This window comes from Bacillus sp. TSO22, from assembly GCF_020223595.1.
GTDB lineage: Bacteria > Bacillota > Bacilli > Bacillales > Bacillaceae > Bacillus > Bacillus inaquosorum.
Window position 1 is genome coordinate 55,245 of the sequence record NZ_JAHAWO010000012.1, and the last position, 230,686, is coordinate 285,930.

The following is a 230,686-nucleotide window of genomic DNA, read 5'->3' on the forward strand; positions in this document are numbered from 1 at the left end:
TCAATTAGCTTAACTGATCGAAAATATTTTTTTGTTTTTCTTCATCAATGAGTTTCAAGACCTCATCTGTTTTTTCGTACGATTCCCCGTACCATTTCTCATCTTTATAAGTATGAATGTTTTCATATGTCTGTTTCATGGCTTCAAGAATTTCTTCTTCTGATTCTGTTTTCGGTGACCAGTACAGAATCTCCATCTTGTTTACTTCATTCGTAGCCAATGACCGGCGCCGGTACCCAATTGACTGAGCATGCTTGAAATGCTCTCTTTGATAAAACCTCAGGCGTTTTTCTGTATCAGCATCATCTTCATCCACAGGCTCCACCTCGAGCAAGATCGGCTTATTTTTCTTTTTGAGCTTTGCGATCAATTTGCCGCCAAGCCCCTGCCCTCTTGCATCCTTAGACACATACAGATAATCAACAAAGATAAAAGAATCGAATTCCGCAAACATTAGTATATGATGTTTGCCTTCGTCTTTATGATAAATATCGCTCCGCTCTTTCAGAAGAGCTTCCATATGCGCTTTTGATTTCATTTCTTCAATTGGAAAGTACTCGCTAAGCTTTTCGTACCAGTTCATTGATTTGCTCCTTATGAGTTCATTGTCTTCATACTTTTAGATATACCCCATTTCTTCTTGTTTAAACAGTTTTACATCTATAAAGACGTACGAACTTCCGCCATGGTTTCATTTTTTTTCAGCAAAAACCGGAGCCGGATGCTTCGTTCATTTTGAAGCGTATGCAAAAAGCTCTCATTGAGCGCGGCTTTCCCGCTTGTAATGAAGCAAGCGGGGCTGTGCCAGTGCAATAAGAAACGTCATGCCATACAATACTCCAGCCGTGATAAAAGCCGTTTTCGCACCAGCCGCATCAGCCACGAGCCCCATGATGGAGTAGGTGATGCCTGACCAAGGAGTCAAAATCGCATTTTTGGCAGCCATGATCCCGATACGCTTCTGTTCCGGAATGGCCTCCTGCAGCACGGTTTCCTGGCAAATATCACGCACCTGATAAAAAGGCCCCATTGCAGCACAAGCCAGAGCGCATAAAAACGGAATTGGAGAAAATGAAAACAAAAGGGTCAGCGCCGACATCACAAGCGAGCTGAACATAATCGCATAGCCAATGTTCTGCTCAAAAAAAGCAGAAAAACAAATGGCAATCACACTGCCGACAATTGCACCTATAAAATAAGAAGCGTTAAACATTCCCCACCACACCTCTGTTTCATGCAAAACAGCCGCAGTGAATGCGAGAAGAATAGCAGACGACCAAACTGAACCCGCCAAAGCTTCTATCATGTCCATTACAGTAATATCTCTTACAACCGGGATGATCATTAAATCCTTCCATATACTCCTGGCAGATGCTGTTTCAGCTTTTTCATCAGTCTCTTCTTCATTTATATGGAGCAAACTGATGGAAACCCCCGAAAGAACAAACAGGCAAATGGCTGCACCTACAACGAGTTCAAACGGTACGGCATACGTCAGAAGGCCGCCTAGGCCCCAGCCTGCTGTTAAAAACAATTGATTCGAGAGGGAGATCACACCGTTCGCTTTCACATATTGCTCTTTTGGAACAATAATCGGCAGCAGCGCGAATCTTGCCGGCTGAAAAAAGGCGCCCGCAAAGGAAAAACAGAAGACAAACAGCAGCGTTATCCAAAAGAAAACCTGTCCGTGATGACTGACGCTGTATGCCATTAGTATTGTAAAGACCGCCCTCAGCAGATTTGCGAACACAAGCACCTTTTTAAAACCAAGATTGCGAAGCACCGGAGAGATGCAAAAGCTTGCCGCTATACTCGCAAACGACATGAACGATAAAACAAGACCAGCCAAAAAGACAGAGTCTGTCATTTGATAGACCCGGACCATTAAAACGATTGTGACAAGGACTCCTGCTAAAGATTGAAGAGATTGAGACAGTAGCAGTGCAAAAACATTTTTGTTATGCAGAAATTGAATCGTATTTCGCCTCCGCTTTTTCCTCTACTTGTAAATGTTATCATTCTCACTTTCTATGTAGGCGCAAAAAAATCCTTCAAGACATTTATCTTGAAGGATTGATGAATCATGAGTAAGCTTTAAATTCTGCTTCCGTACACATTACAAAATGTCCCGGTTTGACTTCACGGAATTCCATCGTCTCCCCATCCTTTAATTGATGGACGGACGGATCGTATTTCTGGCGGACACGATTTCTCTCATAGTCCGGATCAGGAAGCGGAATCGCTGAAAGCAATGACTTTGTATATGGGTGAAGCGGGTTTTCATAAAGCTCATCTGCCGGCGCAAGCTCAACCAGTTTCCCGAAATACATGACTCCGATGCGGTCGCTGATGTATTTGACCATCGATAAATCGTGGGCAATAAACAGGTAAGTGAGCCCTTTTTCTTTTTGCAGTTCTTTCATTAAATTCACGACCTGCGCCTGAATGGATACATCCAAAGCCGAAATCGGTTCATCCGCAATAATGAATTCCGGATCAACAGCAAGAGCTCTGGCAATCCCGATTCTTTGACGCTGGCCGCCGGAAAATTCATGCGGATAGCGGTTCGCGTGTTCCTTGTTTAAACCGACTGTTTCCAAGAGCTCGTGGACCCGCTGCATCCGCTCTTTTTTCGTTTTCGCCAGCTTATGAATATCGAGACCCTCAGCAATAATATCTGCAACTGTCATTCTCGGATTCAGTGATGCGTATGGGTCTTGGAAAATCATCTGCATTTTGCGGTTGAATTCCAGCAGCTTTTTCCGCGATTTTTTCCCGTGCACATTTTCTCCGTTGAACAGCACCTCTCCATCGGTCGCTTCGTAAAGCCGAATAATGCTTCGGCCTGTTGTTGATTTACCGCAGCCAGATTCACCAACCAGCCCTAATGTTTCACCTTTATAGATATCAAATGATAAATCGTCTACAGCCTTAACCGTTCCTCTCGGCGTGACAAAGTGCTGTTTTAAATGTTTGATTTCTAATAGTTTCTCAGTCAATTTATTCACCTTCTCTCACTAAGACAGGTTTTTCATACGTGTTTGCCAGTTTCCGCATTTTCGCTTTTACCGCTTCAGGCGGCTCTACCTTTGGCGCGTCAGGATGAAGCAGCCACGATTTGACATAATGAGTATCAGACACCTTAAACATTGGCGGCTCCTGTTCAAAATCGATTTTCATCGCGTAAGAGCTCCGCAGTGCAAAAGCATCTCCTTTTGGCGGGTTTGTCAAATCAGGAGGCGTGCCCGGGATTGCAGTCAGCTGTTCCTCTCCTGAGCTTTCCAGTGTCGGCATAGATGCCAGCAGCCCCCAAGTATACGGATGTCTCGGATCGTAGAAGATCTCGTCTACCGTACCGGTTTCTACAATTTGTCCCGCGTACATGACAGCGACCCGGTCAGCAACGTTAGCCACAACACCAAGATCGTGTGTGATAAAGATGATTGACGTGTCAATTTTCTTTTGTAAATCCTTCATCAATTCCAGAATTTGTGCTTGGATCGTTACATCAAGAGCAGTCGTCGGCTCATCGGCGATCAGTAGCTTCGGATTCGCCGCAAGCGCCATGGCAATGACAACTCGCTGTCTCATCCCGCCCGAAAACTCATGCGGAAATTGATTGACCCGTTTTTCCGGCATCGGGATTCCGACTAAATCCAGCAGCTCAACGGCGCGTTTTTTCGCCGCTTCTTTTGAGATCTTCTCGTGTTTAAAAAGCACTTCCGTAATTTGTTTACCGACCTTCATCGTCGGATTTAAAGAGGTCATCGGATCCTGGAATATCATCCCGATCTCTTTCCCCCGGACATTTTGCATCTCTTTTTCAGATAGCGGCACCAGATCCTTGCCGTCAAACAAGATCTCACCGCGCTTAAAATAACCCGGAGGCATTGGAATCAGCTTCATGATCGCTTGAGAGGTCACACTTTTTCCGGAACCTGATTCTCCGACGATGGCCAGCGTCTCTCCTTTATTCAGATGGAAATTCACTCCGCGGATCGCCTGAACCTCTCCGCCATATGTTTTAAATGATATCGCTAAATCTTTTACTTCTAATAGGCGTGTCACCCGTATCACTCCCTTATTTACGTAACTTAGGATCCAATGCGTCTCTTAATCCGTCGCCGACAACGTTAAAGCCAAACATTGTAATGCAGATAAATCCGGCAGGGAAGAATAAACGCCACGGATAATAGGTCAATGCAGGCAATCCGTCAGAAGCCATCGTTCCCCAGCTTGCCAGCGGAGCCGGAACACCAAGTCCCAAATAGCTTAAAAAGGCTTCTGTGAAAATCGCAGTAGGAACTGTCAATGTCATCGTGACCAAAATAGAACCCATTGCGTTTGGCACGATATGTTTAAACAGAAGACGGGATGTTTTTGCACCAAGTGTCTGTGAAGCAAGCACATACTCCTGATTCTTCAGCTGCAACACTTGTCCGCGTACAATTCTGGCCATATTAATCCAGCCCGTAATCGTCATGGCAATAATAATTGTAAATAGCCCTTTCGGAAGAACAACCATCAGTAAGATAACCATTAATAATGAAGGAACTGCCCAAAGGATATCAGCGATACGCATCATAATTTCATCGGTTCTGCCTCCGCGGAATCCTGAAATGCTTCCCCAAATGACGCCGATCAGCAAATCAAGAACAGCGGCTGCAACACCGATAAAGATTGAGATTCGAGCTCCTACCCATGTACGGACGAAAATGTCCCGTCCAAGGTCATCTGTTCCGAACCAATGATCTTTTGAAGGCGGCTTATCCGCATTTAAGAGATTAGTAGTTGAATAATCATACCTTGAGAACATCGGCGCAAAAATCGCCATAAGGATAATGAGCACGATAATGATAAGCCCGACCATTGCAAGCTTATTGCTGCGGAAGCGAAGCATCGCATCTTTCCAGAGGGAAAGGCTCTTTTTACTTATTTTTTCTGCATCGCCGGCATTCGCTGCGGCTGGTTCAAACATGTTTTTTGGAATGTTCTGCATGGCCTAGGCTCCTTTCTTTGCTTTGGAAAGCTTGATTCTTGGATCAATAATGCCGTATAACACATCTACGATTAATACACACAATAACAGGATGACACTGAAGAACACCGTTACACCCATAATGACTGTATAATCACGGTTTGTAATACTGTTTACGAAGTGTGCACCAAGCCCTGGGATCCCAAAAATGGTTTCTATAATGAAGCTCCCCGTTAAGACCTGCGCGGCCATCGGGCCCATGTATGTAACAACTGGCAAAAGCGCGTTTCGAATGGCGTGCCGCACTGTAACCGCTGGGCGGGACAGCCCTTTCGCTTTCGCTGTACGGATATAATCACTGTTTAACACTTCGATCATGCTTGAACGGGAAAGTCTGGCAATAAACGCCATCGGCATGGAAGCAAGTGCGATTGAAGGCAAAAAGGTGTATGCCCAGGACTCCCACCCCGCGACCGGAAACAGCCCAAGCTTCATGGAGAACACATATTGCAGAACAGCCGCCATGATAAAGCTCGGAACTGAAATACCAAAGATTGTTAAAATCGCGACGGTATAATCCTGCCACTTATTATGGTAAAGGGCTGCAATGACCCCAAACAATACACCTAACGCTAAAGCGAGGAGAATAGCTTCTGCTCCAAGAGTGAATGAAACGGGGAAACCTGAACTGATCAGGTCGTTAACACTCTGACCTTTATATTTAAATGACGGTCCGAAATCCCACATTGCAACTGATTTCAAATAACTGACATATTGTACAAACAGCGTCTTGTCCAAGCCATAATGCGCATTTAAGTTTGCTTCAATTTCAGGCGGAAGCTTTTTCTCACCTGAAAATGGCCCGCCCGGTGCTGCTTGCATTAAGAAGAATGTCACAGTTACAATCACAAATAGTGTGATAATCATATAGACTAAGCGTCTTCCGATATATTTTAGCAAGGGGGAACACCTCCATGGTTTTTACATTTTTATACTCCATCAGTAAGAAAGGTATATGGGGTTTTTCTCCCCATATACCTTGAGGTCTTTTATTTTCAGACGAAGCCTTATTTAAAATATGCGTTTCTGAAATAAACCTCACCAGTACCTGGCATGATAACACCATTTAAGTTTTCATCCTGTACCCAAGTATCTGTATAGAAATAGATTGGGGCAACTGGCATTTCATCAATGAAAATACCTTCTGCTTTTTTCAGCAGCGCTGCACGTTTTGTTTTATCTGTTTCAGTTTGTGACTGGTTCAGAAGCTTTTTGAATTCTGGATTTTCCCAGCCAGTATCGTTATTTCCTCCGTCCTTGTCACGGAACAATTCAAGGAAGTTAATAGGATCATTGAAGTCGCCGAGCCAGCCCATACGGCCGATTTGATAGTCTTGGCTGTGGAGTTTATCAATATATACATTCCATTCTGAGTTATCAAGCTCAACATTCACGCCTAAATTTTTCTTCCACATTTCTTGTACAGCTTGAGCGATTTTCGCATGTGCTTCATCAGTGTTATAAGACAATTTGATTTTCGGCAGGTCAGATGCCTTACTCAAGCCCATTTCTTTCAGGCCTTTTTCAAGGTATTCTTTTGCCGTTTTGATATCGTTGTCTTTGAAGTAGCCTTCTTTGTTATCTTCAAATCCCTTCATTGTCGGCGGCACCGCAGCCATTGCCGGGATTTGCTCTCCCTGTGTAACGTTTTTAACAATCGATTGACGGTCAAGCGAATATGTTAAAGCTTTACGGATATTTACGTTGTCTAACGGCTTAGCCTCAGTGTTGAATTTGTACCAATAGACACCTGCAATCGGCTCAACATGTAAAGAACCGTCTTTTTTCAAGGTAGGCAGAGATTCTGTCGGAAGCTGTCCGAGCGGCATACCGGCCCAATCAAGTTCGCCAGCTTGGAATTTTTTCAGTTCAGTATTGTTATTGTTGATCATAACCATATTAATGTTCTTCAGTTTGACTTTGTCTTTATCCCAATACTGGTCATTTTTTTCAAGTTTGATAGATCCGCTGTGTTTCCATGCCGTCATTTTGAACGGTCCGTTTGATACGTAATCATCTCCGGCATTTGTGTTCCACTTTTTATTTTTCTCTGCAATTTTCTTGTTGATCGGCATATACGTGTAGAACGCAGTTAATTCAGTGAAATATGGAGTCGGGTTATTTAATTCAACCTTCAGCGTTTTGTCATTTACAGCTTTTACTGCCACATCATCAAGGCTGCCTTTGCCGGTATTCGCCGCTTCAGCACCTTTTATGTAGTAGAGCTGGTAAGCGTATTGTGATTCGTTATTAGGATCAAGCGCCCATTTCCAAGCATATTCAAAGTCTTGTGCTGTTACAGGGTCGCCGTTTGACCATTTTGCACCATCACGAATTGTAAATGTATATGTCTTTCCATCTTTGCTCGTTTCAATTTTAGAAGCAGCGCCTTCTTCAGGCTCACCATCTGCATTGATACGTGTCAATCCTTCAAAAGTCTGACGGATGACACCGCCTGATACTGAATCATTTGCCAATCCCGGATGTAATGAGAACGGCTCAGTTTTAATATTAATGTTAAGTGTCGTCTTTCCTTTGCTGTCCTTTTTCCCTTCACCGTTTGACCCGCTGCCGCCAAAGCCGCAAGCGCTCAGCACGAGTGTGAAAATGAGCATCAACGTGACAATCGACCAACGTTTTTTCAATTCGCAAACCCCCTAATAATAATTTTTTCAGCTCCTTACGGCTAAATCCTCAGAAATATCAGACAAATGAACCTGAGTTTCCATAACTTTTATTCTGTTCCGTCTTTTCTGATTATTTTTGTAAAAAAGCTGTAACAATAGAGTGAACAAGTTCATTATAATGAAACAAATAATTTATTGCAATATTATTTTATCAATTTAAAATATTTAAACTTCGTTAGTTTTTCTTCCACGAACATAATATCCTTCTACCATTTAAAGCATAAATTGATTAAAAACTATTTTATGGTTTTTTTGCTCATATTGCTTTTTACATATAATATCTTGTTATTTTCACGCTGATAGCAGTTATCATTTAGGGGTTTTACAGCTCCCCTGGTATTTATATCATTACAATGTTACTGGAAAAAAGAATGTTTTTTCATGATGACAATTGGTTATAATTGATTTATAATGAAGCAATCAAAAGAAAAGCGTGCTATGAAAAAGAGTAGTACACATTTCACCCGTTTGAAGAGAGTCTGCGGTGCTGGGAGCAGATAACGGGCAATGTGGAATGGACTTTGGAGCAGCTGACCGAACCCGAAAAGTAGGCTCAGCCGGAGCAGACTCCGTTACAAACGTCAGAGTGATTCCATTTTAATGGAATAATCAGGGTGGTACCACGGTTCATTCGTCCCTTTTTTACAGGGGAAGAATGAGCCTTTTTTATTACGTTTTAAGAAATGAGGTTGATTTTTTATGAAACAAACGATTTTTTCAGGCATTCAGCCAAGCGGCTCCGTTACGCTCGGCAACTATATCGGTGCAATGAAGCAGTTTGTCGAACTGCAGCATGATTATAACAGCTATTTTTGCATCGTGGATCAGCATGCGATTACCGTGCCTCAAGACCGGCTTCAGCTAAGAAAGAATATCCGCAATCTGGCGGCGCTTTACTTAGCTGTCGGACTTGATCCAGAAAAAGCAACATTGTTTATTCAGTCAGAGGTTCCCGCGCATGCGCAGGCCGGATGGATGTTGCAGTGTGTCGCATATATCGGCGAGCTTGAACGGATGACCCAATTTAAGGATAAATCCAAAGGCAATGAAGCCGTCGTTTCCGGCCTGTTAACGTATCCGCCGCTGATGGCCGCTGATATTCTGCTGTACGGAACGGATCTTGTGCCTGTCGGCGAGGATCAAAAGCAGCACCTTGAGCTGACGCGGAATCTCGCGGAACGCTTCAACAAAAAATATAACGACATCTTTACCATTCCGGAAGTGAAAATCCCAAAAGTCGGCGCACGCATCATGTCTCTGAATGATCCGCTGAAGAAAATGAGCAAATCCGATCCGAACCAGAAAGCTTATATTACATTGCTGGATGAACCGAAGCTCCTTGAAAAGAAAATCAAAAGTGCTGTAACAGATTCTGAAGGCATTGTAAAATTTGATAAAGAAAACAAACCGGGCGTTTCCAACCTTCTTACGATTTATTCAATCCTCGGCAATACGACAATTGAGGAGCTTGAAGCAAAGTACGAAGGGAAAGGCTACGGCGAGTTTAAAGGTGATTTGGCAGAAGTCGTGGTTAACGCATTAAAACCGATTCAGGACCGCTATCATGAACTGATTGAATCTGATGAATTAGACCGGATTCTTGATGAAGGCGCGGAACGGGCGAACCGGACAGCGAACAAAATGCTGAAAAAAATGGAGAACGCCATGGGTCTTGGCCGAAAAAGACGCTGATCAAAAAAACCGCTCTATGCAAAGAGCGGTTTTTTTCAGTTTACCTTTGATTCGTTTTCCATTTCCCATAGCTTTTCGAAAAAAGGCTGTCCTTTTATCAGATTTTCGCAAAAAGCCAGATGCTTGTCCGACCAGCCTTCAATTGTTTCGTTATACAGCATGTCCCAAATCTCTTCAAAGCTCATCCGTTTGATTTGTTCATACATATGCGGGTTCCACTCTGTGTACCAGTAGCCGATTTCAGCGCGGTTTTTCAGCCCTTTTAATTGGTCAAGCGCCATAAACATCAGCTGCTTGATTTGCCGCTCTTTTCTTGTTAGTCCTCTGACGTGCTCTGGCGCTAATGATAAAATGTGATATTCTTTGGAGGATTCCAGCTTCTTTGGCTCAAATTCATATGTTTCAGGCTCCACATCTTTTACCATTTCATAAACGAGCTGCTCCTGTCTTGGGATCAGACGGCTTTTTCTGACAGGGATCGTGTAGCCGATCGTGTCGACAGCCAAAATGCCAATTCCGTCTGTTACGACAAAACAATACTCCAGCTTTGTCCGCTCGTGGTTTTTCCGAATGTACGATTTCTGATGTACGTCTTCAAGCAAACCTTTCGGAAGCTCAGACAGATCGTTTTCTATGTAATGAAACAGTACCGACGGCACCCTTAACAGCGGCACCTGATCCAAAAGCTCAACCGTATCTTCCTTGCGCCATTCGTGAAAGTGGCATACATTGTAGCCATTTTCTTCCCCTTCAAACCAATTGACCCACACATCATGAAGAAATAACATCTCTAACCCCTCACTTTTATAAAAACTGTTGTCCACAGTATAGGCAAGGGACAGAGAAATTATTCCAAAGAGATTGAGGAAATCTGGAATCTCTGGGTTTATGTAAGAATCACAAAAAGCAGATCTCTTTGTATATTTTCTGACAAAAAGAGATCTGCTTTTCTTCTGTTTTCGTTATATTTTGTAACCAATATTGTTTTCATTTTTATTTAATATTTTTCGGGTCCAGTGCATCCCGAAGGCCATCACCGACAAAGTTGAAGCACAAAACGGTAATTAAAATAAATAGCCCGGGAAATAATGGGTACCACCATGCTTGAATCATTAATGTAAAGTTTTGAGCATCCTGAAGCATATTTCCCCAGCTTGCGATTGGCGGCTGGATTCCGAAGCCCAAGTAGCTTAAAGTTGATTCAGCTAAAATGACACTGCCCACTTTTAAAGTAGCGGAGACAATTATTGGCCCAATACAATTCGGTAAGATATGCGAAAAAATAATTTTGTAATTTTTGGTACCTATTGTTTTAGCAGCCAATACAAATTCTCTTGACCTAAGAGATAGAAACTCACCTCTGACAAGCCTCGCTGTTGTAGTCCAACCCGTCAGAGAAAAAATTAAAATTAACTTATCCATTCCCGGTTGAAAAATTGTCACTAAGGTAATAAGCAGAAAAATATCCGGAATAGATAAGACTACATCGACAGCCCTCATCAATACAGCATCTACTATTCCTTTAAAGTACCCTGCTAAGGCGCCAACAACGGTGCCTATAGTAATCGCACCAACTACTGAGACAAAGCCGACCAATAAAGACACACGAGCCCCATATAACACCCTTGTAAATATATCGCGTCCAAACTTATCTGTCCCCATTAGATTTTTAGGGCTTGGCGGCTTCAATTTATTTAAAAGAGATTGACTCTCAGGCGAGTAAGGCGCAATAAAAGGGGCAAAGACCGCCATTAAAATGATAACTGTTAAAATGATACCACCTATAACAGCAAGCTTATTTTTGAAAAACTTCTCAAAAAAGATCCTAGTCATTGTTTCTGGTTTTTTTCTAATATTTTCTTTTAGCTTTACCTCATTAGAGGGAGCCGCAGTGTTTGGATGTGCCATATGTGCCTCCCCCTTTTAATATTCAATTCGCGGATCAACTAATGCATACAAAATATCCGCAATCAAGTTTCCCAGTACAACCAAAACAGCAGAAATAACAGTCATGGCCATAATAACCGGATAATCTCTAGAGAATGCCGAATCAATAAATAATTTCCCTAATCCAGGCCAAGTAAAAATCTGTTCAACCACGACAGCACCTCCAATAAATGAAGGAATCATCAATCCGAAAATTGTAATAACAGGCAGAAGACCATTTCTCAAGCCATGTTTGAAAATAACTTTATTTTCTTTAAACCCTTTTGCTCGAGCTGTTCTTATATAATCCTGCTTTAATACATCTAGCATACTTGATCGTGTATAACGAGTAATACCAGCCATATCAGCAGTTGCTAAAACAAACGCTGGCAAAATTAAATGATGGATCCTATCAAAAATGTTAAAGTCAGTGTTTAAAGTGCTGACACCCCCCGTAGGAAACCAACCGAGATTTACGGAAAGAACCATAATAAGAATTAATCCGAACCAGAAATTCGGGATAGCCAGCCCTAAAAATGATGTAACAGTTATCCCATAGTCAAGTTTAGAATAAGGGCGTTTCGCGGAAAGCACTCCGAAAGGAATTGAAATCAGAAGAGCAACAAGAGTTGAAAAAACCATAAGCACCAAGGTATTCGGTAAACGTGAAAGGATTAGATCGGAAACTGGTGTCCCCTTTTTAACAATAGATGTCCCGAAGTCACCCTGGAGCATATTTCCAAGCCATTTTAAGTATTGAACAGGCTCTGGGTCATTGAGTCCATACTTTTCAATAAATTTCGCTCTGTCAGCTTGGCTGATTGTCGGGTCCATCATTAATGACATCGGGTCACCTGGCGCCGCTTTCATAATCGCAAATGATAATATTGTAATGCCCAAAAGGATTGGCAAAGACATTAATGTTCGACGAACAATATATGTAACCATCTTCTTGTCCCCTTTTCTAAAATAGGATAAAGAGGAAAGGATGCTGGATCCTCACCTCTCTAGGGATTCAAAATTATTGTTCAAGCCACCATTTTTCAATATGATATAAGTCATTCTTTGGATGGAACACATAGCCGTGCATGTTTGCTGGGATTGCCCTATGATAATTGTAATAAAATAAGAATGAATAAGGCTGATCCTCTGCAATCAATTTATAGATTTCTTCGTATTTTTTCTGATATTCTTTTCTGTCTGTAATAGATTTAGCTTCTTCCAAAAGTTTATCGACTTTAGGGTTCTTATACCATATGTTATTTAATCCGTTCTTTGATTGACTGGAGTGGAAAATTGAAAATTGATCCGGAAATGTAGCCAAGCTCCAGCCAAGCAGCAAAGCATCATAGTCCCATTTCGGTGCACTTGTTTGTTCAATAAGTGCACTAAATTCTACAATTTGCGGTTTTGCTTCAATTCCCACTTCTTTTAGTTGCTGCTGAACAACAACCGCTAAATCTTCCCGAATTTTATTGCCTTGATTTGTCTTAATGGTAAACGAAAACTTCTTTCCATCCTTATCAAGGTAACCGTCTCCGTCTGTATCTTTCCATCCCGCTTCTTTCAAAAGCTTCTTAGCTTTTTTAGGATTGTAATCAAATGTAGGTACATCACTTTTCGGGTAATTCCAAGATAGCGGACTTTCAGGAACGTTTGCGACTTCACCATCACCGTTTAACACTTGATCCACCATTGCTTTTCGATCAAGTGCATGCGTAAGAGCTTGGCGGACTTTTTTGTCTTTAAATAATTCATTTTTTTCATTCCAGCCAATATAGCTGTAATTCAAACCAAGATCTGATTTAACTTTCACATTATCAAATGTCTTGACTGTCTCGAAATCAGTACCCGGAACAACAAAGAAATCAATATCTCCAGCCTTTAACTGGGCAACAGCTGCATTTGAATCCGGGATTGTTTTTACTGTAACTGTATCTAAATATGGTCTTCCGCCGTAATAATCTTCATTAGCTTCAAGTTTTACATAATCTCCTTTTTTCCATTCAGCAAACTTGAATGGACCCGAACCAATCGGATTCTTTCTATTAAATTCATTTTCGCCTAGATCTGAAACTGGTACTTTCCCTAAAATGTGTTTAGGCAGAATACCGTAACTATCTAAAACAACATTGTAAAAATACGCATCCTTTTTCTTTAATTTAAATTCAACTTCATAATCACCTTTTTTCGTCACTGACTTAAGTGACTCAAAACCAGAGCCGCGTTCACCATTATAATCCTTGTTTATGGGGATGCTGTATGTGAAAACAACATCATCAGCTGTAAGTTCCTTCCCATCATGGAATTTTACACCTTTTCTAATCTTGACATTATAAGTCAGACCATCCTTGGATTCTGTCACTTTCTCGGCTAGCGCAGGCTTCACATTTAGTTTTTCATCTGTTTCTAATAATGTACTATAGATCATCCCTTCAATATCTGAACTGGCGACATCTGTAGAATAGAGTGGATTAAACAGAGTTGGCTCCCCAGTTGAACCAACAACCAAATCCCCGCCTTGCTGCGGTTTGCCTGCTGATTTTTTCTCGCTGCTGCTGCTCGATTTTGATCCCGAGCAGGCCGATAAGAAGATGGCCAGAACCATCAATACACTTAGCATCATCAGTGCGGTTTTCCGTCTTTTCATTAGATATTCCCCCTCTTGAAATGTTCGTTCTTCTCAGCTGTTGTTTATGTAGTGCGCATACCCCCTCTCAAAGCTGTGCGGGCAATAATTAGCTATAAAGGTGACAAGCCACAAAATGGCTGGGAGCAGCTTCTTTGAATTCTGGTATTTGTTCCTTGCATATCGGCTTTGCGGCAGGACATCTTGTGTGGAAAACGCAGCCTTTTGGCGGATTGGCCGGACTTGGCAGTTCTCCCTTCAGGACGATGCGTTCCCGTTTGACAGAACCTTTTCTTCTTGTAACCGGGACGGACGATAGAAGTGCTTGGGTGTATGGATGAAGCGGATTGTCGTAAAGCTCATGCTTGCCGGTCAGTTCCATCATTTTGCCAAGATACATGACTCCGACTCTGTCGCTGATATGGCGGACGACACTTAGATCATGAGAGATAAATAGATACGTCAGATTAAATTCTTCCTGCAATTCTTCCATTAAGTTAATCACTTGGGCCTGAATGGATACATCAAGTGCGGAAACCGGTTCGTCTGCAATGATCAGCTCTGGATTCAAAGTGAGCGCTCTGGCGATGCCGATCCGCTGACGCTGGCCGCCGGAAAATTCATGGGGATAACGGCTGGCAAACGATGGGTGAAGACCTACTCTCGTAAGCAGTTCTTCGACTTTCTCGTTTCGTTCACGCATCGTATACATGTGGTGCGTATTAAACGGCTCCTTTATGATAGAACGCAGCGTTTTTCTTGGATTCAAAGAGGCAAATGGATCCTGGAAAACCATTTGAATATTTTTGCGGACACTTTTCCGCAGCTTCTCCTCTGACAGGTTGGAAATATCCTGCCCTTTAAAAAGGATTTGGCCTTCAGTTGGTTTATACAGCCTGATCATCGTCCTGCCGGCAGTCGATTTTCCGCAGCCGGACTCTCCTACGATTCCGAGTGTTTCTCCTTTTTGTAACGAAAATGAAACACCGTCCACCGCTTTTATATCGCCGACTTTTCTTTGAAAAAGACCTGAGCGGATCGGGAAGTATTTTTTTACGTCACGAAGCTCTAAGATTGTTTCTTGATTAGCTGCTGTCATGATTGTTCGGCACCCTCTTCCTCATATAAAAAGCATCTCACTGTTCTTCCGCTTTTGTGCGTTAAAAGCGAAGGCTGATGTGTCCAGCATTTATCCATGGCTTTCGGACACCTTGGGGCAAAACGGCACCCCGGCGGCAGATTATCTGGTGTCGGCACGCTGCCTTTAATCGCATTTAATTTATCAATCTCTCCATCTATGACAGGAATCGATGTAAGCAGGCCTTCTGTGTAAGGGTGAAGCGGCTCTAAAAATAAGTCGTCAACTGTGGCGTTTTCTACGACTTGTCCGCAGTACATGACAATCACTCTGTCGGCTGCTTCCGATACAACACCTAAGTCGTGTGTGATAAGAAGAATTGAAGTATTGAACTTCTGACAGAGATCTTTCATCAGCTCCAGAACTTGGGCTTGTATTGTCACATCAAGCGCTGTCGTCGGTTCATCGGCAATGAGCAGTTTAGGGTTACAGCTGAGTGCGATGGCAATCATCACCCTCTGTCTCATTCCGCCGGACAGCCGGTGCGGGTACTCCTTCATAATTTGCTCGGCCCGGGAGAAACCGACCATCTGTAAGAGTTCAACAGCTCTTTGGTGAGCCTCTTTTTTCTTCATGTTTTTATGGTAAATCAGCACTTCGGTAATTTGTTCTCCGATTGTTAGCACCGGATTAAGGGAGGTCATTGGTTCCTGAAAGATCATGGATACTTCGTTTCCGCGGATTTTGCAATAGTCGTTTTCAGTGAATGAGGTGAGGTCTTTGTCTTCGAGTTTAATAGAGCCGTCCATGATTTTTCCGCCTGAGCTTTGGACGAGACCCATAATTGATAAAGAAGTAATGCTTTTTCCGGAGCCCGATTCACCTACAAGCGCGACGGTTTCGCCTTTGCTGATGTGAAAATCGACTCCGTCAACCGCAGGGATCGGCTCCTTTTTTCTAAAAAAATAAGTCTTTAAATTATTCACTTCTAAAAGTGTGCTCATGCTAGCTCCCCTTCCCCCTCTTGTTTCAAACGTTTTCAAGAGAAAGCAATCCCTTTATTCAGAAATAATAAATAATATTGAATTATCGAAAAATTTTATAGTTGTATATTATTACAATCATTTTGCAAAATCAAGAATTTTTTAGGATAAATGTAATATTATTAACGAAATTCCATTATTTTATTCTTTTAAAGCGTTGCATCCAAAAAGGTTTCAGCAGGAATGGACAGCCCGTCTGCCGTGTTTGCCTTGTTGGCTGTTAAATATTTTTTTACAATATTGAATCCGACTGCGTATCCAAGCATTTTCGGCTGATATCCTTTGCCGAACAACAGCTGGGAGAATAGTCGATTGTCCCGTTTGATATCCAGATGGGGGGCAATCTTTTTTTCGTATAAAGCTTGCAGCTGCTCAGCGGTATACCAAGACGTCCATTCAGCCATTTGACTTCGGCCGAACCTCTCATATACAGCATATTCTGCAAGCCCTTCCATGATGATTGTATCAAGTAATGTGACATCCTTTTCCTCTTTTGTCAGATGATCTAACCGGCAAACGTGATGATATTCATGTGTCATCAGGGCAAATACCGATGCAAAATCCAAATCTGACGAGAGAAAGAGGAACATTTTGTCTTGAAAGGCGAGTCCTGATTTTGATCCGAATTCTAAACGAATTCTCCTGTTTCGTTCATCAACCGGCAGCGTGACAATTGGTACATCAGGACCTTGCCATTTGTTTTTCAGGTACTGTTCTTCCTTTTGAATATGCTCGTAAAAACCTTTTTCTTTCAGCTTGGAAGCAGTATGAATTCCTTCTTTTATGTTTTTAAACATCCCATGATGCTGAAGGTGGCCCAGAATGCCTTTCCAGTTCTTTTTCTCCACACCTGAAAAAAGCGGTACAATGTAATGCGCCAAATCATCTATTGAAGCAGCCTTCCCGAGCCAGCTATATGTTTGTTCCACACTCATGTGATCGCCTCCTCTTTTTTATCCTATGCGCACAAAAAAAACCGGCTACCCTTTAAGGGCAGCCGGTTTGGCGTGATTATGATTGATATTTCTTAAAGATTAATGTTGCATTGTGTCCGCCGAATCCCAATGAGTTGCTGAGAACATAATTGAGATCCTGTCTGCGGGCTTCATCAGGCACATAATCTAGATCGCATTCTTCGTCTGGTGTTTGAATATTGATTGTCGGTGGGATCACACCTTCTTTAATGGCAAGGACAGAGAAAATCGCTTCAATACCGCCAGCTGCTCCTAAGAGGTGGCCTGTCATCGATTTTGTAGAGCTTACCGCAAGTTTATGCGCATGCTCGCCGAAGACGGTTTTAATCGCCATCGTTTCGTATTTGTCATTGTAATACGTGCTTGTCCCGTGAGCATTGATATAATCAATTTCTTCAGGGGCAATGCCCGCATCTTTAATGGCTTCTTGCATCGCTCTCGCTCCGCCTTCACCGTCTTGTGCCGGTGCTGTGATATGATAAGCGTCTCCCGTTGAGCCGTAGCCGACAATTTCTCCGTAAATCTTAGCGCCGCGGGCCAGGGCATGCTCAAGTTCTTCAAGAACGATAATCCCTGCACCTTCACCCATGACAAAGCCATCACGGTTTTTATCGAATGGGCGGCTTGCTGTTTTCGGATCTGGATTAGTAGACAACGCTTTGTTGGCGCTAAAGCCTGCGAATGACATTCTTGTCAGCGGCGCTTCTGTTCCGCCTGTGACCATAACGTCTGCATCGCCGCGCTGAATGACTTTGAACGCGTCACCGATAGAATTCGTTCCTGTAGCACATGCTGTAACGGTACAAGAGTTAACCCCTTTTGCTCCTAATGCAATAGAAATCTGGCCTGTCGCCATATCAGGAATCATCATTGGCACGAAAAACGGGCTTACACGTCTTGGGCCTTTTGTTAAGAAAATTTCAAATTGAGACTCTAGTGTTTCAAGTCCTCCGATTCCGGAGCCTACCCAAACACCGACTCTCGGTGCGATCTCATCGGTAATGTTGAGATCTGCGTCTTCAACTGCCATTTTCGCAGCTACAACCGCATATTGAGTAAAGCGGTCCATTTTTCTAGCTTCTTTTTTATCCATATAATCTTCAACATTAAAGTCTTTTAACTCAGCGGCTACTTTTGCCGGATATTCTTCAGCATCAACACGAGTGATCGGACCGATTCCGGACACACCGTTGATTGCGTTATTCCAACTTGTATCGACGTCGTTGCCAAGCGGAGATAATGCTCCAAGTCCTGTAACAACTACTCTCTTTTTACTCATCTTGTGTGCACCTCACTTTTTTTATCGGCCCCAGCGGATTGCAATGGCGCCCCATGTTAATCCTCCGCCGAACCCTACCATAACGACCACATCGCCGTCTTTGATTTTACCAGCTTCCAATTCTTCTACAAGTGAGATCGGAATGGATGCGGCAGAAGTATTTCCATATTTATGAACGGTTTTAGACATCTTTTCGACAGGAAGCTCTAAACGCTCGCGAGCGGCTTCCATAATACGGATGTTCGCCTGATGCGGAATCAAAAAGTCGACGTCCTCTTTTGAGAGTCCGGCTTTTTCAATGACATTTACACATGATTCGCCCATTTGGCGGACTGCAAATTTGAAAACTTCTCGTCCATTCATGATTGTATGTCCTTTTTCATTCAGATACAAGTGCTGACCGCCTGTGCCGTCCGCTCCTAGTTCAAATGAAAGGATTCCTCTGTCATCACTGACTGGCCCGACTACCGCAGCGCCCGCTCCGTCTCCAAACAGAACGGCTGTGTTGCGGTCTTCCCAGTCTGTAATGCTTGAGAGCTTTTCTACACCGACAACAAGAACATGCTTGTAGGTTCCGGATTCAATAAATTGCTTACCGGTTACAACCCCGTACATGAAGCCTGCACAAGCCGCGCTGATATCCATAGCACACGCTTTCTTCGCGCCGAGCTGTTCTTGAATCATACAAGAGACCGTAGGAAAAGCCTGATCAGGTGTAACAGTTGCAACCAGGATCATATCCAGGTCCTCGGCTGCCACTTGAGCTTGTTCCAGCGCCTTTTTCGCTGCTGCAACAGCCATATGTGATGAATACACATCATCTGCGGCAATTCTTCTTTCTTCTATTCCTGTTCTTGTACGAATCCACTCGTCAGAAGTTTCAACCATTTTTTCAAGATCTTGATTTGTTAAAACCTTCTCAGGAATGTAACGTCCAACACCAAGTATTCCAGCTTTCATAAGGGAAGACTCCTTTATATCGTAAATTTAGAAGATCAATCGGTTGTGATCAATTATTAGTATCAGGTACTAATTCTATCCTATTTTTTTTCACATGGCAATATATTCGTCTAAACTATCAGTTCATCTTACTCATAGAGTATGGTATATGGAAAGGAGGCGTATGCAGTTGGATGTGTTTTCAAAGATGATGTTCGGCGATTCCGCAAAACAAACAGCAGAGAAGGAAGAACAGCAAGAGGAGGTTTCCCAGACAAACGAAGAAGAGATGATTAATTACATGCATATTATGGACCAAATCGGTTCAATTATGAACTCTCTTGATCAAATCAAGCCCGCTTTAAAGGAGCTTGCACCGATGATTTCCGCTATTAAAAAGAAAATCATGTGAAAAGCCACTTTCAAAAAAGTGGCTTTTTCTTATTCGGTTTCAGATTTCGCATCAGACTTGCCAAGCTCATAAGCTTCCGCCATTACCGTTGTAAATAGATTCATAAACGGCTGGATGGCCTCCATTGACAGCTCAATGCCTGATTTTTCAAGCTGTTCTTTCGCTTCAGGCAGATATTTCATGGCAATTTGCAAGAACTCCAGTGATTTTTCGTGCTGCATGTGAAGTCACTCCATTACTCATTTTTTGGCAGTTCGCCTGTTTTGTTGTACGTTTTGATCAGCTTGGCGATTCTTTGCTGAAAGTCTTTATCGACAAGCGGACTGAATGTTCCCATTTCAACAACTCCCGTTTTCAGGTCGTAGTAATGATCTCCGCCTTCAAGGGTGCCTTTGTTGAATTGCTCAGCGATGATTTCATAGGCCTTGTCCACATTTTGCACCGTGCTGGTTAATACGGTATTCTCGCCCAGATCTGATTGATCTGTGACATAGCCGATGGCATAAAGGCCGTCTTTTTTGATTTGCTGAATGACAGGAACATTATACCCGTCTCCGGCGGGATACACAACATCCGCGCCTTCGTTCTTCATTTTCTGATAAAGCTTTACTGCCGTCGAATCATCATCCCAATGATCCGTATATTTCGTGTTTACTTCTATATCAGGGTTTTCATATTTGGCACCTTTGATAAAACCGTCAACCTCTGGCTGCCACGTAAAGGAAGCAATCACGCCGACCTGATTCGTTTTCGACATATGGGCAGCTGTCATTCCTCCAAAAAAGCCCATTGCTTCGCCGCTGAAATGGACACTCGTCACATTATCACCTTTCGCTTCCGCATTAGAAATGACGAATTCCATATCTGGATAATCTTCGCTGACCAAGTTAAATACCTCTGCATATTCACTTCCGTGGCCATAGAGAAGGTTGACGCCCCGCTTATGAAAATCCTCAATCGCATTTATGATATCTTCATCTGTTTTAACGCCTTCTTTATAGTAGACGTCCACATTGTATTTTGATTGTATATTCAGTAATCCTTTATACCCTTTTGTGCCCCATACGAGGTCATTAATCGTATCAGGAAAGAGCATGCCGACCTTCTCAATTTTTCCTTTAAACGGAGTTTGTCCACATCCGCTCAATAAAAGGAGGACAGAAAAGATCATGACAAGCCTTGTGATCAAGTCATGTTCAACTCCTTTTGACAAGCTATAACATGTATTATTTTTATACGTTTATTGTATCTAGAAACCTCGAAACATGGAAGGTTTTTCTTAATATTTGTCGAAAATTGATGAAAATTGTCTTTTCCACTCGACAATTTTTGTTTTTGCTTCTTCTTTCGAGGTTTTTTGTGTGACTTGCAAATTAAAAATCTGATTATTGCTTTTATCACGGCTTGGTTCAAGCAGAAACCTCAGCAGTTCGTCTGCCACATCGTCTGTGTAAAAGCCGTCTTCCTCAGTTTCTTCTTTCCAAGGCCCATACATTTTCGGAAGGATCACCGCTTTTTCTGAACCTGTCTTTTTCATTTTTTCCCATTCTGTTCGGTCTTGTTCATATACTAATACATAGGGAGAATCATATTGGTCTAAGGGCAAGCCAACGAACTGGATACAAATTGTATCATATTTTCGCTCCCCAATGCGTTCAAGCTGGCGAAAGAGTTCATTTCTCCCAAGCCACATGAGTCTTTCTTCTAAGTACATTTGTCTCATTTCATCTTCTGTTTCAGCCAGAATAACGTCAACATGTATGCCTTCATCCATCATTCGCTCGCATAATGAAAGGCCGAAAAATTCGTCCGCACCTACAATCAGCGTTGATTCCATTGCATCTGCCGCCCTTCCGGTTTTTCATTTCCCAAAGCAAAACAGCCTCCGCAAAAGAGAAGGCTGTTGTTATTGTATTCTCTATAACTCTTTTTCATGACTGTGAAAGAATTTGCATATTGAAGCATATATTCTGCTTGGATGCTCAAATAAGTGAAATGTCATGTCGACCGGTGAGCCTTGCTTCTGCTGTTTTTCCTTGAATACTTCGGCATGTACGCTGTACGGATAGGGAGCTCCGGTCATTCGCTGCCATATATGAACCGGCACGCCGCTCGGATAGCTTTCAATTGTTTTGTAACACAGCGCTTCCGCTTCTTTTTCAGAAATTCCGTAGCTTTCCGATACTTCTCTCAAAAATTGCTTATAGAAAAATTTATTTTCTTTCTCCGATTCATAATGTGCATGAAGATCGAGACAAGGATTCAACATTGCGGCTGAGCGGATATGATCCGGGGAAAAACGAAGCAGTTCATCGGCCACGAGAGCACCCATGCCTTCTGCTAAAATATGAATCTTCGGATTGAGGATTTCCTGCTTCAGCACGGAATGTATGAGCTGTTTGGCATAGGTTACCGCTTTTTCCGCACCCCAATGCCTTCCGAACAGATTGCTGTTAAAAAGGGTATATCCTTCATTCCTCAGCATGTTCAGAAGCTGATTTCGGCCGTAATGCTGAAGCCAAAAGCTTGAATCATTCCCGACAAAGTGGGTTCTGTCCCCTAAGATAAAGATGCCGAAGCCGTTCGGGCGATAGGGCAGATGAATGACGTTATGCTCCGTTCCCAATTGAAAATACCTTTCCGTTATTCCCATCGCTTGCCCGCCTCCTTTCACACTTCATCTCACGCTATCATATGTAGAAAGAAAAGAAACGAATAAGGTAAAGTCCTAGCCTTTTACAGTTTTGGCTATTATACCGATTGACGATTTTTTATATTTTACCATTAAAATGTGACGAATCAGACTCTTTTGTCACCTCACTTTCTTCTAAAATTGGATTCCCCCTTCGCTTTTTGTATGGTATGATAGCTTCTAGAATAGAATGAGAAGGACGAGGTGGAAACGTGCGATATATTATTGCCTTTATTTGGACGTTCCTTTTATCACATATGGCATGCTACTTGATTGCCAGCATGAACAGCGCTGCGTATAATTTCAAAACATCATCTGTAATTGCTGTTGTACTGTATGTCTTAATCATGGTTTTAGCAGAAATCATGCCTATGAACAAAAATGCAAGCCAGCATTAAAAGCCAAAAACCCAAAACAATTCATTGTTTTGGGTTTTTTCTTGATCACGGCTTTCTTTTATATGTCCACAGCCGATTGTGATTTGATGTTTCAGGAAACATATCCCCTGCTGAGAGATGGACCTTTTGAGGGTTTTTAACCATACTCCCCGTCTCGCCGATTTCAACGTAGATGCCATTGTTGGGCGCTTTTTGTCCGGGCCGGAATTGATGCTGCTGTCCCACTGTTTTTCCTCCTTTTCCTTTTTGCTGTAGTATGCGCCTAAGCGGCTGTGAATATGTTGCCATCAAAAAAACTGCTGAGTGCGGCTCAGCAGTTTTTTTGATTATTCCCCTTTGTATAAAATGGCCTTCAGCAATGCTTTTTGCACATGGAGACGGTTTTCCGCCTGCTGGAATACTGCTGAATTCGGCCCGTCAATAACCTCCGCAGTCACTTCTTCCTCACGGTGCGCAGGGAGGCAATGTAAAAATGTATAGTCAGGCTTGGCGTGGCTGACAAGCGCCGCATTCACCTGATAAGGCGCAAAGACAGCGAGACGCTCTTGTTCTTCCGCTTCCTGCCCCATGCTGGTAAACACATCAGAATAAATCACGTCCGCGTCTTTTACAGCTTCAATTGGATCAGCCGTAAGCGTGATAGAAGCACCGGATTGAAGTGCAGCTGATGTTGCCGCTTCAACTGCTTCATCTAACACTTCGTACCCCTTTGGCGAAGCGATCGAGATATCACAGCCCATTTTCGCGCAGCCGATCATTAATGAGTGCGCCACGTTATTTCCGTCACCGATGTACGCGACTTTCACGCCTTTAAGCTTCCCTTTCATTTCCTTAATCGTCAAAAGATCCGCCAGTGCCTGGCATGGATGGTATTTATCCGTAAGTCCGTTGATGACCGGAATGTCAGCTTCTTTGGCAAGCTCCTCCACCTTTTCATGCTCAAAGGTCCGAATCATGATGGCATCCACATAGCCTGACAGCACTCTAGCCGTATCAGCAACAGTCTCACCGCGTCCCAGCTGCAGATCTTTTTGGCTTAAGAAGAGGGCGCTCCCGCCCAGCTGCGCCATGCCGGCTTCAAATGAAACACGGGTCCGCGTTGATGACTTTTCAAAAATCATCGCCAAGGTTTTGCCTTGAAAAATAGGCTGGATTTTGTTTTGTTTCAGTTCACCGGCTTCTGCGAGCAAGGCGTTTATATCCTGTTCACTAAGATCCTTTAACGTTAATAAATCTTTTCCGTATAAACTGGTTTGCGTCACTGTGTGCATGATGCCACTTCCTTTTTATAGAGATCTTTGAGAGATACAGGCTGCGGATGGCCTGAACCGCTTTGTAAAAACGCCCGCACGGTTTCTTCTTCTGTAAAGACGGTGATGCCGTGCGTCATGGCTTCCAAACGTTCTTTGCGCGCTTCTTCAGAGGCGCTCAGATTGATGTGGAGCGCTTTTCCTTCCTGTTCCATCCATGAGGCAAATGTCCCTTCATAAACTGTAAAACCGGCTTTTTCCGCTAACTCCTTGACATCTTCCGGCCCGTTTTGCAAATAAATGCTTCCTTTTTGATTCCAGACACGCGTATAGATTTTTTTCAAGGCGCTGTCGGCATCATATGCAACACACATGCCTTCTCCCGTTGATTTCATTTCCGGCCCAAGCTTGACATCCACATCCTGGATCGCATGAGAAGAAAAAACAGGGAACTTCACGGCAACCCCATGATGATTTTGAACTGCAGGGTTTACATCTTTTAAAGACGCCCCCGCCAGCAGACGTGTAGCGAGCGGGATCATCGGAACGCCCATTACTTTGCTGACAACAGGAACCGTGCGGCTCGCTCTCGGATTGACTTCAAGAACGAGAATGTTTCCATTGTCGATCACAAATTGGATGTTCATGATGCCTTTGAATGAAAGCTTTCGGGCAATTTTTTGCGCGGCCTCTTTTATGCCCTGCTGCAGCCCGCTTGTAATGGACGGTCCAGGAAGGATGGCAAAGCTGTCTCCCGAATGGACACCTGCCCGTTCAATATGCTCGGTATATGTCGGGATAAAGACATCCTCGCCATCGGAAATCAAATCAATTTCGACTTCCTTTCCTGACACATACTGATCAATTAAAATCGGGTACGGCATGCTGTCCTCACCGTTCAGAAGCTGAGAAAGCTGAGCTTGCGAATCAACAATGATCATGCCCATTCCGCCGATGACGTAAGATGGGCGGATTAGCACCGGATAGCCGATCTCATCTGCTTTTTCAGCGGCCTCTTCTTTTGTATAAGCGATTTCTCCTTTTGCGTGGTTCAATCCAAGCTCATCAAGAAGCTGATAGAATTGATCCCGATCCTCTAACACATCGAGCGTTTCAAACGAGGTGCCGAGAAGGGTAATGCCGGCTTTTTCGAGTGCTTCAGCAGCATTGATCGCGGTTTGGCCGCCGAATTGCACGATTGCAAAATCAATGTTTTCCTGCTCCGCCACGTTTAAAATGTGCTCAGTTGTCATCGGTTCAAAATACAGGCGGTCCGCAATTTCATAATCGGTGCTGACCGTTTCCGGGTTATTGTTGATCATGATGGTCTCAAACCCAAGCTCTTGCAGTGTCAGCACGCCGTGAACAGCACTGTAATCAAATTCAACGCCTTGGCCGATCCGAATCGGTCCTGATCCGATAATCAGCGCGCGTTTTTTCTCTTTGCGGCTGATGTCCCCATCAGTCTCTCCGAAATATGTGGAGTAAAAGTAGTTTGTTTTCGCATCAAATTCAGCCGCGCACGTATCTACAATTTTGAAGGAAGGCGTAATGCCCATCTCCTTGCGAAGCGCGCGCACCTCTTCTTCTGTTTTGCCGATCAGCGAGGCAATCGTTGCGTCTGAAAATCCTTTTTCCTTTGCTTTTTTCAATAATTCAAAAGAGAGATCGCTGCCCGCTTCCATCATGCGGTTCTCCAGTTTGATGATGTTGTCAAAGGTATGCAGGAAAAACGGATCAATTTTTGTTTTCGCATGAATGTCATCAATCGTCACGCTGCGGCTCAACAGCTCCATGACAACGAAAAATCTGCGGTCGTCCGGAGTGACTGCCAAATCCCAAAGCGCTTCAATCGACAAGCCGCTGAGCTCTGGAAGGTGCGTACCGACATTTTTCAGTTCAAGGGACGCTGCTGCCTTTTGTATCGCCGCTTCTAAATTCCGTTCAATCGCCATCACTTCTCCGGTGGCTTTCATTTTTGTGCCAAGCTTGCGGTCTGCATTTTTGAATTTATCAAACGGCCAGCGCGGAAATTTGACGATCACATAGTCCAGCGCCGGTTCAAAGCTTGCGTAAGTCGAGCCTGTGAGCGGATTTTTGAGCTCATCAAGGGTGTATCCGACTGCCAGTTTCGCAGCCATCTTTGCAATCGGATAACCGGTGGCTTTAGACGCGAGAGCAGATGACCGGCTTACCCGCGGATTGACTTCGATGACGTAATATTGCTTGCTGAATGGGTCAAGCGCGAATTGAATGTTGCAGCCGCCTACGACATCAAGTGCTGAGATGATCGTCAGGCTTGCCGTCCGCAGCATTTGATAGTCTTCATCCGTCAAAGTTTGTGAGGGTGCCACAACAATGGAATCACCTGTATGCACACCGACCGGATCGATGTTTTCCATATTGCAGACGGTAATGCATGTGTTATGGCTGTCACGCATGACCTCGTATTCGATTTCTTTAAAGCCGGCAATGCTATTTTCCACAAGACATTGATTGATCGGGCTTGCTAACAGCGCCTGCTTAATCATGGCTGTAAAGGCTTCTTTATCAGGGGCAATGCCTCCCCCCTTTCCGCCTAATGTGTATGCAGGCCTGATAATGACAGGAAAACCGATGGATTCCGCAAAACGGAGGGCGTCGGCCTCGTTATCAACAATTTCACTCTCTGGCACGGGCTGGTTCAATTCTTTCATTAACGAACGGAATTTTTCCCGGTCTTCTCCTTTTTGTATCGTCTCAACGGATGTGCCGAGAAGTTTGACGCCGTGCTCTTTTAAAACACCTGTTTCTTCAAGCTCCACTGCTAAATTCAACGCGGTCTGCCCGCCTAAATTGGCAAGAAGTCCATCAGGCTGTTCTTTCTTAATGATGGCTGTCAGGCTTTCTGCTGTCAGCGGCTCAAAATAAATTTCATCAGCGAAGGCTTCATCGGTCATAATTGTCGCCGGATTGTTGTTGACGAGGATCACCCGATAGCCTTCCTCCTTCAGCGCGATGCACCCTTGAGTGCCTGAATAATCAAATTCTGCCGCCTGCCCGATGATGATCGGGCCTGAGCCGATTACTAATATGCTTGAAATACTGGTGTCTTTAGGCATGCGCGATTTCTCTCCTTGCTGGTATCACATTCTTTAGATAATCATCAAAAATCCATTCGCTTTCCGCAGGTCCGGGATGGGCTTCCGGGTGGAATTGGACACTCATGACAGGCAGTTTTTTATGGGCAAGCCCTTCAACTGACGTATCATTGACATGATGAAACCTGATCGTGAGCTCTTCTTCATTAATGGACTGTTCATCAACCACATAGCTGTGATTTTGGCTTGTCATGAAGACGCGTTTCGTTTCACGGTCGATGACCGGATGATTTGCACCCCTGTGTCCGAATGGCAGCTTGAATGTATTCCCTCCGAACGCGAGCGCAATCAGCTGATGGCCGAGACAGATGCCGAGAGTCGGATAACGGCTGATGATGCTTTTGATCTTTCCTAAATATGGCTGAATGGCTTTCGGGTCTCCAGGTCCGTTCGATAACACAATGCCGTCCGGCTTCATGTCGTATACAGCTTCCATTTGCTGATATGGCACCACGGTGACCTTGCAGCCTCGTTTGACAAGTGATGAGGCGATTGATTTTTTATAGCCGAAATCGATGAGGGCGATATGTTTATGTCCGTCGCCGAATGTGCTGATTTCCTGTGCGGATGCCTGTTCTGCCACGTTCTCTGGCTGAAGGGCGATCTCAGCTGCTTCTTTAGAGGCTGTGACAGTCGCACCCATCGTTCCGTTTGCCCGGATTTTTTTCACGACAGCCCTCGTATCAACATGGGTCAACAGCGGAATGTTCCATTTCTGCAAATACTCTTTGAGGCTGTATACCGCTTCATGATGAGAAAAATGATCACACGCCTCGTAGACAACCGCGGCTTTCACTTGCGGTTTTTTGCTTTCAAAATCCTTTTCATTAATGCCATAGTTGCCAATCAGCGGGTAGGTAAATACGATAATCTGTCCTTTATATGATGGATCTGTCAGCACTTCCTGGTAGCCTGTCATTCCTGTAAAAAAAACAGCTTCTCCCGTGCAGTTTTCATGACCGTCCAACTCGCCGCTGAACGCTGTTCCATCTTCTAACACTAAATAACCTTCCATCTAACAGCCCACCTCTTGATGAATAATTAATTATAAAAATGAATTTTTATACTTTCATACCGAAAAAAAATTACTGGTTTACAGCGGAATGATGAGTGATTGCCTGTTTCAGCTTGCTGACAGCTTCTGCTATTTCATCCTTTGTCACGGTGAGCGGCGGCAGCAGCCGAATGACGTTCGGGCCGGCCGGCAATACAAGCAAGCCTAATGTCTGCAATTCAGTAATAATGTCAGCAACCGAGCCATCACACTCAATTCCAAGCATTAATCCTTTCCCGCGTATTTGTTTGACAAACGGGCTCTTTAGCTGAGCCTCAAGCTGTTCTTTTAAAAATGTCCCTTTGTCAGCAGCCTCTTGCAGAAAGTCAGGCTGGAATACAATTTGCAATGTGGCATTCACAGCAGCCATCGCCAGCATATTTCCTCCGAAAGTCGTTCCGTGAGAACCAGGGGTAAACGCTTCTCCCAGCTGTTTCTTTCCGATGACAGCGCCGACTGGAAAGCCGTTTCCCAATCCTTTTGCGGCTGTGATGATATCCGGCGAGAGTCCGAAGTGCTCGTATGCGAAGCCCTTTCCCGTCCGTCCGATGCCAGTCTGTATTTCATCAACGATCAGAAGAGCTTTCTTTTCCTTGCAAAACGACTGTACAGCTGTTAAAAATTCAACGCTCGCCGGATTGACTCCGCCTTCTCCCTGCACTGTCTCAAGCATCACCGCGGCTATGCCGTCTTCCTCCCCAAGAGCATCAAAAGCAGAAGGATCGTTGTATGGCAGATAGTGAAAGCCTTCCAGCATCGGGCCGAAGCCTGTTTTGATTTTATCCTGTCCGGTCGCAGCCATCCCTGCATACGTGCGTCCATGAAACGACTGAAGAAAAGTGATGATTTTCGTTTTTCCAGTTGCTTTTCGGGCGAGCTTGATCGCGCCTTCATTCGCTTCCGCACCGCTGTTGCAGAAAAAAACGAGATCTCCCGCACTGTGCGCCGCCAGCTTCTGTGCCGCTTGCTCCTGTAGACTGTTTTGAAACAGGTTGGATACGTGCCATACGCTGTCGAGCTGTTTTTTGACTGCTTCTGTGACCGCTTCATGGCAGTGGCCTAGGTTAGATACCGCAATCCCCTGAATAAAATCGAGGTACGTTTTGCCGTTTTGATCCTCAACGTACGTCCCCTTTGCTTTTTTGATATCAATATCCCAGCGGCCGTAGGTTTGAAATAAGCTGCTCATGAAACAGCCTCCTTTGCTTTGACGATTTTTGTTCCTTGAAAGGTTTGGTCTGTGAAGAATGATCCTTTTCCGTTTACGATCATGACTTCAGACACCTGATCTGATAAAGCCGACAAGGCTGAATTGACCTTCGGAATCATTCCCCCTGTGATTACTTCCTGTTTGATCAGCACTTGAACCTCCTCAGAGGTCAGGACGTCGAGACGCTGCTTTTCCTTCATGATCCCATCGACATCAGTGACGAACATCAGCTTATCAGCTTCAAGCGCTCCTGCGACTGCTGAAGCAGCCAGATCGGCATTCACATTCAGCGTCTTGCAGTCACTCGTCATAGACAGCGGCGCAATAACAGGAATGATGCCCTTTTCCATCAGCGCGTTCACCATGGATACATCGACCTTTTTGATTTCTCCGACTTCCCCGTATGTTTCGAGATCGAGATAATCCGCCTCCAAAAGACCGCCGTCTTTACCAGAGATGCCTGCGGCTCGCAGTCCGTGTTTGGCAAGCTCGGCAACGAAAAATTTGTTAACAGAACCGGATAAAACCATTTCAGCCACTTCCAGCACCGGCTTCGTTGTTTTTCGCTGCCCTCCCGAAAACTCGGTTTTGATATTTAACCGTTTCAGCATATTTGTGATTTCCGGGCCGCCGCCGTGCACGATCGCCAGTTTCCATCCTGACGCCATCAGTTCTTTCAGGTTATAAAAAAATTCCTCCGACAGCTCACGGATGACACTTCCCCCACATTTAAAAACGATTGTTTTCTTCATTGTGCTCCCCTTTATTACGTGCGATAGCTCGCGTTAATTTTGATATAGTCGTAGGTCAGGTCACAGCCCCACGCTCTACCGTTCCCGTCACCTTCATCCATCTTGATGACAATGGTGATTTCATCTCCTTCAAGGTATTCCTTGGCGAGAGATTCAGAGAATGGCTGGGGTTCATTATGCTTAAACAGGCATTGGCCCCCGAGATAAACCTCTACTTCTTCTGCCGTCACCTGAGCTGCGCTGTGCCCGATGGATCCGATAATGCGTCCCCAGTTGGCATCTGTTCCGTAGACCGCCGTTTTCACGAGACTTGAGCCGACTATTTTTTTGGCAATCACGTTTGCATCAAGATTGTTTTTCGCACCCTGCACTTGCGCTTCGATTAGCTTGGTCGCGCCTTCTCCGTCTCTGGCAATCTCTTTAGCCAAATCCTCGCAAGTCAGCAAGAGCGCTTTTTGAAAGACCGGCCAGTCTGGATGATCTTCCGTCAGGCACTCATTTTCCGCGCAGCCGTTTGCCATGACCAAGACCATGTCATTCGTGGATGTTTCACCGTCAACTGTGATTTGGTTAAATGAAACGTCAGTGATTTCGCGAAGCGCCTTTTGCAGCGCTTTTTCTTCGATTGCCGCATCTGTTGTCACAAACCCCAGCATCGTTGCCATGTTCGGGTGAATCATTCCGGAGCCTTTAGCCGCTCCGCCGATCGTGACTGTTTCGCCGCCGATTGTCAGCTCATAGCACGTCTGCTTGATCACCGTATCGGTTGTTAAAATCGCTTCCTCAAAATCTCCTGATCCCGCAGGTGTTTGTGTCAACAGCTCGATGCCTGCCTGAATCTTTTCCATGTCTAAATGTTCGCCGATGACGCCCGTTGATGAAACAGCGACAAGCTCCGGCTCAATGCCAAGCTGTGAAGCAAGGCTCTCCCGCATTGCGTATGCATCCTTTAAGCCCTGTTCTCCCGTGCAGGCATTGGCAATGGCGCTGTTGACGATGACGGCTTTCAATGCTGATCCATGCTTTAAGCTGTCTTGTGTGACTTTGATCGGAGCAGCCTGAAAGTGGCTTTGGGTATAAACTGCGGCACTTACTGCCGGTGTCTCGCTGATAATGACGCCGAGGTCTTTTTTCGAGTAGCGCAGCCCGCAATGCACACCCTTTGCCTGAAACCCTTTTGGCGAGGATACATCACCTGTTACTTTTACAATTTGATCTTCACTTAACTGAATCATGGTTCGATTCTCTCCCGTTCTATGGATAAATTGGCGTCATGGTGAGCCCGGTCTCTTCATTCCAGCCATTCATCAAATTAAAGTTTTGCACAGCCTGACCGGCGGCACCCTTCATTAAATTATCGATTACCGAGACGATCGTGACTCTGTTCGTTCTCTCGTCGAGGGTAACAGCGATATCACAGAAATTGCTGCCGTACACTTCCTTCGTTTGCGGATATTGCCCTTTTGGCCTTACTCTCACAAAATATGAATCTTGGTAAAATTCCGAATATAAATCATGCAGGTCATCTGCCGATAGATCAGAAGTTGTTAATTGCGTATACATCGTCGCCATGATGCCCCTTGTCATCGGAACCAAGTGAGCCGAAAATGTAATAGGCCCGAGCCCCGGCTGCCATTCATTCAGCGCCTGTTCAATTTCCGGCGTGTGCTGATGTTCATTGACTTTATAAATTTTAAAATTGTCGTTCAGCTCTGAAAAATGAGTTCCCATGGATGCTTTTCTTCCCGCCCCGGAAACACCGGTCTTCGCGTCAACGATAACGAAAGACTCATTGAGCAGCTTCTTTTGAGCCAATGGCGCGAGGCCTAGCAAAACAGCAGTTGGAAAACAGCCCGGATTAGCGATGAGTTTCGCCTGTTGAATTTGCTTTTGATTCAGTTCCGCCAGGCCGTAAACCGCCTCATGAATCACTTTCTTCGGTGCCGCTGTCCGTTTATACCACTTTTCATATTCAGCCGGCTCTTGTATCCTCAGATCACCTGACAGATCAATAACCGGAATTCCCGCATCTGCCAGCTGCGGAGTCAATTCACTTGATACCCCGGGCGGTGCAGCAAGAAACATGATATCTACTTCGGTTTTGATCGTATTCATATCAATGGGCTTCAGCTTCTGATCGGCTAAGCCGGCAAGATGAGGATAAACCTCGCTATAGACATTTCCTCCACCACTGGATGAATAAAGTATACATTCCTCTGCATGCGGGTGGTTGGATAGAATCCTGACAAGTTCGGTGCCTCCATAACCCGTAGCGCCTACAATTCCTATTTTCAAAACAAGTTCACCTTCTTGGTCTTTGTGAAATTATTTAACATTATAACATGAATAAAAATTAATTCAATCGTATATTTAATATTTTTATTCATTTGTAAATTTTCTGTTCAACAAAAAATCCGCTCTGAAAAAATGGCGCTATTGCAGCAGAAAACGTTGATCTCCCGCTTTTCTCAACCGCATAAAAAAACAGGCTGACGCGGTCAGCCTGTTTTCATCATCATTAATCCGCTCAAGAAATAAAGAATAGAGCTTGCATAAAAAATCATTTGTACCGTAAAAAAGTCGGCGAGAAAGCCGCCAAGCATAATAGCTGCCGCTGAAAAGACCGCAGTCCAAAAATGGTAATTTCCAATTTTCTTTCCGCGTTCTCCGCTGTCTGTAAAATCGGCGATCAGCACTTTTTCTCCGTGCTTCTGCATTGCCCCAAAGAGCCCTAACAGCACTTGGACGATATACACTTGAACGACGCTCCCGATATGCGGGACATACAAAAGCAGCACAGCCATGCCCCAAGAGTTCGCAAGCAGAAAATAGCGGCTGTCGAGCCTTTCAGACAGCCGTCCGAGCAGCGGATAAATGAGCGCCCCGCTCAGCCCGAACAATCCGTAGGAAAAACCGAACTGTGTGTAGCTTGAGCCGATGTTTTTCACAAACAGAATATAAAACGGAAAGATTAAGCTGCTTGCGAAAAACACGCTGCTTTGTGATAATGTCAGCCATTTTAATTTGTTTTTCCCCATTATTTATACCTCTGATAAAAATAATTCATAAAGCGCTCATCCGGATCATACATACGTTTTTTCTGAAAAAACGCTTCGCTTTTCGGATACGCCTGCCTCATTTGCGCTTTCGTCTGATAAGTCATATACGGCAGATAATAGCTGCCGCCGTGCTTGATGGCAGCGTCGGTCATGCGCCTGATGATCCGGGCAGTGTCTGCCTGGTCTTCTTTTGAAAAGCCTTCGTTTATTAAAAGCACGAGCGAAAACATATCATCCTTCGCATAAGAGAGGTCGGCTTTTTCATTTTTCTGCACGTAGCGGAGCGTAATGTTCAGCAGGTTCAAGTCCTCGGCCGACAGCGTTTGTCTCAGGTCGTCAATATAGGACGCATACTCCTTTACCGGCACAAAGTATTCTTGCAGGACATCTGTGTTGTCATTGTTTTCATATTCGAGAAATTTTGATTCGGACCGCATGACGTTATTGCGTGAGATCATTGTGCCGTTTTGGCTCAGGAAATAGGATTGCTGCGTGTCCCACAGCCAATTTCTTCCCCATTCATACCGTCTTGACAAACCGAGTGCAAACTTTGTGACTCCCGTATACTCGTCTTTTTTAAGATCGCTGTATGATGACAGCTCATCCTGATGATCAGCCAATATGTAATTCGTGACATACATGTCTTTCAGAAATCCTTTTTTCGCTGTTGAAATTCGCGCCAAATGCATTCGGACATCCGGATCGCCTTTTACGTGCTTTGTAAAATAGTCTGCGTATGTGCTGTAATTCATTTTTTCAGTCTGCATGACATACAGCTCATCATCCGTCAGCTCAAGTGTTACATCAAGAATCACGCCAAAAAGACCGTATCCTCCGATGACTGCCGTAAACAAATCATCTTTTGGAGTGACGGTGACGATCGTTCCGTCCGCTTTTAAAAGCCGAAATGATTTGACTGTATCAATCAGCGAGCCGTAGCGGATATCACGTCCGTGGGCATTGGCGCTGAGAGATCCCCCAATTGTAAAAATATTTTGTGACTGCATGACTTTTACCGCGAGTCCGTATGGATTCACGTATTTCTGGATGTCATTCCACGTCGCGCCGCTTTGCACTCTGATGGTTTTCTTCTCTTGATCAAGTGACAGGATTTTGTTGTAGCCTGTCATGTCGAGAACGATGCCGTCCTCATAATATGTATGGCCGCCCATGGAGTGCTGTGCCCCGGCGATTGAGATCTTTATGTTTTTTCGATTTGCTTCTTTGACTGTGTCAATGAGCGTTTCCTCTTCCTGCCCTTTCACTGTCTGCTTAATTTTCACAGGCATCAGGCGGCTGACATCCGTCATCTCGCTTGTGTCTGTTTTTTGATCTGAATGCACAGAGTACGCAAACAGGGCCGCATACGCGCCTGTACAAAGCGCGAATGCAAGCAATTTCTTTTTCATGGCGCTCTCCCTGCTGTTTTTTTATGACCATTATACCATGTCTGCGTCCTCATTTTTCCAGATTATCTTCTTGCCCGTTTTTCGGCACGGCGGTCGGCGACGATAAAGCAGGCATGAATCGCGCCCGGCAGCCAAAAGATACAGGTCAATATGAGATTCAGCAATGCCTGAAACGGTTTTCCCGAAAACAAAACAGCGAGCGGCGGGCATAGGACAGCAAGCAAGTACATCATTTCCTTTCACTCCTTTCAGCTGTAAAAAAGACAGCCTCACATGTCAGGCTGTCCTCTTTTGTTTTGTTTTATTGAATGCCAAGCGCGATTTTCGCGTATCTGGACATTTTATCTCTTGTCCAAGGCGGATTCCACACAATGTGAACCTCCGTCTCTTTTACTTCCGGAATGTCCGCTAACGCTTTTTTCACTTCATCAACGATAATTGGCGCTAAAGGGCAGCCCATTGATGTCAGTGTCATCGTCACGTGCGTTAAGCCGTCTTCATCCATGTCAACATCGTATACCAAACCAAGGTTCACGATATCAACGCCAAGCTCAGGATCGACAACCTGTTCTAGGGCGCCCATAATGTTTTCTTTTAATGCCTCTTCCATGTTCCCTCACTCCTTTTTTTCTACAGTATAACGTAAATTCAGCTCTTGTTAATAACTTAGTGCTTTATAAGTACGTATCAAACCATTCAATCGTTTTTAACACAGCTGTCCGCGGGACTTTATGGTCGGCGTGCTCATCTCCGATAAATTGGAGGCGTTCCGGCTGCTCGCTGTAGTGGGATTTGATCGTGTCATAAAATTTCCGGGTCGGCGCGTAAGGCACGACTTTATCTTTTACGCCGTGCCAAAATAATAGCGGGCGCTGGCGCAGTTTCTCCGGCTGAAGGCTGAGATCACGCAATTCAAGACGCTCCATCAGCTCCTGCACCTTTTCTTCTGGCACATCGATCTCAATGCCCTGAGATTGAATATGGTCAATCTGCTGCTGAAACAGTTCCACGTAATTCGGGCTCCCCATCAGACTGACGCCGGCTTTTATCCAATCATAAGCAGTCAATGCGCCAAGCGTTGTGATGCCGCCCATCGACGTGCCTGCAAGCCCGATGCGGCCGCCGTCTATCAGGCCCTCTTTTTCAAAATGAGTTTTGAGTACGCCGATCTCTTCAATCTCGTTGAGAACAATGTCCCAAAAATGGCCGGCGAGCTCTTCAACAGCCATTTGCTCTCCCCGTTCGCCATGGTGCAGAGCCTCCGGCAGTACAGCTCTGAAGCCCTTCTCCGCAAGCAGGTAAGCAATATGAAGGTTGTGTTCCTTCGCGCTAGTAAAACCATGTATAAAGATCACAAGAGGAACAGCGCGGTGTCTGTTCTCTTCCTTTACAATATGTAAAAACGGAATACTGGAAACGGTTTGATTTTCAATTTGAATCACAATGTGCCCCTCCTTAGGATAACCATAATCATAAGTGTAACATGTAGACAATAAAGATGGTAAAAAGCTACACTGTAAGTAAGGCAAAACAAGCAAAATCTAAGGTAAAAGGAGCTTTTCATGGAGACAAAACCTTATTTAATCGCATTAGACTTAGATGGAACGCTATTAAAGGATGATAAAACCATATCAGAAAACACCCTTCAGACCATACAGCGCCTAAAAGATGACGGGTATTATGTCTGCATCGCAACAGGCCGTCCGTATCGTTCAAGTTCCATGTACTACCAGCAGATGGAGCTGACAACGCCGATTGTCAATTTTAACGGAGCGTTTGTCCATCATCCTCAGGACGACAGCTGGGGACGGTATCATACCTCGCTGCCGCTTGATATTGTCAAACAGCTGGTGGATATCAGCGAGAACTACAACGTACATAATGTGCTTGCTGAAGTCATTGACGACGTGTACTTTCATTACCATGATGAGCACCTGATTGATGCCTTTAACATGAACACAACGAAGGTGACGGTCGGAGACTTGCGGGAAAATCTCGGTGAGGATGTTACATCCGTACTCATTCACGCAAAAGAAGAAGATGTTCCGGCAATACGCTCCTATTTATCGGATGTGCATGCCGAGGTGATCGATCATAGAAGATGGGCCGCGCCGTGGCACGTCATTGAAATTATTAAAAGCGGTATGAACAAAGCGGTCGGCCTGCAGAAAATCAGCGATTATTACGGCGTGCCGAGGGAACGGATCATTGCTTTTGGCGATGAGGATAACGATTTAGAGATGCTTGAATTCGCCGGCTGCGGCGTTGCCATGGGAAATGGAATTGACGCTGTCAAGCAGATTGCCAACCGAACAACAGCTGCAAATGAAGAAGACGGCGTGGCAAGGTTTTTGAAAGAATATTTCTCCCTTTAAAGGCCGGTCCGTATTAATTTTTCCCACTCATAAACCTTACTTCGCCCCACCATACTATTGAAGACGACTCATCTCGTCAAAGTATGGAAGGGGGCAGTCTCAAAATGGGTAAACGAAGCAAATCCAGAAGGTTTATTCAGCAGGGTAAAGACTCCATCGGGCTACACGCCGCTAGATTTCCATATCGGTCTACATTAGAAGAAGCTCACCAGCATGCCGCGGCACGAGACTCGGCCGAAAGACAGGTTGAATATTAAATGAGAAACGAACTGTTTCAGCAGGCAAAATCATTTGTTCAACAGGCTGTTATGGTGACAAACGGCTTTGAGGAAGGCGATCAGGAGCAAGCGATTCTGAGAGCCAAAAACGCTGTGTCTTCTGCGTATGCCAACTCGACAGATGCGGAACGTCGCCAGCTCCATCAATTTCAGGATCAGCTGGACAAACTTCAATAAAAAAAGGCTATGGCGATTCGCCATAGCCTCTTATTTGACTTCAAACTGCTGAACAGCCTGAACCTGCTTCAGATTCTCCGCTCTGCCCTTAAATGTCACCTTCACCTCGTAGGTTCCGGGCTCAGGGACTTCCTTCCACACATCAGAGAAATCATATGTTTCTCCAGGCTCAAGCGTCATGTATTGAAAAGCCTGCGTAAACATTTTGTCTTTCGAATAACGGTATCTTTCTTTGTTCTCAGAATCATACATGACAAGTTCAAATTTTTGTCCTGTGCTGAATTGAAACTCGACAGCACGTTCGCTTTGGTTCTTCAGCGACATGTTAAACTTGATTTGTTCAGGCTCCTGAATTGCGTCAACAGATAAAACAACCTCTTGATTCTCCATTCCGCCTGATACCTCCTTATCGGGTTCTGTCTGCTCATCTTTCCCGCAGCCTATCAAAAGCAGCACGGGCAGGAGCATCACAAGCAGCCGTTTCACGACTTCCACCTGCTTTCGTCAGTCTTTTCTAAAGAAACCAAAAATCCCAGTCGTTTGAACAATGTTCGTAAATGCTTTCGGATCAACTTCTTTGACGATCTTCTCTAAATCGTACAGTTCATACCTTGTGATGACGATAATCATCATTTCTTTCTGTTCGTTCGTAAAGGCGCCTTTGGCCGGAACAGTTGTGATGCCGCGCACCATTTTTCCGTAAATGGCTTCTTTGATTTCGTCCGCTTTTTTCGTCACGATCATTGCCGTAAGCTTCATGTGGCGGGTGTGAATAGCGTCGATCACCCTCGTTGTCACATACAGTGTAACCAGGGTATATAATGCTTTCTCCCAACCTTGCAATAATCCTGCCGTCAAGATGATAATCCCGTTCAGAATGAAGAAATACGTGCCGACGGGTTTATCCTTCCACTTTGCAAGCACCATGGCGACGATATCAAGCCCGCCTGTCGAAGCGCCGTATTTTAATGTTAAGCCAATACCGACAGCGGAAATAACGCCGCCGAACACCGCGTTCAGCAAAATGTCATGTGACAGGCTTGTTTCCGGCAGGATCCCCATAAACACAGTAGTCAGTGCGACACTTAGAATGCTGTACACCGTAAACGATTTGCCGACCTTCAGCCACCCTAAAATACCGACCGGAATGTTTAAGAGGAACAAGAGCGTTCCTGTCGATATGTAAAAGGGGGCGTATTGCACAATGACGCTTGATAAAAGCTGGGCGACACCCGTAAATCCGCTGGCATATACATCTGCCGGAATCAAAAATAAGTTCAGCCCGGCCGCATTGAGTAAAGCGCCGATGATGACGATGAGTAATTTTTTTGTTTGATCTAGAACCATGGCATGTTCCTCCGCTCTTTCTTCTTTTATGTTTTCCCTAAAAACAAATATTTGAACACGATTTTGGCAAATTAATATGATATAGTTGGCTTAACTCTCTTGATAACGAACGATAACGGAAAGAAGGGAAGCAATATGACAGTTCATCTTATCGCTGACAGCGCCGCCGATCTGCCCCGTTCTTATTTTGAAGAAAACGGCATCGGCTTTATTCCGCTCAGAGTTTCTCTCGGAGATAAAGAATTCGAAGATGCAGTCACGATTGATGCGGATCAAATATTTGAAGCGATGCAAAATGGAGAAACGCCTAAGACGTCCCAAGCCTCACCGCAAACGATTAAAAATGTGTTTTTGCAATATGCCGAAACAGGTGATCCCGCTCTTTACATTGCCTTTTCCTCAGGCCTCTCAGGCACGTATCAGACGGCTGTGATGATCGCCAATGAAGTGAAGGAGGAATTCCCCGATTTCGATTTGCGGGTCATTGATTCCAAATGTGCTTCATTAGGATACGGTTTGGCCGTCCGGCATGCCGCCGATCTCTGTATCAACGGGAATACAATACAAGAAATTGAAACGTCTGTAAAGAACTTTTGTGAACAGCTTGAGCACATTTTTACCGTGGATGATCTCACATATCTTGCAAGAGGCGGCCGCATCTCAAAAACATCCGCTTTTGTCGGCGGTCTGCTGAATATTAAACCGCTGCTTCAGATGGAGGACGGCAAGCTTGTGCCTCTGGAAAAAATCCGCGGACAGAAAAAACTTTTCAAACGGATCATCGAACTCATGAAAGAGCGCGGGGATGATTGGAGCAATCAAACCGTAGGGATCAGCTACGCCGCGAACGAAGAAAAAGCCACTGACATGAAACACTTGATTGAGGATGCGTTCAAGCCGAAAGAGATCATCATGCATTCGATCGGTTCTGCAATCGGCTCGCACGCCGGCCCCGGCACATTGGCGATATTCTTTTTAAGAAAATAAGCAAACAAAAACAGTCAGACTCATATGTCCTGACTGTTTTTGTTTGTTTATTGAATTCCGACAGCTTTATACGCTTTTTCGACTGAAACGGATTGCTTCGAGCCTTCACCGTATAAATCATTGGCCGCTTCGATTGCCGCTTGCTTCATCATGCTGAAATCTGTAGACGCCGTTACATAATATGTTAAAGCCCGATAGTAAATTTGTTCACATGCTTCACGCCCAATCCCTTCAACCTGTACATCGTGGTGCACGCCTCCTTCTGCCAGAAGGTAAGCTGCTTTATTGTGGATGGACGAATTGATATGGACTCCGCCATAATCCTCTGTTCCTGTGTAACGGTTCGAGTAATGATCGGGATTTCCCTGCTTGGATGGGTCCTCTAATGATCGTAATGAATCTCCCGCAATATCCGGGGTATAGACATCCTCGCCGATTTCCCAATCATCACGGTCTGCCATCGACCCCATAATGTCGGAAATGGACTCGTTTAACGCACCGGGTTCTCCTTGATATAAAAGACCGGCGGAATACTGCGTGACTGCGTGTGTGATTTCATGTGCGACAATGTCGAGCGATCCGGACAGCGGCTTAAATGTTGAGCCGTCTCCATCACCGTATACCAACTGCACACCGTTCCACGCCGCATTGTTCCACTGTTTGCCGACATGCACGGTAGACGTAATCCTTGCTCCGTTTTGATCAAAAGAATTTCGGCCAAATGTCTGGCTGTAATAGTCGTAAACGGCTTGCGCATTTGCATGTGCGTCCACAGCCGCCGGTTCTTTAAATACAGATGTGCCGCTGACTATTTCTTTGCCCGTATACCCGATCAATTGAGACAAAAGCGTAAACAAGGTTTCATTCAGGTTCTCCGCGTCAAACGTATTGATCCCTTTTCCCCTTGTTTCGTCCGCCAAATAAAAGCGCCCATTCTGTTCAGTGACTTCAAAGCTTTTTTCATCGCCTGAGACGCCGATTCCTGTACCTGCCGCTTCATGAATGGCGTTAAAAGACTCAATAACCTTTCCATTTTTGGCATCGATGAAATAATGCCAATAGCCAGGCTCAGGTTCAGATGTCGAGATTCTCACAAGGTAGGCAAGATCATATGCCCCGTCGTGCGGATAGATATATAATTCGCCTTTCGGTTCCCCGTCAATATATTCGATTTTCCCTATGGAAGCCTCGAGCTCACGCCGCGCTGTATGTATTGCTTTTTCTTCAGAAATAGACGGTGTGACGGATACGTTTTTTATTTGCGGATGCACCTTTCCAAAGAAACTTTTCACCTGTTTGTTTTCCTTCATTGCGACCGCTTGTTCAAAGCCGTAAATCGGAATTCCTTTGTAAACTTCCGTTAATTTAAAAAACGTTTGTTTTGTCTTTGGATCCTTTATTGTTTTTGAAATGCGAAAATGGCTGTTCGCATTCCCTTTGAGCTTAAAATGCGTTTGATGCTTGTTAAGATAGGAAAATAGCGATTCTTTTTGGGTTGTGTTTTGTGCTTGCTTCGGTGATGACTTTTCGATGATGTATGAAGGGGTTTGATACGTATTGTCATATTTGATGCTTTGATCAGCTGAGGCCTGTGTTACAAAAACCATTTGGGCCGCCGTGCATAAGCCGGCCAGCAATAGAGACGTCTTGGCTATGTTGCGCAAAACACCACATCCTTCCTGTTTTGGAATCTATCATTTTTCTTCATCCTATCAAAAAAACAAACACTTGTATGTGGTGCTTCGTTCTTATTTTCCCAAAAAAGAAGGGCAGAGATATTTCACTCTGCCCTTCTTTTTCTACTCTACTAATTTTTTATTGACATAAATAATAACCCCTGCTCCATATGCCAAAATAAGCGGCGGAATGAGCTGCTCCTGGCCTTGAAACGAGATAAAGCTATTCAGCAAAATGAACAAACCGGAATTCAAGAAAAAGTAGCCTGCTATTCTGGCCAGCCGATCTTTATCCCGGATACGGGCCTCATTAAATCCGGCCAGCATCCACGTTTGTTTTTTGATCCCGACAAAATAGGCAACTACAAAGAATAAAAGCGCGATGACTATTAACAGATAATTAATGCCGATTTCCATATTTGAGCCTCCTACAACATTACTTGACGTTTAGAAAAAGAAAAAAAGCGGCGCAGCTTACTGCAATCAGCAGCAGGACGACGGATGCATTGAGGAACGGCTGCAAAAGAAGCAGCACAGCCAAAAACAGCAAATAAGCCGCACCGACTCGCGAAATCGTGACAATCTCCTTTTGAGAGCGCAATTTGTTTTTTCTGACGCCAGCAAACATCATCAGTTTTTTCCGCTTCCACACATATCCGGCGAGCACCGTTAAATAAACAACCAGCGGCAGATGTCTGTAATCGGGCGGCAGCAGCGGCAGGGCGATAATCACGGCAATGAGAAGGACCGAAAGCCAGCTTTTGCCCAATAAAGACCCCCTCCTTTTCATCTCTCCTCCATCACCCCTCATCGCTTCGGCAAGCTCCTTCGGATGAGAAAATTCGGTTTCAACAGCTTCCTGCAGTTCCTCTTCACTAAGGCCGGCTTTGATTCTGTCTTGTACGAAAGCGGTTATATGCCCCTTTAATTCGCAGATGGCGTTTTCTCTCTCTACATCAGGCATATTCGCCAGCTCTGCATTTAGTTCCTCCATGTACCTGTCAATGATGCGCTGTGCATTCATAGCAAATCCTCCGATAAAGACAGTAAGGCTTGATGGGTTTCCAGGTATTTCTCCAGCCGTTCTTTTAACATTTCTTCTCCTTTTTGCGTCATTTTGTAATACTTTCTTTTCGGGCCGTCCAATGAATCCTCCCAAAAAAATTCGATCCATCCTTTCTCGGTCATTCGTTTCAGAATCGGATAAATCGCTCCCTCTGAAATAGCCAGTGCCGAGGTTGTTTTTAAGGATGACGTCAGCTCATAACCGTACATCGGTTTAGAGCGCAGCAGGGAAAGGATGGCCAGCTCGAAAATCCCTTTTCGAAATTGAACAATCCAGCGGTCATTAACTTGATTCGTTTTCATGGTTTAAATATATCGAAAAAACCACTATATATCAATCACATATAGCAGTGAAAAAGGTCCTGTTTTTCCATTTAACAAAAATGGAATTTCTCATACTTTTTAACCTTTTTATTACATAAATGTTTTTATATTATGAAAAGTGAAAAAACGATTCTTGAGGTTAAAAGGAGCAGTCGAATGCAGAAATCGATATCATTTTTCGTCATTTTTTCAGTCCTTTGGGGCTCGTTATTTCTGTTTTCTATTATTGGCAGCTTAGGGACAACCCCTATTCCGCTGACAAAGGACGCCAAATTTCTTATGTCCAGCGTCATCCCTCAGGGCTGGGGCTTTTTCAGCAAAAATCCGCGTGATACTGCGATCGGATTATATGAGGATGGAGATGCCAGCGCCAAGGTCAGATGGCCCAATATGAGGGCTGATAATCTATTCGGCCTGTATCGGTATGGGAGATCTCAAGGCGTTGAAATGGGCGTCATCTACAGCCAAGTCGGCAAGGAACAGTGGACAGTATGTAAAGAAAAGGACCTCGGCGCCTGCAAAAGCAAAGCCAAAACCGTGCAATTAAAAACACCCGCTCCCCGCCCGCTGCTTTGCGGCAGCTACTTTTTGACGAAAGAGGATATTGTTCCTTGGAGCTATTCTAAATACACCCCTTCGTCTTATCAGGTAAAAAGCATAGTCAAGGTTGTGATCTCATGCTCGAAAACATAAAACAGACCATCACCGGATGGGACGAAAGAAACCCGTGGACAAATGTATACGGCCTCGCGCGAAGCATCATTGCGCTATCCAGCCTGCTGACGCTGCTCGTCAATCATCCGAGTCTCATCATGAAGCCAGCCAGCGGAATCAGCAGTTATCCTGCTTGTAAAATGAATCTCAGTCTCTTTTGCCTCGGCGAAAATAACTATATGATGTTAAATCTTCTCAGATGGGTCTGCATTGTCATTCTGGTGCTTGTCGTGATTGGCTGGCGCCCTAGAATCACCGGGGTTCTCCATTGGTATGTGAGTTACAGCCTGCAGTCATCGTTAATCGTCATCGACGGAGGCGAGCAGGCAGCAGCTGTCATGACCTTTTTATTGCTCCCCATCACGCTGACCGATCCGAGAAAATGGCATTGGAGCACGAGTCCTCTAGAGGACAAAAGAACACTTGGAAAAATTGCAGCTTTTATTTCTTATTTTGTGATCAGAATCCAAGTGGCGGTGCTTTATTTTCACTCTACCGTCGCTAAGCTGTCTCAGCAGGAATGGGTGGACGGAACAGCCGTCTATTATTTCGCCCAGGAAAAAACCATCGGCTTTAACGGCTTTTTTCAGGCGTTAACGAAGCCATTTGTGACAAGTCCGTTCGTGGTGATTCCGACATGGGGGACGCTGTTGGTTCAGATTGTCATCTTTGCGGCGCTGTTCGCGCCGAAGAAGCATTGGAGATTGATTTTGATCATCGCTGTTTTTATGCATGAGATTTTTGCAGTCATGCTGGGCCTCATCAGTTTCTCGCTTATCATGGCCGGCATTTTGATATTGTATCTCACTCCTATCGATTCCACGATTCAATTTACATATATTCGCAGACTGTTGTGGAATAAAAAACAAAAGAAGGGAGAGGTTTCAGTTTGAAGAAGGCGTTTCTAGTGTTTTTGTCGGTTGTATTGGTGACGACTGTGTTTTTGGTGAAGCAGCAAGAAAGTGTGGCACAGGCAAAGCAGCTCGAGTATTCAGGTGAGGAAATTTTTAAAGGGTTTGTATTTGCTCAGGGGGAAGTAGGCAAACAGCTTCCAGAGGTCTTCAATAAAGCCATGACTGACAAACTCAACACAAAAGAGGCAAAGGCATTTGCCAATCAGGTTGTCGCTGATATTAAAAAAGAGGATGCTGACTTCTTTGATAACCTGAAGAAAGCTGTTTACAGCAAAGATGCATTGAAAGTGGATGAACTGCTGAAAAAAGCGGGTCAAATCGTTGAAGAAAAAGTGGAAGCCGCAAAGGAAATCGCCGCTTCCAAGGATGATACGTCCAGAGTTCAGGCCGAGCTCGTCAACACGGTCGATACCGCTAACTATTTCTATTATGTTTCTTATGTTGCTGCAGCCGGTGCCCTGATTCTGATCATTCTTGCCATTGATATTACGCCGATTGCGATTTCAGACAATGTCGATCGCGAAATGGCAATCAGAACGCTGGTTGATGAATTAAACTAAAAAAGGCTCGCTCTGCAGTCCTGCTGCAGGCGAGCCTTTTTCATGCTATTTTTTCTCGTATGTCCATCCGTCTTCCTGATACACTTTTCCATTTTTCATCAAATGGCCGAGCGCGCGTTTAAAGGCGGCCTTGCTCATGTTAAAACGTTCTCTGATATCGTCAGGCTGGCTTTTGTCGCTGTACGGCATGGCGCCGTTTCTTGTTCTCATATACGTCAGAATGTACTCAGCATCAACAGACATTGCATCCTGTTTTCTCGGAAGCAGCGACATGTTGACTGAACCGTCTTCTTTGACTTGAATCACCCGTCCCGTGACTCTTGAGCCGAGTCTTGGCTCCTCTTTTCTTTCTGAAGGATGGATAAAACCGCGGATACCGTCGTCCGTGATGACGAATGAACCTGTTGCGATCAGTCTGTACACCGTACCTGTCAGCTCTTTATTCATCAAATCTTCTGTGGCGTCGGTAAACAGTTCGCTGATGATATCTTCCGGAGCTGGTTTCGCGAACATGCGTCCCCGGTTTGTCACCTTCAGCATACAGTAAAGCTTATCCCCTTTTTGCGGCCAGACATCTTCGTACGGAGGCAAATGCTCGGTTGCGACAAGCGCGTCCTTAGATAAACCGACATCAACGAAAACGCCCATATCTTCCACTGTATCCACCACTTCGACCCAGCCATACTCATCAGCGCTGATGACCGGAATTTTCATCGTGGCCGCAAGCCTTTCCTGCTGATCGACGTATATAAAGACCTCTACTTCGTCTCTGTCCTCGATATCCTCAGTTATTTCACTGTTATGTAAGAGAATCGTGTCTTCTCCGTCGGTTAAAAAGTAACCGAAGTCAGTTTGGTGATCTATACTCAAGGTTAATTGCTGCCCTGGTCTCATGCTATCGTCCTTCCTGTTCCGCTTATTTTTCTGCGGATTCTGTTAACATTTTTTCCAATCATCACAAATTGATTCTTTGTTCTGTTGGAAGTTTCTCTTTATTCTACTATAATCAACTCATAAGTTAAATGTTATGGAGGTTTTCGTATGGCAAAAGAAAGTTCATTTGATATTGTATCTAAGGTGGAATTGCCTGAAGTGCAAAACGCGATCCAAATCGCATTGAAGGAAATCAGCACACGCTATGACTTTAAAGGAAGCAAAAGCGACATTTCTTTAGATAAAGAGGAGCTTGTCCTCGTTTCTGATGACGAATTCAAATTAAGCCAGCTGAAAGATGTGCTGGTCAGTAAATTAATAAAACGAAATGTACCGACAAAAAACATTGATTACGGCAAGGTTGAAAACGCATCAGGGGGAACGGTACGCCAGCGCGCAAAGCTTGTTCAAGGCATCGACAAAGACAACGCAAAAAAAATCAATACGATCATCAAAAACTCCGGACTGAAAGTAAAGTCTCAGGTGCAGGATGATCAAGTGCGCGTCACTGGAAAAAACAAGGATGACCTGCAGCAGATTATTACAGCTGTGCGGGGTGCAGATCTGCCGATTGACGTTCAATTTATAAATTTCAGATAAATTTTCTGAATCCTATTGATTATTGTCTTTATTTTCGGTAAATTTGGAGAAAGGGAAAAAGCCCGGCATCTTTTGGCATTTCCTGAATACGAAAACTTCATATCCGTTCTTATCAAGAGAAGCAGAGGGACTGGCCCGACGAAGCTTCAGCAACCGGTGTAAATGGCGATCAGCCATGACCAAGGTGCTAAATCCAGCAAGCTCGAACAGCTTGGAAGATAAGAAGAGACAAAATCACTGACAAAGTCTTCTTCTTAAGAGGACTTTTTTTATTTCTCTTTTTTCCTTGCTGAATGTGAATAAAGGAGGCAGACAATGGGACTTTTAGAAGATTTGCAAAAACAGGTGTTAATCGGTGACGGCGCCATGGGGACGCTCCTCTACTCCTATGGCATTGACAGGTGTTTTGAGGAGCTCAACATTTCGAAGCCGGAGGAAATTCAGCGCATACATAAAGCGTACGTTGAGGCAGGAGCCAACATTATTCAAACGAATACGTACGGGGCCAATTATATTAAATTATCGAGACACGGCCTAGAGGATGACATTAAAAAAATGAATCAAGAGGCAGTAAAAATCGCGCGGGCTTCAGCAGGCGATGCGTACGTGCTTGGGACGATGGGCGGCATCCGCACATTTAATAAAAACGCGTACAGCCTTGACGAAATCAAACGCAGCTTTCGCGAGCAGCTGTACCTGCTGCTGCATGAAGAACCGGATGGCTTGCTGTTAGAAACGTATTATGATTTGGAAGAAGCCCGTGAAGTGCTGAAAATCGCGCGCAAAGAGACTAGCCTTCCGATTATGCTCAATGTATCGATGCACGAGCAAGGCGTACTGCAGGACGGAACGCCGCTTTCTGAAGCATTGCGATCGATTGCTGATCTCGGGGCTGATATCGTCGGCATTAACTGCCGGCTCGGTCCTTATCATATGATTGAAGCGCTCAGCGAAGTGCCTATTTTTGACGACGTGTTCTTATCAGTTTATCCGAACAGCAGTCTTCCTTCGCTTGAAGAGGGACGGCTCGTCTATGAAACAGATGACACGTATTTTCAAAACAGCGCATCAGAATTTCGCAAGCAAGGCGCACGGATTATCGGCGGCTGCTGCGGCACCACACCGAATCACATCCGGGCGATGGCGGAAGCAGTTGGCGGGCTGGCTCCGATTACGGAAAAAGAAGTCAAAACCCGGGCGAAGGAATTCATTTCCGTTCAGCACGAGCGGACAGAGCCCGGCCTGAATGAGATCGCGGCGGAAAAACGCTCCATCATCGTAGAGCTGGACCCGCCGAAAAAATTGAGCTTTGACAAATTTCTGTCCGCTGCTGCTGAATTAAAAGAAGCGGGAATTGATGCCCTGACGCTCGCTGACAATTCACTGGCTACCCCGCGGATCAGCAATGTTGCCTGCGGTGCCCTTGTGAAGCAGCAGCTCGATATGCGGTCCCTTGTCCATATTACATGCCGTGACCGAAATATTATCGGCCTACAGTCACATTTAATGGGCCTTGATACATTAGGGCTGAATGACGTGCTGGCCATTACTGGTGATCCTTCTAAAATCGGGGATTTTCCGGGTGCAACGTCTGTTTATGATTTAACATCCTTTGATTTAATCAGGCTGATCAAACAGTTCAATGAAGGACTGTCCCTGTCTGGAAAGCCGCTTGGCAAGAAAACGAATTTCTCAGTCGCCGCTGCATTTAATCCGAACGTCCGACATCTGGATAAAGCGGTAAAACGGCTGGAGAAAAAAATAGATTGCGGGGCCGATTATTTTGTTTCACAGCCTGTCTATTCCGAGCAGCAGCTTGTCGATATCCATAACGAAACAAAGCATCTGAAGACGCCGATCTATATCGGCATTATGCCGCTCACAAGCAGCCGAAATGCTGAATTCATCCACAATGAAATTCCGGGCATTAAGCTGTCTGACTCTATTCGCGAAACAATGGCCCTCGCCGGTGAAGATAAAGAGAAGCAAAAAGCGGAAGGTCTTGCGATTGCCCGCTCCCTGCTGGACACGGCATGCGAGCTGTTTAACGGCATCTACTTGATTACGCCTTTTCTCAGATCTGACTTAACCGCTGAGCTCACTTCGTATATCCAGCAAAAAGATGAGCAGCGCCAAAATATCTATTTGCATTAAACCTAGATGACTGCCTGAGCCAATCGGGCGGTCTTTTTTTATCGCATTCGTGTTACGATATAAAAAATCGGTTTATGAGGAGGAACATCATGCTCGAAGTTAAAACCATTTCCGCGGAAGATACATACGAAATCCGGCACCGTATCCTGCGCCCCCATCAATCCATCGAACAATGCAAATATGAACAGGATCATGCGGAAGGCTCTTTTCATCTCGGCGCGTTTTTTGAAGGAACGCTGATCAGCATCGCTTCTTTCTCCCCTCAAAATCAGCCATTATTAACGGAATCCCCTGCGTATCGGCTGAGAGGCATGGCGACGCTTGAAGGATATCGCGATCAAAAAGCCGGGAGCATGCTGATCAAACACGCGGAGCAGAAACTGGTAGAGAAAGGCGTGCAGGCGGTCTGGTGCAATGCAAGACAACATGTCAAAGGCTACTACGCAAAGCTTGGCTGGGAAGAACGCGGCGAACCGTTTGAGATTCCCGGCATTGGCACTCATATCGTCATGTGCAAAAAACTCGGAACAAGCAGGTGATCTTATGGACGTAATGGATGAGCTGATTGAGCTTCATGAAGAACATGTCCCCGGCTTATTGCGGCTTTGCAAGCAGGCCGGGTGGCCGGATTATGGTGAACAAGAGCTGGCACTGCTGGTCCAGCAAGGGCGCTTTTTCGGTTATCAAAACATCCGCGGGGAGATCATCTCCTGCATCGGCTTGTTTTTGTTTGGCCGTCTTGCTTCTATCGGCCTCGTCATCGTCGACAAAGAATACAAACGGCTCGGTCTCGGGCGGCGGATGGTAAACGCGTGTATCACCCAAACGGATGAAAGCACCGCCATCAGGCTTTGCGCCACAAAAGAAGGTTTGCCGCTTTATGAAAAAGCAGGTTTTCATAAAGCGGGTTCAGTCCGAAAGTACAGCTGCCACAGTTTTCAACCTTTTGCAAAGCACCTTGACGCTGAACTGACATCCTTTAGAGAACAAGACTTTCAAGACTTAGCCGCAGCGGATCTGGCAGCCTTTGGCGGAGATCGATCAAACCTTCTTCAGCAGCTTATTTCCACTTCGGAAGAATGTGTCATCATCAGAAACAAGAAGGGACAGCTGATTGGCTACGGCCTGTCTGTACAGACACCGGCCAATCTGAAATTCGGCCCCATCGTCGCTCCATCATCAGACATTGCTGCACGAATAATCAACAGGCTGGCCGCCGGCAAACAAAGTCCGATGCGAATCGATATACCGGGTGAACACACATCTCTTCATGACAGACTGATTGAAATGGGATTTCACGCAGACGCAGAGCCGCCGCTTATGCTTTACCAGAAAAAGAGGCTTCCTGACCAAAATGGACACCTATATTCGTTAATTTCACAGGCACTCGGTTAACCCTCCTTTTTCCCGAACAGGTATTTTCTGTTCGGTTTTTTGCTGTCTGAACGTTGAATAAACGAAGCCAGCAGGGACATTCTAAGCAGAAGAAAAGGAGTGTGCTCTGAGATGGAATCATCAAAACAAAATAACGGAATGACGATTGTTGCAATCGGTTCAATCCCTTTAATATTAACACTTGGAAACTCGATGCTTATTCCGATTTTGCCAAAAATGAAATCTGAACTTCATTTATCACAATTTCAAGTCAGTCTCGTGATCACAGTATTTTCCTTGATTGCGGCGTTTGCCATTCCGATTGTCGGTTATCTCGCTGACAGATTCTCAAGGAAAATCATCATTATCCCTTGCTTAATTTTGTACGGTGCCGGCGGCTTATTAGCCGGGTTTGCGGCGGGTTTTTTTGATAATGCATACCCTTGGATCATGGCAGGACGGGCGCTTCAGGGAATCGGGGCAGCCGGGACCGGCCCGATTGCGATGGCACTGACGGGGGATCTGTTTAAAGGCGCCCAGGAAAGCAAGGTGCTCGGCCTCGTTGAAGCTTCAAACGGCATGGGGAAAGTGCTTTCGCCGATCATCGGCTCGCTTATCGCCCTGCTTGTCTGGTATGGCGCGTTTTTTGCCTTCCCGGTGTTTTGTATCATTTCGATCGTGCTGACGTGGATTTTTATTAAAGAAAAGAAAAAGGAAAAAGAACCGCCCCCGATCGGAAAATATGCGAAAGGGCTGTTAAGTGTTTTTAAACATGAAGGCAGATGGCTGTTTACAGCTTATTTAGCAGGGGCAACTTGTTTGTTTACTTTATTCGGCATCCTGTTTTATCTATCAGATGTCTTAGAAAAAACATACGATACCGACGGCGTCAAAAAAGGCTTGATTTTGGCAATCCCGCTTTTGGTTATGTGTGTGACATCTTATACAACCGGAAGCAAAATCGGCCAAAAGCAATCATTAATGAAAAAGCTGATCGTACTCGGATTGGCGTTTATGACTGTTTCTTATGCGGCATTGTCTTTCATTGAGAATCTTGTGCTCTTTATCAGCGTTCTCGTGCTGAGCAGTATAGGCTCTGGCCTTGTCCTTCCTTGTGTGAACAGTTTTATTACCGGAGCTGTCGGCAAAGAAAGACGGGGATTTGTGACCTCGCTGTACGGATCGGTTCGTTTCTTAGGGGTTGCCATCGGGCCTCCGATTTTCGGCCGCCTGATGCAATGGTCCAGACCCGGCATGTTTTTGAGCATTGCGGGATTGACGCTTGTTGTCGGCATTCTCGTGATGTTGCTGATCCATGTAAATCAAAACAAAGAAGAAACAAAAGAAAAAGAAGATCCTAAAATGGCTGGCAATCGGCTTCAGCCAGCTGAGGAAAGGTAGCATCCCATTTGAAAATCGAACGGGTTGAGACCTTTCCGCTTTTGCATCGATTAGAAGAGCCGTACGGCGACGCAAACGGGTTTAAACGATATCGAACTTGCTATCTCATCAGAATTGTCACAGAAAGCGGGATTGACGGCTGGGGAGAATGCGTTGATTGGCTCCCGGCTCTCCATGTCGGTTTTACCAAACGGATCAGCCCGTACCTTGTAGGAAAACAGGCCGGCAGCCGACTGCCATTAGTGCGTACGATTCAAAAATGGCATCAACGGGCGGCCTCTGCTGTGAGCATGGCGCTGACAGAGATTGCGGCCAAAGCTGCGGATTGTTCGGTTTGCGACCTATGGGGCGGGCGGTATAGAGAAGAGATTCCTGTATACGCCTCTTTTCAATCGTATTCTGAACAGCCGCAATGGATCAGCCATTCGGTTTCCAGTGTCGAAACCCAATTAAACAAGGGCTTTAAGCAAATTAAAGTCAAAATCGGCGGGGCTTCATTTGAGGAAGATGTCCGTCACATCAATGCCCTGCAGCATACTGCCGGCAGCTCCATTACGATGATTCTGGACGCAAACCAAAGCTATGACGCCGCAGCCGCTTTGAAATGGGAACGCTATTTCTCAGCATGGACGAACATCGGCTGGCTTGAAGAGCCTTTGCCCTTTGATCAGCAGCAGGATTACGCTTTGCTTCGCAGCCGTTTATCTGTTCCTGTTGCCGGTGGAGAAAATATGAAAGGCGCGGCACAATTTGTGCCTCTCCTTTCACAGCGGTGTTTGGATATCATTCAGCCCGATGTCATGCATGTCAACGGAATTGATGAATTTCGGGACTGCCTCAAGCTCGCACGTTATTTCGGCGTTAGAGCGTCCGCCCATGCATATGATGGTTCTCTTTCACGGCTCTATGCTTTATTTGCACAAGCCTGTCTGCCTCCGTGGTCTAAAATGGAGAACGATCAAATTGAGCCGATCGAGTGGGACGTCATGAAGAATCCTTTTACAGATCTCGTCAGCCTTCAGCCTTCAAAAGGAGTGGTTCACATCCCGAAAGGAAAAGGCATTGGAACAGAAATCAATATGGAGATCGTCAATCGTTACAAGTGGGATGGCTCAGCATATTAAGCTGAGCCATTCTTTATTTGCAGACATAAATAATGGACAGCCTCATAAAATGGAAACAGCGGACAAGTCTTTTCATAAAGGAGCAAATGACTTAATGGCTGAACTGCTGACGAAAGCAAAACTCACGTTTATGATTGTCGTAGGCGGCGTGCTGCAGGGACTCGGCATGTCCTTGTTTTTATTTCCGCATGATATTCCGACAGGCGGGGCAGCAGGTATTGCGGTGCTGTTGCATTATCTGTTTCAAATTCCTCATGGCTTTTCAGTGTGGGCTGTGAATGTGTCGATGCTTTTTACCGCTTTAAAATGGCTGGAAATGAGAACATTCACCGGCACCCTCGCTTCGATTACCGTCACCTCTGTCTCGGTATTGATCTTTGATGCGATTTTTCCGGATATCACATCAAACCTGTGGCTTGATCTGGCAAGCGGCGCTGTGTTATTGGGACTCGGCATCGGACTTTTATACAAATACAAAATTTCAAACGGAGGATTTGGAGCTCTTGCGCTGATGATTTCCATTTACCGCGGCGGGAATCCCGGAACAATCCTGCTCATCATGAATTGCATCATTTTTATGGTGACCGCGTCTATTATTGCCTGGGGCATCGTCATTCAAGCCCTGATATGCCAAGTGATATCGACAAGAGTCATCGACTTCATCTATAACATCCGTCTGACTTCACTCCCCTATCTCACGCCTATGTACCGCCATAAAAAATAATAGGCAGAGGCTCTCTTCACGACGAGAGCCCCGCAGCTGCTGTTTTACAAATAAAACGTATCAGATCTTAGCCCTAAACGCAGCGTCTCTAACGCGATCGCATCATGAAATGGGATATTGGCCAAATTCACATTCGACCCGATCCTTTGAATAAATCCTTGCTGGAGCGTTTTGTTCGGCGCTTCAAAAATCAACCGGGTGATATCAATATCCGAGGAAATGATGTCATCGACAATTTGAAACCGGACATCGCCGCTGCTGGAACATATTCCTCCTGTCCCGCTTTCCCTTGCCTCCGTAATCACTTTTTCCGCGCCCGCTTCCATATCCTCAACGATATACTCTAGCCACTCCTCAGAGCTTTGCCGGCTTGATAATTCCGCATCCTTGCTGCCCACCTCACTGAGCACAAGAAATTCATCAGAAAAATCGGCAATATAAGCCGCTTTCTCTTTATTCGTCATCGGGAGCGTACCGTTTGAAATCTCGATATATTCACAGCCGAAATAGGTGCAATACCGATGAAATTCATTCACTTTTTTCTGGCTTACATACTTCTCAAACAGTGTGCCGCCAAAGAAAAATTTAATGTCATGCTCCTTCAGCGCACTGATCTTTTCTTCAAGATCTTTCGTAAGTAATGATGTGCCCCAGCCGAATTTCACAAAATCAATATAGTCGGCCGCTGCGGCTATCACATCTTTGAAAAATTGCAAGGGATAGCCGTTATCTATTAAAATGGTCTGCCCGGTTTCTCTCGGCTTGCTTGTTCTCACTGGCAATTCTAGTGAAAAATCATTCATATCATGACCCTCTCTATCGTTGGAACTTCTCTTTCTTGTTTCACTTTCATCACGAAATCGCCTGTCAATTCTTTTGTACAGTACGCGATGTCTTCCGGATCAAACAATGGCTGGCAGCGGTCAAAAAATTTCTCCGCAACAGAAGAGCGTTTTATTCTTTCGATCGTCTCCGCAGCGGTTACCGCATTTGTCCCTTCAATGATGCCCTTGATATACTCCGCACACGCCATGTCGTCATCACCAGACGGATGGGAAGCAACAATGTTCATGACACAATCCTTTGCGGCGAGCGTTCTCACATGCTCAGCTGTTGTTCTGGCGTTGGAAAATCCGGTCACGAACAGATGCTTGGCGTTCAGCGCCCCTAACGCCGCTGTGACGCCGTTTGTTGTTTTCTGGATCAGGCGCTTATCCGCCATACCCTGCATTGCCATGCGTTTTGGAGAATTATCCAAATCAAATCCGCTGATACCGACCCCCTTTTCCTCTCCCGTCAATACGTAATCCGGATAGGTTTCTTTCAGCGCAAAGGCTTCCTCTGCTGTTCCGGCCAATAATATCTCTTTCGCCCCGCCGATAAACGCATAATGGGCGACCGTAAAGGCTCTGATGACATCAATGACGATGTTAATATCCGCCGGGGCTAGCGAATGATGATGCCCCTGATAAATGGTAATCGGCATAATACCTCTCCTTGGGCATAAAACCATTTTGCTTAAAAGCATATTCAGCCGGTCTCTTAATGGTTCCGCTCCCTCATTTTAGGCGGCGCTGCCCCTAAAAACCCTGAACGTTTATGTGAAAAATGAATAGTCTGCCTATAACTCGATCAATAGATAAGAAAACAGACAGATGCAAACGGGGGGAAAACGTTGAACGAACAAATCATCACATATGACACATGGAACGACACGCTGTCCAAGCAGATAACGGATCAATTGATCGATGAGCTCGATGTGTTGAAATGGGCTTACCGAACATATGGGGAAAAGATTGTGTACGCGTGCAGCTTTGGCGCAGAAGGGATGGTACTTCTCGACCTCATATCAAAAATCAACAAAAACGCGCACATCATATTTTTGGATACAGGGCTGCATTTCCAAGAAACATATGAGCTGATCGAGACCGTCAAAGAGCGATATCCGGGATTGACAATCCAGTTACTCGAACCCGAGCTGAGCTTAAAAGAACAGGAGACGCAATACGGCGGTGAGCTGTGGAAGCATAACCCGAATCTATGCTGCCAATTGCGGAAAATCGAACCGCTGAAAAAGCATCTGTCCGGCATGTCAGCTTGGATTTCAGGGCTGCGCCGGGAGCAGTCGCCTACGAGAAAGCATATTCAATACGTGAATCTGGATCAAAAGTTTAAGCTCATCAAAATTTGCCCGCTCATCCACTGGACATGGGATGACGTTTGGACGTACATCCGCCTGCACAATTTGCCTTATAACAAACTGCACGATCAACATTACCCGAGCATAGGCTGTGAAATGTGTACATTGCCTTCCGCGGACCCGAACGATGAGAGAGCTGGAAGATGGGCCGGACGGGAGAAAACAGAATGCGGCCTGCATCAAGAATAGCGTCCCGGCATGCCCTTGCCATGGAATGATGTTGACGCGCTGCTCGAGGTTTTCAGCCAGCGCAGAAAAGAAAACAAAGGAAACGTAAAAATGGAGGTTGAACACGTTGAATGGAAACGAGCCCCACGGAGGGGTGTTAATCAACCGCTGCGATCCCGCATGCCATTTTGAAGGGTGCACGTGCGAAGCGGAGCTGGATCAGCTTGCACTGAGCGACCTGGAGCTTATCGCGATCGGCGGCTACAGCCCGTTAACAGGTTTTTTGGGAGAAAAAGATTATCATTCTGTTGTGAAAGAGATGAGGCTGGCAAACGGCTTACCGTGGAGTCTGCCGATTACGCTGCCTGTCGGAGAAAAAACAGCAAAACAGCTGTCTGCCGGAGATCGCGTCAAGCTTGTGAAAGACGGCATCACCTACGGCATGATCACAGTCATTGATATATACCAGCCCGATAAAACACAGGAAGCACTGTCTGTTTTTAAAACAAACGACCCTGCCCACCCAGGCGTAAAAAAATTGCTTGAGCGTCCGGATTACTATATCGGAGGGCCTATCGTTGTCAGCCGCCTTCCCGACAAATCCTTCGAACAGTTTTACGCAGCGCCCGCAGAAACAAGAGCGGCCTTTAACAAACTCGGCTGGAAAACGATTGTCGGTTTTCAAACCAGGAACCCTGTTCACAGAGCGCATGAATACATTCAAAAAACAGCGTTAGAAACGGTCGACGGTCTGCTGCTTCACCCGCTTGTCGGAGAAACGAAGTCAGACGATATTCCGAGCGATATCAGAATGGAGAGCTATCAGGTTTTGCTTGATCACTATTATCCAAAGGATCGGGTCATGTTATCGGTTTTCCCTGCCGCCATGCGGTATGCAGGTCCGCGGGAAGCGATTTTCCATGCCCTCGTCCGCAAAAACTACGGCTGCACCCATTTTATTGTAGGCCGTGATCACGCGGGTGTCGGCAGCTATTACGGAACATACGACGCGCAAAATATTTTTCAATCATTCACAGAGGAGGAGCTGGGCATCAAGCCGCTGTTTTTCGAGCACAGCTTTTACTGCCGGAAATGCGGAAACATGGGCACCTCGAAAACATGTCCGCACAGCCCAAGAGACCACATCCACTTATCAGGCACAAAAGTGAGAGAGCTTCTCCGCCACGGCAAAAAGCCGCCTAAAGAATTCAGCCGCCCTGAGGTCGCAAACGTGCTGATCAAGGGTCTTCATCAACAGCCTGTTGCCATCCAGCAAAACAGCGGGGGATTGCAATGACACACAATCCAAACATCATTTGGCACCGCGCGGCAATCTCGAAGTCTGACAGACAGTCCTTAAACGGGCACAAAAGCTGCGCCCTCTGGTTTACCGGACTGTCTGGCTCAGGAAAGTCGGTGCTGGCCAATGCTGTTGATGAAAAGCTTTACCGCATGGGCATTCAGAGCTATGTGCTTGACGGCGATAATATCCGCCATGGCTTAAACAAAGATCTTGGATTTCAGACTGGAGACAGGATTGAAAACATTCGCCGGATCGGAGAAGTGGCGAAGCTGTTTGTCGACAGCGGGCAAATGATTTTAACGGCTTTTATTTCTCCATTCAGAGAGGATCGGGACATGGTCAGAGCGCTCTTTCCTGAGGGAGAGTTCTTCGAAATTTATGTAAAGTGCCCGCTGCATGTATGTGAACAGCGCGATCCGAAAGGACTTTATAAAAAAGCGCGAAACGGAGAGATCAAACATTTCACCGGGATCGATTCCCCGTATGAACCGCCGCTTTCACCCGATTTCATCATTGAGACAGACCAGACATCTATTTCCGACGGAGCTGATCTGATCATTACAGAACTGCAAAGCAAAGGAATCATATAAAAAAACCCGATCAATATCGGGTTTTTTCTCATGTTCCCGCAAACTGTGCAATCAAACGGTTGATCTTCTCTTTTTCTTCATAAAAAGCTCCGTGCCCGCTGTTTACAAACGGAACCAATTCCGACTGTTTGATGCCGCGCTTCAATTCTTTCGCAAAATCAAACGGCGCAATTTTATCCTTTCTTCCGTGCAGGATTAGCGTCGGAACCTTGATCGATGCAAGATCCTTTCTGAGATCCTCGTCTCTTAATGCAATGCCCGAGTGAATCGTCCCGTAGGAGGAAGCCTCCAGCATCAGATTGAGAAACCAAAGTCTGAGCTCCGGAGACACATTTTTCTCAAAAAACTGTGTCCCTAAATCAGCCAGTGTATTGGGCCGATCCGTTTTGAATTGTTCAATCATATCGTCAATATCCTGCTTCCTCATCCCGTACGGATAACCCGGGCGTTTTGTAAATGCGGGCGCCGCTGCAGACAATAAAATCAGCTTGCCAATATCAGCTCCGTCATGCCTTGTCATATAACGGATGGCGATTGCGCCGCCCATCGAAAAACCGGCAAGAACCGCGTTCTCAAGCTGCAGCGTATAAATGACTGCCTTCACATCATCTGCCATCGTGTCATAATCGTAGCCTTCCCACGGGCGGTCAGATTGCCCATATCCCCGTAAATCAATGCCGATAAAACGGAATCCTCTTTTCGGAAGCTCATTCATTTGATATTCAAACATCTTATGATTCAGCGGCCACCCGTGCAAAAAGATGATCGGCCTTCCATGCCCGATATCCTCTACAAACAGTGTCACATGCTCCTCGGTTTTGACGTAATGCCCCATTCCGCATTCCTCCTGTTCCCTTTTCTTTCCCGGCCTGTAACCGCCTTGACGTACAGGAATCTTTCCATTTATGCTTACAAAACAAGCGGGCTTCTGTACCAAGAAAAGGCTCTTCACGATTTACTATATGTATCAAATTCCATAACGATCTATTAAATTGATCCCGGAGGCCTCTGGTTTTCGGGCAGTAAAGGATGTCATCACATGAATAAAACAGTGATTCAAAAACCGCACATACCGGAAAACCTGCAAACCGCCGATTTTTACGAAACCGCGGCGAAGGATGATGTGATCAGCATGCATTTGTTTGAAGATTGTACAATCTGCGGCGAAGATATTGAAAGACTTTGTTTGGAAAAAACGGTATTCAGAAATGTTGTGTTTATCGATGTATCTTTCCGGCATATCGAACTGACCGATGTGATCTTTGAAAAATGTGATTTGTCGAACGCCGATTTCAGCGGGGCTGTCATTCACAGGACTTCAGTAAAGCAATCAAAAATGGTTGGAATGAATTTGGCGGAATCAACGCTGCGGAATGTTTCATTCGAAGAATGCCACGGACATTTCAGTTCATTTTCGTACTCAAATATGAAACAAGTTCGATTTGATCACTGTGCCCTTATGCAAAGTGAGTGCAGCAATATGGCGCTCCAGCAATCACATTTTGACGGGTGCGAACTGGAAGGCGCCAGCTTTACCGGCACGTCCCTTCAAAATATGGACATCAGCACCTGCCGTTTTGAACAGCTTCATGTCTCCCTCGACAAATTGAAAGGCTGCAAAATCGCGCCGGAGCACGCGATTGCTTTCGCCAGGGCGCTGGGAGCTGTCATTGTATAACAAAAGCTTAGAACATCAGGCGGCGGGCTGTATCAGCTGCCGCTTTAATGCCTGTTTCCAAATCCGCAATAGATGCATAGGAATATGACAGCCTGATGCTGTTTCGGTCTTCGCCGTCATAAATGGAACCGGGATTCACCAGCACCTGCTGTTTCAGCAATTCATGAAAGAAACGGCTGATAGGCAAGGTTTTGTGAAATGTAACCCAAATATAAAAGCCTCCGGCGGGAATCCGCCACGTCGCGATGTCCCCTGCATACTGCTTAAGAAAATGAAGCGCCGCGTCTCTCCTTTGTTTTAGCACCCTCCGTATCCTTGTCAGATGCTCTTCATAATACCCCTGTGACAGCCACTCGGCAGCAGCCCACTGGGACAGGCCGCTCGATCCGTAGTCTGTCTGCATTTTAATGTCTGCCAGCCTTTCAATGACCGGCTCCGGTCCGACAAGCCAGCCGATTCGAAGGCCGGGGCTCACTGTTTTTGAAAAAGTGCCCAGATACAGAATATTGCCTTCATGATCCATTGCTTTTAAGGGCTGCGGCGGTTTTTCTTCAAACCATATATCACCGTATGCATCATCCTCAATGATCGGCAGCTGCTCTTTTTTTGAAAGACTGATGATCTCTTTCCTTCGCTGTTCTGACATGACAATGCCTGTCGGATTATGAAACGACGGAATCGTGTAAAGCAGCTGTCCTCCGTATTGTTTTCGATAAGAAGAAACAAGCCCCGCTTTGATACCTGCTTCATCCATCGGCAAGCTGCGAAGCCGCATCCCCGCTGATTGAAACACATGCAAAGATTGAAGATAAGAAGGTTTTTCAGTCAAAATGACAGAACCTCGTTTTAAAAGCCCGATCGAGATGAGCTGAAGCGCCTGAAGCGCGCCAGACACAATTAAAATCGCTGATGGTGACACATGGATCTGCTTTCCTTTTCAATGCTCCGCCACCGCCTCCCGCAGCTGACGGTTTCCTTTCGGCTGCTCGTACCCTAAAGACAGAGCGTGCGGATTGATCTGCTGAAACATCCGGCGCATTGTATCAGCAGGCAGCAGATCCGGTGAAAGCTCTCCTGTGCCTAATCTGATGATATCCGCTCTTGGTTCATTTTGATTTATATCCTGAATGATAGAAGAATTAGGGTGATGAATTCCTGAACGGACGTAATCGCTCCAATCGAGCGGAGGCTCAGCGGCCAGCACGCTCCAAGTACTGTTTACAACCTTCGTGCCTCCTCCTCTCCTCCCCTCTAACAGGCCTTGAGACGTGAGTTCATCAATGGCTGCTGTCACTGTGCTGCGGTTGACTTGAAACATGTCGGCCAGCGTTCTCTGTGAAGGGATTTTCGTCCCTACAGCCCACTCTCCGTGAAGAATTTTGTCTTTCATGTATTGTTCAATCTGCCGATGCAGCGGAATATCCGAATCTCGGCTTGGCTGCCATTGCGACATAGTCATGCCCCCTTTTTCACATTATACATTTGGCTGGTTCCTAACCCAACCAAATGGCCGGAGACATGATAGAAAATCTCCCTTATGATTGAAACAACAGATGTGAAGGGAGTTTTTTCAGCATGAATGCAATCATCCACGGAGTTGTGCTAGCGTTTGGCTTGATTTTGCCGCTGGGAGTCCAGAATGTGTTTATTTTTCAGCAAGGAGCGTGGCAAATGCATATTTGGCGGGCACTCCCCGCCGTCATCAGCGCTTCTGTCTGCGATACCCTGCTCATTGTGTCAGCGGTTGCTGGTGTATCTGTCATTGTGCAGCAGGTGCCTATTTTTGAAACGGTAATGATGGCCGGGGGATTTTTATTTCTCCTCTATATGGGCTGGGTGACATGGAGCAGCCGTCCGAAAGCAAACCAAAATGAGAAAAATACGTTCACAGCGAAAAAACAAGCTGCGTTTGCGGCCGCCGTTTCTCTATTAAACCCACACGCTATTTTGGACACGATCGGCGTCATCGGCACGAGCTCGCTCCAATATTCGGGGCTTGAGAAATGGCTCTTTATGGCTGCCTGTGTCACTGTCTCTTGGTTTTGGTTTATCAGTCTTGCGATAGCGGGCCGGCTGTTTCAGACGATAGATACGAGCGGCAGGCTTATGCTGATTGTAAACAAATGCTCTGCAGTGGTGATGTGGGCAGCAGCAGGATATTTCGGGGCATCGCTCTTCCGCAATTGAAGGAAAAACAATTGAAACAGCGAATGTCTTAGAAAAGGAGGCAATGCTAATGACTGATGCAAAACAGTTTTATGACTACCATTCTTGGGCAAACAAGCGAATATTTAACCATATCGAAAAACTGCCAGAGGAAACTGCTTATCAAGAAGTAAAGAGCGTATTCCCTTCTGTCAGCGACGTGCTGCTTCATATGTGCAGGGCTGACTACATTTGGCTGAACGTTCTTTCGGAAGTTGCCTACCAAGAGATCATAGACAGCGTAGGCAAATTCGAGTCCGCGCAAGGTGATATGGCAGCGATTAAACAGCATGCTTCCGAGTTGGAGGCACAGTATCATGATTTCTTCAGCCGACAGATAGACTTGGAACAGACCTTCTCAATGAAACATCCGAAACTCGGGACACTGGAAACAACCTATGCAGACATCATCCTGCATGTCGTCAATCACGGCACTTATCACAGAGGGAACGTGACTGCAATGCTGAGACAGCTTGGCCATTCAGGCGTACCTACTGATTATGTGTACTATTTATATGAAAAGAGCGAAAGCAAGGGTTAAGCTGCCCTTGCTTTTTTGATCGGAATAAGAATTAACAACGCTTACAAACCGGTGCAAGCACGCTTCACATCCAGCTGTACGGGCCTGCCGCTTCGATACGAATTGGTCGCAGCAATGCCGACTTCTAAATTGATCGTTGCATCGACATCCGTCACAATCGGCGTTGTTCCATTCCGGACACACTCGGCGAAATGCTGCAACTCTAAGCAGTAGGCTTCATGAAAACGAGTTTGAAAGTCTGGGATAATATCATAGCTGCTCCCTTTCGCTGACAGGATGTTCACATGTTGATTTCTCAATGTCCCTATGAAAATACTGCCCTCTGTCCCAATAACTTCCGCACGGATGTCATGTCCGTATGGAGAGGTTCTGCTTGCCTCGACATCTCCCGCTGCGCCGGAGTCAAATTCTATATACGTCAGCGCCTGATCCACATCGCCGTACTGCTCCATAAACGGGTTGTTCAAAATCCTGCCGTGTCCCGAAACAGAAGTGATCTCCGCACCGAGCAAATAACGGGCAATATCATAGTCATGGATAGAGCAGTCAATAAAGATCCCGCCGCTGTGTTTGATAAACTCTGCGGGAGGCGCTCCTTGATCGCGCGTAAACCCTTTATAATAGATGGGTTTGCCGATTTCCCCAGCGTCGATCCGCCGTTTGGCATCTGCGTACGCGGGATCGAACCGCCTCATAAAGCCGACTTGGCAAATGACACCTGTCTCTTTCACTTTTTCAGAAACTGCTTTTGATTCCTCAAGGCTTAATGTCAGCGGTTTTTCAACGAAGATTTGCTTACCGTTCTCCGCTGCTTTGATGATCATATCGCCATGTGTGCTTGTCGGCGTTACGATAATGACAGCGTCAATGCCGGGATCTTCTAACAACTCGTATGGGTCCTCTGACCATCCTTCGATACCGAATTCTCTGGCCACCTGCTCCGCTCTCCCTTTCAACGGGTCACCGACACTGACCAGTTTTGCCCCCGGAACACTGGTGACGAGATTTTTCGCATGATAATAACCGAGCCTTCCTAACCCCAATACTGCGCATCTTACTTGATGTTCCACGTCCCATCCTCTCCTTTATCTCATTTCAGGATCGCTTTGAGAAAGCGCTTTCTCTTGCCAGCTAAAAAAACAGCGGTTCAATCCGCTTTAACACATTGCGCAAGCGCTTTCTCAAATGATGATTTCATTTTACACCGCCTCTTGTTAACACGCAATATGTTTTTTAGCTTCAACTGTCAAAATGAAAAGAACCCGCTCATTTGCGGGCTCATGTTTTGAGTGGTGCTGTAGAATGTCTGACCACAAGCTCAGGCGGCAGCACTATTTTTTGTTTCGTCTTTCGTTTTCCTTCGATTGCTTCTGCCAGCAGTTCGATGACGCTCCGCCCCATATCTTTAATCGGCTGGGCCACGGTGGTCAGGGGCGGGGCAGCCATTTCTGCAAGTATCGTGTTATCAAAACCGATGATAGAAAGGTCATCGGGCACTTTTATGCCTCTTATTCTCGCAGCTTGTATGGCGGCGCAAGCCAATACGTCGTTGAAGGCAAAAATAGCCGTTGGGGCGTTCCTGTCCAGCAATTTTCCCGCTTCTTCCTTGCCGCTTTCCAAAGAAAACCGCGTCGGGATGATAAGCGATTCATCGACAGGCACGCCCGCTTCCTCCATCGCCTGGCGGAAGCCTTTGATTCTGTTTTTTTCACCCGTCGTTGAACCATCTCCCACAATGCAGGCGATGTTCGTGTGGCCAAGTGACAGAAGATGCTTGGCAGCCTCATACCCGCCACGAACGTCATCCATCACGACAATATCCATCGGAAGCAGCGGCTTATCCTGAGAAATCATGGCAAGCGGAATTTGCTCGCTGGTGATTTCCTCCAAAGCAGACATGCTGCCATGATTCTCAATTCCTGTCGCAAAAATAATCCCGTCCACCTTTTTCTGCTTCAGCACTGAAAAATATTTCGTTTCTTTTTTCGGATCGTAATCAGTGCTGCAAATCATCATTTGAAAACCGAGCTCATCCGCTCTTTCCTCAATGCTTTTGGCAAGTTCGCCGTAAAACGGATTTGAAATATCAGGCGCCACGAGAGCGATCATATTCGTCCGTTTTCCCGTTAACGCCGCGGCGTGGACATTGGGCGTGTATGCCATTTCCTTCATGACATTCATCACCTTCTGCCGTGTTTTGCCGCTGATTCTGCCCGTATTGTTAATGACACGCGACACAGTTGTGATCGAGACCCCCGCCGCCCTTGCCACATCGTAGATTGTTGTTTTCATGTTCATCCCTCGTCTGGTTATTGAACTTTCCGGCTGACAATTTTCCGGTATTCAATTGGTGAAATGCCTTCTATCTGCTTAAAGAGTTTTGAAAAGTATGTCGGGTCTTCCATTCCGACCGTTTCCGCAATGACGCCCATTTTATCATTTGTAGAGGATAAAAGGCGCTTCGCTTCTGTCATTCTCACCCGGTTCGTGTATTGCGCCGGTGTGACGCCGAGCACCTGCTGCATGCAGCGGCTCACATAATCCTGATTATAGTGAAGGGCGAGCGAGAGATCCTTGATTGTCGTCTTCTCCTTAAAATGCTCCTGTAAGTACCGGGCCGCCTCCCAGGCAACCCGCTCTTTTGCAGATGGAATTTGAAACGCCTCTTTCTGAAGATGCAGCATCAGTTCCTCAAATAAGATTTGCTTTCTAAGCGGCAAATCGGAGTTTTCCGCAGAGTAATCTATGAGCCTTTCAAACTGCTGCGCCATAAACTGCGGGCGCTGCACCTTGCCTTTTCTCGGCAAAGCAAGTCCGTAGCGGGCCGGCTCCTCGAAGCTCCCTTTTTCCTGCTGAAGCTCAGACCAGTTGCTCCCTCCCTTTGCCGTAAATTCATATCGATGTTCATCAAAGTGAAGCCAATAATAGGAGGTTGCTTCATCACTGCCCTTCGTCCCATAGTGTTCAAGACCGGGAGAAAGCAAGATGTACTCGCCGCCTTCAACAGAGAACGATTTTTCATTTTCCGTTATATAAAGCGTTCCCTGCTTGACGTATATCAGATCAAATACAGAAAAAACGCGCTTCACATGGGTTTCTCCCTTTTTAAAAACCCCTTCTCCGGCTGCAATAAATACCGGAAAAGGCGGGACTGTAAACAGGATGCGAGGCATTTTGATCATCCTCCTTATTAAGTCGGATTTTTGCAAGAAGTATCGTTTCTCTCCCTTTTTATTATAAGGAAATGGAGGTACACTTTAAAACGTTGATTTTATTTACGAAAGGGGTTAGACACTATGAAACAAGCTGTCTTCAAATCAACTGCTTTGAAAAAACCCGCTGACAAATCGTTCTCATTATTTTCGCTTACTTGGCCGATCTTTATTGAGGTCTCATTATATATGTTTATGGGTAATGCCGATACACTCATGCTCAGCCAATACTCAGATAACAGCGTGGCAGCGGTCGGCGTCAGCAACCAGATTTTGAATTTAATTATCGTGATGTTCAGCTTTATCGCAACAGGAACGACTGTGATCATTTCACAATTTTTAGGGTCACGGCAAAAGAAAGAAGCCATGGAAGTCGCTTATGTGTCAATCGGCGCCAACTTCTTCATCAGCCTTGCCATCAGCGCCGTCGTCTTTTTCGCGGCTGTCCCTCTGCTTCATATGATGGGATTATCAAACGAGCTGATGCCTGATGCGAAGGTCTTTTTACAAGTTGTCGGAGGTCTGTCCTTTATTCAGGCTTTAATCATGACATTCAGCGCGATCTTAAAAAGCTACGGCTACACAAAAGATACAATGTTTGTCACAATCGGCATGAACATTTTAAACATTGCCGGAAACTTTGTTGTGATTTTCGGTCTGTTCGGCTTTCCTGTTCTCGGCGTCGCCGGTGTGGCCATGTCCACATCTATCGCCCGCGTCATCGGATTAATCGCGATGATTGTCATTGTCAACAAACGCATCCAGTTGAAGATGTCATTGAAAAAAGTCTTTCATATGCATAAAGAGCATTTGCGCAAGCTGCTGAAAATCGGCATCCCTTCTGCGGGAGAACAGCTTTCATACAACCTTTCGCAAATGATTGTCACTTATTTTATCGCCATCATGGGCGCACAGGCTTTGACAACAAAAGTGTATACGCAAAATATTACGATGTTTATTTTGCTGTTTGGCACTGCAATCAGCCAGGGCACACAAATTTTAATCGGCCGCTATATCGGCGGCAAACAGTTTGATGCCGCGTATGAGCGCTGCATGAAGAGCTTATATTGGGCACTCGGAATTGCTGCGGCCACATCGGTTTTGATGACGATCTTTTCAAAAGACCTGATCGGCATCTTTACACAAAGCCCTGATATTATTGCGACTGCGAGTCTTTTAATTGCCATGACAATTATCCTTGAACCGGGCCGCTCATTTAATGTCATTATCATTAACTCCCTGCGTGCCGCGGGGGATGCGAAATTCCCGGTTTACATGGCAATGATTTCGATGTGGGGCATCGGCCTCCCGCTTGCTTATCTATTCGGCATCCACCTCGGTTTCGGTCTTGCCGGCGTTTGGATTTCCTTTATTGCGGACGAATGGGTTCGCGGAATCTTAATGTACAGAAGATGGCGCTCCCGTATCTGGATTCAAAAAGGGATGGCGTAACACCCGGCTCAATAAGGCCGGGTGTTTTTTATATGTCAGACAGAATCCGCTTCACTTCATTCTCTGTGAGGGCGTATTGATGTTGAAATACATCATACTGCTCCGCCCGGATTTTTTCTAAAACAGCCCGGTACAAATGAAGAGCGGCTTTCACCGTTTTTTGTGAATATAACGGAAATAGCGGCAATGCATCCAGACACTCCTCAAGATAGGCTTCCGCTTCAAAAGCGATATACTCCCATGTCATAGTAAACGCCTTATTCACGACGCCATTTTGAAGGTCGTCCTCTGTATATCCAAATTGCTGCATCACCTGCCGGGGGATGCGGTTTTTTTGCTGTTGGTCCGTGCCGATATCTCTCAGAAGCCGAATCAGCTGAATCGCTAAACCGAGAGAGCCGGCTGCATGTGTAAGCTGTTCCTGATGCCGGCGCGCCATAGTCGGGAGAAGCATCAATCCGGCCGAGCCGCCCGTCTGGTATGCGTGCATGAGCAGTTCATCAAGGCTTTCGAACGGTTTATCTTCCGCTTTCTGTGCGGTAATGAACTCACGGAATGGCTCGCTGTCCAATGTAAAGGTCTGATACGCGTGGCTGAAAGCCTTCCATAAAACATGATTCCCGTTATATGTCCCGGAAAAAACATGCTCAGCCTCAGCTTCAATGGCAGATAACGCCTTCTCATCCGCATTGGCTGCCGTATGGCAAAACGCCATAACCGCCCAAGCTGCCTGCCTTTGCTTCAGCGGGAGAAACGAGAATGCTTTGTAACAGGCTGGTTCGCGGGCGCTGACGATCTGGCCGCATTGCTGATAGACTTCTTTTATCTCTGTCATTTCTTTTCACTCCTATGTATCACTGCTTCTTCAAGTCTATTATGTTTTCTCGCAATTGTATATGAAGAAAAAGCCGATTCCTTTGCGCAGAATCGGCTTTTTCTTTATCCCTCATCAATATCAATGCGATACGCTTCAAACCATGTATGAATTTGAGCAAGGTGGGCGATCAGCTGAGGCCCCTTCATGAGCTGCCCGTACCATGGAACCTTGAAGGAGGAGCCTTCCGTTTCTAAGAGCTGATCCAATTGTTTTCTATCGAGCAGGGTATGGAGCACGGAGTCCTTTTGGCTTCTGATCGTTTTCAGCCATTCGCTGACGCCTTTTGTATATTCCGGGTGGTGTGTTTTCGGATACGGGCTTTTTTTGCGATACAGGATGTCATCAGGCAAAATGCCCTCGAGCGCTTTACGGAAAATGCCTTTCTCCCGGTTGTCATGCATTTTCATTTCCCACGGGATATTCCAGACATATTCCACGAGCCGGTGATCGGCGAACGGCACCCGCACTTCAAGGCTCGCCCCCATGCTCATCCGGTCCTTGCGATCCAAAAGATTCGTCATAAACCAAAGCATATTTAAATAGAACAGCTGTCTTCTTGCTTTGTCCACACCCGTTTCTCCGTCTAATAATGGCGTTTCTGCCAAGGTTTCTTCATATTTGGCATTTACGTATTCTTTGAGATTCAATTTGTTCTGCCACGAATCAGAAAGCAGCTTGATCCGCTCCTCCGTTGACCTCATCCATGGGAAGCCCGACTCAACGTCTGCCATATGGAACCACGGATACCCGCCGAAAATCTCATCCGCGCACTCTCCCGACAGGCTGACGACAAAGTCCTTTTTGATTTCCCGGCAAAACCACAGCAGAGACGAGTCGACATCAGCCATACCAGGCAAGTCTTTGACCAGCACGGCTTCCTCCAAATGATCGACGAGATCTTTTTGGCTGATCACGCATTTGTGGTGCGTCGTGCCGAAGGCCTCTGTCATTTTTTCAATCCATGGTCCGTCATCATTGGGCTGAAAGGCACTCGCTTGAAAAAATTTATCGTTCTCTTCGTAATCAATCGAATAAGTATGAAGCGGCGCTTTCCCTTCCTTTTCAAAATGGCCTGCCGCGATCGCAGTAATGGCGCTTGAGTCCAGTCCGCCTGATAGGAATGTGCAAACCGGCACATCCGACACAAGCTGCCGCGTCACCGCATCCTGAAACAACGATCTGACATTGGCAACAGTATCACCAAAGCCATCCGTATGTTTTTCGCTTTGGACATTCCAATAACGCCAAATATTCAGCCCGTCTTTAGAAAACGTCAGCGCATGGGCCGGCCGGACTTCTTTTATGCCTTTAAATACGCCGGTGCCCGGGGTTCTGGACGGCCCAAGCCCGAAAATTTCAGAAAGTCCTGTTCTGTCCACCCGCGCTTTTATATCAGGGTGTGCAAGGATCGCTTTGATTTCCGACCCGAAGAGAAAAGAAGAGCCTTGCTTCGTATAAAAAAACGGCTTCACACCGAGACGGTCTCTCGCCGCAAACAGCAGATCGCGCTTTTCATCCCACACAGCAAAAGCAAATATGCCATTGAGATGGTCTACACAGTCTTCCTGCCATTCAATGTAGCTGTGCAGCAGCACCTCGGTATCTGATGTCCGCTCGAACTGATGGCCCCGCGCCCGCAATTCTTTGCGCAGATCTTCCGTGTTATACAGCTCGCCATTATAAATAATGGTGTACGTATTTCCTTTAAAGGTGCATGCCATCGGCTGGCGCCCGCCTTCTATATCAACGACCGCAAGCCTTTTATGTCCGAATAAAACATGATGCTCTCCCCAAACGTTAGAATCATCAGGCCCCCGTTTGGAAAGAGTGTCTGTCATTCTGTTGATCGTTTGTTTTTCCTGGACGAGCTGCTTTTTAAAATCGACCCAACCCGTAATTCCACACATGTGATATCAGCTCCAATCCCGTTTCTTTCGTAACAATTTCGTTTCTTTCAGCACCTTAGTAAGTTTATGCATCTATAGGCAGATAGTTGATTTGTCCATAAAAGAGTTGTATGGGACAGGCTTGAATTGGATAGAAAGGAGAGGAAAGAAGAAAAAGGAGACAGCATGTATGAAACGGAAACAATTGATATATACAGAGGAACGAAAGTGGGAGTACGGCACCATCCTCATCGAAGACGGCATCTGTTTAATCGAAAACGAGGAAGGCGATATACTGCTGGCGGACAGTCTCCATCACAGCCCAATCTGGATACAGCATAAAGGAAAGTGGGAGCAGGCCGGCTTTCAGGATCAATTGATTCTGGCATGCGGTGAAGAAAACATCACCCTTTCCGGCGGAGAACGCATCCGCTATGAAAAATCAGTCAAGCGGCCGCTCATGGCGCTTTTAGATTCGCTTGATGACGAAACCTTTCTCGCATTTTTGCAGCACTTGCACAGCTTCGGCTTATCGGTATTCGATTGTGTGTTTTCTTATAATAAAGGCGTTTTTTCGAATATTTCGGAGGAGCAGGGTGTTTCTTTTTATCACTTTTCAAATGACACCGCCCAATGCGCGGTGCAGCATCACTACAGCAGCGAAGGGACGGGAGACCGATTCGAATGGACGGCTTCAAATGGAAAGCGATCCATTATGTATTCAGCGGTCCAGCGGGGGCGCAAATAAAAAAAGCGGTGCAGGAAGGCACCGCTTTTTGATTACTTTTCAACAACAACTTTTACATCCTTGCTTTCTTTTTTGTCTGTATCAGCAGCCGTGACGTAAAGCACCGTTCCGGCTTTTTGTTTTTTGATTTTCACCGTGAACGTTCCTTTCGCGTCAGCTTTGGCAGAAGCAATGACTTTCTTTGATTTGTTTTTCACTCTGATCATTGCCTTGCTGTTCGCCTTCCCTTTCACTGCCGTATCTTTCGTTTTCACAGCATTTACTTTCGGTGTTCCGGAAGGTTTTCCTTTGACGACGACAACTTTATAAGATGTTTTCGCATCGCCTTTTGTTGCTTTCACATACAAGACTTGATCTTGTTTTTGAGTCGGGATATTGACCTTGAACTTACTGTCTTTTCCGGCTTTGGCGCTGCCGAGTTTTTTCTTGCCGTTCATCACCTCGATCAGCGTGCCTTCCTTCGCACTTCCTCTGACGGCTGTTTGTGTGCTTTCAAGCTTGTTGACCTTGAGCTGTACATCAGCTGCGCTGACAGCCTTCATGACATTCAGCCGCCCGTAGCCTGAATGCCAGTCTACTCCAGGCGTCTTTGGAATATCAATCGGATCGCCATTATCGTCATACAATTCCTCTTCCTCGCCATCGACGCTTTCAAAGGAAATATCGTCCGCCGTCTTTTTCAAAATATCCTCTGCTTCTGTTCTTTTCAGCTTAGGGTTTTGAGCAAACAGCAATCCTGCAGCAGCGGCAGCATATGGCGTCGCCATGGATGTTCCGCTCATGTACGTGACATTCCCGTTCGGCACTAAGCTCGGGATATCAGACCCTGGAGCAGAGATATCCAGACCTTTTCCATAGTTAGAGAAATCCGCGGTCATATCCATGCGGTTCGTTGCTCCGACTGACATCACATATTTAGATGAAGCAGGATACGATAAGAAATTGGCTCCGTCATTCCCGCTGGCTGCGGCAATTAAGACATTTTTGTCAGCAGCGTATTTCAAAGCAAATTCAATCACGCGGCTGTAGCCTCCGCCTAAGCTTAAATTAATCACCTTTGCTCCTTTATCAGCAGCATATTTGATGCCGAGAGCAATTTGTTCAGTATCTCCGGCTCCTGTGGAATCAAGCACTTTTACCGGGATAATTTTCGCTTTGGCGTTCAAACCAGTCATTGAATAACCGTTATCGCTTTGTGCAGCAATAATGCCGGCGACGTGCGTCCCATGCCCCTGGTCATCCATTGCGTTGTTATTCCGTCCGACAAAATTACGCCCGAGATCGGTTCTTACTTTTCCTTTTAAATCAGCAAGCGTGCTGTCCACACCTGTGTCTACTACCGCAATTAATGTATCGTTCAGCTTACGTTTAGACAAAAATGTGCTGGCAGGCTCGTATTTCACATCCGCATTTTCAATTCCGCCGTTATCACCATTGTTTTTAAGCGGCCATTGGTACGGGTACTGAATATCCTTTGACAGGCTTTTGTATTCCTGTACAGGTTCTGCAAACTCTACGTTAGACATCTTGGATAATGTCGCAGCAGCGCTTTTCACCCGTTTTGCGCTTGCTGTGTATGTGCCGTTTTGTTTCTCATCTTTCGGCAGTTCAAATGAGTAGAGATTGTCAAACAGTTTCTTTGCCTTTTTCACATTAGAAATGTCTTTTTTCGATTGCGCGCTTGCAGAAAAGCCCTTCATTTCGTTATGTACTGACGAGAGGCTTTTATTGTCTTTCACCTTGAAAATGACCTTTTTTGTCTGAACTTCACTTTTTGCCGCAATATTGTTTTCTGTTAACACTGCTCCTGCTGTTTTGCCTTGCAGCTGCTTGATATTTAATCGTTCCGCCTGTTTCTTTATCTCCTCTTTAAGGAAAGACGGGACTGCCTGTAAAGCTTTATCGTATAGCCGGTTTATTGCTTTTTGATCCTTTTCAGTAATCTTATATGAAGACGACGCACCGTTTTCTGACACATCATCAAACAATGGCTTTAATGTCACAAGATCCTGATAAATTTCATTTCTCGCTGTTTTATTGAGTGCGAGCTTTGCCACGATAAACGGCGCCGCTTTGTAGTAAAGGCTAGTCAGCTCTTTGCCTTCTGCTGTTTGGCTCAGCTGCTCATCACGAATCGCTCTCAGCTTGTCCAGGATGCCTTTTCCCGATTTTTTTTGATCGACACTCATTTCCACCGGACAAGCTTCTTCCTCTTCTAAATCTGACGGCTGCTTTTTGGTGCCTTTATATCCAATCGTATACTTGGCTTCCGCAGCTGCTTCTGCCGTTCCGCCGTCCTCTGGTTCTTCTTCACCTAGATATTCAACTTTTACATAGTAAGGGCCGCTCCACGCGTATGGAAAATTGATTTCGCTTTTTCCATCCTCCGCTGTGTAAGAACGATACATCTCAAACGTTTCATCTTTAAGCGCTTTTTCCATACTTGGATATACAGATACATTCAGTGCTGAATCACTCTTTACGGTCAATGCCATATGTGAATGATTCTGAATATCCCCTTTTCCCGGAGTCACTTTGTACCATTTCACCTGTTCCGGTTCCTTCATGGTGCCTGTCTGTTCTTTGCCGTTTTCCAGAGCCGCCGCCTGATCGATCGCACCGGCAGCTACCGCTTTGGTTCCCGGAGAAAAAAGGCTGAAGATCAGTGCAAAAATAAGCACTGCCGCCACAAACGAGCTGAATTTTTTGCGTTTCATGATATCCCTCCTGCAAAATAATGAATCTACTTGAAGGTATCATAATTTCATAGGACGAGATACCGCTTACAGGGAATTTTAAGGTTATTTTAAATGATTTGGAATATAAGGAGGGAAATATACAAAAACCCGACTCTATCATAGAGCCGGGTTTGCGTTTTTCTATTAAAACAATCGAAAACCGATTGGCAAATGCAGGCCGAGCAGCACTGTCAGCACAAGTACAATGACGAAGCCGATCCATAAGCCTCCGGTTGATTTGTCTTTTTTCTTGCGGATGAGGAGCATTTCCATCAGGCCGATGGTGATAATGCCAAGAATCATTTTTCCGGCGTATTCTCCGTTCCAGTTGGCGAAACGGACAAACAGCTCAGCTCCTGTCAAAATAATAAGGATATAGAATAACCGCAGAATCATATGAGTGATTTTTGCGCCCTTCGCACTTTGTGACGAATACAGCGAGTAGCTGACGAAAAGCAGAATCAGCGCTACCACCCATGTTGTAATATGTAGGTGTGTCATATATGTTCCCCCTATCAGATAAATTACCCCACTTATAGTACCATGAACTTGTCCTCTGCCACAAAGATAGACTCAGAAAAAACGGGCGGGTCCGAGTCCGCCCTCCTGTTTGATTCAGCCGATTTGGTTTGACAGCGTTCCGATCGGGTCAATCGTAATGTCGATTTTGTCACCTGACCGCAAGAATTTTGGCGGATTAAATCCCTTTCCGACACCGGATGGCGTACCGGTTGCAATGATGTCTCCCGCTTCAAGCGTCATCCCCTTTGAGAGGGTTTCAATTAATTCTGGAATGGAAAAGATCATATCGCTCGCCGATCCCGATTGGCGCAGCTCGCCGTTGACTCTCGTTTCAACCTTGAGGCGCCCAGGCTCCTGAATCAATGATTTATGTACAAGCACGGGTCCCATCGGACATGTCGTATCCAGGCTTTTTCCGATAAAAAACTGCTTATGCCTTTTTTGCAGATCACGCGCCGTGATATCATTCACAATCGTATATCCGAAAATATGGTCATATGCGTCTTCTTTTGATATGCGAGTGCCGCTTTTTCCGATGACGACAGCAAGCTCTCCTTCATAATCGAGCTGAGAGGTGACCTCTTCATGGCTGTTTACAATATCACCATGCCCTGTAACCGTTACTGGCGATTTTGTAAACACCATCGGATGCTCCGGAATGTCAGCCTCGCTTCCCATTTCAATCGCGTGGTCCCTGTAGTTTTTGCCGATGCAGATGACATTTTTTGACGGCTTAGGAATAGGTGCATGAAGCTTCACCTCAGATAATGAATAAATAAATGATCCCAGCTCATCATTCGGTTTCTTTGCCCACTCTGCCAGTTGCCTTGCATGCGCAACGAATTTATCCCCTTCTGCGATACATTCAATCAGCGATCCCGGAATCGTCTCAAGTTCAAACAGTTTTTTTTCAGCCTTTTGCAAATCCATAATTTTATCATCATCAATGATCAGGCCGACAAATATTCGGTTGTAAAGTTCCCCTGTCGCAAATTTCATGTTATTCCTCCATCATCTTTTAAATCAGAATGCTCCTTCATGTATTCTCTGTCGAATACTGAAATCCCTTTTTCTCGTGTCCGTTTTCATTTCGTTTCAGGACGGGCTTGCTGCACATATCATACAAATGGCGTTTTGAGGAGGAGGAAAGAATATGGAGAACATACACTTATTTTTTCATCGGCAGCAGCTGAATAGAAAAGGAGCTGCCAAGGGGCTTTTGGTGACAGACCGATCAGTTTCTCCCATTCTTCTCACACAGCGTGACAGAGCGGAAAAGGCATCCTATGAAATCAGCTGGGAGAAGTCTCTGCTTGGTGAAAACACACTTTTTTTGAATGCGGAACAGGATGACCCGTCATTGATGCGGCGCAGGCTCGCCTATTGTTTTTTTGATCAGATCGGCGTTCCTGCTCCCGCTGCCTCGTACAGCTTTCTGACCATCAATGGCCAGCCAGAAGGCATTTATTTGAGCATCAAGAACCATCTGCTAGCCGATAGGGCAGGTTACCAAGTGAAGACCGCCGATCCGAGGGTTCCGCTGTCCGTTTTCAAAGATGGATCTGCCGCGTTCTTACATGAATTTCTCATGCTGATCCGTACAGCTGGAGATGACGAATTAGCTGAGCGCATTAAAATGTATTTGGATGTCAAACTGTTTTTTCTGTGGCTGATCGGCAGCGCCTGCACCAATCAAGGCTTTTATTACACATTGTGTTTAAACGAATCCGGCCGGCTTCACGTTTCCCCGATAGAGACCAGATCGCTTGCCGCACACGGAAGATCTGACGAAGACCCTCTGCTGACTAAAGGGCAGACGCTCTCGTCAAGGCTTCTTTCCATTCCCGCCTTCCGGTCGCAATATCACACGTTAATGAAAAACGTGCTGAATCGGTCGTTTACAATTGAACGATTGTCTCCTTTCATCAGAGATTGGCATCTTGACATTTGTCAAAGGGCTGATGATGATCCATTCATAAAAAAAAGCCCCTTGCAATTCGAAAAGGAGCAGACAAATATACTTAGAGAAATAGAGGAGCGGCAGGACTTTTTGCAAGCACACTTAGCAAGACTATAGTCCTTTCTTCCATAAAAAAGCGCAACAAAAATTGTCGCTTTTTCAGTCAAATTGACGAAAGGCAACCTTTTCAGCAAAAATAGGTTATACTAACGATATCCTGTATTTATCAAAATAAAATTCTAGAATTGGAGATCGTGTAATGAACAGTAAAATTGAAGAAATGAGAATCACACTAATTGAAACAGCACAAAAATACGGCATGAATTCAAAGGAGACGATTCAATGCAGCCAAAAGCTGGACAGTCTGCTGAACAGCCGAATTAAAGAAGAAATGATTTTTGGGGGATATCCTGAAAACTCCCGTATGTGAATCATTTTCTATAACGATTTGAATACACCACATGTAACTCCGCTTTTTGCTCAGCACTTCAGGGATATACCTCAGGGCGAGAATGTGCCCGCCCAAAAACGGATACCGCAGCACGACATACTCCAAAAAGCATTTCCCACACGCAAAAACACCATAGAAACTGAAACAAAAATCACGCAGGCGGATAGCGGCATCCATCGCCGCTTTTCCGCTCAGTTTATTCAATACCCGCTTTTGAAATGTTTAAACATAACGGTCCAAAAAATGCGATCGCTTACATTTGAAGCCGATATGCCCCCTCTAAATTTCTCTCACACATATGTGCGTTTGTCATAAGCTATCGTGAATAGCCCAATTAAAATCAAATTCTATTTATACTTTACCTGCCTTTTTTCAATATTTCAACAAAGGATGTGCTCGTATGCCGGCCATTGTCGGAGCGTTTAAAATTAATGCGATTGGTACGAGCGGAGTCATTCACATCGGGGACTGTATTACGATTTCTCCTCAGGCCGAGGTCAGAACGTTTGCCGGTGCGGGCAGTTTTAATACCGGTGACAGCCTGAAGGTGATGAATTACAAAAACGCGACGAATGTGTATGACAACGATGCAGTTGATCAGCCGATCGTAGGGAATGCGTAAAGGAGTGTGCTTCATGAACTTTTATATTAATCAAACCATTCAAATTAACTATCTCCGGCTGGAATCAATCAGCAACTCCTCCATTCTGCAAATCGGAAGCGCCGGGTCCATTAAATCGCTTTCTAACCTGTACAATACTGGCAGCTATGTAGAAGCGGCCCCCGAAGTTTCCGCTCAGGGGGAGCCAGTTGAATTAGATGAGCCCGATACAGGAACATTGGTCCCGCTCCAGCCTCCTGGTCGTTAATCATATGAAAGAGGTGAAAGAACATGTATGATCAATCTGTTTCCTCTTACTTGCAAAACTTGAATTCCTTCGTTCAGCAGCAGGCGCTTCATATTCAGCAGCTCGAACGGCAGCTGAAAGAGATTCAAGCTGAAATGAATACGATGAAACAGCGGCCGGCCACTACCATTGAGCGTGTGGAGTATAAATTTGATCAGCTGAAAATCGAAAGGCTCGACGGGACATTGAATATCGGTTTAAATCCGACAGACCCGAACAGCGTCCAAAATTTTGAAGTCAGCCAAACGGCACCTGAAATCGGGATGATGCAGCAGGAAGAGAGCGCCCAGCTCATGCAGCAGATCCGCCAGAATGTCGACATGTACTTAACCGAGGAAATCCCAAATGTGCTGGAGCAGCTTGAAAATCAGTATGACAGCAGGCTTGACGATACAAACAGGCATCATGTCATTGAAGACATCAGAAAACAAATGGACAGCCGGATTCACTATTATATGTCCCATATCAAAAAAGAAGAAAACACACCGCCTAAACAATATGCAGAACATATCGCTGAGCATGTGAAGCGTGACGTGATCCGTGCTGTAGAACATTTTCTTGAACATATCCCATCCGAAATGAAAGGAGATGAGCAAGCATGATCTTTACAGTCATCAACCGCAACCTGGAAGTCGGGGATATCCGGATGAATGGTGTATCCAGCTCCTCTGTTTTCCACATCGGAGACACTGAATCTATCTATCTTTCTTCTATTTTCGATACGCCGCCTGAATCTCTTATCATCGGGCCGTTTGCTCCGCTGCCGTCAAATAATGCTTAAGCGTATTTCCCGCATCAGACTGATTAAATTTAACTCTCTTGGAATATCAAGTGTGTTTCAAGTTGGCGATACAAACGAAATCGATATGAAGATAAAAGTACTGGCTGTTCAGCGCTCGCTTTCAACGTTTTATGAAAATGAAGGTTCATTTAACAGAAAGGAGTACCAGATCTTTCAGCAGCAGGCAGTGAAGCCGATTCCCGAAACAGGTGTACAAAGCGCATTTTGCCACGAAGTGCCGGTCATTCATGTACGCAGCATCAAAATTCAAGGGGTCTCATCCTCTTCTGTTTTTCATGCGGGGGCGGCTTCGCATGTCCGCGGCGATGCGAGAATCAAACATATTAGACAGATTCAGTCACCGCGCTCACAATCGCCCGCCAAGAGCATATAATAAACAGAGACTTCGATAAAGGGTGTCGTTTATGCCAGCAATTGTCGGGCCTATAGCTATCAATTCCATATCGGGCGGAGTCGTAAACTTTGGTGATTCCTTTTACCTTTCTCCGAAAAGCTCTTCAAAATCTGCGCTCGGTTCGGGAGCAGGAAACACGGGAGATTTCCTTCTATTAAACAATGCAATCAACGCGACAAATTATATAGACCCCGATGTCAGTGATCAGGATATGGTTGGAAATGGATAAAAGCAGCCGCTCTGCAAAGAGAGGGCTGCTTTTTGGTCATTTTTTCTTTTTTCGTTCATTTGATTTCTTTGTTTTGATCAGCTTCTCAGGCGGCTGTTTTCTGATCCATTTGACAAACCGGGCAAGCTGCGGATCGCTTCTGAGTTCATCTATTCCGTTTAAGCGAACCGCAAGCTCTTGATTTGTATATAAGGCATGAATCTGTTTATGGCAAGGAATACAGAGCATCGCTGTCGGCAGGAACGTTCCGCCTTCTTCCTTCGGTGTGAGATGGTGCTCTGTCAGCTGGACATCGCTTCGGCCGCACAGCTCACATATTCCGGCAGTCTGCTTTGCCATATTCGGTCCTCCCTTACATCAACTCAAGTGATACCCGTGTACCGCGGCCGCTCGGTTCAGCTGGATGGACGATCAGCTTTTTCGGAAGCCGCGCCCGAAGCTCCTGCACATGGCTGATGACACCGACAGACAGATTGTCTGACTGCAGTTTTTCCAAGGCTGTCACAACCGTATCCAGCAGATCTTGATCGAGGGTGCCGAACCCTTCATCTAAGAAAAAGAACTGGAGCGGGTATTCTCCGCGAAGCTGGATCTGCGCAGACAGCGCAAGAGCGAGAGAAAGCGAGGTGAGGAAGGTCTCTCCCCCAGACAAGCTGGATACCGGGCGTTTGACGCCCCCATTCGCGTCATCCCGCATCACGAATCCGCCTTCTGAATCCACTTCAATGGCATAGCGCTGTCTCGTCAGCATGCCAAGTCTTGCTGATGCGTCCCGCGCAACGCTTTCAAGCTGCTCCTCAGCTAAAAATTCGACGAAGGTATTGCCTTTAAACACAGCTTGCAGCTTGTCCAGCCTGTCGATATGTGTTTGCCATTTTTTCAGTTCAGCTTCAATTTCGTTAAACCGTTTATGATGATCGCGAATGACGGCAAGTGCTTTCGCTGCCGCGCCTTTTTCCTCTATAGCAGCGCCAAATGCGTCCTCTGCTTCTTGTAATGCCGTAACGGTTTCGCTCCATTCGCTCTCTGATAAGGCTCTGCCGGCAAGTATCTCTGCTACACGTTTTAAGTTTGCAGCATTTTGCTTCAGTTTATCCATAAACTGGTCTATGCTGGCTTTCATCTTTTCAAGCTCATCGGCTGGAATGAGACTTTGCTCCACCTCTTCAGTCCGGGTAAAGCGGGTGCTTTTCGCATGCTCAAGCCAATCGGCTTCCGCTTTTTCCAATCTGCCCTTCGCCTCCTGCAGGGTGAGCTCGCTTGCTGAAGCGCGGCTTTTCGCCTGATTGAGTTTCATCTGGGCGCCTTGCAGTTCTTCATATAGAGATTGCTCTTTTTCCTTTAACAGCTTTAGATTCTGCTGGACAGAGCGGAGTTTGATTTCAATCGAATTTCCTTTTGCGTAATCTCCGAGTTCGTGCTCATAATCCGCTATCACGCTCTTGATGCGTTCAGCCGCATAATGAAGCTCCAGCTTTTCACGCTCAAGCTGATGCCCTGACTCCCGCAGCTTTTCCTTTTGTGCTTCATGCTCAGCAAGAAATGCGATGCTGCGCTCAATTCGTTTCTCGCATTCTTCTGCAGCCCGGTCTTTTTCTTCAATGGCTTGCTGCCATTTTTCCGCTTTATCCACAGCTTGATCCTGAAATGCTTCTTTAAACATGTTCAGGCGGCTGTCCATTGAGGCCTGAAGCTCGGCGATGATGTTTTCAATGCGGTCAGCCTCTCTTTTTTCAAAACCGATTTTTTCATTAAGCTGCTCGGCTTTTTTTAAAGACTCCTGATAGGCACTGATCATTTGTGCCATTCGTGTTTTAACAGAAAGAATGTCCTGTTTGACTCGTTTCCATTCAATGTTGGCATGATCGAATGCATCATGCACCGGCAGATTTTCGTAAGAAGCTGCTGCTTCAAGGTTCTGCGCTTGAATCGTTTGCAAAAACGGACACTGTTCAATAAAGCGCGCGGACTGTTCTTCAAGAGTGATTTTAGCTGAAAGAATCTCCTGGCTGAGAGCTGCCGCTTCCGTCAGCAACACATCTGTCTGTTTGATGTCCTCTTCAAGATTGCTGTCTAGCTCATATGTTTCATGTGCTGAGGCCGATGGATCATGATGGGTTGAGCCGCAGACTGGACAAGGTTGTCCGGCGGTCAGCTTTTCGGCTAACTCTTTTGTCAGCAGTGCCACCCTTGCTTTTTCACGCTGCGAGTGAAGCTCGTGTTGTCTTTTTCTAGCCTGGTCAGTCATATGTGTTAATGACCGTTCCGTCTCGCATACCAAATGGTACACGGTTTGTACAGCCTCATATGCCTGAATGATGTTGTTTTTTTCAGCTTCCATCTTTTGAACGAGTGTGTTCTTCTCCTCATGCATCTTCTGCAACGCAAGATTCAATGCGTCACTTCGTTTTTGCTCTTTTGTGATTTGCTCCTCAGTTTGTCTGATGCGCGATGCCATTTCTGCGGCCTGCTGACAGCTTTTTCGCTCATCAGATGTCACCTGCAGGGATTTAAGCTGCTGCTTTAATTCCGTCTGTCTGTTTTGTCCCCGTGTCAGACGGTCTGTTACAGTCTCCAATTCATTCATGACAGATTGAAGAGCTTCTTCTTTCTGCTGGAGTTCAGCCTTTTTGCGAGCTTCCTCTTGCTTGGCCTCGCTCAGTTTGATTTCGATCTCCTGCAATCGGGAAAGCTGTTCCTGCTCAGTTAAAAGCTCAGGCTCCTTCTCGCTTTTATGCCGGCGCCACTCTTCATACTCTTCATGTTTTTGATGAAAGAAACCTGTCCGGTCTGCTAACTCCTTTTGAGCAAGCGATTGTTCCTTTTCAGCTTTCTCCTCATGCTGAATCGCTTCTGCGTATCGGTCCGCATAGGGCTTCAGAGCGGCGGCTGTTTCTGCTTCCAGCAGGCGCTTTTGCAAGCTGTCTACGTGCGGCTGTTCCTCTTCGAGACGTTTTTTCTCTTCTTCGTAAGCGGATTTTTCCTTTTGGACATTCCAAATCTCCTGATGCTCCGTAAACCGCTCCTTTGCCTGATCACGATTCTTCTTCATCGCTTCCAGCCGGGCTTCAGCTTGTTCGAGAGCCTGTTCTGCCTGCTCAACCGCTTCCGAGCTCGCCTCCCCGAGACCGGACTGTTCAGCAAGCATTTCATTTTTTCTCGCATTGGCTTCCTGCGCCTGCCGTCTCAGCTTTTTCACAAGCCGGTCTCCATACTGCTCCAAATTAAATAAACGCTGAAGCATATGTCTGCGCTCCGCCCCTTTTAAAGACAGAAATTCAGCAAATTTCCCTTGCGGCAGGACCACCGCTCTCGTAAAGTCGTCGATCGTCAGCCCCAAGAGCTCCTCCACTCTTTTATTCACTTCGCTGGCTTTATCAGCCAGCACCGTATGCTCATCCTTGATTTCGATAAAGCGGCAGAGTGCCGTTTTCACCTTCATTTCATCGGTTCTCTTAAACACGCGCTCGACTTTGTAAGAGATTTGATGATTCGTCTGAAGCGCAAAGGTAAAGGAAACAGACAGCGTATCTTCCGCATGGTTTAAGATCCCGTGCGTATTATTCGCCGCCCGCTCCACCTTTCCGTATAAAGCAAGCGTCATTGCGTCGAGGATGGAGGATTTACCGCTTCCTGTCGGGCCGAAAATGCCGAAAACACCGGCACCGGAAAGGCCTTCAAAATCTATCGTCTGCTCCTCTCTAAAGCTGTGGAGCCCCTTAATGCTTAAGGCGATCGGCTTCATTTCGCATCCTCCTCTTCAACGCCTGATGCAAGCTCTAAAAACAGCTTCACCATTTCTTCATCCGGCACCGCGCCGCCAGTTTGTTTTTCATAAAATTTCTTAAAGCGGTCCTCGATCGACACATGCTTAACCTCGATCCGTTCCCGGTCTTTGTTCTGTTCTTCATAAACCGGCCTGATATGGATAAAGCCCGGGTGCGCCTTCCTCAGCCTATGAATTTCTTCAAGTGACAGCTGGTCCGCCACACGAATTTCAAGGTCAATCCAGGCATTCTGATCTCTGCCTTCATCCAGCCAGCTGTACACCTCGCTTAAGCCATTTGCCGCTTTCCACTTCACAAGAGGCTTGCCGCTTGATAATAAAACCTCATTCCAAGAGGCCTCTTCCCCCGGTTTTGCGTCCACGATTGTCACTGATTTGGCGTAGCCCGCTTCAGAAAAGCTGTAGGCGAGCGGAGATCCTGAATAACGCGCAAGGGTCCGCGCCCGCTTGATCGTTTGCGGGCGATGCAAATGGCCGAGCGCCACGTAAGCCGCACCCGCCGGCAGGCTTTCAGCAGCCACCGTATAAGCGCCGCCGACTTCAATTGGCCGCTCTGAATCCGTTTGGTTTCCGCCTGCGACATAAATATGGCTGGCGGCAACCTTCACTGCGTCTTTGCGGAACCGGCTTGTCATATGTTCAAACGCCTGCCTGATTTTCACGTCATAATGATCACGGAGCAGCTTTTCATCAAATGTATCGGAAAGCACTTCATTTAACCGCGCTTCAGATGGGTACGCCAGTGCTCCGACAGCCAAAAGCTCCCCAGTTGAAGGCACTTCAATATGAAGCGGTTCTGTTGTCGGATAGCCGATTAAATAAATGCCGTTTTCATGTGTTAGCGGTGAAGCGGCGGACAAACGGTCAGGATTATCATGGTTTCCGGCAATGATAACAATCGGGCGCTTCCCCCTGTCACTGAGCGCAGACAAGCTTTCATAAAACAGCTGCTCGGCTAAAGCCGGCGGGTTCACGGTGTCAAACGCGTCTCCCGCCATTATAATGGCATCGATCTGCTCTTCCTTTACAATCGTATTCAGTTCATCAAGCACATCGGCCTGTTCACTCAGCCTGCTTCTTCCTTCAAGTGTTTTTCCAAGATGCCAGTCAGCCGTATGTAAAATCCGCAAATGCTTTCACCTCTCTTTTGTATAGAAAACGAGATCCGCTCCGCCTGAATTCCCGGAGCTTACGGATCTCGCTATAATGTCAGAATGTGCCCTCCGTCAAAGAAATAAAGCGCACATCCCTTTACCTGTGTTTTTGCAATTTGCTCAACTGCCTTCGTGTACAGCTGAATTTGCGTTTCGTATCGTTTTTTCAAGATCGGGGCCGCTCCTTCAAAGCCGTGCTGGAATTTGCCCTCAATCCGGTCTGATTTATAGTCCAAGAGATATAAACCGTCCTCAGTTTCATAGAGACAGTCGATGATTCCCTGCACTAATAGCGGCTCATCAGCCTCCTGTGCATCAGGATAGATCTCCTTAGCCGGAAGCGCTAAACTGAATGGCACTTCCCGGTCCTTCCATTTAGCGCCGATCAGCCGTCCGCCGATTTCTGTATGGAAAAATTGAACGATTTCTTCTATATCAATAGCGGCTTTTTGTTCTTCAGTGAGCAGCTCTTTTTCATAAAGCTTGTGAACCGTCTGCTCCGCTTCTTCTTTTGTCGGCACATGTGTGAGCGGGATATGCTGCATAACCGTATGCATGGCCGTCCCTTTTTCCGCCGCTGTCAAACCTTTTTTCATCATAAAAGCGGGACGCCTGTACAGAATGCTTCCATCTGTCGGTTTAACGGGGGCCCTGCCGCTGTATTCATCCTCGTACTCTCTTTTTCTCTTGATCTCAGAAACTGACTGCTTTGTGCGAATTTGCGTCACCTCATGATGCGGATATGTCCAGCTTAGCTGCTCCCGGGCTTTCTCATCAAACGCAAACGGGCCGGGAACTGGTTCACCTCGGCGGATCGCTTCTAGGCGCTCGCTTTTTTCTTCCAATCTTTCTTCCAGATCATCATCCAGCAAATCATAGGAATGGATCATTTGAACGGCAAAACGAGCCGGGTGGCCTGATATGTCAGCATGCGCTGCCGCACCGTTTTCAGCCAAAGCCTCCAAATCTCTGTGTCTGGCAAGAGCCGGCCCGATGAAATCTAAATAGGTTTTTGCCTGATAGCGGTCAAATTCCGGGAGAAGCCAGTCAGTTTGGGACGCAGTTGCCTGCCATTTTGCGAGCTGTTTCTGATGATCCTTGCACGAGCCAATCAGAAACAGCTTTTCCTTCGCTCTCGTTAATGCGACATAGAGAACACGCAATTCCTCTGACAATAGCTCCCTGCGCATTTTTTTCTTCATGGCAATGAGCGGAAGCGTCGGATAGCTGATGCGCAATTGCGGATGAATAAACTTCGTGCCAAACCCGAGCTCCTTGTCCAGCAGGTACGATTTGTTCAAGTCCATCATGTTGAAGTTCCGTCCGAGACCCGCTGCAAACACGACTGGAAATTCAAGCCCTTTGCTGCTGTGGATCGTCATTAAGCGGACAACATCCTCCTGCTCGCTGAGCGCTCTCGCCGTTCCAAGATCATCACCCCGCTCCTGCATGCGTTCGATAAACCGCAGGAAACGGAACAGGCCGCGAAATGCCGTCGATTCATATTGGCGCGCCCGGTCATAGAGAACGCGCAAATTGGCCTGGCGCTGTTTTCCGCCCGGCATCCCGCCGACATAATCCATGTATTTTGTATCGCGGTACACTTCCCAAATCAGCTCAGATACTGAGTGGTTTTTCGAAAACGCACGCCATTTTTGCAGATGTCCGTAGAACGTTTGCAGCTTTTGATAAAGCTCGTCGTTCCGGTCGCCGGCAGCCAAGTAGTCTTTCATCGCTTCATAGTACGGCGCTTTTGTATTTTCAAGCCGGATCAAAGACAGCTCGTTTTCATCTGCTCCGACAATCGGTGAGCGCAGAACAGAGGCAAGCGGTATATCCTGATACGGGTTATCGATCACCTTCAGCACAGAAAGCGCGACGGCGACTTCGACTGCTTCAAAATAGCCTGACGTTAAATTGGCGTAAACCGGTATGCCCTGTGCTCTCAGCTCCTCCATGATTTGCGGCGCCCACGGCATGGAACGTAACAATATCACGATATCGCGGTATTGAATATTGCGGTGTGTTTTCGTTTTTCCGTCATACACCTTAAATGGCGATGAAATCAACTTACGAATTTCCTTAGCGATCGCTTTCGCCTCGAACTGCACCGTTTCCAGCTCTTCTGCTTCCTCGCCTGCATCCGTCTCTTCTGAGTTGTCGATCAGCAGCAGCTCTGTTTCCGTCTCATCATTGTCCGGGTACGCCGCACCAAGCTTCAGCTCAGCCTGCTCGTCATAATCAACCTCACCGATTTTGCCGCCCATCAGCTGTTTAAATAAAAAGTTTGTGCTATCTAAAATATCAGCCCGGCTTCGGAAATTCTTATTCAGGTCGATTTTCCGTCCCGTGCCTTCTCCGCTCTCTGTAAACCGTTTGTATTTGGAGAGGAAAAGAAGCGGCTCTGCAAGCCTGAATCGATAAATCGACTGTTTGACATCTCCTACCATAAACAGGTTGCCGGTCTCCTCCGGTCCGCTTGTGACGAGCTGCAGGATCGATTCCTGCACTAGGTTGGTATCCTGATATTCGTCAACGAGCACCTCATGAAACTGCTCCTGATAAAATCTTGCTGCCTCGCTCGGCTCCAGTTCGCCTTTGTCATTCTCAGCTGTCAAAATGGATAAACAGTAATGCTCCAAATCTGAAAAATCAATGATTGATTTTTCCTGCTTCGCGGCTTCGAACCGTTTTCCGTAGCTAATGACAAGCTGTACGAGTGTTTCAATAACAGGCTTCATGTCGGCTAAGCTTTTCAAATGCTGTTCAGGACTTCTCGTAAAGTAGTCGGTTTTGAGCTTTTCGAGCAGTTTTTTTGCGCCGTTTCTCAAATCCGTCGCTTCTTCAAGGAGCGCAGGATCAAACTCGTCCCCTTTTACTGCTTTCGCGCGCTTAAAAGAGACTGCGGGCACCCGCTTATAAAGCTCAGTGAAATCGTCCTGATGCTGAATCAGTTCATCAATCTGCGCAAGATCATCAAGAAAATTGTCAGCGCGCGGCGCGGGGCCGCCCGGCGCTTTCGTCAGCTCAAGCGCGCGCTGCAGCTTCTCCTTCGCTCCGTTAAGCACCATCGCAATATCCTCTTTGACATATTGATAAAACGGAAGCTCCTCGATTGCGCTCTTTTCCGATACATCATATAAGTGAACAAAGCTTTCCAGCCACGCCTCCGGGTTTGGGTGAGAACGGGAATACTCGTACACCTGTTTGACGAGAAATTGCAGATCCAAATCGTGCCGATCTGTCGTGTAGCGGTCAACAAGCTCAAAAAACGCCTTTTCACCCTTCGCGTATTCGTCTTCAAACAGCTCGTCCAGCACTTCATCCCCAAGTAGCTCGCCTTCTGTCTGATCAGCAATCCGAAAGCCCGGATCAAGATCGATCAAGTAGTAATATTTCTTCAGCACTTGCAGGCAAAAGGAATGAAGTGTCGAAATGCTGGCCCGGTTTAAAAGAGACAGCTGGCGTCTGATATGCAGCGAGCCGGGGCGCTTTACAAGCTCTTTTTCCAGGGCATCCGCGATCCGGTGTTTCATCTCTGCCGCTGAGGCGTTTGTAAATGTCACAACGAGAAGCCGGTCTACATCAATCGGGTTTTCTTCTGCGGTAATTTTCTGGATCATTCGTTCAACGAGCACAGCGGTTTTACCGGAGCCCGCCGCCGCTGCCACAAGAATATCCTGGCCGGTTGAAACAATGGCATTCCATTGGTCATCTGTCCATGTGCTGTCTGCCGGTTTAGGAATGTTCATTGCCATCCGCCTCCTTTTTTATCCACTCAAGTATCGTCTTGTCCTTTTCAGCCTTTAACGGGCGATACTCGTTTTCTTCTAATGATTCATCAAATTGGCATACTGATTTGAACGCACAGTATGTGCACGGCGTCTTGTTCTTCATTTTATAAGGCTCAATCGATACGCGTCCGTCGGTGATTTGTTCGCCTGCTTCTTGGAAGGAGCGGCGCACATGCTTCGTCAGCAGCTCAAATTCCTTTTCGCCGACTGCAGCTGAATCCGATCTGAGAGAGCCGTCTTTCTTCAAGCCGGCGTTGATGATATTTGACCGTCCCTCTTGAAGGGTTGTATCCATGAGGCGAACCGCTTCCTGATCGCCGAGGAGCAGGCCCTTCATCTTAAATTTCTTAAAGATCTCCTGTTCGATCTCGTCAAGCCCAAGCGGGAGGTTAGATTGAATCATCGGGTCATGAATATGGAAATACAGCACTCCGGCCGGCGTCGCTCTCATTCCGAGCCAGTCGGCTGAATGAGTAATTGATAAATCAAGGTACGTCAGCATTTGCAGCGCCAGTCCGTAATATACTTCCGCTAAGTCAAGGCCTTTGTCGCTTGATTTATAATCGACAATCCTTAGAAGCAGGCCTTTTGAGCTTTCCGCTTTATCTACGCGGTCAATTCGCCCGACGAGCTCCATCGTGCAGCCGTTTTTCAGCTTAAAGGTCAGCGGCGGAAGCGGCCCTTTTCCTCCAAAGCCCAGTTCAAGCCCGATCGGCACGAAACCGCTCGCTTTCGCATGCTCGCTTAAAATGCCGGACACGCGTGTCACAATTTTTTGCAGTTTTTCCTTCACATAATAATGCCGGTTTGAGCTGAGCAAAATTTCCTTTTGCAGTTTCGGCGCCAGCCGCTCTACCGCATCATGGGAGAACAGCTCGCACTGCTCTTTCGTTAAATCGCGCCAATCCATTTTTTGCTCGCGCAGCCGGTCTGAAATCAGCTTTAAGCTGGAATGAAACAGCTGGCCGATATCCGGTGCTTCGAGCTTGAAAAATTGCCGTTCCTTCAGATGCAGCCCGTGTGACGCAAAATGGGAGAACGGGCACGCGTTAAAGGTTTCCATTCTCGATACACTGCCCTGAATGCGTTCACCATAGAGCTGTCTCGACACGCTGCGTTCAAGCTGCTTCACTTCATTCCGGAAAAACAGGCTTGAGAATAACTTTTTCGATTGCAGCCTGTTCGGCTCACTCATCAGCACATTGTACGTGCTCCACCAGACGTCGCTGATGTCGTATTCCCGAGTCCATAACCTGAGCTGGCTCGCGGTAAAGGACTGTGCCACGCTTTTATTGACGACATACATCAGCTGTTCCTCATCGCTGACCTGCTCAGGTTCATTTGTCAACAGGCGCTCCTTATGCTGCGGAAACAGTTCTTCCAGCCGCTTAATGACAATCGACGGCAGAAGCGTTTTTCCTTCCGCATCAGCAATCGGATACGATACGTACAGCCGGTCAGACGGACTGGAAAACGCCATATAGATGAGGAAATGCTCATCAAGCAGACGCTCCCGCCCGCCTGAGGAAAGCTCAACCCCAACCGTTTTCAGCCATTCCCGGTCATCATCCGACAGCACTCCGTTTTCATCTGGGCGCGCCGGCAGAACGCCGTCGTTTGCCCCCAGCACAAAGGTACAGGAGGTGCCATACATTCTGGACAAATCCATATTGCCGACAAACACCTGGTCAAGCGCAGGCGGAATAAGAGAAAATGTAAGCGACTCTGCGCCGGCTTCCATCATTTGCTGAAACAACTCAAGAGAAATCTCATCATCCCCCATCATTTCAACAAACTCCTCAAGCAGCTGAATGACTGCATCCCACGCCTGCTGATGCTGCTGTGCTTCAATGATTCTGCCGTCTTCCTCTGCACGCTGTCTTTCCTGATCCAGCTTCAGCGGCACATCCGTCTCTTCTAGATAGCGGTAGAGCGCCTCCGCCTTCTCCTGAACCGTCTTTGCTTTTTTCATTCGTTTCTGGAGCTGAAAAAGCGGAGGAACAATCCAGTCGCGTGTGTCATTCAGCATGTTTTCCATTTCGATTTCCTGGTCGGTCTGCGCAAAATCATCATCCAATGACACAAAACGTCTGTAATGGAAACGGTCGCCCTTTGTCCAGCGGTCACCTTTGATCCCGTAGGCGATACAGTAATTTTCAAGCTGATCGACCTGTTCTCTCACCTTAGTCTTCGGCTCGTTAAGCGGGAATAGCAGTTCGGTTTTCACGCAGCGAAACACCGCTTCATAACGCCAATTCCCTTTCAGAACATCTAGGCTCGAGCGGATAAATTCGATTAACGGATGGTTCAGCATAGATGCTTTTCCGTCAATGAAATAAGGAATCTCGTAATCTGCGAAAACTTCCTTCACCATATCTTTGTAGTCTTCCGGCTGGCGCGCAAGAATCGCTACATCCTTATAGCGATAGCCCTTCTCTCTGACAAGAGCGTGAATTTCCCGGGCAATGCCTTCCAGCTCAGCTCGTCTGTTTGCGGCCTGCATCACAGTAAAGGCCTCTTGTTTTTCTGCGTACGGAACGGCTGGACGCGCTTCATACTGCGCCTCTAAATGTGCCAATTCCGGTGTGCGCGTATGCCGTTCAGTCCCGCTTAGCTCTTTATACGTAATGTCCAGATTCAGTTCCTTCGCCTTTTGGTGCAGGCGGTAATAGGTTTTTCCCGTCATTCTGAACAATTCCAGTTCATGCGGCTCCCGCTCATATGACGGCTTGTCCGCTGTCAGCGAAAACGTGATGTGCTCTGCATGAACCATAAGCTGCTCCAACACCCTGAATTCCTGCGGTGTAAACTGATAAAAGCCGTCCACATAGATATGCGCGCCTTTTACATCTTCTGCAAGCGGAACATGCTCTGCCAGCAATGTTAAATAATCCTCAGAGTGAAGGTATTGACCTGCAAGGCTTTTTTCCATCTGTTGATATAAAATCGATAAATCATGAAGCTTCTCAGATAAAATACGTTCTCCGCGATACTCGGAAGCCGTTCCGCTTTCCGCCATCCGGCGGATGTCTTCCGGTTCCAGACAGTAGCGCTTAAACTCTGTCAGCATCCGTTCTACCTGTGCGGTAAACCCGCTTTTGTCACTCGCTTTTTGATAGACTTTAAACTCCTGTTTATGCTCCTCAATGAGCTTCCGCAGGAGCATCTGTACGCCTGTGCTCGTAAGAAACGGCCTGCTCATGCCTCCCGTATGCTGGAGGACGCGCCAGGCCAATCGTGAAAAGCTGAACACTTGAGCGCGTATCATTCCGCCCATATCAGGCGTTTTAGCAAGCTCGTATTCCATTAAAAACGTCATTTGATCCGGGACTAGAAAAATGATCGGTTTCCCGAATGGAGCCCGGCGCAGTTCATCCTGAATGCTGTCGATGATCAGCTTCGTTTTTCCACTCCCGGACCTGCCTACTAAAAACTCTGCTCCCAATTAGAAGACCCCTCTCTTTTTATCTCTATATATTTTATCGAATGTTGACGAAAATGACCAATCTGATCTATTGGTAAAAACGGCCTTTTCGCATATAAAAAGCTGAATTTCTCCGCACATGTCTCCCCGCCCTACATATACTTTTACGAAAACCCAATTCCTAGGAATGGAGTTGACCCCTCGTGTATTACAGCTACTACCCCTATCCGGCGTCATACCGGGAAGATCCTGTTTTGATTCGGAATTTAAAAAAGGCCATTAACGGAGAATTCAGCGCGATTCAATGCTATCGCAAGCTTGCCGAACTTACCTGCCGCGATGGAGTCAGAAAACAGATTGAAGAAATCAGGCGTGACGAAATGCGCCACCTCCGTGAATTTTCCACACTGTACGGTGCCATTACCGGCAAACACATCATGCCAAAACAGACGGAGGAATGCCCGGACACTTTCACGAGAGGGCTGGACGCCGCTTTTAAAGATGAACAAGAAACAGCCGACTTTTACTTGCGTGCGGCCGAGGAAACCCCAAACTTAAAAGCGAAAGGCATCTTTACGCGCGCCGCCCGTGATGAACAAAATCACGCTGTCTGGTTTCTATACTTCTTGATGAAACGTTAAATATACCTGCACAGTGAATACCCACATATCCCCTCACCCAAAAACGCACTCACCTGTTTTTTTCAAATAAAGCCGGGAAACATAAAACTATACACTGCCACACAGGGGGATCAACCATGGAGCAAAATTCAGAAGCTTGTATTGAGGCTTGCATTGATTGTATGGAGGCTTGTAATCATTGTTTTACAAAATGCCTGGAAGAAAACGCGTATCACGATCTCAGCGGCTGTATCCGGCTTGACAGGGAATGCGCGGATATTTGCGCGCTGGCAGTCAAAGCCATGCAAACAGACAGCCCGTTCATGAAAGAAATCTGCGCACTTTGCGCCGATATTTGTGAAGCGTGCGGCACTGAATGCGAAAAGCATGACCACGATCATTGCCAGGCATGTGCGAAGTCCTGCTTTGCCTGCGCTGAACAATGCCGCAGCATGGCAGCGTGATAAAGGACGGAGAGGGTTCAAAAAAGAACCCTCTTTTTCATTTGGACAGCCATACGGAGTACAAATCAATCCACCCCTCTTCATCAAGCATCAGTCCTTTCACATTTTCACTTGATGTCACCTGCAGCACATTTTGATACAGCGGAATCGCATTGAACTCCTTTATAAGCTGGCAGTCAATATCCCGCAGCATATTGATTCTCGAACAGCGGTCAGGCGTCGAAAAAATGCGTTCTGACATTTCTGAGCATATCTGTTCCAGCTTTTCAGATAGGTGCTGACTCAAAAAACTGTTCTGCGACAGCAACAAATGCAGAAAACCAAACTCGCTGTCTTGATAAAACGTCGCACTGTCATGAATGATATCCGCCATTTGCACGATTTCGGGCCGGCGAAGATCAGCAGAATCACAGAATTGAAGCGCTAGCCTGATACCTTGTTGGGCACAAACATTTTGAATCCACTCGGCGTCCTCACGATGATCCGTTTCCGAAAAGGTATACAGCACCAGCGTTTCTCCCTCGTACCCGCTTTGCTTCAGCAATTCAGAAGGTGAAACGCCGCCCCAATCTAAAAGATTCGGATGCAAAAAAGACGTAACCGGGATTCTGCGGTGCCCTCCCGCTTCACGAACAAGACGTTGAGAGGAAATCAGCAGGCGGAGCGCTTTTCTAAAGCTTCGATGCTGAAGAGGCCCCTTCTTTTTCAGATTGAGCGACAAATACTGAACATGCCTTTCATCAAAAACAATTTGCTGCTCAGGACATGTTTGTTTTTCTTGAATGGTAAAACCGTTCATCTCTCCGGCTTGTTCCGAAAACACAAACTCAACGCGATCCAAAAAGGGCCGCCCTTTGAAGTAGTGTTCATTGGCTTCAAGCACCAGCATCTGGCGGTGATGCTGAATCACCCGAAAAGGCCCTGATCCATTGATCCCGCCGCCCTGTTCTGCCGGCAGAATGGACAGCCGTTCATCACAAAGAACATACGGCAATAGCTCATTTGGCTTATCGAGTATGAGATCCACACAATAAGGGCCATTTTCTAAGACTTGCTTCACTCCGTGTAACAGCCATTTATACGGGTTGTCAGCCTGTGCCAAAAAGCGTTGAAACGTAAATGCAACATCCCGCGCCGTCAGCGGCTGTCCGTTATGAAAAGACACTCCCTTTCGAAGAAAAAATCTCCATCGTTTTTTCCCCGCCTCTTCCCATCCATGAACCAAATGAGGCTTCGGCTCCTGCACAGCCGGATCTAATGTGAGCAATGTATCAAATATCTGTTTGACGAAGTGCCCCTCAGACCGCAAAAATATCTGGCACGGGTCCAAACTGCTGACAGCTCCAGGGGTGATGAACAGCCGGAGCACATCCTTTTCTCCATCCCAGCCGGTCTCTGTCACAAAGCCGAATACCTCAGAAAACCACATGTCATATTCGTTTTGAAGCCCCGGAAACGCGGATTGATACTGCTGAAGCAGTTCCTTTGCCTTTATAAGCTTTCCAGCCATTGTATATTCCTTGGCAGTTTGAAGAAGCAGCTCCTCCGGCTGGCGAAGAAACGCGATTTTCGATTTACGGCCGCGCCCCGCCCCGCTTTCCCGGATAATCCAATTCTTGTTCTCCAGCTTATGTAATATGAGCTTTGCATTTCTTTCTGTACAAAATAAACTGTCAGCCATTTCAGTGAGCGTCATTTCGTTCATTTGCCCATACGCAGCACTTCCTGTTTTTACGAGTGCCACGTAGTGCTCAATCAGCTTCAATCCCCGCACCTCCCGACAAAAGGGGAATCTTTTTCTCTTCTTTTCTTCACTTTTTGGGCCGCCGCCTTTTCTATACACTACTACTATATCAAACAGCGAAAGGCGGCGATCACATGTTGACCAGCTTTCAATCTATAAAATCGAGATACACCGCTCCAGTTTGGCTCCGCTTTTTCGGAGAAATGCTGACAAGCCTGACAGGTGCAATGATGGGTCCTTTCATGGTGCTGTATCTGCATGAACAATTAAACGGCAGTGTCATGATTCCGATGCTTATCATCAGTCTTCAGCCATTTGCTGATATTTGCTTGACGCTCGTTGCGGGACGGGTGACGGACCAGCTCGGGCGGCGCACAGCGATTCTGATCGCATTGCTTCTGCAATCAGGGGCTATGACGGGGTTTGTGTTTGCCGAGCATGCGTATTTTTTCGCCATTCTCTACGTCATGAATGGCATCGGGAGATCGTTGTACATACCTGCTTCCCGCGCCCAAATTGCCGAAAGTACGCCGGAAAGCAAACGTTCGGAAGTGTTTGCGGTCATCAATGCGATCTATTCGGCGGGCCTGACGGCAGGGCCGCTAGTGGGAATGCTGCTCTACAATTATAATCCCGTGTGGATATTCGCTTTAGATGCCGCGGCATTGTTTACCTACTTTCTGATCGCTGCACTGAAACTGCCAGAAACAAAGCCGCTAAAGCCAGCTGTTACACCGGAAATGTCCGCAAGCTTTACGATATACAGGCCTGTACTGCTTCTGTTGCTGCTTTCTCTCCCCATCAGCATGTTATACGCGCAAACAGAAACAACATACAGGCTCTTCAGCAAAAACATGTTTTCTGATTATCTGTCAATACTGACGATCTACTCGGCGGCAAAAGCTTTATTCAGCTTTGTTCTCCAAGTTCCTCTTGTAAAAGGGACAGAAAAGCTTTCAATGAAAACAATCCTTTTCATTACTTACATCTGCTACTCCCTTGCGGCTGCCGGCTTTGCATGCTCAGCCTCCCTGACAATGCTTTTAGTGACGGCAGCGGTGATGACGGTTGGCGAAAGCATCGGATTAACTCACATCCAGACCTTCATTTCGAAATTGGCACCGCCCCATCTGCTCGGCCGGTTTTATGCGGTATACGGCCTGCATTGGGATATCTCCCGCTCAATCGGGCCCCTGGCAGGAGGGCTGATCCTGACATCGTTTGGCGGAGAAGTGATTTTTTACTCCCTTGCCGCGTGTCTGCTTGCAACAGGTTTATGCCTGACTTACACAATAGAAAGACTCGAACACAAGGTCATAAGAAAAATGAATGGTTAATAGAAAATAATTCATAATTTCTTTATCAATGAAAATATACTATAGTAATAATACATTCACTACGTGAACAATTGGAGTGTTACGTGAAAAGGAAGAAGGGTTTTACATTGAAGAAAGACGAAAATCTCCTCAAAGATCTATGGTTTATCGCAATCAGTGCAGCCGGGGGGTTTATTCTTTCATTAACCGGAATGTCGATTGGATGGATGATCGGAACGCTGATTGTCGCCTGCTGCCTCGCCATGATACGTCCGGCATGGCTCATGATGGCGCCAGACCAAAAAGGAATTAGCCGCCGATGGCTCGCCCTCGGACAGATGATCCTCGGCATCGAATTGGGCCAAAAGCTGAACTTATCCGTTCTCTCTGTCCTTAAAGACCATTGGTTTTCAGTCGGCGTTATGCTGATATTGTCTATACTGCTGGCCTTGCTGTCAGGATATGTGCTTTGGCGTTTCAGCAAAACGGATATGATGACAAGCTTTGTCGGTACAGCTCCCGGCGGACTGTCCGCCATGCCGAGCATCGCGCAAGAGGTCGGCGCCAATACCGCCATTGTCAGCCTCGTTCAAATGATGCGGGTGCTGCTCGTGGTGCTATCCATTCCATTTTTGGTCATCCTGATCTATACAAAACAAGATTCTTCCGCAAGTGCCGCAGCAGAAACGCTTTCCTCAGCAACGGCAGATTTTAGGCTTGCTCCCGTTCTGTGGACCGCCGTTCTTATTCTCGCTGCCTGGGGAGCTTGTAAAGCTGCGAAACGTTTAAAGTTCCCGGCTCCATGGCTGCTCGGCAGTATGCTCGGTGTGGCACTTGTCCACGTTGGCGGAGCTGCGGTGACGGGACACGACATGATGGCTTGGTGGCCGTCACAAGCTAACCACGTATCGCAAGTATTTCTCGGGGCTACGATCGGCTCTAAGATGTATAAAAGCATGTTTTCCGGCGTCACCCGTGTTATCATCGTCGGTTTTGTCTCATCCGTCGGTTTAATCGCGGCTATGTTTTTGAGCGCCTTGATCGTTTCCAAGCTGACAGGCATCTCGCTCATCACTTCTGTTCTGGCATTTGCCCCCGGCGGCATTGCAGAAATGGCGACGACATCTGTTACCTTGCATGCCGATTCCACCTTTGTCGTCGCGGTTCAGGTCATACGCGTCATCCTTGTCATTGCCCTGTTGCCGCCGTTTTATCGTCTGCTTCACCATCTTCATGGTGAAAAAAAAGACAAAGAAAGCTCGATCAGCGGCAGCAATGCCTAATTGGAAAAACAATCCTCCCATGGTACACTTACAGCAGATGGGGAAGGAGTGACTCTTTTGCTGCGCGACAATCCCGAGAAAACAATGCACTTATATTATGGAATATGCTTAGGAATCTGGCTGATTTATAATGTGGTGACATCCGGCTCCCCTGGACTGCCGCTTACGATTTTAGCCGGAGGAAATCTGATTTACCTTACCATCCTGAAAAAGAAAGAAGAAACGTAAAAAACACGCACCTCAGTGCGTGTTTTTTATTTAAAAACGTTGTGAAGACCATCTTCCATTTCTTCTGACGACGGATACCATTTTGTCACCAAATCCCGAAACAGCTGTTCCGCAAAAAGAATCTCTTCCTCTGTATACCGGTCAAAAAATGACAGAAAACGCTGTTCGACCTTCTGATGATAATATTTATGCAAATTGTGAAGTTTTTTCCCAGCCGGCGTCAGTCGGAAGTAGACCTCCTTTTTGTTATCGCTGAGCTGAGTTCTATGAAGGAAACCTGCGCCGAGCAATTTTGTGCTGATGCGCGATACAGTCGCTTTTGTCGTATTCATTTTTTCTGCTATAGACGTGACATTGATTGGTTCATTGTCCCCGACACAGGATAGAACATGAATTTCTGTCATCGACAATTGAGATTTACTCCCGTGCTCGGCATCAAGCTTCTTCAATTCGTCAGCCAAAAAGGCTTTAATGAGCCCCTCCCATTTCTCCTGCTGATGAATGAGCTCCGCATACAATTCAAAAAGATTGCGTTTCGTATGATCTGTGTTCATCGGGTTTTCCATCCTTTTTCATTCGATTGATTCTTCTATCATACCGTTTTGTTACAGATGAAACAATCGAATTACCTTACACCCGGCTGGTGACGGAAAGCCAGCGGCTAATCCCTTTTTGAATCAACTCGGCACAATCAGGCGCCGATGCATCCACGGCCCAGGCAACATGTCCGTCAGGGCGAATTAATATTGTATGCACGTCCCTTAACTCTTCATTCGGTTCTGCAAGCGAGGCGGTTACCGTACACAAGCCTTTCAATCGGCTATGCTCATCAGCTTCTTGCATCAATGACAGCAAAACGAATGTCCCATTTTGGAGACAGCTGTACAGCCGTTCCGAACTGCCGTCGGAAAGAATCAGCTCCATATCAGGGAGCCTTGACCCGTTCAAGCGATGCGGCGGCATATCTGGATCAGCTTCATACCTGACATCGAGCGCAGAAATTTGCCCCGCTACATATCGATTCACTTCAGGATAGGCAAGCAGCTCCGACATCATACTCCGCAAATGGAGGCCTGCTTGAGTGAAATCAATCAGTTTTGTCTGCGCCTCCGTGTTCCTCAGGAGCCCTTCTGCAGCCGGGTGCCGCTCCTCATGATAGCTGTCTAAAAGCCATGAAGGCGCAGCGCCCTTGACGGCCGCCGCCAGCTTCCATCCAAGATTCATCGCATCCTGAAGGCCGACATTCAGCCCTTGGCCGCCCGCTGGAAAATGAATATGCGCCGCATCCCCTGCAAGGAAGATTCTGCCGTTGCGGTACCGCTTCGCTTGGCGTGCGGCGTTCCCGAACCGTGACATCCAGGAAGGCTCGGTTAAACCGAAGTCAGTCCCGCAAATTCGTATGAGATCAGTTTTTAGCTCCTCCTCAGTGACAGGCACATCTTTCGGCGTCTGCGTGCGATAAGGGCTGATCACGACTACACGGTATCGGTCCGGAGAAAGCGGCACGATCATGACACCCCCCTCTTTTGTGCAAAGGGACAGCACGCCTGACGGCGGCGGAGAAAGGAGCGCCACATCTCCAAGCGCTGCTGTAATGGTGCTGTCTGTTCCCGGAAACTCAATTCGAGCCTGTTTCCGGACAGTACTTCCTGCTCCATCGGCACCAACGGCAAACATGCTTGTGATCGTCCGCACACTGCCGTCCCGATCCTTGAAAATCGTTTGCGCCTCTGCTTCGTTTTGCGTAACCGCCAGCACCTCTGCCCCGCGAAACACCTCTGCCCCCAAGCTTCGTGCATGTTCCTCAAGCAGCTGCTCTGTTTTGGCCTGCGGAAGCAAAAGCGTGTAAGGACAGCCCGTATCCAAGCCTGAAAAATCAAGACGGGTATCCAGCATCGAAAAGTGTCCGGAAGGTATCTTGGTTCCCTTGGATACGAAACGTTCCAGCAGCCCTCTCATCTCAAGAAGCTCCAGCGTGCGGGGATGCAGCGTCAGCGCCTTGGAATGCGGAACAGGCTTTTCAAGCCGCTCAATCACACATGTTTTCACTCCAGCCATCGCAAGCTCGGAAGCCAGCATAAATCCGACCGGCCCTCCCCCTATAATCACTGCTTCAACATTCATCTAAATCACTCCTTTTGTTTCATATAAAACTAATGAAAACCACTAAAAATAAAAGAAAAACCAAAAATAAAATATTTTTTTGTTACACACGTAACAATTATGATTATAACTCCTTACAATTTTTTCTTCAACACATTTTTCCAAACCAGCACAAAAAAAGACGCCGCTTCAATTGGCGTCTTTTTGTTCAGCATCGGAAATCACACCGACTATATTTTTTTCTCTAATTGGACCAAAGTGCCGGCTGTCGAAGCTGTATATGCGATTATCTCCAACGACAAAATATTGACCTTTCGGCACCTTGCTTGTTCCTGTCACATCTTTCAACGTAAAATCACCTGTTACATGGCTTCCGGCGGAAACTGATTTCAAATGCTTCAAAAATGGTTCAGCAACCTGCTTTCCGTTCACATACAGCTGATCATCTTTATATTTGATCGATTCACCTGGCAAGCCGATTACCCGCTTAATCAGCACTTTTTGATCAGGGCCTTTAAAAAGGACAATATCAAAACGATGGATGGTTTTAAATCGATGCGAAAATTTATTGACCAACAGTTCGTTCCCTTCCTGAAAGGTCGGGTTCATGCTGACGCCTTCCACTTTATAATCAATAAAGACGGCATTTTTAACCTGAATGGCGAGAACGACGGACACTACACCGGCAAGAAACCAAAACCGTTTTTTCATGTTACTGTCTCCCTCCATCATGCTCACGCTGACTAGCTCTCACATGCAGGTACCGCTCCACCTTTTTGCCGACATACCATAAGACAGCGATCACCAATACGGCGATGACCGTTCGAATCGGCTGTGTGATCAGCGCGTGCAGATCATATCCGATGAAGCTGATCATAAAAATCATGACAAGCTTTCCCGAGGCAGCCGCCAAAATAAACGGCCGCGTTCCGATCCTTGACAAACCGGCAACAACATTCACCGCGGCTGACGGTGTAAACGGAAAACAAAGCAGAAGAAACACAGGGCCGAAGCCGTGCCTTTCCACCCATAACATCAGCTTTCTGACCGACGGATGACTGCGGATAAATCCAAGCAATCTTCTCTGTCCGTATTGACGGACAATCAAAAATACGAGAATAGATCCAGCAGTTGATCCCGCCCAAGACAAGATGAATCCTTCCCACAGGCCAAACGAATTCGTATTCGCCACCACAAACACGATCAGCGGCAAAAAAGGGAGAAATGCTTCAACTAAAGGCAGCAGCACAGCTATGAGCGGACCGAAAGCCCTATAGCTTTGAAATAATTCAGTTAAATGTTCTTGTGTAAAATAGGATAAAAAATGCTCCAACATTTATACTCCTTACCGGGTTTGTCTATCCTTATTCTACACATTATCAGCAAAAAACTAAAAAGTTTTGGTGATTTTTTCTGTCTTGAAACATTTCCCCAGCCGATATAGAATACATATAGAACAAACGTTCCCGTTGGAAAGAAGGAGTCAGCAATGCCGAATTTGCAGGAGGAAATATACGAATTAATTGAACGGGCTCTCTTTTTGCCCATGGCAATTACAATTTTTAATCGTGATCTCGCCGGAATTGAGCAAAGCACATTAAAATTGAAGCATCCTTATAAACAGCTTATCAGCGAATCATTAAAAATAGCACAAAAGGATTTGATTGAAGTCAGAAAAGAACTGAGGAAAAGAAAAATTGCGATCCACGAGGCGGAACGCGATGAGGCCTTTACGCTTTATGTATTTGTGATCGATGGTTATGAAGAAAAGCACCGCTATTTTAATCCTCGAATCCGGGAGCAGGTCAGCGAATTATTAACGTTCTATCTATTTGCCCCTGACAGGCCATGAGTCTTTTGGATCATTCTGCGCTCTTCCAAGACTGCCCGCTCCCCTCTTCGGGCGATTCCAACAATAAATATCAGATAATTCACACTATACAAACAAAATAAATTTATTTATAATTCGAACCACAGCCTTTTCACCCCAAAAAATGACATGTGCTGCCATATCTGCGACATCATTTTCAGTGCGCAGCACAACCCCACCCTAAATCGAAGGAGGATTTTATGAAACTGATTCACGTTCTCGCCGCTTTGCCCTTTATCGGAATTTTACTCGGCATCCCTTTTGCAAATAAAGTGACTCCCTATGTGTTCGGCATGCCGTTTATTCTTGCTTATATCGTGCTGTGGGCTCTTTTAACCTCTGCGTTGATGGCGCTTGTGTATGTCCTCGACAACGAAAATAAAAAGGAGGGAGCAGAATGAACGCAGCTCTCATGATCATTTTTGGCGTCCTGCTCTTGAGCATTTTTCTCGGTATACGCGCCCAAAAAGGAAAAGACATGAACCTTGAGCAGTGGACGGTCGGAGGCCGCGGCTTCGGAACCGTGTTTGTCTTCTTATTGATGGCAGGCGAAATTTATACCACCTTTACGTTTCTCGGCGGAAGCGGCTGGGCCTACGGGAAAGGCGGACCGGCCTTTTACATCATCGCGTACGGCTGTCTGGCCTATATCCTTTCTTATTGGCTACTTCCGGCAGTTTGGACGTACGCAAAACATCATAAGCTGATGTCGCAGTCTGATTTTTTCACCAAAAAATATAACAGTCCGCTGCTTGGCGTGCTCGTTTCACTGGTGGGCATCGCAGCGCTCATTCCGTATCTTGTGCTGCAGCTGAAAGGCCTCGGGCTGATTGTATCGGAAACATCGTACGGCAAAATTTCTCCGGCCGCCGCCATCTGGATCGGCGCCATTTCCATCACGGTTTACGTTATGGTATCCGGCATTCACGGGTCTGCCTGGATATCGGTTGTGAAAGACATCATGATTTTGGTTGTCGTTCTGTTTTTAGGTGTGTATTTGCCGATTCATTACTACGGCGGATTTCAAGACATGTTTCAGCAGATTGAAACGGCAAAACCGGGCTTTCTTACGCTTCCCGATACGGGACAAAGTGCAGCGTGGTTCAGTTCAACCGTGCTCTTGACAGCGCTTGGTTTTTACATGTGGCCTCATACGTTTTCCGCTTCGTATTCAGCCGAAAACCCAAAAGTCTTTCGCAAAAACGCCATTATCATGCCTTTATACCAGCTGGTTCTGCTCTTCGTCCTTTTCGTCGGCTTTGCGGCTATCCTGCAAGTTCCAGGTTTGAAAGGCGCAGATGGAGATCTGTCACTTTTGAGACTGTCACTGCAAACATTTGACCCTTGGTTTGTCGGGATCGTCGGCACTGCCGGACTGCTGACGGCGCTTGTGCCGGGATCTATGATCTTAATGTCAGCCTCCACGCTGTTTGCAAAAAATGTGTACAAAGTGTTCGCTCCCCGCACGACAGATCAGCAAGTATCGGCGCTTGCTAAGTTTTTAGTGCCGGTGTTCGCGCTGATTTCGGTGTACTTTACCTTTAAAGGCGGGAATACCATCGTTACGCTGCTATTGATGGGCTACAGCCTGGTTACACAATTATTCCCGGCCCTTCTGTTCAGCCTGTTCAAGCATCATATAGTAACGAAGCAGGGAGCATTCGCAGGCATTATTACAGGTGTCGGAGCCGTTTCTTATATTACATTGACAGAAACAACAATCGGCACTTTATTTCCGGCGCTGCCGCAAGCCGCAAAAGATTTAAATGTCGGCATAGTCGCCTTGCTTTTGAACATTACGGTCATGATGGCAATCAGCCTTATGACAAGAAAAGCAAAAAGCGCTGCGGCCGATCAGGCGGCATAAGCATAAAAAAAGCAATCTGGACATCAGATTGCTTTTTCTTGTTTAGCGTTCACAGGCGATATAATCTTTATCGCGGTCTTTCTTTTTATTGGCATCATAAAGAGCCTTGGAGACGTAAGGCTTGTACTTCGTTTTTCCGCCTTTGTTTTTCACCTTCGACGTGCGGGCCACCCCGCCTTTGTATACTTTATTTAACTCCTTGCAGTTCTTATAGACCTTCACCTTTGTTTTGGCTTCCGCCACATGGTCTACCCCGTATGAAAAACCGAAAACGAGACCGAGTGACAGCAAGACCGTAGCCGCTTTTTTCATGACGATATACTCCCCTCTTATCCAATATTTAGTTGTTTTATAGCTGGATTTTATCATAATTCATCCAGTCCTATTTTACAAGATAAATATGGAAGAAGGGCTGGTTTTTCCTTGTCTTTCAGCGTTCAAACTGCCAAAACATGTTTCTCTCCATATGCTCAGGGGTACACATACGAATGTACACCAAACAGAAAAGGAGCGTTGACGATGTCTGATTCAAATCTTAGCAATCCTTTAACAGCATTTTTTCATGATGAATTTCCTGAACAATATCAAGAACCGCCCGGCCTGCAGCAGAACATGAAGCCGGTGCCGGATTGCGGAGAAAAAAGCTACAAAGGATCGGGTAAACTCACCGGCCGAAAAGCGCTTGTCACCGGCGGCGATTCCGGTATCGGCCGCGCTGCCGCGATTGCTTACGCCCGGGAAGGCGCCGATGTAGCCATTAACTACTTGCCTGCGGAACAGCCTGATGCTGAAGAAGTGAAGGAACTGATAGAAGCAGAAGGGCGAAAAGCAGTGCTGATCCCCGGAGACTTAAGCGACGAACCCTTTTGCCAGGACCTAGTCAAACAGGCGCATCAGGAACTCGGCGGACTGGATGTGTTGGCGCTGGTTGCCGGCAAACAGCAAGCGGTCGAAAACATTGAAGATCTGCCTACTGAACAAATCTATAAAACATTTGAAGTGAACGTCTTTTCCCTTTATTGGGTTGTAAAAGCGGCTCTTCCGTTGTTGCCGGAAGGCGCGTCGATTATTACCACCACCTCAGTAGAAGGCTATAATCCAAGCCCGATGCTGTTAGATTACGCAGCAACGAAAAACGCCATTATCGGCTTTACCGTCGGACTGGGAAAACAGCTGGCTTCCAAAGGCATCAGAGTGAATTCAGTTGCACCTGGGCCAATTTGGACGCCGCTGCAGATTTCCGGCGGACAGCCGACGGAAAACATCCCGAAATTCGGCCAAGGCACGCCGCCATCACCGCTAAACCGCGCTGGACAGCCAGCAGAATTGGCAGATGTTTATGTATTTTTAGCTTCAGAGAATTCAAGCTATGTGACATCCCAGGTATACGGCATCACCGGCGGAATTCCGACGGCCTAAAGCAGGAGAAGGAGCTGCCCTGTTCGGTCAGCTCCTTTCTATTTTCTAATACCGCTCCCCGAGCTCACGCAAAATAAAATCATAAATCATCTTCGTCCGCTCTTCCTTCGGGTACAGCATAAATTCCTGCCTTTTCGGCACGCGGTGTTCGATTCTGTCCTGGAATTTGGTTCTGAGCCATGCTGTCCGGTAAACCTGGTTTTCGAACGAATTGCAGGAGATCGGCAGCTCCATCGTTTTGCCGTTCGAAAACGTCACTTCCGTATCGTCGAATTCAGTCGGTTTGAATTCTTTCACATGCACATGGGAAATCCAGCCGCATTGGGGTCTTGTCGAAGAAAGTGTAGGGAATAAAAAGATTTGGTTCGAAGGGTCCACCATGATCGGCGGTTTGTGTGAAATTTTTGTCACTTCATAAGTTCCCGCTTTTCTTCCCGCATAGCTTGATCCGAAAAACCGGCAGCTTCTATCGACAATTTGCAGCGGCTTCATGCTGACGTAAAACACGCAGTCTTTTTCAATAATTTTGGAATAGATTTTGCCGTCGATTTCTTCTGGCAGCACGGCAATTGTTGCGTTGTTTACTTCATACGATTCTAAAGGTGCGTCAGTTTTCTGACTCATATTATGGCCTCCATCCTTTTTCTGCAAAATTTATACTAATAATCTATCATCTGTTTTTATAAAACGACAGGTTTTTTTAACAAATAAGCTAAAATCATCTTTTAATGATACTTATTGGTACTAAATAACTAGTAATAAACCGATTTTACCTTCTTATGATCTTCCGGTTTACGGCATTTTGCAGGATATGTCGATAGATTGCCAAGTATTAGTTGTCTAAAAATTATAAAAATTTATTGATTTTTTCGACTTATATCCATATACTATAAAAAAGGCATTGGGGGGATTCTTTATGAAAGAGAAAAAATCGTACACTGAGCTCATGAAGTCCCGCAACACGCAAAAAACAAAAGAATTTGATGTCACAATGACGGATGTCTACATTCAAATGGTGCTCGATGAATCCTTGTATAAGCGTCGGCTTGCCATGCTGACGGACCAAATCAACAAAGCCTTGGACGAAAAAGATAAAGATGCGTTTCTTACGCTCTCTAAAGAATATGCAGCGCTCAAGCAGAGCGAATAAGCCAATCCTCAAGGATTGGCTTTTTATTACCCATTTACAATTGTTCCGCCATTAACGTGAATCGTCTGTCCTGTGACATATGTGGAATCGTCACTGGCAAGGTATAAATAGCTTGGCGCCACTTCCACCGGCTGTCCCGGGCGTTCCATCGGCACATCTGACCCAAACACTTCCACATCCTTTGCGGCAAAGCTGGCCGGGATAAGCGGTGTCCAAATGGGGCCCGGCGCTACTGCATTGACCCGTATGCCCTGCTGAACAAGCGACTGGGAAAGTGATCTTGTAAACGTAACGATCGCTCCTTTTGTCGCTGAGTAATCGATCAGCGTTTTATTCCCTTTATAGGCGGTAATTGAAGCGGTATTAATGATAGAGCTTCCCTTTTTTAAATGAGGCAGCACCGCCTTTGTTAAGTAAAACATGGAGAAAATGTTCGTTTGAAAAGTTCTGATCAGCTGGTGGCTTGTGATTTTTTCAATGCCGGGCTGGACATGCTGCTCAGCTGCATTGTTAACCAATATATCAATCGACGGAAATGCTTGGCTTGCCTGCATGACCACATTATTGCAAAACGCTTCATCTCCGACATCTCCTGCAATCAGCAGGCATTTTACCCCTTCCTTTTCTACATACTGCTTTGTTTCCTCGGCGTCCTGATGCTCATTCAAATATACAATGACCACATTAGCCCCTTCTTTTGCGAATAACACCGATACAGCACGTCCGATCCCGCTGTCTCCTCCAGTAATAATAGCGGTTTTGCCCTCTAATTTTTTCGCTTTCTTCGGCTTATCAAAAACCGGACGGGGATCCATGAGATATTCAAAGCCCGGCTGCTGGTTCTGATGCTGAGGCGGCAATGTTTTCTTTTTTTGATTCGCCAATGAAATCACTCCTTTTCAACCCTACTATGTTATGAACAATGCCTGCTTCCTATGTATGAAAAGATAGAATATGGAAAAATTAAGAATAAATCTGATTGGAGGTATAATGGCTTGGCTAATCCATATTTTGCAAAGGAAGCACCCGAAACATACTGGAAAACATCGACTGACCTGCCTTCTTTTCCGGCACTTCAAGAGGATACTGAATGTGACGTCACCATTATCGGAGGCGGAATTACGGGAATCACAACGGCGTATGAACTCACGAAGAGAGGCTTCCGTGTCGTATTGATTGAAGCAAATCAGGTTCTCAACGGCACCACTGCCCATACAACTGCTAAAATTACCGCACAGCATGACATGATATACGATGAATTTATCCGCAATTTCGGATTGAACCACGCGAGGCTTTATTATGAAGCAAATCAAAACGCAGTTGATTACATAAAAGAAATTGTCGATGAACATCAAATTGATTGTGAATGGATCGAACAAGATGCATATCTGTACACAGCAAATGAAAACGCTGTGCAAAAAATCCGCACTGAGCATGAGGCATATACAAAGCTTGGAATTGAAAGAGACCTTATCAAGGATCTTCCGATTCCCTTAGGTTCTAAGCTGGCGCTTGTCATGAAAAATCAAGCCCAATTTCACCCGCTTCAATACTTAAAAGCGCTTCTGGAGCAGATTGTTCAAAAAGGCGGACGGATTTATGAAGAGACCGTCGCGCTTGATATCAAAAAAGGAGAAAGGCCTGAAGTGGTAACCAAAAGCCGGCACGCCATTAAGAGCCGCTTTATCATATGCTGTTCCCACTTCCCTTTTTATGACGGAGGCGGATTGTATTCGGCAAGAATGTACTCTGACAGATCCTATGTCCTCGCCATCAAGCCAAAGATCGAATATCCCGAGGGCATGTATTTGAGTATCGATCAGCCGTCAGTGGCGCTCCGCTATACCATTGTAAACGGAGAAAAGCTGATTCTCTTCAGCGGAGTAAGCCATAAAACCGGCCAAGGAAAAGACATGTCGACACATTACGAAACACTGAGACAAATGGCTGAAAACACCATCGGCATCGAAAGCATCCCATATTATTGGTCCACCCAAGACCTTGTGACAATTGACAAAATTCCGTTTATCGGGCCTATGTCGGAAAATGAGGACAATATTCTTGTAGCGACCGGATTTAAAAAATGGGGCATGACGTCATCAGCTGTCGCGGCCGCTCTATTGTCAGACCTTGTGGAGAAAAAAGACAATCCATACGAAAGCATTTTCACGCCGTCCCGTTTCCATCTGAACCCCGGACTGCAGAAAGTGATTTCTTACAATGCCGATGTCGCCAAGCATTTCATTAAAGGCAAGCTTGAAAAGCCTGAAGTCGAATTTGAAGAGATCGCGCCGGGTGAAGGAAAAGCCGTCACCATTAACGGCAGACGTGCGGGAGCATTCAGAGATGAAACAGGCTGCCTACATCTCGTCGATACGACGTGCACCCATTTAGGCTGCGAGGTCGAGTGGAACGACGGCGAGCATACGTGGGATTGCCCGTGCCATGGGTCACGCTTTAAGCCAACCGGAGAAGTTGTGGAGGGCCCAGCCATCAAACCATTAAAACAAATAGACCTTGATTAAACCGTTCATTTTAATGAACGGTTTTTATAAATATTTTTCATCTGCAGCTTCATTCATGTTCCCCTTGACCGATAAAAAAGAAAAAGGCTTAAAAAGCCAAAAAGTAAAAATTATATTTTTCCCAAGGGGGATCACTGTATTGTTATTTAAAAAAGATAGAAAACAAGAAACAGCTTATTTTTCTGATTCAAACGGACAGCAAAAAAACCGCATTCAGCTCACAAACAAACATGCAGATGTCAAAAAACAGCTCAAAATGGTCAGATTAGGAGATGGCGAGCTCTACGTTTTAGAGCAGCTTCAGCCATTAATTCAAGAAAACATCGTATACATCGTCGATGCGTTTTATAAAAACCTTGACCACGAAAGCTCATTGATGGATATCATTAATGACCACAGCTCAGTTGACCGCTTAAAACAAACGTTAAAACGGCATATTCAGGAAATGTTTGCAGGCGTTATCGATGATGAATTCATTGAAAAGCGAAACAAAATCGCCTCCATTCATTTAAGAATCGGCCTCCTGCCAAAATGGTACATGGGCGCGTTTCAAGAATTGCTTCTGTCCATGATTGACATTTACGAGACATCTATTACAGATCACCAAGAACTGCTGAAAGCTATTAAAGCGACAACTAAAATCTTGAACTTAGAACAGCAGCTTGTCCTTGAAGCGTTTCAAAGCGAGTACAACCAAACCCGCGATGAACAAGAGGAAAAGAAAAACCTTCTTCATCAGAAAATTCAAGAAACCTCCGGGTCGATTGCCAATCTGTTTTCAGAAACGAGCAGATCTGTTCAAGAGCTTGTGGACAAATCTGAAGGCATTTCCGAAGCATCCAAAGCCGGCACAGTGACATCCAGTACTGTTGAAGAAAAGTCTATCGGCGGGAAAAAAGAGCTTGAAATCCAGCAAAAACAGATGAACAAAATTGACACAAGCCTTGTCCAAATCGAAAAGGAAATGGTCAAGCTGGATGAAATCGCACAGCAAATTGAAAAAATCTTCGGTATCGTCACAGGCATTGCTGAACAAACAAACCTCCTCTCGCTCAATGCTTCTATTGAATCTGCTCGCGCCGGCGAACACGGCAAAGGCTTCGCCGTAGTGGCAAACGAAGTGCGTAAGCTTTCTGAGGACACGAAAAAAACCGTCTCTACCGTGTCTGAGCTTGTGAACAATACGAATACACAAATCAACATCGTCTCAAAGCATATCAAAGACGTGAATGGGCTAGTCAGCGAGAGCAAAGAAAAAATGACACAAATTAACCGCTTATTCGATGAAATCGTCCACAGCATGAAAATCAGCAAAGAGCAATCAGGCAAAATCGACGTCGATTTGCAGGCCTTTCTTGGAGGGCTTCAGGAAGTCAGCCGCGCCGTTTCTCACGTGGCAGCATCTGTTGATTCGCTTGTCATTCTGACAGAAGAATAAACATCAAAAACCGGCCTGCCATGCAGCCGGTTTTTTCACGTTTATTATGTTAACTAAAATTAAAATTAAGTTGACATACTAATTGTCTGCATTTATTGTATAACCATATTTTATTACTGTTTGGAGGATTTCACATGCTGAGATTAATAGACATGATGCATATTGCCATTTTTACCGCACTAATGGCAGTGCTTGGCTTTATGCCCCCTCTCTTCTTATCTTTTACACCCGTTCCGATTACATTACAAACGCTTGGTGTGATGCTGGCAGGCAGCATCCTCAAGCCTAAGTCTGCTTTCTTAAGCCAGCTTGTCTTTTTGCTGCTCGTTGCCTTCGGAGCGCCGCTTTTGCCCGGCGGACGAGGCGGGTTTGGCGTTTTTTTCGGGCCGAGCGCGGGCTTTTTGATCGCTTATCCCTTCGCCTCATGGCTGATCAGTTTAGCTATTTCCAGACTGCGAAAGGTGACTGTATTGCGTCTCTTTTTCACTCATATTGTATTCGGCATCATCTTTATTTATCTGCTCGGTATACCAGTACAAGCTTTTATCATGCATATTGATTTGTCACAGGCCGCCTTCATGAGCCTTGCATATGTGCCTGGTGATTTGATAAAAGCAGCGGTATCTGCGTTTCTGGCCATTAAAATCACCCAAGCCTTGTCTCTTTCTGATACGATATTTACGAAAGGAGGCTGATTTTATGACAATTACTCATACCTATTCATCTATTGCCGAAAAATCGCCCGGGCGTGTGGCGATCCATACTGAATCGGAGCAAATCACGTACCAGGATTGGGCTCGTCTTGTCTCTCAAACCGCAAATTGGCTGCGGTCGCTGCCGAGCATGCCGAAGCGTGTGGCGATTCTGCTCCCGAACAGCCTGGCGTTTTTACAGCTGTTTGCCGGAGCTGCAGCGGCGGGATGCACGGCTGTTCCCATCGACACACGCTGGAGCGCGGCTGAATGCAAGGAGCGGCTGTCCATAAGCAATGCGGATCTTGTGGTTACTTTAGCCTTTTTCAAAAACAAACTGACAGATAGCCAGACACCTGTTGTTTTGCTTGATAACTGTATGGCAGATATTTCTGAGGCATCCGCTGATCCCGTGCCTACCATTGATCCGGAGCACCCTTTTTATATGGGATTTACGTCGGGCTCGACAGGAAAACCGAAGGCCTTCACGCGATCTCACCGCTCATGGATGGAGAGCTTTACGTGTACGGAAACAGATTTTTCGATTTCATCAGATGATAAGGTTCTGATTCCCGGGACGTTAATGTCCTCTCACTTCCTATATGGGGCTGTCAGCACCTTGTTTCTAGGAGGAACCGTTTGTTTACTGAAAAAGTTCTCCCCTGCTCAAACGAAGGAATGGCTGAGCCATGAATCAGTCAGCGTTCTCTATACCGTACCGACGATGACAGACGCCATTGCCCGGATTGAGGGTTTTCCCGACAGTCCTGTCAAAATCATTTCATCGGGTGCAGACTGGCCGGCAGAATCTAAGAAAAAGCTGGCCGCAAAATGGCCTCATCTCAAGCTATACGATTTTTACGGCACATCAGAGCTTAGCTTTGTGACATATTCCTCACCGGAAGATAGCAAACGGAAGCCGCATTCAGCCGGCCGCCCTTTTCACAACGTCCAGATTGAAATCCGCAGCGCTGCGGGAGAACGCTGTCAGCCCGGAGAAATCGGGAAAATATTTGTCAAAAGCCCGATGCGGTTTTCCGGCTATGTCAACGGCAGCGCACCAGATGAATCCGGCTGGATGACAGTGGATGATATGGGCTGTGTCGATGAGGATGGCTTTCTATACATATCAGGAAGAGAAAACGGGATGATCGTGTACGGAGGATTAAATATTTTCCCAGAAGAGGTTGAACGTGTGCTTCTCTCCTGTCCAGAGGTTGAAAACGCAGCAGTCGTTGGAATCCCTGACGAGTATTGGGGAGAAATCGCTGTAGCTGTCATTCACGGAAACACTGATGCCAGAAAGCTGAAAGCTTTGTGCAAACAGAAACTGGCATCCTACAAAATCCCGAAAAAATGGGTGTTTACAGACTGCTTGCCGGAAACGAGCAGCGGAAAAATCGCCCGTTCCAGCGTGAGGAAATGGCTAGAAGAGGGTGCAGTGTAACTTGAATGCGGTTATTGTTGATGCAAAACGAACGATCTTTGGAAAACAAAACGGGCTGCTGAACCACTTTCTCCCGGAGGATTTGGCGGCTCCTATCATCAGCTGTCTCAGCCGAAAGCTAGAGAATCAAATCAACGAGGTGATTCTCGGAAACGCGACCGGCAGAGGCGGCAATCTCGCCAGGCTGTCAGCTCTGCAAGCCGGACTGCCTTTATCGGTTCCCGGGATGACGATTGACAGACAGTGCGGCTCCGGCCTTGAAGCTGTACGCTATGCCTGCAGTCTCATTCAAGCGGGAGCCGGCACGATGTATATCGCGGGTGGCTCAGAAAGCAGCAGCCAATCGCCCTTTTCAGAGCGGGCCCGGTTTTCTCCAGATGCGATCGGTGATCCTGACATGGGCATAGCAGCAGAATATACGGCAGCACGCTATTCCATCAGCAGAAAAAAGCAGGATGAATATGCGCTTCTCAGCCATCAACGCAGCAGAAGCGCGCATGATGGCGGATATTACCTTGAAGAAATTGTTCCTCTCGGGGAATTGGAAACGGACGAAGCATTTCTGAAAAAGCGGCCGATAGAAGCAATGATTCCCCGTGCAAAGCCGGTTTTCGACACCAGCTCCGGAACGGTTACAGCAGCCAACAGCAGCGGCATATCAGACGGAGCGGCCGCTCTCCTTGTAATGGAAGAAGAAAAAGCGGCAGCCCTAGGGCTTAAGCCAGTGCTCCGGTTTATCGGCAGCGCCGTCAGCGGGATTCACCCAAACTATCCGCCCGCTGCACCGGTTGATGCGATCCGTAATCTCTTAATCACACACAATTTAACACCTGATGATATCGATTTATATGAAATCAATGAAGCCTTTGCCGTCAAAATTTGTGTCTGCTCTCAAGAACTCGGCATCCCCTTTTCAAAAATCAATGTGCGCGGCGGCGCGTTAGCTCTCGGCCATCCGTACGGCGCATCAGGGGCAGCTCTGGTAACTAGATTGTTTTATGAAGCGCAAAGACGGACAGACTGTCAATATGCCGTTGCTGCTATCGGAAGCGGCGGCGGAATCGGGCTGGCTTTATTATTTGAAATTATGGCATAGGCTTTTTCATAGGATGCTGATTTAGTATAATAGCGATATGACCAAAGTCAGGAAGGGGATTTTATGACAGCCGTTTGCTTAGTAAGACATGGAGAAACCGATTGGAACCTGCAGCAAAAATGCCAAGGCAAAACCGATATCCCGCTGAACGCGACAGGTGAACGCCAAGCGAGAGAAACCGGAGAATACGTAAAGGATTTTTCTTGGGATGTCATTGTAACGAGCCCGCTGAAAAGAGCGAAAAGAACCGCGGAAATCATTAATGAATATCTGCATCTTCCAATTGTCGAAATGGATGACTTTAAGGAACGCGATTACGGCGATGCGGAGGGCATGCAACTGGAAGAACGGACAAAGCGATATCCGGATAAAAACTATCCGAATATGGAAACGCTGGAAGAGCTCACTGACAGGCTGATGGGCGGTTTGGTAAAAGTGAATCAGGCGTATCCAAACCAAAAGGTGCTGATCGTCGCGCACGGCGCAGCGATTCACGCACTGCTGACGGAAATTTCCGGCGGTGACCCAGAGCTACAAAGCACTCGCCTTGTCAACGCCTGCCTCAGTAACATTGAATTTGCAGAAGAGAAATGGCGAATTAAAGACTATAATATCAACAGCCACTTATCCGGCTTTATCAAATAAGAAAAAGACAGGCATTCGCCTGTCTTTTCTTTTATTTCTTCTCAGCTGGCATCTCTTGCTGAAGCTCATCCAAAATAGCATTCGCCCCGTCGACACTGCGGCGCAGAGACCATACTGCGCGGTCCACGTGGTACACATGTCCGTTTTTTACTGCCTTCAGCTTCTTCCACAGCACATTCTTTTCGATCGGGCGTTTGCCGTCCGCATCGATGTCATCTGTTTTGCCTGTCATCAGGATGATCACATCCGGATCTGTTTTCAGCAGCTGCTCAAGTGTCATTTTCATGTTCACTGAGTCGCCGCCATTGCCTGATTCGCTGTTATCTGACGTGCTGATTGCATATTGATAGCCAACCTGTGTTAAAAGTCTTGATGTAAAGAAATTTTCATCTCTGGCCATAATCGTATCGTTTGTATTTCCAATTAAAAGCACGGACGCACTGTTAGCACTGATTTTTCGCTTTGTCTCATTAAGCTTTTCTTCATGCGCCGTCAGCTTTTTCTCCATTTCCTGCTCCTTGCCGACTGCTTTTGCAATCGTAAGTGAAGCGTCAATTGTATCCTGATAATCCGCGTTTAAATTATCAAGCGCAATCGTCGGTGCGATTTTTTTGAGCTGATCGTATACCTTTTTATGCCGGGTCGTGTCAGCAATAATTAAATCGGGTTTTAATGAAGCGATTTTTTCCATGCTTGGCTGTGAGCGGGTGCCGACAGATGTGTAGCCGTCAATTTTCTTCAGCACATCCTTGTTGATCAGCTGCTTCGCTTTATTATCATCGGCAACCCCGACAGGTGTAATGCCAAGATCAAGCAGCGTGTCGATAAAACCCAGCTCAAGAACAACAACCTGCTTCGGATGCTTAGGCACATTTGTCTTCCCTAAATCATGTGTTACCGCCACTTTATTTTCTTTGCTGTTTTGATTGCCGCTTGAAGACGAGCAGGCAGCCGTTAAGACAGAAAGAAGTAAAACTGTAAGAATAATCAGTGTTTTCTTCATGCGCTTTAGTCTCTCCTGTATGTAGTTTCTAAGAGTAAGATGTCCAAGAGATAGTATAACACGGAATGAGAATCATTATCACTAATTATTTTTAAAATGAGAAGAGAAAGTCCGGCTTACAGGAAAAACATATCTCACTGTAACTAATAGGAAGAGAGGAGGAAATGGTATGGATAAAAATCAAATAGGTTTCTTAAAGGAAAAGGAATGGTTAAAAACGGACATGCTTTCAAGTGATACGGAAGCATTGAATCAACATCTGGCTGATGACCTTATTTTTGTTAAACAAGCATTGATGTTTTGGATCAGCGCATCGGAACGCATTTTGAAGGTGAATTTACTTACACACGCGAGCGGCAAAACAAGAATGGCAAATGGCAGATTGTTTGGGGACACAGCAGTTCATCAGCTTAATACCTTGTACATATTCTTGAAAATACAAAAGCTTGCAGAAAAACATAGTTTTCTCTGCAAGCTGGGCCTGTTAAAGCTTCACAATGATTCTTCCTTGAATGCGATTTTGCAAAATATCTTTTAACGCAGCCGGCGCTTCTGCCAATGGTACTTCCCTATCCACGATTGTCAGCAGCTGATCAGGCTTGAGATCGGAAGACATGCGCTCCCAAACAGCGGCTCTGACATCCATCGGACAGTACACTGAGTCGATTCCTAGCAGGCTGACCCCGCGAAGAATAAACGGATACACCGTTGCAGGAACCTCTCCCCCGCCCGTTAAGCCGCTCACCGCGACAGCTCCGCCATATTGGATTTTGCTTAAAAGCGAGGCAAGCTGTTTTCCGCCGACTGGATCAACCGCTCCCTGCCATTGCTGCTTGGACAGCGCCTTAAGCGTTCCGTCATAGACATCTTCCCTGCTGATCACTTCGCTTGCACCGAGCTGCTTCAAATAATCAGCCGCCTCCTGGTTTCCGGTGCTTGCCACCACTTCATAGCCCCGCTTGTTCAGCATCGATACAGCAATTCCGCCGACACCGCCGGTTGCTCCTGTGACAAGTACGCTCCCTTTTTCCGGAGACAGGCCGTTCTGTTCAAGCCGGTGCACCGATAACGCCGCTGTAAATCCAGCCGTTCCGTACACCATCGCTTCTTTTAAAGTAAGATTTGTTGGCAAAGGCACCAGCCAGTCACCAGGCACTGAAGCATATTCACTTAATCCGCCATCGCGGGAGACACCGAGCTCATAACTTGTTGCAATCACTTCATCTCCCTCGGCAAAACGCGGATCATTGGAAGAGACAACCGTACCCGCAGCATCAATGCCTAAAATAAGCGGATACTCTCTGACGATATTTCCGCCTGCTTTTCCTGCCAGGCCATCTTTATAATTGATGCCGGAATAAGCAATTTTAATCAGGACGCCATCTTTCGGCAAATCCTCTGTTGACATGGTTTTTACATTGACTGAAACATCATCGGCATTTTTTTCTGCCAGCAATGCTTGAAATAACGTTGACATTCGGCACACTCCTTTTCGTTTCTATCGTAACCGAAGAACGTTCAAAAAACCAAATCATCAAGCTTCCATTTTCACTTCGCTGGCACACTGAGACGATAATGGACAAATGCAGTATCCTCTTCATAGCCGTTTTGCTCATATAAGCTTCTTGCTGTCAGGTTGTGGTGTTCAGTCTGGAGCGATAAACGACTTGCCCCGTTTTCCGCAGCATAATCCTTTGCGGCAGACAGCAGCTGCCCGCCAGCTCCCTTTGTTCGCGAATGAGGAGCGACAAATAAGTCATTTAATATGTAGATTCTTTTCATTGACACAGAAGAAAACGTTGGATAGAGCTGGGTAAAACCTATGAATTCTCCATTTTCTTCAGCTATCAAAATAATAGACTCGTGATTTTCCAGACGCGCTTTCAAAAAAGCCTCTGCCCCTTTCAGATCGGACGCCTGCTTATAAAATTCCCGATACTCGTTAAATAACGGCGCGATGGCTGCTGCATCTGATGTCTTTGCTTGGCGAATGTTCATCTCATTTCTTCCTCCCTCTCTATAATCGTTTCATTTTAACTTTAATAGAATTTTCTGTAAAGTTTATTTTTCAGAATACTTTTATCAGCATACATAGAAAAAATATCACGATAATATCCATTGATCTCACGGAAACATATGCAGGTCATTTGAAGGATTTTTTTCGACAGGAATTTGCGGGGACTCAGGAGCATTTAACCTGAAAAAGCATGACATTTCAGCATAATGAACATTTACTCATGTCTATTTTCGTTCTTTTCTGTATAAAATTAGTTATTTCGAGTCTCTACAGAAATAGCGAGAGATGATATACCTAAATAGAGATAAAATCATCGCAAAAAAATGGGTCTACTAAAATATTATTCCATCTATTACAATAAATTAACAGAATAGTCCCTTAAGTGGGGCTACTCTGAATCTTTTTTTTAAAAAGGAGAGGGTAAAGAGTGAGAAGCAAAAAATTGTGGATCAGCTTGTTGTTTGCGTTAACGTTAATCTTTACGATGGCGTTCAGCAACTTGTCTGCGCAGGCTGCCGGAAAAAGCAGTACAGAAAAGAAATACATTGTCGGATTCAAACAGACAATGAGTGCCATGAGTTCCGCCAAGAAAAAGGATGTTATTTCTGAGAAAGGCGGAAAAGTTCAAAAGCAGTTTAAGTATGTTAACGCAGCCACAGCAACATTGGATGAAAAAGCTGTAAAAGAATTGAAACAAGATCCGAGCGTTGCATATGTGGAAGAAGATCATATTGCACATGAATATGCGCAATCTGTTCCTTACGGCATTTCTCAAATTAAAGCGCCGGCTCTTCACTCTCAAGGCTACACAGGTTCTAATGTAAAAGTAGCTGTTATCGACAGCGGAATTGACTCTTCTCATCCTGACTTAAACGTCAAAGGCGGAGCAAGCTTCGTACCTTCTGAAACAAACCCATATCAGGACGGCAGTTCTCACGGCACACATGTAGCCGGTACGATTGCCGCTCTTAATAACACAATCGGTGTTCTGGGCGTAGCGCCAAACGCATCGTTATATGCAGTAAAAGTTCTTGACTCAACAGGAAGCGGCCAATACAGCTGGATTATTAACGGCATTGAGTGGGCTATTTCCAACAATATGGATGTTATCAACATGAGCCTTGGCGGACCTTCTGGTTCAACAGCGCTGAAAACAGTAGTTGATAAAGCCGTTTCCAGCGGCATCGTTGTTGCTGCCGCTGCCGGAAACGAAGGTTCATCGGGCAGCACAAGCACAGTCGGCTACCCTGCAAAATATCCTTCTACCATTGCGGTAGGTGCGGTAAACAGCAGCAACCAAAGAGCTTCATTCTCAAGCGCAGGTTCTGAGCTTGATGTAATGGCTCCTGGCGTGTCCATCCAAAGCACACTTCCTGGAGGCACTTACGGTGCTTACAACGGAACGTCAATGGCGACTCCTCACGTTGCCGGAGCAGCAGCGTTAATTCTTTCTAAGCACCCGACTTGGACAAACGCGCAAGTCCGTGATCGTTTAGAAAGCACTGCAACATACCTTGGAAGCTCTTTCTACTATGGAAAAGGGTTAATCAATGTACAAGCAGCTGCACAATAATAGAAAAAAAGAAGCAGGTTCCTCCATACCTGCTTCTTTTTATTTGTCAGCATCCTGTTCTGAGGCAGGATGTTCTGGCGCATTCTCTTCTTTTTCCGCTCGTTGAATCCGTTCCATAATCGAAGGATGGCTGCCTCTGAATATTTTAACAAGCTCCGGAGGATTGACCTGGCTCAGTCCCGTCACGGCCAAATCCTGAAACGTTTTGACAGCGGCTTCTCTGTTTTCCGTCAGCTCGATCCCATACTGGTCAGCCTTATTCTCTTGATAACGCGAGACGGCATTAGAAAAAGGCGTGACCGCAAAGCTCAAAACGGACACCAAAAGCAATAACAGCGGCAGTGCTGCAAGGTCATGCCTTCCCTCTAAATGAAACATGCTGCGGGTAAAGCGGACCGTCCGCTTGTAAAGCTTATCAATGACATAAAATCCAGCGAGCGACACGAGCAAATAGCCGGCCAGTCCGATATAGACGTGCTTCATGACATAATGGCCCATTTCGTGGCCCATAATAAAGAGAATTTCTGAATCATCAAGTTTGTTCAGCGTTGTATCCCACAATACAATCCGTTTGTTGGCCCCAATTCCTGTGACATAGGCATTAAGCGCATTTGTTTTTTCAGACATGTTCACTTCATATACATGATTAGCCGGAATATCGGCTTCTTCTGCCAGCTCTAAAATCTTGCTTTCAAGCTCTTTGTTTTTCAGCGGATAAAAATCATTGTATAAAGGATCGATAATGACCGGCTGAATAAAAAACAGAAACAGCGAAAACGGCACAGTTAACAGCCAAGCGTATAACCACCATTTTTTTTCATGCCTTTTGATCAGCCAATAAAACACGAGAACGCAAAGCGTAAAGATCGGAAAGCTGATCCAAAAGTCTATGACCAGATCCTTAGCCCAGCTGGCCGCTGTCTGTGTAGAAATGTTATAGTCAAGCGATACTTGATAGCCTATCCAATCTAAAGGCAGTGTCACCAAAGTTGTGATCAGCGAAAGCACAAACACAAAACCAATGATCTGCAAAAACCGAAAAGGCAAGGCCGCTTCCATCCATCCCTTGATTTTCTTTGAAGCGCCGCTGACCAGCAATACAAAGAACAAAAACCAATCAAGAGGAATCCCAATAAAAAATAGAAAATTCTTTACATTCGAATACTGCTCGGCCACTGCCAATTCAGACGGCTTCATGAAAGAAGCCGGATCAGCCTGCGTCCCTTTCACGGCCTCCGGTACTGCGGAATCACCGGACAGGAAAAAATACCAATAAAAAAACAGCCCGTACAGCACGTATGCAAGCCCTGCTGCCGCAATCCACTTCCGCATAACGCCTCACTCCTCACATCAACCCGTTACTTCTATTGTAATCATAAATTCAAATTCTTAGAACCAAGCTATGCGCTCGTACTTTTCCGTCCTTTTAAGCATGGAAAGCCCGATCGCTGGGAAAACTAACAATGTTTGGAGTGATGCAAATGAAAAAAATAGTGGCAGCCATCGTGGTTATCGGTCTTGTGTTTCTTGCATTTTTCTATCTTTACAGCCGGTCAGGCGATGTGTATCAATCGGTAGACGCGGATTTGATTACGCTGTCTTCAAGCGGCCGAGAAGATATCGAGATTGAAAAAAGGCAGCACGTCAAAGACATGCTGGACATTATGAATCAGGGAAAACAGCTGAAGACAGAAAAAACATCAACCCCTGATTACGAAGGGACAATCAAGTTTCATAAAGACCGGTACGACTCATTCAGACTATGGGTTGACGGCAGCCAGCAAGCCGTTTATTTGAAGGACGGCACATACTACAAATTAAGTAAACGCGATACAAAGGCGCTGCTAAACATTATTAAAAAAGAAGCAAAGGATTAAAAATGAAAAAGCGAAGCTCCGCCGCTTCGCTTTTTCATTTTTTTCATATTATTGAGGCAAAATATCTCTCAGCGCCCGTCTGAGCAATTTCCCTGTCGCATTTTTCGGAATGTCGTCAAGAAACGTAATGGCAGCAGGCCGTTTGTATTTTGCCAGATGTTTTTCACAATGCTGCATGATGTCCGTTTCTGTTACACCAGAGCATTTCGGTACAACATATCCCTTTACCGCTTCCCCGCTTTGAGGGTCCGGCACGCCGATGACAACCGCCTCCTTGACATCCGGGTGGCTGTACAGCACTTCCTCCACCTCACGCGGATACACGTTGTATCCTCCTACAATGATCATGTCTTTTTTCCGGTCAACAATGTAAAAATAGCCGTCCTCATCCCGTCTTGCCAAGTCCCCTGTATAAAGCCATCCGTCTTTTAACGCATGCTTTGTTTCCATCGGCATTTTATAATAGCCTTTCATTACATTAGGACCTTTCACGATCAATTCACCGACCTGGTGATCGGGCAGCTCGCGTCCGAGCGGATCTACGACCTTGTTTTCGACATGTAAGATACTTGTCCCGATAGAGCCCGGTTTTCTGCCCCTGTCGAACGGGTTAAAGCACGTGACGGGTGATGCTTCCGAGAGCCCGTAGCCTTCCAAAATGGTAACGCCGAATTTTTCTTCAAACGCCGTCAGCAGTGCGACTGGCATGGCCGCGCCTCCTGAAATGCACAGCCGAATGGAAGAAAAATCATCTTTCTTTCCGTTTTCATGCTGAAACAAGTAATTATACATCGTAGGCACACCGGCAAAAATGGTCGCCTGCCTCTCTTTAACAAGCTTAAAAACAGATGCCGGACTGAATTGAGGTTCAATCAAGACAGTTGCGCCGCTCATCAGCGGAGCATTCATACAGACGGTTAAACAAAACACGTGAAACATAGGAAGAGCGCAGACCACATTGTCCTTCTCATCCATTCCCAAATAGCCGGCGACATCGTTGGCATTGCTGTACAAATTCTGATGGGTCAGCATTGCGCCTTTCGGTTTTCCGGTTGTTCCTGACGTATATAAAATAACCGCGGTATCATCAGGGACAAGCTCTGGCCTTTGTTTAGCGACAGATGTCGGACGCAATATTTTTGCAAACGTTGTCAATTTCATTCTGACCTCTGGGTCTGAAGCTTCCGGCTCAGCCTCTCCCGTCTGGCATAAAATGACGAGCTCAACCTTCGGCAGCGATTCATGCATGCTTTCATAAAGCGGCAAAAGCTGATCAACGCCCACAATCGCTTTTACATCGCCATTTGTCAGCATATAACCGATTTCTGTCGGCGTGTACATCGGATTGATGGGTACAGCCACAATTCCGGCCTTTAACGCACCAAAAAACGCGATGATAAAATCCGGCGAATTGCCAAGCAGTAAAGCAAGATGGTCCCCTTTCTCCATACCGGCTTCCTGAAGGCCGTCCGCAAATCGCTGAATGCTTTCATTCAGCTCTTGATACGTCATCATGTGATCCTTAAACCTGCATGCGATGCTGTCGGGCTTCTCAGATGCTGTCTCTTCCAATTTCGAAACGAGATTCATTCTCCCACCCCTTAAAGTGAATGAACAGTCATTCATTATTGAAGATAAGCTTTCCCCTTCATTATAGAGAAACAGAAAAAAACACTCAAGAGCAAAAAGCCCCGAGTGTCCGTACTGTTATAGTTTCTTCAATGCTTCGGTAATCGGCGTATCTCCTTCTGTCAAATCAAAGGCCCGATTTTCCGTATTGGTTTCATCCAAAGAAGCAATGACCGTTTTCGCAACGTCATCACGGGAAATAGATCGTCGTTCCAGATCCTTCGCTGCTGATACAGTTCCCGTTCCAGGCTCATTGCGAAGACCCCCCGGACGGATAATCGTATAGGTTAAGCCGCTGGATTCGAGAATTTTATCAGCGTAATGCTTGGCCACATAATAAGGTTTAAGTGATTCATTCCAATTATCACGGTTGTGGGCTTGCAGGGCGCTGACCATGATAAACCGTTTGATTCCGGCGATGTCCGCAGCTTCCATTGCTTTTGCCGCTCCGTCAAGATCCACCAGCAGCGTTTTATCATAACCTGTGCTGCCGCCTGAACCGGCTGTGAAAATGATCGCGTCACAGCCTCTTGCCGCCGCGGCGATTTCTTCCGGGCTGCCCTCCAGATTCGCAAGCACAGCTTCTGCACCGGAAGCTTCGAGAGACGCTTTCTGTTCTTCTTTTCTGACCATCGCTCTGACGGAATGATCAGGATTGTCTTGGAATAAAGAAACGAGTCTTTGACCGATTTGTCCGTTCGCTCCGATTAAAAACACTTTCATGTGAATCCCTCCTGCCTCCATTATTTCAAAAACACAATCGCTCTTTCAAACAATGTGTTTTGCCTTAATAAATCAGATCAAGGAAATCCTCTTTCGTAATGTTCCCAAAGTAATGCTTGAGATTCACATCATCCAGCACATCAGCGATAACGCTGCGTTCATATTGTTTTCCGACCAGCAGGTTTTCAATTTCAGATACATCACCGACACCGAAGAAATCTCCGAAGATTTTGCAGTCCTCAATTTTGCCTTTCTTGACTTCCAGTCGCAGATCAATCGACCCGATCGGATAGCGTTTCGAATGATTAAGGTTAAATTTCGGTGAGCGTCCGTAGTTCCAATCCCAATTCTGATAGCGCTCTTTTGAAATTTGATGGATGACCTCCCAATCTTTTTCCGTCAGCTTATACTCCGGCACATTTTGAATGTCATTTGTGTTAAAAATATGGCGAAGCAAATGGCTGCGGAATTCTTCCGTGGTCATTTTATCGTCAAGAAACTCACTGATGTTTGCCACACGGCTTCTGATTGACTTGATCCCTTTTGATTCAATTTTATCCTTTTTCACCTTTAATGCTGACACAACATGATCAATGGCTGAATCAAACATGAGAGTGCCGTGGCTGAAAATGCGTCCTTTTGTCGCAAACTGGGCGTTTCCGGATATTTTCCGGCCATCTACGACAATGTCGTTCCGGCCGCTCAATTCCGCTTCAACCCCGAGCTGGTGCAAAGCCTGGATCACCGGCTCAGTGAACTTTTTAAAGTTATGAAAGCTGTCTCCGTCATCCTTTGTGATAAAGCTGAAGTTCAAATTCCCCAGATCATGATACACAGCGCCTCCGCCTGATAAACGGCGGACGACGATAATTCCGTTTTCCTCTACATATTTTGTATTGATTTCTTCTATCGTATTTTGGTTTTTCCCAATGATAATAGACGGCTGATTCACGTAAAAGAGCAAATACGGCTGTTCTGGGTTTAAATGCTTTACACAGTACTCCTCGATAGCAAGATTGATCCTCGGATCATTGATGTTTTGATTGTCTATAAATAACATGGTGCTCCTCCTTTATCCTTCCCACACAAAACCTGATTTCGCAATATTCACTTCGCCGTTAAAAACGGTTTTCGCTTCTTTGCGAAGATTGTCATGCACGCCGAAATGCGGCAAATGCGTCAGCAGCAGCTCTCCCGCTCCCGCTTCTTTTGCAATTCGCCCAGCTTCCAGGCTGTTCATATGGCCTGCGCTTGTCCCGTCTTGATCGGCATAAAAATTGCATTCTGAGATCAACAAATCGGCATTTTTCGAAAACGGAATAAATGAATCCTGATAGCTGGAATCAGCGGTATATACGACAGTATGGCTGCCATCCGTAATCCGCATGGCATAGCACGTCACCGGGTGAATTGTTTTTAAAAAGGTGATCGTAAACGGACCGACAGTCAGCGGCTGATCCGGCTGATAAGCAATCCCTTTTGTATGTGTTTTATATGTAAGCTTTTGAAACTGTTCTATATCAGCATCATGTCCGTAAATCGGAAGCGTGTGCTCTCCTTTGCCGAGAAACGAACCGACTTGCTTGGCAAATTGCAGCGGCCCGATGTCAGCGATATGGTCATGGTGATAATGAGACAGAACCACCGCATCCAGCTTTTCCGCCGGCACATATCCGAACAGCTTAGATAATACGGCACTGCCGCAATCGACAAGCAAAGAGTAATCACCTGACTGAAACAAATAGCCCGACGTCGCTTCATTTGCGGCCGGAAAACCGCCATAGCATCCGATAACTGTAAATTTCATAATGTCCTCCTATCTTTTCAAGAAAATTGATCCTCCTTCAATATACCCATTTTTCTTAAAAAAAGCATGTTTTAAACATTGTATCAAAACAGTTATTGATTTTTATAATCTGTTATATTACAATGAAAACACCACAAAGGGGAAAGAGGGATTGGTTATGCTCGGAAAAATCACAGAATTTTTTAGAAACCTGCCTTCGAAAAAGTGCGCGGAATGTGGAAAAAAGATAGAAGAGCAGCATGAGTGTTATGGTAATATCTGCAATGACTGTATAAAAGTAAACGATTTGTAATGAGCGAAAATCCCGCGCATCACGCGCGGGATTTTCTTGATTTTTCTCATATCTCTTTATTTTGAAATAATAGTCTTGTTGGGTCAAAGCTCACCTGTTTTTAGATAATTCTGGTGTTTCACGCCATATTTTTGAATATTCTTCATTTTCAAAATATAATTTACTATAGACGAATTCGATTCTTATCTATTATAATTTGATCTAATAGTGAGATTAAATATATGTCTATTCATGATATATGTTGATACTTTGTTTTTTGGGAGGTAATCTATGAAAAGAATTAAGTTTGGATTAGCCACACAAATATTCGTTGGACTTATTCTAGGTGTCATTGTTGGCGTTATTTGGTATGGCAACCCAGAATTGCCTACTTACCTGCAGCCAATCGGGGATCTCTTTTTACGCTTAATCAAAATGATAGTGATTCCTATTGTTGTCTCCAGCTTAATCATCGGTGTAGCCGGTGCAGGAAATGGAAAGCAAGTCGGTAAATTAGGCTTCAGAACGATTCTGTACTTCGAGATTATTACGACTTTCGCCATTATTCTCGGACTAGCCCTTGCAAACATCTTCCATCCGGGTACAGGAGTTAATATACACGAAGCTCAAAAAACGGACATCAGTCAATATGTTGAAACTGAAAAAGAACAAAGCAATAAATCAGTGGCGGAAACGTTCCTGCATATTGTGCCAACAAACTTCTTTCAATCCTTGGTTGAAGGGGATCTTCTTGCCATCATCTGTTTTACAGTGCTATTTGCATTGGGAATTTCAGCGATCGGCGAACGGGGCAAGCCTGTATTAGCCTTTTTCGAAGGTGTATCCCATGCCATGTTCCACGTTGTAAACCTTGTGATGAAAGTAGCACCACTCGGCGTTTTCGCCCTTATCGGAGTGACTGTGTCTAAATTTGGACTCGGTTCTCTACTCTCTCTTGGAAAGCTCGTCGGATTGGTTTATGTTGCGCTTGCTTTCTTCTTAATTGTTATTTTCGGGATTGTCGGAAAAATTGCCGGGATCAGCATCTTCAAATTCCTTGCTTACATGAAGGACGAAATTTTACTGGCGTTCAGTACGTCCAGCTCTGAAACGGTTCTTCCTCGCATCATGGAAAAAATGGAGAAAATCGGCTGCCCGAAAGGCATTGTTTCATTTGTTATTCCGATCGGATATACGTTTAACTTAGACGGTTCCGTTCTCTATCAATCTATTGCAGCGCTGTTTTTGGCACAGGTTTACCACATTGATCTGTCTCTTTGGCAACAAATTACGTTAGTACTTGTGTTAATGGTGACATCTAAAGGGATGGCTGCCGTTCCAGGAACATCTTTTGTCGTCTTGCTTGCAACACTAAGCACTATCGGCGTTCCGGCTGAAGGACTTGCCTTTATTGCCGGCGTAGACCGCATTATGGACATGGCACGTACAGTTGTCAACCTGACTGGTAACGCGCTTGCTGCCGTTGTTATGTCTAAATGGGAAGGCATGTTTAATCCTGCGAAAGCAGAAACGGTCATGTCTCAAGCAAAAGCAGATCAAAATGCAACCATTTCCGGTTAATGAAAAGCCTGCGGGGTTCTTGCCCCGCAGGCTTTTTTAATCTTTAACAAGCTCAAACAGCTCTGTAATCAAAACAGTATCCTCATTCAGCTCCAGTTCACCGTTTTTGATCAGTTCCGCCCATGCCAACCGATGGTCCTCCTGAAACTCATCAATTCGATCTCCATTGCCCTCTCCTTTGACTAACCTCATATCAGGCGCTCCAAAGGTCGTTTCAAACACATCTGTCACTTTTATATTGCATCTCGGTTTGTCATGTTTATCATAAACGGTAACAAGCTGCCCCGCTGTTTGATACACGTCACTCAATTCATCTTTTGAATATAATGATTTCGGCGCGCACGTGGCTGTTTTTTCTCCGGCGAGGATTTGCTGAATCAGCTGTTCCCCCAAGCCGTCATCACCTTCCCAGCCGAATGTGCTTTTGAGCTCATAAATCTTCATTCGCCTTCCCCTTAAACCATTGGTGACTGTACATAATAGTACAGAAGCTTAGCCGTATGGCGAAGAGATGATTTATGGGTGCGTTCATATGCATGCGAAGCGTCAATTCCCGGCCCGATGAGGCCATGCACAATATCATGCCCGGATTTGATCGCAGCTGACGCATCAGACCCGTAGTACGGATAAATATCAAGCTTGTAGTCGATATGATGCTTCTCGGCTAAATGGACTAAATGCTTTCTAAGCTGATAACGATACGGCCCGCTCGCATCCTTCACACAGATTGATACTGAATATTCATCTGTCGCCTGCCCGTCTCCGATAGCACCCATATCAACCGCCAGATATTCGACTGTTTCAGGAGGAATATTCGAGTTCCCGCCGTATCCGATCTCTTCATTATTTGAAATGAGAAAATGAGTTGTATACGGCAATTCAATGTCTTCTGTTTGAATCTGATGAATTAAGCGGAGCAATAAGGCGACGCTTGCTTTGTCATCCAAATGGCGCGATTTAATAAATCCGCTTGATGTGATCTCGACACGGGGATCAAACGACACAAAATCTCCGACGCCAATGCCAAGCTCTTCCGTATCTTTCCGGCAGTGAACAGGTTCATCGAGGCGGATCTCCATATTCTCTTGATTCCGCTCAGCTTTACCCGCGTCTTTGTATACGTGCACAGACGTTTGATGCATTAAAATTGTTCCTGTATATGTTTTTCCCGAGGCGGTTTCAATTTGGCAATACTCCCCCTCAATCGAGTTGTAGCGGAACCCGCCGATCAAATCGATTTTCAGCCGGCCGTCAGCTTTAATTTCTTTTACCATAGCGCCGAGGGTGTCAACGTGCGCCGTCAGCATGCGGTGCCGGGATGTATCGCGTCCGGGAAGCGTTGCAATTAAGCCGCCCTTATGGTTCCGAACCGTTCCTACCTTCCATTCTTTTAAAAGGCTTTCAATATAATTGATCAGCTCATATGTATTTCCTGTCGGGCTTGGGATCGATACAAGTTCTTTAATGAGCTCCATCGTTTTACGTACGGACGTCATAGGACATTCCTCCTTTTATTTTTCTATTTAAAATATACTCTTTTCCCGAGGGACCCGTCCAATCTTTTCCTATCAATCTCTCATATGCTGTAGAGAGCATGGGAAGAGGAGGGATATCTATGTGCTGTCGTCATTCACATGAACAGAAATGTCGTTGTCACGATTGGTTCGATGATTTTTGGTTCTTTGACGAGTGGTTCGATAAAGATTTCCACGACCATTGCAAGAAAAAGAAAGAATGCCATGACCCTTGCGAGAAGAAGAAGAAAAAGAAACACCATTGTTTCTCTTGTAAAAAACACAGACACTCTTGCTGTCATTGCTAAAGACTGAATCAGAAATATTCTGATGACCCATGCTTAATGAATATTTCCATTCACATTTTTCCAAGCGGGCATTACTGCTGCTTGGACCTTTTATTGAAACAGCCTTTTTGCTTTTACAATCCAATAAACTGATACGGCCGCTATCAGAGCAACAATGATTTCAACAGCAGCAGCATGTTCTATGATTCTTTTTTGGTATAAAACCGCCGGTACATTAAACAGCGCATGTAAAAGAATAGAATACAGCAAAAACAGCGGCCGGCGGTTTTTAACCGCATACAGGACAAGCAGCGACAGCCCGATCTGGACAGCAATCGCACTGATTCTTTCAATTCCGCCCAGCAGCCACTCATACGAAGGAGTATGCAGCAGCTGTTCCTGAATCGGCAAAAGTGCCTGTTTGATGTCGTCATTGATCAAAAGCTGTTCAAACGTTCCGCTATTGATCGCAAACGCATATACAATAAGCGAGATAGAGGACAAGCCTGTAATCAGGATGGCCTCAAGCCCGCCATGTCCTGCTCCGAAAGCCAAGCCATTCGCCCAAGTATGATGGCGCTTCATAAAAAATCGCATCATAATATACCGCCCGCACTCCTCAAAAATTCCGGCCATCAAGCACCCGTAAATGCCATACCATAATGGATGTTGCATCGCTTCTTTCGTCATTTCATTCACTTGCAGTACATAAACATGAACGCTGCCCTCCAGCAGCTGGGCAAAGACAAAAAACGTGAGAGCGCCAATAAAAAACACCTTAAGCGATGCGCCATACTTTCGCTTAAACCATACAATCAGTCCGATCGGCAACAAAAACGCAATAGCCCCGGATACCGCCATAAGGACTACTGCTCCTTGACTGACCATTTTTCAGCCTCCTTTATCTATTTCATAGATTCCCTATTTCACAATTTCTCTTTTTTTATGAAAAACCCTTCTTTTTAGTACCAGATACTAATATCTAGTGTTATAATCTGACCATAAGGAGTGATTCATATGTCAAAAGCAAAAATTACAGCTATCGGCACCTATGCACCGAGCAGACGCTTAACAAATGCAGATTTAGAAAAGATCGTTGATACGTCTGATGAATGGATAGTTCAGCGCACCGGAATGAGAGAACGCCGGATTGCGGATGAGCAGCAGTTTACCTCTGATTTATGCATAGAAGCGGTGAAAGATCTCAAGAGCCGTTATGAAGGAACGCTTGATGACGTGGATATGATCCTCGTTGCCACAACAACATCAGATTACGCCTTTCCGAGTACTGCATGCCGTGTGCAGGAATATTTCGGCTGGGAAAACACCGGCGCCCTGGATATTAATGCGACGTGCGCCGGGCTGACATACGGCCTTCATTTGGCAAACGGATTGATCACATCCGGCCTTCATCAAAAAATTCTCGTCATCGCAGGGGAGACATTGTCAAAGGTAACGGATTATACGGACCGAACGACATGCGTTCTGTTTGGCGACGCAGCGGGTGCACTGTTGGTAGAACGAGACGAAGAGACACCTGGATTTCTTGCGTCTGTCCAAGGAACAAGCGGGAACGGCGGCGATATTTTGTACCGTGCCGCACTGCGGAATGAACTAAACGGGATGCCGCTTGCTGGTTCCGGTAAAATGGTCCAAAACGGCCGCGAAGTGTATAAATGGGCAGCAAGAACCGTTCCCCGCGAATTTGAACGCCTTTTACATCAAGCAGGGCTGACAAGCGGCGAGCTTGATTGGTTTGTCCCTCACAGCGCCAACTTGCGCATGATCGAGTCGATTTGTGAAAAAACACCGTTCCCTATCGAAAAAACGCTCACCAGTGTCGAATACTTTGGCAACACGTCTTCTGTTTCGATTGTTTTGGCGCTAGATCTCGCAGTGAAAGCCGGGAAGCTGAAAAAAGATCAAACTGTGATGCTTTTCGGATTTGGCGGCGGTTTAACCTATACAGGATTGCTTGTCAAATGGGGAATGTAATAAAAAAAGAACTTGTTTCCAAGGAAACAAGTTCTTTTTTTATTATGAAGCCGGCTGTTCTTCTGATGTTTCTTCCTTCCGGCTTAAAATCGTAAAGTAAGTAATGCTGAGCAAAATCATAACAAGGGCGATACCGATTAAGACGCCGGCCATTTGCCACATGTAGCCAAAATCCCCGTTTGAAATGACCGCTCTGAATCCGTTAATGCTGTAGGTCATCGGCAATGCGCCGTGGATGACCTGATAGAAATTCGGAAGCAATTCAAGCGGGAAGGTTCCTCCGCTCGCTCCCAGCTGCAGCACTAAAATAATGACTGCGATAAATCGTCCCGGGTTGCCCATCGTTGTTGCCAAAAATTGAATCATCGCTAGGAAAGCGAGACTCGTAATGATCGTAAACACGTAAAATCTCCACGTGCTCTCAACCTCGAGCCCAATTCCCAGAAGAAGAACCGTCGCCACAATCAGCGATTGAATAATTCCAACGAGCATCATGACATTGAATTTGCTGAAGAACCACTCAAAACCGTTTCTCGGACGTCCTGACGCTTCCTTAAGCGGGAAGACAACCGTCAGCATGATGCCTCCGACATACAAGCCCATTGACAGGATATAAGGTGTCAGCCCTGTTCCGTAGTTAGGAACGGAATGAATGGCGTCATCATTGGTTTTCACCGGATCGGCAAACATGCCGTATGTTTGATCGTCAGCATCGATATCTCCTGTTTGATCTGCCGCATCCTTCAGCTTACTAGACAGCTCTCCTGTACCATCCAATAGCTTGCCTAAACCTGTATCAAGTGACGCAGACCCGTCTGCAAGTTTTGATGATCCGCTTTGAACCTGTTTAGACCCGTCTAACAGTTTAAACAAGCCCCCGGATACTTGGCTGCTTCCTGTTACCAATTGCTCTGAGCCCGCTTTTGCTTTTGCAAACTGCTTATTATATTCACCGATACCGGCTGTCAATTTATTTTGGCCATCTGTCAACTGCTGTGAAGCATTGTATAGCTTCTCAGATCCAGCAGTTAATTTGTCAATCGCGTCTTGAGTAGCTTTTGCGCCGTTATAAAGCTTAGAGGTAGCTTCCGGCAATGCCTTCACCTGTGCAACCTCCACTTTCACATCTTCCAATGAGCTTTTTATCGTTGCAATGTCAGGCAGCTGATCAGCTGCAGGAAGCTGGCTTAGCATTTGATCAAAATCAGGTGCATCAACTTTCGGAAGCTGCTTTTCAACAGAATTGATCAGCTGGCTTTTTTGCTCCGCTGTTAAGAAATCACTCGAGTTGATGAGATTTTTAAATGCCTGATCTCGGTTTTTCAAACTGTTTTCAAAGTCAGACAGCTGTTTTTTAAATTCCTTCATCGCAGTTTCTGACTTTTCCAGGTTGTTCACAGCTGTTTCAAGCTGTGTTAAATCGAGCGCATTTATGAGTTTTTCCGCTTTTGCTGCTTTTTCCGACTCTTCTTGCGCTTTACTGTTGAGCTGATCCAGCCCGTTTGTCAGATTAGGCAAGCCCTGCTGCACCTTTTGAAGGCCGGCATTCAGTTCATTTAGCTTGCCCGTTATCTTGCCTGATCCTGCTGCAAGCTGACCAGATTTATCATAAATCTGGTTGCTGCTGTCCTGGAATTTACCGAGCGAGCTGTCAAGCGATTGGATGCCGCTCGTCACCTGAGCCGCTCCATCTGCAAGCTGCGCTGTTTTGTCACTGATGGTAGCTGTGCTTTCCTTCAGCTTCGCAAGATTTTCTTTCAGCTGGGCGCTTCCGTTTTTCGCATCCTTTGTGCCATCATCAATTTTTTTCGCTCCGCTGCTCGCGTCGCTCAAACCTTTGGCGATATCTTTAAAGTTATCAAAAATGACTTTCGTATATTGCTCGGTCACTTCTTTCGAAACAGAGGCTTTCAGTTTATCAATCGCTTTTTCACCGATCGTTGCCCCTACATAGTTTGAACCGGCATTCGTATGGTATTTCAGATCGAGCTTTTTCGGATTTTTGTCCAATACAGTGCTGGCATTCTTAGAAAAATCCTCAGGAATCTCGACAACTAAATAGTATTTTTGATTTAATAAGTCCTTTAATGATTGGTCGAGATCACTGGAAAAATGCCAATCAAAGTTTTTATTATCCTTTAATTCTTTGACCAGGTCATCACCAATTTGAAGCTTTTCTCCTTCATACGTTGCTCCTTTATCTTGATTGACGACAACGACAGGCAGCTGGTCAACCGTGCCGTATGGGTCCCAATAAGCCTTTAAGAACACGCCGCTGTAAATAAGCGGGACAAACAAAATGGCAATGATGGGAATTAATAATTTTTTACTCGTTACGATGTCTTTCCACTGACTTCGTATTGCGTTCATCCTGATGCCTCCATTCTAAAACTGACTCATCATGAAAAATGGTCATTTTCTTGCAAAGAGAAAGGATTATCTAGTTAGCTGACAATCCTTTGACAACATACAATTCAAGCAGTTCCGCAATCGTCTCTTTATCGAGCGGGGGATGCTGTTTTTCCCAATCAAAAATGAGCGCGATATAAAGCTTCAGCATCACAAAAGCTGTCAGTTCAGGGTCGCACGGCTTGATTGCACCGTTCTTGATCCCGTCTTCAATCTTATTTTTGATATAAGACAGAATGCCTCGCTCCATTTTTTGGATCACTTCCTGAACTGCCATTGTACCAATCTCAGCATTTTCTTGAAAAATTTTAATCGTCAGCTGATGTGTTTTCCTGAACTCCAGAATGGCAAACAGCGCTCTGTGCACATTTTCATGGAATGGAAGGTTCGGCTCCATCGCTTCGTCCGCTTTTTGTTTCATTTCCTTCAATAAAGTAGTGAAAATCTCGTCAAACAGCTCTTCTTTGTTTTTGAAAAAAGTATAGATGGTTCCCTTCCCCACGTTCGCAAGCTTTGCCACAAGATCCATTGTCGTCGCTTTATACCCGAACTGCGTAAAAGACTTTGTGGCCGCCTCCAAAATGAGCTTTTTTCGATCTATTGACATTGTATTCACCTCGAAACTGACTGTTTGAACATTTTAGTCATTAAGTACATATGCAAATGTATCATAACCTGCTAATCAATTCAATCATTTTTTTACTCAATATTGCCATTGCACAATAAAAAAAACCTCCGCCATACAGCGGAGGTTTTTAACTGAATAAATAGGTAAGCGCGTCAGACACGGCAGCTTTTCCTTGATCAATGCAGTCGGGAATACCGACACCTTCAAAAGAAGCGCCTGTCATGTAGACACCCGGATATGCGGAGGCCAGTGATTCTCGCAGCTCCTTGATACGCTGCTTATGGCCGACATGGTACTGCGGCATGCTTTCATGCCAGCGCGTGACACATGTCATTTCCGGCTCCCCGTTTATGTTCATGACTTTCTTTAAGTCTTCTAACACAATGTTGATAATGTCGTTATCTGAGAGATCGACAATGGATTCGTCTCCGGCTTTTCCGACATATGCCCGAAGCAGCGTTTTGCCTTCCGGCGCTGCGTGCGGCCATTTTTTGTTTGTCCACGTACAGGCTGTGATCGCGAAATCGCTGTTTCTTGAAATGACAAAGCCCGTCCCCTCATGCTCCATTTGGACAGCGCCTTCAGGGAAGCCCAAGGCGACATTTGCTACGGATGTAGAGTGCATATTTTTCAAATGAGAAATCGCAGGAAGCTCAGAAAGCATTCCCGCAGCCGCTTTATGCGGAGCAGTCATAATCACTGATTCAGCATCAAGTGTGACGCCGTTATCCAGATCAAGCGAGTAGCCAGTGCCGCCGCGGCTGATCTTGGTCACTTTTGTGCCTTTGTACACCTTCGTCAGCTTTAATTGCTTTTCAATCTCTTCTACAAGGGTCTGCAAACCGGTTGTCAGTGTCTGAAACTGCCCTTGTTTTTTAGCCGTCAGCTGCTGGCCGGAGCCTTGAGGCCTTGTTTTTTTCATGCCGAGGATCAGGCTTCTGTGCTTTTGTTCCGTCTGGTAAAATTGCGGGAATGTCGACATCAGGCTGAGTTTATCAATGTCGCCTGCGTAGATGCCTGATAGGAGCGGCTCGATTAAATTCTCGACCACTTCATCTCCGACACGTCTGCGGAAAAATTCTCCCAATGACTGGTCGTCTTTTGATTTGCTTGCAGGCAGGATGAAATCCATAGCGGCTCTTGCCTTCCCAGACAAAGAAAACAGGCCGGTTGAAACGAACGGCGCAATTTTTGTCGGGATCCCCATCACGGCACCCTTTGGCATCGGATGCAGGGTGCGGTTTACAAGCACATAGGATTGTCCGGTCGCATTGTTGACAAGCAAATGCTCAAGCCCTACATCTTTGACAAGCTGCGGAGCGCTTTTCTTCCGTTCCAGAAATGAGTCAGGCCCTCTTTCGATGATATAGCCGTCTTTCTTGACAGTCTGGATTTTTCCGCCGACTCTCGGGCTTGCCTCAACAAGTGTCAGCTCAAGCGGCAGATTTTTTTCTTCGATTTCTTTTTCCATATAGAAGGCGGCGGCTAAACCGGTAATGCCGCCGCCGATGATGACTACATGTTTTTTGCCGTCATTCATGTTCATCGCCTTCTTTAACGTCCTAATTTTTTTAATACAACTGTTGCTAATGCGTCAATAAATTCCGGCTTTGCATTCGGCATTTCCGGGCGGTAATAGCTTGCGCCGATATCGTCAGTAACCACTTTGCATTCATAATCATTATCATAAAGCACTTCTAAATGATCCGCGACAAATCCGACAGGGACATATACAAATGCCTGATAGCCTTTTTGTTCGAATAAATCACGTGTTAAATCCTGCACATCAGGTCCGAGCCAAGGATCAGGCGTGTTCCCTTCACTTTGCCAGCCGACCGCATATTCGGAAACGCCTGCGCCTTCAGCAATCAATTTCGCCGATTCATGAAGCTGATCCGGGTACGGGTCTCCAAATTCTTTGATTTTTTCCGGCAGGCTGTGTGCGGATACGATGAGCATCGCGTTTTTTCTTTCATCCTCAGGCATTGACGCATATGTTTCCTTCACTCGGTCAACCCAGTATTTCACGAACTTCGGTTCATCGTACCAGCTTTCAACAGACGTAATCGTTAAGCCGCCAAGTTTTTCAGCCTCTTCTTTGGCACGTTTGTTGTAGGACTGCACGCTGAACGTGGAGAAATGCGGTGCCAGCACGATGCTGACTGCTTCTGTAATGCCGTCCTTATGCATCTCGGCCACAGCGTCTTCAATAAACGGCTCGATATGCTTCAGCCCGATATACGCTTTAAATGTAATCTCGTCCTGAATCTCATTTAAGTGCTGTTCAAGCTTGTGCGCTTGCTCTTCTGTGATTTTTGCAAGCGGTGAAATGCCGCCAATTGCTTCGTATCTGTCTTTCAAATCTTGAAGCATTTCAGGCTCAGGCTTTCTGCCTCTTCTGATATGTGTATAATAACGCTCGATATCTTCTTCTTTATAAGGCGTGCCGTACGCCATAACGAGAAGCCCCATTTTCTTTATACTCACTGTTTACACCCTCTTTAATGATCTGATACAAACATTTTGACAGGATATCATCATGATACCAAAAGATATGCTTAGGAATATTGACCCATTTTTTTGTTTTGTGAATATTTATGGACAAATGCTGTCAGTTTTTTCAAAACCTCAGGACTGACGTCAGGAAATACTCCGTGTCCAAGGTTGAAAATGAAGCTGTCCGATTTCATGCCCTGATCAAGTATTTCCGTCGTTTTCTTCTCAATGACTTCCCATGGCGCAAGCAAAATGGACGGGTCCAGGTTGCCCTGCACTGTTTTGGTGATGCCTTTTGATCTGGCTTCATCAATGCTGAGTCTCCAATCGAGCCCGACCACATCGAGCGGAAGGTCATGCCAATCACCTGCCAGATGGCTTGCACCGACGCCAAACATAATCAGCGGCACATTCTCCTCCGCAAGCTCTGAAAAAATCCGGTTCATTACGGGTTTGATGTATGTTCTGTAATCTGCCTGATTCAGCGCGCCGACCCACGAATCAAAGATTTGAATCGCCTTTGCGCCTGCCTTAATCTGCGCTTTCACATACACGATTACCATGTCGGCAAGCTTGGACATCAGCAGATTCCATGCATCCGGCATGCTGTACATGAAGGCTTTTGTTTTATTGTAATTTTTAGACGGACCGCCTTCGATCATATAGCTTGCCAGTGTAAAAGGCGCACCTGAGAAACCGATGAGCGGGACGTTCAGCTGTTCATTGACAAGCAGTTTAATCGTCTCAAGCACGTACGGCACGTCCTGTTCCGGATCAATCTGGCCGAGTTTTTCAATGTCCGCCAGAGACCGGATCGGCTGATCAATCACAGGCCCGATCCCGTTTTTGATTTCAACATCCACACCGATTGACGGCAGCGGAGTCATGATATCTTTATAAAGGATTGCAGCATCGACACCGTATTGCTCAACCGGCAGTCTTGTGACATAGGCACAAAGTTCGGGCTGATGTGTAATGTCAAACAATCCGTATTTTTCCTTCAGCTTACGGTATTCCGGCTGTGAGCGCCCCGCTTGTCTCATATACCATACAGGCGTGTGATCCGCTTTTTCTCCCCGTGCAGCTTTTAAAAACGTCTCGTTAAACGTTTCTCGTTTACTCATCTGATTTCCACCTTTCATACTGCAACCATACGTTCGTATTTCTTGACTTATTACACTATACCTCGTTTTGGGCAAATGGTATAGAAATGAGGCTCAAAGTTCAAAAAATCGCCGAATTCCATTAAGAGGAAAACAATTTAGGCTGAACGTAATCGGTTCCTTCCCCTTCTCTTTTTGTCTGTATATTATAAGGCACAATTTTATAAGAAGCGCCCGAAAACAAGTTGGCATAAGGGATTTCATAGCTTCCCTTTCCTTCAACTGAATCAAGAAGCGTCTCCTTGCCGTCCTTATTTACATAAATTCTGTATACAGCCCGATCATCCTCTTGGGCATTCCATTTTAATTCAATGGTAAACAGTCCCGCAGCTTTAAATGTGTAATCCGCTGTCAGTGTTTTGACCGGCTCCAGCTCAATCGGGCTTTCCAGTTCTTTGACGTTTTTAGGCTTTGTAAACACAGAACCGGTTTCTCCTGCCTGTGTCAAAATATCCTTAAACAGTCTCGTCGGATACGCGCTGCCGCCTTTTAAATAATGGTTTTGATCCGTTTTGTCATAGCCCATCCAGATAGCTCCGGTTATTTTCGGCGTATAGCCGGCAAACCAGGCGTCCTTTGTCGCGCCGGAGACGCCTGTATAAGACGTGGAACCGGTTTTTCCCGCCAGGTCTCCGTGATAGGTGCCGGACGTGGCCGTTCCCTTTTTGACCACCTGCTGCAGCATTCTTGTCATATTCCAGGACGTCTGCTTGCTGAATACCCGCTTTCCTTCTTCTTTATGATCGGCAATTGTTTCTCCGTCTTCATCCATTATGCTAGAAATAAAGTACGGCTCAGTATACATTCCATTCGCTGCAAATGTATGGAACGCGCCGGCAAGCTGAAGCGGTGAAACGCCTTTTTCCAAGCCGCCGAGAGCGAGGGCAAGGCCTTCATCAGGGATATCAATGCCGTTTGCTTTCAAATAAGATTTTCCTGTTTCGACGCCGATCTCATTCAGCGTCCAGACAGCCGGCGCGTTTTTGCTGTACGTAATGGCGTCAGACATGGTCACTTCGCCCTCATACCGGCTGTCATAGTTTTTCGGCGTATAATCTCCGTAGGATTGCAGCTCATCCTTCAATAGAGAATATGGTTTAAATTTCTTTTCCTGCATCGCCGGTCCGTATACTGCAAGCGGCTTAAATGTGGAACCCGGCTGGCGTACAGCTGTGACGCGGTTATATCCTTTGGCTGTGTAATCTCTTCCGCCGATCGCCGCTTCCACACCGCCTGTCTTGTTATTGATAAAGACCGCGCTTCCTTCAGCATTTTGATCTGTTCCAGGATAATAGCTTCCCTGCTTCATCACCTGATAAGCCGTCTTCTGCAGCTTGGAATCAAGCGGTACCTTGATCGTGTATCCGCCTTGAAGGAGCTGCTCTCCGGAAATCGAGTACTTGTCCTCCGCCTCTTCAATCACAAGATCAATATAGCTGTCAAACCAGGGAGTTTCCGACTGTTTCTTTACGTGCAGCCCAAGCGTTCGGCCCTGCGCGCTGACAGCGTCTTTCGCACTGATGTAGCCTTGGTCATTCATCATGCCGAGAATCGTATCACGCCGCTCCTTATTTTTATCAGGATGCAAAACAGGAGAATACGTAGAAGGCGCCTTCGGAATAGCGGCCAAAACCGCCCCTTCGGATACAGTCAAATCTTTTACTTCTTTATTAAAATAATAGTGAGATGCCGCTTGTATGCCGTAGACCCCATGTCCGAAGTAAAGCTGATTCAAATACATTTCCAGCAGCTTGTCCTTGCTGTACTCCCGTTCAAGGTTGATCGCAATGATCACTTCTTTTGTTTTTCTTAAAAACGTTTTGTCATGTGTCAGAAAAATATTTTTGGCAAGCTGCTGGGTGATCGTGCTTCCGCCTTCCACCTTTCCGCCTGCTAATATATCGCGGTACACTGCCCTTCCGACAGATTTCACATCAATGCCGTGATGCTCATAGAACCGTTTATCCTCAACAGCGATAAACGCTTCTCTGACCTGCTTCGGAATCTCATTGATCGAGACCGGCTCACGATTTTCTGTATAGAGGCTTGCAACCTCATCTCCGTTTTGATCCACAATTTTAGAAGAGGCATGAAGAATCAGCTTCTTTTCATCTATGACATAATGCCCGAGAAAAATAATTGAAATATATCCTATTAAAGCGAGAAAAGCAGTTAACACTAAAATAATGATCGGTATAAATAGTTTCTTTTTCTTTACCTTAAACATAAACTCACCTCGCCTTTCTAAAGGTAGTATGGGAAAAATTGTTTGGAATTATGTTCGAAGCACTCGCCAATAGAAACTTATACCATTGTTTTGATATACTAGCAAGCAGGAGGTGGCTGATATGAAGGTTTATATTACATATGGGACAGCCGATTTTTTAAAAACAATCGTAAAGAAGCATCCCTCAGAAAACATCCTTTTGATGCAGGGGCAGGAAAACGCGATTTTGATCCATGAAACAAACGGGGATACGGTTTTCCAGGCACCACACGCTTATGAAGTCATTGACCAAGCCGGAGAGATGAAGCATCCCGGTTTTGCAGTATTGAACAATATTGCCGTCACTCAGGAAGGACGTCCGCTGTTTGAAAACAGATTTAAAAACAGAGCGGGAAAAGTCGAAAACGAGCCTGGTTTTGAAGCGATTCGCGTACTGCGTCCGCTTGACAGTGATACCTATGTCATTCTGACCATGTGGGAAACCGAAAGAGCCTTTCAAGACTGGCAGCAGTCAGATTCATACAAAGAAGCCCACAAAAAACGCGGCACGTCTGCCGGAGTTGACACAACGTCAATCTTCTCCCGGCCTTCGTATGTCACCACATATTTCGCTGTCGAATAGCTGCCGGCATGTCCGGCAGCTTATTTATTGGAGGAAAGCAAAATGAAGTATACTTGCCCAGTCTGCGGGTTTAAGGGACTGGCTGAACCGGCATATGATAGGGAAGGGAATTATTCCTATGAAATCTGCCCGTGCTGCGGTTTTCAGTTCGGATTTGACGATTACGACATGCAACGCGAGGATGGTTCATATTTCGAACCATCGGAAAGCATCGTCGCCTACAGAAAAAACTGGCTTGCTGATGGGAGCGTCATTTTTTCTCCTGAATGCTTCCCAGAACATCAGCAAAAAGCAAACAGAGTGTTACAGCATCATTTGATTGAACAGCTAAAACAGATCAATGTTCATCTTCCATCATAACCCTGCCTTCTGTCCCGGCACCTTCCGCCCGCCTATGAATAATCTGTAGGAAGCGGAAGGAGTGATCAATGATGGAAATCGGGATTTTGTCTGTCCATGTTCTTTATGTGTTTTTTATCGGGGCGATTATCCTATTTATGCTGCTGCGGAAAGATACGACCTTTATTTCCTTATTCGGCATTTTTATCATATCATTATGGGCCAGCCATTCACTTTCAGCTTCTGTCAGCAGTCTATTCCACAGCTTTATCTACGCAGCTGGCGAACTGCTGCCCACGATTTTCATCATTTGCTTTATCGTTTCGATGAGTGATTTGTTAACGAAAACAGGGATAAATGAAGCGATGATTTCTCCCTTTATACGCCTTGTGAAAGGTCCTGTAATCGCCTACTGGCTGATTGGCGGCCTGATGTTCGCCATTTCTCTCTTCTTCTGGCCTTCTCCAGGTGTCGCTTTGATCGGCGCCGTCCTGCTTCCGGCAGCCGCCCGCGCCGGTTTGCCGCCTATTGCCTCCGCCATGGCCATGAACTTATTCGGCCACGGTTTTGCCCTGTCAGGAGATTTTGTCATTCAGGCGGCACCAAAGCTGACAGCAGATGCAGCAGGCATTCCAGTCGGTGATGTCGTTTCGGCCAGCATTCCTCTTGTGCTCATTATGGGCGTGACCACAACGACTGCGGCATTTCTCATGATTCAGCGCGAACGCAAAAAACAGTTACGTCCAGCTTCTTTTACCCCCGTACTTTCTGAGGAACAAAACACCTCGCTGTACTTGCCAAAACGTCTGCGATCCACACTGGCTCTTTTGATTCCGCTTATCTTTCTAGCTGATATCGCCTGCATGCTCTTGTTTAACCTTCAGGGAAATGATGCGACCGCGTTAATTGGCGGGTCTGCGATCTGCATCCTCATGATCGTTCATTTTCTCGTGTATAAGCAAAAAGGACTTGAAAAAATCACTGGCTATTTCATTGACGGATTCCAGTTCGGCTTTAAGGTTTTCGGCCCCGTCATCCCGATTGCCGCTTTCTTCTACCTTGGTGACTCAGGATTTGAAACCATACTGGGCACTTCACTCCCTAAAGGTTCCCACGGAATTGTCAATGATCTTGGCATCGCTTTATCCCATACGATGCCCATGTCAAAGGAGCTTGCCGCCGCTGCCTTAACTGCAGCTGGGGCCATAACAGGCCTCGACGGATCAGGGTTTTCAGGTATTTCTCTCGCCGGCTCTATCGCCAAGCTCTTTTCCTCCGCTCTTCATGCTGATCCAGCCGTACTAACCGCACTCGGTCAAATATCTGCCATCTGGGTGGGCGGCGGAACACTGGTCCCATGGGCGCTGATTCCCGCTGCAGCCATTTGTAAAGTTGATCCTTTTGAGCTTGCCAGAAAAAACTTTATCCCCGTCGTGATCGGCCTTTCAGTGACAACCATCGCAGCCATGGTTCTGCTTTGAAAGTAAGTTGAAATATTCAGACTTTTTCTATACAATCATGGAAAAGCATAGAAAAGGGGGAAGCGGCTTTGTCCATATCCACACTGCAGAAAGAGATTAACAAACAGCTCGACAGCTGTTTTGAAGAAATGGTCGAGATCAGGCGCCATTTTCATATGTATCCTGAGCTCTCGTTTCAAGAAGAAAAAACCGCCGCCTTTATTGCTTCCTATTATGAATCGTTAGGAGCTCCGATCCGCACGAATGTCGGCGGCAAAGGGATTTTAGCATATATAGAAGGAAGCGAACCCGGCCCTACCGTCGCTTTGCGGGCCGACTTTGACGCCCTCCCCATTCAAGATGAAAAAGATGTTCCTTACGCTTCCAAGGTGCCAGGCGTTATGCACGCGTGCGGCCATGACGGCCATACGGCAGCTCTTCTCGCAGTGGCGAAGGTCCTTCACCAAAACAGACATGAGCTGAAGGGAACGTTTGTGATGATCCACCAGCATGCGGAAGAATATTATCCGGGAGGCGCAAAGCCAATGATTGATGACGGCTGTCTCGAAAACGCGGATGTGATATTCGGCACGCATCTTTGGGCGACTGAGCCGCTCGGAACCATTCTCTGCCGCCCCGGCGCCGTGATGGCGGCGGCAGACCGATTTACGATCAACATTCACGGGAAGGGCGGTCACGGCGCTCATCCGCATGATACAAAAGACGCCGTCCTGATCGGCTCGCAAATCGTTTCCTCTTTGCAGCACATTGTCAGCCGCAAAGTCAATCCGATTCAATCCGCTGTTATTTCGACAGGCTCTTTCATCGCCGACAACCCGTTTAATGTTATCGCAGACCAAGCGACACTCATCGGCACAGCGCGTTCTTTTGACGAAAATGTCCGCAGCATGCTGGAGAAAGAAATTGAAGCAGTTGTAAAAGGAGTGTGCACCATGCACGGCGCGTCCTATGAGTACAACTATGAACGGGGCTATCCGGCAGTTGTGAACCATCCTGCAGAAACAAGCCACTTGGTCAGCATCGCAAAGAACATTGAGGGCGTTGAGCACGTCATTGACGGTGAACCGCAAATGGGCGGCGAGGATTTTGCTTACTACTTACAAAACGTCAAAGGCACCTTTTTCTTTACAGGTGCCGCTCCTGAACAGCCAGAACGAGTCTATTCCCACCATCACCCGAAATTTGACATCAATGAAAAAGCAATGCTGACAGCGGCCAAGGTGCTTGCGGGTGCCGCGATCACATATCATATGCTATAAAAAAACAGCCGGGGTGTTTATTCTCCGGCTGTTTCCTTTACTATTCTCAGATGAAAAACGTGTCTTGCCGTCTCGCCAAGCTGAGCAAGCAGCTTATAATTGGCAATACCGCCGACTGCCGCTCCTACTCCCGGCAAAAGCTGAAAAAGCTTCACGACGTCGATATAATCGCGATATTCCTGCTGGAACACTCTCCAGTCGATGCTCTTTTTCTCCGTCTCCCAATTTTCAATGACAGAAAAAAGCGATTTGCGGCAGTCATCACTCGAAAACGCAAGCTGAAATACAAGCAGCAAAAACATTCTTTCTTCAGAATCCTTCACATCATAGCCATAAATTGAGGATAAGGTAAACAAACACTTCATCTTAATCGAAAGCAGCAGCGGGAAATCGGCAATGCCTAAAAAAATGCCGCCTGCTCCGGTGCCGACTCCCTCAGCAGCTGCCACCTTCTGATAAGAAGCAATTGTTTTTTTCGCCAGTTCGTTTTTTTCACTGAGCGACAGTGTGCTTGTATCCTTCTTATAGGTGATAATATTGGAGCCGGCCATCGTCGCTTCCACCATTTTTTTCACGCTCTCGGTGACGACCGTATGGATTTTTTCAGGAATCCGCTCATTCACCTTCGTTTGCACACGCTTCGAAAAGCGTTCAAACATGGAATCCTTTCGCAAAAAATGCATTTTCCATTGAAGGGCTTCCTGCAGCAGCAGCTGATTGTCTGTCATTTGACCTACCCCTTTTTTAAGCTCACAGCTTGCCATGTTTTTTCAGTCTGGTTGTCATATAAGACGGCAGAACAACAAAAATCAGAACGGCAGAACCGATTAGCGCGTACAGAAAACCTGTCATGCCGGCAGCATAGGCAGATGCAGCAGACATCAGCAGCGCTTGAACGCTAAGTACAGTTTTTAATAGAGAGAAATAGCTTTTCAGCTTCGTTTCTTTTGTCACAGGGTAAAGCTCTTGAAGCGCCAGATGGACAAAATGGCCGAACAGCGGCAGAAGCTGAACGCCCGTAATGAAAATGGTAAACACAGTCAAAACCCCTGCAATGAGCGGGCTTGCCGACACATACATAATAATCAGCGCGAAAATGACCGTTAATCTGACGAGAATGCCCAAATAATCACTTGAACGCAAAAAGGCGCGGGTGAACATGTAAGCAAACGTTTTGCGCTGTTCAAACGGCACGAGCCGCAGCAAAAAGTCGAGATAGGCTCTCCGTTTCGCTTGCTTCCGCAAATGCGGGACATCGGTGAACAGGTTGGCAATCCGATAAAAACGCTGCTTCCGTCTCAATTCGGACTCAATATGGCTCTCCCATTTAAATGTTTTCCGTTTTGCTGAAGAAGACATATACAGATAAAGAGCAGCCATAATGACATAGACCACAAGCGCATACAAATAAACAGATTGGAAAACAAAATAAAGAACAAGCGTATTCGCCGCAAAGCGAATGATCACATCCATCCGTTTCATGCCTCGGTCATTCTGGAAGGTCGTACGCCATTCCATCACCTGATTCCACGCTTTCAGAAGCAAAAGCTGTGCAAATACTGCCGCATACGATGCGAGCGAAGCTCCCGGTGCGACGGCAAAATAAAGCGGCATCGCAACGATGCTCAGTGCAATCAGCGGAAACAGCTGAGACACATAGCTGTAGACAAACGCCTGCTTCAAGTAAGGCTCCATTTTCGCTTCAAGCGGCAATAAGAAGACAAGGTCAGCCTCCTTCAAAAGCGTCCGCACATAAGAGCTTGTCAACACGAGCGAAAACAATACGGCCATCACCCAGAAGGACGGAAAGTGAGCGGGAATGTCCCGTATCCATTTGCTGTACCAGCTTGCAGCGCCCGCGAGAAAAAAGATCAAAACAATGACAAGGTGATCGTTGAGCATATATTTCATGTACGTTCTTGTTTCTTTGATATGCTCCTGCAGCCGCGACTGCCAAATATCAAGCATATTATTCATGGCCAGCGTCTTCCTTTGTAAGCTCAAGATACAAATCGTCCAGCGCCGCGTCCTTCATTCCAAACTGCTCTCTCAGCTCGGACAGCGTGCCGCGCGCCCGCACCTCGCCGTTATGTAAAATAATAAACGAATCACAATAGCGTTCTGCCGTTGCCAAAATGTGTGTTGACATCAGGACGCTCGCCCCGCCTTTTTTCGCTTCATTCATTCGCTCAAGCAGTGCGTTAATCGCAAGCGGATCAAGCCCTAGAAAAGGCTCATCAATAATGTAGAGCGCGGGCTCTGCCAAAAATGCGCACATAATCATAACCTTCTGCTTCATTCCTTTGGAAAAATGAGCCGGGAACCACTTCAGCCTCTTTTCCATTCGGAATTCCTTTAAAAGCGCCGGCAGCCTTTTCTCCATCGTTTCTTTTGACAGGCCGTATGCCATGGCTGTTAATTCAAGATGCTCCATCAGCGTCAGCTCTTCATATAAAACAGGTGTTTCGGGTATATAGGTGAATTGTGAGCGGTAGCCTTCCGGATCCTCAGCAAAGGTTTTCCCGTTTAATTCGATCGATCCTTTGTGCGGGTCCATCAGCCCGATAATATGTCTGATTGTTGTACTTTTACCCGCACCGTTCAGCCCGATTAAGCCGACAATTTGATTCGGTTCAAGGGTGAATGATACGTTTTTTAAAACCGGATTTCTTGTATATCCGCCGGTTAAGTCTTTTACCGATAGCAGAGACATAGTTTCTCCCCTTATATTGTTTTTCTTCATAGTACCAAAAACAAGGCCTGATTTGAAACAATTCCCTTTTAACAAATGATGAATTTGCTGTCATAAAGAGACAGTTTTCTGGACATCATAATGGTCGTAGAGGAAAAGCATATCAACTGAAAAATGAGGTGTTTGTCAAAGACGTCTTAGAGACAGTTGGATAGAAAATAAACATGTCCAATGCTCAAACCATTTCTCTTCACTGAATTGATGAATTCTTCATCTATGAAGCAAATTGTCAAATGAGGTGTTTATCGCAGGAATCGTTAGGCATTAAACAAGTCTTCATTTTATTGACAAATGAGGTGCTTACCAAAGGCATATCACATTTTCTTCATATAAGCTCTTCCTCTGCATTCAGGGTGAACGCTCGCCGTTCATCCTGTTTTCTATTTTCTGCATTTCTGTGGTACGATGAGTGTATACATACTAAACAATTTCATAAGGAGGAACCCTCATGCATAGTGCAGAGAATTGTATCTTTTGTAAAATTATCGCCGGCGACATTCCGTCCGCAAAGGTGTATGAAGATGAACATGTGCTGGCCTTCCTTGATATCAGCCAAGTGACAAAGGGACACACGCTTGTCATTCCGAAAACACATATCGAAAATGTGTATGAATTTACGGATGAATTAGCAAAACAATATTTTCACGCCGTTCCGAAAATCGCCCGTGCCATCCGGGATGAATTTGAACCGATCGGCTTAAATACGCTGAACAATAACGGCGAAAAAGCAGGACAATCTGTTTTTCATTATCATATGCATATCATCCCGCGCTACGGAAAAGGAGACGGATTCGGAGCGGTTTGGAAAACACATGCTGATGATTACAAACCGGAGGATCTGCAGAACATTTCTTCCTCTATCGCAAAACGCCTGGCCTCATCATAAGATGAGGTTTTTTTATTTGTGAACATTTCGCAAACATCCGTCAATTTCTTTTGATTATTCTAATTTTTTATCAAAAAACTGAATTTTTGTGATAGGATAATTGTATTATTTTATACATTAACGTGGAAAACAGGGAGAGATCATGATGGAACGTACAACGAATTTTAACGCAGGTCCTGCAGCGCTGCCATTGGAAGTTCTGCAAAAAGCACAGAAAGAATTTATTGATTTTAACGAATCCGGCATGTCCGTTATGGAGCTTTCCCACCGCAGCAAAGAGTATGAAGCGGTGCACCAAAAAGCGAAAAGCCTTTTAATCGAACTGATGGGCATCCCGGAAGATTACGATATTTTGTTTCTTCAAGGCGGGGCAAGCCTTCAATTCTCAATGCTTCCGATGAACTTTTTAACACCCGAAAAAACCGCGCATTTTGTGATGACCGGCGCATGGTCTGAAAAAGCACTGGCAGAAACGAAGCTGTTCGGAAATACGTCTGTCACTGCTACAAGTGAAGCAGACAATTATAGTTTTATTCCGGAGGTTGACCTTTCAGATGTAAAAGACGGTGCGTATTTACATATCACGTCCAACAATACGATTTTCGGCACACAGTGGCAGGAATTCCCGAATTCCCCAATTCCGCTCGTAGCTGACATGTCCAGCGATATTTTGAGCAGAAAAATCGATGTGTCCAAGTTTGACGTGATCTACGGAGGCGCTCAAAAGAACCTCGGCCCTTCCGGTGTGACAGTTGTCATCATGAAAAAAACTTGGCTGCAAAGTGAAAATGCGAACGTTCCAAAAATCCTGAAATATTCAACGCATGTCAAAGCGGACTCACTCTACAACACTCCGCCGACATTTGCGATTTATATGCTGAGCCTTGTTCTGGAATGGCTGAAGGAAAACGGCGGTGTGGACGCTGTTGAACAGCGCAATGAACAAAAAGCTCAGGTTCTCTACAGCTGTATTGATGAAAGCAACGGATTCTATAAAGGGCATGCCAGAAAGGACAGCCGCTCACGCATGAATGTTACCTTCACGCTTCGTGATGACGAATTAACAAAAACATTCGTTCAGGAAGCAAAAGCAGCAAAAATGGTTGGCCTTGGCGGACACCGCTCAGTAGGAGGCTGCCGCGCTTCTATTTATAACGCGGTATCTCTCGAAGACTGTGAACAATTAGCTGCGTTCATGAAGAAATTCCAGCAGGAAAATGAGTAAAAAGTCTGGCTATGCAAACCGTTCGTTTGGTATACTGTTTGCATATCACATTCTTTAAGCCTTCGCAATAAATGACGAGCATATTATTGGAGGGCAAAAAGCTTAGCAGAGGAGAGCATAGATATGAAAACAAAAGAGTTAGTCACTATGGCTCTGTTTGCCGCAATCGGCGCAGCGCTTCATTCCATTATTCCGCCCTTTTTAGGCGGCATGAAACCAGATATGATGCTGATCATGATGTTCATGGGCATCCTGCTGTTCCCGCGGGTGCAAAACGTACTCGTCATCGGGATTGTGACTGGAATCATTTCCGCGCTTACAACAGCATTCCCAGCCGGACAGATTCCTAACATCATCGATAAACCCGTGTCAGCGTTTCTGTTCTTCACCCTGTTCCTTTTGTTCAGAAGGAGCCAAAAAACAGGTGCAGCAGCAGTGTTGACAGCGATCGGGACCATCTTATCGGGAATTGTATTTTTAACGTCAGCTCTATTGATCGTCGGTTTGCCTGGCGGTTTCACCGCATTGTTCGCGGCTGTTGTTCTGCCTGCCACTGTGCTGAATACCATCGCCATGATCATTATTTATCCGATCGTGCAAACCATCTTAAGACGTTCCAGTTTTATGGAAGCTGCTAAGTAATTGTCACCCAAAACCTCTTCCGCTTCCGGGAGAGGTTTTTTCGACAAAGAGCCCGCAGCATGTCAGCATGTTTTAAGCGAAGAGTTTTGTGAAAAAGATAAGACATAGTGTAAAGGCGGTTCCGGTTGAACAAACAAGCGCTTTCTGCCGGATAACCTTCTTGGGCGGATAAGAAGCAGCCTGGCTGAGAAGTCTGATATAATAAACAGCGCCTGAAGCGAAGGCAAGGGTGATGCAGGATAACACAATCATAAAGACAGACAACCTTCTCCCTCCTTTTCACTTAAAAAATATGCTAAAATAAAGCAAGCTATGTATAGAAGTTCAGGCTTTCAACAAAAATGAAAAATGCTGAATGAATCCTATTTCAAGAAAAAGACGGGGTGATTGTAATGGCGGACGGACGTTCTCTATTAACAGGACTATTCGTAGGCGGCATCATTGGAGGAGCAGCAGTTCTTCTTACTGCACCTTCCTCAGGAAAGCAGCTGCGTGAAAAAATGAAAACCAATTATGATTCTTTTGAAGAAACGATCAAACGCTTAAAATCAGACGGGCTTGCATTAAAAGACCAGCTGATCAAAGCGGCAAAAGAAAGCACGGATGTCATTAAAGACGTAAGCGGCGAGCTTCAAACGTCCATTAAAAAATGGCAGGAAGAGATCAAGCCTCACCAGCAGGATCTGCAAAAAGAAATCGCTGATATCGAAGAGAAAATCAGACAGCTGGAGAAAACCTTACAAAACTAATATCCTATTCAAAATAAAAAAATGCGGGCCAAACTTGGACCTGCATTTTTTTTTGCTGAAAAAGCCTCTCACCGCAATGGATTGTGAATTTATTAAAAAATTCTTAAATTTTCATCTTTATTAATCTTTATTTTATTGGCATAATAGAGAAAAAGAAAAAGAGAAGCAGGTGACGTAATGAATCGAGTGGAACCGCCCTATGATGTGAAAGAGGCTCTGGTCTTCACCCAGAAAATGGCTCAGCTTAGCAAGGCTCTTTGGAAATCAATTGAGAAGGATTGGCAGCAATGGCTCAAACCGTATGACCTGAATATTAATGAGCATCATATTTTATGGATTGCGTATCAATTGAATGGAGCTTCCATTTCTGAAATCGCGAAATTCGGGGTCATGCACGTATCAACCGCATTCAACTTTTCAAAAAAGCTGGAAGAACGAGGATATTTAAGGTTCTCTAAACGGCTGAATGATAAACGGAACACATACGTTCAATTGACTGAGGAAGGCACTGAGGTATTCTGGAGCTTGCTTGAGGAATTTGATCCGACTCGCAATGCGGTTTTTAAAGGGTCACAGCCTCTGTATCATTTATTCGGAAAATTCCCTGAAGTGGCAGAAATGATGTGTATGATACGCCATATCTACGGCGATGATTTTATGGAAATTTTCGAAACGTCACTCACTAATATTGACAATGACTTTGAAAGCGTAAACGGAAAACTGAAGAAAAAAGCAAAGGACAGTGCTGCGGATGAACCGGCAGAAGAGCTCGAACCTGTAAACAGTTAATCGAAGTGCTTCATGATGTCGATAAACACTTCCATCAGCTCTTGATAAAGCCCCTGCTCATACAGTGCAAAAATCGTTTCATGAACATCCAATTTTTCATTCAGCTGTCCGGCAAAAAGCGCAAGGAGCTTATCGAAAGTTACAAATCCTTGCGCTTTTTGTGTTGCCAACTCTTCTGACAATTCATCGCAAATCCTCATAACCTCTTCCCCTTCTTCCTTGCTCAGCCCTTTATCAATGAGAAGCGCATAGAAGGGGTACCTGTCCATATCTACTGTTTTCACTAATAATTGTATGTAATATTCTAATCGCTCAATGCGATGATCCATCGAATCCATCCACACCACTTCTTTCTATCTTTAATCTTATTTTAGCTGATAATTCACTGAGAAGAAAGTTCTAACCCCATATTTCGCAGTTTGTTTGCTTGTTTCAAAAAAACACCTGCTACACGATATTTTTTCTTAAAAAGCATTGATTTTTTCTCTTGGGAGGAGTAAATTATTTTGAGATTCTATTCAAGATGTATGGAAGGATGACTTTGATGAATTGCTGGAAGACCATAAATCTCATGAAGGATTATGGTGCCGTTCGCATAATATTAACTGCTGTATGTTTTATGATTTTGGTTTTTATATCTACCTTTTTAGCATTTGAGCTGCTGCGGCCTGGCACAAGCTTAAGCGATGAATATGTACCTTTATTCGGCGGTTTGCTCGTCGTTATTTTATTTGTACATAAAGTCATCCATGTCCTGCCAATCATCTGCAAAAAAAGAAAAATAGAAAAAAAGTTTTACATATTGCGCATGCGCACATGGAAACGAATACCAAAAACAACAATGCTGATTTCGCTCGTAAGCCCGTTTTTGCTGATTACGCCTGTATTGTTTTACGCCGCGCTGGCATTTCCGAATCACGCCCATTATTTCTGCATGATTTCGGGCATTCATGCCGGCTACTGTCTGCCTGACTTTTTGCTGGCTCTCAAGCTGATACAAGCGCCGAAAGCCTGTTTTATTGATCAAGAAGAGGACGGCTTGGATATTCTTGTTGAAAAGTAGCCAGACCTTGCCCCTAGGGGCGATTTTTCAATTTGCATTCTATCTTTTTTAATAAATATTTGGTAATGTAATATGGGACAGTTCAGAGAGAGGGGGAATCTCCCATCATTTTATTCTATTTTATCGTGGCTGCCATGTTTATTTTATACTTCATAAACAGGCTCACCAATACATTATGCCTTGTCAGAGAGATTCCTGAAGAGCGGCAGGATAAGGTATTCCGATTTATTAATGTATCTATATTAATTTTACTGATCTCTTCGTTTGTGGAGATCTCCTTTACTGTGTAAATATGAAAGAAAGCATAGCTGCTGATTAAGCAGCTATGCTTTCTTATTTTGATTAGTACAGCCAAGAAGCGCCGATGATAATCAATAAAATGAACAAAACAACCAATAAAGCGAAACCGCCTGCAAATACTTCACCCATCTTGAAAAGCACCTCCTGTAAAAAGCTTTATTTACCAATTACATCTTATGCAATTCATGATTGAAACGATTAGGCGCTAGTGAAAATAAAGGATCGCTTATCGTGCAAGCGATCCCCGGGCTGCTTAGTAGATGTAAGCTGCACCTACGATGATAAGCAAAATGAACAGTACTACGAGCAACGCGAATCCGTTAGAGTATCCTCCGCTCATGTTACATACCTCCTTTTCTTGATCAATATATAAGTATGTCATCAGCAAAAGTTTGACTAGACGAATGCCCTTTATTTAAAATCTTTTTACAGAAAGCCACAATATGTTATGATACGCATAGGCAATTTAATTTGGAATGATTAGGAGTGTTTGAAAACCATGAAGAAAATCGCAATAGCAGCTATTACCGCTACAAGCATCCTCGCTCTCAGTGCTTGCAGCGGCGGCGACAAAGAAGTCATCGCAAAAACAGACGCAGGCGATGTAACAAAAGGCGAGCTTTACACAAACATGAAGAAAACAGCTGGCGCAAGCGTACTGACACAGCTGGTGCAAGAAAAAGTATTAGACAAGAAATATAAAGTTACAGATAAAGAAATTGACAACAAGCTGAAAGAATACAAATCACAGCTTGGCGATCAATATACTGCCCTCGAAGAGCAATACGGAAAAGATTACCTTAAAGAGCAAGTAAAATATGAATTACTGACACAAAAAGCCGCTAAAGATAACATTAAAGTGACAGATGATGAAATCAAAGAATACTGGGAAGGCCTAAAAGGCAACATCCGCGCAAGCCATATCGTTGTTGCTGATAAAAAGACAGCTGAAGAAGTAGAGAAAAAGCTGAAAAAAGGTGAGAAGTTTGAAGACCTTGCAAAAGAATACTCAACAGACTCCACTGCATCAAACGGCGGTCAGCTCGGCTGGATTGCAAAAGATAATGCACAACTAGATTCGACATTCAGAAAAGCTGCGTTCGGGCTGAAAACGAACGAAGTTAGCGAACCTGTTAAAACACAGTTTGGCTACCACATCATTAAAAAGACAGAAGAACGCGGTAAATACGAAGATATGAAAAAAGAGCTGAAATCTGAAGTGCTTGAACAAAAACTAAATGACAACAATGCCGTTCAGGAAGCTGTTCAAAAAGTCATGAAGAAAGCTGACATCGAAGTAAAAGATAAAGAACTGAAAGACACATTCAATACATCTTCTACAAGCAGCACTTCTTCATCTTCAAACAGTTCTAAATAATAAAAAAAGCTGTGCACGCTCATTGAGCTGCACAGCTTTTTTTATGCAATAGAATGGTTTGGATTTTCTTCGTCATGCTGCTGAGAACTGCGGCGTTCTCTCTCCTTTTCCATCCTCTCCATATAAATCTGCCCTTCTTTTTCAATAAAGGACTGGTCTACTTTTTCTTCCTCTTTGGCTGCCGCCACAAGTTTATATGCACTGAAAATGATGCCTACAATACAAAGATACACCCACCATGGAAAAAATAACACGGGCTCCTCCCCCTTTTGCATAGATTCTTTATTCTTAACCATATGCGGGAATGAGACGAGTTATGAGCGGCAAAAGCGCATAAAAAAGGACTGACCTGAATGTATCAGCATCAGTCCTTTTTTGTTTATTTGTGAAAAGTCGGTTTATAAAAGGAACGGTTTTCCAGCGCAAATACACGTTCAGTGTACTCGCCCGGCTTCACGCGCTCAAGCGCTCTGTCCATCATATTCATTTTCGCATCCAGGTTGTCTATATAGTGCAGAATTTCCGCTTCCTTCACCATCGGCGGTTTCGGGCTGCCCCATTCTGCTTTGCCGTGGTGACTTAAAATTAAGTGCTGAAGAATTAATACCTCTTCAGAATCGATTTGAAGCTCCTCAGCCGCTTTTGACAGCTCTGTGACCATAATCGAAATATGGCCAAGCAAATTGCCTTCGACCGTATAGGAAGTAGAAACAGGGCCGGACAGCTCTTTCACTTTTCCAAGATCATGCAGGATAACACCGGCATAAAGCAGATCACGGTCAAGAGACGGATATAAATCTGCAATGGATTTCGCCAGATTCAGCATAGAGACAACATGATACGCTAAACCTGAGACAAACTCATGGTGGTTTTTCGTAGCCGCCGGATAATCCATAAATTCAGCTTCGTGTTTTTTGACTAAAAACCTTGTGATCCGCTGGATATTCGGATTTTTCATTTCAAATATATATTGAGTGATGGTATCCATCATTTCATTTTTCGGAATCGGCGCGGTTTCTAAAAAATCATCAATATTGACGTTTTCATGCTCGCTTACCGGCCTGATATTTCTCAGCTTCAGCTGGGTGCGCCCGCGGTAATGGTGGACATCCCCCACGACCTTCACAATCGTCTGCGGCGCATAGGTCACTTCATCACTTTGCTTGGCATCCCACAGCTTCGCTTCAATATCACCTGACTGGTCTTGCAGCATCAGCGTTAAAAACGGTTTCCCATTGCTTGCAATCCCTTTTGTCGAGGATTTAATCAATAGATATTGGTCCACCTGTTCGCCAACCTCATGTAGCATAATCCCTTTAGCCATTCTATTAAAGCTCCCTCCGTATCTTACATAATATCAGTATATCACATACCGATTTACAGCTATAGAACCTCTTTTATGACACCAAATGGATGATCTGACTGCTTTGAAATGCATCTTTAACATGGTCATGGCATGTAAAATACAAAATCTGCCTTCCGCCTTCAGATAAATCATAAAGAACGTCTAATACACGTTTCAGCCTTTCCTGATCAAAATGGACAAAGCTGTCGTCAAGCTGGAACGGTAGCCTGGCCCAATCCTGACGTGTAACGGCCAGAGCAAATCGGATCGCTGTATACAGCTGCTCACACGTCCCTTGTGACAGCTCTTCGGCATGATAAACAGTTCCATCACAATGCATGACCATAATGGAATCATCCGTTTCAGAAAAATAAATCGTCTTGTAGCTTCCGTCAGTCAATGGACGGAAAAATTCTCCGGCGGTCTCCAGAAGGCGCGGAAGCTCGACTTTTTTATGACGCTCCAATTTATTTCTGATCACCTGTTTGATCATTTGTATTGAGGCCCATTTTTTAGCGGTTTCTTTGACACGCTCTTTTTGCATTTCCGTTTGCAGCTTGAGGTCTGAGACCAATCCCGACGCCTCTAATTGTTCCTGTTTGACGAAGAGCAGTGCGATTTGACTCCGAAGCTGTTGGATCTCCTCAGTCAACCGTTCTTTTCTTTCATTCTCAACGAATTGCTTGTTTTTCAATTCAGTAAGCGTATTGGAATCCGCCAGTTCAATCTCCTCAGGGTGTCCGCCTTGAAGCTGTGCGTTTATGTGATGAAGTTTGATCTCCGTATCCTTCCATTTCCTGCTGATGTCTGCAATGGCGCAAAACTCATTTCTGTCTTTCGCAGCCGCCGCGGCAAATAACTGTTCGATCTGGGCTTGAAAATACTGTATTTCTTGCTCCAGCTCCAGCAGCTGCTCCTTTGTATAATGAATATCTGTTTCAATTCCCTTTTTTTGTTTCTCGATTTCTTTTTCACGTTCAACGTTTTTTTGCAATGTGTGAAGGGCGTCCGAAATAGAGATGTTCTCACTATGATTCTCAGACATAAGCTTGCTGACGCGTTCTTCGAATGTGCGCCGGTGTTTTTTCAGCCGTCCCGCTTCAATTGTCAGCTCATGCTTTTTCTTCACTTCTTTTTTGACATCCTTCATTAAGCTGTAAGCATCAAGCAAAAAAGACGGATCTTCCTTGAATCCGAGCTCCTTCATAAAACGCTCGACCTGAGTAAAGGACGGGGCCATATCTGCTTCCCACTGTTCAAACTGCTGGATGACCCTTTCATAAGCCGTCTCTTTTTGCTGGAGCACTGCCCGCTGTGTGATGAGCTGCTGTTTATTGCGGTCATCCTCCCATAACGCTTCTCGAAGCGCTTCGGCTTCTGCCGGCGAAATTTCCGTCATTGGCTGTCTCGGCTCCCCGCTGTTTCGGGAAGACGGTGTTTTTTTCCCTGTTGCAAGCCAATACACGATAAGAGCAGCTCCGATACTTATGGCGGGAATCCATTGCTGCAGCATCAGAAATAGAACGATGAACAACATACCAGCTGCAATAACAGTCTTTTTCTGTTTTGCCTGCTGCCTTTCAAAAAACTTCAGCTGTTCTCTCAGCTTCGCTTGCTCCTGATGCTGCCCCTGTGCTTCATCATATGCTTTAAGAGCCGCTTCTTTATCTTTTCTTTGGCTGTTTTCAAGGATGGCGGACGAAGCAGCATGAACAGCCTTTTCTGCGTCTTCCAGCTCTTGCCGGGCAAGTTCAAACGTCTCATCAAGCTGCCGTTTTCTGTCTCTTGCCTGCACGTATTGCTGCACCGCCTGCTGAAGCTGCCATTCATAATCATATGACGTGTTCATATTCAAAAGCTCATTTTCATCCGTTTTATTGAGCTGTTCCAGCCCGGCCGCTGCCTGTGCAGACGACTGGCGCAGCTGTGCCTGAATGGCGGCGAGCTGTTCTCCGCAGGATTGATACATATGAAACCCTGCCGAAAGCTCTTGTATCAGCGTTTCTTTCGCCAATATTTCTTTATCCGGGTTAAGCTTTTGCATCTGCTTGTCCAGTTCTGCCATCTTCACCCGAAGCGCCTCAAGCTGTGCGGATTTCGGGTGAAGATGGGATTCATACTTTTCCAGCTGATGCAGCCCGTCAGCCGGAAATTGTCCCGCCCGTTCCGGATATTGAGCAATCGCCTGTTCCAGCGCCGCTTTTTCATTTAGCAGCGGCTTCAGCTCAATCGCTCCCTCAATGGTTCGGATATGTCCTGCCGCCTCCTTCAATTCGGTTTCTGCCGCTGCAAGACGGGCTTCAAGCGTTCTTTTTTCCTCAAGAAGCTGATGATAGCCCGCTTCCTCTGCTTCCGCCTGTTTGAGCTTCGCTGTCAGCTGCTTAAGCGCTTCCAGCTCCTGATTCAATTGAGGGTTTCGCCCGTTTGGTTTATAGAGCCTTTCGCTTTCCTTGGCCAGCCTTGAATCAAGTTTAGAGACGGCCTCGGCGCCAAACAAGCTGGAAAACAGCAGAAACTCCCCAATCTTGTCGCGATTAAAGGCGTGAATTTCCTGCAGCCCGAATACGTCAAACGAATAAATGGCTTTGTACAGCGCCCTGTCCGTGCCCTGGAATAGCTGCTTTAAAAAATCTCCCTGCTTCACTTCGCCCTTTTCTGTGTACACTCTCAGCTTTTCGGCAGTCCCTTTCGTCCGTTCGATCTTCAACACCCCATACTCAGGATGTTCAGCTTCAAGAACACCGCCGTAGACACCGCCTGCTTTCGGTTCATATTTTTTCGTTTTCGGAAAACCGAACATCATGCTTTCAATAAATGACATCATCGTTGTTTTTCCTGCCTCATTTAATCCGTAGATTAATTGGACAGGTGAGGCGGAAAAGTGAAAGGTCCGATTGGAAAATTTCCCGTAATGGTAGATATGTAAAGATTTAATTCGCAAAGCTTTCACCGCCTCATGTTTCAAGCACCTTAAGCTGTCTTTTCAATAAAATTTGTGCCTGCTCTTTTATTTCCTTTAACTCCTCTTGGCTAAACCGGTCCGCGTGCCTTCTATATACAGGGTGACGCTCAAGCCCTTTCAGCACATCTGAGAGATCGCCGCCATCAATGTCTTCAAATAAACCGCCGAAAAAAGGGTCAAGGTTTGTAAGGTTTGTTTCTTTTTCTGTCTCATCTTCTAATGAAAGCGGCCAAATGAAGTGTTCCTCCTCCGCCTCTTGCTCCTGAAAAGCTTCAAGAAGCTCGTCCAAAGTGCCTCTCGGCGCCTCCAGCAGCCATTCCGGCGCCCGCCCTTGCAATACGAGTCTTACACAAACAGGGCTCCCCTTTATCCGCAGCTTCGAAAACGCGTCCTCAACCATTTGGAAAAGGGCAGTCATATTCTTTGCCTCCGTCACATCAACTGCCGCTTTTTCCCACAGGACATCATGCGCTCTCTGAAATTCATAAGAAATGTCTCCGTTTGTCACACGAACGAGATAATAGCCTTTATCTCCAGTCTCCTTCATATGGCGCGCTTGCGTGTTTCCCGGATAGATGACTGCCGGGTTCCCGGCAGAAAGAATTTGGCGTTTATGAATATGGCCAAGCGCCCAATAATCCATCCCGCTTTTTACGAGATCGTCATGTGTAAACGGGCAATACGGATCGTGCCCTTCAGATCCCGATAACGTACCATGAAGCATACCGATATGAAACGGCGCATCAGTTGACCTCCGGTAGCGGGCGGCTTGGTTTTCCGTTACGGCCCTGGCCTGATAGCTGAAGCCGTAAATGCTTGCTATGCGCCTGCCTTGCTTATAAAACGATTTTTCTTCAGGAACAGCGGACGTAAAAATGTGGACATTCTCCGGCCATTCAATCGGCGTCCACTCCCCGCCCAGATGATCGTGGTTCCCAAAGATCACATAAACTGAAATCCCGCACTCTCTGAGTCTTTCAAACTGTTTTTTTAAAAAAAGTTGGGCCTTTAAGCTTCGATTGGCTTCGTCAAACAGATCCCCCGCCAGCAAAATGAAATCAACGTTTTCTCTCACTGCGGCATCTATTATATGTCTCACGCTTGCAAACGTGCTTTCTTTGATCCGGGCAAAAATCGGTTCCGGCAGATGCGATATCCCGTAAAACGGGCTGTCAAGATGAAGATCTGCCGCATGAATAAAGGTTAGATCAGTCAACATTCTGCTCCTTTCCAGGATGAAGTACCCTTATTTTAGCACCGAATTCTTACGAATGCACGTTCTGTCAATAAAGAAACAGCCTGAGAATCCCCAGGCTGTTTTCCAATCAGTTTTTCGCTAAACGCAGCGCTTGTTTGATCGCTTTGAACGCGCTTGAATTGCCGTAAATCAACACACCGCCTTTGTAAATTCTGGCGCCGATGACGGCCAGTATGATAATGGTGAGCAGTGTGATTCCGATTCCGGCAGCCGCCTGCCAAAACGGAATATCAAGCATGCCGACGCGCAAGAACATAATCATTGGCGTAAAAATCGGAATAAACGAGGTTACCGTAATAAATCCTGCGTCTGGTGCATTCAAGCCGAACATCGAGATCATAAAACCGGCGACAACCAATAGCGTCATCGGCGTGATCGTTTGCTGCACGTCCTCTATTCTGCTGACGACACTGCCGAGAAACGCGGCGAGTGTCGCGTATAAAAAGTATCCGAGCAAAAAGAAAATAACAGCATAAACAACAGTCGTTGCTGAAACGTCGGTCAGATTAAGAAATCCCCCGACAGATGAAGCTGTTTCGCTCGTTTTGTTCAACCTTAGCGACAATGAGCCGGCAGCTATAATGACAGCAAGCTGTGTGATCCCGACGAGCCCGATGCCGAGCAGCTTTGCAAACATCTGCTGGATCGGCGGCATGCTTGAGATAAGAATTTCCATGACACGCGAAGATTTTTCGGTTGCGACCTCCATTGCAATCATGCTGGCATACATAATCACAGAGAAATAGATGACAAACAGTATAATATAAACAAGCCCTACCGTCTGGCCCAGCTCTTCCTCAGACTTCGCTCCCTCTTTCAGCGCCTCCTGCCCGACAGTAACGGGCGCATAAAGGCTGCTGATCGTTTCCTGCGAAACGCCGAGCTCCGCCGTTCCGACAGCCGTTTTGGTTTGCGTCAGCGCCTGCTGCAGCGTTTGATATGTGCTCTCATCAGAAATCGTTAACGATTTATATGTTCCTGAAATGGTCCCTTTTTCATCACGTTTGATGATGAGCATGCCATCGAGCGCTTCATCTTTGACTTGCTTTGTGACCTCATCCTCCGATTGCTTCGACTGCTTCACATCAAGATCGCTGTCTGTATCCACCGCTTTCAGCTGCTTCGAGAAAACCGGATATAATTCGTTTGTTTCATCAACAACGGCGATTTTTTCTTTCGCGTCATCATCTTGAAACAGAGAAATGATCGACTCTAGATTCGTTACAACTAAAACAAGCAGTACCGTGATGACAGTTGAAATAATAAAGGATTTTGCCATAATCTTATTTTTGTATGTATGAGAAAGCATGATCCAAAATTTATTCATAGATGGCCCCCACCTTTTCTATAAAAATATCATGCAGTGACGGCTCTTCAAGCTCGAACTTCCTGATAAACCCTTTTCCTTGGAGCATGGCAAAAATCTCTTGAGAGATGTCTTCATTGGCAATCTGCAGCTTGACGCCGTCGGCCGTTTCCTTCCATTGAAGAATGCCTTCATGAGACTGCAAAAAACGCAGATCGTCATCGGAGTGAATCGTGACATTCTTTTTGCCGAAGGAACGCTTTATCTCCTTCAGTCTGCCTTGTACAACCGGCTTTCCTTTCTGCAATATGCAAAGGTTCTCACAAAGCTCCTCGACATGCTCCATCCGGTGGCTGGAAAATAAAATAGAAACACCGCTGTTTTTCAGAGAGATTACAGCCTCTTTTAACAGCTCAACATTGACAGGGTCCAAACCGCTGAATGGTTCATCAAGAATCAGCAACTCCGGCTTATGCAAAACTGCCGAAATAAATTGGATTTTCTGCTGGTTGCCCTTCGAAAGCTCTTCCACCTTCTTATTTTCGTAATCTGTTATATTGAAGCGATCAAGCCATGTGCCGAGCTCTTTTACAGCCTCCCGCTTCTCCATCCCTTTTAATCTGGCAAGATAGACAAGCTGATCCTTTACCTTCATTTTCGGATAAAGGCCCCGTTCTTCCGGCAAGTAACCGATTTTGTTGCTGATACTGTAATTCACAGGACGACCTTTCCAGCTGATTGAGCCCTCCGTAATGCTTAATAAGCCAAGGATCATGCGAAACGTCGTCGTTTTTCCCGCTCCGTTTGCGCCTAAAAGACCGAACATTTGCTGTTCCGGAATGTCTAAGTCTAATCCGTCAACGGCTTTATAATCTCCAAATGTCTTCGTGACATGATCAATCTTAAGCACCGAATCTCCTCCTTCCCTGACCCATTATATACTAATTTTGGATGAAACATAATGAAGGATTTTGATTTCCTATTTAGAATATAAATGAAGAAAGACTGAAAACCTTGAAAATGGAGGAGAAACCTGATGGCTGATTATTTCCTTACAGCTTTTGATCCTTCGGGGAAACCACTGGTAAACGAGCGATTCGAGGCAGAAAATGAAGAAGCGGCAAAAACGCACGGTGAGGCACTGTTAAAAGAAAAAGAGCTTCACAGTCATACCCATCGTTTAGTCAATGCAGCCGGAAAGCTGATTTTGTTTCACAGATGATCAGCTTTCCGGCTGATCTGTTACACTTGGAACTTCGGCTCCCGTTTTTCTAAAAAGGCACGGATTCCTTCTTGGTGATCCTTGGTCCTTCTCATTTTCTCTTGGGCGTTGCGTTCAAGAGAAAGCACCTTTTTTAGTTCTTCAAGCTGGAGGCTCTGAAAGATGGCTTTCGTTTCGATCATCGCCAAAAGAGGTGAGGCCAAAAGGGTTTCGATAAAGGGCCTCGCGCCTTCCGCAGGGTCTCCGGCAAATGTCCCGTCAAGGAGGCCCATATCGGCGGCTTCCGCGGCGGAAAGCTTTTTCCCGGTCCAAATCAGCTTTTTCGCTTTCGCCTCTCCAATTCTTTTCTTCAGCAAATAATGCCCTCCGCCGTCCGGAACAAGCCCAATGCCGATAAAATTCATCGCGAGAACAGCGTTTTTTTCTGCGAGCACAATGTCAGCGCACAGTGCCAAACTCAGGCCCAGTCCCGCAGCAGCACCGTGAATAGCAGCAATTGTCACTTTCTTCATTTGATATAATGTCAAAGTGACAGCCTCAATCGTATCAATCAGCTGCTTAAATTGATCAGGGTCATGCTCTGACGTCATCATCCGGATGTCTCCGCCGGCCGAAAAGCCTTTCCCGGTTCCTCTCAGGAGAACGATAAGCGCCTCGCTTGCAGCCGCCTTATCAACCGCCTCCTTCAGTTCAGACAGCATCTGTTCATTCAGGGCGTGATGGGCATCAGGGCGATTCAGGATAATCTCGGCAACGGCTCCATTCCGTTCATATTGAATAAATTCCATATGAAGCACCTCCATGTATGCGCTTGCTTTTTTCTTTCTTCTATACATTCCCCGCCATCCTCAAATAAACCTTTTTATTTTTCAAGGTCAATAGATACTGAAAAATGCATATTGTTTGAATGAAAACATAAAGTTTTATATAGTGAAAAAGAAGGGATTATCAGGATGAGAAAGGGGGAAAGGAACATGGATAAATTGCTGATCAGTTTTCTGTTAAGTTTATTTATGGTGTACTTTCCCCCTTCGGACGTGGTTCTGCCTTCCCAGCTTGAAGCAAGCACTGACAGCTATGTGCCTATGTCCTCATATCCGCAGGAAACACAAACGGCCAAAACACCGTCGCCGGGCAGCATGTACCCGGCAGAGCTGATCAAAGAGTACACCCCGCTGGCGCAGTCTGTCAGGCAGCTGTCTGTCAAACCTCTTGACGAACCGCTGATAAACAGGTTGGAAAAGGTTTGTGCCGTCCCTGTCAAATACCAGTCTAATTACCTCCGAATATAAATATTCTTGTTTTTAACTTACCCCATTTAGCCAACACTACATTCGGAGGGATTTTCATTGAATATTAAAGAAAACGATCTGCCGGGCATCGGCAAAAAATTTGAAATCGAAACGAGAAGTCACGAAAAAATGACGATTATCATTCATGATGACGGAAGAAGAGAAATTTACCGGTTTAATGACCAGGACCCCGATGAGCTTCTTTCCAATATCTCATTGGATGATTCTGAAGCAAGGCAAATTGCCGCTATTTTAGGTGGCATGGTCTATAAACCGCAAGCGCTGGAATCCATCGAAATGGCCTTCAGCGATCTCATTATTGAATGGTTTAAGGTCGAAAAAGGCGCCAAATCAATCGGGCGCACACTCGGGGAGCTTGATGTCCGCCAAAACTACGATGTCACTGTGATTGCCATCATCAAACACAGCCAGGAAAAGCTTTTAAATCCCGGAGCCGATTCGGTTATTGAAGAAAATGACACACTTGTCCTCTCAGGTGAAAGAAAGCATCTGAAGAAACTGATTCATGATTTTCTTTCTGGAGAGGGCGTGTGAACGGCCGATGGATCATCTTGTATTTGAAGTCGGGACTGCGCTTGTTCTTGTGGCGATTGCCAGTGTAATCGCCAACAAAATTAAATTTTCGATTATTCCATTTCTGATTGTGCTTGGAATGCTGCTTGGACCGCACGCGCCGAAAGTGGGGATTATTGACCTTACGTTTATAGAAAGCAGTGAAATCATCGAGTTTTTCGGGCGGATGGGCGTGCTGTTCCTCCTTTTCTATCTCGGACTCGAATTCTCCGTAGGAAAATTAATCAAATCCGGAAAATCAATTGCAATTGGCGGAACGATTTATATCTTGATTAATTTCAGCCTCGGGCTGCTTTATGGGTTTATCACCGGGTTTTCCTTTCTAGAAGTCCTCGTCCTCGCAGGCGTCATCACAATCTCGTCAAGTGCGATTGTCGCAAAAGTGCTCGTCGATTTAAAAAGAACGGCCAATCCGGAAACCGAGCTGATTCTCGGCATCATTATGTTTGAGGATATTTTCCTTGCCGTGTATTTGTCCGTTGTTTCCGGCCTTGTGTTAGGTGATGCGACATCAGTCGGGAGTGCGCTCTTGTCCATTTTGATCGCTTTCGGTTATATGCTGCTGTTTTTTATCGCAGCCAGAAAGCTCCCGCCGCTCTTGAATAAGCTGTTGGACATTCGCTCAAATGAAGTGTTTATTATCGTCATTTTCGCCGCACTCTTTTTTATCGCCGGGTTTTCAGAGACGATCCATGTAGCGGAAGCGATTGGCGCGCTGCTGCTCGGTTTGGTTTTTTCAGAAACAGAGCATTCCGATAGGATTGAGCACCTTGTCGTTCCGTTTCGCGACTTCTTCGGCGCGATGTTCTTTTTCAGCTTCGGCCTCAGCATTGACCCGTTTTCGCTCGGTGAAGCGGTTTGGCTTGCGCTGGGAGCAGTGATTCTGACCATTCTCGGAAACTTTATCGCCGGGATGGTTGCTGGACGACGCGCAGGGCTTTCCCATAAGGCTTCATCGAATATCGGACTGACGATCGTATCACGGGGAGAGTTTTCGATTATCGTTGCGAATCTCGGGATAGCCGGCGGCCTGTCAGCCACTTTAAAGCCGTTTGCCGCATTATATGTCCTCATTCTGGCGATTTTAGGACCGCTTTTAACAAAGGAATCAAAACGAATTTACCGCTTACTGAACAAGGTATTTAAATGGAAGCCTGATGTTCAGCCTGCAAGAAAACAGGGATAAAAAAAAGCAGCACTGTGATCAGTGCTGCTTTGTCGTTCTCTCAAAAATCTGCTCTAAATATTTGATTTTTTCGTCCGTGTAGTGCTCAAAGCGCTCATTGTACGATTTCGGATCTTTCGGATTGGCAAAGTGCGTAATTTTCCCTGTATCACGGTCTATAAATTTGCTTGCTGCGCCGCAGCCGATGCCGATAATCGTCTGCACCTCTTCCATAATCATGATGTTGTAGATGCTTTCTTGTCCCGGCAAAGAGTATCCGACGTTTTCAAGGTTTCCAAGAATATTTTTCTGGCGGTATAAATAATAAGGCACGTACCCATGCTCTTTCGTCCAGGCTACCGCGTCATCCATCATTTGAGAAACCTCTTCCCTGCCGGCGACTTTGTACTTATGCTTGTTTCTCGTCATTTCTGAGGCCCGTTTAAAGGAAAGAGTATGAACCGTAAGGGATTCCGGCATCAGTTTTTCCGTTTCTGAAAGGCTGTGTCTGAACTCCTTCACGCCTTCCCCGGGCAAACCGATAATCAGATCCATGTTAATATTATTCATGCCGTGCTGGCGTGACAGATGATATTTCTCAATGGTCTCTTCAACTGTATGATGCCGTCCGATCGCCTTCAGCGTTTCGTTTTCATAGGATTGCGGATTGATGCTGATCCGGTCAATGTCATATTTGTTTAAAACGGCGAGTTTTTCTTCCGTAATCGTGTCAGGGCGGCCGGCCTCTACCGTAATCTCGCGAATGTTTTTCACATCAGGGAAGGAGCGGACCATTTCTTCATACAGCAGATCCATTTCCTCCGCTGTAATGCTTGTCGGCGTCCCGCCGCCAAAGTAAATGGTTGTAACCTTCACATCATGCGCCTTCAGCCATTCGCCGATTTTCTGCATTTCATAATGCAGCCCCCATAAGAATGAGCCGACTCTGCCCGCCTGCCCTTGGATGGCGTACGCAGGGAATGTGCAATACGCGCATTTTGTCGGACAGAACGGAATGCCGATATAAATACTGACTTCATCCTTTACTTGATACAAATCCGGCACTGCCGCCAGCTGCCGGTCAACAATTTCCTGCATTAACCCGATTTTCTCATCATGAATTAAATAGTCCTTTTTCAATTCAGCATGTGCCTGCTCCTGCGGCATTCCGCTTTGCAGCTTTTTATGAAGCAGCTTTGTCGGCCGGATTCCTGTCAGGATTCCCCACTTTTGCGTGATGCCCGTATGCGCTTGAAGAAGATTGAGATACACATAAGAAATCGTGTTTTTCACTTGCTTAAAAGCTTCTTTTTCATTCATGCCGGGAGAAAAAGATTTTGTATGCTGTTCCGTTATGCCAGTTCCCTTCACTTCTCCCGAAACCGTCACATGCTCATCCGTTTGTGAACAGTCTAAAGAAATGACAACATCTGCGGGCTCCCCTCCGCCGTACACAAGCTCGCACTCTTCATAAAACAAATTTGCAATATTTTGCAGAGGCCGATGCAGGCGGTCATCATGTATGCCTTCTATTTTAATTTGCAACTTCATCACCTAATTTATCAGATTCAAAACTTTCTTTAGTGTACAGAAATAAACCGTTAAAATCAATCCGGCAAAAAAGCCGCCGCACCTGTCAGGGCGCGAGCGGCTTTTTTACACACGTTTCATGTGGAACTTATCAAGAAATCCTTTTCGCTGCTGCATCCGGAAATATTCCTTCATCATGTAAGCAACACCCTGCTCGTCATTGGACCTTGTGACCCAATCGGCCTTTCTCTTAATCTCCGGAGCGGCGTTCCCCATCGCTACCCCAAGACCGGCAAGTTCAATCATTGGGAGATCGTCATACTGATGTCCGATGGCCACGACATCATCCATGGTCAGGCCCAGCTCTGAAGCGACGAGGGCCAGACCCGCTTCCTTCGAGACACCTTTCGGGACGATATTCAGCTTCTCATCGTTTACGCGAATAACATCAACCGCAGAGAAAGCTTTCGTAATCGTTTCTGTAATGTCATGCTGAATGTCGTGCTCCGTGTACACCTCGATGACAGGTGCGCTCACTGGCTCATCCATGAGAAGATCACTTAATGATTCAACAAACTGGACTGGATAAAAGATCGGATCAGACGGGTGAATGAGTGCTTTCCCTAATAAATTTGAATTCACCTTTTTCTTGTTTCCGATCGAATACTTCTCGTGAAGAAGCCGAATATTGCATTGATAGCTCTCCAGCACTTGAACAATATTAAAGGTGTGATCGTCAGAGATTCTTTTTTCAAACAACGGGGCGTCTATTTTCTCAGCGATGTATGCCCCGCTATGAGTGATCAGCTTGGCATCAAGTTTCAGCGATTTTGCTATTTTCTGTGCTGAACGAAAATGACGGTTGGTTACGAGTGTGACATAAATCCCTTTTTTCTTAACATATTCGATCGCGTCTTTCGTTGCCTGATGAATCTTTCCGTTCGACCGAAGAAGCGCTCCATCTATATTTAAGGCAAGCAATTGTTTTGACACAGAGATGTCCCCCTCCTTGATGACTGTACTTGTGTATAGAATATGACCCTGTCTCTGTGTTTAGAACAACCTTTTCTGCAAAGCAAAAAAAGCCTGGCTCAGCAGACTTTATGTTTTTGGCATTATGATAGGATACGATCGAAGCAGCCATTCTCCCTAATATCGTTATTTCGATTTACGAAAAATCATGTATCAGGAACCCCTTGTTTGACCAATGATGCGCTCCGAACACTTACTCTCTGTTGCTTATCCCCTCTATATAACGGCATGATATGCGACCGTATCCAATTGAAATCAGGTAAGTGTAGGCGCTTTCAATGCCATTATCTCAGTTTTTCTTGCTGATGACAAGGGTTTTTTTAACTAAAAAAAGTATCCAAATGATGTATACTAAGGTAGGATTGGTTGTTAATTTTTGGAATGTATCGCTTGATTCAGAACATACATTCCCATAAAATATAAATAATAAATGAAAGAGCGGTGATCAGGTGGCTGACTTAAAAGAAATATACAATGAAAAACTGATATCTCAATTGATACACCATATAAAGGCATCTTGTCCTGATTTTAACCAAGACAGATTCGAGGAACAATTGCTGCAGGAAGACTGGCCTGAACTCGCTTTAAAAGAGCGGATGCGCCGCATAATAGCTTCCTTATACGAAACACTGCCAAAACATTACGATGAAGCGCTCACAATTTTACGGGATGCAGCCCCTCATTTTAAAGGACTAAGCGGAATTCTATTCCCTGATTATGTAGAACAGTACGGGTTAGCGCATTGGGAAGAATCAATAAAGGCATTGGAATACTTTACGCAATATTCAACCTCAGAATTTGCTGTGAGGCCTTTTTTGCTTTTAGATCAAGAAAAAATGATTGCACAATTGCTTAATTGGTCCGAGCATGAAAATGAACACGTGAGAAGACTTGCGAGCGAAGGAAGCAGGCCACGCCTGCCATGGGGAAAATCGATACCCGCTTTAAAATCAGACCCTTCCCCCGTTCTGCCGATCCTTGAGAAGCTGATGCAGGACAAGTCCTTGTATGTAAGGAAAAGCGTGGCCAACAACCTTAATGATATATCAAAAACGCATCCTCATTTGCTGAGAAAAGTCGCAGATCAATGGTACGGAACACATCCCTATTCCGATTGGATCATCAAACACGCCTATCGGACCTTATTAAAAAAGGGTGATAAACAGGCCTTATCGCTTTTTGGTTATGAAAATGCTGATTCAATACAATTACATGATTTAACATGTCAATCAAGCCATATAGCCATTGGCGAAAGCCTTGAATTTTCTTTCTATATTCATTCAGACAGGGATCAAAAAGTAAGAATTGAGTACGCAATTGATTTTGTAAAAGCAAGAGGTCAGCGTCATCAAAAAGTATTTAAAATAACAGAAACAAATATTAGAAAAAACGAAACTAAGCCGTACACAAGAATTCAATCCTTTAAGGATCTAACTACCAGAAAACATTACAAAGGAATTCATACATTATCAGTGATCATCAATGGAGAGGTAAAAGATTCATTGGATTTCCAAGTTTGCTGAAAGAATAAAAAATCCCTTCTTTTCCAAGAAGGGATTTTGCTGTTTAGCCTTCGACACTGCCGTAAAGCTCTTCTAAAGGCTTCATAATAATTTTGTTCAATTCACCGATCAGCACGCTCATGCGCTGCTCCGCTTCCATCAGCTGAGAAATTTTTTCGTGCTGCTGTACAAGCGCAACTGTTTTTTGAGCCTGCGTCACTTCTTCTTGTGTAATTTCTTCTCCTGCCATTTGTTTTTGCTGGAGTCTAAGCTGCACATCACGGAAGTTTTCGAACATGCGCTTCGCTGATTCATCTGCGTTTACTTCATCGTACAGGTTTTTTAAACGGGTGAACTCTTCGCTCCCGCGTAATGCTTTTTCCAGATCATACGCTACATCATAAAAATTAACAGCCATTGTGAATAGCTCCTTTCATCATTGCCGTTTGACATACCACTCCACTATAACAGACTATGGAGCTGCTTTCATTAATCAAGAACCATTTCTTCTTAAAAAAGGATGACAAACAATGCTTGAATCGCACCTATGATTCCGCCGAGAAGGCCTCCCAAATAGGTAATCATTTTAAATTCTTTTTTTGAAATGGATAGCACCATTTCTTCAAGACGCTGCACCGGGAACTGATCCACCTGCTCCTTGACGATTTCCTCAAGGCGCATCCGTTTTAAAACACTTTCAAGATTGGCCGAAATCCCTTCAAGCAATTTGTCTAACAGTGCTGGCAGCATTTGCTGGGTCAGCTCAGATTCATAGCGCACGGTAAGCGTGCCAATCGTATTGTCAAAGAAAGGAGCAGTCGAGAATGTTTGCAGCACTCTTCGTTTCAGGCTGAAAATGAGCGCTTTGGCATTCCATTTTTCGTCTGCCTCATAAAACGTGTACTCCCTCAGCTTGCCCCATTCATTTTGCAAGAGATCAGAAAGCAGTTTATTTGTTTCCTCATTCCGCAAAAACTTCAGCAGCTCCGGCAGCACGCGGTCCGCGAGGCTTGTATTGCCTAAAAACATTTGCACCATGCTTCCAAGCATGCCGCGCTCTTTTAAAAAGTCATCAATCATATTGCCGAGACGGATTTTCCCTTCATCACTTTCAAAATAACTGACACTTCGTGACAATATATATCCTGAAATCATCGGGATCTTTTCCTCAAGCTTTTCCTGCACTTCCAAAGGCACCAGCTCTTTTAACGATTGGTGCTCGTATTGGCGGAAAAGCTCATTCAGCTTATCATCGGTCCAGTTGCTGATCCATGCGTCTGCCGCTTCATCAGGACGCTTTACCCCGGCATTTTCAAGTGCTTCTTTTACTGTCATTTCAGAAAGTGACAGCTTTTGAATCAGCTGTTCCCCGACTTGAAGAGCCTGCGTTTTGGCTGTATCAGAGACGAGCCGCTTTTTAATGCCCTCAGGGGTTAAGAGATGATTCACTACCATCAGTCCCATTTGTTTTGCAAGTTCATCCCGTCTTCTCGGAATCAGCCCGGGCGTGAAAGGAACTCGTTTCCCAAACAAATAGTACGCTTTATATGGCCTAAATAGCATTTGAATTGCTAAATGATTGGTCACCGCTCCAATGGCAGCGCCGATCACGATCATAAAAATAAAGGTTCCTGCAATACCCATTCCTATTCATCTTCCTCCATCTGTGCTTCAGCTTTTTTTCATATAGATGTTGTACCTATTCGTATTATAGATGCTGATGCAATCACATAGCAAATGAGGAGACAAATTCCTGTTGTCAGAAAATCAGCTTGTTCTTTTGGAATAGGGCAAGGTGGAGAATCGTATTCTGTAAAGTAGAATACCGTCAGCTGCGTTCGTCTTACACGTATTTAGCGTAAAGCTGCTGACACCCGCCGGCAGCTTTTGAATAAAAGGGGGAGTCTCACCATGATAACACTTGGTTTTATGTCCTTATCCCGCCAGCATGAAGCGGACTATTCCGCAGCGTTGGCCAAAAGAGCACCCGAATTTGGCATACGTTTCATCCGGTTTACACCGTTTGATATTTTACCTGACACCTTGCGTGTCAAAGCATCGGTCTATCATTCGGCCAGCAGCACATGGAACGAAACTGAAATGGCGATTCCAGATTATATTTATGACCGCTGTTTTTACGGCAAGGATTCACAATCCCAAAAAGCAAAACCGATCGTTGAGTGGCTCAAAAAATATCCGAAAACGGAATTCATCGGGCTGGGTCTTCCCGATAAGTGGACCGTTCTTCATGATCTGCAGCAGCACGCTGTGATCAACCCCTATATTCCGGAAACGATGAAGGTGAGCCGCTATGAACAAATCCACTCCTTCTTAACCAAAGAAAAAGCCTGCATCTTAAAACCGGCGTTCGGCGCAGGAGGCAGAGGCGTGATTCTTTTGGAGCTGGGTAAGAAAAACATAACCGCTACTTATCACATCGGAAAGGATAAGCAGACAAAAACCTTTTCCAACCAAACTTCTTTCAAAACATGGTGCAAAAAAGTGCTTCAGCATCAATATTTGCTTCAGCCTTATTTAAATATTCAAGATAAGGAGCAATACCCGTGTGATATCCGCCTCTTCATGGAAAAAAACGAAGCAGGTGAATGGAATACAGTCGGAAAGGCAGTGAGACGCGGATACAAACACGGGCTTTTGGCCAATTTGTCAGGCGGATCTGATGCGTTGACATTCGATTCATGGTTTGAAGATATACCGAAAAAACAGCAAGTGGTCTTACTTGATGACGTGTTCTCGATTACTCAGTCGGTTCCGTATTACCTTGACGAACGCTACGGGCCGCTGTTTGAACTCGGCCTCGATATATGCCTTGCGAAGGACGGGAGAATTTGGATCCTAGATATCAATTCCAAACCGGGCAGGAAATCAATCCTGCGTGTCTCTCCCGAGCAAAAAGAACAACTGTATACCTGTCCCCTTAAGCGCTGCCAATATTTGTTTTCTGAGCAAAGCCAGAAAGGAGTTCTTCCGCGTGAATCGTAAACGGTTTTTGATCGGCATAGACAAAACCAGTGAAAATACCCTGTTTCTCCCCTCTTCCATGAAGCGAGACGGACTTTTGCATGCCGCATTCGGGACGAAGGTTGTCAGATGCCACGTTTCTTACAGACGGCATCTAGAACAAACCGTGCTTCTCTCTGAAAATCTGTTTCATGAGCTGTTGCTTCCCCACCGAAGCAGGGCTGACATCCTGATTCATGATCATACGGTGCATATCGGGCCGTTAATCGGCATCTTTACGGCAGGTTTTACCGTATCTCTTGAGCGCCCTTTTAAGGATCGTTCCCTCTTTTTTTCTAAGCTTGTTACGTTACACGAGCAAGCAGGAGGCTACTGCTTCGTTTTCGGCGCACACCAAATCAATTGGGAGGAGGGTACGATTGAAGGGCTCCTATACAGAGAAAACGGCTGGGAGAAAAAAATCGTCCCGCTGCCGAACGTCGTTTATGACCGTTTGCCAAACAGAAAAATTGAAGATTCGCTTCTCTTGCAACATACAAAGAAACGGCTGATTGATGAATATCAAATCCCATGGTTTAATAAAACATTTTTTAATAAATGGAGCGTTCATCAATTGCTCGAAAAAGATCCGAGAACCGCCCCTTTTTTGCCGAAATCCGAGCTGACACCATCTGTGGAGAAAATTGCAGAACTCTGTGATGCATACAAAAAAGTTTATGTCAAACCGGCAAACGGAGCACTTGGCACTGGGATATATCAGCTGACAAAAACAGACGATGGCCTGACAGTGAAACATACAAACGACGCCAAAACGTTTTCTTCAATCGATTATTCCGATGCCGCCGCATTTCTGGCAGAATTTCAAAAACAGCACGATCCGTCTGACTTTCTCATTCAGCAAGGTGTCGATCTGATCAAATTTCAAGGCAAACCAGCGGATTTTCGTGTCCATACCAATAAAAACAGAAAAGGGAAATGGACTGTGACAGCAATAGCCGTAAAAATTTCCGGAGAAAACAGCATTACAACACATCTTTCTAATGGCGGAACTGTAAAAACACTTGCAGAAGTATACGATGATCCTGCTGAAAGAATTAAGGTCATTAAAAAGCTTTCTGCTGCGGCACTGACGGCAAGCCATGTGCTTCACGATCATATTGAGGGGTTTATCGGGGAGATTGGCTTCGATTTTGGCATTGATCAGAACGGTAAAGTATGGATGTTTGAAGCGAATTCACGTCCGGGCCGCAGTATTTTTTCTCATCCGAATTTGTATCATGTTGATTCTCTGACAAAACGAAGAAGCTTTGAATACGCCTCCTATCTATCCGAGAAGGCGATCACCTCCCATGAAGCGCTGTGGCCTTCGTAATCTGTCCGCTTTTTTTATTAAAGCGGGCCTATCTTTATCTAGAGCTGGGACAAACTGTATCCCAAAGACCTCTTCAATGATGTTCTGAAACAGTGATACAATGAACATAATTCGTTCGTATCCAGGTCAATTGACATCAATTTTAAGGAGCGTGGCCGTAATGATTTCTCATTTCAGCTGGAAACCTTTGTTCCAAAAAGAAAAGCTGCCCGGATGGAGAATTTCGTTTTATTATAAAGGGACCCATTATGAAGGCATCTATCATAAAAGCGGTGAGATTGAATGGGGAAATTTGTTTCCCGCCCGCGCTGACGAGCCTGCTCTTAAAAACGAGATACATGAACTGATGCTTTTTCATATTTATGACTAGCTTAGCCTGAACGGCTAAGCTTTTTTTTATGTCTTCTCAAGATTTACCACTCAATTCTCCGCATGAGTTTCCGGCCATTTTAACATAATACTAGTAACAAGCCGGCAAGCATTGGGTTACGCCGAGACGGCAGTGATACCCGAGACGGGTCCACAGACTGGTGCAACTCCAGTTAACCCAACCATACTAAACAAAAAGGAGATTTTACACATGGCTAACCAAAACTCTTCAAATGACTTACTAGTTCCTGGCGCAGCTCAGGCTATCGATCAAATGAAACTTGAAATCGCTTCTGAATTCGGCGTTAACCTTGGAGCGGATACAACTTCCCGCGCTAACGGTTCTGTCGGAGGAGAAATCACAAAACGTTTAGTATCTTTCGCTCAGCAGCAAATGGGCGGCAGAGTACAATAACAACTCAATATATGGCTATGAGGGCGCGGTTTCCGCGCTCTCTTTATATTTGTCACCCTTTTTTCCTGATCCACATATCCTAGAAAAAAAGGGAGGGAATAAGGGTGTCATTCATCGCCGTTGTGAATTGGGAACTGGTTCAGTTCGTAAGTATATCCATGATTCATGAATATGTTTCCCATCGTTCTGTCTATTTGTACAGGTATTCTTTCCCGCGCTGTTCAAATTGAGAACATCCTTTTATAATGAGGGCGAGGAGGTTTTTTGATGAAAATCGCTTTATTTGGAGCCAGTGGCCGCGTCGGACAAGCTTTTTTAAAACAAGCTGCCGCAGATGAACAATTTGACATTTATGCTCTGGTCAGATCTCAACCTACTGAGCTTCCCCTTCCAAAAGACCGAATCGTTATGGGGAACGCACGCTGCCGGGAAGATGTGAAAAAAGTTATGAAGGATGCTGAAATCGTGATCAGCTGTCTCGGTACAGATGGTGATGATACCCTGTCAGCAGCTTTGACACACATTCTCGACATTATGCTGGAACAGCATATCAAAAGGCTGATTACAATCGGCACTGCAGGCATTCTTGATTCCCGATATGAACCGGGAAAATACCGGTTTGAAACAAATGAATCAAAACGAAAGCTGACCCGCGCAGCCAAGGAGCATGCAAAAGTATACGAAATGCTAAAAGAATCATCTTTAGACTGGACCATCATCTGCCCCACTTACCTCCCGGACGGAACAGCCACCGGCGTTTATCGTGCGGAGCGTGACGTTTTGCCGGAGGGCGGTTCAAGCATTACGGTCGGTGATACTGCTGATTTTCTCTATCGTGAGCTCGTTACAGGAGAGTATGTCGGATACCGTGCCGGACTGGCTTATTAAGTACATATAAAAAACCCAAAACACGATTGTTTTGGGTTTTTGAGCGTTATGCAATGGAATGCTTTTGACCCTTTTGCAGCTCATACATTTGATAATATTGGCCTTTGACCTCCATCAATTCCTCATGGTTCCCTCTCTCAACTATTTCTCCTTTATCGAGGACCAAAATCTGATCCGCGTTTCTGATTGTTGAAAGCCGGTGGGCAATGACGAAGGTTGTGCGTCCTTGTTTGACGACATCGAGCGCCTTCTGAATCACGGCCTCTGTCTCTGTATCAATGTGTGCCGTTGCTTCATCTAAAATCAAAATGGCGGGATCAAACGCCAAAGCTCTTGCGAAAGAAATTAACTGCCGCTCTCCAGAGGACAGCGTGCTCCCTTTTTCAATCACAGGTTCATTAATGCCTTTCGGAAGCTTTTCCAGAAGCGGCTCGGCTCCGACTTGCCGCAATGCTTTTTTGATATTTTCTTCAGTCATTCTCTCGTCATCCAGACTTACGTTAGAACCGATTGTGCCCGAAAATAAGTACGGGTCCTGAAGCACAATGCCCATATGGGATCTGAGTTCCTGTCTTGACATGTTGTAAATGCTTCTCCCATCAATCAGAATATCCCCTTTTTGTGCGTCATAAAAACGAAACAGGAGATTCAAAATTGAGCTCTTTCCTGATCCGGTATGGCCGACGAGCGCTACGGTTTCGCCTTTTTGGGCGGTAAAGGAAATATGCTTTAATACCTCTTCACCTTCTTGATACGCAAATGACACATCACGAAATTCAACCCGCCCCAGCGCGCGCTCCTTCGCCGGTTCACCCGCTTCTTCCGTATTCTTTTCTTCAAGCAGTTCAAAAACGCGGCCGGCGGAGACCCGTGCAAGCTCCAGCTTTGAAAACTGATTGACGATGCCTGTAATCGGCTGAAATAACCGGTTTAAATAATCGACAAACGCGTACAGCACACCGATGGAAACAACCCCGGCCGCATTCAGGCTTGCACCGCCAAAATGCCAGATCAGACTGACAAACGCAAGGTTCCGGATCACATTGACAAGGTTATGGGACATTAAGGAGTTTAAATTCAGCATCCTGTTTTGAAAGTAAAAATGAGATTCATTTAATTCCTCAAATTCTCTCATCGTTTCCTTTTGATGACGGAAAGCCTGAATAATCGTCATGCCTTGAATGGACTCATTCATTTTTGCGTTAATGTCACTGTTGATCGAACGGATTTTTTGATTGTAATAAGACGCGTATTTTCGGTATATGACCGACCACAGCCAGATAATCGGCACAATTGCCAGACACACAAACGCGAGCTTAACATCCAGCAGAAACAAAGCCGTGAATATCCCGAGCATATAAATTCCGCTTGTCACAAATGTTGACAGCACTGTGACATATAAATCCCTGACGGCCTCCGTATCATTGGTAATCCGTGCAACCACTTTGCCGGCCGGAAGGTTGTCAAAATAGCGAATCGGCATTTTTTGTATGTGCGAAAACACGTCCTGCCTCATCTTTTGGATAATGCGGTTGGCGCTCATCTGCAGCAAATAATGCTGACCGTATTGAAAGAATACCGAAAAGACAAGCAAGCCCCCATACAGACAGATCAGAAACACCATTCCCTTTATTTCTGGTTGATAGAACTGGAAAAGTTCCTGCTTTGACAGCTTTTCGGCAGCATATGTCCGGCTCTCGTCGCCGTTTGTGATCGTCAGCTTTCCGTCAGAAACCGTTCTGTTTCCGTCAAAACTGACCGCCTGATCAACAAAATAAAACGCCATTCCCACTTGATAAATATGCGCTTCTTTTTCTTTAGAAACAGGTCCCTGCATACGGTCCTCTCTGACATAAGAGACGCCGTGAAACTGAACGGCGTTTTTATCTTTTTCTGCAGCTTCATACCATGTTTTCTCAATGCCAAGGATATGGTCGTCAATCATTTTTTTGCCGATAAACGGCCCGGTCAATTCTGCCCCGACGGCGATCGCAAGCAATAGGACGGCTGTGATCAGCAATTTTCGATAAAGGAGTGCATATCTCCATAACGTTTTCCCTGTTTTCATGCCCCTGCTCCCCCCTCCTCCGCAGTGAACAGCTGCTGTCTTTCATATTGTTCCCGGTACCACCCATTATTGGCCAGCAGTTCCTGATGCGTGCCTCTCTCAGAAATCACGCCGCCGTCCATCACAAGGATCAGATCAGCATGCTCTACCGCGGATAAACGGTGCGTCAAAATAAATGTCGTTTTTCCTTTTCGGTTTTCTCTGATATTGCTGATAATCGCCGCCTCTGTTTTGGCATCTACAGCAGAAAGCGAATCATCCAAAATCAAAATCTCCGGATTCGCCATAAGTGCTCTCGCAATCGAAATTCTTTGCTTTTGCCCGCCGGACAGCGCCACGCCTTTTTCACCGACCATTGTCTCCAGACCGGACGGAAGCATGTGTAAATCGTTTTTAAAGTGTGCTTCGGCAATCGCTTGCTTAACCTCTTCATCACTTGCATCCTGTTTTCCGTATAAAATATTTTCTTTTACCGTCCGTGAAAACAGCAAATGATCCTGCGGCACATATCCGATCCACCCGCGGAGCCGGTCAAGAGGGATCTGCTCAATCGGCACGCCTGAGAATATGATGCTCCCTTCACCGGCAGGGTACTGGCGCAAAAGCTGCTTAATAATCGTCGTTTTTCCGCTCCCGGTTTTACCGGCAATCCCGACAGTCTGCCCTTTTCGCACTGTAAAAGAAATATCTTGAATATTGCTGCTTGTTGAGCTTGGATATGTAAAGCTGACATGGCTGAAAACGATATTTCCAGGCTCTTTCAATTCAGCTGGCTGCTTTGGCTCTGTCACATCCGGTTCATAAGATAGAGTTTCATTTACCCGGTCTAAAGACGCATTGCCTCGCTGCATCACATTAATGAGTTCACCGATTGCAAACATCGGCCAAATCATCATGCCGAGATAAACATTAAAGGAAACAAGCTCGCCAAGCGTCAGCTCATTCCTGAACACTAGAAACGCTCCGTAGCCGAGCCCAATCAGATAGCTGGCGCCGACAAGCAGCTTCACCGTCGGCTCAAACAGCGAATCAATAAAAGCCACTTTCATATTTTTCTGATAAACATCGGCGGTCATTTCATTAAACCGGCGGACATCGTTTGTTTCCTGTACATACGCGCGAACCACCCGCACGCCTGAAACAGATTCAAGCACCCTGTCATTCAGCGCCCCGAACGCATTTTGGGCCTCCGTAAACCGCTCGTGAATTTTACTTCCGTATAGACTGATTGCAATCGCCATGACGGGAAGCGGGATAATGGCGGCAAAGGTCAGCTTCCAGCTAATCAGTAAACCCATCGTCAAAAAGATCGTCATCATAAACATCGTAGAGTCGACTAACGTCAATATGCCAAACCCCGTCGTTAAACTGACGGCCTGAAGATCATTCGTCCCCCGTGCCATTAAATCGCCTGTACGGTTTTTTTCATAAAACGGCGGTGACATGGCCAGCAGATGTCCCATCAGCTTCGTACGAAGAGTTTTCTCCATCACATTCGCTCCGCCAAACAGCTGATGCATCCAAAAATAAGACATGATATACACGGCCGCCGTCAGCACAAAAAAGATACCGATATAAAACAGCAGCCCTTCCGTAGTAAACGCCCCCGATTTCATATCATCTATGGCGTTCCCCAAGAGCTTAGGCGGAAACATTTCAATTACATTGACTCCTAATAAAAGCACAATCGCAATCGTATAGCGCAGCCAGTAAGCTTTAAAAAACCAGCCAAGCTTTTTCAATACTGAAAACATCGATTCCCATCTCCTCATCAGCCGCCTTCTATTTTTTCCTTGCAGCTTTTTTCGTTCAGTTTGACATGAGCTGCCCTCGCCTTTGTATTTGTCTTCACATCCCATACACCTGTCTTTCCTTAGATTTTGTATATAAAAAAGGCATGAAGCGTCAGCTCCATGCCTTTTTTAACCGATATGATATGCACAGCGCTTTTCAGCGCGCGGCTCGACCAAAAAAAACGTTCAATTAAACAGAACATAGAGTTTGCCGCGCCAATATGAAACTGTTTGATAAACACGCAAATTCCTTGGCATAGCAAACCCTCCTTCCATTCTGATTTCATCTTTTTTCATCATATAAACAAAACCTTTTTTTGTCAATCATGACTTGAATAGGAAAAGGTTAATTGTACTCAAATCCGGGTATTGTGTTGTAAGACGTTTTTTGAAAGGGTGAGAATGATGTTTCATGCTGACCGTATCATTGTCGCGTTTGACGGAAGTGAAAATAGTAAGAAAGCGCTTCAGACAGCCATCGATCTTGCTAAAACCGTAAATGCCGCCATTACCGTCGCCCATTCACATGATATGAAAGACAATCAAACCATCATCGACCCGCCGAGGCCCGCAGCAGGGGCAAGCTATATTGGCGGAGGCATGACAAGTGTTCCTGATCCGCTGATATCAGATGTTGCACCACCTGAGCCAATGATCTATGAAGACCGTACGGAAGAAGTCATCGCCGAAGCCAGAATGATGCTGAATGACCAGCAGGCAAATGGAGATATCGATATATTAGAAGGTGATCCGGCTGAATCGATTATCGAACATGCAAACCGCATTTCTGCCGATATGATCGTAACCGGAAGCAGAGACCAAAACAGGCTGAAAAAGCTAATATTCGGAAGTGTAAGTGAAAAGCTTTCAGCGAAATCTGATATACCCGTTTTAATCGTGAAGTGAGCACGCCCTGTGCTCGCTTTTTTATATTCATAATTGTGAAAAAACATAGATTTTCGTTTTTTTCTGTTATAATGCTTTCGTGCCCAAAAGCACAAAAGCATTAAAGATATATGGGGTGTTATTTTGGATTCTCAAAAAAAGCTGACGTTTCCGTTAGCCGTCGGTTTATTTATATTCATGTTAGGCATCATTATTTCTTGCTTATTCTTTCTTCATACAGAACCGCATATCCCGCTGTTTCTATGTGTTGTCATGCTTTCAGCAGCTGGTTTATGGTTCGGTTTTTCTTGGAAGACCCTAGAAAAAGGGATTGTAGAGGGAATCAAAAACGGCGTACAGCCAATTATCGTTCTGGCGCTGATCGGCATCTTAATCGGCGCTTGGATGTACAGCGGCGCCATACCGTCCGTGACAGTTTATGCCCTGTCCTTTATTGAACCAAGCCACCTTCTTTTGACAGCTTTGTTTTCATGCATGATCATCAGCACACTTGTCGGCTCAAGCCTGACAACTGTGAGCACGATTGGGGTAGCGCTGATCGGCGTGGCGAGTGCGGCCGGCGTTCCCCTTGAATGGACAGCAGGCGCAGTCATTTGCGGTGCTTGTTTTGGTGATAAAATGTCTCCGATGTCGGACACAACCAATTTCGCCGCCGGCATAGGCGAAATACCGATCTTTGAACATATTCGCCATATGATGGGCACTACCATTCCGGCTTTGCTTATCACCATCGTTTTGTTTTACTTTCTCGGTTTATCTGTATCAGCGGATGCTGCTTCAACCGATGATATCCAACATGTCATCACCGGAATAAAGGATGCCGCAAACGTGACACCGTGGGCTCTTCTTTCCCCGCTCTTAGTCGTTTTGCTGGCGATTAAGCGTGTATCTGTAATTCCCGTTCTGACTATCGGAATTATTTCCTCGGGAATTTTGACTGCTATTTTTGTACCTGACAGCAGCTTGCAGGCGTTTATGACAGCTTTGCAAAATGGCACGACGTTCCAAACTGACAATGAAGCGGCCGCAAAAATTATCAACAGAGGCGGACTGCAATCCATGATGGGCTCTGTCTCTCTCATTATGATTGCTTTTGCACTGGGCGGATTAATGGAGAAAATCGGATTGATTTCTGCACTTTTGGAAGGCGTCATGAAAGGCATCCGCTCAAAAGGCCGTCTTGTTGCGGCGACCGTCGGCTCAAGCATCGGCGTCAATCTTGCAACCGGCGAACAGTATTTATCAATATTAATACCGGGACAATCATTTAAATCCTTATATGACAAACAAAACATCCAGCGAAAATTTCTGACAAGATCATTGGAGGACGGCGGGACATTGATTAACCCGTTGATCCCTTGGGGCGTCAGCGGCGCTTTTATGGCGAGCGCGCTTGGTGTTCCCGTCATAGACTATATCCCGTTTACGTTCTTCCTCTATATATCACCGATGATCTCCATTTTGATTGGATTTGTTAAAAAATAAAAAGAGCCGCTTGCAAAGCGGGCTCTTTTTTTATGCTTCATTATGAAATGCTTGCGGCCTGCTGAATGCTTTCTTGAAAAGCAGCCTGAAGCTGTTTTGTCACCGGTCCGGGTTTACCGCTTCCGATCGACTCTCCATCGAGCGTCACGACCGGAATGATCTCTGCCGTCGTTGAGGAAATAAAGATTTCTTCCGCCTGTCTCAGCTCTTCCTCACTGACAGGCTTCTCATCAAGCTTGATCCCATTCTTTTCAATCAGCCCTAAAATCTTCATCCGTGTAATTCCATTAAGAATGAGCCGGTTAGCAGGATGTGTTCGCACCGTTCCATTGATAACAACATAAACGTTAGAGGATGTACCTTCCGTGACAACGCCGTCTCTCATTAAAATGCTCTCAAATGCTCCAGCTTCATAGGCTTTTTGCTTTGTCATAACATTATACAGTAAATTCAGACTTTTGATGTCGCATCTCAGCCAGCGAAGATCCTCATCTGTAATGGCTGCCACTCCGTATGCCTGCTCTTGCTCCGGTTTTTTCACAGTAAATGTGTAAGCAGTCGTCTGCGGCTCAAGTCCTGCTTCATACTGGTGTTTTCGCGGCGCCACACCTCTTGTTGTCTGAATGTATACCGCTCCTTCACTGACCGCATTCTCCTGTACAAGCTTTTGCAGGTCCCACTCGAGATCTTCTATACTGAACGGCAGTGAAATCCCGATTTCAGCCGCACTTCTGAAAAAACGCTCCGCATGCTCGCGCAAACCGAACAATACCCCTTTGTACACCCTGATAACCTCATAGATACCGTCACCAAACTGATAACCGCGATCCTCCAAATCGATCGATGCTTCGCTGCGCCCAATCAGCTGGCCATTGACTAAAACCTTCATAAAAGCCCTCCCTTTTCGAGATTTTCCCTGATGCTTTTCAAGCTGTTATTGTCACTTATTCTATCATATTGGACAAGCTGAAAAACAGAAAGATCAAGAGATCTATAGCGGGAAGGAGTTTATTTTTCCCTTAAAATCTGATATTTCGACAAATTCCCTATGTTCTTTCCAGTTTTATTCCTGTATACTTGACTGGTAATACATAGGTTGTAAACATATGGCATCTTCATAAGCTGCCTGCTGTACAGCGGTATGTAGAGATTTTATGCCAATGGAGAGATTGTTATGCGACAAACGAGAGGAGACGCTTCTCCTTCTGCAGTTTCGCTTGCTTTTAAATTTGCAAGTTTAGCAGTTTTATGTGTGCTGCTTTTGCTTATGGTGATTTTAGGTTATTCCAACAGCTCATCAAAAGCAAAAGAAGTCACTGTCACAACAAACGGCCAGCTTCGCAATGAGAAGGAAAGCCTGAAGCTGAAAAACGACTCCCCAGATCTGCTGATAAAACATCTGCAGACAAAGCGGAACATGGGAGATAAGACGGTTTACTTAACCTTCGATGATGGCCCGTCAGCCTTTACAAATCGCTTGCTCGACGTACTGAAAAGCGCTGATGTAAAAGCGACATTTTTTATGCTGTCACCGCGGATGAACGAATTCAAACAAGCTGTGAAAAGGTCAGAAAAGGAAGGCCACGCACTCGGTTTACACGGCGTCACCCATAATAACAAATTGTTCTATCAAACGCCGACATCTCCGTTAAAAGAAATGCAAGAGGCGCGTGACACGCTGCAAGACATTACAGGTTATAAAACCGATCTTGTCAGAACGCCATACGGGAGCAAGCCGTCACTGACCGCCTCACAAATCCGCAATCTTGAAAAAGACGGTTTTGTGTACTGGGATTGGACGATCGACAGCATGGACTGGAAATACCGCAATTCAAAATATGTGACTGCAGTATTACAGCAGCTTGAGAATATGGAACACGGCCATTCAAGCCGGCCGTATGTGATTCTCATGCATGATCTTCCTGCTACAGTAAACGCGCTGCCGGTACTAATCAATAAACTAAAAGAAAAGGGCTATTCCTTCGGAGTGTTAGAGGACACAATGGTTCCTGTTCACGAATGAAAAAAGTGAGGCGCATAAGTGCGGCCTCACTTTTTTATGCCCAAACTCCGGGCAAACTCTCCAATTTTTTGATGGATGACCATGTCAAACAAGCTGTCGCAATACGTCGGCTCGAGGTTAATGATGACTTTCTTCATGCCGGGAATCCGGCTTGCGTCCTCAGGCACAAACCTCGCCGGAGCAACCTCAAGAGACGTGCCGATGACCAATAAAAGATCTGCTTGATCCAGTTTTTCATAAAGGGTCTCAAAGTGCAGGACGGCATCGCCAAAGAGAACAACATCTGTTTTTAATACCGTTCCGCAAATCTTCCCATCTTTTCCGGCTGCCGTACACTCCGGCACCTCCCGCTCCAGCAAATAAGGGAGATCATACCGGGCGCCGCATGCCGGACAAGCTGCTGTCTGGATAGAGCCGTGCAGTTCATACACATGCCTGCTCCCGGCTTTTTTATGAAGGCCGTCAATGTTTTGTGTAAAGATATCAACCTGCTTCCCTTGCTTCTCCAGCTCAGCTAAAAGCAAGTGCCCTTCATTCGGTTCAAAGCTGCCGCTCATTTTCATCTGGAACAATTCTTTGAATTTGGGCCAAAACAGACGCGGATAGCTTAAAAAATAATCAAGGCTCATCGCTTCCATTCTTGAGGCATCCTCCGTCCAAATGCCCCCGGCTGAACGAAAGTCGGGAATTCCTGATTCTGTGCTCATTCCCGCTCCGGTCAGCACGACAATTCGCTGAGCTTCATTTAAAATCTTTCTGAATGCTTCCACCTCAACACCGCCTTTTTTTCTCTTATTTTACCATGAAAAAGACTCCGCCTCTGTCAGACGAAGTCTTCCCCTTTTTAAGCCCGTTCCTTTTCCTCTTTATTTAGATTCACTTGGAACGGATCGTTTTGGTGCTTTTGCTTTACAACAACCATTTGGCCGGGATAGGCAAACTCGACACCTTCTGCGCCAAGGATTTCAATGATTTTATAGTTAATGTCCTCTCTAATATCGAGGTTTTCAGCCCAAACCGTTGTTTTTGTATAGAAGTTGAAAAATAAATTGTAATAGCTGTCCGCAAACGTATCAAAATTGACCATGATCGTTTCATTATCAACGCCTTCATGCTCCAAGAGCATTGTTCTGAGAGAACGAATGGAGCGTTCAAGGTTCTCAATCGGCGTAGCGTAGGACACATGAATGGAAAACGTAATTTGGCGTTTGGTCATTCTTGTCCAGTTCGTGATCGCTTCCATCGACAGCGTAGAATTCGGCACCGTTACAAGTGCCCCCTGTGCTGTTCTGAATCTCGTGCTCCTGAAGGTAATATCCTCTACTGATCCGGTTACCGTCGACGTCTCCACCCAGTCACCGATAGTAAACGGCTTCTCAGTAATAATAATGATCCCGCCGAAGAAGTTGCTGATGGTATCCTTCGCGGCAAGCGCAAAAGCCAGTCCGCCAAGACCAAGGCCCGCTACAAATCCGTTGACATCATAATTGAATTCCTGAGCGATCACACTGACACTGAGCGCAATAATGACAAAACGGAGCAATTTGGATAAAAACGGCGCCAGAATATCATCCATGTCCAGCTCGAAGCGCTGATTCACCTTATGGAAGATAAACGACGACGTTGCGGTTAAATTACAAAGCCCCCAGCACAAGAGCGCCACAATCAGTGAACGGTATATTTTGCTGATGACCGGCATTTGCTCGTCTAAAAACGGTGAATAGCGGATCGCTAAAAACAGCCCCAAGGCAACAAAAAACCATCTGGCCGGCTTGTCAAACGCAAGTACCACCTGTTTGAAAATTTCTGTTTTCGGCCGGTTTGTCAAATTAAAAAGCAGATTAAAGAAATATCTTGTAAACAGTTTTCTAAGTATAAGAAACACCAGCAAAATCGCCAAGCTGATGCCGATTTGTATGATTTTATCAAGCGTGAAATATTGCTGCAGATAATCTGGCATGACAGTCTCCCCTCTATCCCAATCGAATGTTTATTATACTAAAAGATTCGTAAAGATGCTCTTCTAAATGTCTTTTTGCAGCACAAAACCCCGGCGGAACGCCGGGGCCATTTCTCAATTCATCTTTTCAGCCAGATTCAATAGGGACAGTCACTTACTTTTTTTCGTTTGTGTCTGATCAAGGAGAGTTGCTTTTTGCATTTCAGCATCCGTTTCGGCTTTAATTCTTTCCTCCACTCTAATTCTCCCTTTTCCCATGATCTCGCCTCCTTTTTTGCTATTATAAAGGATCAGAATTTGTTGTGAACATGTCGAAAGACCTAATTTTCTGACGAAATATGCTCTGATACGCTGAGTGTCTTTTTTTAGTTATACGCAACGCTCAGCCCGGACGATTCCGATCTGGCAGAAAAAATTCACCAGTTTGTATCGCCGCGCATATATGGATTTGATACAATAACAGAAATGCCCATACGAGGAGCTGACTGAGCTTGTACACCATTGCCCATCGCGGAGCATCCGGCTACGCTCCGGAAAATACGATTTCCGCCTTTGACCTTGCGGTGAAAATGAATGCAGATATGATCGAACTGGATGTCCAGCTTACTAAAGACAGGCAGATTGTTGTGATACACGATGACAGGGTTGACCGAACAACAAACGGATCGGGTTTTGTTAAGGATTTTACATTGGAGGAATTGCAAAAGCTCGATGCAGGAAGCTGGTACGGCCCCGCTTTTCAGGGAGAGCGTATTCCAACCTTGGAAGCGGTGCTCAAGCGCTACCACAAAAAAATCGGCCTTTTAATTGAATTAAAAGGCCATTCATCTCAAGTCGGAATTGAAGAAGAAGTGGGACAGCTGTTAGGGCAATTTTCTTTTTCTATTAATAATATTGTCCAATCCTTTCAGTTCCGCTCCGTCCAGCGGTTCCGCGAGCTTTATCCATCGATTTCGACAGCAGTCATTACAAGGCCCAATTTTGGCATGCTGTCCAGAAATCAGCTGAAGGCCTGCCAATCTATCGCAAACAATGTCAATATAAAATACACACGACTCAACCGGCTAATGATCGCTTCCGCCCATAAAAGCGGCTTAAAAGTATTTGCATGGACTGTCAATAATCAAAAGGCAGCAGCAAAATTGCAAGCCATGGGCGTGGACGGCATCGTAACAGACTACCCGGATTTCATCAAAAAGGATGGCAAACATGAAAATATATAGCGCGGTTTTTATCGGAGGCGCGCTTGGCGCCTGCCTCCGATACGGATTAAACATGTGGATGCACACTGGTCCGTTCCCGGCAGCAACCTGGCTGGAAAACGCGGCAGGCAGCCTTCTATTAGGCATTCTGACCGGCTTTTTTATGGTCAGGGCAAAACAGCCTTTGCTGTTGGCTTTTTTAGGCACTGGTTTTTGCGGCGGCTTTACAACAATGTCCACATTTTCTAAAGAAACGGTGATGCTTTTGCAAGCACAATCCTCACTGGCTGTTTTGTATATGGCAGTCTCATTGATATCAGGAATCGTTCTAGCGCTGATTGGCGTTCTGGCGGGACGGCGCATTGCAGGCATTCAGCAAAGAAAGGGGCTGCAGGAAAGATGACACTAGCAGGTATCTTCATAGCGGGCGGACTTGGTGCGATGCTGCGCTTCTGGCTTGGCAATGTCATAACCGCCAAAACCAAAGGCCTCAGCCTGCCCATTGGCATATTAACAGTTAATATTCTTGGAGCTCTCGGGCTCGGAATGTTTACAGGGCTTTACGTTACGAATGCTTCGGCCTCCCTCATCATCGGCACGGGATTTTTTGGCGCCTTTACGACCTTTTCCACTTTCAGTGTTGAAAGTGTTCAGCTCCTGCTGGCCAAACGCGTAATGGAAAGCATCCTGTACATCGCCCTGACGCTTTGCGGGTCGCTTTTGGCATTTTGGTGCGGCTGGACAATCGCAGCGTAAAAAAAACCTTGAGCTTATTTCTCGCTCAAGGTTGCACTGTTCAGCATTACAGGCTCGGGCATCGGCAGCGTATGGTGCGCTGTAACCCCGATTGTGTTGCCGGCCTCTTCTTTTATATCGATTTGCTTGATTAATCGGCCGTCCATCTTCAGCACCTTTATCGTATATGAACCGATGCGGATGGATTCACCAGCCTCAATATCGATGTTTTCTTTCAATATCAGCCCGCCGATCGTATCGACGTCTTCTTGAATCGATGTGCCAAGAAGGCTGTTCACCTGATCAATTCGAACCTTTCCATCCATCACATAATGGCGGTCGCCAAGCTTTTGGATCAGCGGCTGTTCATCTTCATCAAATTCATCCCTGATCTCGCCGACAATTTCCTCAAGAATATCCTCAGTCGTCACAAGTCCCGAGGTCCCACCGTATTCATCCGACAATATGGCCATATGAATGCGTTCGCGCTGCATTTTAATCAGCAAATCATGAACCGGGATGGTTTCAATCACTTCGATTACGGGCCGCACATACGGATGAATCGTCATCTTCATTCGTTCCTCTTCTGTCATAAACAGCAAATCAGAAAACAAATGCTTCGTATTGACCAAACCGATGACACTGTCTTTGTCCCCGTCTGTGACAGGCCAGCGCGTGTATTTTTCCTTCAGCATGACTTCAAGCATCTCGGCCATCGTCATCTCTGTTGACACAGCGGCCATTTCCTTCCGCGGTATCATAATTTCTTTGGCGATCCGATTATCAAATTCAAAAATCTTATTCACATATTTATATTCAGACGGATTAATCTCTCCGTTTTTTAAGCTCTCAGACAACAGCATTCTAAGTTCTTCCTCAGAATGGGAACCATCATGTTCTGACGCAGGCTTTAAACCGAACATGCCGCATAAAAGCCGCGCCGATCCATTGAGGATCCAAATAAACGGAAACAGGAGCAAATAGAATAAACGCAATGGACCCGCTATCAGCAAGGTCAGCTGTTCTGCCTTTTGAATCGCGACCGTTTTCGGGGCCAGTTCGCCCACAACAACGTGCAGGAACGTGATCAAGGCGTACGCGACTGCAAAAGAGACTGCATGAGAAACCGATTCTGGCAGGCCGAGCGGTTCAAACAATGGTTGCAGCAGCCGTTCAAATGCCGGCTCCCCCAGCACGCCGAGTCCGATTGATGTCAATGTAATGCCCAGCTGGGATGCGGATAAATATTCATCCAAATCTGTAATGACACGCTTTGCGAGTATCGCCCGTTTGTTTCCTTCCGTTATAAGCTGATCAATTCTGGATCTCCTTACTCTAACAATCGCAAACTCGCTTGCAACGAAAAACGCGGTTAAAGCAATGAGCACGCCAATTAAAATCAGACTGTCAATATCGTCCATTTAACCTTATCCTCTCATCAAAGGATAAGGAGTCACCTCCTGATATAATCATTTTTCCTTAACATTGAGGTACGCGGTGTATTGTTGCCTAAGCAGAGGGCCCCATCATACCACCTCCAAGTCAAAGTTTGATTATAAATTGTATATTTTATTGTAACACAACTCATTCCAAAAATGATTTTTAATTTTTAGACTTTTATGATGGAGCAGGCTGTTTGGATTGGAAAAGGAGAGATAACGTGAATATGAAAAAAGAAAACAGCACTCAAAGCCGTTTTCTTTTTCTTTGTTTTCCTAAGCAAAATCTTTATATAAAGAAACGAAAATATCCCGTGAGTTTTTAATCTGCTCGATCGGCACACTGAAGGATAAACGGAAGTGCCCTTTCATTCCAAAACCGCTGCTCGGCACGATTAATAATTTGTACTTTTGGGCGGCATGGACGCAAAATGCGACTTCATCTTCAATTGGCGATTTCGGAAATATGAAGAAACCGCCCTTCGGCATTTCAAATTCAAAACCGGCTTCTTTTAAAATGCCGACCATTAAATCCCTGCGCTCTTTATAAGCGCTTGCGTCTACTCTTAAATCATCCATTCTTGCCACAGCCCGCTGCATCATAACAGGCGCATTCACAAATCCAAGCGTTCGATTACAGAACACAAAAGCGTTGATCAAAAGGGCGGCATCCGGCATCTTGCTGTCTAATCCGATATACCCGAGCCGCTCTCCGGCTATGCCGAGATCCTTACTGAATGAGCTCGCCAAAATCACACGATGATACGATTGAAACGGATTTGCCAGCTCTTCATCATAGATTAATTGACTGTACGGTTCATCAAACAGCACATAAATCGTCTGTCCGCTCTTCTCTTCTATTTCTTTTAATAAAGCGCCTAAATCATCTATATTTTTCTGGCTGAGAACAGTGCCTGTCGGGTTATGAGGTGTATTGAGAATCAGCCCTTTCGTCTTTGAGGTAATCGATTGTCTCACCGCCTCAATATCAATCTCAAACCGGGACGTCAACGGGCAGCTTACAGCTTTTCCCCCGTAGTTCTCAATATACAATTTATACTCGGCAAAATAAGGTGCGAGAATAATAACCTCTTCACCCGGGTTTACGATACTTTTTAACGCGACATTCAATGCGCCGCCTGCGCCAACCGTCATGACGACTCGTTCCGCCGAGAACTCGGCTTCAAAACGGGACCCCAGAAATTGCGCTACTTTTTCTCTTGCTGCCGGAAGCCCTTGATTTTGTATGTATCCGTGATTGCCTTTGGCAGCTTCCTCTATTAATGCTCTCTTAAAAGCTTCAGGCGGTTCAACAACCGGATTTCCGATTGAAAAATCAAATACCTGGTCATCCCCGAACTCTTTCTTCAGCCTTGCGCCTTCATCAAACAGCTTGCGGATCCATGATCCTTTATTTAAGTTTTCTTCAATTTCCCGGGATAACCCAGCCAATTTCATCTGTCCCTTCCGCATAAAAAATTTGAAAATTCTATCTTTCTATGTTACTTCAATCAGAATATGAATTCCACAACTTCCAGTATACGTCTGTAAAAACAATAAACTTGTGCAAGACACCGTTCATATATTAAACTATTCTCATAACTATAACGTGATGGTTGGGAGGGATATAGATGGGGCTGAGACATATCGTATCAGTGAACTAGCGGCACTTGCCGGAGTAACGAAACGAACAGTTGATTATTATACGAATCTCGGTCTGCTTACGCCGGCCAGATCCTGTTCAAATTACCGTTACTACGATGAAAACGCACTAAAACGACTCATATTTATTGTAGATTGCAAGAAGCAGCGATTGGCCCTGTCCGATATTAAAGATCGACTGGAGAACCAGTTTCCCTCTTCAGCTAAACTTGATGATGAAATTGGAAATCTGGCATTAGAAATTGATCATATGAATCAAAACATCTCCGGAATCTTGCATCGGTTTGAACGGCTGAAGCCCGAGGAGCGTGACAAGCTGAAAAGCAAGCTCCCGCCCGAAAAGCTCGCCGTGTTCCAATCATTTATGCTGCTGTTAAGTTAAAACCATTTTATCTAACAGGAGGTGTTACCTTCATTCTCATTGCTAGGATGAAGGTTCTAATTGGACATAGTGAATTTGATTTTTGTCGCTGTTTTAATCGCCCTGACGGCATTTTTCGTGGCATCTGAGTTTGCCATTATCAGAATCAGAGGCTCACGGATTGATCAGCTGATCGCGGAAGGAAATAAAGCAGCAATAGCCGTAAAAAAAGTGACCACGCATCTTGATGAATATTTATCTGCGTGTCAGCTCGGAATTACATTGACTTCCATTGGATTAGGGGTTTTAGGTGAATCAACGATTGAAAGGATGCTTCATCCGCTTTTCGTACAATTAAACGTTCCAGGTTCCCTTTCACATGTCATATCGTTTATTTTTGCGTATGCCATTATCACGTTCCTGCACGTTGTTGTCGGAGAACTTGCACCTAAGACAGTCGCTATCCAAAAGGCGGAAGCAGTGTCTATGCTGTTTGCGAAACCGCTGATTTGGTTTTACCGCATTATGTTTCCGTTCATTTGGCTTTTGAACAATTCCGCACGGTTATTGACAAAAGCATTTGGCCTGGAGACCGTTTCAGAAAACGAACTGGCTCACTCTGAAGAAGAGTTGCGCATCATTCTGTCTGAAAGCTATAAAAGCGGTGAAATTAACCAGTCAGAGTTTAAATATGTGAATAAAATCTTTGAATTTGACGACAGGCTCGCGAAGGAAATTATGATTCCGCGGACCGAAATTGTCAGCCTTCCGCATGATATAAGAATTTCTGAAATGATGGACATCATTCAGATTGAAAAATATACCCGCTACCCTGTGGAAGAGGGCGATAAGGATAACATTATCGGGGTTATTAATATTAAAGAAGTGCTGACCGCCTGCATCAGCGGCGAGGTATCAGTTGATTCCACGATTTCACAATTCGTCAACCCGATCATTCATGTCATTGAATCTGCGCCGATCCAAGATCTGCTTGTCAAAATGCAAAAAGAAAGGGTCCACATGGCCATCCTGTCTGATGAATACGGCGGGACTGCCGGGCTCGTAACGGTTGAAGACATCATTGAAGAAATTGTCGGCGAAATCCGCGATGAATTTGATATTGATGAAATTAACGAAATTCGCAAAATCGGCGAAGGCCATTATATTCTTGACGGAAAAGTGTTAATCGACCAAGTAAACGACCTCCTCGGCATTCATTTAGAGAACGAAGAAGTCGATACAATCGGCGGATGGTTCCTTACCCAAAAATACGATGTTGAAAAAGACGATTCTATCATCGAAGAAGGCTGCGAATTTATCATCAACGAAATCGACGGCCACCACGTCGCTTACATTGAAGTGAAAAAGCTCGCGACAGAAGAGCTGATCGAAGCTGGAGAACCGAAAGAAGCGTAATATAAAAAGGCACCTTTTATTGAGGTGTCTTTTTTATTATGTTTTGTCTTAACATTCCTATTCTTCTCCTATGAAAACTGCTGCTAATAAAACGGTAATCCTCGGGAATTCTAATCAGGGGACTGGATCTCATTTAAAAGCGAGAAAAAGGAGTGAAAACATGAAAGTAGTGGTAACTGGAGCAGCAGGTAAAATAGGACGGTGGGCCGTAAGAGCAATATTGGAGGCCGGCCATGATGTAACAGCGTCAGATCGGTTATTAAGAGAAGAATCAGCATCGAAAAAATTTATTCAAGCAGATTTGCGGGATTATGGCCAGGTATGTCAGCTTATTATGGGCTGTGATGCTGTGGTCCACCTTGGGAATATTCCGACCGATGTCAGGAATACCTCCCAGGCGATATTTGAAAATAATATGCTCGTCAATTTTAATGTCCTGGAAGCCTGTAAAGATTTTAAAATCCCTAAGCTGGTATGGGCTTCAAGTGAAACGGTGCTGGGATATCCGTTTGTCCCGAAAGAGCTCAGCTATCTTCCTGTAGACGAGGAGCACCCGACGATCGTAAAATCATCTTATGCCATGGCAAAACGGCTGACTGAAATCCTCTCAGACATGTATTCAAAACTTACCAATACACAAATCGTCACCCTCCGTTTTGCGAATATATACGAGCCTGATGAGTACGAAAAAATCCCTGGCATGCACTGGAACGAGCAGCAAAAAGATATACAAAAGAAAAATGCATGGGCCTATTGTGATGTCAGAGATGCTGCACAAGCTTGCCTTCTTGCAGTCGAAAAAAACAATCTCGGAAACGATGTCTTCCATATTACTGCGCCGGACACCATCATGAAAGAACCGAGCGAAGACTTAGTTAAGCGGTTTTTCCCGGATGTCTCTTTAAAAAGAGATATAAAAGGATATGAAACGCTGATGGCAATTGATAAAGCGAAAAAGATCCTTGGTTATGAACCGCGTTATACATGGCGTAATGTGTTAAATAATGACGGTTCACTCAAAGCACTGCCAGAGGATCAGCTGTCATTGTCAAACAAATAAACACCAAAAAGCAGCAGATGTTCAATGAACTTCTGCTGCTTTTTTTATATCATAATCCTCTAAATTGATATCTACATCCATTTTGAGAGCCAGCTTCGCCAGCTGTTGCCCCATATAGGGCCCCATAGTCAATCCTGACGATCCAAGCCCATTTGCTGCTATTATCCCGTCCCAGCCGGGAAGACGTCCGATCACCGGCACATCACCTGGGGTAAAAGGGCGTAAACCGACTCTTGCCTCCTGAAAGGTGCTGTTTTCTAAACCAGGAGCCATTTCTAACCCCTTGTTCAACAACTCCTGCAGCCCGCCGGCCGTTATCCGTACATCATGTCCTTCTATGTTATCTTCACGAGTCGCTCCGATGGCCATTCTCTTGTCAGCATAAGCTAACAGATATTCCTTAGAAGGCGGCATCACAGCAGGCCAGCTTTCCATATTGTTTGCGGCCGGAACCTGCACATATATGATTTGCGCTTTTTGCACGCTTACTTTGAAGTGAATGCCTAAAGGTGCCAGCAATTGGTCTGCCCATACACCGGCACAAACAATCACCTCGTCAGCAGCATAACTTTCATCACCGACGGTTACGCCTGTCACTCGTTTTGAATGATATTGAAGCTTGGCATCGCCTGTTAAAAAAACGGCTCCCATTCTTTGAGCAGAACGAACTAATGCATCTCTCAGCACTTCACCATCCACTCGGGCTGCTCCGCTTATATGAATGGAATGGTACCGTTTAGCCAGCATCGGAAACATGTCAGCGGTTTTCATTTCAGAAAGAAAGGAAATCTCACCGATTTCCGGGGCATCTGGTTTACGTTCCTGCACCCTTTTTTCAATTTTCTCTATCTTTTCTTTCTCGTGATGTACACTAAGAGCACCAACAGGAGCATAACCCGTTTCTTTCTCGCCTTCTTTTCTAAGCTCCTCTATGAAACAGGGGTAAAAATGCGCTCCTGCCTTTGCCATCCTGTACCACGCCTGATTTTTCCTGGGTGACAGCCATGGACAAATAATGCCTTTCGCCGCATGGGTGGCCTGTCCCTTATCTTTCCGATCTATAACAAGAACCTCAGCCCCCATTTTAGCTAACTGATATGCTGTTGACGCTCCTAAAATCCCAGCCCCTACTACAATGATTTTTTTCATTTTCCGTAACCTTTCCCAATAATCAATTCCTCAATTAGTATAGCTAATTGCCGAGGAACTTATAAACAATCGGGAAACCAGTGCGTGCAAGTAATGATGGTTTATAACTGCTCCAGCTTCATTTCAAGCTCTTTAATACTGTTATTCAAAGCCTCTGTCATTGCTGCGAGTCTTTCCTTTGACGGCAGGTGGGCAAAATCAGCCTGTTGAAGAGGTTCACCGATAATAAGCTTCATTTTACCTTTTTTGAATAATTCCTTTCCGCTCGAAGGCCCTTTATAAGCAGCGGGAACGAGCGGCGCTTTCCCCATTTGCGCAATCGTTACCGCACCTCTTTTCAAAGGCACGTCCTCAGAGGTTCTTGTTCCGCTTGGGAAGATACCGACGATCTCTCCTTCTTTCAGCAGCTTAATCGGTGTTTTAATACTGCTTGGCCCGGGGTTTTCCCGATCTACCGGAAAGGCATGAATTTTCTTCAGAAACGAACCGATCCATTTATTTTGAAACAGCTCTTTTTTCGCCATGTAGTGTATTTGATAAGGAAGAATCCCGACTCCGAGTGTGATCACATCAACCCAGCCAGAGTGTGTACACGCGATGACAAAACCTGAATCGGCCGGAAGGTTTTCTTTGTTATACACCTTCACTCCTCCGCGAAGAGAAAGAATAACTTTTAAAGCATTAGCACAAAACTTATACATATCGCACTTCCTTTGTCGTAATCAATGATTCTTTCTGTTACTTATTATAACAACATTTTTTATTACCTGGTACTAATTTTTATGATTTCTCCGGTTAAAACGCGAAAAAGCTGAGGATTCGCCCTCAGCTTTTGTTATATTTCCTCCCTGGTCGGAGGTGCCATAAACTCCGGCCCGACCGGGTCTGATATCGTATTTTCCAATATGGTATTGATGTCTTTTTGATCTTCACTGCTCAGTGTCCAGCCTGTAATCTCAGATACCGCCTCAACCTGCTCAGGCTTTCTTGCCCCCCAAAGAGCGATATCCGCCCCCGGCTGGTCTAAGATCCATCTGACGGCCAAGTGAATCACTGATTTTCCATAACGTGCCTTCGCCAGCTCGTCCAATTGATGGACAGCAGAAAGATACTCTTTAAAGCGGGGCTTCTGGAATTTCGGATCGTGATTTCGCAGATCGTCGCCCTCAAATGTATACTCTTCGGTCATTTTGCCTGTTAACAGCCCTCTACATAAACTGCCGTATAATAATGTTGTGATCTGTTTGTCTTCCGCATACGGTAGTACATTCTCTTCCATTTCTCTTTCAAACAGATTATATGGCGGCTGAATCGTATGAAGCGGTGCAGCGGCGCGAAATGTATCCATTTGCTCAACTGAAAAATTGCTGACGCCAATCGCCCGGATTTTCCCGGCATCATATAATTCCTTCATGACTTCAGCCGTTTCTTCAATTGGCACAAGCGGATCAGGCCAATGCACCTGATAAAGATCAATATAATCCGTTTGAAGCCGTTTCAAAGAATTCTCGACTTCCTCTATGATTCTCGCTCTGTTCGCATGGCGGAACAGCTGGTTGTTCTTCCAGTCCAGAGCCGTTTTTGTTGCGAGAATCACCTGATCTCTTTTGCCGTGCTCCTTTATCGCCTTCCCGACGATTTCCTCGGACTGCCCGAAGCCGTAAGCCGGCGCGGTGTCAATCAGTGTGATCCCCTGATCAAGAGCGGCGCGGATTGTTTTGATTGATGTTTTTTCGTCCGTGCCTCCCCACATGGTTCCGCCAATTGCCCATGTGCCGAGGCCGATTCTGGAGGCTTTGATTCCTGTGTCTGCTATACTGGTATATTCCATTGTGCCACTCCTTCACTTTTTCACTATCTTTTCCCCGCTGGCAAAAATGTTAAACATTTCTCGGTACTATCTTTTGCGGCCATTTTTGGTTACTATATATAAATGGTGTTTGATTAGGTATAAAAAAGCCGTTTGCACGTAATGTGCAACTTTAAACCTTTCTTATACGTGTATAAGATAGAGGGGAGAAAAGGCAGTGACGATCGATGAAATTTACCAAATGTACATGAATGATGTTTACAGGTTCCTGCTCTCCATGACAAAAGACAAGCATCTTGCCGAAGACTTGCTGCAGGAAACCTTTATGCGGGCATACATACACATTCACTCCTATGATCACAGCAAAGTAAAGCCCTGGCTTTTTCAAGTGGCGCGAAACGCCTTCATTGATTACGTCAGAAAGCATAAGAAAGAAGTAACCATTTCTGATGACTTGATCGGAAGCCTCTTTCAAAATGCTGTTCAGAGCCCTGCCCACCAGGTAGAGATAAAGGAAGTGCTGACTGGTTATATGTCCGAGCTCCCCGATAATTATCGGGAGGCCTTAACGCTATATTATTTAAAAGAGTTAAATTACAAAGAAGCATCCCATATTATGAATATTTCAGAGGCGAATTTTAAAAGTGTTTTATTTCGTGCCAGACAGCGGCTGAAAGCACTTTATAATAGAGGTGTTAATGATGAATGAAGAATTTAAAAAGCGTTTTGATCAATATAAAAACGGGGAAATGAGCGACCAGGAAATGACCGCATTTGAGGAAGAACTTGAGAAGCTCGAAGTGTATCAGGAATTGATTGACAGCGAGCTGCAGGACGATAACGATTGGGATGTCAGCATCAGTCCTGAAAAACAAAAAGCGATTTTAGCCTACGGCAAACGCAAGTCTTATTTGCGAATTTCTGTGCTTGCCGTCATTTCGACATTGATGATTTTGCCGCTTTGTACGCTGGGAAGCTACCTCTATTACGGAATGGGAGGAAAACACAGCACCGGCAATGAGTTTATGGAAACCGCCGCAGTCACTGTAGCCCTGACCATGCCGAATGTTCTTGTCGATACATCCGGACTGAAAAGCCAAGTGAAGCTGTTTGGCATGAATACGGAATTCCCGCTGCAAAAGCAGATCGGTACGAAGACGGTCGCAGTAGGGAATGAACGGGTTGAAATGTTTTATAATAAAGTGAAAGCGCCGGCCGTTAACTACTATGACCTAGAAGTGCATAAAACCGGCCATTACTTTACACACCCATCAAGTGCGTCAGAACAAACAACCGCAAAAGCAGAAAAAACGTTAAAGACATTGCCTGAAGGAACTGTATCCGAGGTCTACCTTTCATATGACCGTGCATACCCGACAATAGAAGTGTATAACAAGTTCAAAGGCTATGATGTGAGCTTTTTATGGAATGCAATCGAAACAGAGAAAAACACAAACGATACAGTATACGCAGAGCCGCTTGGCTATCCTGGAAAGGATTCAAAGTTCTTGGCTGCGCTTAATTCAAAAGGCAAATCAAATGGCGATCAGTTTATCAACGCCCTGACATTCATGTCCAAGCATGAAAAATGGGCACAGGTCATTTCAAAACGAAAAGACCTGAAAGTGGATAACCGATTGGATTATGTAGAGAAAAACGGTGTCAATGTATACGGTTCGGTCGTTACAGGACCAACCAAGGAAATCCAACGCATGCTGAAAAACAAATCTGTAAAATCAGCGAATGTCGGCGAGGTGGAATTATGGAACTGGTAAGAATTTTTAAAGAACACAATGTATTCGGCTGGATTTCAGTCGGGACAGCGATTCTGTCCCTGCTCTTGCTGAATTTGGCGATTATCAGCAACGTCACAATTTATTCCTATCAAATGCTTCCGTTCGCCATGGCTGCCGTTCCGTTTGGCATTATTGAGCTCTTCATCAAGAGAGGGCGAACAGGCCCCGGCCTGCTCGGCGTCGTCCTTAATCTCTTTGTAATTATTTGTGTGTATACCATTGTATCTGTTGATACCAATTTACAGTTTGGCTTTTAAAAGAAAGACGCCTGAAGAGGCGTCTTTTTTCATTTACACTGGCTTTCGAAACAAGTAGCTTTCTATAGTAAAACCCATTTTGTCTGTATAAAATCGGTGTGCGTCTTTACGCTGAAGGCCAGATGAAAGACTGACAGAGCCAAATCCGGCTTTTCTCGCCCAGTCTGCGGCATAATCCAAAAGCATTTTGCCGTATCCCTTTGATCGGCAAGGCGCGGTTGTCACAAGATCCGCAATCCATAAGTGCTCTCCTTTATGAATGGAAACCCTCGGCAGCGCGCCGCACAGCGCCCTGATTGCTGTATCCTCATATAAGGCAAACAGCATATACGATTCTTTCCGCACACAGGCTTCAAGCCTTTGTAAATACGTCTCTTCATCCAGTTCTGTTCTCAATTCACTCATTACCGGAAACGACTCGGCCCATTCTTCTTTCGTGGTTAGTTGTTTCATATGTATCATCTTCTCAATCCCCTTTCCTTTCGTTACAATGATCATAGCTAATAAATGGCATTTGCCAAATAGCCAATATCAGAAAAAATGACCAGGCCAGATATAAAGGAGATATACGATGGTTATCACGCCGTTTCTTGATAAAAAAAGCAAAACACCGCTGTATGAGCAGCTTTATACCTTTTTTAAACAAGAAATTTCACATGCGAGAATAACGAATGGAACAAAGCTTCCGTCAAAACGCATGCTCTCCGGCTCGCTCGGTGTCAGTACGGCAACAATCGAACGTGCTTACGAGCAATTAACTGCTGAGGGCTATGTCAAAAGCAAGCCAAAAGTCGGCTGGTTCGCGGCGGAAGTAGAAGCAGACTTCCCAGCGGCTCCTGTACATTTTCAGCAGTCTACGCAACCGGTCTTACATGAAGAAAACGCACCTGCTATTGATTTTCACCAAGGCAATGTTGATCCGGCACACTTCCCCTTTAACGCATGGAGAAAAAGCATAGTAAAAAGTCTGGACCGCTATTCCGGATCGTTCCACACCTCTGGCGATCCTCTAGGAGAACCTGAACTCAGGCAGATGATTGCCCATTATGTCAGGCTGTCTCGGGGAGTAAATTGCGAGCCCGGCCAGATCATCATCGGCGCAGGAACCTCCGTGCTTCTGCAAATTCTTTGTCTTACGCTTGGGCGCGGAACAAAAATCGGTTTTGAAGAACCGGGATTTCACCGGTCAAGAAGGATGTTTGAAGCAAATCACATGACTGTCATTCCTATTTGTTCTAATGAAGAAGGCGTCCTGCCAGGTGAGCTTAAACGGCGGAATCCGCACCTCTTGTATACGACTCCTTCGCATCAGTTTCCGCTCGGGACCATTATGACGATAGCCCGCAGACAGGAGCTTCTGGCATGGGCAAAAGAAGCACACTCGTTCATTATCGAGGATGATTACGATGGAGAATTTCGCTACAGCGGCCAGCCCATTCCGTCTTTGCAAGGGCTTGATCCGAATGGCAGAGTCATCTATCTCGGCACTTTTTCAAAATCACTGCTGCCTACCTTGCGGCTCAGCTTCATGATTTTGCCTCCCGCGCTGATGGAATCGGTCGGAAAAAACGCTCATTTAATGAAGCAAACGGTCTCTTCCCACTCGCAAATGGCACTGGCGGACTTCATCGAAAGCGGAGAGTGGCAAAAACATGTAAACAGAATGAGAGCCTTATACCGAAAAAAACACGCTGTCCTGTTAGAAGCCATACGGTCTGAACTAGGAAACAGCGTTGAAGTTCTCGGAAAAAACTCCGGGCTTCATATCGTGCTGCGGCTTTTGTTTCCAGCAAATGAGGAAGAAGCAATTAAAGCAGCCGCCGACAATGGCGTAACCATCTATCCCGTATCTCCCTCTTATAAAGGGCAGCCGCCATTTGTTTCTGTTTTAATCGGTTATGGCGGATTGTCAGAAGAGGACATTAGGCTCGGTATCCAAAAACTGAAAACGGCATGGACTCCGCTGATCTCGTCTTGTTAAACAAAACAGGCTCCGGGAACGGAGCCTGTTGTTTAAAATGATAAAATACCGATTAAATTTAAGAATACGATAATAATTGCCAGCGGCACGATAAAACGAAGCAAATAAAACCATGTATAAAAGAATGCTTTACTTGCATTTGAACCGTTTCTCATTTCTGCCAAGAGCTCTTGTTTCGGAATTTTGAGCGGGATAAAAAGAGAAATTAACAGAGCGCCTAATGGCATCAAAACATTGCTGACGGTAAAATCGGCAATATCAAAAAACGTTTTACCAAATATGTGCACATCGCTCAATACACCATAAGACAAGCAACAAGGGATTCCGACCAAGAAGATCAAAAGCCCGCTCGTCCATGACAGTTTTATTCTCTTCTTTTCGTTCCCTTTTCCGATCGTAGCCACAATAATTTCAACCATCGAAAAAGCGGAGGTTAAGGCTGCAAATAAAAACGCAACGAGAAAGCCGATAAAAAACAAGGTGCCGAACGGAAGCTGTTCAAAAACAGCCGGAAGCACTGTAAACAGCAATGTCGGACCTTCATTTGGCTGAAACCCGAATGAGAAAACCGCCGGAAAAATGGCCAAGCCCGCCAAGAGAGTCACAATGATATTCATCACGACAATGGAGGCTGCCGAGCGTGGGACGTTTTGTGTTTTCGGCAAGTAGGAGCTGTAAGTCACCATCACCGAAACCCCCAGTGTTAACGTAAAGAAGGCTTGTCCCAGCGCGAATAATATGGATTCCGGAGTCAGATCGCCGAAATGAGGCACAAGCAAAAATTTTACGCCTTCCATCGCACCATTAAGTGTGAGAGACCGAAGAACGAGCAGAATAAACAGTAAAAACAAAATCGGCATCATCACTGCGCTGACTCGTTCAATCCCTTTTTGAACACCTCTGGCGACTACTATAACAGTCAGCACCATAAAAACAAGCTGAGCCGCGAGTGTCTGCACAGGATTTTGAATAATAGAAGCAAAAAGAGCGCCATACTGTGCTTGGGTAAGCCCTGACAGTGAACCTGACGCTGTTTTCACTATATATAGCAAAATCCATCCTCCGATTACACTGTAGAACGAGAGCACTAAGAAACATGCGGCCACGCCGATCCATCCTGTAAGAAACCAAGCTGTTCTCGGCGCTTCTTTTTTATATGCATCAATGGCATTCGTCTGGTTCCGTCTTCCAAAAATAAATTCTCCCACTAAAAGCGGATAGCCCAAGAGAATGGTAAATAACACAAAGATAAGAAAAAAGGCGCCTCCTCCATTGGTCCCCGCTACATAAGGGAACTTCCATATCGCGCCTAAGCCGATAGCCGAGCCGGCGGCTGCCATGACGAAACCGATTTTCGAAGCCCATTGGACTGGTTTTTGCTCAGACAATAAACGTCACTTCCTTTCCAGCCTATATTATCTCTTATTTTTGTCTTCATTTCTATAGATTCATTTGCCAAGAACATAAAAGAGAGAGCGGCCTGTATGGCCGCTCTCTTAATCACAAGATTATTGATTTAATTTTGAATGCTTTCTTGAATACAGGAAATAGATTACCAAGCCGATTAACAGCCACACAAGGAAGCGGACAATCGTCACCCATCCAAGATTTAAAATTAAGAACAGGCAGAACAGAATCGCCAGGCCTGGGATAACCGGAACCCCTGGGCATTTAAAGGCTCTCGGAAGATCCGGCTGTTTCTTTCTCAAAACGATAACTGCCACAGAAATCAGCACAAATGCTGACAGCGTTCCGATGTTTACCAGTTTTGCAAGTTCATCCAGCGGAACAAGTGAGCCTAGAAGCGCCGACATCGTTCCGAAAAACCAAGTGGCTACATAAGGTGTTTTGTGCTTTGGATGCACTTTAGAAAGTGAACCCGGCACCAGTCCATCACGCGACATGGCAAACATGACGCGTGTCTGTCCATAAAGCATCACAAGCATAACTGTTGTCATTCCCAAAACGGCGCCAATATCAATGATGCCTGCCACCCAGTTTTGCCCGGCGCTTTGAAGGACGAGAGAAACCGGATGATCCACACCCGCAAACTGGGCAAACGGGATAACCCCTGTCATGATCGCTGATACGGTGACATATAAAACCGTGCAAACCAATAAAGAGAAAATAATGCCTTTAGGCAGATCCTTCGCAGGATTTTTTGTCTCTTCCGCAGCAGAGGATACAGCGTCAAATCCGATAAAAGCAAAGAATACGAGCGCCGCTGCGCTGAATACGCCGCCAAAGCCCATCGGCATAAACGGCTGCCAGTTATGCGGCTTCACGTAAACGGCTGCCACCGCGATAAACAGCAGAACGACAAGCACTTTCAAGATAACCATGATGTTGTTGACTCTTTTTGATTCTTTGATCCCTAAATAAAGCAAAAACGTTATCGCCATCACAATCACGAATGCAGGCAGATTAAAAATGGTAAATGTACCTTTTACCGCCCCAGGTGCCGCTGTTAAAGCAACCGGAAGATGAATGCCGAGCCCTGATAAAAACGATTGGAAATAACCAGACCAGCCGACTGACACCGCGCTTACCGCCAGCATGTACTCTAAAATTAAATCCCACCCGATAATGAAGGCCATAAGCTCTCCCAAAGTCGCATAAGTGAATGTGTACACCGAACCAGAAACAGGCACACTTGAAGCAAATTCTGCGTAAGACAGGGCAGCGAATAAACAAGCCAGCGCTGCTACAACAAATGAAACGGTTAGTCCGGGACCAGCCGTGACTGCACCTGTTCCCGTCAGTACAAAAATCCCTGTGCCAATAATGGCTCCTATTCCAAGCAATGTTAAGTCGAATGCCCCTAATTCTCTTTTTAAAGATTTTTCACCGCTCGTCGCAGCGAGTAAATCCTGAATGCTTTTCTTCCTAAATACGCTCCCTTTCATTCCCCTTCAACTCCTAGACTAATTATCTATTTTTATATATTTTATTTGAATTTTCTGAATTCATGAGTGACAATGGTCATTTTTCTTTTTTTCTATTCTATTTGTACCAGTGGCGAATCATTCCTTTCTCCTACTCAATATTATATATAAAATCACAAAAATGAAAACAAAATTTTTAGAAAAATCGACAAATTTTTTATTTTGAAATATCTTACCGCGCAAAAAAACCAGCAATCATGCTGGTTTTTCGTTTCATTATGTTGAAATAAAACGGCCGCCATTTACGTGGATGGTCTGACCTGTCATATAGGAAGATTCATCAGACGCCAGCAGGACATAGGCGCCTGCATGCTCAACCGGCTGTCCCGGTCTTCCCATTGGGGTATCCAAGCCATGCTGTTTCACTTTTTCCTCCGGGAATGTCGCCGGAATAAGCGGTGTCCAAATTGGACCGGGCGCCACCGCATTCACTCTGATGCCTTTATCCGCAAGGGACATCGCCATGGACCGCGTAAAGGAGACAATCGCACCCTTTGTGCTGGAATAATCAATTAACATCGTATCGCCTTCATAAGCGGTAATCGATGTCGTATTAATAATGGCACTCCCCTCTTTAAGGTAGGGCAAAGCTTTCTTCGTCATATGAAACATGGAAAAAATGTTTGTGCGAAATGTTTTTTCCAGCTGTTCTGTTGAAATATTGAGAATGCTGTCCTGCGGATGCTGTTCAGCAGCGTTGTTCACCAAGATATCGAGTTTACCAAAATGGTCCACTGTTTGCTGCACAGCTTGTTCACAATGGTTCTCGTCCCCGACATCTCCCGGGATAAGCAGGCAGCGGACATGTTCCTTTTCGATCCGTTTACGCGTTTCCTCTGCGTCAGAATGCTCATCTAAGTAAAGAATGGAGATATCGGCCCCTTCTTTAGCAAACGCAATCGCTGCCGCTCTCCCTATTCCGCTGTCGCCCCCAGTAATGATCGCGACTTTTCCTTTCAGTTTTCCGCTTCCTTGATAATCCTCGTCCTCTGACAGAGGCAGCGGATTCATTTGTGACTCAATGCCCGGCTGTCTGTCCTGATGCTGCGGCTCTTGCCCTTCTGTTTGTCTGTCCATTGGGTTCATATTCTTCACTCCTAGACATGTGGTTGATACTGAACGTTACCACGCTATAGAAGCGAATAAACAGCAAAATATGTTATGAAAGAACTTCTTCAGGAATGGCACCTGTATATTTCGCTGACGGGCGGAAAATCATGTTGTTTTCTGCCTGTTCCAGCACATGGGCGCACCACCCTACCATTCGGCTTGCTGAAAAAGTCGGTGTGAACAATTCATCGTCAAAATCAATCGCCTTCATCACAGCAGCCGCATAAAATTCAACATTTGTATATAGCTTGCGTCCCGGTTTGTAGATTTCAAGCAAACGAATCGCTTCTGCTTCTACGTGCAGTGCAAGATCAAGGTCGCGGTCATTGCCGGCCACCTCTTCTGCTTTCTGTCTCAGAGCTTCTGCCCGCGGGTCCTTCGTCTTGTACACCCTATGGCCGAACCCCATCAGGCGCTCTCCTTTCTCGAGTTTTTTTGTCAGATAAGCTTCAGCATTTTCTTTTTCTCCAATGTCTTCAAGCATTTTGGTCACCGCAGAAGGAGCGCCTCCGTGCAGCGGGCCTTTCATCGTGCCGAGAGCAGCAGTGACAGCTGACACTAAATCACTCTCTGTAGATAATGTGACACGTGCAGAAAAAGTGGAGGCGTTCATGCCGTGCTCCATGGCCAGAATCATATATGTTTCAAGCGCTTTCTTTTTTGCCTCTGAAGGCTGTTCACCTGTGAGCATATAATAGTAGTTTTCGACATGTCCGTACTGGGAAGATGGCGCAATTGCTTTTTCATCTCGCGTCCATCGTTTTCTGTACGCAATGATGGAAGGCGTGATTGCAATCAGCCGAATTGCCTCTTCTGTTTTCGGATGAAACGTGTACGCATTTTCCCCCAATGCTGAAACAACCGTTCTCAGCACCGACATGTCGTCCATGTTGTTTGGCAGTGACTGAATCAAGCGCTCTATGTGTTCCGGCAAATGCCGCTCCGCAGCAAGCTTCTCTTCAAATGTCTGCAATTCTTCAGATGACGGCAGCTTCCCAAATAAAATTAAATAAGCCGCTTCTTCAAAGCTGTGATTCAGGGCGATGTCTTTAGCATGCTGCCCTCTGTAAATCAGGCGGCCTTTTTCGCCATCAATATGGCTGATAGATGTTTCTACACATGTAATTCCCTTTAATCCGTAATGTACCATTTGTATTCCCCCTATCCTTTTCTGTTATTATAGTAAATATAATATTTAAAAAATATTGAATATTTTAAAGGGAATTAATTAAAATTATTAATCAGAGGGAGATTAGAAATGGATTTCAAATGGCTACACACCTTTGTGACCGCTGCGAAATATGAAAACTTCCGAAAAACAGCGGAAACGCTTTTTTTATCTCAGCCTACTGTGACCGTGCATATTAAGCAATTAGAAAAAGAAATCAGCTGCAAGCTGTTCGAGCGAAAAGGCAGGAAGATCCAGCTGACTGATGAAGGCAGGGCTTATTTGCCGTATGCACTCAGGCTTCTTGATGATTACGAAAACAGCATGGCAGAGCTTCACAGAGTGAGACAAGGCTACTGTCAAACCTTACAGCTCGCAGTTTCTCCGCTTATCGCAGATACTGTGCTTCCGTCTGTCATGAAGCGGTACACAGCAATGAATACAGAAACAGAAATGGCGGTAACGATTTTTGAATCGGCAGAAATCGCGTCACTGATTAAAGCCGGGGAAGCAGATATCGGACTGAGCTGTTTAAAGGTGCAGTCTTCCTCTTTAACCTGCCACTGCTTATATAAAGACCCTGTTGTTCTTGTTGCCCCGCCCGATCAGCGTTTCATGGCAGACAAAGAAATTGATGCCAAAGAGGTGCTCGAGCAATACCTGCTTTTGACCCACAATCATCCTGATTACTGGGACGACTTGCTCCGTCAGGTCAGAGTGACATTTCCATTTGTGAGAACAATGAAAGTCACACAAACACATATAACGAAACGGTTTATCAAGGAAGGACTCGGGGTTTCATTTCTGCCCTTATCTACGGTAAAGCGTGAGTTGGCAGAGAATCAGATGATCAAAATCCCTTATCAATCTGTACAGCTGCCCTATGCCGGCGCTTACGCAATCGCCCTTTATGAAAATAAGAAAGAAAAAAAATTCTTGGATTTTTTATCACATTTTCATTTTTAGATGCAACCAAAACGGATGAGCTCCGTCTAATGAAAAAAACCCGTTCCAATGAACGGGTTTCCTTCTAAAATTAGAATCTTTTCGCACCGAGGTAACGAGGCTTCCAGTAGCTGTTGTTCAGGCTGCTGATTTGTACGCCGTCAGATCCTGCATGAATGAAACTGTTGTTTCCAACGTAAATCCCCATGTGAGAAGGGCCGGATTTATATGTTGTGAAGAAGACGAAATCACCGACAGACGGGTTGGCAATGCTCTTCATTGAACTCCAGTACCCCGCAGTGCTTGTTCTGCCCACACTTGTTTGTTTATTCAGTACGTACCAGATGAACCCGCTGCAGTCAAAGCCGGAAGTCGTCGTTCCGCCCCATTTGTATGGCGTTCCGACTAACGCTTTTGCATCAGAAACCAGCTTGCTCACATTAAGTGATGTAGATGACGTTTTGCTGCTTGAAGATGATGAAGTGCTGGAAGAAACATTTTTTGAGCTTGTGCTTGAGCTTGTTCCTTTCACTTTCAACACTTGGCCAGCATAGATTAAATCTGATTTTAAGCCGTTTAAGCTTTTTAATTTGCTAACTGTTGTGCCATATTTGCTCGCAATTTTAGAAAGGCTGTCTCCGCTCTTTACTTTATATGTAGAAGTTGAAGACGATGACACCTTTGATGAGCTGGAGCTGCTTGAACTTGTTGAACCTTTCAGTTTCAGGACTTGTCCAATGCGGAGCAAATCTGATTTTAAGCCATTCAGTTTTTTCAGTTCACTGACTGTCATGCCGTATTTGTTCGAAATTTTCCAAAGGCTGTCCCCGCTCTTTACTTTGTATGTAGAAGAAGATGAAGAACTGCTGCTTTTTGAGCTTGTAGATTTGCCGTTAATCGATAAAGTCTGCCCTGCGTAAATGATGTCTGAACGAAGGTGGTTCTCTGATTTAATTTTACTGATCGTTGTGTCGTATTTTCTTGAAAGTTCCCATAACGTGTCGCCTTTTTTCACCTTGATGCTTTGTGCAGATGCCGCTCCTGCAAATAATGTCGATCCTAAAACAACTGCTGTTGTAGCTGTAATGATTTGCTTTTTCATATTTTCCTCCCCAAATATTTATATCTCTATATATTGATCTCTTTTTTTAATTAATCTTATTGTTTTCTATTATAAGGATAGATTCCCAACAGAAATAGTCTTGACTTCATGTGACAAATTTCTTAATTATTCGTTCTAAAAAAAAGTTTGTAAGGGTATTAAATATTTCATTTTCGTTTCAAAGGTGACAAAAAACGAGTCCTTTTGTCATGTGATTTGGGAGGTTTTTCAACTTAAAGGAAATAAATGAAAAACTTTCGGGGTCAACTCACATATTGGAAGAATGAGCGATAAAGAGTATTCGGGGAAAGCTGCGGAGAACTGCAGTTTTTTTATTTAAACAAACATATCATGCAAGGACAGAGAGGTAAAGATTTTTCTGGAAAAATGAATGCTTTGAACCAAATAAGACAAAATAACGAAACGACGTTTTTCATTTCCTTACAATGCTTTACTTAATGTTTACACGGTCAACAGCCGCATTTAACAAAATTCCCCTAACATAATATACAGAATACATTAAAGGAGGCCTGCAAAAAAATGAGTCTGTTTCAAAACTTGAAATCAAAACTTGTGCCCATCGCAGCTGTTTCCGTGCTTACAGCCGGCATATTCGCCGGTGCAGAACTGCAGCAGACCGAAAAAGCAAGCGCCAAAAAACAAAACAAAGACGAGATCAGAAATGTCATTGTGATGATTGGTGACGGCATGGGAGCATCGTACATAAACGCCTACCGTTCCATGAAAAATAACGGTGAAACACCGAATAACCCGAAGTTAACTGAATTTGACCGGAACCTGACAGGCATGATGATGACGCACCCGGATGACCCTGACTATAATATTACGGACTCAGCCGCAGCCGGAACTGCATTGGCGACAGGCGTTAAGACATATAACAATGCAATTGGCGTCGATAAAAACGGAAAAAAAGTAAAATCAGTGCTCGAAGAAGCCAAACAGCAAGGCAAATCGACCGGACTCGTCGCAACGTCTGAAATTAACCACGCCACCCCTGCCGCATATGGCGCCCACAACGAATCTCGGAAAAACATGGACCAAATCGCCAACAGCTATATGGATGACAAAATAAAAGGCAAACAAAAGATAGACGTTTTGCTTGGCGGCGGAAAATCGTATTTTAACCGTAAGGACAGAAATTTAACGAAGGAATTCAAACAAGCAGGCTACAGCTATGTGACAACAAAACAAGCGCTGAAGAAAAATAAAGATCAGCAGGTGCTTGGGCTTTTCGCAGACGGAGGGCTTGCTAAAGCGCTGGACCGTGACAGCAAAACACCTTCTCTCAAAGACATGACAGTTTCAGCCATTGACCGTCTGAACCAAAATAAAAAAGGATTTTTCTTAATGGTCGAAGGCAGCCAAATCGACTGGGCGGCCCATGACAATGATACAGTAGGAGCCATGAGCGAGGTTAAAGATTTTGAACAGGCCTATAAAGCCGCGATTGACTTTGCGAAAAAAGATAAACACACGCTTGTCATTGCAGCTGCTGACCATACGACCGGCGGATTTACCATTGGCGCAAACGGCGAAAAGAATTGGCACGCGGAGCCGATTCTCGCCGCCAAAAAAACCCCTGAATTTATGGCAAAGAAAATCAATGAGGGCAAACCGGCAAAAGATGTGCTCGCCCGCTATACTGACCTTGACTTCACAACTGAAGAAATCAAAAGCGTTGAAACAGCAGCCCAGGCTGACAAGGACAAAGGCGCCTATAAAGCCATCATCAAGATCCTGAACACACGGTCTAACAGCGGATGGACGAGTACCGATCATACGGGCGAAGAAGTGCCGGTATACGCGTACGGTCCAGGAAAAGAGAAATTCCGCGGACTGATTAACAATACCGACCAGGCAAAAAACATCTTTAAGATTTTGAAAACAGGAAAATAAAAAAAGAGGATGCAGAACACTGCATCCTCTTTTTTTAAAGGTACCTACGGTGAACACCTTTTCCGTCATACGAAAACACGACTTCCTTATCCTCAAGCACAGACTCGATGTGCACGCTTCTCCCCCAAAGCTGAAATAAATAAGGGAGCACCTTCTCCAAATATTTCAAATCCAGCTCTATGCCCTCATACCAATGCTTAATATAGAGCTCGTTATTTTTCATATAGTCGCCGTCGTTTACTGTCAAATACGGAAACCCGCCGTTTACCCGCATGCTCACGAGCTGGTCGCGCACCGACTCCCACTCTTTATCGACGATTTTATAATCTCTGCCCTGCTTTTGAAATAAATAAAGATCCTCCCGCATAACTAAGTCTTTTGTTAAATAATTGCGGATGAAAGAGATATCGGATTCAATTTCCCTGACCTCAAACATTTTCTCCCTGCCTGAGTCAGGATTTACGCCTATTTTTTTCATTTCCTCAGTCGGGTTGTTGTACCGCTCCTCAATGTCTTCAAAAATTTTCAGTCCTAAATAATAAGGATTGATACCCGTTTTGGACGGCTGGACGACACCTGCATTCAGCTTGGCGAACTCTATCGCTTCATCAGAAGTTAAATCAAGCTCACGTATAATTCGCTGGTGCCAATAGGAAGCCCAGCCCTCATTCATAATCTTTGTTTCCAGCTGAGGCCAGAAATAAAGCATTTCCTCTCTCATCATCGTTAAAATATCACGCTGCCACGGCTCTAGATCCCGGGAATGCTCCTCGATAAAAAGCAGAATATCTTTTTCCGGCCGCGGCGGGAAAGGTTTTTTCGATTTTTTCACTTGTTTTTTCGGTTTCTTTTCATCCAAAGACCATAAATCATCGTAAGGCGTCGCTGCCTCTTCAAGCTCCTCTTCCTCATCATCCACACTCCATAGGAGCTTCGGACGGACCAAAGACGGATCAATATGCTCCTGAATCGATAGGATCGCGTCTAAAAATGCCTCGACTTCCTTTATCCCGTGAACCTGTTCATAGTGTTTAATCCGCTCGGCCGTTGCCGCCATGCTTTCCACCATATCGCGCTTCGTGTTTTGGAAGCGGCAGTTGTTTTTGAAGAAATCACAATGGGCGAGAACGTGAGCAACAATCAATTTATTTTGGATCAGTGAGTTGCTGTCCAGCAAAAAAGCGTAGCATGGATCTGAGTTAATGACCAGCTCATAAATCTTGCTTAATCCAAGATCATAATGCAGCTTCATTTTGTGAAACTGCTTGCCGAAGCTCCAGTGGCTGAATCTTGTCGGCATCCCGTACGCGCCGAATGTATAAATAATTTCAGCCGGGCAGATTTCATATCTCATCGGGTAGAAATCAAGGCCGAATCCCTTTGCAATTTCGGTAATTTCCTCAATTGCCCGCTGTAATCCCTTCTTCTCCTCCGCGTTCAACCGAATCCCCCCTACTTGGACTTATCTATAATGTATGAGCCCGCCTGACAAAAGATGATAGCCGCACTTGGGCAAGAAAAAAATTCGCCCCGCACATTCAGCTGTTTGCCGATTGTGTTAGTGGGTAAAAACACATCATATTACGAAAAAAAGGAGCGATACCAATTGAATGTAGCAGACATGCTTTCTTCTTATCTCAGTAAGCTGCCAAACTTAATCATTGCCTTACTCGTCTTATTAATCGGATGGGCTATCGCTAAAATCATTGAAAAAGCGGTATACAAAGGGCTCAGAAAAACAAAAATCGACGACAAGCTCTTTGCTGGGAAAAAGCCATCACGCTATTCCTCAGAAAAAGTCATAAGCAAGGTCGTTTATTTTATTGCATTGATTATCATCTTTATTTTATTCTTTAACATTTTGCACCTGACAACAGTGGCATCACCGTTTGTCAGCATGCTTTCCGCAATTACAGCGGCTATCCCAAGCGTGCTGAAGGCCGGACTCATCCTGCTGTTAGGATGGGCTGCAGCCTCTGTATTGAGCTTCCTTGTCAAAAAAATCGGGATGAAGCTGAGCACGAGTGACAAGGTGCGCAAGTGGAATTTGGTGTCTGAAGGGAAAGATATTCATCAGGCAGTCAATGCCGCTTCACAAATTGTCTTTTACCTTGTGTTACTCGTTTTCCTCCCAGGGGTCTTATCTTCTTTGAAAATCAGCGGCATTTCAGGCCCGTTTACAAATATGATGGAAAGCGTGCTCGCTTTTCTGCCGAAATTATTTGCTGCGGCGCTTATCGTTTTAATCGGCTGGCTTGTTGCCCGTCTTGTACGTGACATCATTACGAATTTCCTAGCAAGCATCGGCACGGAAAGATTCGCTGCACGTATGGGTTTATCTATTTATTTAAAAGATACAAGCCTTTCTGCAGTCATCGGAACAATCGCTTATGTGCTGATTTTAATACCGGTTGTCATTTCTGCGCTTGACCAGCTTGATGTCGCCGGCATTTCGAAACCGGCTGTCTCTATGCTGAATACCATTTTAAACATGCTTCCGAATATCATCATTGCCATTGTGCTTATTTTAGCGGGTATGTGGGCAGGAAAATGGGTGAACACCATGGTGTCCGGACTGCTCCATCGTGCAGGCTTTGATTCTGTGTTAGGAAAAATGGGTATGGAAGCAGGAACATCTGCAAAGCTGTCCCTGTCTCAAGTTGTCGGTATGATTGCGCAATTCATTGTCATTCTGCTGTTTACAGCCGAGGCGCTGCAAATTGTTCAGCTGCACTTCCTCGTAGAGATTGCGACTGGCATCATCGCGTATCTTCCAAATGTCCTTGTCGCCATATTCATTCTCGGATTCGGCCTTTACGCCGGAGAAATGGTGCGAAAAGTGCTCGCCAGCATCATTAAAGGCCAGGAATTCAAGTCTTTAGCAGCGATTGCTAAGTATACGATTATTGCACTTGCTTTCTTTATGGCCCTGGATCAGCTTGGTGTCGCTGACACAATCGTCAATTCCGCGTTCATTATCGTGCTTAGCGGCTTCGCACTCGCTTTCGGTTTATCCTTCGGCCTTGGCGGAAAGGATTTTGCATCACGTTATCTGTCTACATTTGAACGCAAAATGCAAAACACCGAAATCGATAAGAACCGTAAAAACCAAAATCCACCGAATCACATGTAAATAAAAAACGTGCACCCAGCAGGGTGTACGTTTTTTATTGAAAAATTCCTTTTTTTTCATTTTTCGATCGATTATGATAAGATATAGAAAATGTCTTATTATGAGGTCTTATTATGAAGTTAACAAATTATACAGATTATTCGTTAAGAGTGTTGATTTTTCTGGCTGCAGAACGTCCCGGAGAACTTTCAAATATAAAACAGATTGCCGAAACATATTCTATTTCAAAAAATCATCTCATGAAAGTCATATACAGGCTCGGCCAGCTCGGCTACGTAGAAACGATACGCGGACGAGGCGGCGGCATACGTTTAGGCATGGACCCTGAAGACATCAATATCGGTGAGGTTGTCAGAAAAACGGAAGATGATTTTAATATTGTGGAATGTTTTGATGCGAACAAGAATCTCTGCATTATTTCCCCGGTGTGCGGCTTAAAACATGTACTTAATGAAGCGCTTATGGCCTATCTTGCGGTTTTAGACAACTATACGCTGCGCGACCTTGTTAAAAACAAGGAAGATATCATGAAGCTTTTAAGAATGAAGGAATAGAAAATGATTCCTTCTTTTTTATGTCCTTTTTCCCCCTTTTTGTTAAGATAATATGGCTGTTTTTAAAAAAAGGCAAAACGATGAGACAAATCTGCCGATATAAAAAAGAAACAGCGAATTCAAAATCATTGGGGGAAAAAGGAGAGCTCAGATGAAAAAGAAATTAGCAGCAGGGCTGACAGCATCTGCGATTGTCAGCACAACTTTAGCAGTGGCACCAGCTGAGGCAGCAACGATTAAGGTTAAAAGCGGAGATTCTTTATGGAAACTGGCCCAAAACTACAATACAAGTGTGGCGGCTATCACATCCGCCAACCATCTTTCGACTACTGTTCTGTCGATCGGCCAGACGCTTACCATTCCAGGCAGCAATTCCAGCACTTCATCTACTTCAAGCTCAACAACCAAGAAGAGCGGAAGTTCTGTTTACACAGTGAAAAGCGGAGATTCACTTTGGCTGATCGCAAATGAGTATAAAATGACGGTGCAGGAACTGAAAAAATTAAATGGCCTAAGCAGCGACATGATTCGTGCGGGGCAGAAATTAAAGGTATCCGGTACGGTTTCCTCAAGCTCCAGCTCTAGTACCAGTAAAAAAAGCAGTTCCAATAAGAGCTCAAGCTCTTCATCTTCTACCGGAACATATAAGGTGAAGCTTGGAGATTCGCTTTGGAAAATTGCAAACAAAGTCAATATGTCCGTCGCTGAATTGAAGGTCTTGAACAACTTAAAATCAGACACCATTTATGTGAATCAAGTGTTAAAAACAAAATCTAGCGGTTCTAATACGTCTTCCAAAGACACTTCATCTAATTCGAACCAAACTTCAGCAACAACGAAATACACTGTAAAAAGCGGAGATTCACTTTGGAAAATTGCAAACAACTATAACCTGACTGTACAGCAAATCCGAAACAGCAACAATCTGAAATCAGACGTGCTGTACGTCGGACAAGTGCTGAAGCTGACAGGTAAAGCATCTTCAGGCTCTTCTTCATCGTCATCGTCTTCTTCGTCAAATGCAAGCTCCGGCACGACGACTACATACACGGTGAAAAGCGGCGATTCCTTGTGGGTGATTGCTCAAAAGTTTAATGTAACAGCTCAGCAGATTCGGGAGAAAAACAATTTAAAAACGGATGTCTTGCAGGTTGGCCAAAAGCTTGTCATTACCGGAAAAGCCTCATCTTCATCCTCTGCTTCATCCGGGTCATCAAGCACTACCAGCTCTTCAAGCGCGAAAATCAACACTATGATTGCCGCCGCTAAAGAGCAGCTTGGGGTTCCGTATCGCTGGGGAGGGACGACACCCGCCGGATTTGACTGCAGCGGTTTCATTTACTATGCACTGAACAAAGTCACATCCGTATCAAGATTAACGGCAGCCGGATATTGGAACACAATGAAATCTGTCAGCCAGCCTGCTGTCGGAGACTTTGTTTTCTTTACAACATATAAAGCAGGCCCTTCCCACGTCGGAATTTATCTTGGAAACGGAGAGTTCATTAATGCCAATGATTCCGGAGTTGTCATTTCCAGTATGAACAACTCTTACTGGAAACAGCGCTATCTCGGTGCAAAACGATATTTCTAAAAACAGAAACTGTATGGCCTTAGGGCTGTACAGTTTTTTGCTTAAAGCCTAAAGACGTTGATGCTGATCATATGTTTCGTCACCGGATGAAAATAGACTTCGGCCCGAACAGAGAAGGTGTCGTTATTCTGTCTGACCGTCACCCGAAAGACATCTTTCGTCTGCTCATCATTCACCTCGGTCCGTCCCATATAAGCGTAATCAGAAAACGAAGCCCCCTTATATTCATCCTGAATTTTGCTCAAGGCGAGCTTTTCCCACTTTTGAACGGACTCGTTTGTGTCCGTTGAATGCCCTTTTGCAGCCATTGACACGATGATTAATCCGCAAAAAAGAAGCGCAATGGTATACGGCAGAGATTTCATGTTTTCAGTCTCCTGTACCCAGATTATGTTCTCTCATAGGATTTCCAAAAGCGATGGCTTCATTCAGGCATTTTGATTTTATGTCTCCCTCATATTGCTACCCCTGTACTGCCGCAGACGCCAAGTTTTGCCCCGTCAATAACATAGGATGCGGCATAAACTAATCATGAACTTCTCACACAAGAAAGGAGAAGCGATTCATGGATTATGCTGATTACGATAAAGCGCTGTATTACACTCACCGTTCTCAATGGGATAATTTATTGATTTTAATGGTGCGTACAGAGGATGATTTGTTATCAAAACGAATCGAGCATTTTCTGCATGCGTATCATTTTGAACAGGATTACGCCGTTCTTGAAAAGATGCTGTATTCCCTTCTCCGTTATATTGATCATGCCACAGAACTGACTTACGAAGATCAATTAGCCTTGCTCACATAAACAAATCCCGGCGTTCAGACGCCGGGATTTCCTGCTTTTGCGAACAGGCTAAGTTCTTCGACAAGCTCTTTTAAGCCGGCCTTTATATTTTCCGTCACTGCAGCATTTTCAACATCAATGTGCACCGGATCAAGCACGAGCTGCTTCGGAATGACATTGGCGTAGACACCCCGCATGACTGTTCTCATATTGTTCAGCGCGTTGATGCCGCCTTTACCGCCTCCCGCCACTGCCAATAACGCAACGGGCTTATATTTGAATTGTTCGCTGCTTAGAAAATCCAGCGCATTTTTTAAAGCGCCGCTCATGCCGCTGTGATACTCAGGAGATAATAAGATAATCGCATCCGCTTTAGTGACGCGCTGCTTAAGCTCCAGTACTTGCAAAAGTTCGGATTGCTCCGCTTCACCATTAAAAATCGGTAATATAAACTCGCTTAGATCAATCAAGTCCGCGTGATACAGCGCTGAAATATAGGATGCGGCAATTCTTGTTCTGCCATGTTTTCTGGGCGTACCGTTTATGACTAACATGTTCATTTCGTGATCTCTCCATTCAGGTTATATTTCACTGCGAAAAGCGCTGCTTGCGTTCGGTCGGCCACATCAAGCTTTGCTAAAAGATTCGACACATGGGTTTTCACTGTTTTTTCTGAAATAAACAAGGCTGCCGCGATTTCTTTATTGCTTTTGCCGTTGGCAATTTCGTTCAGAACGTCCTTTTCCCTTCGTGTTAATTGATAAAATTTTTCTTTTTCCGGATCGTGCTGATTTCTCATATGTGTTAAAACAAGGGGCATAATAGCTGAAGAAAGCTTGTATTCGCCGGCATGCACTTGTCTTAGTGTTTTTACCAATTCCTCTGGCTCCGTATCCTTTAATTGATACGCCTTCGCCCCCGCCTGCAGCGCCGGGATGACGTGCTCCTGATCGGAATAACTCGTCAGCACAATGATATTAATGCCCGGAAATTGCTGTACTGCTTTTTTTATGGCTTGAATGCCGTCCATCTCGGGCATAGACAGATCCATCAGCACAAGTTCAGGCTTTGTCTCTTCAATGACACGGAGAGCTTCTGTTCCGGTTGCGGCCTCGCCGGCAACTTCAATATCATCCTGGGTGGCGAAGAAAAAACGAAGCCCCTTTCTGACAACATGGTGATCATCCGCAATTACAATTTTCATTGCACTGTCCTTCCTTTCTGATTGGTTAGCGGAAGCCTGACGGACAGCTTTGTCCCCGCACCAAGCTCTGACTCAATCACAAACGCCGCGCCGGCTTTTACTGCCCGTTCTTTCATACCCTTGATGCCAAGTGAAGGCACCCCGTCATGCGCTTCATAGCGAAACCCTGCCCCATGATCGATGATATCCAGCTCCGCATGGTACGAAGAAGCAGTCAGGCTGACATACGCCGTATCAGTACCGGCATGCTTTTTGCAGTTATTTAAAGCTTCCTGTACTATACGCCACAGCATATGCTCCTGCTCATCAGTAAGAACAAGACAGCCTTTTTGTGTAAAAATGACATTTAATCCGATGAGCGCGCCATAGCTTTTAATGGCTTCAGACAGCCCTTTTTCCAATCCTCCGGGACGAAGCTGCCAAATTAATGCTTTCATTTCTGCGAGCGCGTCCTGTGATAGGTTTTGAATGAAATCAATCATCTGCTGCAAATTCTCATCTTTTGTTAGTGTCTTTGCCGCTCTGGCTGTTAAACTGACGGAAAACAGCATTTGATTGACGGAATCGTGAAGCTCCTGAGCGAGGCGGTTGCGCTCCATTAAAAGAGCATTTTTTTGTTTATATTCTGAAAGCTTCATGCGCTGGATTGCCGTTCCGATCTGAAAGGCGACAGACTCAAGTAAATGCAGCTCTTCCTCATCAAACATGGTTTTTCCGGCCGCCGCTACATTTAACAATCCGAATCTCCTGTCCCCGTCTTCTAAAGGCACAGTTGCATGATGCGTAATCCCTTCAGTGTCAAAACAATGCAGTTCCTCGGCTGATTCTATGCGTTTGCAGTTCATTATATTAGCGGCCCTTCTCAGCCCTCCGTTATTGAATTTCGTCAGGCAGTAGCACTCCCCTTCGCACATCAGCACTTTTTCCTTGCGGCTTAAAGCCGGGGGCAGATAAGCGTCGGCCGCTAACGTATAGGAGCCGTCTTCTTCGATCAAAAAAATCCATCCGGATTGAAGGTTCGTCAGGCTCAGCAATTCTTTTAAAACCTCATCCAGTGTTGCTTTGACATCGTGCCCTTGATTTAAGGTTTCCGCAATCGTTTTCAGCGTTTTTAATTTTTCCATCCTCGTATTGCTCATGTTTCTCACTCCGGCATTGGTCTTGTTATTTAAGATTATACCAGTTTTTTGTATTTCGTTACTTCGCTTGAGGGATGATTTTCTTTCAGACTTTTGGATGAGAAAAGAAAAAAGCCGGATCATTTACAATGATCCAGCTTATGCTTGAACTATTTAGCTGTAGCCTCTACAATGTCGTCTACAGCCTTCATTACATCGTCAGAAAGCGCGGCAAGACGCTTTTCACTGTCTTCTAAAGAGGTTCCTTTTACAGCGAAGTAGAATTTGACCTTCGGCTCAGTTCCGGAAGGGCGGAGGCAGAACCAAGACCCGTCTTCCAGGAAGTATTTCAGTACATTTGATTTTGGCAGATCGATCGCTTCTTCTTTGTTTTCCGTCAGAAGCGTCCGTTTGCTTACAGCATAATCTTCGGCTGTGACAACCTGTTTGCCGGCCATTTTTTGCGGCGGATTTTGTCTGAAGGAAGCCAAAATCGCTTCAATCTGTTCTGCTCCCTGTTTTCCTTTCAGCGTCAAGGATTTCAGCCCTTCACGATAAAAACCGTATTCGTTGAAGAGATTGATGAGCGCTTCATACAATGACATTCCTTGTTTTTTATAGAACGCGCAAACTTCAACTGCCAAGAGCGCTGCCTGAATGGCGTCCTTGTCGCGGGCAAAATCCCCGATTAAGTAACCGTAGCTCTCTTCATAACCGAATTGGAAGGTATACTGGCCTGATGCCTCGTATTCCTTAATCTTTTCACCGATAAACTTAAAGCCTGTCAGCGTATCAATCGTATCAAGGCCGAATGAAGAAGCGACAGCACGCCCGATTTCACTTGTGACGATTGTTTTAAGCACAACACCATTGTCAGGCAGGATGCCTTGTTTTTTCTTTTCAGAAAGGAGGTAATGCAGCAGCAGCGCACCGGTTTGGTTTCCTGTCAGCACTGTATATTTTCCTTGATCGTTTTTCACCGCAATGCCGAGGCGATCAGCGTCAGGGTCTGTTGCGATGAGAATATCTGCGTTCTGCTCCTCACCAAGCTTAATGGCATATTCGAATGCCGCATGCTCTTCCGGGTTTGGAGAGCTAACAGTAGAGAAGTCTGAATCCGGCAGCTCCTGTTCTTTAACAACCGTTACATTTTTGTAGCCGAGTGCTTCAAGACCGCGTCTAACCGGTTTATTTGCAGTTCCATGCAGCGGTGTGAAAACAACGTTTACTTCTACTTCTCCGGATAACTCAGGATGAACGGAAATGGACGTCAGTTTTTCTGTATAGACTTGATCAATGTCTTCACCGATGATCTTGATTAAGCCTTTTTCTTTTAACGCTTTTTCATCGTCGACTGTGATCGTCAGCTCATTTTCAATCGCATTTACCTGATCAATGACGATGTCCGCTTCCTTTGGAGGCAGCTGGCCGCCGTCATCTCCGTATACTTTGTAGCCGTTATATTCAGGCGGATTATGGCTTGCCGTCACCACAATTCCCCCATAGGCGTTCAGCTGTCTGACAGCGAATGACAGCTCCGGCGTCGGGCGAAGCTCATCAAATACGTATGTTTGGATGCCTTGTGTAGCAAGTGTTTTTGCCGCTTCCATCGCAAACTCCGGCGATTTATGGCGGGAATCATAAGCAATGACAACGCCCCGTTTTTGCGCTTCCTCACCTTGCTGCAAGATATATGCCGCAAACCCGGCTGATGCTTTGCGCACAGTGTAAATATTCATGCGATTCGTCCCGGCGCCGATTTCTCCGCGCATTCCGCCAGTACCGAATTCAAGGTTTTTATAGAAGCAGTCCTCAAGAGCCTGTTCATTCCCCTCTAATTCAGCGAGGCGCTCTTTTAGTTCCGGATCTAAATTTTCTGTCTGTTTCCACCGTTCATAGCTCTTTCTCCAAGTCATATTCGTCCTCCTATGTATCAGCTTATGCCATTATTTTATATGAAGCGAGTGCCTCTGTCACTTGATAACCTGAGATCTGGCACTTTCGGCACGTAAAAGAAATAACGGGCTGACAGGCAGCCCGTTATGATTTATTGTTCGAGCGGCACAACCGCATCGTGTAAAAGCTTGTTGAGGTTTTCTGTATGTTTGTTTTTCGTCTGCTCATCCCATTGGAATCGCTCGCTCATAAAATCAATAACGGCATCTTTATATGTTCTTACCCAATTGATATCAAAAAATAAACGTCCCGTTCTGCGGGCAAAGAAGTCAGCAGGTGTTGCGGCCAGCTCTTCTTCTATACTGTATTCTGTCTCAGCAAGAATATGAACCGGAATGTGGCGTTTTGCCGCCTCGTCCTTCAGTGCTTCCACGCGGTTAAATACATGCTCTACGTTAGAGCCGTATCTGATCGCCAGCTGTTTTGCGTCTTTTTCTGATAAACCGGCTGCGATTCCTTCTTTCGTTTTCGCCGTAACGAATGACATGAGATTTTTAGAACCGCCGACGTGCCCTCCTGAGATTGGCATGTTTTTCGTTTTACATGGCCCGAAATCCTTTTCGCCTTCTTCTTTTAAGCGATCACGCACAAGATCGACGATGTGCTCAGCCATTTTTCTGTATCCGGTCAGTTTTCCGCCGGCGATGGTGATCAAGCCTGAGTCAGATGTCCAAATCTCGTCTTTCCGTGAAATTTCAGAAGGGTCTTTGCCTTCTTCATGAATCAGCGGACGCAGCCCCGCCCAGCTGGATTCGATATCGTTCGCAGTGATATTCAGTTCCGGGAACATATAATTGATTGAATTGATGACGTAATCACGATCCGCCGTTGTCATTCGCGGATGCTCCAGCGCCTCTTTGTAAACGGTGTCTGTTGTCCCCACGTATGTTTTGCCTTCACGTGGAATCGCAAATACCATACGGCCGTCAGGTGTATCGAAATATACCGCCTGTTTCAGCGGGAAGACAGACTGGTCAAATACAAGGTGAACGCCTTTTGTATGCTGCAAATGCTTTCCGTTTTTCGAATGGTCTTTTTCTCTGAGCTGATCGACCCAAGGGCCTGTCGCATTAACAATTTTTTTCGCATACACTTTATATTCTTTCTTTGTCAGCACATCTTCAATTAATACGCCGACTGCTTTGCCTTTTTCGTAAAGGAGCTCTTTCACTTTGGAATAATTCACAGGCTCTGCTCCGAATTTTACCGCTTCCTTCATGACTTCGATTGTTAGTCTCGCATCGTCAGTGCGGTATTCCACATAGTATCCGCCGCCTTTTAAGCCGTCTTTTTTCACCAATGGCTCCTTTTGCAGCGTTTCTTTTGCTGAAAGCATGCTTCTTCGTTCTGACTTTTTCACGCCTGCCAGGAAGTCATAAACTCTTAACCCGATAGATGTTGTAAACGAACCGAATGTGCCGCCTTTGTGAAACGGAAGCAGCATCCATTCCGGCGTGGTGACGTGCGGGCCGTTTTCATAAACAATCGCCCGTTCTTTCCCTACCTCAGCGACCATTTTCACTTCAAATTGTTTTAAATAGCGCAAGCCGCCATGAACCAGCTTCGTTGATCGGCTTGATGTTCCCGCCGCGAAATCCTGCATTTCGCTGAGCGCAACCTTCATTCCCCTTGATGCCGCGTCAAGAGCTGTTCCCGCTCCTGTAATTCCTCCTCCGATAATAAATAGATCATATGTTTTTTTCGTCATGTCTGTCAGCATGCGATCTCTTTCAAGACTTGAAAATTGATGTTTCATTATTGCTCCTCCTTGTTGTCACGGTGTGTAAATAGAAAAAGAGACCACAACAGCCAAAGTGCATGCTTACACTTTGGTGCTGTGGTCTCTCCTCATCTCAGGACCGTTCTTATTAACTTGTAATCAGTATATCATACTCTCAGTTCATTTAAAAGCCATAGCTGCTTTAACGGCTTTTTGCCAGCCTGTATACAGCTCATTTCGTTTTTCTTCTTCTAATTCAGGTTCAAACCGTTTATCCAGATTCCACTGGTTCGCGATTTCAGAACGGTCCTTCCAGAATCCCACAGCGATACCTGCCAAATAAGCCGCGCCAAGCGCAGTTGTTTCATTAATTTCCGGCCGCTCCACAGGAACATTCAGAAGATCTCCCTGGAACTGCATCAGGAAATTATTTTTCACGGCACCCCCGTCTACACGAAGCGTCTTTAATTGAATGTTTGAATCAGCTTCCATTGCGTCAAGCACATCTTTTGTCTGGTAAGCCAAAGACTCCAATGTCGCACGGATAAAATGTTCTTTTGTTGTGCCTCTTGTCAGGCCGAAAACCGAACCGCGCACGTCACTGTCCCAGTATGGCGTTCCCAAGCCGACAAATGCGGGAACAACATATACGCCGTCAGTTGAATCCACTTTCTCTGCGTAAGTTTCGCTTAGCGAAGAATCTTGGAACATTCTCAATCCATCTCTGAGCCATTGGATGGCAGAGCCTGCGACAAAAATACTGCCTTCTAAAGCATATTCAACTTTTCCATCAATGCCCCATGCAATTGTCGTTAAAAGCCCGTGTTCGGACTTAATTGCTTTTTCCCCGGTATTCATCAGCATGAAACATCCTGTGCCGTACGTGTTTTTCCCCATGCCTTCTTCAAAGCACGCCTGGCCGAACAGCGCGGACTGCTGGTCGCCTGCCGCTCCCGCAATCGGAATATTTTTGCCGAAGAAGTGATAATCAACAGTTTCAGCATACACCTGGGAGGATGGTTTCACCTCAGGAAGCATTGATTTCGGTACATCTAAAATGTCGAGAAGCTCATCATCCCATTTTAAATCGTAAATATTAAACATCAGCGTTCTGGAGGCATTGGAGTAATCAGTCACATGCGCTTTTCCTCCGGACATTTTCCAGATGAGCCATGTATCAATCGTTCCAAACAGCAGCTCGCCTTTTTCCGCTTTTTCTCGCGCGCCTTCCACATTGTCTAAAATCCACTTCACCTTCGTACCGGAGAAATACGGATCGATTAAAAGCCCCGTTTTTTCTCTGAATAGATCATTATATCCTTTTTCACGAAGCTCCTCACAAATACCCGACGTCTGTCTGGACTGCCAAACGATCGCATTATAGACAGGGTTTCCTGTGTCCTTATCCCACACAACTGCCGTCTCACGCTGGTTCGTGATACCGATGCCGGCAATTTGCGAAGCACTGATCCCCGATTCAGAAATGACTGTTGCAATAACAGCGAGAACAGAGCCCCAAATTTCATTCGCATTATGCTCAACCCATCCTGGGTGCGGGAAGTATTGTGTAAATTCCTTTTGAGCGGAGTGAACGATTTTGCCTTCTTTATTAAACAGAATCGCTCTTGAACTTGTCGTCCCCTGATCTAAGGATAAAATGTACGTTTCCATAAGATGTCTCCCCTTTGATTAAATATATTTTGAATTTGATAATGTTTTAGCTGAATGTGATTTCGTATAAACATAGAGTCCTAACAATACCACAACCAATATAACGCTTACAATCCAGAAACTGCTTGTGATGTGCCCTTTAAATGCTGCGTTGTAAAATACACCGCCGAACGATCCGCCTAAAATCGGGCCGACTACCGGAACCCATGCGTATTTCCAATTTGATGAGCCTTTCCCCGGAATCGGAAGAAAAGCGTGGGCAATCCGCGGGCCTAAGTCACGGGCCGGATTAATCGCATAGCCGGTGGTGCCTCCAAGAGAGATACCGATCGCCACAATGAGGAAACCGACGATTAAAGGATTAAGCCCTTCTGTAAATTGATTTGCCCCAATGGCCAGGATTCCAAGCACAAGGACAAAAGTCCCAATTACTTCACTTAAAACGTTTGCAAATGTATGCGGAATGCTGGGGCCTGTTGAGAAAACCCCCAGCTTGGCAGCAGGATCATCCGTTGACTTCCAATGCGGAAGGTAATGCAAATAGATAATCACCGCACCGATGATCGCTCCGATCATTTGCGCCGCAATATAAACGGGAACCTCTTCCCACGGAAAATCTCCAACAAATGCAAGCGCTATCGTTAGCGCCGGATTCAAGTGTGCTCCGCTGATGCCGCCAACTGCATAAGCCGCCATGGCAACACCCAATCCCCACCCAAATACAACAACAATCCAGCCAGACTGGAATGAAAGCGATTTCTTTAAATTGACACCTGCACAAACCCCTGCTCCAAAAATGATCAGCAGCATCGTACCGATGACTTCTCCCCAAAATGCTGTCATAGCACATTCCTCCTAGAGTCACGATTAAGAAGTATGATAGAGAAGAAGAGAAGAAAAAAACCACAACAAACCGCTTTACGGGTGCATAGACATTTACCGTAAAGAGCTGCTGTGGTCTCCGAGTTCTCCATCACAATGTATTAACCTAGTGCAATTGTATCAGTGGATGAAAGCGGTGTCAATCACTTTCTGTCAAAAAGTTTTCATATTTCTTCCATAATTTGGTATTAGATGTAGTGACAGCAACAGCTCCCGCTTTCAAGGCCTGTTCTACATCCTCTTCCGTACGGATGAAACCGCCAGCAAAGATAGGAATCCCTGTTTTCTCTTTTATTTCTCGAATGAGTGACGGGACGATGCCGGGCAGCACTTCAATGAAGTCAGGCTTATGCTTGCCGACAAACTCCATGCTTTTCTCCATCGCACTTGTATCGAGCAGAAACAGGCGCTGGATCGCATAAATTTTCTTCTGCTTCGCTTTGGCAATCACGTTCGATCTTGTTGAAATAATCCCAGCGGGCTTGATGTCCTGGCAAATAAACTCAGCTCCGTATTCATCATGCTTGATCCCTTGGATGAGATCGACGTGCACCATCATGTTCTTTCCGTGCTTTTGCGCCTCTCTGATCACACCCTTCAGCTGGCCGAGATGAATATCAAGAATAACGCCGTAGGAAAATGAACTGTTCAAAAACTCATCAAATTGCTTCATATTTCGAATAGCCGGTAAAATAGGCTGATTGTGAAAACTCATCGTGTGCTCCTTTAACAAATCACTTTTATATTAAATCGTCTGAAAGCTATCTTTCACCGTTTTCACGATAAAGGAAAGGTCCTCTTCTGTCAGGCAAAATGGCGGCGCAAGCTGGATGACGTTGTTGTAGCCGGCGACTGTATCGCCGTTTTTGCCGATGATCAGCCCTTTTTCTTTGCACGCCAAAACCACTTGGTTTACTTTGTCGGCATCAGCCGGCTCTTTTGTCAATTTATCTTTGACGAGCTCGATTCCGATCAGCAGCCCTTTTCCTCTAACATCTCCGACCGCCGGGTGTTCTCTTAAGGCCTGAAGCTCACCTAAAAGCTTTGCTCCAAGGTCGCGGGATCGCTGAATCAGCTGTTCGTCCTCCATAATTTGCAGGTTTTTCAACGCCAATGCACAGGCAGCCGGGCTTCCGCCGAATGTGTTCACGTGGCGGAAACGGTCATAAGGCGCTTCACCTTGGTACGCTTCGAAAATGTCCCGTTTCACAGCCGTCGCTGACAATGGCAGATACGCACTCGTGATTCCCTTCGCCATCGTAATAATATCCGGCTTCACGCCGTAATGCATAAATCCGAACCGCTCGCCTGTCCGTCCAAAACCGCAGATGACTTCATCGCAAATCAAAAGAGCTCCGTGGCGGCGGCAAACGTCCTCCACCTTCTTCATATATCCGTCCGGCGGCATTAAGATGCCTCCGCCCGTTATGATAGGCTCCATGATGACCCCGGCAATTGTTTCGCTTAATTCCCATGTCATGATGCGGTCAATTTCATTTGCGCTTTCAAGTGTATCTGCATCCTCAGGATTCCGGTATACATCTGGCGGGGCTGCATGCAGAAATCCCTGGCTTAAAGGCTCATATTTATATTTCCGCTGCGCCTGTCCGGTTGCTGAGAGCGCTCCCAATGTGTTGCCGTGATATGCCCGATATCTTGAGATGAATTTATAACGGCTATGGTCACCGTTTTGCAGATGGTACTGGCGGGCGATCTTAAAAGCAGTTTCGTTAGCTTCCGATCCGCTGTTGGAAAAAAAGATCACATAATCGCCGCCAAGCCATTCATTCAGCTTTTCCGCCAGCTGAATTGCCGGTGCGTGGCTTTGCGTTAACGGGTAATAAGGCAGCTCCTTTAATTGCTCATAGGCAGCCTCTGCAAGCTCCTTCCTGCCGTAACCAATATTAACACACCATAAACCGGACATCGCATCCAAATAGCGGCGTCCGTCTATGTCAGTCACCCAGGCCCCTTCAGCCTTTTGGGCAATCAGGCTGTCCGCTTGATGCGCTCCCTTCATGGCATGCCACACAAATTGCTCATCTTTTTGCTTTAATCCCTGATTTTGCTGAATGTTTTCCATCCCCATCATCTCCATTTCTTTAGCGTTCACTAAAGTGCCAATTCAATTGAAACAGACCTTCTCTTATGTGATGTCTAGGTGATGATTTCCCTGCCTTCAATATAAAGCCAGACGGGGTTGGAGTCAATAAACCGCGGAAATAATAAAACTTCCTCTTTCTCAAGAAGAAAGAGGATGCAGCATCCAAAGCAGAACAGGCAAGGTGACAATACTCAGCATCGTGCTGATAAAGGTAGCGCTCGAAACGACTTCCGGCCTTGTATTAAACTGGACAGCCATTAAAGTCGTATTGGCAGCAGTCGGCATAGCGGCGACGAGAATCATGATTTGTTTTGTCATATCATCCACAGGCAATATCAATGTAAAGCCTAGCGCAATCACCGGCGATACCATCAGCTTCAAAAGCAATGAATAAGAAATTTTTCTGTATTCAATATTCTTGAAAGAAATCAGTGCAAGCTGCATGCCCAGAATGATCATAATCGTCGGAATTGCCGCATTTCCGACCAGCTCAATTCCCGTCATTAACTCTTTTGGGATTGAAATATGCATAAGCTGAAGTATTGCGCCTAAAAGTGCCCCGTACGCAACAGGCATACGGATAACCCGGGTCATGACCGTTTTAAATTCGCCTTCCTCCGAACCTCCTTTTGCTGCATAATACATGCCGATCGTACTCATGATTAACTGCTGCAGCACCATTAACACAACGGCCGTGTCCAGACCGGCTGTCCCAAACACCAGCAGGACAACAGGCGTTCCGTAATTGCCGTTATTCATAAAAGCAGATGACAGAATCATTGCACAGCGATCTTGATTCGGGTACTTATGAAAAAAAGATAAAAAGTAGACAAATAGAACAAGAACCAAGCAAAGCCCCAGCACAAATATAGAAAGATAGACATAATCCATCGTCAGCTTGTTCGTATAAAACGTATCAAACGCCAGAAAAGGAGACATTAAGTATAAGGACATTTTGGACAGTGTTTGAATATCAAAGCCGAGTGTTTTCTGTCCGATATAACCAATTGCGAAAATTCCGAAAACAGGAACTAAAACAAGCAGAAACTCCATAAGGCACCTTCTTTTCCGATATACAATTTACTTTTATTTTAAAGAAAGCGCGTAAACGTTTCAATTCCGCTTTTAATAAAAAACCCGCCTGTTGGCGGGTTTTGGGATTATTTTTTATACTGAATATGATAGATATCACGCCGTCTGTCTTTTAGCTGGCGCACTGTGCCGTTTTGGCGCTGTCTTCTGAGAATTTCCAGGTCAACATCGCCGATGACGACCATTTCGATATTCGGATTTGTTTCACCGACAATGCCGTCTCTGGCGAATTCAAAATCAGATGGTGCAAAGATGCCTGACTGAGCGTATTGGATATCCATATTTTCCGTTTGCGGAAGGTTTCCAACCGTTCCGGAAATGACCGTATAAATTTGATTTTCAACCGCTCTTGCCTGCGAACAGTATCTGACACGCAAATAGCCTTGGCGATCTTCTGTACAAAATGGCGTAAAAATAATTTTTGCGCCTTTATCCGCTGCAATCCGGGCAAGCTCAGGAAACTCAATATCGTAACAGATTTGAATCGCGATTTTTCCGCAGTCCGTATCAAACACGCGAACCTGGTCTCCGGCGCTGATTCCCCACCATTTGCGTTCATTCGGCGTAATATGGAGTTTATATTGCTTCTCGATCGTTCCGTCCCGTCTGAACAGATAAGCGATATTATAGATCTTGCCTTCCTCTTCGACGAAATGAGACCCGCCGATAATGTTGACGTTGTACTTCACGGCCAAATCAGTAAAAAGGCTGATGTAATCTTCTGTATACTCGGTAATTCTCTGTACCGCCAAGCTCGGTGACCGTTCCTCAAGAAAAGACATCAGCTGGGTTGTGAAAATTTCCGGGAACACCGCAAAATCAGATCTCGCGTCGGAAGCGACATCGACATAGTACTCTACTTGATTCGCAAATTCCTCAAAGGAATAAATTTTCTTCATTTCGTATTGGATCACACAAATTCTCACAGGGAACGCTGATTTATAATAGCGTTTTGTCTGCTGCGGAAGATAATCGACATTGTTCCATTCCATCAGCGTCGCATACTTGATCGAAGCTGTATCATCCGGGAGATAATTCGGGTTAATCCGCATAAGAGTAAAGCCGTTCATCAGCTGGAAAGAAAGCACCGGATCGTAAATTTGGTGGCGTGTCACCTGTTCAACATACTCTCTTGCCGTCATTTCATCTGCATATTTGTGATAGTTCGGAATCCGTCCGCCTATGATGATGCTTTTTAGATTTAAGCGTCTGGCTAAGTCCTTTCTAGCCTCGTACAAACGGTGGCCGATTTTCATTCGTCTGTATTTCGGATGCACCATGACCTCAATTCCGTACATGTTCAAACCGTCGGGATTATGGTTGGTGATATAGCCGTCATCAGTAATGTCCTGCCACGTATGGCGGTCATCATATTCATCAAAATTAATCAGGAGACTTGAGCACGAACCGATAATTTCACCTTCGAATTCTGCACAAAACTGCCCTTCAGGAAAATGTTCCAGATGGCTGATTAAATGCTCCCGCTTCCAAGGCTCCATTCCCGGAAAGCAATCCTTTTGAAGATCGATAATCTTGTCGATGTCCTTCTCTTCGATATTGCGAATGACCATTTTCTTTTCAAAACGGGTCAAATCTAATTTCTCAGACAAACTACTCGCTCCTTTCTAGTGTTGTGTGTTCAGATGATCAAGCAATAGGGCGAGCTCCATCTCCGCCATTGATTCAAGCCTGTGATCATAATCTTCAAACATCAAGGTGCTTGTTACTTTATTCGGGACGATGACACACTTCATCCCCGCTCTTTTCGCAGCAATCGAACCGTTGACAGAATCCTCAAACGCGAGACATTCTGATGGCGATACGCCAAGATTCTTTGCCGCCAATAAATACAATTCAGGATTCGGCTTGACCTCTTCCACATCATCCGCCGTTTGAATGACCTCAAAATCATCAAACAGGCCGATTTGCTTCAAATGGCCCGATACCCACTTATAATCAGAGCTGGAGGCAAGGCCTACTTTTAAGCCTAAATCCTTTGCCGCATTCAGATACGCCTCGACACCCGGTCTTGCTTTTTCTGTTTCCATGCGTTTCGCAAACCGTTCTCTTCGCAATGTTGTCAGCTCTTCATGGTTCAGCTTTTTGCCGATCTGCTCTTCTAAATATTCAAAGGGCCGAAATCCCGCGGCTGTTCCGATCACCTTTCCCCAGACGGATAACGGCAGGACTGAGCCGTGTTCCTCAAATATTTCCTGAAGGACTTCATATTCATGTGTTTCTGTATCTAGAATAAGTCCGTCAAAATCAAAAATTAACGCTTTAATCACTGCGTACAACTCCTTTAGTCCGAATTGAGACATATGTATACACTCACTATACCCCGAAACATGTCTGCTTTCAAAAAGTAAGGTTTATGTGAAGAAAGAGCCTGCACACCGCAAGCTCTTTCTTATTAATGAATGTTTTGATGAGAAATGTTTGTCAGCGCTTCTCCCGCAGACTCGTTCGACATCTGATTGACTGCCAGGTCTCCAAGCGCAACGATCCCGACTAGATTGTTTTGATCTACAATAGGAAGGCGGCGGATTTGGTGCTGGGCCATCAGCTGCGACGCGTCTTCCAGACTCATATTAGGATTTCCTGATACGAGGTCTGTTGACATCACTTCTGAAACGGGTGTCTGGCCATCTCGGCCCTGAGCTGTAGTTCTTAATGCAATGTCACGGTCAGTCAGCATTCCTTTTAAAACACCTTGCTCTACAACGGGAATCACCCCGACGTTATGCTGTTTCATGAGAGAAGCCGCTTCCTGAATCGTTTGATTCGGTGAAACGGTTGCCACCTGCGTTGTCATTGTATCTTTTACTGAACTCATTGTCAGCACCCCTTTCAATCATTAGTATGTTCAGACACGTGCCGATTAAAAAGGGAGTTAGAGGAAAGGTTTTATGATATGATTTCTCTGATGCAAAAAAGAGCTTTTCTGAAAATGGAAAAGCTCTTGCTGCAAGATTATATCAGCCTTCTGTGACCGAAAAAGGCTTTGTTTGTTTTCGTTTGAAAGTCAGAAAAAGCAAACGGAAAATAAATCCCGAAATCATTCAGCATCTTGCTGTTTTTCTCAAAAATCGCCTGATCACTCACATCAAAGTGCGGCGAAGGCTTTGTCAGGATAATATGTATCATTTGCAGACAAGCCATAATTTGAAACGCTTCTTTTAATGTTCCTTGGTAATAATGGTTATTTAAAGACAGAACACCTTTCTTTTTAAAGCGCTGAATATCCAGTTCGGAGAAATAAAGAGGAAATACATCATGGAATAGCTCCATTGACAGCTCCTTGATAAAGCTCTCCTGTTCTGCAGTTGCTGCGTTCATAATTCTCACGTCAATCACCTTTCTTGCCATCGAATATCCTAAGTCTTAATCAAGAATAGCACAGAAAAAAACACGAAAGCTAAGGTAAGTGTTTCCTATGAGAAACAGCGGCCTTCCGCTTCGAAAAGGAGCCATTTGACATGAAACAAAAAGGCAGAGGGCTTGAGCTCCTCATCAATGACAAACAAGATGGCCAATGGATGTTTTCTGTACTGAAAACATCGCTCAAAGCCTCTAAACCCGTGATTCAAGACTGGGTGTCGCATCACCAGATAAAGGTCAATCATGAATCAGTCACAAACAACGTCATCGTTAAAAAAGGTGACCGCGTGTTCATTGATCTTCAGGAAAGTGAAGAATCCTCCGTCATTCCGGAGTATGGAGAGCTTGATATTTTATTTGAAGACAATCACATGCTCATCGTCAATAAACCTGCTGGCATAGCGACCCATCCCAATGAGGAGGGCCAAACCGGAACACTGGCTAATTTGATCGCATACCATTATCAGGTGAATGGCGAAGCATGCAAGGTGCGCCATGTTCATCGCCTTGATCAGGATACATCCGGTGCAGTCGTTTTTGCCAAGCATCGTTTGGCACATGCCATCTTAGATCAGCAGTTAGAGAAAAAGACGCTGAAGCGTACGTATACCGCCATCGCTGAAGGAAAGCTAAAGACGAAAAAAGGGACAATTGATTCACCGATCGGCAGAGACCGTTCACACCCGACAAGACGCCGGGTTTCACCAGGCGGGCAAGCAGCCGTCACTCATTTCAAGTTGATTGCCAGCAATGCGAAAGAGCGGCTGTCACTCATTGAATTAGAGCTGGAAACGGGCAGAACACATCAAATTCGTGTTCATATGGCGAGCATCGGCCATCCGCTGACAGGAGACTTGCTTTACGGAGGCGGGAGCAAACTGCTAAACAGGCAGGCGCTGCACGCCAAAAAGGTACAAGCGGTTCATCCGATAACCGGTGAGCTAATTGTTGCCGAAGCGCCTTTCCCAGTTGATATAGAAAGCCTTTGCCACACATATTTTTCATGAAGAAAAGCCGCAGGAATAGCCTGCGGCTTTTTAAGTGACTCGTTTTCCGAATATAATATAGCGCTTCGGGGCATTGCCGATGTATGAAAACGGATAGCAGGTCGTTAGAATGAGTTCTTCCTTTTCATGCTGGAGTGTAATAATGGATTTGTCATCCTTATCGACAATTTTTGTTTTTACAATTTCATATGTGAAATCTCCATATGACAGGAGAATACGAAGCCGGTCCCCTTTTTCCAGCTCTCCCGTCCGGCGAAACACGGTATCCCGATGTCCCGACAGCACAATTTGCCCGTTTTCATCAGGATAATAGCTGTCCTTATAATGCCCGACACCTTTTTCTAAATCATCTGCATCGGTGCCCTCCACGATCGGAAGTTCTGCGCTGATTTTCGGTATTTCCAAAATGCCGCTCGCTTGGCCGGTCTCAGGCTTAAATGATGCTCTATTCTTTGCTTGATCTGCACTTTTTTTCGTGTCCGAAGCTTCCTGGGGCTTTTCAGCCGCCAGTTTTGCTTCTTTTAATGTCTGTTCGGTCTTCATATTCGTGTCGATTAATTTAAAGCCCCCATAGCCTGCGATCACTAGACCGGCCGCAATGATGACAAGTGGAATAACTTTTTTCACGTTCTGGAGGCACTCCTTTTTCTTCTGACATATAGATAAGTTCCGGACAGTGTCACCGACGCACCGATCACCATAATGTTATAGTAGCCCGCTGATGTATCCGGAAGCTGATGATCAGACCCGCTTTCCGCAGTCTCATTTTGTAAAGGCAATGTGCTGATCTTGTCGGCAGTGTCAGCATTTTTTTCATCGCTCGGTAATTCACCTAATCTCAAAATGTTTGAAGGCGTCAGTTGATGAACCGGCACAGTACCCGGAGTCTCTTTTATATCAGTCTGATCTTCTACAGGCTCTGGATCCTCTTTAATCGGCTGCTCTGTCCCCGGGCCGTCTCCCGGTTCTTCCGTAACTGGGTCTTCTGTTACAGGGTCTTCAATGTCACTGGCTTCAGCAAGCTTAATTCTGCCCTCTTTTGTATATGCAATAGGCTCATCAAAACTCTTCACGTACTCGACTGTCGCTTCCAAATCCTCAGGCCCTGTCACTGGATTTTTCCCAAGCAATCCGATTGGCTGATATTTGGTTCCTGTCGCCGTCGCCATAAAATTGTTGACAGTCAGTGTGTATGTGGCATCGGGCTGAATCTCGGTGCCATCTGCCATTTTCATCTCGACAGCTTTTCCGGTTTCTTTATCCCACGTATACGTAAACCCGCTTATGCTGTAGTCAGGCCCAAAAACCGGCGAGATTTGCGCATTGATAATCTCTCTTAAATCTTTACCTTTAATCTCAAGCTTCGTTAACACATTTCCGAACGGCTGGATATTGTAAAGATCTCCCCACGTAATGGGACCCTTCTTCAGCGCTTCCCGTATTCCGCCGCCATTCATAAGGGCAAAATCCGTTTTCATGGACGCTCTCATGCCATCCGCAATCAGGTTTCCAAGAGGGGTATCGCCGTCATTCGAATACCCGCCTTCCATATCAACAGCCGCTTCACCGACAACCTCGCTGATAATCGGTTCAGCAAGTGTTTGATATTTCTTTAAAATGGCTGACGCGCTGGCATCCGGGTCTATTTTGCTTTGATCGACATATTCGATTTCTGCCGACTTTTTGACAATGTCTTTTGTTGTTTTATCGATCTCTACATCAACAACACCTATCGCTTTTCCATATTCAAACGCCTGAACAATCAGTTTCCCGTTCACTTCACCGTTAACTACCTTATGATTATGCGCTGCAAAAATCACGTCGATTTCAGAATCTGTTTTGTTTGCAAGATCAGCAGATTCCCCGGTAATGGATGTGCCATTTTGCTCGGCTGACATATGCGCGAGAACTGCGATGGCCTTTACGCCTTTTTTCTTCAACTCTTTGGCCGCCTCA

General features: G+C 45.5%; 228 protein-coding genes, 7 pseudogenes, 1 riboswitch and 1 other annotated feature (1 of these 237 running past the window's edge). Of the genes and pseudogenes, 98 read left to right on the forward strand and 137 right to left on the reverse strand.

All coding sequences use genetic code 11. From position 1 onward, the window contains the following. Positions 1–4: 4 nt before the first annotated feature. From KHQ79_RS14270 to oppA, 7 genes are all read right to left on the reverse strand, one after another. A complete protein-coding gene (locus KHQ79_RS14270; protein ID WP_003239283.1) occupies positions 5–583 on the reverse strand; it encodes a GNAT family N-acetyltransferase in 579 nt (192 codons plus the stop codon). Positions 584–757: 174 nt separating this feature from the next. Next, the gene (locus tag KHQ79_RS14275; RefSeq protein WP_225515965.1) at positions 758–1,975 is read right to left on the reverse strand and encodes an MFS transporter; all 1,218 of its coding nucleotides are present in this window, start codon (positions 1,973–1,975) and stop codon (positions 758–760) included. Between the two features lie 106 nt (positions 1,976–2,081). Continuing rightward, entirely contained in the window at positions 2,082–2,999 is a 918-nt protein-coding gene (oppF, locus tag KHQ79_RS14280) for an oligopeptide ABC transporter ATP-binding protein OppF (protein WP_019258058.1), read from the reverse strand. 1 nt (position 3,000) lies between these two features. Beyond that, positions 3,001–4,077: an oligopeptide ABC transporter ATP-binding protein OppD gene (oppD, locus tag KHQ79_RS14285; protein ID WP_119913678.1), complete on the reverse strand. Its 1,077-nt coding sequence runs from the start codon at positions 4,075–4,077 to the stop codon at positions 3,001–3,003. Positions 4,078–4,081: 4 nt separating this feature from the next. Further along, complete coding sequence (gene oppC / locus KHQ79_RS14290; protein WP_003232954.1) at positions 4,082–4,999, reverse strand: oligopeptide ABC transporter permease OppC; 918 nt, start codon at positions 4,997–4,999, stop codon at positions 4,082–4,084. Positions 5,000–5,002: 3 nt separating this feature from the next. Further along, positions 5,003–5,938 (reverse strand): oligopeptide ABC transporter permease OppB, encoded by a 936-nt coding sequence (gene oppB / locus KHQ79_RS14295; RefSeq protein WP_225515723.1) that lies wholly within the window; start codon positions 5,936–5,938, stop codon positions 5,003–5,005. Positions 5,939–6,045: 107 nt separating this feature from the next. Further along, positions 6,046–7,683 (reverse strand): oligopeptide ABC transporter substrate-binding protein OppA, encoded by a 1,638-nt coding sequence (gene oppA / locus KHQ79_RS14300; RefSeq protein ID WP_003239291.1) that lies wholly within the window; start codon positions 7,681–7,683, stop codon positions 6,046–6,048. A 471-nt stretch (positions 7,684–8,154) separates the two neighbouring features. Then, positions 8,155–8,367: a binding site (T-box leader), on the forward strand. Positions 8,368–8,424: 57 nt separating this feature from the next. Here oppA and trpS point away from each other — a divergent pair. Beyond that, positions 8,425–9,417 carry a tryptophan--tRNA ligase gene (trpS, locus tag KHQ79_RS14305; protein WP_225515725.1) on the forward strand — a complete coding sequence of 331 codons (993 nt, stop codon included), beginning with the start codon at positions 8,425–8,427 and terminating at the stop codon, positions 9,415–9,417. Between the two features lie 35 nt (positions 9,418–9,452). On the opposite strand, the gene KHQ79_RS14310 is transcribed toward trpS, so the two are convergent. The 9 genes from KHQ79_RS14310 to fabH all read right to left on the reverse strand — a co-directional run bounded on the left by KHQ79_RS14310 (position 9,453) and on the right by fabH (position 19,306). Continuing rightward, complete coding sequence (locus tag KHQ79_RS14310) at positions 9,453–10,205, reverse strand: YjbA family protein (protein WP_003239298.1); 753 nt, start codon at positions 10,203–10,205, stop codon at positions 9,453–9,455. 205 nt (positions 10,206–10,410) lie between these two features. Next, positions 10,411–11,325, reverse strand: a complete 915-nt coding sequence (gene opp4C / locus KHQ79_RS14315) for an oligopeptide ABC transporter permease (RefSeq protein ID WP_019258053.1) — start codon at positions 11,323–11,325, stop codon at positions 10,411–10,413. 15 nt (positions 11,326–11,340) lie between these two features. After that, positions 11,341–12,291 (reverse strand): ABC transporter permease, encoded by a 951-nt coding sequence (locus KHQ79_RS14320; protein ID WP_133487929.1) that lies wholly within the window; start codon positions 12,289–12,291, stop codon positions 11,341–11,343. Between the two features lie 73 nt (positions 12,292–12,364). Next, complete coding sequence (locus tag KHQ79_RS14325) at positions 12,365–13,993, reverse strand: peptide-binding protein (protein ID WP_225515727.1); 1,629 nt, start codon at positions 13,991–13,993, stop codon at positions 12,365–12,367. A gap of 88 nt (positions 13,994–14,081) precedes the next feature. Continuing rightward, positions 14,082–15,071 carry an oligopeptide ABC transporter ATP-binding protein AppF gene (gene appF / locus KHQ79_RS14330; protein ID WP_225515730.1) on the reverse strand — a complete coding sequence of 330 codons (990 nt, stop codon included), beginning with the start codon at positions 15,069–15,071 and terminating at the stop codon, positions 14,082–14,084. After that, the gene (appD, locus tag KHQ79_RS14335) at positions 15,068–16,054 is read right to left on the reverse strand and encodes an oligopeptide ABC transporter ATP-binding protein AppD (RefSeq protein ID WP_100274988.1); all 987 of its coding nucleotides are present in this window, start codon (positions 16,052–16,054) and stop codon (positions 15,068–15,070) included. Before appD ends, appF begins: the two co-directional genes overlap by 4 nt. 188 nt (positions 16,055–16,242) lie before the next feature. Then, positions 16,243–17,028 (reverse strand): DUF2268 domain-containing putative Zn-dependent protease, encoded by a 786-nt coding sequence (locus tag KHQ79_RS14340; protein WP_225515732.1) that lies wholly within the window; start codon positions 17,026–17,028, stop codon positions 16,243–16,245. A 76-nt stretch (positions 17,029–17,104) separates the two neighbouring features. Then, complete coding sequence (fabF, locus tag KHQ79_RS14345) at positions 17,105–18,346, reverse strand: beta-ketoacyl-ACP synthase II (protein ID WP_060398370.1); 1,242 nt, start codon at positions 18,344–18,346, stop codon at positions 17,105–17,107. 21 nt (positions 18,347–18,367) lie between these two features. Beyond that, positions 18,368–19,306, reverse strand: a complete 939-nt coding sequence (fabH, locus tag KHQ79_RS14350; RefSeq protein WP_225515734.1) for a beta-ketoacyl-ACP synthase III — start codon at positions 19,304–19,306, stop codon at positions 18,368–18,370. Between the two features lie 163 nt (positions 19,307–19,469). On the opposite strand from fabH, the gene yjzB reads away from it, so the two are divergent. Then, positions 19,470–19,697 carry a spore coat protein YjzB gene (yjzB, locus tag KHQ79_RS14355; RefSeq protein WP_225515736.1) on the forward strand — a complete coding sequence of 76 codons (228 nt, stop codon included), beginning with the start codon at positions 19,470–19,472 and terminating at the stop codon, positions 19,695–19,697. Positions 19,698–19,726: 29 nt separating this feature from the next. Here the strand turns inward: yjzB and comZ are convergent, their stop codons facing one another. From comZ to KHQ79_RS14375, 4 genes are all read right to left on the reverse strand, one after another. Continuing rightward, positions 19,727–19,918, reverse strand: a complete 192-nt coding sequence (comZ, locus tag KHQ79_RS14360) for a ComG operon transcriptional repressor ComZ (RefSeq protein WP_003224559.1) — start codon at positions 19,916–19,918, stop codon at positions 19,727–19,729. 14 nt (positions 19,919–19,932) lie between these two features. Beyond that, the gene (gene med, locus KHQ79_RS14365) at positions 19,933–20,886 is read right to left on the reverse strand and encodes a transcriptional regulator Med (protein WP_019258048.1); all 954 of its coding nucleotides are present in this window, start codon (positions 20,884–20,886) and stop codon (positions 19,933–19,935) included. 90 nt (positions 20,887–20,976) lie between these two features. Then, positions 20,977–21,534 carry a hypothetical protein gene (locus KHQ79_RS14370; protein ID WP_225515738.1) on the reverse strand — a complete coding sequence of 186 codons (558 nt, stop codon included), beginning with the start codon at positions 21,532–21,534 and terminating at the stop codon, positions 20,977–20,979. An 81-nt stretch (positions 21,535–21,615) separates the two neighbouring features. Then, the gene (locus KHQ79_RS14375; protein ID WP_003239317.1) at positions 21,616–22,350 is read right to left on the reverse strand and encodes a hypothetical protein; all 735 of its coding nucleotides are present in this window, start codon (positions 22,348–22,350) and stop codon (positions 21,616–21,618) included. Between the two features lie 251 nt (positions 22,351–22,601). Here KHQ79_RS14375 and KHQ79_RS14380 point away from each other — a divergent pair, with 251 nt between their 5' ends. After that, positions 22,602–22,787 carry a YjzD family protein gene (locus KHQ79_RS14380; RefSeq protein WP_003224551.1) on the forward strand — a complete coding sequence of 62 codons (186 nt, stop codon included), beginning with the start codon at positions 22,602–22,604 and terminating at the stop codon, positions 22,785–22,787. A gap of 45 nt (positions 22,788–22,832) precedes the next feature. Here the strand turns inward: KHQ79_RS14380 and KHQ79_RS14385 are convergent, their stop codons facing one another. From KHQ79_RS14385 to KHQ79_RS14445, 13 genes and pseudogenes are all read right to left on the reverse strand, one after another. After that, entirely contained in the window at positions 22,833–23,012 is a 180-nt protein-coding gene (locus KHQ79_RS14385; protein WP_003239319.1) for a YjzC family protein, read from the reverse strand. Positions 23,013–23,097: 85 nt separating this feature from the next. Continuing rightward, positions 23,098–24,058 (reverse strand): annotated as a pseudogene (gene argF, locus KHQ79_RS14390) (ornithine carbamoyltransferase). Next, positions 24,046–27,138: a carbamoyl-phosphate synthase (glutamine-hydrolyzing) large subunit gene (locus KHQ79_RS14395; RefSeq protein ID WP_225515742.1), complete on the reverse strand. Its 3,093-nt coding sequence runs from the start codon at positions 27,136–27,138 to the stop codon at positions 24,046–24,048. The pseudogene argF and the gene KHQ79_RS14395 overlap by 13 nt, the downstream one beginning before the upstream one ends. Beyond that, positions 27,131–28,192: a carbamoyl phosphate synthase small subunit gene (locus KHQ79_RS14400; protein WP_060398365.1), complete on the reverse strand. Its 1,062-nt coding sequence runs from the start codon at positions 28,190–28,192 to the stop codon at positions 27,131–27,133. The genes KHQ79_RS14395 and KHQ79_RS14400 overlap by 8 nt, the downstream gene beginning before the upstream one ends. A gap of 70 nt (positions 28,193–28,262) precedes the next feature. After that, positions 28,263–29,420, reverse strand: a complete 1,158-nt coding sequence (locus tag KHQ79_RS14405) for an acetylornithine transaminase (protein ID WP_225515752.1) — start codon at positions 29,418–29,420, stop codon at positions 28,263–28,265. Further along, on the reverse strand, positions 29,417–30,193 hold the full coding sequence (argB, locus tag KHQ79_RS14410; RefSeq protein ID WP_225515754.1) for an acetylglutamate kinase: 777 nt from the start codon (positions 30,191–30,193) through the stop codon (positions 29,417–29,419). The genes KHQ79_RS14405 and argB overlap by 4 nt, the downstream gene beginning before the upstream one ends. Before the next feature lie 14 nt (positions 30,194–30,207). Then, positions 30,208–31,428 (reverse strand): bifunctional ornithine acetyltransferase/N-acetylglutamate synthase, encoded by a 1,221-nt coding sequence (argJ, locus tag KHQ79_RS14415; protein WP_225515760.1) that lies wholly within the window; start codon positions 31,426–31,428, stop codon positions 30,208–30,210. Between the two features lie 19 nt (positions 31,429–31,447). Further along, positions 31,448–32,488: an N-acetyl-gamma-glutamyl-phosphate reductase gene (gene argC, locus KHQ79_RS14420; protein WP_225515762.1), complete on the reverse strand. Its 1,041-nt coding sequence runs from the start codon at positions 32,486–32,488 to the stop codon at positions 31,448–31,450. A gap of 203 nt (positions 32,489–32,691) precedes the next feature. After that, positions 32,692–33,231, reverse strand: a complete 540-nt coding sequence (locus KHQ79_RS14425) for an MFS transporter (RefSeq protein WP_250648305.1) — start codon at positions 33,229–33,231, stop codon at positions 32,692–32,694. Then, entirely contained in the window at positions 33,231–34,661 is a 1,431-nt protein-coding gene (locus KHQ79_RS14430) for an FAD-binding oxidoreductase (RefSeq protein WP_225515764.1), read from the reverse strand. The genes KHQ79_RS14425 and KHQ79_RS14430 overlap by 1 nt, the downstream gene beginning before the upstream one ends. A 62-nt stretch (positions 34,662–34,723) precedes the next feature. Further along, positions 34,724–34,894 carry a YqaE/Pmp3 family membrane protein gene (locus tag KHQ79_RS14435; RefSeq protein ID WP_003232996.1) on the reverse strand — a complete coding sequence of 57 codons (171 nt, stop codon included), beginning with the start codon at positions 34,892–34,894 and terminating at the stop codon, positions 34,724–34,726. A gap of 68 nt (positions 34,895–34,962) precedes the next feature. After that, complete coding sequence (locus KHQ79_RS14440; RefSeq protein ID WP_003224525.1) at positions 34,963–35,271, reverse strand: metal-sulfur cluster assembly factor; 309 nt, start codon at positions 35,269–35,271, stop codon at positions 34,963–34,965. Positions 35,272–35,335: 64 nt separating this feature from the next. After that, entirely contained in the window at positions 35,336–36,103 is a 768-nt protein-coding gene (locus KHQ79_RS14445) for a prolyl oligopeptidase family serine peptidase (RefSeq protein WP_225515766.1), read from the reverse strand. Between the two features lie 120 nt (positions 36,104–36,223). Here KHQ79_RS14445 and yitU point away from each other — a divergent pair, with 120 nt between their 5' ends. From yitU to KHQ79_RS14460, 3 genes are all read left to right on the forward strand, one after another. Continuing rightward, positions 36,224–37,036: a 5-amino-6-(5-phospho-D-ribitylamino)uracil phosphatase YitU gene (gene yitU / locus KHQ79_RS14450; RefSeq protein WP_225515767.1), complete on the forward strand. Its 813-nt coding sequence runs from the start codon at positions 36,224–36,226 to the stop codon at positions 37,034–37,036. A gap of 104 nt (positions 37,037–37,140) precedes the next feature. Beyond that, positions 37,141–37,293: a hypothetical protein gene (locus KHQ79_RS14455; protein ID WP_003239346.1), complete on the forward strand. Its 153-nt coding sequence runs from the start codon at positions 37,141–37,143 to the stop codon at positions 37,291–37,293. After that, a complete protein-coding gene (locus tag KHQ79_RS14460; protein WP_003239348.1) occupies positions 37,294–37,491 on the forward strand; it encodes a DUF3813 domain-containing protein in 198 nt (65 codons plus the stop codon). 30 nt (positions 37,492–37,521) lie between these two features. On the opposite strand, the gene KHQ79_RS14465 is transcribed toward KHQ79_RS14460, so the two are convergent. Together KHQ79_RS14465 and KHQ79_RS14470 are read right to left on the reverse strand one after the other, a co-directional pair. Beyond that, positions 37,522–37,977 carry a BsuPI-related putative proteinase inhibitor gene (locus KHQ79_RS14465; protein WP_309247438.1) on the reverse strand — a complete coding sequence of 152 codons (456 nt, stop codon included), beginning with the start codon at positions 37,975–37,977 and terminating at the stop codon, positions 37,522–37,524. Between the two features lie 18 nt (positions 37,978–37,995). Further along, a complete protein-coding gene (locus tag KHQ79_RS14470; RefSeq protein ID WP_003224514.1) occupies positions 37,996–38,838 on the reverse strand; it encodes a YitT family protein in 843 nt (280 codons plus the stop codon). Between the two features lie 135 nt (positions 38,839–38,973). On the opposite strand from KHQ79_RS14470, the gene KHQ79_RS14475 reads away from it, so the two are divergent. Continuing rightward, a complete protein-coding gene (locus tag KHQ79_RS14475; protein WP_225515769.1) occupies positions 38,974–39,825 on the forward strand; it encodes a DegV family protein in 852 nt (283 codons plus the stop codon). Positions 39,826–39,872: 47 nt separating this feature from the next. Here KHQ79_RS14475 and nprB read toward each other — a convergent pair whose 3' ends face one another. The 4 genes from nprB to KHQ79_RS14495 all read right to left on the reverse strand — a co-directional run bounded on the left by nprB (position 39,873) and on the right by KHQ79_RS14495 (position 42,869). Further along, positions 39,873–41,489, reverse strand: a complete 1,617-nt coding sequence (gene nprB / locus KHQ79_RS14480) for a neutral protease NprB (protein ID WP_225515770.1) — start codon at positions 41,487–41,489, stop codon at positions 39,873–39,875. Between the two features lie 135 nt (positions 41,490–41,624). Further along, positions 41,625–41,918: a DUF3784 domain-containing protein gene (locus tag KHQ79_RS14485; RefSeq protein ID WP_003239356.1), complete on the reverse strand. Its 294-nt coding sequence runs from the start codon at positions 41,916–41,918 to the stop codon at positions 41,625–41,627. Positions 41,919–41,937: 19 nt separating this feature from the next. Next, positions 41,938–42,525 carry an HAAS signaling domain-containing protein gene (locus KHQ79_RS14490; protein ID WP_225515772.1) on the reverse strand — a complete coding sequence of 196 codons (588 nt, stop codon included), beginning with the start codon at positions 42,523–42,525 and terminating at the stop codon, positions 41,938–41,940. After that, the gene (locus KHQ79_RS14495) at positions 42,522–42,869 is read right to left on the reverse strand and encodes a PadR family transcriptional regulator (protein ID WP_003239360.1); all 348 of its coding nucleotides are present in this window, start codon (positions 42,867–42,869) and stop codon (positions 42,522–42,524) included. The genes KHQ79_RS14490 and KHQ79_RS14495 overlap by 4 nt, the downstream gene beginning before the upstream one ends. 177 nt (positions 42,870–43,046) lie before the next feature. Between KHQ79_RS14495 and KHQ79_RS14500 the strand changes: the two genes are divergently transcribed. Genes KHQ79_RS14500 through KHQ79_RS14510 form a run of 3 tightly spaced genes read left to right on the forward strand, consistent with a single transcriptional unit; the run spans position 43,047 to position 45,078 of the window. After that, entirely contained in the window at positions 43,047–43,583 is a 537-nt protein-coding gene (locus tag KHQ79_RS14500) for an SdpA family antimicrobial peptide system protein (protein WP_225515774.1), read from the forward strand. Then, a complete protein-coding gene (locus KHQ79_RS14505) occupies positions 43,568–44,497 on the forward strand; it encodes a sporulation-delaying protein SdpB family protein (RefSeq protein ID WP_225515776.1) in 930 nt (309 codons plus the stop codon). Before KHQ79_RS14500 ends, KHQ79_RS14505 begins: the two co-directional genes overlap by 16 nt. After that, positions 44,494–45,078, forward strand: coding sequence for a sporulation delaying protein family toxin (locus KHQ79_RS14510; protein ID WP_003239365.1), 585 nt, complete (start codon positions 44,494–44,496; stop codon positions 45,076–45,078). Before KHQ79_RS14505 ends, KHQ79_RS14510 begins: the two co-directional genes overlap by 4 nt. A 45-nt stretch (positions 45,079–45,123) precedes the next feature. Here KHQ79_RS14510 and KHQ79_RS14515 read toward each other — a convergent pair. Then, positions 45,124–46,021 (reverse strand): annotated as a pseudogene (locus tag KHQ79_RS14515) (CvfB family protein). Positions 46,022–46,119: 98 nt separating this feature from the next. Here KHQ79_RS14515 and KHQ79_RS14520 point away from each other — a divergent pair. From KHQ79_RS14520 to KHQ79_RS14550, 7 genes are all read left to right on the forward strand, one after another. Then, positions 46,120–46,611 (forward strand): YajQ family cyclic di-GMP-binding protein, encoded by a 492-nt coding sequence (locus KHQ79_RS14520; protein WP_003239368.1) that lies wholly within the window; start codon positions 46,120–46,122, stop codon positions 46,609–46,611. Positions 46,612–46,717: 106 nt separating this feature from the next. After that, a riboswitch (SAM riboswitch) is annotated at positions 46,718–46,836 on the forward strand. Between the two features lie 90 nt (positions 46,837–46,926). Continuing rightward, entirely contained in the window at positions 46,927–48,765 is a 1,839-nt protein-coding gene (locus KHQ79_RS14525) for a bifunctional homocysteine S-methyltransferase/methylenetetrahydrofolate reductase (protein ID WP_119913659.1), read from the forward strand. A gap of 89 nt (positions 48,766–48,854) precedes the next feature. Next, positions 48,855–49,304: a GNAT family N-acetyltransferase gene (locus KHQ79_RS14530; RefSeq protein WP_133487968.1), complete on the forward strand. Its 450-nt coding sequence runs from the start codon at positions 48,855–48,857 to the stop codon at positions 49,302–49,304. Positions 49,305–49,308: 4 nt separating this feature from the next. Further along, positions 49,309–50,160, forward strand: a complete 852-nt coding sequence (locus tag KHQ79_RS14535) for a GNAT family N-acetyltransferase (protein WP_133487970.1) — start codon at positions 49,309–49,311, stop codon at positions 50,158–50,160. A 111-nt stretch (positions 50,161–50,271) separates the two neighbouring features. Then, positions 50,272–51,540: an MFS transporter gene (locus KHQ79_RS14540; protein WP_060398350.1), complete on the forward strand. Its 1,269-nt coding sequence runs from the start codon at positions 50,272–50,274 to the stop codon at positions 51,538–51,540. Between the two features lie 8 nt (positions 51,541–51,548). Continuing rightward, positions 51,549–52,664 carry a mandelate racemase/muconate lactonizing enzyme family protein gene (locus KHQ79_RS14545; protein WP_225515778.1) on the forward strand — a complete coding sequence of 372 codons (1,116 nt, stop codon included), beginning with the start codon at positions 51,549–51,551 and terminating at the stop codon, positions 52,662–52,664. A gap of 94 nt (positions 52,665–52,758) precedes the next feature. Then, positions 52,759–53,388, forward strand: a complete 630-nt coding sequence (locus tag KHQ79_RS14550) for a YitT family protein (protein ID WP_029316808.1) — start codon at positions 52,759–52,761, stop codon at positions 53,386–53,388. 44 nt (positions 53,389–53,432) lie between these two features. Here KHQ79_RS14550 and KHQ79_RS14555 read toward each other — a convergent pair whose 3' ends face one another. Together KHQ79_RS14555 and KHQ79_RS14560 are read right to left on the reverse strand one after the other, a co-directional pair. Further along, positions 53,433–54,191, reverse strand: a complete 759-nt coding sequence (locus KHQ79_RS14555; protein WP_060398348.1) for a phosphosulfolactate synthase — start codon at positions 54,189–54,191, stop codon at positions 53,433–53,435. Beyond that, a complete protein-coding gene (locus KHQ79_RS14560; RefSeq protein ID WP_060398347.1) occupies positions 54,188–54,874 on the reverse strand; it encodes a 2-phosphosulfolactate phosphatase in 687 nt (228 codons plus the stop codon). Before KHQ79_RS14560 ends, KHQ79_RS14555 begins: the two co-directional genes overlap by 4 nt. 189 nt (positions 54,875–55,063) lie before the next feature. Between KHQ79_RS14560 and KHQ79_RS14565 the strand changes: the two genes are divergently transcribed. From KHQ79_RS14565 to cysC, 3 genes are all read left to right on the forward strand, one after another. Further along, complete coding sequence (locus KHQ79_RS14565) at positions 55,064–55,777, forward strand: phosphoadenylyl-sulfate reductase (RefSeq protein ID WP_003239382.1); 714 nt, start codon at positions 55,064–55,066, stop codon at positions 55,775–55,777. Between the two features lie 106 nt (positions 55,778–55,883). After that, a complete protein-coding gene (gene sat, locus KHQ79_RS14570) occupies positions 55,884–57,053 on the forward strand; it encodes a sulfate adenylyltransferase (protein WP_225515779.1) in 1,170 nt (389 codons plus the stop codon). Next, entirely contained in the window at positions 57,050–57,649 is a 600-nt protein-coding gene (cysC, locus tag KHQ79_RS14575; protein WP_019258017.1) for an adenylyl-sulfate kinase, read from the forward strand. Before sat ends, cysC begins: the two co-directional genes overlap by 4 nt. Before the next feature lie 28 nt (positions 57,650–57,677). Here the strand turns inward: cysC and KHQ79_RS14580 are convergent, their stop codons facing one another. Further along, positions 57,678–58,484 (reverse strand): alpha/beta fold hydrolase, encoded by an 807-nt coding sequence (locus KHQ79_RS14580; RefSeq protein WP_119913650.1) that lies wholly within the window; start codon positions 58,482–58,484, stop codon positions 57,678–57,680. 204 nt (positions 58,485–58,688) lie between these two features. Between KHQ79_RS14580 and KHQ79_RS14585 the strand changes: the two genes are divergently transcribed. Then, positions 58,689–59,327: a pentapeptide repeat-containing protein gene (locus KHQ79_RS14585; protein WP_225515781.1), complete on the forward strand. Its 639-nt coding sequence runs from the start codon at positions 58,689–58,691 to the stop codon at positions 59,325–59,327. A 7-nt stretch (positions 59,328–59,334) separates the two neighbouring features. Here KHQ79_RS14585 and pdxR (KHQ79_RS14590) read toward each other — a convergent pair. Further along, positions 59,335–60,786, reverse strand: a pseudogene (pdxR, locus tag KHQ79_RS14590) (MocR-like pyridoxine biosynthesis transcription factor PdxR). Positions 60,787–60,864: 78 nt separating this feature from the next. Here pdxR (KHQ79_RS14590) and KHQ79_RS14595 point away from each other — a divergent pair. Together KHQ79_RS14595 and KHQ79_RS14600 are read left to right on the forward strand one after the other, a co-directional pair. Continuing rightward, positions 60,865–61,514 (forward strand): annotated as a pseudogene (locus KHQ79_RS14595) (LysE family transporter). A 49-nt stretch (positions 61,515–61,563) separates the two neighbouring features. Continuing rightward, on the forward strand, positions 61,564–62,073 hold the full coding sequence (locus KHQ79_RS14600) for a DinB family protein (RefSeq protein WP_225515785.1): 510 nt from the start codon (positions 61,564–61,566) through the stop codon (positions 62,071–62,073). Between the two features lie 41 nt (positions 62,074–62,114). Here KHQ79_RS14600 and iolX read toward each other — a convergent pair whose 3' ends face one another. The 3 genes from iolX to KHQ79_RS14615 form a co-directional block, all read right to left on the reverse strand. Next, on the reverse strand, positions 62,115–63,143 hold the full coding sequence (gene iolX / locus KHQ79_RS14605) for a scyllo-inositol 2-dehydrogenase (RefSeq protein WP_225515787.1): 1,029 nt from the start codon (positions 63,141–63,143) through the stop codon (positions 62,115–62,117). Positions 63,144–63,351: 208 nt separating this feature from the next. Continuing rightward, the gene (gene degA / locus KHQ79_RS14610) at positions 63,352–64,365 is read right to left on the reverse strand and encodes a transcriptional regulator DegA (protein WP_225515789.1); all 1,014 of its coding nucleotides are present in this window, start codon (positions 64,363–64,365) and stop codon (positions 63,352–63,354) included. A 17-nt stretch (positions 64,366–64,382) separates the two neighbouring features. Continuing rightward, entirely contained in the window at positions 64,383–65,246 is an 864-nt protein-coding gene (locus KHQ79_RS14615) for an AraC family transcriptional regulator (protein WP_060398337.1), read from the reverse strand. 123 nt (positions 65,247–65,369) lie between these two features. Here KHQ79_RS14615 and KHQ79_RS14620 point away from each other — a divergent pair, with 123 nt between their 5' ends. Then, on the forward strand, positions 65,370–66,737 hold the full coding sequence (locus KHQ79_RS14620; protein WP_088111177.1) for an MATE family efflux transporter: 1,368 nt from the start codon (positions 65,370–65,372) through the stop codon (positions 66,735–66,737). A gap of 28 nt (positions 66,738–66,765) precedes the next feature. Here the strand turns inward: KHQ79_RS14620 and KHQ79_RS14625 are convergent. Together KHQ79_RS14625 and asnB are read right to left on the reverse strand one after the other, a co-directional pair. After that, positions 66,766–67,595, reverse strand: a pseudogene (locus tag KHQ79_RS14625) (phytoene/squalene synthase family protein). 81 nt (positions 67,596–67,676) lie between these two features. Then, complete coding sequence (gene asnB / locus KHQ79_RS14630; protein WP_225515791.1) at positions 67,677–69,521, reverse strand: asparagine synthase (glutamine-hydrolyzing); 1,845 nt, start codon at positions 69,519–69,521, stop codon at positions 67,677–67,679. Positions 69,522–69,690: 169 nt separating this feature from the next. Between asnB and KHQ79_RS14635 the strand changes: the two genes are divergently transcribed. After that, positions 69,691–70,248 (forward strand): DUF2777 domain-containing protein, encoded by a 558-nt coding sequence (locus KHQ79_RS14635; protein WP_019258005.1) that lies wholly within the window; start codon positions 69,691–69,693, stop codon positions 70,246–70,248. Positions 70,249–70,280: 32 nt separating this feature from the next. Here the strand turns inward: KHQ79_RS14635 and wprA are convergent, their stop codons facing one another. From wprA to KHQ79_RS14650, 3 genes are all read right to left on the reverse strand, one after another. Further along, complete coding sequence (gene wprA / locus KHQ79_RS14640) at positions 70,281–72,965, reverse strand: cell wall-associated protease WprA (protein WP_225515793.1); 2,685 nt, start codon at positions 72,963–72,965, stop codon at positions 70,281–70,283. A 165-nt stretch (positions 72,966–73,130) separates the two neighbouring features. Continuing rightward, positions 73,131–73,487 (reverse strand): YisL family protein, encoded by a 357-nt coding sequence (locus KHQ79_RS14645; RefSeq protein ID WP_003239401.1) that lies wholly within the window; start codon positions 73,485–73,487, stop codon positions 73,131–73,133. A gap of 114 nt (positions 73,488–73,601) precedes the next feature. Beyond that, positions 73,602–74,507, reverse strand: coding sequence for a fumarylacetoacetate hydrolase family protein (locus KHQ79_RS14650; protein ID WP_019258003.1), 906 nt, complete (start codon positions 74,505–74,507; stop codon positions 73,602–73,604). A gap of 154 nt (positions 74,508–74,661) precedes the next feature. Between KHQ79_RS14650 and KHQ79_RS14655 the strand changes: the two genes are divergently transcribed. From KHQ79_RS14655 to KHQ79_RS14690, 8 genes are all read left to right on the forward strand, one after another. Continuing rightward, positions 74,662–75,585, forward strand: coding sequence for a CotH kinase family protein (locus KHQ79_RS14655; RefSeq protein WP_225515795.1), 924 nt, complete (start codon positions 74,662–74,664; stop codon positions 75,583–75,585). Between the two features lie 142 nt (positions 75,586–75,727). Then, positions 75,728–75,898: an aspartyl-phosphate phosphatase Spo0E family protein gene (locus tag KHQ79_RS14660; RefSeq protein WP_003239407.1), complete on the forward strand. Its 171-nt coding sequence runs from the start codon at positions 75,728–75,730 to the stop codon at positions 75,896–75,898. Positions 75,899–76,319: 421 nt separating this feature from the next. After that, positions 76,320–76,541, forward strand: a complete 222-nt coding sequence (locus KHQ79_RS14665) for a spore germination protein (protein ID WP_003239409.1) — start codon at positions 76,320–76,322, stop codon at positions 76,539–76,541. Between the two features lie 13 nt (positions 76,542–76,554). Beyond that, the gene (locus KHQ79_RS14670) at positions 76,555–76,788 is read left to right on the forward strand and encodes a spore germination protein GerPB (protein WP_003239410.1); all 234 of its coding nucleotides are present in this window, start codon (positions 76,555–76,557) and stop codon (positions 76,786–76,788) included. 23 nt (positions 76,789–76,811) lie between these two features. Next, positions 76,812–77,429: a spore germination protein GerPC gene (gerPC, locus tag KHQ79_RS14675; RefSeq protein WP_060398332.1), complete on the forward strand. Its 618-nt coding sequence runs from the start codon at positions 76,812–76,814 to the stop codon at positions 77,427–77,429. Then, positions 77,426–77,608 carry a spore germination protein GerPD gene (gerPD, locus tag KHQ79_RS14680; protein ID WP_019258000.1) on the forward strand — a complete coding sequence of 61 codons (183 nt, stop codon included), beginning with the start codon at positions 77,426–77,428 and terminating at the stop codon, positions 77,606–77,608. Before gerPC ends, gerPD begins: the two co-directional genes overlap by 4 nt. Continuing rightward, entirely contained in the window at positions 77,601–78,002 is a 402-nt protein-coding gene (locus KHQ79_RS14685; protein ID WP_032732143.1) for a spore germination protein GerPE, read from the forward strand. Before gerPD ends, KHQ79_RS14685 begins: the two co-directional genes overlap by 8 nt. A 31-nt stretch (positions 78,003–78,033) precedes the next feature. Then, positions 78,034–78,252, forward strand: a complete 219-nt coding sequence (locus tag KHQ79_RS14690) for a spore germination protein (protein ID WP_003239412.1) — start codon at positions 78,034–78,036, stop codon at positions 78,250–78,252. Between the two features lie 36 nt (positions 78,253–78,288). On the opposite strand, the gene hlpB is transcribed toward KHQ79_RS14690, so the two are convergent. From hlpB to addB, 5 genes are all read right to left on the reverse strand, one after another. Next, positions 78,289–78,591: an HNH nuclease-like protein HlpB gene (gene hlpB, locus KHQ79_RS14695; RefSeq protein WP_044427342.1), complete on the reverse strand. Its 303-nt coding sequence runs from the start codon at positions 78,589–78,591 to the stop codon at positions 78,289–78,291. A gap of 13 nt (positions 78,592–78,604) precedes the next feature. Continuing rightward, positions 78,605–81,997 (reverse strand): exonuclease subunit SbcC, encoded by a 3,393-nt coding sequence (sbcC, locus tag KHQ79_RS14700; protein ID WP_225515797.1) that lies wholly within the window; start codon positions 81,995–81,997, stop codon positions 78,605–78,607. Then, positions 81,994–83,169, reverse strand: a complete 1,176-nt coding sequence (gene sbcD, locus KHQ79_RS14705; RefSeq protein WP_044427338.1) for an exonuclease subunit SbcD — start codon at positions 83,167–83,169, stop codon at positions 81,994–81,996. The genes sbcC and sbcD overlap by 4 nt, the downstream gene beginning before the upstream one ends. Before the next feature lie 71 nt (positions 83,170–83,240). Beyond that, a complete protein-coding gene (gene addA / locus KHQ79_RS14710) occupies positions 83,241–86,945 on the reverse strand; it encodes a helicase-exonuclease AddAB subunit AddA (RefSeq protein WP_225515799.1) in 3,705 nt (1,234 codons plus the stop codon). Then, positions 86,932–90,432, reverse strand: coding sequence for a helicase-exonuclease AddAB subunit AddB (gene addB, locus KHQ79_RS14715; RefSeq protein WP_225515801.1), 3,501 nt, complete (start codon positions 90,430–90,432; stop codon positions 86,932–86,934). Before addB ends, addA begins: the two co-directional genes overlap by 14 nt. 182 nt (positions 90,433–90,614) lie before the next feature. Between addB and KHQ79_RS14720 the strand changes: the two genes are divergently transcribed. After that, the gene (locus KHQ79_RS14720) at positions 90,615–91,052 is read left to right on the forward strand and encodes a ferritin family protein (RefSeq protein WP_225515803.1); all 438 of its coding nucleotides are present in this window, start codon (positions 90,615–90,617) and stop codon (positions 91,050–91,052) included. Positions 91,053–91,168: 116 nt separating this feature from the next. Continuing rightward, positions 91,169–91,495 carry a four-helix bundle copper-binding protein gene (locus tag KHQ79_RS14725; protein WP_044427326.1) on the forward strand — a complete coding sequence of 109 codons (327 nt, stop codon included), beginning with the start codon at positions 91,169–91,171 and terminating at the stop codon, positions 91,493–91,495. A gap of 37 nt (positions 91,496–91,532) precedes the next feature. On the opposite strand, the gene KHQ79_RS14730 is transcribed toward KHQ79_RS14725, so the two are convergent. Continuing rightward, positions 91,533–93,260: an SgrR family transcriptional regulator gene (locus KHQ79_RS14730; protein ID WP_225515805.1), complete on the reverse strand. Its 1,728-nt coding sequence runs from the start codon at positions 93,258–93,260 to the stop codon at positions 91,533–91,535. A 113-nt stretch (positions 93,261–93,373) separates the two neighbouring features. Here KHQ79_RS14730 and KHQ79_RS14735 point away from each other — a divergent pair, with 113 nt between their 5' ends. From KHQ79_RS14735 to KHQ79_RS14745, 3 genes are all read left to right on the forward strand, one after another. Then, positions 93,374–94,576 carry an MDR family MFS transporter gene (locus KHQ79_RS14735; protein ID WP_119913641.1) on the forward strand — a complete coding sequence of 401 codons (1,203 nt, stop codon included), beginning with the start codon at positions 93,374–93,376 and terminating at the stop codon, positions 94,574–94,576. Between the two features lie 107 nt (positions 94,577–94,683). Continuing rightward, positions 94,684–95,838 carry an AbrB family transcriptional regulator gene (locus KHQ79_RS14740; protein ID WP_060398323.1) on the forward strand — a complete coding sequence of 385 codons (1,155 nt, stop codon included), beginning with the start codon at positions 94,684–94,686 and terminating at the stop codon, positions 95,836–95,838. 57 nt (positions 95,839–95,895) lie between these two features. Next, the gene (locus KHQ79_RS14745; RefSeq protein WP_003239424.1) at positions 95,896–96,066 is read left to right on the forward strand and encodes a hypothetical protein; all 171 of its coding nucleotides are present in this window, start codon (positions 95,896–95,898) and stop codon (positions 96,064–96,066) included. Between the two features lie 26 nt (positions 96,067–96,092). Here the strand turns inward: KHQ79_RS14745 and KHQ79_RS14750 are convergent, their stop codons facing one another. The 4 genes from KHQ79_RS14750 to KHQ79_RS14765 all read right to left on the reverse strand — a co-directional run bounded on the left by KHQ79_RS14750 (position 96,093) and on the right by KHQ79_RS14765 (position 99,505). Next, positions 96,093–96,620: a MarR family transcriptional regulator gene (locus KHQ79_RS14750; RefSeq protein WP_225515807.1), complete on the reverse strand. Its 528-nt coding sequence runs from the start codon at positions 96,618–96,620 to the stop codon at positions 96,093–96,095. Positions 96,621–96,696: 76 nt separating this feature from the next. Beyond that, positions 96,697–98,190, reverse strand: coding sequence for a monooxygenase (locus tag KHQ79_RS14755; protein WP_225515809.1), 1,494 nt, complete (start codon positions 98,188–98,190; stop codon positions 96,697–96,699). Between the two features lie 168 nt (positions 98,191–98,358). Continuing rightward, positions 98,359–98,880: a signal peptidase I gene (gene lepB / locus KHQ79_RS14760; protein ID WP_003239429.1), complete on the reverse strand. Its 522-nt coding sequence runs from the start codon at positions 98,878–98,880 to the stop codon at positions 98,359–98,361. A gap of 1 nt (position 98,881) precedes the next feature. Continuing rightward, the gene (locus KHQ79_RS14765) at positions 98,882–99,505 is read right to left on the reverse strand and encodes a TVP38/TMEM64 family protein (protein ID WP_003239430.1); all 624 of its coding nucleotides are present in this window, start codon (positions 99,503–99,505) and stop codon (positions 98,882–98,884) included. A gap of 153 nt (positions 99,506–99,658) precedes the next feature. Between KHQ79_RS14765 and KHQ79_RS14770 the strand changes: the two genes are divergently transcribed. The 3 genes from KHQ79_RS14770 (at position 99,659) to KHQ79_RS14780 (ending at position 101,906) form a co-directional block, all read left to right on the forward strand. Then, positions 99,659–100,021: a YhjD family protein gene (locus KHQ79_RS14770; protein WP_003239431.1), complete on the forward strand. Its 363-nt coding sequence runs from the start codon at positions 99,659–99,661 to the stop codon at positions 100,019–100,021. A gap of 218 nt (positions 100,022–100,239) precedes the next feature. Beyond that, complete coding sequence (locus tag KHQ79_RS14775) at positions 100,240–100,440, forward strand: DUF3311 domain-containing protein (protein WP_019257983.1); 201 nt, start codon at positions 100,240–100,242, stop codon at positions 100,438–100,440. Further along, the gene (locus KHQ79_RS14780; protein ID WP_225515811.1) at positions 100,437–101,906 is read left to right on the forward strand and encodes a sodium:solute symporter family protein; all 1,470 of its coding nucleotides are present in this window, start codon (positions 100,437–100,439) and stop codon (positions 101,904–101,906) included. Before KHQ79_RS14775 ends, KHQ79_RS14780 begins: the two co-directional genes overlap by 4 nt. Before the next feature lie 42 nt (positions 101,907–101,948). Here KHQ79_RS14780 and KHQ79_RS14785 read toward each other — a convergent pair whose 3' ends face one another. Then, positions 101,949–102,218: an excalibur calcium-binding domain-containing protein gene (locus KHQ79_RS14785; RefSeq protein ID WP_225515813.1), complete on the reverse strand. Its 270-nt coding sequence runs from the start codon at positions 102,216–102,218 to the stop codon at positions 101,949–101,951. A 207-nt stretch (positions 102,219–102,425) separates the two neighbouring features. Between KHQ79_RS14785 and KHQ79_RS14790 the strand changes: the two genes are divergently transcribed. After that, positions 102,426–103,325 (forward strand): SDR family oxidoreductase, encoded by a 900-nt coding sequence (locus tag KHQ79_RS14790; protein WP_060398319.1) that lies wholly within the window; start codon positions 102,426–102,428, stop codon positions 103,323–103,325. A gap of 45 nt (positions 103,326–103,370) precedes the next feature. Here KHQ79_RS14790 and comK read toward each other — a convergent pair whose 3' ends face one another. Further along, entirely contained in the window at positions 103,371–103,949 is a 579-nt protein-coding gene (gene comK, locus KHQ79_RS14795; protein WP_060398318.1) for a competence transcription factor ComK, read from the reverse strand. 292 nt (positions 103,950–104,241) lie between these two features. Here comK and KHQ79_RS14800 point away from each other — a divergent pair, with 292 nt between their 5' ends. Then, positions 104,242–104,475 (forward strand): IDEAL domain-containing protein, encoded by a 234-nt coding sequence (locus KHQ79_RS14800; protein ID WP_003239440.1) that lies wholly within the window; start codon positions 104,242–104,244, stop codon positions 104,473–104,475. Between the two features lie 26 nt (positions 104,476–104,501). Here the strand turns inward: KHQ79_RS14800 and KHQ79_RS14805 are convergent, their stop codons facing one another. Continuing rightward, positions 104,502–105,359 (reverse strand): SDR family oxidoreductase, encoded by an 858-nt coding sequence (locus KHQ79_RS14805; protein WP_003239442.1) that lies wholly within the window; start codon positions 105,357–105,359, stop codon positions 104,502–104,504. Between the two features lie 111 nt (positions 105,360–105,470). Between KHQ79_RS14805 and KHQ79_RS14810 the strand changes: the two genes are divergently transcribed. The 7 genes and pseudogenes from KHQ79_RS14810 to phoE all read left to right on the forward strand — a co-directional run bounded on the left by KHQ79_RS14810 (position 105,471) and on the right by phoE (position 112,318). Further along, on the forward strand, positions 105,471–107,000 hold the full coding sequence (locus KHQ79_RS14810) for an FAD-dependent oxidoreductase (protein ID WP_225515815.1): 1,530 nt from the start codon (positions 105,471–105,473) through the stop codon (positions 106,998–107,000). A 55-nt stretch (positions 107,001–107,055) separates the two neighbouring features. After that, positions 107,056–107,682: pseudogene (locus tag KHQ79_RS22410) on the forward strand (protoglobin domain-containing protein); the annotation flags it as partial. A 240-nt stretch (positions 107,683–107,922) separates the two neighbouring features. Continuing rightward, on the forward strand, positions 107,923–108,438 hold the full coding sequence (locus tag KHQ79_RS22415; protein WP_373695039.1) for a methyl-accepting chemotaxis protein: 516 nt from the start codon (positions 107,923–107,925) through the stop codon (positions 108,436–108,438). A 134-nt stretch (positions 108,439–108,572) separates the two neighbouring features. Continuing rightward, a complete protein-coding gene (locus KHQ79_RS14820; protein ID WP_003239449.1) occupies positions 108,573–109,133 on the forward strand; it encodes a biotin transporter BioY in 561 nt (186 codons plus the stop codon). A gap of 4 nt (positions 109,134–109,137) precedes the next feature. Next, positions 109,138–110,577, forward strand: coding sequence for an acyl-CoA synthetase (locus KHQ79_RS14825; RefSeq protein ID WP_225515817.1), 1,440 nt, complete (start codon positions 109,138–109,140; stop codon positions 110,575–110,577). A gap of 1 nt (position 110,578) precedes the next feature. Next, the gene (locus KHQ79_RS14830; RefSeq protein WP_225515819.1) at positions 110,579–111,673 is read left to right on the forward strand and encodes an acetyl-CoA C-acyltransferase; all 1,095 of its coding nucleotides are present in this window, start codon (positions 110,579–110,581) and stop codon (positions 111,671–111,673) included. 63 nt (positions 111,674–111,736) lie between these two features. Then, complete coding sequence (gene phoE, locus KHQ79_RS14835) at positions 111,737–112,318, forward strand: phosphatase PhoE (RefSeq protein WP_003239453.1); 582 nt, start codon at positions 111,737–111,739, stop codon at positions 112,316–112,318. A gap of 31 nt (positions 112,319–112,349) precedes the next feature. Here phoE and KHQ79_RS14840 read toward each other — a convergent pair whose 3' ends face one another. After that, complete coding sequence (locus tag KHQ79_RS14840) at positions 112,350–113,321, reverse strand: ABC transporter substrate-binding protein (RefSeq protein WP_003239454.1); 972 nt, start codon at positions 113,319–113,321, stop codon at positions 112,350–112,352. A gap of 169 nt (positions 113,322–113,490) precedes the next feature. Here KHQ79_RS14840 and KHQ79_RS14845 point away from each other — a divergent pair, with 169 nt between their 5' ends. After that, a complete protein-coding gene (locus KHQ79_RS14845) occupies positions 113,491–113,859 on the forward strand; it encodes a hypothetical protein (protein ID WP_225515821.1) in 369 nt (122 codons plus the stop codon). Here KHQ79_RS14845 and KHQ79_RS14850 read toward each other — a convergent pair. Together KHQ79_RS14850 and KHQ79_RS14855 are read right to left on the reverse strand one after the other, a co-directional pair. Next, a complete protein-coding gene (locus tag KHQ79_RS14850) occupies positions 113,806–114,798 on the reverse strand; it encodes an NADPH:quinone oxidoreductase family protein (RefSeq protein ID WP_003239455.1) in 993 nt (330 codons plus the stop codon). The genes KHQ79_RS14845 and KHQ79_RS14850 overlap by 54 nt on opposite strands. Before the next feature lie 71 nt (positions 114,799–114,869). Further along, complete coding sequence (locus KHQ79_RS14855) at positions 114,870–115,319, reverse strand: GNAT family N-acetyltransferase (RefSeq protein WP_225515823.1); 450 nt, start codon at positions 115,317–115,319, stop codon at positions 114,870–114,872. Positions 115,320–115,765: 446 nt separating this feature from the next. On the opposite strand from KHQ79_RS14855, the gene aprE reads away from it, so the two are divergent. Then, positions 115,766–116,911, forward strand: a complete 1,146-nt coding sequence (gene aprE, locus KHQ79_RS14860) for a subtilisin AprE (protein WP_225515825.1) — start codon at positions 115,766–115,768, stop codon at positions 116,909–116,911. Positions 116,912–116,950: 39 nt separating this feature from the next. On the opposite strand, the gene KHQ79_RS14865 is transcribed toward aprE, so the two are convergent. Beyond that, on the reverse strand, positions 116,951–118,243 hold the full coding sequence (locus tag KHQ79_RS14865) for a M48 family metallopeptidase (RefSeq protein ID WP_003239460.1): 1,293 nt from the start codon (positions 118,241–118,243) through the stop codon (positions 116,951–116,953). A gap of 149 nt (positions 118,244–118,392) precedes the next feature. On the opposite strand from KHQ79_RS14865, the gene KHQ79_RS14870 reads away from it, so the two are divergent. Next, positions 118,393–118,788: a YhfM domain-containing protein gene (locus KHQ79_RS14870; protein WP_032732151.1), complete on the forward strand. Its 396-nt coding sequence runs from the start codon at positions 118,393–118,395 to the stop codon at positions 118,786–118,788. A 48-nt stretch (positions 118,789–118,836) separates the two neighbouring features. Here KHQ79_RS14870 and lcfB read toward each other — a convergent pair whose 3' ends face one another. The 4 genes from lcfB to KHQ79_RS14890 all read right to left on the reverse strand — a co-directional run bounded on the left by lcfB (position 118,837) and on the right by KHQ79_RS14890 (position 122,947). Beyond that, entirely contained in the window at positions 118,837–120,378 is a 1,542-nt protein-coding gene (lcfB, locus tag KHQ79_RS14875; protein ID WP_225515827.1) for a long-chain-fatty-acid--CoA ligase LcfB, read from the reverse strand. A gap of 117 nt (positions 120,379–120,495) precedes the next feature. Next, the gene (locus KHQ79_RS14880) at positions 120,496–121,140 is read right to left on the reverse strand and encodes an SDR family oxidoreductase (protein WP_225515829.1); all 645 of its coding nucleotides are present in this window, start codon (positions 121,138–121,140) and stop codon (positions 120,496–120,498) included. Positions 121,141–121,204: 64 nt separating this feature from the next. Next, positions 121,205–122,200: a lipoate--protein ligase gene (gene lplA / locus KHQ79_RS14885; RefSeq protein ID WP_119913632.1), complete on the reverse strand. Its 996-nt coding sequence runs from the start codon at positions 122,198–122,200 to the stop codon at positions 121,205–121,207. Between the two features lie 12 nt (positions 122,201–122,212). Beyond that, a complete protein-coding gene (locus KHQ79_RS14890; protein WP_225515831.1) occupies positions 122,213–122,947 on the reverse strand; it encodes an MBL fold metallo-hydrolase in 735 nt (244 codons plus the stop codon). A gap of 157 nt (positions 122,948–123,104) precedes the next feature. Between KHQ79_RS14890 and yhfH the strand changes: the two genes are divergently transcribed. Both yhfH and gltT read left to right on the forward strand, forming a co-directional pair. Continuing rightward, the gene (yhfH, locus tag KHQ79_RS14895; RefSeq protein WP_003244802.1) at positions 123,105–123,239 is read left to right on the forward strand and encodes a protein YhfH; all 135 of its coding nucleotides are present in this window, start codon (positions 123,105–123,107) and stop codon (positions 123,237–123,239) included. 270 nt (positions 123,240–123,509) lie between these two features. Then, positions 123,510–124,799, forward strand: coding sequence for a glutamate/proton symporter GltT (gltT, locus tag KHQ79_RS14900; RefSeq protein WP_148982657.1), 1,290 nt, complete (start codon positions 123,510–123,512; stop codon positions 124,797–124,799). 36 nt (positions 124,800–124,835) lie between these two features. Here gltT and KHQ79_RS14905 read toward each other — a convergent pair whose 3' ends face one another. The 4 genes from KHQ79_RS14905 to KHQ79_RS14920 all read right to left on the reverse strand — a co-directional run bounded on the left by KHQ79_RS14905 (position 124,836) and on the right by KHQ79_RS14920 (position 127,488). Then, positions 124,836–125,243, reverse strand: coding sequence for an ASCH domain-containing protein (locus KHQ79_RS14905; RefSeq protein WP_225515833.1), 408 nt, complete (start codon positions 125,241–125,243; stop codon positions 124,836–124,838). Positions 125,244–125,254: 11 nt separating this feature from the next. Next, positions 125,255–126,295: a M42 family metallopeptidase gene (locus KHQ79_RS14910; protein ID WP_225515835.1), complete on the reverse strand. Its 1,041-nt coding sequence runs from the start codon at positions 126,293–126,295 to the stop codon at positions 125,255–125,257. 134 nt (positions 126,296–126,429) lie between these two features. After that, entirely contained in the window at positions 126,430–126,615 is a 186-nt protein-coding gene (locus tag KHQ79_RS14915; protein WP_250648307.1) for a hypothetical protein, read from the reverse strand. 96 nt (positions 126,616–126,711) lie between these two features. Then, positions 126,712–127,488: a YhfC family intramembrane metalloprotease gene (locus KHQ79_RS14920; protein ID WP_225515837.1), complete on the reverse strand. Its 777-nt coding sequence runs from the start codon at positions 127,486–127,488 to the stop codon at positions 126,712–126,714. A 129-nt stretch (positions 127,489–127,617) separates the two neighbouring features. Here KHQ79_RS14920 and fabHB point away from each other — a divergent pair, with 129 nt between their 5' ends. Next, a complete protein-coding gene (gene fabHB / locus KHQ79_RS14925; RefSeq protein WP_225515839.1) occupies positions 127,618–128,595 on the forward strand; it encodes a beta-ketoacyl-ACP synthase III FabHB in 978 nt (325 codons plus the stop codon). A gap of 42 nt (positions 128,596–128,637) precedes the next feature. Here the strand turns inward: fabHB and KHQ79_RS14930 are convergent, their stop codons facing one another. From KHQ79_RS14930 to KHQ79_RS14955, 6 genes are all read right to left on the reverse strand, one after another. Then, positions 128,638–130,965: a YhgE/Pip domain-containing protein gene (locus KHQ79_RS14930; RefSeq protein ID WP_225515841.1), complete on the reverse strand. Its 2,328-nt coding sequence runs from the start codon at positions 130,963–130,965 to the stop codon at positions 128,638–128,640. Positions 130,966–131,035: 70 nt separating this feature from the next. Further along, the gene (locus KHQ79_RS14935; protein WP_019257956.1) at positions 131,036–131,611 is read right to left on the reverse strand and encodes a TetR/AcrR family transcriptional regulator; all 576 of its coding nucleotides are present in this window, start codon (positions 131,609–131,611) and stop codon (positions 131,036–131,038) included. Positions 131,612–131,759: 148 nt separating this feature from the next. Then, complete coding sequence (gene hemY / locus KHQ79_RS14940) at positions 131,760–133,172, reverse strand: protoporphyrinogen oxidase (RefSeq protein ID WP_032732155.1); 1,413 nt, start codon at positions 133,170–133,172, stop codon at positions 131,760–131,762. Positions 133,173–133,186: 14 nt separating this feature from the next. Continuing rightward, positions 133,187–134,119, reverse strand: a complete 933-nt coding sequence (gene hemH / locus KHQ79_RS14945; protein ID WP_225515843.1) for a ferrochelatase — start codon at positions 134,117–134,119, stop codon at positions 133,187–133,189. Between the two features lie 71 nt (positions 134,120–134,190). Next, on the reverse strand, positions 134,191–135,252 hold the full coding sequence (hemE, locus tag KHQ79_RS14950) for a uroporphyrinogen decarboxylase (RefSeq protein ID WP_060398298.1): 1,062 nt from the start codon (positions 135,250–135,252) through the stop codon (positions 134,191–134,193). Positions 135,253–135,373: 121 nt separating this feature from the next. Then, positions 135,374–137,518 (reverse strand): transglycosylase domain-containing protein, encoded by a 2,145-nt coding sequence (locus KHQ79_RS14955; protein ID WP_225515845.1) that lies wholly within the window; start codon positions 137,516–137,518, stop codon positions 135,374–135,376. Positions 137,519–137,639: 121 nt separating this feature from the next. On the opposite strand from KHQ79_RS14955, the gene hmoB reads away from it, so the two are divergent. The 4 genes and pseudogenes from hmoB (at position 137,640) to sndC (ending at position 141,219) form a co-directional block, all read left to right on the forward strand. Then, positions 137,640–138,140, forward strand: a complete 501-nt coding sequence (hmoB, locus tag KHQ79_RS14960; RefSeq protein ID WP_225515847.1) for a heme-degrading oxygenase HmoB — start codon at positions 137,640–137,642, stop codon at positions 138,138–138,140. Positions 138,141–138,182: 42 nt separating this feature from the next. Continuing rightward, positions 138,183–138,500 (forward strand): annotated as a pseudogene (locus tag KHQ79_RS14965) (hypothetical protein). Positions 138,501–138,568: 68 nt separating this feature from the next. Then, a complete protein-coding gene (locus KHQ79_RS14970) occupies positions 138,569–139,960 on the forward strand; it encodes a hypothetical protein (protein WP_225515849.1) in 1,392 nt (463 codons plus the stop codon). A 68-nt stretch (positions 139,961–140,028) separates the two neighbouring features. Next, positions 140,029–141,219, forward strand: a complete 1,191-nt coding sequence (gene sndC, locus KHQ79_RS14975; protein WP_225515851.1) for an N-acetyl amino acid acetylase SndC — start codon at positions 140,029–140,031, stop codon at positions 141,217–141,219. A 17-nt stretch (positions 141,220–141,236) separates the two neighbouring features. Here the strand turns inward: sndC and KHQ79_RS14980 are convergent, their stop codons facing one another. From KHQ79_RS14980 to ecsA, 3 genes are read right to left on the reverse strand one after another with little or no spacing between them, the layout of a single operon-like run. Next, entirely contained in the window at positions 141,237–141,947 is a 711-nt protein-coding gene (locus tag KHQ79_RS14980) for an EcsC family protein (protein WP_225515853.1), read from the reverse strand. A gap of 22 nt (positions 141,948–141,969) precedes the next feature. Next, positions 141,970–143,196, reverse strand: a complete 1,227-nt coding sequence (ecsB, locus tag KHQ79_RS14985) for an ABC transporter permease EcsB (protein ID WP_225515855.1) — start codon at positions 143,194–143,196, stop codon at positions 141,970–141,972. After that, positions 143,189–143,932 (reverse strand): ABC transporter ATP-binding protein EcsA, encoded by a 744-nt coding sequence (gene ecsA, locus KHQ79_RS14990; protein WP_003239493.1) that lies wholly within the window; start codon positions 143,930–143,932, stop codon positions 143,189–143,191. Before ecsA ends, ecsB begins: the two co-directional genes overlap by 8 nt. 487 nt (positions 143,933–144,419) lie before the next feature. Here ecsA and KHQ79_RS14995 point away from each other — a divergent pair, with 487 nt between their 5' ends. The 3 genes from KHQ79_RS14995 (at position 144,420) to trpP (ending at position 146,724) form a co-directional block, all read left to right on the forward strand. Next, positions 144,420–144,857: an HIT family protein gene (locus KHQ79_RS14995; protein ID WP_003239494.1), complete on the forward strand. Its 438-nt coding sequence runs from the start codon at positions 144,420–144,422 to the stop codon at positions 144,855–144,857. Positions 144,858–145,002: 145 nt separating this feature from the next. Further along, the gene (gene serC / locus KHQ79_RS15000) at positions 145,003–146,082 is read left to right on the forward strand and encodes a 3-phosphoserine/phosphohydroxythreonine transaminase (RefSeq protein WP_225515857.1); all 1,080 of its coding nucleotides are present in this window, start codon (positions 145,003–145,005) and stop codon (positions 146,080–146,082) included. 123 nt (positions 146,083–146,205) lie between these two features. After that, positions 146,206–146,724 (forward strand): tryptophan transporter TrpP, encoded by a 519-nt coding sequence (gene trpP / locus KHQ79_RS15005; protein WP_019257945.1) that lies wholly within the window; start codon positions 146,206–146,208, stop codon positions 146,722–146,724. A 72-nt stretch (positions 146,725–146,796) separates the two neighbouring features. On the opposite strand, the gene yhzF is transcribed toward trpP, so the two are convergent. Beyond that, positions 146,797–146,988 (reverse strand): membrane protein YhzF, encoded by a 192-nt coding sequence (gene yhzF / locus KHQ79_RS15010; protein ID WP_003239499.1) that lies wholly within the window; start codon positions 146,986–146,988, stop codon positions 146,797–146,799. Positions 146,989–147,116: 128 nt separating this feature from the next. Between yhzF and KHQ79_RS15015 the strand changes: the two genes are divergently transcribed. Continuing rightward, on the forward strand, positions 147,117–147,473 hold the full coding sequence (locus tag KHQ79_RS15015; RefSeq protein ID WP_003239500.1) for a YtxH domain-containing protein: 357 nt from the start codon (positions 147,117–147,119) through the stop codon (positions 147,471–147,473). A gap of 177 nt (positions 147,474–147,650) precedes the next feature. Then, on the forward strand, positions 147,651–148,262 hold the full coding sequence (locus tag KHQ79_RS15020) for an HTH-type transcriptional regulator Hpr (protein WP_003239501.1): 612 nt from the start codon (positions 147,651–147,653) through the stop codon (positions 148,260–148,262). On the opposite strand, the gene KHQ79_RS15025 is transcribed toward KHQ79_RS15020, so the two are convergent. Next, positions 148,259–148,600 carry a YhaI family protein gene (locus KHQ79_RS15025; protein WP_003239502.1) on the reverse strand — a complete coding sequence of 114 codons (342 nt, stop codon included), beginning with the start codon at positions 148,598–148,600 and terminating at the stop codon, positions 148,259–148,261. The genes KHQ79_RS15020 and KHQ79_RS15025 overlap by 4 nt on opposite strands. 206 nt (positions 148,601–148,806) lie before the next feature. On the opposite strand from KHQ79_RS15025, the gene KHQ79_RS15030 reads away from it, so the two are divergent. After that, positions 148,807–149,325, forward strand: a complete 519-nt coding sequence (locus KHQ79_RS15030) for a DUF3267 domain-containing protein (protein ID WP_003239503.1) — start codon at positions 148,807–148,809, stop codon at positions 149,323–149,325. Positions 149,326–149,667: 342 nt separating this feature from the next. Here the strand turns inward: KHQ79_RS15030 and yhzE2 are convergent, their stop codons facing one another. Then, positions 149,668–149,754 carry a sporulation protein YhzE2 gene (gene yhzE2, locus KHQ79_RS15035; RefSeq protein WP_003155248.1) on the reverse strand — a complete coding sequence of 29 codons (87 nt, stop codon included), beginning with the start codon at positions 149,752–149,754 and terminating at the stop codon, positions 149,668–149,670. A 124-nt stretch (positions 149,755–149,878) separates the two neighbouring features. Next, the gene (gene yhzE1 / locus KHQ79_RS15040; protein WP_003327753.1) at positions 149,879–149,965 is read right to left on the reverse strand and encodes a sporulation protein YhzE1; all 87 of its coding nucleotides are present in this window, start codon (positions 149,963–149,965) and stop codon (positions 149,879–149,881) included. 159 nt (positions 149,966–150,124) lie between these two features. Between yhzE1 and KHQ79_RS15045 the strand changes: the two genes are divergently transcribed. After that, positions 150,125–151,003, forward strand: coding sequence for a peptidylprolyl isomerase (locus KHQ79_RS15045; protein WP_225515859.1), 879 nt, complete (start codon positions 150,125–150,127; stop codon positions 151,001–151,003). Positions 151,004–151,044: 41 nt separating this feature from the next. Here KHQ79_RS15045 and yhaL read toward each other — a convergent pair whose 3' ends face one another. From yhaL to KHQ79_RS15075, 6 genes are all read right to left on the reverse strand, one after another. After that, on the reverse strand, positions 151,045–151,257 hold the full coding sequence (yhaL, locus tag KHQ79_RS15050) for a sporulation protein YhaL (RefSeq protein WP_003239506.1): 213 nt from the start codon (positions 151,255–151,257) through the stop codon (positions 151,045–151,047). Between the two features lie 125 nt (positions 151,258–151,382). Beyond that, entirely contained in the window at positions 151,383–152,327 is a 945-nt protein-coding gene (gene yhaM / locus KHQ79_RS15055; RefSeq protein WP_019257939.1) for a 3'-5' exoribonuclease YhaM, read from the reverse strand. A 73-nt stretch (positions 152,328–152,400) separates the two neighbouring features. Then, positions 152,401–155,298: an ATP-binding protein gene (locus KHQ79_RS15060; protein ID WP_225515971.1), complete on the reverse strand. Its 2,898-nt coding sequence runs from the start codon at positions 155,296–155,298 to the stop codon at positions 152,401–152,403. 4 nt (positions 155,299–155,302) lie between these two features. Continuing rightward, entirely contained in the window at positions 155,303–156,529 is a 1,227-nt protein-coding gene (locus KHQ79_RS15065) for a metallophosphoesterase family protein (RefSeq protein WP_225515860.1), read from the reverse strand. A gap of 106 nt (positions 156,530–156,635) precedes the next feature. Then, positions 156,636–157,895: an ABC transporter permease gene (locus KHQ79_RS15070; RefSeq protein ID WP_225515862.1), complete on the reverse strand. Its 1,260-nt coding sequence runs from the start codon at positions 157,893–157,895 to the stop codon at positions 156,636–156,638. Beyond that, on the reverse strand, positions 157,888–158,784 hold the full coding sequence (locus tag KHQ79_RS15075; RefSeq protein ID WP_225515864.1) for an ABC transporter ATP-binding protein: 897 nt from the start codon (positions 158,782–158,784) through the stop codon (positions 157,888–157,890). The genes KHQ79_RS15070 and KHQ79_RS15075 overlap by 8 nt, the downstream gene beginning before the upstream one ends. Positions 158,785–158,910: 126 nt before the next feature. Here KHQ79_RS15075 and KHQ79_RS15080 point away from each other — a divergent pair, with 126 nt between their 5' ends. Further along, positions 158,911–159,096, forward strand: coding sequence for a YhzD family protein (locus tag KHQ79_RS15080; protein ID WP_225515866.1), 186 nt, complete (start codon positions 158,911–158,913; stop codon positions 159,094–159,096). A gap of 20 nt (positions 159,097–159,116) precedes the next feature. On the opposite strand, the gene KHQ79_RS15085 is transcribed toward KHQ79_RS15080, so the two are convergent. Further along, positions 159,117–159,884 carry an enoyl-CoA hydratase gene (locus tag KHQ79_RS15085; RefSeq protein ID WP_225515973.1) on the reverse strand — a complete coding sequence of 256 codons (768 nt, stop codon included), beginning with the start codon at positions 159,882–159,884 and terminating at the stop codon, positions 159,117–159,119. Positions 159,885–160,049: 165 nt separating this feature from the next. Between KHQ79_RS15085 and KHQ79_RS15090 the strand changes: the two genes are divergently transcribed. From KHQ79_RS15090 to khtU, 3 genes are read left to right on the forward strand one after another with little or no spacing between them, the layout of a single operon-like run. Then, positions 160,050–160,388: a hypothetical protein gene (locus tag KHQ79_RS15090; protein ID WP_119913621.1), complete on the forward strand. Its 339-nt coding sequence runs from the start codon at positions 160,050–160,052 to the stop codon at positions 160,386–160,388. 57 nt (positions 160,389–160,445) lie between these two features. Beyond that, positions 160,446–160,943: a K(+)/H(+) antiporter subunit KhtT gene (gene khtT, locus KHQ79_RS15095; protein ID WP_060398283.1), complete on the forward strand. Its 498-nt coding sequence runs from the start codon at positions 160,446–160,448 to the stop codon at positions 160,941–160,943. A gap of 7 nt (positions 160,944–160,950) precedes the next feature. After that, positions 160,951–162,168, forward strand: coding sequence for a K(+)/H(+) antiporter subunit KhtU (gene khtU, locus KHQ79_RS15100; protein WP_003239517.1), 1,218 nt, complete (start codon positions 160,951–160,953; stop codon positions 162,166–162,168). Between the two features lie 18 nt (positions 162,169–162,186). Here khtU and KHQ79_RS15105 read toward each other — a convergent pair whose 3' ends face one another. Next, positions 162,187–163,692: a coproporphyrinogen III oxidase gene (locus tag KHQ79_RS15105; protein ID WP_003239518.1), complete on the reverse strand. Its 1,506-nt coding sequence runs from the start codon at positions 163,690–163,692 to the stop codon at positions 162,187–162,189. A 111-nt stretch (positions 163,693–163,803) separates the two neighbouring features. Beyond that, entirely contained in the window at positions 163,804–164,670 is an 867-nt protein-coding gene (locus KHQ79_RS15110; RefSeq protein ID WP_003239519.1) for a Cof-type HAD-IIB family hydrolase, read from the reverse strand. A gap of 488 nt (positions 164,671–165,158) precedes the next feature. Between KHQ79_RS15110 and KHQ79_RS15115 the strand changes: the two genes are divergently transcribed. After that, a complete protein-coding gene (locus KHQ79_RS15115; RefSeq protein ID WP_225515868.1) occupies positions 165,159–166,232 on the forward strand; it encodes a DNA alkylation repair protein in 1,074 nt (357 codons plus the stop codon). Between the two features lie 43 nt (positions 166,233–166,275). Here the strand turns inward: KHQ79_RS15115 and KHQ79_RS15120 are convergent, their stop codons facing one another. Beyond that, positions 166,276–166,629 (reverse strand): YlbF/YmcA family competence regulator, encoded by a 354-nt coding sequence (locus KHQ79_RS15120; RefSeq protein ID WP_003239521.1) that lies wholly within the window; start codon positions 166,627–166,629, stop codon positions 166,276–166,278. Positions 166,630–166,721: 92 nt separating this feature from the next. Next, entirely contained in the window at positions 166,722–167,855 is a 1,134-nt protein-coding gene (locus KHQ79_RS15125; RefSeq protein WP_084991735.1) for a DUF445 domain-containing protein, read from the reverse strand. 267 nt (positions 167,856–168,122) lie between these two features. Here KHQ79_RS15125 and spaC point away from each other — a divergent pair, with 267 nt between their 5' ends. The 6 genes from spaC to KHQ79_RS15155 all read left to right on the forward strand — a co-directional run bounded on the left by spaC (position 168,123) and on the right by KHQ79_RS15155 (position 172,237). Continuing rightward, positions 168,123–169,214: a spore coat associated protein SpaC gene (gene spaC, locus KHQ79_RS15130; protein WP_225515870.1), complete on the forward strand. Its 1,092-nt coding sequence runs from the start codon at positions 168,123–168,125 to the stop codon at positions 169,212–169,214. Further along, entirely contained in the window at positions 169,204–170,565 is a 1,362-nt protein-coding gene (gene yheD / locus KHQ79_RS15135) for a spore coat associated protein YheD (RefSeq protein WP_225515872.1), read from the forward strand. Before spaC ends, yheD begins: the two co-directional genes overlap by 11 nt. Before the next feature lie 151 nt (positions 170,566–170,716). Beyond that, positions 170,717–170,935, forward strand: coding sequence for a YheE family protein (locus KHQ79_RS15140; RefSeq protein ID WP_080010759.1), 219 nt, complete (start codon positions 170,717–170,719; stop codon positions 170,933–170,935). 210 nt (positions 170,936–171,145) lie between these two features. Further along, complete coding sequence (sspB, locus tag KHQ79_RS15145) at positions 171,146–171,349, forward strand: beta type acid-soluble spore protein SspB (protein WP_003233287.1); 204 nt, start codon at positions 171,146–171,148, stop codon at positions 171,347–171,349. Between the two features lie 104 nt (positions 171,350–171,453). Beyond that, on the forward strand, positions 171,454–171,579 hold the full coding sequence (locus tag KHQ79_RS15150) for a hypothetical protein (protein ID WP_080010758.1): 126 nt from the start codon (positions 171,454–171,456) through the stop codon (positions 171,577–171,579). A 37-nt stretch (positions 171,580–171,616) separates the two neighbouring features. Further along, positions 171,617–172,237 carry an NAD(P)-dependent oxidoreductase gene (locus KHQ79_RS15155; protein ID WP_003239526.1) on the forward strand — a complete coding sequence of 207 codons (621 nt, stop codon included), beginning with the start codon at positions 171,617–171,619 and terminating at the stop codon, positions 172,235–172,237. Positions 172,238–172,283: 46 nt separating this feature from the next. On the opposite strand, the gene bmrD is transcribed toward KHQ79_RS15155, so the two are convergent. From bmrD to KHQ79_RS15170, 3 genes are all read right to left on the reverse strand, one after another. Further along, entirely contained in the window at positions 172,284–174,305 is a 2,022-nt protein-coding gene (gene bmrD, locus KHQ79_RS15160) for a multidrug resistance ABC transporter ATP-binding protein/permease BmrD (protein ID WP_225515874.1), read from the reverse strand. Then, the gene (gene bmrC / locus KHQ79_RS15165; protein ID WP_225515876.1) at positions 174,302–176,059 is read right to left on the reverse strand and encodes a multidrug ABC transporter ATP-binding protein BmrC; all 1,758 of its coding nucleotides are present in this window, start codon (positions 176,057–176,059) and stop codon (positions 174,302–174,304) included. Before bmrC ends, bmrD begins: the two co-directional genes overlap by 4 nt. A gap of 119 nt (positions 176,060–176,178) precedes the next feature. Continuing rightward, entirely contained in the window at positions 176,179–176,340 is a 162-nt protein-coding gene (locus KHQ79_RS15170; RefSeq protein WP_225515975.1) for a hypothetical protein, read from the reverse strand. Positions 176,341–176,503: 163 nt separating this feature from the next. Here KHQ79_RS15170 and KHQ79_RS15175 point away from each other — a divergent pair, with 163 nt between their 5' ends. Together KHQ79_RS15175 and nhaC are read left to right on the forward strand one after the other, a co-directional pair. Next, positions 176,504–177,004 (forward strand): universal stress protein, encoded by a 501-nt coding sequence (locus tag KHQ79_RS15175; protein WP_003239531.1) that lies wholly within the window; start codon positions 176,504–176,506, stop codon positions 177,002–177,004. 123 nt (positions 177,005–177,127) lie between these two features. After that, a complete protein-coding gene (gene nhaC, locus KHQ79_RS15180; RefSeq protein WP_060398272.1) occupies positions 177,128–178,489 on the forward strand; it encodes a Na+/H+ antiporter NhaC in 1,362 nt (453 codons plus the stop codon). Between the two features lie 40 nt (positions 178,490–178,529). On the opposite strand, the gene dat is transcribed toward nhaC, so the two are convergent. Further along, positions 178,530–179,378, reverse strand: coding sequence for a D-amino-acid transaminase (dat, locus tag KHQ79_RS15185; protein WP_003239533.1), 849 nt, complete (start codon positions 179,376–179,378; stop codon positions 178,530–178,532). A gap of 285 nt (positions 179,379–179,663) precedes the next feature. Between dat and KHQ79_RS15190 the strand changes: the two genes are divergently transcribed. Next, positions 179,664–180,512, forward strand: a complete 849-nt coding sequence (locus KHQ79_RS15190; RefSeq protein ID WP_133488100.1) for a polysaccharide deacetylase family protein — start codon at positions 179,664–179,666, stop codon at positions 180,510–180,512. Between the two features lie 26 nt (positions 180,513–180,538). Here the strand turns inward: KHQ79_RS15190 and srtN are convergent, their stop codons facing one another. From srtN to KHQ79_RS15205, 3 genes are all read right to left on the reverse strand, one after another. Continuing rightward, the gene (gene srtN, locus KHQ79_RS15195; RefSeq protein WP_225515878.1) at positions 180,539–181,282 is read right to left on the reverse strand and encodes a sirtuin NAD-dependent deacetylase; all 744 of its coding nucleotides are present in this window, start codon (positions 181,280–181,282) and stop codon (positions 180,539–180,541) included. A 74-nt stretch (positions 181,283–181,356) separates the two neighbouring features. After that, positions 181,357–182,472, reverse strand: a complete 1,116-nt coding sequence (mscY, locus tag KHQ79_RS15200; RefSeq protein WP_003239536.1) for a small-conductance mechanosensitive channel protein MscY — start codon at positions 182,470–182,472, stop codon at positions 181,357–181,359. 150 nt (positions 182,473–182,622) lie between these two features. Further along, entirely contained in the window at positions 182,623–182,730 is a 108-nt protein-coding gene (locus KHQ79_RS15205; RefSeq protein ID WP_003224203.1) for a YhdX family protein, read from the reverse strand. 233 nt (positions 182,731–182,963) lie between these two features. Here KHQ79_RS15205 and KHQ79_RS15210 point away from each other — a divergent pair, with 233 nt between their 5' ends. Genes KHQ79_RS15210 through crcB form a run of 3 tightly spaced genes read left to right on the forward strand, consistent with a single transcriptional unit; the run spans position 182,964 to position 184,430 of the window. Beyond that, positions 182,964–183,695, forward strand: coding sequence for a glycerophosphodiester phosphodiesterase (locus KHQ79_RS15210; protein ID WP_225515880.1), 732 nt, complete (start codon positions 182,964–182,966; stop codon positions 183,693–183,695). Next, on the forward strand, positions 183,682–184,077 hold the full coding sequence (locus tag KHQ79_RS15215) for a fluoride efflux transporter FluC (protein ID WP_225515882.1): 396 nt from the start codon (positions 183,682–183,684) through the stop codon (positions 184,075–184,077). Before KHQ79_RS15210 ends, KHQ79_RS15215 begins: the two co-directional genes overlap by 14 nt. Continuing rightward, the gene (gene crcB, locus KHQ79_RS15220) at positions 184,074–184,430 is read left to right on the forward strand and encodes a fluoride efflux transporter CrcB (protein ID WP_225515884.1); all 357 of its coding nucleotides are present in this window, start codon (positions 184,074–184,076) and stop codon (positions 184,428–184,430) included. The genes KHQ79_RS15215 and crcB overlap by 4 nt, the downstream gene beginning before the upstream one ends. Positions 184,431–184,444: 14 nt before the next feature. Here crcB and KHQ79_RS15225 read toward each other — a convergent pair whose 3' ends face one another. Both KHQ79_RS15225 and KHQ79_RS15230 read right to left on the reverse strand, forming a co-directional pair. After that, positions 184,445–185,830, reverse strand: a complete 1,386-nt coding sequence (locus KHQ79_RS15225; protein ID WP_225515886.1) for a hemolysin family protein — start codon at positions 185,828–185,830, stop codon at positions 184,445–184,447. 294 nt (positions 185,831–186,124) lie between these two features. Continuing rightward, complete coding sequence (locus KHQ79_RS15230) at positions 186,125–187,306, reverse strand: pyridoxal phosphate-dependent aminotransferase (protein ID WP_225515888.1); 1,182 nt, start codon at positions 187,304–187,306, stop codon at positions 186,125–186,127. 154 nt (positions 187,307–187,460) lie between these two features. Here KHQ79_RS15230 and cueR point away from each other — a divergent pair, with 154 nt between their 5' ends. The 3 genes from cueR (at position 187,461) to KHQ79_RS15245 (ending at position 190,347) form a co-directional block, all read left to right on the forward strand. Beyond that, positions 187,461–187,892, forward strand: a complete 432-nt coding sequence (cueR, locus tag KHQ79_RS15235; protein WP_003239551.1) for a Cu(I)-responsive transcriptional regulator — start codon at positions 187,461–187,463, stop codon at positions 187,890–187,892. Between the two features lie 60 nt (positions 187,893–187,952). After that, the gene (locus tag KHQ79_RS15240) at positions 187,953–189,287 is read left to right on the forward strand and encodes a hemolysin family protein (protein WP_003239552.1); all 1,335 of its coding nucleotides are present in this window, start codon (positions 187,953–187,955) and stop codon (positions 189,285–189,287) included. 160 nt (positions 189,288–189,447) lie between these two features. Then, positions 189,448–190,347 carry an NAD-dependent epimerase/dehydratase family protein gene (locus KHQ79_RS15245; RefSeq protein ID WP_003239553.1) on the forward strand — a complete coding sequence of 300 codons (900 nt, stop codon included), beginning with the start codon at positions 189,448–189,450 and terminating at the stop codon, positions 190,345–190,347. Between the two features lie 21 nt (positions 190,348–190,368). Here KHQ79_RS15245 and KHQ79_RS15250 read toward each other — a convergent pair whose 3' ends face one another. The 3 genes from KHQ79_RS15250 to akrN all read right to left on the reverse strand — a co-directional run bounded on the left by KHQ79_RS15250 (position 190,369) and on the right by akrN (position 193,327). Further along, positions 190,369–191,496: an NAD(P)/FAD-dependent oxidoreductase gene (locus tag KHQ79_RS15250; protein WP_225515890.1), complete on the reverse strand. Its 1,128-nt coding sequence runs from the start codon at positions 191,494–191,496 to the stop codon at positions 190,369–190,371. A 101-nt stretch (positions 191,497–191,597) separates the two neighbouring features. After that, on the reverse strand, positions 191,598–192,197 hold the full coding sequence (locus KHQ79_RS15255) for a 1-acylglycerol-3-phosphate O-acyltransferase (protein ID WP_019257912.1): 600 nt from the start codon (positions 192,195–192,197) through the stop codon (positions 191,598–191,600). Positions 192,198–192,331: 134 nt separating this feature from the next. After that, on the reverse strand, positions 192,332–193,327 hold the full coding sequence (gene akrN, locus KHQ79_RS15260; protein ID WP_225515892.1) for an aldo/keto reductase AkrN: 996 nt from the start codon (positions 193,325–193,327) through the stop codon (positions 192,332–192,334). A gap of 196 nt (positions 193,328–193,523) precedes the next feature. On the opposite strand from akrN, the gene sigM reads away from it, so the two are divergent. The 3 genes from sigM to KHQ79_RS15275 are packed head-to-tail and all read left to right on the forward strand — an operon-like array spanning position 193,524 to position 195,359. Beyond that, the gene (gene sigM, locus KHQ79_RS15265; protein WP_003224177.1) at positions 193,524–194,015 is read left to right on the forward strand and encodes an RNA polymerase sigma factor SigM; all 492 of its coding nucleotides are present in this window, start codon (positions 193,524–193,526) and stop codon (positions 194,013–194,015) included. Beyond that, a complete protein-coding gene (locus KHQ79_RS15270; RefSeq protein WP_225515894.1) occupies positions 194,005–195,081 on the forward strand; it encodes an anti-sigma factor in 1,077 nt (358 codons plus the stop codon). The genes sigM and KHQ79_RS15270 overlap by 11 nt, the downstream gene beginning before the upstream one ends. Further along, positions 195,069–195,359 (forward strand): hypothetical protein, encoded by a 291-nt coding sequence (locus tag KHQ79_RS15275; protein ID WP_003239559.1) that lies wholly within the window; start codon positions 195,069–195,071, stop codon positions 195,357–195,359. Before KHQ79_RS15270 ends, KHQ79_RS15275 begins: the two co-directional genes overlap by 13 nt. Before the next feature lie 33 nt (positions 195,360–195,392). Here the strand turns inward: KHQ79_RS15275 and KHQ79_RS15280 are convergent, their stop codons facing one another. Next, the gene (locus tag KHQ79_RS15280; protein WP_019257909.1) at positions 195,393–195,821 is read right to left on the reverse strand and encodes a GNAT family N-acetyltransferase; all 429 of its coding nucleotides are present in this window, start codon (positions 195,819–195,821) and stop codon (positions 195,393–195,395) included. Positions 195,822–195,930: 109 nt separating this feature from the next. Between KHQ79_RS15280 and pdxR (KHQ79_RS15285) the strand changes: the two genes are divergently transcribed. Further along, entirely contained in the window at positions 195,931–197,340 is a 1,410-nt protein-coding gene (gene pdxR / locus KHQ79_RS15285; protein ID WP_225515895.1) for a MocR-like pyridoxine biosynthesis transcription factor PdxR, read from the forward strand. 32 nt (positions 197,341–197,372) lie between these two features. Here the strand turns inward: pdxR (KHQ79_RS15285) and KHQ79_RS15290 are convergent, their stop codons facing one another. From KHQ79_RS15290 to citA, 4 genes are all read right to left on the reverse strand, one after another. Continuing rightward, positions 197,373–198,728, reverse strand: coding sequence for a sodium-dependent transporter (locus KHQ79_RS15290; protein ID WP_225515897.1), 1,356 nt, complete (start codon positions 198,726–198,728; stop codon positions 197,373–197,375). 120 nt (positions 198,729–198,848) lie between these two features. Then, the gene (bcaP, locus tag KHQ79_RS15295) at positions 198,849–200,246 is read right to left on the reverse strand and encodes a branched-chain amino acid transporter BcaP (RefSeq protein ID WP_019257906.1); all 1,398 of its coding nucleotides are present in this window, start codon (positions 200,244–200,246) and stop codon (positions 198,849–198,851) included. A 255-nt stretch (positions 200,247–200,501) separates the two neighbouring features. Beyond that, the gene (locus tag KHQ79_RS15300) at positions 200,502–201,371 is read right to left on the reverse strand and encodes an SDR family oxidoreductase (RefSeq protein ID WP_225515899.1); all 870 of its coding nucleotides are present in this window, start codon (positions 201,369–201,371) and stop codon (positions 200,502–200,504) included. Between the two features lie 73 nt (positions 201,372–201,444). Continuing rightward, complete coding sequence (citA, locus tag KHQ79_RS15305) at positions 201,445–202,545, reverse strand: citrate synthase CitA (RefSeq protein ID WP_003239567.1); 1,101 nt, start codon at positions 202,543–202,545, stop codon at positions 201,445–201,447. A gap of 108 nt (positions 202,546–202,653) precedes the next feature. On the opposite strand from citA, the gene citR reads away from it, so the two are divergent. After that, on the forward strand, positions 202,654–203,529 hold the full coding sequence (citR, locus tag KHQ79_RS15310; RefSeq protein WP_019257903.1) for a transcriptional regulator CitR: 876 nt from the start codon (positions 202,654–202,656) through the stop codon (positions 203,527–203,529). A gap of 70 nt (positions 203,530–203,599) precedes the next feature. Here citR and lytE read toward each other — a convergent pair whose 3' ends face one another. After that, positions 203,600–204,610, reverse strand: coding sequence for a peptidoglycan endopeptidase LytE (lytE, locus tag KHQ79_RS15315; RefSeq protein WP_225515901.1), 1,011 nt, complete (start codon positions 204,608–204,610; stop codon positions 203,600–203,602). Between the two features lie 540 nt (positions 204,611–205,150). Between lytE and phoA the strand changes: the two genes are divergently transcribed. Further along, entirely contained in the window at positions 205,151–206,527 is a 1,377-nt protein-coding gene (phoA, locus tag KHQ79_RS15320; RefSeq protein WP_225515903.1) for an alkaline phosphatase PhoA, read from the forward strand. 34 nt (positions 206,528–206,561) lie between these two features. On the opposite strand, the gene spoVR is transcribed toward phoA, so the two are convergent. Next, positions 206,562–207,968: a stage V sporulation protein SpoVR gene (gene spoVR, locus KHQ79_RS15325; RefSeq protein WP_225515905.1), complete on the reverse strand. Its 1,407-nt coding sequence runs from the start codon at positions 207,966–207,968 to the stop codon at positions 206,562–206,564. 165 nt (positions 207,969–208,133) lie between these two features. On the opposite strand from spoVR, the gene KHQ79_RS15330 reads away from it, so the two are divergent. The 3 genes from KHQ79_RS15330 to lytF all read left to right on the forward strand — a co-directional run bounded on the left by KHQ79_RS15330 (position 208,134) and on the right by lytF (position 211,808). After that, positions 208,134–209,660, forward strand: coding sequence for a mechanosensitive ion channel (locus KHQ79_RS15330; protein WP_418656669.1), 1,527 nt, complete (start codon positions 208,134–208,136; stop codon positions 209,658–209,660). Between the two features lie 113 nt (positions 209,661–209,773). Continuing rightward, positions 209,774–210,214 (forward strand): nitric oxide-sensing transcriptional repressor NsrR, encoded by a 441-nt coding sequence (nsrR, locus tag KHQ79_RS15335; protein ID WP_003239574.1) that lies wholly within the window; start codon positions 209,774–209,776, stop codon positions 210,212–210,214. A 151-nt stretch (positions 210,215–210,365) separates the two neighbouring features. Next, entirely contained in the window at positions 210,366–211,808 is a 1,443-nt protein-coding gene (gene lytF / locus KHQ79_RS15340) for a peptidoglycan endopeptidase LytF (protein ID WP_060398258.1), read from the forward strand. A gap of 41 nt (positions 211,809–211,849) precedes the next feature. Here lytF and KHQ79_RS15345 read toward each other — a convergent pair whose 3' ends face one another. Beyond that, complete coding sequence (locus KHQ79_RS15345; protein WP_225515907.1) at positions 211,850–212,173, reverse strand: YqzG/YhdC family protein; 324 nt, start codon at positions 212,171–212,173, stop codon at positions 211,850–211,852. 200 nt (positions 212,174–212,373) lie between these two features. Between KHQ79_RS15345 and KHQ79_RS15350 the strand changes: the two genes are divergently transcribed. Then, positions 212,374–212,616: a YhdB family protein gene (locus KHQ79_RS15350; RefSeq protein ID WP_003224139.1), complete on the forward strand. Its 243-nt coding sequence runs from the start codon at positions 212,374–212,376 to the stop codon at positions 212,614–212,616. 14 nt (positions 212,617–212,630) lie between these two features. On the opposite strand, the gene KHQ79_RS15355 is transcribed toward KHQ79_RS15350, so the two are convergent. The 14 genes from KHQ79_RS15355 to KHQ79_RS15420 form a co-directional block, all read right to left on the reverse strand. Next, positions 212,631–213,155 (reverse strand): NADPH-dependent FMN reductase, encoded by a 525-nt coding sequence (locus KHQ79_RS15355; RefSeq protein ID WP_060398257.1) that lies wholly within the window; start codon positions 213,153–213,155, stop codon positions 212,631–212,633. Continuing rightward, positions 213,152–213,799, reverse strand: coding sequence for a response regulator (locus KHQ79_RS15360; RefSeq protein WP_225515909.1), 648 nt, complete (start codon positions 213,797–213,799; stop codon positions 213,152–213,154). Before KHQ79_RS15360 ends, KHQ79_RS15355 begins: the two co-directional genes overlap by 4 nt. Continuing rightward, positions 213,796–214,938, reverse strand: a complete 1,143-nt coding sequence (locus KHQ79_RS15365) for a GAF domain-containing sensor histidine kinase (protein WP_225515911.1) — start codon at positions 214,936–214,938, stop codon at positions 213,796–213,798. The genes KHQ79_RS15360 and KHQ79_RS15365 overlap by 4 nt, the downstream gene beginning before the upstream one ends. Positions 214,939–215,087: 149 nt before the next feature. Next, complete coding sequence (locus tag KHQ79_RS15370; protein WP_225515913.1) at positions 215,088–216,833, reverse strand: phospho-sugar mutase; 1,746 nt, start codon at positions 216,831–216,833, stop codon at positions 215,088–215,090. 131 nt (positions 216,834–216,964) lie between these two features. Beyond that, positions 216,965–218,632 (reverse strand): glycerol-3-phosphate dehydrogenase, encoded by a 1,668-nt coding sequence (gene glpD / locus KHQ79_RS15375; RefSeq protein WP_225515977.1) that lies wholly within the window; start codon positions 218,630–218,632, stop codon positions 216,965–216,967. 141 nt (positions 218,633–218,773) lie between these two features. Then, entirely contained in the window at positions 218,774–220,264 is a 1,491-nt protein-coding gene (glpK, locus tag KHQ79_RS15380; protein WP_225515915.1) for a glycerol kinase GlpK, read from the reverse strand. A gap of 18 nt (positions 220,265–220,282) precedes the next feature. Further along, on the reverse strand, positions 220,283–221,107 hold the full coding sequence (gene glpF, locus KHQ79_RS15385; RefSeq protein WP_003239586.1) for a glycerol uptake facilitator protein GlpF: 825 nt from the start codon (positions 221,105–221,107) through the stop codon (positions 220,283–220,285). Between the two features lie 178 nt (positions 221,108–221,285). Beyond that, positions 221,286–221,861 carry a glycerol uptake operon antiterminator GlpP gene (glpP, locus tag KHQ79_RS15390; RefSeq protein ID WP_003239587.1) on the reverse strand — a complete coding sequence of 192 codons (576 nt, stop codon included), beginning with the start codon at positions 221,859–221,861 and terminating at the stop codon, positions 221,286–221,288. A gap of 30 nt (positions 221,862–221,891) precedes the next feature. Continuing rightward, on the reverse strand, positions 221,892–223,244 hold the full coding sequence (locus KHQ79_RS15395; protein WP_225515979.1) for an aspartate aminotransferase family protein: 1,353 nt from the start codon (positions 223,242–223,244) through the stop codon (positions 221,892–221,894). A 144-nt stretch (positions 223,245–223,388) separates the two neighbouring features. After that, a complete protein-coding gene (locus KHQ79_RS15400) occupies positions 223,389–224,303 on the reverse strand; it encodes an AEC family transporter (RefSeq protein WP_225515917.1) in 915 nt (304 codons plus the stop codon). A gap of 107 nt (positions 224,304–224,410) precedes the next feature. After that, a complete protein-coding gene (locus KHQ79_RS15405) occupies positions 224,411–225,952 on the reverse strand; it encodes a bifunctional GNAT family N-acetyltransferase/carbon-nitrogen hydrolase family protein (RefSeq protein ID WP_003239590.1) in 1,542 nt (513 codons plus the stop codon). A 15-nt stretch (positions 225,953–225,967) separates the two neighbouring features. After that, positions 225,968–226,630: an HAD family hydrolase gene (locus KHQ79_RS15410; protein WP_084991801.1), complete on the reverse strand. Its 663-nt coding sequence runs from the start codon at positions 226,628–226,630 to the stop codon at positions 225,968–225,970. Positions 226,631–226,755: 125 nt separating this feature from the next. Continuing rightward, positions 226,756–227,178 (reverse strand): CBS domain-containing protein, encoded by a 423-nt coding sequence (locus tag KHQ79_RS15415; protein ID WP_019257888.1) that lies wholly within the window; start codon positions 227,176–227,178, stop codon positions 226,756–226,758. Between the two features lie 137 nt (positions 227,179–227,315). Beyond that, entirely contained in the window at positions 227,316–227,711 is a 396-nt protein-coding gene (locus KHQ79_RS15420) for a YhcU family protein (RefSeq protein ID WP_003239593.1), read from the reverse strand. A gap of 110 nt (positions 227,712–227,821) precedes the next feature. Between KHQ79_RS15420 and KHQ79_RS15425 the strand changes: the two genes are divergently transcribed. Next, on the forward strand, positions 227,822–228,730 hold the full coding sequence (locus tag KHQ79_RS15425) for an RluA family pseudouridine synthase (protein WP_003239594.1): 909 nt from the start codon (positions 227,822–227,824) through the stop codon (positions 228,728–228,730). A gap of 30 nt (positions 228,731–228,760) precedes the next feature. Here the strand turns inward: KHQ79_RS15425 and srtA are convergent, their stop codons facing one another. Beyond that, on the reverse strand, positions 228,761–229,357 hold the full coding sequence (gene srtA, locus KHQ79_RS15430; RefSeq protein WP_225515919.1) for a sortase SrtA: 597 nt from the start codon (positions 229,355–229,357) through the stop codon (positions 228,761–228,763). Next, positions 229,354–230,686, reverse strand: the final stretch of a protein-coding gene (yhcR, locus tag KHQ79_RS15435; protein ID WP_483862207.1) for a sortase-dependent nonspecific endonuclease YhcR. 2,252 nt of this gene lie beyond the right edge of the window; 1,333 of the gene's 3,585 nt are visible here — the last part of the coding sequence; its start codon lies beyond the right edge, outside the window — the gene reads right to left on this strand; it ends in the stop codon at positions 229,354–229,356. The genes srtA and yhcR overlap by 4 nt, the downstream gene beginning before the upstream one ends.

Coding starts and splice junctions, on each gene's coding strand:
- appD (WP_100274988.1), bottom strand. CDS start 16,054: ATGAGCACACTTTTAGAAGTGAATAATTTAAAGACTTATTTTTTTAGA.
- nsrR (WP_003239574.1), top strand. CDS start 209,774: ATGAAGTTAACAAATTATACAGATTATTCGTTAAGAGTGTTGATTTTT.
- KHQ79_RS14505 (WP_225515776.1), top strand. CDS start 43,568: ATGCTCGAAAACATAAAACAGACCATCACCGGATGGGACGAAAGAAAC.
- KHQ79_RS14525 (WP_119913659.1), top strand. CDS start 46,927: ATGGGACTTTTAGAAGATTTGCAAAAACAGGTGTTAATCGGTGACGGC.
- yhaM (WP_019257939.1), bottom strand. CDS start 152,327: ATGGCTAAAGGGATTATGCTACATGAGGTTGGCGAACAGGTGGACCAA.
- KHQ79_RS15245 (WP_003239553.1), top strand. CDS start 189,448: ATGAAAGTAGTGGTAACTGGAGCAGCAGGTAAAATAGGACGGTGGGCC.
- KHQ79_RS14655 (WP_225515795.1), top strand. CDS start 74,662: ATGGAGAACATACACTTATTTTTTCATCGGCAGCAGCTGAATAGAAAA.
- KHQ79_RS15360 (WP_225515909.1), bottom strand. CDS start 213,799: ATGAAAATTGTAATTGCGGATGATCACCATGTTGTCAGAAAGGGGCTT.
- KHQ79_RS15270 (WP_225515894.1), top strand. CDS start 194,005: ATGATGAATGAAGAATTTAAAAAGCGTTTTGATCAATATAAAAACGGG.
- KHQ79_RS14880 (WP_225515829.1), bottom strand. CDS start 121,140: ATGAAAGTGTTTTTAATCGGAGCGAACGGACAAATCGGTCAAAGACTC.
- citA (WP_003239567.1), bottom strand. CDS start 202,545: ATGGTACATTACGGATTAAAGGGAATTACATGTGTAGAAACATCTATC.
- KHQ79_RS15215 (WP_225515882.1), top strand. CDS start 183,682: ATGAAAATATATAGCGCGGTTTTTATCGGAGGCGCGCTTGGCGCCTGC.
- argJ (WP_225515760.1), bottom strand. CDS start 31,428: ATGATTCAGTTAAGTGAAGATCAAATTGTAAAAGTAACAGGTGATGTA.
- KHQ79_RS14370 (WP_225515738.1), bottom strand. CDS start 21,534: ATGGAATCAACGCTGATTGTAGGTGCGGACGAATTTTTCGGCCTTTCA.
- trpP (WP_019257945.1), top strand. CDS start 146,206: ATGAAAACAAAAGAGTTAGTCACTATGGCTCTGTTTGCCGCAATCGGC.
- KHQ79_RS14320 (WP_133487929.1), bottom strand. CDS start 12,291: ATGGTTACATATATTGTTCGTCGAACATTAATGTCTTTGCCAATCCTT.
- KHQ79_RS14520 (WP_003239368.1), top strand. CDS start 46,120: ATGGCAAAAGAAAGTTCATTTGATATTGTATCTAAGGTGGAATTGCCT.
- KHQ79_RS14955 (WP_225515845.1), bottom strand. CDS start 137,518: ATGTTTAAGGTAAAGAAAAAGAAACTATTTATACCGATCATTATTTTA.
- KHQ79_RS14750 (WP_225515807.1), bottom strand. CDS start 96,620: ATGAACACAGATCATACGAAACGCAATCTTTTTGAATTGTATGCGGAG.
- KHQ79_RS15190 (WP_133488100.1), top strand. CDS start 179,664: ATGCGACAAACGAGAGGAGACGCTTCTCCTTCTGCAGTTTCGCTTGCT.
- KHQ79_RS14555 (WP_060398348.1), bottom strand. CDS start 54,191: ATGAATGATTTTTCACTAGAATTGCCAGTGAGAACAAGCAAGCCGAGA.
- wprA (WP_225515793.1), bottom strand. CDS start 72,965: ATGAAACGCAAAAAATTCAGCTCGTTTGTGGCGGCAGTGCTTATTTTT.
- KHQ79_RS15230 (WP_225515888.1), bottom strand. CDS start 187,306: ATGAAATTGGCTGGGTTATCCCGGGAAATTGAAGAAAACTTAAATAAA.
- gltT (WP_148982657.1), top strand. CDS start 123,510: ATGAAAAGAATTAAGTTTGGATTAGCCACACAAATATTCGTTGGACTT.
- KHQ79_RS14685 (WP_032732143.1), top strand. CDS start 77,601: ATGCTTAAGCGTATTTCCCGCATCAGACTGATTAAATTTAACTCTCTT.
- hlpB (WP_044427342.1), bottom strand. CDS start 78,591: ATGGCAAAGCAGACTGCCGGAATATGTGAGCTGTGCGGCCGAAGCGAT.
- KHQ79_RS15415 (WP_019257888.1), bottom strand. CDS start 227,178: ATGAGTTCAGTAAAAGATACAATGACAACGCAGGTGGCAACCGTTTCA.
- KHQ79_RS14650 (WP_019258003.1), bottom strand. CDS start 74,507: ATGAAATTTGCGACAGGGGAACTTTACAACCGAATATTTGTCGGCCTG.
- KHQ79_RS22415 (WP_373695039.1), top strand. CDS start 107,923: ATGAACAAAATTGACACAAGCCTTGTCCAAATCGAAAAGGAAATGGTC.
- yjzB (WP_225515736.1), top strand. CDS start 19,470: ATGCAGTTGGATGTGTTTTCAAAGATGATGTTCGGCGATTCCGCAAAA.
- KHQ79_RS14915 (WP_250648307.1), bottom strand. CDS start 126,615: ATGACAGCAAGAGTGTCTGTGTTTTTTACAAGAGAAACAATGGTGTTT.
- KHQ79_RS14310 (WP_003239298.1), bottom strand. CDS start 10,205: ATGTTATTTCTTCATGATGTGTGGGTCAATTGGTTTGAAGGGGAAGAA.
- pdxR (WP_225515895.1), top strand. CDS start 195,931: ATGGTTATCACGCCGTTTCTTGATAAAAAAAGCAAAACACCGCTGTAT.
- KHQ79_RS14800 (WP_003239440.1), top strand. CDS start 104,242: ATGAAAGAGAAAAAATCGTACACTGAGCTCATGAAGTCCCGCAACACG.
- hmoB (WP_225515847.1), top strand. CDS start 137,640: ATGAAGGTTTATATTACATATGGGACAGCCGATTTTTTAAAAACAATC.
- KHQ79_RS15400 (WP_225515917.1), bottom strand. CDS start 224,303: ATGGAGTTTCTGCTTGTTTTAGTTCCTGTTTTCGGAATTTTCGCAATT.
- KHQ79_RS14395 (WP_225515742.1), bottom strand. CDS start 27,138: ATGCCTAAAGACACCAGTATTTCAAGCATATTAGTAATCGGCTCAGGC.
- citR (WP_019257903.1), top strand. CDS start 202,654: ATGGATTTCAAATGGCTACACACCTTTGTGACCGCTGCGAAATATGAA.
- KHQ79_RS15125 (WP_084991735.1), bottom strand. CDS start 167,855: ATGGGTATTGCAGGAACCTTTATTTTTATGATCGTGATCGGCGCTGCC.
- yhzE1 (WP_003327753.1), bottom strand. CDS start 149,965: ATGAGCGGAGGATACTCTAACGGATTCGCGTTGCTCGTAGTACTGTTC.
- cysC (WP_019258017.1), top strand. CDS start 57,050: ATGACACACAATCCAAACATCATTTGGCACCGCGCGGCAATCTCGAAG.
- comK (WP_060398318.1), bottom strand. CDS start 103,949: ATGAGTCAGAAAACTGACGCACCTTTAGAATCGTATGAAGTAAACAAC.
- khtU (WP_003239517.1), top strand. CDS start 160,951: ATGGATCATCTTGTATTTGAAGTCGGGACTGCGCTTGTTCTTGTGGCG.
- KHQ79_RS14490 (WP_225515772.1), bottom strand. CDS start 42,525: ATGAATGCACAGCGCATCATTGACAGGTACATGGAGGAACTAAATGCA.
- cueR (WP_003239551.1), top strand. CDS start 187,461: ATGGTTGGGAGGGATATAGATGGGGCTGAGACATATCGTATCAGTGAA.
- KHQ79_RS14425 (WP_250648305.1), bottom strand. CDS start 33,231: ATGGGGAAAAACAAATTAAAATGGCTGACATTATCACAAAGCAGCGTG.
- serC (WP_225515857.1), top strand. CDS start 145,003: ATGGAACGTACAACGAATTTTAACGCAGGTCCTGCAGCGCTGCCATTG.
- KHQ79_RS14765 (WP_003239430.1), bottom strand. CDS start 99,505: ATGTTGGAGCATTTTTTATCCTATTTTACACAAGAACATTTAACTGAA.
- lytF (WP_060398258.1), top strand. CDS start 210,366: ATGAAAAAGAAATTAGCAGCAGGGCTGACAGCATCTGCGATTGTCAGC.
- lcfB (WP_225515827.1), bottom strand. CDS start 120,378: ATGAATCTCGTTTCGAAATTGGAAGAGACAGCATCTGAGAAGCCCGAC.
- ecsA (WP_003239493.1), bottom strand. CDS start 143,932: ATGTCTCTGCTATCGGTAAAAGACTTAACCGGCGGATATACAAGAAAT.
- KHQ79_RS15120 (WP_003239521.1), bottom strand. CDS start 166,629: ATGGCTGTTAATTTTTATGATGTAGCGTATGATCTGGAAAAAGCATTA.
- KHQ79_RS14905 (WP_225515833.1), bottom strand. CDS start 125,243: ATGAAGATTTATGAGCTCAAAAGCACATTCGGCTGGGAAGGTGATGAC.
- asnB (WP_225515791.1), bottom strand. CDS start 69,521: ATGTGTGGAATTACGGGTTGGGTCGATTTTAAAAAGCAGCTCGTCCAG.
- hemE (WP_060398298.1), bottom strand. CDS start 135,252: ATGAGTAAACGAGAAACGTTTAACGAGACGTTTTTAAAAGCTGCACGG.
- KHQ79_RS15345 (WP_225515907.1), bottom strand. CDS start 212,173: ATGAAATCTCTGCCGTATACCATTGCGCTTCTTTTTTGCGGATTAATC.
- yitU (WP_225515767.1), top strand. CDS start 36,224: ATGGAGACAAAACCTTATTTAATCGCATTAGACTTAGATGGAACGCTA.
- KHQ79_RS14495 (WP_003239360.1), bottom strand. CDS start 42,869: ATGAAAACGAATCAAGTTAATGACCGCTGGATTGTTCAATTTCGAAAA.
- KHQ79_RS14845 (WP_225515821.1), top strand. CDS start 113,491: ATGGATAAAAATCAAATAGGTTTCTTAAAGGAAAAGGAATGGTTAAAA.
- KHQ79_RS14270 (WP_003239283.1), bottom strand. CDS start 583: ATGAACTGGTACGAAAAGCTTAGCGAGTACTTTCCAATTGAAGAAATG.
- KHQ79_RS14840 (WP_003239454.1), bottom strand. CDS start 113,321: ATGAAGAAAACACTGATTATTCTTACAGTTTTACTTCTTTCTGTCTTA.
- KHQ79_RS15090 (WP_119913621.1), top strand. CDS start 160,050: ATGAGAAAGGGGGAAAGGAACATGGATAAATTGCTGATCAGTTTTCTG.
- KHQ79_RS14980 (WP_225515853.1), bottom strand. CDS start 141,947: ATGACAGACAATCAGCTGCTGCTGCAGGAAGCCCTTCAATGGAAAATG.
- KHQ79_RS15425 (WP_003239594.1), top strand. CDS start 227,822: ATGAAACAAAAAGGCAGAGGGCTTGAGCTCCTCATCAATGACAAACAA.
- glpP (WP_003239587.1), bottom strand. CDS start 221,861: ATGAGTTTTCACAATCAGCCTATTTTACCGGCTATTCGAAATATGAAG.
- KHQ79_RS14865 (WP_003239460.1), bottom strand. CDS start 118,243: ATGCGGAAGTGGATTGCGGCAGCAGGGCTTGCATACGTGCTGTACGGG.
- trpS (WP_225515725.1), top strand. CDS start 8,425: ATGAAACAAACGATTTTTTCAGGCATTCAGCCAAGCGGCTCCGTTACG.
- KHQ79_RS14600 (WP_225515785.1), top strand. CDS start 61,564: ATGACTGATGCAAAACAGTTTTATGACTACCATTCTTGGGCAAACAAG.
- KHQ79_RS15350 (WP_003224139.1), top strand. CDS start 212,374: ATGGATTATGCTGATTACGATAAAGCGCTGTATTACACTCACCGTTCT.
- glpF (WP_003239586.1), bottom strand. CDS start 221,107: ATGACAGCATTTTGGGGAGAAGTCATCGGTACGATGCTGCTGATCATT.
- KHQ79_RS14850 (WP_003239455.1), bottom strand. CDS start 114,798: ATGTCAACGTTATTTCAAGCATTGCTGGCAGAAAAAAATGCCGATGAT.
- fabF (WP_060398370.1), bottom strand. CDS start 18,346: ATGAGTAAAAAGAGAGTAGTTGTTACAGGACTTGGAGCATTATCTCCG.
- KHQ79_RS14780 (WP_225515811.1), top strand. CDS start 100,437: ATGAACGCAGCTCTCATGATCATTTTTGGCGTCCTGCTCTTGAGCATT.
- KHQ79_RS14620 (WP_088111177.1), top strand. CDS start 65,370: ATGAAACAAGCTGTCTTCAAATCAACTGCTTTGAAAAAACCCGCTGAC.
- KHQ79_RS14635 (WP_019258005.1), top strand. CDS start 69,691: ATGAAACGGAAACAATTGATATATACAGAGGAACGAAAGTGGGAGTAC.
- KHQ79_RS14755 (WP_225515809.1), bottom strand. CDS start 98,190: ATGAATGTTGAAGCAGTGATTATAGGGGGAGGGCCGGTCGGATTTATG.
- KHQ79_RS14735 (WP_119913641.1), top strand. CDS start 93,374: ATGTTGACCAGCTTTCAATCTATAAAATCGAGATACACCGCTCCAGTT.
- degA (WP_225515789.1), bottom strand. CDS start 64,365: ATGAAAACAACAATCTACGATGTGGCAAGGGCGGCGGGGGTCTCGATC.
- KHQ79_RS14855 (WP_225515823.1), bottom strand. CDS start 115,319: ATGAACATTCGCCAAGCAAAGACATCAGATGCAGCAGCCATCGCGCCG.
- bmrD (WP_225515874.1), bottom strand. CDS start 174,305: ATGAAAACAGGGAAAACGTTATGGAGATATGCACTCCTTTATCGAAAA.
- phoA (WP_225515903.1), top strand. CDS start 205,151: ATGAGTCTGTTTCAAAACTTGAAATCAAAACTTGTGCCCATCGCAGCT.
- akrN (WP_225515892.1), bottom strand. CDS start 193,327: ATGGAATATACCAGTATAGCAGACACAGGAATCAAAGCCTCCAGAATC.
- KHQ79_RS14775 (WP_019257983.1), top strand. CDS start 100,240: ATGAAACTGATTCACGTTCTCGCCGCTTTGCCCTTTATCGGAATTTTA.
- bcaP (WP_019257906.1), bottom strand. CDS start 200,246: ATGAAAGGGAGCGTATTTAGGAAGAAAAGCATTCAGGATTTACTCGCT.
- oppC (WP_003232954.1), bottom strand. CDS start 4,999: ATGCAGAACATTCCAAAAAACATGTTTGAACCAGCCGCAGCGAATGCC.
- lepB (WP_003239429.1), bottom strand. CDS start 98,880: ATGAAAAAACGGTTTTGGTTTCTTGCCGGTGTAGTGTCCGTCGTTCTC.
- gerPD (WP_019258000.1), top strand. CDS start 77,426: ATGATCTTTACAGTCATCAACCGCAACCTGGAAGTCGGGGATATCCGG.
- KHQ79_RS15205 (WP_003224203.1), bottom strand. CDS start 182,730: ATGGGAAAAGGGAGAATTAGAGTGGAGGAAAGAATTAAAGCCGAAACG.
- KHQ79_RS15020 (WP_003239501.1), top strand. CDS start 147,651: ATGAATCGAGTGGAACCGCCCTATGATGTGAAAGAGGCTCTGGTCTTC.
- KHQ79_RS14405 (WP_225515752.1), bottom strand. CDS start 29,420: ATGAGCAGCTTATTTCAAACCTACGGCCGCTGGGATATTGATATCAAA.
- argB (WP_225515754.1), bottom strand. CDS start 30,193: ATGAAGAAAACAATCGTTTTTAAATGTGGGGGAAGTGTCATCCGTGAG.
- KHQ79_RS14785 (WP_225515813.1), bottom strand. CDS start 102,218: ATGAAAAAAGCGGCTACGGTCTTGCTGTCACTCGGTCTCGTTTTCGGT.
- KHQ79_RS14660 (WP_003239407.1), top strand. CDS start 75,728: ATGAACAGTAAAATTGAAGAAATGAGAATCACACTAATTGAAACAGCA.
- KHQ79_RS15280 (WP_019257909.1), bottom strand. CDS start 195,821: ATGATACATATGAAACAACTAACCACGAAAGAAGAATGGGCCGAGTCG.
- KHQ79_RS15030 (WP_003239503.1), top strand. CDS start 148,807: ATGAATTGCTGGAAGACCATAAATCTCATGAAGGATTATGGTGCCGTT.
- KHQ79_RS14790 (WP_060398319.1), top strand. CDS start 102,426: ATGTCTGATTCAAATCTTAGCAATCCTTTAACAGCATTTTTTCATGAT.
- KHQ79_RS14930 (WP_225515841.1), bottom strand. CDS start 130,965: ATGAACGCAATACGAAGTCAGTGGAAAGACATCGTAACGAGTAAAAAA.
- KHQ79_RS14580 (WP_119913650.1), bottom strand. CDS start 58,484: ATGGGGCATTACGTCAAAACCGAGGAGCATGTGACACTGTTTGTAGAG.
- KHQ79_RS14440 (WP_003224525.1), bottom strand. CDS start 35,271: ATGGAAGAGGCATTAAAAGAAAACATTATGGGCGCCCTAGAACAGGTT.
- opp4C (WP_019258053.1), bottom strand. CDS start 11,325: ATGGCACATCCAAACACTGCGGCTCCCTCTAATGAGGTAAAGCTAAAA.
- KHQ79_RS14435 (WP_003232996.1), bottom strand. CDS start 34,894: ATGATGTACTTGCTTGCTGTCCTATGCCCGCCGCTCGCTGTTTTGTTT.
- KHQ79_RS14500 (WP_225515774.1), top strand. CDS start 43,047: ATGCAGAAATCGATATCATTTTTCGTCATTTTTTCAGTCCTTTGGGGC.
- KHQ79_RS14375 (WP_003239317.1), bottom strand. CDS start 22,350: ATGGGAATAACGGAAAGGTATTTTCAATTGGGAACGGAGCATAACGTC.
- KHQ79_RS14665 (WP_003239409.1), top strand. CDS start 76,320: ATGCCGGCCATTGTCGGAGCGTTTAAAATTAATGCGATTGGTACGAGC.
- KHQ79_RS14920 (WP_225515837.1), bottom strand. CDS start 127,488: ATGGTCAGTCAAGGAGCAGTAGTCCTTATGGCGGTATCCGGGGCTATT.
- ecsB (WP_225515855.1), bottom strand. CDS start 143,196: ATGAATAATATGCTTGATATTTGGCAGTCGCGGCTGCAGGAGCATATC.
- KHQ79_RS15250 (WP_225515890.1), bottom strand. CDS start 191,496: ATGAAAAAAATCATTGTAGTAGGGGCTGGGATTTTAGGAGCGTCAACA.
- yhfH (WP_003244802.1), top strand. CDS start 123,105: ATGCTCGGAAAAATCACAGAATTTTTTAGAAACCTGCCTTCGAAAAAG.
- KHQ79_RS14725 (WP_044427326.1), top strand. CDS start 91,169: ATGGAGCAAAATTCAGAAGCTTGTATTGAGGCTTGCATTGATTGTATG.
- spaC (WP_225515870.1), top strand. CDS start 168,123: ATGATAACACTTGGTTTTATGTCCTTATCCCGCCAGCATGAAGCGGAC.
- KHQ79_RS15045 (WP_225515859.1), top strand. CDS start 150,125: ATGAAGAAAATCGCAATAGCAGCTATTACCGCTACAAGCATCCTCGCT.
- lytE (WP_225515901.1), bottom strand. CDS start 204,610: ATGAAAAAGCAAATCATTACAGCTACAACAGCAGTTGTTTTAGGATCG.
- crcB (WP_225515884.1), top strand. CDS start 184,074: ATGACACTAGCAGGTATCTTCATAGCGGGCGGACTTGGTGCGATGCTG.
- KHQ79_RS14550 (WP_029316808.1), top strand. CDS start 52,759: ATGGCTGAACTGCTGACGAAAGCAAAACTCACGTTTATGATTGTCGTA.
- KHQ79_RS15365 (WP_225515911.1), bottom strand. CDS start 214,938: ATGAGCAATACGAGGATGGAAAAATTAAAAACGCTGAAAACGATTGCG.
- KHQ79_RS14970 (WP_225515849.1), top strand. CDS start 138,569: ATGATGGAAATCGGGATTTTGTCTGTCCATGTTCTTTATGTGTTTTTT.
- mscY (WP_003239536.1), bottom strand. CDS start 182,472: ATGCCAGATTATCTGCAGCAATATTTCACGCTTGATAAAATCATACAA.
- bmrC (WP_225515876.1), bottom strand. CDS start 176,059: ATGTTTTCAGTATTGAAAAAGCTTGGCTGGTTTTTTAAAGCTTACTGG.
- KHQ79_RS15395 (WP_225515979.1), bottom strand. CDS start 223,244: ATGGAGATGATGGGGATGGAAAACATTCAGCAAAATCAGGGATTAAAG.
- KHQ79_RS15225 (WP_225515886.1), bottom strand. CDS start 185,830: ATGGACGATATTGACAGTCTGATTTTAATTGGCGTGCTCATTGCTTTA.
- KHQ79_RS14430 (WP_225515764.1), bottom strand. CDS start 34,661: ATGAAAAAGAAATTGCTTGCATTCGCGCTTTGTACAGGCGCGTATGCG.
- KHQ79_RS15355 (WP_060398257.1), bottom strand. CDS start 213,155: ATGAACATGTTAGTCATAAACGGTACGCCCAGAAAACATGGCAGAACA.
- KHQ79_RS14890 (WP_225515831.1), bottom strand. CDS start 122,947: ATGAAATTTACAGTTATCGGATGCTATGGCGGTTTTCCGGCCGCAAAT.
- KHQ79_RS14995 (WP_003239494.1), top strand. CDS start 144,420: ATGCATAGTGCAGAGAATTGTATCTTTTGTAAAATTATCGCCGGCGAC.
- KHQ79_RS14585 (WP_225515781.1), top strand. CDS start 58,689: ATGAATAAAACAGTGATTCAAAAACCGCACATACCGGAAAACCTGCAA.
- KHQ79_RS14485 (WP_003239356.1), bottom strand. CDS start 41,918: ATGGAAATCGGCATTAATTATCTGTTAATAGTCATCGCGCTTTTATTC.
- KHQ79_RS14670 (WP_003239410.1), top strand. CDS start 76,555: ATGAACTTTTATATTAATCAAACCATTCAAATTAACTATCTCCGGCTG.
- KHQ79_RS14540 (WP_060398350.1), top strand. CDS start 50,272: ATGGAATCATCAAAACAAAATAACGGAATGACGATTGTTGCAATCGGT.
- KHQ79_RS14910 (WP_225515835.1), bottom strand. CDS start 126,295: ATGACGTCCGTACGTAAAACGATGGAGCTCATTAAAGAACTTGTATCG.
- KHQ79_RS14825 (WP_225515817.1), top strand. CDS start 109,138: ATGACAATTACTCATACCTATTCATCTATTGCCGAAAAATCGCCCGGG.
- KHQ79_RS14870 (WP_032732151.1), top strand. CDS start 118,393: ATGAAAAAAATAGTGGCAGCCATCGTGGTTATCGGTCTTGTGTTTCTT.
- KHQ79_RS14535 (WP_133487970.1), top strand. CDS start 49,309: ATGGACGTAATGGATGAGCTGATTGAGCTTCATGAAGAACATGTCCCC.
- KHQ79_RS15065 (WP_225515860.1), bottom strand. CDS start 156,529: ATGTTGACTGATCTAACCTTTATTCATGCGGCAGATCTTCATCTTGAC.
- KHQ79_RS14615 (WP_060398337.1), bottom strand. CDS start 65,246: ATGCCTCGCATCCTGTTTACAGTCCCGCCTTTTCCGGTATTTATTGCA.
- KHQ79_RS15420 (WP_003239593.1), bottom strand. CDS start 227,711: ATGGCAAGAAAGGTGATTGACGTGAGAATTATGAACGCAGCAACTGCA.
- gerPC (WP_060398332.1), top strand. CDS start 76,812: ATGTATGATCAATCTGTTTCCTCTTACTTGCAAAACTTGAATTCCTTC.
- hemY (WP_032732155.1), bottom strand. CDS start 133,172: ATGAATGACGGCAAAAAACATGTAGTCATCATCGGCGGCGGCATTACC.
- KHQ79_RS15015 (WP_003239500.1), top strand. CDS start 147,117: ATGGCGGACGGACGTTCTCTATTAACAGGACTATTCGTAGGCGGCATC.
- yhzE2 (WP_003155248.1), bottom strand. CDS start 149,754: ATGGGTGAAGTATTTGCAGGCGGTTTCGCTTTATTGGTTGTTTTGTTC.
- appF (WP_225515730.1), bottom strand. CDS start 15,071: ATGACAGCAGCTAATCAAGAAACAATCTTAGAGCTTCGTGACGTAAAA.
- glpK (WP_225515915.1), bottom strand. CDS start 220,264: ATGGAAACGTACATTTTATCCTTAGATCAGGGGACGACAAGTTCAAGA.
- KHQ79_RS14935 (WP_019257956.1), bottom strand. CDS start 131,611: ATGTCAATAGATCGAAAAAAGCTCATTTTGGAGGCGGCCACAAAGTCT.
- addA (WP_225515799.1), bottom strand. CDS start 86,945: ATGAACATTCCTAAACCGGCAGACAGCACATGGACAGATGACCAATGG.
- dat (WP_003239533.1), bottom strand. CDS start 179,378: ATGAAGGTTTTAGTCAATGGCCAGCTGATTGGGCGCAGCGAAGCATCG.
- lplA (WP_119913632.1), bottom strand. CDS start 122,200: ATGTTATTTATAGACAATCAAAACATCAATGATCCGAGGATCAATCTT.
- KHQ79_RS14645 (WP_003239401.1), bottom strand. CDS start 73,487: ATGACACACCTACATATTACAACATGGGTGGTAGCGCTGATTCTGCTT.
- fabH (WP_225515734.1), bottom strand. CDS start 19,306: ATGAAAGCTGGAATACTTGGTGTTGGACGTTACATTCCTGAGAAGGTT.
- KHQ79_RS14325 (WP_225515727.1), bottom strand. CDS start 13,993: ATGAAAAGACGGAAAACCGCACTGATGATGCTAAGTGTATTGATGGTT.
- KHQ79_RS14460 (WP_003239348.1), top strand. CDS start 37,294: ATGAGAAACGAACTGTTTCAGCAGGCAAAATCATTTGTTCAACAGGCT.
- KHQ79_RS15070 (WP_225515862.1), bottom strand. CDS start 157,895: ATGAATAAATTTTGGATCATGCTTTCTCATACATACAAAAATAAGATT.
- KHQ79_RS14690 (WP_003239412.1), top strand. CDS start 78,034: ATGCCAGCAATTGTCGGGCCTATAGCTATCAATTCCATATCGGGCGGA.
- KHQ79_RS15080 (WP_225515866.1), top strand. CDS start 158,911: ATGGCTGATTATTTCCTTACAGCTTTTGATCCTTCGGGGAAACCACTG.
- fabHB (WP_225515839.1), top strand. CDS start 127,618: ATGTCAAAAGCAAAAATTACAGCTATCGGCACCTATGCACCGAGCAGA.
- KHQ79_RS15085 (WP_225515973.1), bottom strand. CDS start 159,884: ATGGAATTTATTCAATATGAACGGAATGGAGCCGTTGCCGAGATTATC.
- KHQ79_RS15300 (WP_225515899.1), bottom strand. CDS start 201,371: ATGAACCCAATGGACAGACAAACAGAAGGGCAAGAGCCGCAGCATCAG.
- KHQ79_RS14340 (WP_225515732.1), bottom strand. CDS start 17,028: ATGAGTGTGGAACAAACATATAGCTGGCTCGGGAAGGCTGCTTCAATA.
- KHQ79_RS14400 (WP_060398365.1), bottom strand. CDS start 28,192: ATGGAAGGTTATTTAGTGTTAGAAGATGGAACAGCGTTCAGCGGCGAG.
- KHQ79_RS14455 (WP_003239346.1), top strand. CDS start 37,141: ATGGGTAAACGAAGCAAATCCAGAAGGTTTATTCAGCAGGGTAAAGAC.
- KHQ79_RS14530 (WP_133487968.1), top strand. CDS start 48,855: ATGCTCGAAGTTAAAACCATTTCCGCGGAAGATACATACGAAATCCGG.
- KHQ79_RS15370 (WP_225515913.1), bottom strand. CDS start 216,833: ATGACTTGGAGAAAGAGCTATGAACGGTGGAAACAGACAGAAAATTTA.
- KHQ79_RS15025 (WP_003239502.1), bottom strand. CDS start 148,600: ATGGATTCGATGGATCATCGCATTGAGCGATTAGAATATTACATACAA.
- sbcC (WP_225515797.1), bottom strand. CDS start 81,997: ATGAAGCCGATCGCCTTAAGCATTAAGGGGCTCCACAGCTTTAGAGAG.
- KHQ79_RS15275 (WP_003239559.1), top strand. CDS start 195,069: ATGGAACTGGTAAGAATTTTTAAAGAACACAATGTATTCGGCTGGATT.
- KHQ79_RS14820 (WP_003239449.1), top strand. CDS start 108,573: ATGCTGAGATTAATAGACATGATGCATATTGCCATTTTTACCGCACTA.
- KHQ79_RS14470 (WP_003224514.1), bottom strand. CDS start 38,838: ATGGTTCTAGATCAAACAAAAAAATTACTCATCGTCATCATCGGCGCT.
- KHQ79_RS15255 (WP_019257912.1), bottom strand. CDS start 192,197: ATGTATAAGTTTTGTGCTAATGCTTTAAAAGTTATTCTTTCTCTTCGC.
- phoE (WP_003239453.1), top strand. CDS start 111,737: ATGACAGCCGTTTGCTTAGTAAGACATGGAGAAACCGATTGGAACCTG.
- sspB (WP_003233287.1), top strand. CDS start 171,146: ATGGCTAACCAAAACTCTTCAAATGACTTACTAGTTCCTGGCGCAGCT.
- KHQ79_RS14475 (WP_225515769.1), top strand. CDS start 38,974: ATGACAGTTCATCTTATCGCTGACAGCGCCGCCGATCTGCCCCGTTCT.
- KHQ79_RS15175 (WP_003239531.1), top strand. CDS start 176,504: ATGTTTCATGCTGACCGTATCATTGTCGCGTTTGACGGAAGTGAAAAT.
- KHQ79_RS15155 (WP_003239526.1), top strand. CDS start 171,617: ATGAAAATCGCTTTATTTGGAGCCAGTGGCCGCGTCGGACAAGCTTTT.
- comZ (WP_003224559.1), bottom strand. CDS start 19,918: ATGCAGCACGAAAAATCACTGGAGTTCTTGCAAATTGCCATGAAATAT.
- KHQ79_RS14770 (WP_003239431.1), top strand. CDS start 99,659: ATGCCGAATTTGCAGGAGGAAATATACGAATTAATTGAACGGGCTCTC.
- KHQ79_RS14560 (WP_060398347.1), bottom strand. CDS start 54,874: ATGCCGATTACCATTTATCAGGGGCATCATCATTCGCTAGCCCCGGCG.